We start from the raw sequence: 230,686 nt of genomic DNA, 5'->3' as shown, positions 1-230,686 counted from the left end.
CTCAAGAAGATTTCCACGTTTTGTCTGAGGATTCTATTAGTCATTTAGCCGAAGTTTCTGGTCTGCGTGTGGTTAATCAATGGGTTTACCATAGCCGCCTTTATGCAGCTGCAAATGTTGTTTGTAAAAATAAAAATCTAGAACTTGTTCAACTTAATTCCTTTGGTTGTGGTCTTGATGCCGTAACGACAGACCAAGTAGAAGAAATCATGCGTGGACACAATAAGCTTTATACCGTCTTGAAAATTGACGAAGGATCAAACATGGGAGCTGTTCGGATTCGTTTACGTAGTCTGAAAGCAGCAGTTTCAGAGCGCGTGCGTCATAATATTGAAGCAAGCACCGAAGTTCACGAATTAGTACAAGAAACACCAGCTTTCACAAAAGAAATGGCTAAAAAACACACTCTTCTTTTACCAATGTTGTCACCAATTCACCAAGAAGGGCTATTAGATACAGCTTTTGCCGCTGCGGGATATAATGTCGTTTCTCTACCAGAAAGCAATACTTCTGTCAATAATGGGTTGAAATTTGTTAATAATGACTCATGTTATCCAGCGATTATTACAATAGGTCAGCTCATTGAAGCTCTTCAGTCAGGAGAATATGACCTTGATAATACTTCGGTCATGATGACTCAAACAGGTGGGGGATGTCGCGCAACAAACTATATTCCTTTATTGCGTAAAGCCCTAATTGATGCAGGTTTCCCACAAGTACCTGTTGTTTCCCTATCAATGGGTAATCAAGGAACAGAAAAAGGATTTAAATTCACAGTTCCACTTTTAACACGCTTTATGATTGCAGTTCTTTATGGAGATTTATTTGAAAGAGTCGTTTATCGCACTCGACCATATGAAGCCATTGAAGGTTCTGTCAATGAATTACATGCGAAATGGTTAGAAAAAGCTCGGAAAAATGTAGAATCTGGATCAATTTTTGAATTTAATCGTAACATGAAAAAAATTGTTGCTGAATTTGACCAAATTGAACTTTTGGATATTCAAAAACCACGAGTGGGTGTTGTCGGTGAAATTTTGGTTAAATATAGTAAAACAGCAAATGATGATATTGTGTCAATAATTGAAGAAGAGGGCGGCGAAGCAGTTGTTCTTGATTTAATTGGCTTCATGAACTATAGCTTGTACAATCAAATCTGGAAAGCAGATGAGATTGGCTTTAGTAAGAAAAATAAACTCATGGCTAAAACTTTCATTGGTATTATTAATATGTTAGAAAAACCAATGAATAAAGCCTTGAAAGCCTCAAAACGCTTTGACTCCATTGAATCAATATACGATATTGCAGCATCAACTGAAGAAGTGATTTCAATTGGGAATCATACTGGTGAGGGTTGGTTCCTCACTGGCGAAATGATTGAACTCTTGCAAAAAGGGGTGAACAATATCATTTGTCTTCAACCATTTGGTTGTCTTCCTAACCATATCGTTGGTAAAGGAATGATGAAAGAACTTCGTCGTCAGTACCCAGGAGCCAATCTCGCTCCCATTGATTATGACCCAGGAGTTTCTGCGGTCAATCAATTGAATCGGATTCGTTTAATGATGACCACGGCTAAAAAGAGAATGAACACTACTTCCAATTCAGTCGAAGAATCAGAAAGAGAGTCAGAAATGGAAACTGCTCAAGCTTATTAAAGAATAAAGATTAAATACTGACAAATCTGTCAGTATTTTTTTATATAAAGAGTAACAAATGTTATCAATGATAGATATCAATGCTTGATATCAAAAATTGTGGTCGCGCTTCGTATCGCTTTTGTTTAAAATAATTGAGTAACTTAAAAACATTTGAGAACAACAAGATTCCCGTTTCTCAAAAATAGAAATTATTGTTAATTAAGAAAGGAATTTCGAAATGAAATTTGAATTTAAAGGACTTTCTTCATATGAAGAAAATTCAACACCAAACTATGTAGGCGATACTAAAGTACGCAGTGTCATTCAAGACTTCGTTAACATGGATGAAGCAATTGAATTTGTTTCAAATCACCACGGTTTTATAAAAACTGAAGATGGAAAATTTGCTTTTGAAGTAAGAAATATCTCAGCTATCGGTTAATTAGATAAGGACAGTTAGCATGGAACAAAAATATTCAAGAATTTTAGTTGGTATGGATGGTTCAGCAGAATCACTTAAAGCGTTTGATGAAGCAGTTAGAGTTGCTAAGCGCAATGACGCTGAGCTCATCTTAGCCAACGTTATTGAAAAACGTTCATTTCTTGCCGTGAATACTTACGACACAATTGCCGAAGAACAGCATGAAAATGGAACAAAACTTTTATTGCAACAATTTGCTAAGGAAGCATTGGATGAAGGACTAACAAATGTTAGAACACTTTTGGAATATGGCTCACCTAAAGTAGCAATGGCAACAAAAATTCCTAAGCAAGAAAATGTTGATTTGATTGTAATTGGCGCAACAGGGATTAGTTATATAGAGCGTGTAGTTGTTGGTTCAGTTGCATCTTATATTGTTAATCATGCCACATGCAATACACTCATCGTTAGAAAATAATAGTCTTACTTAGTCACTCATAAAAAGAGCAGAGACTCTTTTACTTAGAAATGGAAAAAATCATGAAAAAAGAAAGTATTTTTACTCCTACTTTCGTTATTAACACGCTTATTAGTTTTTTATTTTATATTGTTTTTTATGTCTTAACCTCCTCAATAGGGACTTATGCGCTTCAACAACTTCATCAATCAACAGTTGTTAGTCTTTCTTTATCAAGCGTTTTTGTTATTGGAGCCCTTATTGGTCGAGTTTGGACGGGGATTAATATCACACGTATCGGAATGAAGCGATTGCTCTATATTGGTGGACTTATTTTTCTTGTTTTAACTTTTGGTTATTATTTGACAACTAATATTCCCTTACTCTTTTTGATTCGAGTGATTCAAGGAGCAGGTTTTGGGATTGGTGCAACAGCCTCAGGGACAATTGCAGGACATGTTGTCCCTGCTTCACGTCGTGGTGAAGGGATTGGTTACTACGCTTTATCTGTTACCTTGGCAGCTGCAGTTGGTCCTGCCCTTTCAATCATGATTTACTCTTCACTTGGTTTTGGTTCTTTACTTGGAATTGCTCTTGGTTTGTTGGTTATTACCTTCATATTAATTTTCTTTGTTCGTGTCAAAGAATTTTCTGCAGAAGAGCGTGCCTATGCCCTGGCGCATGAGCCTAAAGGTGTCGAACGATATATTGAAAAATCGGCCCTCCCTATTTCAATTATTGCCTTTTTAGCCGGATTTATTGACTCAGCTATTTTAACAGGAATGGGTTCATTTTCAACAGATCTTAAAATTCCACTTGCGGGATCATTGTTCTTCACGATGTATGCCGTATTAATCTTTGTTTCACGTCCATTCACAGGTCGTTTATTCGATACTAAAGGGGATAACTGGATTTTCAATCCAACATTTATTTTCTTTGCAGTGGCAATGCTTCTTGTTGGCTTAGCCGGTTTCTTCAGTCCAGCTATTGGCTTTGTTATCTTATTAATTGCTGGTGGAGCCTTCGGTCTTGGTTACGGTGGTGTTGCACCATTTGGTCAAGCAATTGCTATTCGTGATTCAAGTAAAGATCGTATCGGTGTTGCAACTTCTACCTTCTTTGGATTTTTAGATTTAGGTGTTGGTGGAGGACCTATTGTTCTTGGAGCAATTATTCCAATGCTTGGAAATGGTATGCTTGGTTTCAGAAATTTGTATCTGTACAGTGCTCCCGCAGTTGTAATTGTTTGGATTATATACTATCTCATTCATGGTAAACATCAAAAATCAAGTTCTAAAGTTTGATTTTAATGATTTACATAAAAAATGATATAATAAAATGGCTACAGCCTTATATAGGCGAATAAATGAACAAATTAGCGAGTAGATGAGTTTTAACAAGATGGAAGAAATGGCAAACGTAAACATTGAATATCTAATCAATACACTAGAGCAAAAAAAAGTCAGTGTCGTAACACGTAAAAAGCATAGCTATATTATGTATCAAGGAATTGAGTCAGAATATATCTATGTCCTTAAAGATGGTGTAGCGAAGATTAGCAATATTTTAAGAGATGGTCGTGAATTTAATATCGCGTATGTTGCGCAGCCAGATTTTGTTTCTTTATTGGAAGAAAAACGAAATGATGGAATCTCAGCATTATTTAATGTCAGAGTAGAATCTCCAACGGCTAATTTTTATAAAATTTCGCGGAGCGATTTTTGGGATTGGGTACGCGAAGATTTAAATTTATTTAGAGTTGTTGATGATTTTTATAAAAGAAGATTGGCACTTAATTTAGAAATTCTTCAAAAAATGACAATTAATGGTAAAAAAGGAGCAGTTTGTGCTTGTCTCCATAGTTTAATTGATGATTTTGGCATTCGTAAGAAAGATGGAATTTTGATTGATTTCACAGTTACTAATGAGGATATTGCAGGCTTCTGTGGTATTTCTACAAGAAACAGTGTCAATCGTATTCTCCACGATTTAAAGGATGAGAAAGTAATTGATGTGATTGATAATAAGATCATGATTTATAATCCTCAATATTTGGAAGAATATATTAGTTAATATAAACAGATAAAAAAGCTACTTTAGGTAGCTTTTTTGTTATAATTAGGTCAGCATGATATCAAAGTATTCAAGGAGGTAAAATGGATAATTTAAAAAAACAAGTCGGCATAAAAGCTGCTGAATTTGTTAAATCGGGAATGGTCGTTGGTTTAGGAACTGGGTCAACAGCAGCCTATTTTGTCGAAGAATTGGGTCGAAGAATTGCCGAAGAACAATTGGAAATTACGGGTGTAACAACGTCCAATGTAACAAGTAGCCAAGCCAGAGCTCTTGGAATTCCTTTAGCCTCTATTGACGAAGTAGATTATGTTGATTTAACAGTTGATGGCGCAGATGAAATTGATTCTTCACTAAATGGTATTAAAGGTGGTGGAGCAGCACTTCTAATGGAAAAAATTGTTGCAACCTATTCAAAAGACTATATTTGGATTGTTGATGAAAGTAAATTATCAGAAAATCTAGGCTCCTTTAAAATTCCTGTAGAAGTTATTCCTTATGGCTCACAACAAGTTTTTAAAAAATTTGAAGCGGCTGGCTATGCTCCAACTTGGCGTCTAAATGAGGAAAACGAGAGATTGTTAACGGATATGCATCACTTTATTATTGACCTTCATATCTCTCAAATTAAAGAACCAGAAAAACTTGCTGAAGAACTTGATTTAATGGTTGGAGTTGTTGAACACGGCCTCTTTAATAATATGGTTAAAAAAGTGATTGTTGCTGGCAACGGAGGTGTAAGAATAATAAATAAGTAAATAAAAAAATCGTCTGATTGACGATTTTTTTATTTCTTTAACCACTCTTGAACTCCCCATTTGTGAGAGCCGCGTTTGAGTTTACTAATAGCTGTTTCTGGGTCAAACCAGCTAATATGATTAAAATCCTCGAGAGGTTTGGAATCAAAGCGGACATTCTTAGTATTATAAATATAGGCGGGATTATAAAAATATTTATCACGATGCGAACTATAAAAATATTCATCTGCTTGCCCTAAAAATTCTCCAATTTCAGCGGTAGCTCCTAACTCTTCCATGAGTTCACGATGAAGTGCTTTTTCTTGATTTTCACCCGCTTCAATTTCTCCACCAGGAAGAAAATAAGCTCCATTGGGTGCCTGGACGAGACAAATTTCTTTATTCTCTCTTGCGACAATCGAATAGACACCATATCTTGCCTGATAATTTTTCTCTTCATTTTTTTCACCGAAAACTGGAATATGATTCATAAAAAATTCTCCCCAATACTGATTATTATGATAAACATAACTATTTTAAAATAGTTAAAAACCGCTTACAGAAATTTATTACTACTATTCTATCAAAATTCTGTCAAATTTGATAAAATAAGGTACGAGTAAGAAGAACTTATACGACTATCGGATTGAAAGTGAAGATTAGTTCAAAGAGATAAACGATATAAGAATTGCTTTTGCTTATGCAAAGGGCTATGTGAAATCACAGAGCTTTCAAATTTAATTTAGAGAGTTTGAAACATATTACCGAAGGGAACATAGAATAGTGAAAAAAATTAACTTAAGTAAGCTTATTATTATTGCACTCATTATCATTATTGCAGCGATGTCAGCAATTTTTATCTCTGCCAAAAATTTTAAGTCTAACCGTAATCCGTCAGCAATGACTCAAACCATTAATGATGGGACAAGTTTTGTTGACAGAGTACTTGTGGCACCTATCCACTTTGTTCAAGACAAGGCTAATGAATTGTCGAATCTGATGGATACCTACCAACAAAACCAAAGTTTAAAAATACAATTGGCAAAGTCAAAAGATGATGATAATAAATTAAGCGGCCTTGAGTCAGAAAATAAAGAGTTGAAAAAAGCTTTGAAACTCCAAGAAACTTTAACTGATTATCAAACGGTTGCTGCAAATGTGATTACTCGTGAGCCTTCCTCATGGAATGATACACTAGTGATTGATAGCGGTAGTAAGGATGGCTTGACAACAGGCATGATTGTTATGGCAAATGGTGGCGTTGTTGGTCGAGTAACTCAAGTGAATAAAAATAGTTCAAAAGTTGCACTTTTGAGTTCTTCTAAAGGAATTGATAATAAAATTCCTGTAAGAATTGAAAGTGACGGCTCACCTATTTATGGCATTTTGAGCAGCTATGATTCCCAACAAGAGGCTTATGTAGTCAAAAATATCGATTCACAAGGGAAATTTAAAAATGGAGATTCCGTCTTTACTAGTGGTCTTGGAACGAATTCTGGTAGTCAAGGTGGAACACCAAGTGGTTTACTTATAGGAAAGGTTATCGGTGAAAAGCAAGATAGTGATGGCCTTGGTAAAATGGTTTATATCAAACCAGAAACAAATCTCTATGATATCAGATTCGTCTTTGTGGTCAAAAGCAAAATTGACGGTCAGTAGTTTTTGCTAAATAAGTATTAATTATTATTATACTTATAGAAAATAAAGCATTAATTTGTTAAAACCAACTAGAATATAAGGAATTAAGTAGTGAGTCGATTTACATTTCAATTTTTTAGTCCAATTATTCTTTTTTTACTAATGATTTTGGACGGTCAAATTACCCATATATTAACAGGGTTTAGCAGCGGGACATGGGTACCAGTGAGTCATTTATTTTTGATATTTCTGATGTACAGTGTCACTCAGCATAGACCAAGCTATATTATCATCTTAGCGGCAGTTTTGGGGGCAATATATGATAGTTATTACCTAGGGATTTATGGAATTGCGACCTTATTGTTCCCACTTATTGCTCTTTTTATATATAATATACAGATAACCATATTTACTAATCGCTGGACACGGTTATTTACAACAATCATTATTGTGACGGCTTTTGAAGTTTTTAGTGCAATCATTATGGCAGCTTTTGGATTTGCACATTTAAACTTTATTAATTTTGTTGTTTACCAGTTAGCGCCTACACTTTTGCTTAATATTATCTTAGCTGTAGCCTTGCAATTTCCTTTAGAAATCTTCTACAGATTAAAGAAAAGTCACGGAAGATACAATTAGAAAGCGTTTTGTAACCATAAAGAAATATTTTGGGTGGGTAGGAATAGTATAATATGTTTATTCAACCGAACTTAATGGGAGGAAAAATTAAAAAATTACAGTTATGAAAAAAAAGATTATCTCAGCTATTTTAATGTCTACAGTGGTACTCTCTGCTGCAGCACCGTTGTCAGGGGTCTACGCTGACACAAATTCAGATATTGCTAAACAAGATGCGACAATTTCAAGTGCGCAGTCTGCAAAGGCTCAAGCCCAAGCACAAGTTGATAGCTTACAATCAAAAGTTGATAGCTTACAACAAAAACAAGCAAGCACAAAAGCTCAAATTGCTAAAATCGAAAGTGAAGCAAAAGCGCTTAACGCACAAATTGCAACATTGAATGAAAGTATCGCAGAACGTACAAAGACATTGGAAGCTCAAGCACGTAGTGCTCAAGTTAACAGCTCAGCAACAAATTATATGGATGCTGTTGTTAATTCAAAATCTTTGACAGATGTTATTCAAAAAGTAACAGCGATTGCTACAGTTTCTAGTGCCAACAAACAAATGTTGGAACAACAAGAAAAAGAGCAAAAAGAACTTAGTCAAAAGTCAGAAACTGTTAAAAAGAACTATAACCAGTTCGTTTCTCTTTCACAAAGTTTAGATTCTCAAGCTCAAGAGTTGACTTCACAACAAGCTGAACTTAAAGTTGCTACTTTGAATTATCAAGCAACAATTGCTACTGCGCAAGATAAAAAACAATCTTTATTAGATGAAAAAGCAGCCGCAGAAAAAGCAGCCCAAGAAGCAGCCAAAAAACAAGCAGCTTATGAAGCACAACAAAAAGAGGCCGCTAAGGCTCAAGCAGCTTCTACAGCAGCAACAACTAAAGCGGTAGAAGAAGCAACTTCAACTGTTTCATCTAGTCAAGCTTCACAATCAAGTTCATCAAGTTCAAACACAAGTAGCAATAATACATCATCAAATTCAAGCAGCTCAAGTAGCAATTCATCAAGCTCTAATAGCTCATCAAGCTCTAATAGCTCATCAAGTTCAAGTAGCTCTAATGGTGGTGGAAGTACAAATACTGGTAATTCTGGTGGTTCAAGTTCATCAGGTATTAATAGCACACCAATCGGTAATCCTTATGCTGGTGGTGGATGTACTGACTACGTATGGCAACACTTTGCTGCACAAGGAATCTACATCAGAAACATCATGCCTGGTAATGGTGGTCAATGGGCATCTAATGGCCCTGCACAAGGTGTTCTCCATGTAGTAGGTGCGGCTCCTGGTGTTATTGCTTCTGGATTCTCAACTGATTTTGTTGGATATGCAGGTTCGCCTTATGGTCACGTTGCTATTGTAACAGCGGTAAATTCCGATGGTACAATTGACGTTGTTGAAGGTGGAAGTGGCTTTGGATGGGGTCATACACGCTCACACGTGAGTGCAGCTGGTGTAACATTCTTAATGCCAAACTAATTCAAAAATTTTAAAGATATAAATAGTGATTTGATAGTGGGGAATTATTTTCCTTCTGTCAAATCATTTTTTATTATTGTGGTATAATAATAAGGAAAAATGATAAGGGGATAGATACAAATGTGTGGAATTGTCGGCTTTATTGACCGGATGAATCAAAATGATAAATCAAAAACTTTAGAAGAAATGATGAATACTATTGTTCACCGTGGTCCAAGTAGTTCAGGTGAATTTATTGATGAGGGTGCCGCAATTGGTTTTCGTCGTTTGAGTATTATTGACCTTGAAGGTGGAGACCAACCCATTTTCAATGAAGATAAAACTAAATTGATTACTTTTAATGGTGAAATTTATAACTTCCGCGAATTACGTGAGGACCTTATCTCTAAAGGTCATGATTTTACAACTCATGCTGATACAGAAGTTCTTTTGCATGGTTATGAAGAATATGGTGTAGAACTTCTTCAAAAGCTTCGTGGAATGTTCGCTTTTGTTATTTGGGATAGAGAAAAACAAGAATTGTTTGGTGCTCGGGATCATTTTGGTATCAAACCACTTTACTATACTCAAATGGGTGGAACTTTCATGTATGGTTCAGAAATTAAAAGTTTTTTGAAACATCCAAACTTCAAAAAAGAATTAAATAAAGAAGCTTTAAAACCTTACATGACTTTCCAATACTCTGCTCTTGATGAAACTTTTTTTAAAAATGTTTTTCGTATCAAAGAAGGTCATTACTTTACTTACAAAGATGGGGTCTTGGATATCAAACCTTATTGGGATATGAAAGTTGATGAAAAAGATATGAGCTTGGAAGAATCAATTGATTTGATTGACAAGACTGTTTTGGGTTCTGTTGACGCTCATAAATTTGCTGACGTAGAAGTTGGAGCTTTTGTATCAAGTGGTGTCGATTCTAGTTATGTTGCTTCAACGCTTCGTCCGGAACATACTTATTCTATTGGTTTTGGTCAAGGAACTTTCAATGAATCTAAACAAGCCAAACAATTGACTGATATGATTGGTTTGAACAATACTTCTCGTGAAATCCATGGAGATGAAGCGTTCAAGTATTTCCCACAAATTCAATATTATTTGGATGAACCAGATTCAAATCCTTCTTGTGTGCCACTCTTTTTCCTCGCAGAATTAGCAGCACGTGATGTACGTGTTGTAATGAGCGGTGAAGGTGCAGATGAGCTTTTTGCTGGTTATGAGTCTTATGGATTTAGTACAAATTCTCGTGCGGTTCGTGTTTTCGCAGAAGGTTTGAAGAAATTACCAAAATCTTTACGTTTCTCAATTGCTCGTGGTATTGAAAATAAACATTTCAAAGGTCAAAAACATCTTTATGAATCACTTGCGCCTGCTGAAGATTTCTTTATCGGTCAAGCGAAAGTATTTGATGAGTCTGAATCAGTAGAGCTTTTGAAAGAAGAATTTAAAGCAGCTCCAACTGTTAAAGATATTGTTGGAAAAACTTACAAAAAGGCCCCAGAAGGTTCTGAGCTTCGTAAAATGCAATATCTTGATATGCACCAATGGATGCCAGGAGATATCCTGCTTAAAGCTGATAAAATGGCAATGGCACACTCACTTGAATTGCGTGTTCCACTACTTGATATTGAATTGATGCATACAGCGGAACAAATTCCTACAAAATATCTTTTGAATGAACATAATACAAAGTATGCTTTCCGCCAAGCAGCTCGTCGTCATTTACCAGAAGAATGGTCAAATCGTAAAAAATTAGGCTTCCCAGTGCCAATTAAAGACTGGTTGCGAGAAGAAAAATATTATAAAGTTATTCGTCAATTATTTGAACAAGATTTTGTTGCTGAATTCTTCGATCAAGAAAAACTTTTGAAGATGTTGGATGATAACTTTGCAGATAAAAATGATGCACGTCGCAAACTCTGGACAATTTATTCATTCTTGACTTGGTATGATGTTTACTTCATCAATAATGGTGAAAAACCTGCTGTGGTTAATTTTTAAGGGAGGTTTTTGTGTCACAAACAAATGAATTTCAACCTATCTTGTTAGGTTCTGATATCAACGTCTATGGAATGGCTCGTTCATTTCATGAAGAATTTGGAATTACTTCTCTGGCTTTAAGTGCTTCTGGATTAGCTCCAACAAAGTATTCAAAAATTGTTGAAGTACAAACTCATGAAAATTTTGACCATGAAGAAACTTTTATTCAGGTGCTTCGTGATTTTGCAAGTAAACATAAAGACAGTAAGAAGAAACATCTTTTAGTTGCTTGTGGGGACGGTTATGCCCTACTTGCTTCAAAATATCGTGAGGAGCTTTCGGAATTTTTTGAAGTGCCTTATATTGACTACGCGCTTTATCGTCAATTAGAAAATAAGCCTGATTTTTATAATATCTGTGAACAATATAATTTACCTTATCCAAAAACGGTATTAGTTAATCCAAAATCAGAAATAGATACTTTAGTAGATGAGTTAACTTTCCCTTATCCAATGATTTTAAAACCAGGGAATTCTATTTCTTATTTAGATGTGCACTTTGAAGGGCAGAAAAAAGCGTTCACGATTGCATCTAACGAAGAAATGAAGTTGATGCTGCATCGTTGTTATGAAGCTGGTTATCCTGATGAGATGATTATTCAAGATTTCATTCCTGGAGGGGATGAAAATATGCGTGTTCTGAACGCTTATGTAGATAAAAATCATAAAGTTCGCATGATGTGTTTGGGTCATCCCTTACTTGAGGATCCAAGTCCAAAAGCGATTGGAAATTATGTGGCGATTTTGCCTGATTATAATCAACAAGTTTATCAACAAATTCAGGATTTTCTTGAAAAAATTGAATATACAGGCTTTGCTAATTTTGATATGAAATATGACCCACGTGATGGCTCTTATAAACTTTTTGAAATTAACTTACGTCAAGGACGAAGCTCCTTTTATGTTACTTTAAATGGTTACAATTTGACACGTTATTTAGTTGCTGACCGTATTAACAATGAACCTTTTACTGAGACAATTTATGGAAAAGGTTCAAAACTTTGGTTAGGGGTTCCTAAAAAAGTATTGCTCAAATATGTAAATCCTAGTTTTAAAGAAGAAATTCGTCGTTTTATTAATTCAGGAAACTATGGGACAACTCTATTTTATTCTAAGGATAACTCACCAAAACGTTATCTTTTGATGAAATATGCATTCCATCGTTATATTGGGGCATTTAAAACGTACTTTCACAAATAAAAATTAAGAATAAGAAGGACAGGGGGATATAATGGAAAACTTCTTTACAATCTTGGGGGGGATGGGTACTCTTGCGACTGAAAGTTTTATTCATACGCTGAATGAACGAACAGAGGCTTATCGTGACCAAGATTATTTGAATTATATCGTAGTTAATCATGCGACAATTCCTGACCGAACAGATTATATCAAGAATCCTTCATTGGAAAATCCAGAAGAAAAATTGATTGATGATATTAAGATCCACAGTCAACTTTCACCAAAATTTTTTGTTGTTCCTTGTAACACGGCTCATTATTATTTTGATGAGATGCAAAAAGCAACAGAAATTCCAATTCTACATATGCCACGCATTGCGGTTGATAGTATTAGCCATCACTTTCCAAAAGCTAAGAGGGTGGCCGTGCTAGCGACTGAAGGAACAATTTTGACAGGAGTTTATCGTGAGGCCTTGGAAGAACAAGGGTATGAAGCGGTAATTCCAGATGATCAATTGCAAGAAAAGGTAAATCGCTTGATTTATCAAGAAGTTAAGGAAAATAGAAATCTTAATTTTGAGCTTTATAAGGAAATTTTGTCTGATGTCGCGTCAGAAATGAATTGTGAAGTAACCATTTTAGGTTGTACAGAATTGTCAGTCTTATATGAAGCCTATGATTTGACAAAAGAGTACAATATAATAGATGCACAAGCTGAAACTGTACATCGAACAATATCTATGATGGGAAAAAAAGATTTATTAGATGACTATTAAAAAGAAAAAACTTTTTAAAAAAAGAATCGTAATTTTATTTGTTCTTGTGGCCTGTCTACTTATTTTTACTCTAATTGTAAATCCTAAGAATCAAGAAGATAAAAAATTAACATCTGCATCAAAAACTTTTGTCCAAACTGATCGTCAGGGTAAGTACAATTATGTTTTGATGAAAACTGGTGATGTTAATCAAATGACAATCGGAGCCTACCAGGGATGTGAAATTGTTTCTTTTTACAATGCATTGGTCTATTTGGATAAAACTCAGGGTAGGACGGTTACTGATTGGATTGAATCTTTGCCTTATGTGGGTTGGGGAGGTGATCCAGGAAGTGGTTATGCTGGGAATCCTTGGACGTCTGATGAAGAAATTCCGGATGGTGGTTTTCCAACGATTTGGCCCACAGCTTTGATGAGTTTTGCTCAAGAAAATAATATCCAAGTTGCTGACTTATCTGGAAAAAGTATTAGCGAGATTAAAGATGCTGTTTTATCAGAACATTTAGTTGAAATGTGGGTGACGATTGATTTTGCTGAACCTAATATCACTTACGATGATTATTACGGTTATAAGGTTGTAGCTAATACGCATGCTGTTATTTTAGATGGATATAACGAAAAGAAAAATGAGTTTCATGTTACTGATCCAATAAAAGGAAAATATTGGTTGGCTGAATCTACAGTTGATTCGGTTTATAGTGGAACAAATCAATTTGCGATAGAATTTTTATAGTGTAATTAGCACTCTTATAAAAAGAGTGCTAATTTTTTTGCCAAAAATGAAAAAACGTGGTAAAATAGTGCTATTGAAAAATTGATTTAGTAAAGGAAGTGAGTAATTTAGAAATGAATAATACTGAATATTATGAACGACTAGGTGTCGATAAAAATGCCAGTCAAGATGAAATAAAAAAAGCTTATCGTAAAATGTCCAAAAAATATCACCCCGATTTAAATAAAGAAGAGGGTGCTGAAGAAAAATATAAAGAAGTTCAAGAAGCATACGAAACGCTTTCGGATGAACAAAAACGTGCTGCTTATGACCAATATGGTGAAGCTGGAGCCAATGGTGGCTTTGGTGGCGGCGGCTTCGGCGGAGCTTCTGGTTTCTCTGGTTTCGGCGGCGGCTCAGGTGGCTTTGGTGGTTTTGAAGATATATTCTCAAGTTTCTTTGGAGGAGGTGGTGCACAAGTTAACCCTAATGCACCCCGTCAAGGAGATGACTTACAGTATCGGATAAACTTAAAATTTGAAGAAGCTATTTTTGGCGTGGAAAAACAAGTCAAATATAATCGTGAAGAACTCTGTCACACTTGTGGAGGTTCTGGAGCGAAAGCTGGCACACATCCAGAAACTTGTCATAAATGTGGTGGCCGTGGACAAATTAATGTTGTTCGTGATACACCGCTTGGACGGATGCAAACACAAGTAACATGTGATGTTTGTAACGGAACAGGTAAAGAAATCAAAGAGAAATGTGAAACTTGTCATGGTTCAGGCCATGAAAAAGTGGCACATACTGTTAAGGTTACTGTACCTGCTGGTGTTGAAACTGGACAAAAAATGCGTTTGCAAGGACAAGGTGATGCTGGTGTGAATGGTGGACCTTATGGTGATTTGTATGTTGTTTTCCAAGTGGAAGCTTCAGACAAATTTGAGCGTGATGGTGCAGAAATTTACTACAAGATGCCAATGGACTTTGTTCAAGCTGCTTTAGGTGATGAAATTGAGGTTCCGACTGTTCATGGGAATGTGAAGTTGAAAATTCCTGCTGGAACACAAACGGGGGCTAATTTCCGTCTAAAAGGTAAAGGTGCGCCAAAACTCCGTGGTTCTGGTAATGGTGACCAATATGTTATTATCAATATTGTCACTCCTAAGAATTTGAATCAAGCTCAAAAAGAAGCACTCCAAGCTTTTGCTAAAGCAAGCGGTGTTGAAGTCTCTGGTTCAGGTAAAAAAGGTTTCTTTGATAAGTTTAAATAAAAATAAAAGTCGCTTTTGGCGGCTTTTTTTTGTTCTGTCAGTAATTTTGTTCTCTATTTTTTTGCTGACAAGTTTGTCAGTATTTTTAGGGAAGAAAACAGGAATTTCTGTAAGTTTTTGATATAATAGGGGCATGAAAATTGATAATTATAAGCCTGATTATTTAGTGGAAGCTGTCTATCAACTAGACCCTAAACGTCTGCAAGCCTTGAATGTTCGTGCCGTAATGGTGGATTTGGACAATACTTTAATTGCCTGGGATAATCCTGACGGAACTCCAGAGCTTTTGGCTTGGCTTTTGGATATGCGAGAAAATGGTTTAAAAGTGGTGGTTGTATCAAATAATAAACAAGCAAGAGTTGCTCGTGCTGTGGAAAAGTTTGGTGTTCAATATATTTGGCGGGCAATGAAACCTTTTGCTTGGGGGATAAAAAAAGCATTGAGATTGCTTGATGAGCGTCCTGAAAATGTGATTATGGTTGGTGATCAATTGATGACGGATATTAGAGCTGCTCATCGTGCCGGCGTCAGAAGTATTTTGGTCAAACCTTTGGTTGCATCAGACTCTTGGAGTACACAAGTTAATCGTTGGCGTGAACGACGCGTTTGGAAAAAATTGATTGCTCGAGATGGTGAGCCTGTGTGGAAAACAAGTTTATAAAAATAGATTTCAAAAAAGAATTTTACCTGTGGAAAAATAAATTCACAAGTAAAATCCTTTTTTTATCTTATTTTACTGATAAAAACGAAAAGTTTTCCACAGAATTGTGAAGTCTTTCCACAAATGTGTGGAAAACTGTGTAAAAGTTTGTGGAAAAGATAAAAAACCTATCGTTAAGATAGGTTTTTTCGTTATTTATTGTAGTAACCACGTTCTTGATACCATAAATCAGGTTGCCAAGCCCATTCGTGACCATTTTTTTCTAGTAAGTCAAATGCAGCCTTAGGTCCCATTGTGCGAGCCGCATAAGTTGGGAGCTCAGAAGTTTCTTTATCCCAAGCTTCTCGAATAACATCAATAAGTTCCCAAGCGCGAGCCGCTTCTTCCCAATGTGAGAAATTTGTTCCGTCTCCATTAAGGACGTCTAGGAAAAGTTTTTCATATGCTTCAGGAGAATTTCCAAGAAATTCACTATCGTGTCGGAAATTCAAACGCAAAGGCTCTAAATGGAAGCCTTGACCGGCCGCTTTTCCATTTACTGAAAGTGAAAAACCTTCAGTTGGTTGAATGTAAATGGTCAAAACATTTTGAACGGATTGGTCATCGCAATTTTCTGCAAAGAGATTGTCTTTATCTTTTTTGAAAACGATATTAATACGAGTTCCTTTTTCAGTCATACGTTTTCCTGAGCGAACATAGAAAGGAACGCCTGACCAACGCTCATTATCAATGACAAATTTTCCAGCAGCGAAAGTTTCAGTTCGACTGTCTGTTGCAACAGAATCTTCTTCGCGGTAACCTAGGTAATCTTCACCGTCAAAACGTCCTGCGATATATTGACCACGAACGAAGTTTTCTAAAGCTTCCTCAGAAGAATATTGACGGATTGCATTAAGGGCTTTAACTTTTTCTTTTACAATATAAGATTCATCAAATTTTTCAGGTTTTTCCATGGCAATGAGACTGAGTACTTGTAAGACATGGTTTTGAATCATATCTTTTAAAGCACCAGAAGTTTCGTAGTAACCGCCACGGTCTTCGACGCCGATAAATTCGGCAAAGGTAATCTGAACGTTATCAATGTGTTGATTATTCCAGAGTGATTCAAAAATTGGATTAGCAAAACGAACAGCCGAAACAGCTTGAATCATTTCTTTTCCAAGGTAGTGGTCAATTCGGAAAATTTGTTCTTCACTAAATACTTTTGCGAGGCTGTCATTAAGTGATTTTGCCGTATCGTAGCTTGTTCCAAATGGTTTTTCAATGACGATTCTCTCAAAACCTTCACCTGTCAAAATATTTTCTGATTTAAGGTGTTCAGCGATAGTGCCAAAAAATTGAGGAGCCATTGCTAAAAAGAAGACTTGATTGCCCGCAGTTTTATACTGTTTACGCAATTTTTCACCCAAATCTTTTAAGTTAATGTAATGTGAGCTGTCGCTAACATCGTGACTTTGATAATAAAAATGGCTGGCGAAATTTTCGGCTTCCGTTTTTGAGTTCATTAAATCTTTGATAGACTCTAAAACAACTTCACGATAATATTCGTTTGTCCATGGACGGCGAGCGGTACCAATGACTGCAAAATTGTCAGCTAGCTCACCTTTTTTGAAAAGGCGAAAGAGTGAAGGGTAGAGCTTTCTTTTAGCGAGGTCACCAGTTGCTCCGAAGATGGTGAAAAGTGCTTGTTTTTGTTCGGTCATATTTTTTCCTTTTTTAAAAAACAATAATTAATTTACTGACAGACTGATTTAGAATTTCTGTCAGTAAAATTTAACCATTTGTATTAGTTTCATTGACGTAATCATGAGCGTACTGTTCAATATCGGCTTTGAGTTCAGCTTTCATTTCTTGAAATTCGGACTCGCTATAATCGCGCTCGGCTATTTTAGCATTATAAAAGGGAATTGCTAGCTCTTGACGAAGTCGTGTCTCAAGTTCTTGTCTATTCATTTTAACCTCCAATAAGTTGCTTCAAAAACTCTTGTGAAGCATTAATCTTATAAGAATTATATCATAAATTGGGGTTGTAAAAAATAGAATAGGATTTAAATGTTCTTGATAAAGTATCTTAATCAAAGGAACAAGCAGCTTTAAAAAGTTTTTGGTAGAATAGGGTTATTAGATTGGAGAAACACATGTCTTTATTAGTATTTACTCTGTTGATGTTACTTCTTGGTTTCGTCGCAGGGGTATTTGGCTCAATTTTGGGTCTTGGGGGTGGAATTATTATCACGCCTATTATTACGACATTTTTTGGTGTTGATATTAAATATGCCATTGGGGCAAGTATTGTTGCCGTTATTGCAACAAGTTCTGGTGCGGCCATTTCTTATTTGAAAGATGATATGATTAATGTTCGTACCGCTATGTTTTTGGAAATATTTACCACAATTGGTGGTTTAGTTGGTGCAATTTTAGCAGGATTTTTTGATGCTACGATTTTAAATATTTTATTTGGTTGTCTTTTGATTTTCCAAGGCTACAATATGTGGCGGAAAATGCATAAAGGTGAGGAAGTTGTTCAAAAGGTTGAGTCAGATAAGATAGCTGAGAAGTTAAAATTAAACTCAAGTTATTACGATAAACAACTTGGCAAAGAAATTCCTTATCAAGTAGAAAAGGTTCCAGGTGGTGCTGCTGTAATGCTTGGTGCTGGTGTTGCATCAGGTCTTTTGGGAATTGGTTCTGGGGTCTTTAAGGTCATGGCAATGGATTCAATGATGAAAATGCCTTTAAAAGCTTCAACAGCGACTTCAAATTTGATGATTGGGGTAACAGCAGCGGCTTCTGCAACGGTTTATTTTTTCAATGGCTATGTTAATCCAAGTTTAGCAGGTCCGCTTGCTATTGGGATTGTTGCCGGTGCAGCTTTGGGCTCAAAAATTATGCCTAAGTTACCAGCAAAAACAATTCGATTGATTTTCATTCCAGTTATTTTAATTATGGCATTGCAAATGTTGCTTAAAGGATTGGGGGTATCGTTCTAATGGTAAATAAAGAATTAACAAAAGAAGAGTTACTCAAAATAGAGCAAAATATCGGAAAAATTCTTAGGATTGGTGTATTTGTTAGTACTACAGTCATTATTATTGGAATTTTGATGTTTCTCCTAAGCGGCCATTCAGGTTACGCTGAAGGGGTTTGGCCAGATAAATTTAATGAAATTTTAAGCGGTTTAGTTGAATTTAAAGCATTGGCTTGGTTGATGACTGGATTATTCCTCTTAATTTTGACTCCTGTTTTGCGAGTAGTTGCTTCAATTGTGGCTTTTGCAAAAGAAGGTGATAAACTTTATGTGGCAATTACAACTTTGGTTTTGATTATATTAATTGTTGCGATGTTTGTAGGGCACGGAGGTGCTTAAATAGGGCGTCATAGCGGATTTTCAACTTGCATTTTTTCTATTAAACTGATATTATAGAAAAGTGTTATGACCCATAGGGGAGTGCCTTTGAAGTAGTTGCTTTAGCGACTTACGTAAAATGACGAGCTTATGAGAATTCGCAAGGGGAAGTGGTGGAATGGCAGACACGCATGCTTCAGGTGCATGTGCGAGAAATCGCGTGAGGGTTCAAATCCCTTCTTCCCCATGATTAAGTGGACGGTTGGCTGGAAGCTGGCCGTTTTTTGCTCTTTTGAGCTTTTTAAGAGATGGAGAAATATGACTAGATTAACAAGAGAAGAACTAGAGAAAATCCTTTACGCTCTTTATCAAGCATTGGCGAAGAAACAGGAAATTCACGAGTGGCTATTGAAAAATGGTTGAAAACTTATCAATTGGATGAATATCGTAACCGAAAAATCAAACGGTTGCGGGGAGATAAAGCCCGTAAACGTCGTGATTACCAAAATTAGACGAAACAGATTTTATAAATCTGCTAAATAAAGGAGAAGAAATGTCAAAAATAGCATTTATTGGTACGGGTGTGATGGGAGCCGCAATGGCTGGTCATCTTATGGACGCAGGTCATGATTTAATTGTTTATAATCGGACAAAATCAAAAACGGACGGTCTTGTGGCACGTGGTGCAACTTATGCTGAAAATCCACAAAAGGCTGCGGCTCAAGCTGAGTTTGTGATTACAATTGTTGGTTATCCTAAGGACGTCCGCGAAGTTTATTTTGGTGCAGAAGGAATTTTCAAAAATGATTGTTCAGGAAAAGTTCTTATTGATATGACGACGACTGAGCCAACTTTAGCACAAGAAATTTATCAAGAAGCTAAAAAAGTTGGAGCTTTCGCACTTGATGCCCCTGTTTCTGGAGGAGATTTGGGTGCAAAAAATGCGACACTGACCATTATGGTTGGTGGTGATTCAGAAACTTATGAGAAAGCTTTACCTTTATTTGAAAAAATGGGAAAAACTATTACTCATCAAGGGGTGGCTGGAAGTGGACAACACACCAAAATGGCTAACCAAATTTGTATTGCGGGTACAATGACTGGAATGACTGAGCTTTTAGCTTATGCCCAAAAGGCTGGTTTGGATTTGGATAAAGTTTTAAATACTGTTGGGGGAGGTTCTGGTGCCACTTGGTCTTTGGCTAATTACGGTCCTCGGATTCTCCGTGAAGATTATAGTGCAGGATTTTTTGTTAAGCATTTCATCAAAGACTTAGGGATTGCACTTTCTGAGGCAGAAAAAATGAATCTTAAGCTTCCTGCAACTAAAGGGGCAAAGGAACTCTATGAGCAATTAGCTGATAAAGGCTTTGAAAATGATGGGACTCAAGCTTTGATTAAACTTTGGTGGCCAAATGGACATCGTCCAGAATAATAATTGAAAAAATCCAATAGTTGGTTAAACTATTGGATTTTATATTAAGTTTCATTTCTTACCTTGCTTAGGATTGGGAGTTGAACGTCTATGCGTTTTTACAGTAGCTCCGCTATTTTTGGTGTAGGAATGAACATAAACGGATTTTTTTCCAGATTTTGTTTTGGCCATGCTTTTCCTCTATTTCACAGTAGTAAAGATTAGTTTTGCATTGTCATCAGAAATTTTAGTATCGTAATAATTAGAGTTCATAAATGAAGTAGTGATAATCTCACCATCTTTTAGAGAAACGACAACATCAGAGTTTCCAGGATTGTAGTCTTGACTTCTTTCGTTTCCATTTTCATCATTGTAGATTGAAAAAGTCCATCCTAAATTTGCGAATTGTGGGTCCATGGTCATGTTGGTGCTTAATTTATAATTTCCTGCTGGGATATCACGTCCAACAATGAAATTTCCGATTCCGAGTTGAGTTGATGGAGTGATTTTTTCTGGAACAGCTGTAAATTTTATTTTAGAGATGTTGCTAAAATTGAGCGTGTCTCCATCGAGAAGGACAATACGAATATGTGAAGCATAACCGCTATCATTTCCCGGAGCACCACCAAGCCAGTTAATAAACATTCCATTAACAGATTTTCGGCTACCTGTGATATTACCACTACCGCCTGTAACGCTAAGATCATAAATACCAGGACTGACAGTTTGTTCATCGCCAACTGTAATTTCACCAGTAACGTATATTTCGTCAGTTGATTTCGAAGTGGAGGCTAATTGATTTAAAAGCTCAAGAGTAGTTTGTTTCTTTTTGCTTGTAGAATGTTTTGGTACTTTAACACTTTTGCTGCTGGAAGAGGTTTTGATGTTATTTTTTCCGATATCATCAATTGCTTTGCCATAAATGGATTGGGTGACTAAAACAATGACGAGGGTGAGTACAGAGATAATCAGTCCAATGAGTGAGAGAAGTTTTTTATTTTTTCTATTGCTAAATAATGCGATAATAGCAAGAATTAAAGCAAGTACTCCAAAAATAAAAGCGATGTTGTTGACAATTGGAATCCAAGAAAGAATAAGTCCCAATCCTCCAAGTGCTATCGAGACAATAGCAATAACTTTACGTTCTGTTTTCATAAAATCTCCTAGTTTAAATTTTTTCTTCTTTATTATACCTAAAGTTAGCATTGAAATCAATTTAAAAACGAAAATTAAAATTAAAAATGATTTTTCTTTGTTAAAATCCAAAAAAGAGGTAAATAAATGGGTATGGAATACTTTGGAGATAAACTTCGTGCTTTACGTATGAAAAAAAATCTCACGCAAAATGATTTGGCGGCTCGCTTAGGAATTGTTGGGGCTTCGGTATCATCTTATGAAAAAAACAAGCAATATCCATCTGTTGAGGTATTAATTCAACTATGTCAAACTTTTGATGTATCAGCGGATTATTTGCTTGGCTTGTCAGATGATAAGAACTTTAATACATCAACTTTAACAGAGGAACAACTACAGATTGTTTTGAGATTGATTAATGAATTTGAGCAATCGAATGTTCTCAAAGAAAGATAAATGATGAGATTATATACAAGTCGAGAATAGTAAAATTACTGATGATTTAATCAGTAATTTTTGTTTGAAAATCGCAAGTTTTACAAGTCCTATGATGAAAGGAGAATTCATCATGGGTAAAAATATGATTGATATTACAGATTTAACAGCCTCACAAAGAGAATTAATTAAAGAAATGATTGCTGAATTTAAGCGAATGAATCAAAAGTAAGAATTAGAAAGCCTGAAACATTTAGGCTTTTATTTTTTGAAGATAAAAAAACAAACCATGAATTGATTGAAAAAATGTTATAATTATTTTATAAAGTCTAAGAGTTTTAATGAAAGAAATAATTAGTAATTAATGAAATTTTAAGGAGGGCTTGAGATGCACTATGATGACTTAGTGGATTTGCTTGTTGAAAAAATAAAAAGTCTTGATTATGTTAAAGATTTTCAACGAGCTGAAACAGCACTAATGGCTAATCAAGAACTTTTTAAAGCTCAAGAAGAAATGAAAGCTCTACAAAAAGAGGCTGTTTTATATCAAAAAATTGATAAAATACAAGCTTACAAAAAGACTTCACAGTCGGCTCAAGTCATTGAAAAACGGATTAAGCATCATCCTTTGGTAGAAGATTATGCTACAAAATTAGAGGATGTCAATGATTTAGTTCAATATATCACTGGTGAATTAGAAGAAAAAGTAAATCTTTTGTTGGAAACTGGTGAATAAAAAGTACTGACAAGAAATTCTGGCATAGGATAGGCTATGTAAGCTTGCTTATGGAGATGCTAGAATTTTTGTCAGTAAAAATATAATAAAAAAATACTGACAGAATTTCTGTTTTAGGATATTTAGTGTTAAATTTTCTTACGGATATGCTAAGAATTTCGTCAGTAAAATTTAGATGGGATAGGAAGAAAAAATGGCTGAAAAAATTTCACCAGGAATGCAACAATATTTAGACATCAAACAAGATTATCCCGATGCTTTCTTGCTCTTTCGGATGGGTGATTTTTATGAGCTTTTCTATGATGATGCAGTGAATGCTGCCCAAATATTAGAATTAACCCTGACTTCAAGAAATAAAAATTCAGAAAATCCAATTCCAATGGCTGGTGTTCCTCACCATGCAGCAGCTGAATACATTGATAAATTGGTTGATTTAGGCTACAAAGTGGCTGTTGCTGAACAAATGGAAGACCCGAAAAAAGCGGTCGGAATTGTTAAACGGGCAGTAACACAGGTGATTACCCCAGGGACAACGATTGACACTGCAAATTCGGTTGATAATAATTTCTTGGTGGCAATTGACTTCAAAGATAAACATTATGCTCTTTCTTATATGGACTTATCAACTGGGGAATTCAAGGTGACAGAGCTCAGCGAATTTTCAGCGGTGGTAGGAGAAATTGCTTCACTCAAGGCGCGGGAAATTGTAGCTGGTTTTACTTTAGATGAAAGTCAATTAAAAGTTTTTGAAAGACAAATGAATCTTTTGATTTCAGAACAAATTGAAATTCCTGAAAATTTACTAATAGATTTGTCAGGATTGACCGCCCTAGAAAATCAAGTCGCTTCAAAATTGTTGGCTTACGTAAAAGAAACACAAATGCGTGATTTGAGTCACTTACAAAAAGTTGAACATTATGAAATTAAAGACTTTTTGCAAATGGACTTTGCGACAAAATCATCTTTAGAGCTGACGGCAAATAAAAGAGAAAATAAAAAACATGGCACACTTTATTGGTTGCTTGATGAAACGAAAACAGCGATGGGAACCCGAATGTTACGGTCGTGGATTGACCGTCCTTTGGTTTCAAATTCAGCCATTCAAAAACGAATGGAAATTGTTCAAATTTTCTTAGACCATTTCTTTGAGCGTTCTGATTTGATAGAAGCCTTAAAAGGGGTCTACGATTTAGAACGTTTGGCTTCACGTGTTTCTTTTGGTAAGGCTGTTCCAGTTGATTTTTTGCAGCTGGCTAATTCTTTATCAAATGTTCCTGCTATCAAAAATATTTTGGGAATGCTTAATGAAGCTCCATTAGAAGAGTTAAAAAGCCAATTAGACGAAATTCCAGAATTATCTGGTTTAATTAATTCAGCTATTAGTGAGAATGCCTCAAGAACGATTACTGAAGGGGGCATTATTAAAAAAGGCTACAATGCTCAATTAGATAAATATCGGGAGGCGCTTGAAAATGGGACTTCTTGGATTGCTAAATTGGAAGCAGATGAAAAAGCCAAGACAGGAATTTCCACACTGCGAATTGATTATAATCGTAAGGATGGTTATTATTTTCATATTACTCAAAGTCAGTTGAATAGTGTTCCTGAACATTTTTATCGGAAGGCAACTTTGAAAAATTCTGAGCGTTTTGGTTCTCAGGAATTAACTGAAATTGAAGAAATTATGTTGGAAGCGCGTGAAAAATCATCATCTCTAGAATATGATTTATTCATGGGCCTTCGGACTGAAACGGAGCAATATATTGGCAGACTACAAGCTCTAGCCAAAACAATTGCTGAAATTGACTGTTTACAAAGTCTATCTGTCGTTGCCGAAAAACAAGGATATATCCGTCCGACGCTTACAGACGGCTCAAGAATTGTTGAAATTAAAGGCGGCCGTCATGCGGTCGTTGAAGCGGTCATGGGTGCTCAAGAATATGTGCCAAATGATATTGAACTGCCTGAACAAACAGATATTCAACTCATCACAGGACCGAATATGTCAGGTAAATCAACCTACATGCGTCAATTTGCTTTGACGGTGATTATGGCTCAAATTGGATCTTTTGTTCCAGCAGAAACAGCCAATTTACCAATTTTTGATGCCATCTTTACACGGATTGGTGCCAGTGATAACTTGATTTCAGGGGAATCGACCTTTATGGTTGAAATGTCTGAGGCCAATCATGCCATTCAAAAGGCAAGCAGTCGCAGCCTGATTATTTTTGATGAATTAGGGCGAGGAACGGCAACTTATGATGGGATGGCTCTAGCTCAAGCAATTATTGAATATGTTCATGACCATATTGGGGCAAAAACCTTGTTTGCTACGCATTATCATGAATTGACAGACTTAGATGAAGCGCTCGATCATCTTGATAATGTCCATGTTGCTACCTTGGAGCAAAATGGGAATGTGACTTTTTTGCATAAAATAACAGAGGGACCAGCTGATAAATCCTATGGGATTCATGTGGCGAAAATTGCAGGTTTACCACAGCCTTTGTTAGAGCGAGCAGATTTGATTTTGCAGAAGTTAGAAAATAAACCTTTGCCTGCTAAAAAAGTTGCTGATGAACAAGAACAACTTAGTTTATTTGATTTTGCTGAAAATTCTTCAGAAATTATTGAAAAGATAAAAAGGCAAAATGTTGATAATATGACTGCAAGAGAGGCTTTGAATTTCTTGTGGGAACTTAAAGATTCACTTTGAACTTGGTATCGAAGCTTATTCTGTAAATAAGCTAAGGAAAAAGGCTATAATTACTTAAAAAGAGATTCATTGAAAGATGAATTGAGTAGAAGCTAACATAAAAAGGAGCTAAACATGGAAAATGAAAAAGAACTTAAAGGACAAGAAATTCCAGAGACTCAAGTGGAGCCAACTGAAGAATTAAATTCTGAGAATCTTGCTTCTCAAGAAGAAATAACCAAGAGTGATATTAGTGAATGGGATGCCTCAGAGCCTGTACTTGATGAGCCAGTAGTTGCCAAGGCTGAAGTTTCAGAAGGTTTTGTAAGTGAACCAGTGATTGCAGAACCAGTAATTGCTGCTAGTGAACCACTTGATTCAAAAGTCGAAGAGAAAACGAGCGAACAATCAGCTTATGCAGATATTCCTCAGAATCGCTCACTAGAAAATCAAGATGAAATTAAAACTAAATGGAACTGGGGAGCTTTCTCTTTTCCAATGTGGTTTGGGATTGCCAACCGTGCTTATTTGGGACTCTTGATTTTGATTGGATTAATCCCATGGATAGGTTGGATTTTTGGGATTGTATGGATGATTGTTTTTGGTTTTAATGGCGAAAAATGGGCACTTGAAAATCGAGATAATAAATATCGTGATGAGGAAGAGTTCCGTAAGGTCATGGACGGTTGGAATCGAGCAGGTTTCGTTGCATTCATTATTGGAATTGTATTATTTGTGATTGCAATTTTGATTCTTATTTTCGTATTAGTCTTTGCTTTTAACAGCTATAATAATTTTGATAATGGTTACCGCAATTTTGGAAACTACTAATTAATGTAAAAATGATAGACAATTTTCATCTTGTCTATCATTTTTTGTCAGTAAAAAATGAAAAGCGAGCCCTTGCTTTTTGTGTTATAATTAGAATTAATTTAAAAAAACAAGAGAGCGAGATTATTGTGGGAAAAATTATTGAACTAAATGAAGCGCTCGCCAATCAAATTGCTGCTGGAGAGGTGGTTGAGCGGCCTGCTAGTGTTGTCAAAGAATTAGTCGAAAACTCAATTGATGCTGGAAGCAGTAAAATTATTATCAATGTTGAAGAAGCTGGTTTGCGATTAATTGAAGTTATTGATAATGGTTTGGGTTTGGAAAAAGAAGATGTGGCTTTGGCTTTACGTCGTCATGCAACAAGTAAAATCAAGGATTCGGCAGATTTGTTTCGGATTAGAACACTCGGTTTTCGGGGGGAGGCTCTGCCATCAATCGCTTCTGTCAGCCAGATGACCATTGAAACAAGTACGGCTGAGGAAGAATCAGGAACAAAACTAATTGCTAAAGGTGGAAATATCGAAACTTTAGAACCACTTGCTAAGCGAGTGGGGACGAAAATTTCTGTTGCTAATCTTTTTTATAATACACCAGCAAGACTCAAGTATATCAAGTCCTTGCAGGCTGAACTTTCTCATATCACAGACATCATCAACCGATTGAGTCTGGCTCATCCAGAGATTTCCTTTACTTTAGTTAATGAGGGTAAAGAATTTTTGAAAACGGCTGGAAATGGTGATTTACGTCAGGTTATTGCTGCAATTTATGGCATAGGGACAGCGAAAAAAATGCGTCAAATCAAGGGCTCAGACTTAGATTTTGAACTAACAGGTTATGTCAGCATACCAGAGCTGACAAGGGCTAATCGTAATTATATTACGATTTTAATAAATGGTCGATTTATCAAAAACTTTTTATTGAATCAGGCAATTTTAGAAGGATATGGCAATCGATTGATGGTGGGACGGTTCCCTTTTGCTATTTTATCGATTAAAATTGACCCAACACTTGCTGATGTTAATGTTCATCCGACAAAACAAGAGGTGCGTTTGTCTAAAGAGCGTGAATTGATGGCTTTAATTTCTAAAGCAATTGATGAGGCTTTATCAGAAGGTGTTTTGATTCCAGAAGCTTTGGAAAATTTGCAAGGAAGAGCTAAAGAAAAGGAGAGTCTTTCTGTTCAAACGGAACTTCCTTTGCAAAATAATCCTTTATATTATGATAATGTTCGCCAAGATTTTTATGTCAGAGAAGAGGCAACTTTTAAAATCAATAAAAATCAAGCTTCAAATGATTCGTCTGAACAAACTTTTGATAATTTTACAGAAAATCAACTTAATACAGATGCTGTCAGTGAAAAAATGACTGACAGAACTGTTGAAAGTACTACTGAAATTACTGACAACAGTCTAGAAAATACTGTCAGCAACTTTGAAATTGATTTTGATAATGAAGTAAAGATAAGTCAGTCATCAACTTTTCCGCAGCTTGAATACTTGGCACAATTGCATGCGACTTATTTACTTTGTCAGTCCAAAGAAGGACTTTATTTGGTTGACCAACATGCGGCTCAAGAGCGAATCAAATATGAGTATTGGAAAGATAAAATTGGTGAGGTCAGTATGGAGCAACAAATTTTACTTGCACCATATTTGTTCACTTTACCCAAAAATGATTTTATTGTTTTAGCCGAGAAGAAAGATTTGTTGCATGAAGCCGGTGTTTTCTTAGAAGAATACGGAGAAAATCAATTCATTTTAAGAGAACATCCAATCTGGTTAAAAGAAACCGAGATAGAGAAATCAATTAATGAAATGATTGATATTATTCTCTCATCAAAAGAATTTTCACTCAAAAAATATCGTCATGATTTAGCTGCAATGGTTGCTTGCAAAAGTTCAATTAAAGCTAATCATCCCCTTGATGCCGAATCAGCTAGAGCTTTACTCGCAGAATTAGCAACTTGTAAAAATCCTTATAGTTGTGCGCATGGACGGCCAACGATTGTTCATTTTTCAGGGGATGACATTCAAAAAATGTTCCGGAGAATCCAAGAAACGCATCGTTCAAAAGCAGCTTCGTGGAAAGATTTTGAGTAAAAAGTGACTAAACAGATTAATGATGAAGTTGGTCAGTAAAAAAATAGATAAAAACTACTGACAGACTTGAATAAGGGAGTTTGTCAATCAAAAAAATTAGAAAAGTAAAAAAATGTTTGAATATCTTAATGGAAAATTAGTAAAAATTTCCCCAACAAATATTGTAATTGATGTAGCAGGAATTGGCTATCTTATCAGTGTAGCTAACCCTTACGCTTGGTCGGCTTTGATGAACACAGAAGTAAAAATTTATGTTCATCAAGTCATTCGTGAAGATGCCCACAGTCTCTATGGTTTTGTTAACGAAGCCGAAAAAGCTTTATTCTTACGTCTGATCAGCGTTTCTGGGATTGGGCCAAAATCAGCTCTGGCCATCATTGCGGCGGCTGATAACGAAGGTTTAATCACTGCTATTGACAATAGTGATATCAAGTATTTAACTAAATTCCCAGGAGTTGGTAAAAAAACAGCCATGCAGATGGTGCTTGATTTGGCTGGGAAATTTGATGCGACAGGAACTGTAGGTATTTCTCTTCTTGATGCTGGACCTGCTGGCAATCTTGCTTTGGAAGAAGCGATTGAAGCGCTACAAGCTTTGGGTTATAAAGCAACAGAATTGAAGAAAATTGAGAAAAAATTAGCTCAAGAAACAGGCCTGACCAGCGAAGAATATATCAAATCAGCCTTAAAACTTATGATGAAATAAAAAAGTTTGAAGAAAGAACTGACAGACATCAAAAACAGTCATGCAAGTCTTTCTGTCAGTAAAATTTACTGACAGCTTCTCATAAGTCATCAAAAATCATCTCTAAAAGGAGAATTACAAGATAAGATGAACGATATATTAAACAAAGAGCCAATGGAAGAAGATTACGGTATTGAAAAATCTCTACGTCCGCAATTTTTTAATCAATATATTGGTCAAGATAAAGTCAAAGAACAATTAGAAATCTTTATTAAAGCAGCAAAAATGCGTGAAGAAGTTTTGGACCACGTACTACTTTTTGGTCCTCCGGGACTTGGTAAGACAACAATGGCATTTGTCATTGCCAATGAGTTGGGAGTTAATATTAAACAAACAGCGGGTCCTGCCATTGAAAAGCCAGGAGATTTAGTTGCGATTTTGAATGAATTGGAACCTGGTGATGTGCTATTTATTGATGAAATTCATCGGATGCCAATGCAAGTTGAAGAAGTTCTTTATAGCGCTATGGAAGATTTCTACATTGATATTATGCTTGGTTCTGGTGATGGTTCACGCTCGGTTCATTTAGATTTGCCGCCATTTACTCTAGTTGGGGCAACAACAAGAGCTGGAATGCTTTCGAATCCATTGCGTGCCCGTTTTGGGATTTCAAGTCATATGGAGTATTATCAAGAGCGTGATTTAGAAGAAATTGTTAAAAGAACAGCTGATATTTTTGAAGTCGAAGTTATTGATAATGCCGCTTTAGAGATTGCTTTACGTAGTCGAGGGACTCCGCGGATTGCCAATCGTTTACTTAAACGAGTGCGTGATTTTGCTCAAATAATGGGGGATGGCCGAGTGGATAAAGCAATTACCGATAAGGCCTTGTCTATTCTTGATGTTGATACCGCTGGTTTGGATTATATTGACCAAAAAATTCTCCGCACAATGATTGAAATGTACCACGGTGGTCCTGTTGGGATTGGAACTTTGGCGGTAAATATTGCCGAAGACCGTGAAACGGTCGAGGATATGTATGAACCTTATTTGATTCAAAAAGGATTTTTGATGAGAACTAAACAGGGACGTAAGGTGACCCAAAGAGCCTATGAACACCTAGGTTATGTTTACAATGAAGAAGATTGACAGTTAGTATCTGTCAGTAAAAAAGTTTGTCAGAGCTTGACAAGCTTTTTTATATTACAAAAAAATCGCTGTTGTAACAATAATGAGAAAAGTGTATAATATGACCATAAAGTTGCGACTGGAGAGACAAGACAAATGGTCAATCAATACTATGGTTTAAAACTTCAAGAACTCTGTGAAGCTAAAGAAATCACGAAAAATGAAATTATCAAAAAAACAGGAATTCCTAAAAGTAGCCTCTCTCGTTTTTTTAGTGGGGAAGGTTATTTAAATCTTGACCAAATTGATGCTTTACTTGAATTTCTTCACCTGGAACTTTCTGAATATGATTATTATCTTAATAATTTTAAACATAATTTTTACGAAGAATTATTTAGTAAAATTGACCAAGCGGCAACGAATAATAATATTGAAGAACTAAAAGATATTGCCTGGCAATGTGAGCAAATTGGCGAACATTTGATTGCTCTTTGTGCCAAAGCACGCTTAGAAAAGTTGACAGAAAACGAAGTGGTTGAGTTAAGTTCTTTTATTTTAGGAATTGAAATATTTAGTTTTTATGAACTTCTCATTTTGTCAGATACCATTGAGCAATTTTCGTCAGAAATGATAAAAGCGATTATTCAAGATTTGAGCCATCATCATCAAAGGTTAGCCAATCGTACACGTTATCGCAAAATTATTTGTCAAATCGCCTGTCGCGGAGCAGTGACTTGTATCCAAGAAGGGAAAGAAAAGGAAGCGCAAGAATGTCTGGCTCTGGTCAAAGCATATTGTCATGAAAAAGACGCATATTCTAGATTGATTTATCGCTTTACTAAAGGTTATTATTGTATTTTTTATGGTCAAGGCGAAGAACGACTTCTGGGAATTGAAAGCATGAAAAAGGTCATCGAAATTTTTGATTGGGAAGGAAGTATAAATTTAGCAAAAACCTACCAAAAACTCTATGATAAATATGTGAAAAACTATAATTTTCCTCAATGGTTAAGTGATATTCTAGGAAAAGATTCAATTTGAATCTTTTTTTTGTGCTTTCGAAATCGGTGCTACAATAAAGTTAAGGAGACAAAAATAAAAACAAACAAGGAAAAACCAATGGACAAATTCGCAAGCTACTGAGCGCAGCCAAGAAAACAAAGTAAAAAATGAAAGGAAGCTCTCAACATGAGAAAAATATCATCAGCTTGATTCAGAAAAGATAATTTCTTTCTGAATTTGGGCAGAAAGAGGTAAATTATGAAAACAAAACAAATTTTATCAAGTCTTATGAGTTCGGTGGTTGTCTTGTCAGCGTTATCTCCGCTTGTAGTTAATGCAGATATCATTACAACCGAAATGCCACAACAAGCTACGTTAGTTAATTATAAAACTTTGGGTGAAAATGACACTCTAGATTTAGAAGTAGAGTCGGAGGTAATTTATCAAAATCCTCAAACTGGTGAAATCTATACTTCTGATGAAGTAATTGTATCAGGTGTTCCTCAAAACCCACGCCTACGTTCAGTATCTGCAAGCCCTATTTCGGTGGGAATTCTTTGGAAATATAATACAAAGGCTAGTGGTACATTGATGCGAGATACATTTCGTAAATGTGCAACGGCCGAAGGGGCAGTGGGGGTTATAGGTGCCATTGCTGCGGTAGGGTTGGAAACAGGTCCTGTTGACGCTGTACTTGCTGTTATACTAGCTGCCGGAACGCTTGCTTTTCATTCACGTTTCTCAGAAGCGGCAGATATGATAAACCAACATCCAAATTCAGGAAAAATTTATATGTACTTGGACCATTGCACATATGCCAGCTATTGATTGGTGGTGAGAGAAATGAAAGAATATTATATTATTTGGTTTATCGTTTTTTTAATCATTCTTTCTAAAAGTAAAAATAGTACTCAAAAGAGGAGTTTGATTCCATTTCATTGGTTACTGGTCTTACTTGGAGTGTTTGCATTACTTCCAATAATTATATCAATAGTGTTTATTAACAGTAAATTTTGAAATAACTGGAGAAGACCCAGTCGGGTCTTTTTATAGTGAGGTAAATCTAATGAAATACTTCAAATTTGAATTAAAAAAGTTTATTCTAAACAAAAGAAACAGGTACTTATTAGCTTTGATTTCTTCTCTAATTGTTGTTTACAGTATTTATACAACAATTTCGTTTAGCGATATTGTTGGCGATAATACTACAACACTCCCTCAAGAGGTCCAGACTACTGAAAAATCAGTTCAGGATAACATCAAAAATACTAAAGATATTCTAAAAACGACAAAAGTGAAAGCAGAGCTTGCTGATCTGAATGATTCGTTAAATTACTATCTGCAAGAAGATAACATTTATCAAAAACAAATCGCAGTTATAAATGCCAATGATATTAATGGATATTATCGTTTACAAAAAGAAGTTGACCAATTACTCCTTAAACAATATGGTAACCAATCATCATCTGGTCAAGATAAATTCCTGAAAGCAGAAATTAAGTATATCAAGACAGTTCAAGAGAGAAAGTTAGATTTTGAAGTAATTCCTACCATGCAATCTCATGCTTTTGGAAATTTTCATCAGCAGTTCATTCCAATTTTAACGAGTAGTCTATTCATTGTCTTATTTGCTTCCATGGTTTCAATCCTTGTCGCCACTAGTTATGAATCAAAAGAAAACAGATTTTATCGATTTGCGGGAATTGATTTGCAGAAAAATTTAATTATAAAAGTTTTATCTGGAACTTTAGCGACCTTTGCTTGGATTATTATTTCTAGTATCATTTATTTTCTGGTAATTGGGGTGGTGAATGGTTTTGGAGCATGGAATTATCCCGCCTATCTTGGCAATTCGGATTTGAAAACAGGATTTACTTTGACTAATCTCACAATTCCAAATGGAATTTTGGATTTAGGAAGTATCCTCTATCTGTTTTTTGTCATCTTTTTCTTGGCTTCATTAGGTGCCTTGATTTCTGTTTTTGTAAAACGGAGTATGGTTGTTGTTGGGGTTATAGCTCTATTTGTCATGGGATATTCGATGATAGGAAATGTTTCTTGGATAATTTCAATTAGACGTTTTGTGCCACTTTCTTATCTTGAACCTCTAAAACTTTTTGGAAATCCTAGTGCTCTTTTTGGGAAATATTCTATATTAATCGGGGCTGGCTATCTACTTTCTTTAAGTGTATTATTTTTGCTCATTTCTGTCTTCATTATTAAAAATCAAAAAACAAGGAGAATCTCATGATATTAAAAATAAAAAATTTAAAGATACCAGACATTGCTCCGCTTAATTTTGAGATTTCTGAAAATGGTTTGTACGGTCTGATTGGACGAAATGGGATTGGGAAAAGTACACTTTTCGGCATTCTTTCAGGAGAAATTGGATTTTCTCAAGGAGAAATAGAAAATGGGCGTGTCGCTTATCTTCCCGATGTAGAATCTTTTGAAGAAAGTTTAAAAATGCATGATTATTTTAAAATTTTGAAAAATAGTGAACAGGATAGAGCAAGAGAGTTAAGTCTTACTTTTGGTGCAGATAAATTTGCGAAAAAGAGAATTGGCCAATTTTCTTTAGGAATGAAAGAGCTTTTTGCGACAATTTTATCATTTTCTATCGACTGTGATATTTTAATCATTGACGAGCTATTCAGTGGGCTTGACGTTTCCAAAAAAGCCCTAGTTTATGAAGAAGTGAAAAAAATCGCTCAAGAAAAAATTGTTTTATTAACCTCACACAATCTCAAGGAAATTGAACATTTCTGTGACCAAGCTTATCTATTGTCCGAAAAAGGACTGACTTTGGTGACAAATTTTGATGAAGCGGCAAAAGAAATCGGTTATATGGATGTATTTTTTTAGTGAAAGGGAATTAATGCGAAAGAATACTACATTATTTGGTTTATATATTTTCTAATAATTGTTTCCGATTAAGAGATAAGTCGAATGAAAGATAAGGAGAACTTATGTCAGTAATTACACCTGCCCCTCAACCTAAAAGTGATATTTTTCGGGAGGTTGAACAACTCCAAAATTCTTTTAAAAATAATGAAAGTAAAGTTTTGGTAGATAACAATAAAATTTATAAAAAATTGAAGGAAAAAAAGAAAAAAATTAAGCAGAAAGATTAGTTCGTCTGTCAGTAAAAAAATTTGTCAAATTTTGGCAGACTTTTTCATTTTAGAATTCTGTCAGTAATATCTTGTGAAATAGGGTATAATAGAATAAATGCTCAAAATTAGTTAATTTATAAATGATATAAAGTAAGGAAGTCATGGAAAAGATTGTTTTTGTCTGTTTAGGAAATATTTGTCGTAGCCCAATGGCAGAATTTGTCATGAAAGATTTAGTTGAAAAGGCAGGAAATGAATCAAATTTTTTGATTGAAAGGCGAGCAACTTCTTCTTGGGAGCATGGAAATCCAATTCATTCTGGAACCCAAACAAAACTAAAAGAACAAAAGATTGCTTTTGATCTTCACAAGGGAAGTCAAAAAATCAGTAGTGAAGATTTTTATGAATTTGATAAAATTATCGCAATGGATGAATCTAATTTAGAAAATCTTAGAAAAATGGCACCAGAAGGAACGCGTCAAAAAATCGCGATGCTTTTAGAACAAGGTGTTCCAGATCCATGGTTCACGGGCGATTTCCAAGAAACTTATCAACTTGTTAAGACGGGTTGTCAAAGATTATTGGATGAAATTGTATAAAATATTTCAAATAAAATAAACCGATGTGAGAAAATCTCACATTAAAACTTGACTTTGCTAATAACAAGGTCTATAATGAAAGGCATGGAGGCGAGAATTGGTGAAAGAACGTGAATTAAGACGCTCTATGGCAGTACTTCCAATAGGAACTGTCATGAAACTCACTGACCTAAGCGCAAGGCAGATTCGTTATTACGAAGAGCAAGAGCTTATTTTCCCGGAGCGAAGTGACGGTAATCGTCGCATGTATTCGCTCAATGACATAGATGCTCTATTTGATATTGCTGACTTATTGCAAGAAGGTAATAATATTGCAGATATCAAAGAAATTTATGCCAAAAGGGATGCTAAGAAGGCTCAAACTTTATCTATCGGAGAAGTCCACCATGCACTTGAACGCGAATTTGCCCAACAAGGTAGATTCGGAACTCCTGATCCCACTCATTTTACCCAACCGCGGATGTAAGTTTAGTTTACTTTATTTGTCAACTAAGTTTACAGCGAAAATTTAACTAGGAGAGTAAAGCATGACAATCACAGCAGCAGACATTCGTCGCGACGTCAAAGAAAAGGATATTAAATTCTTGCGTTTGATGTTTACAGACATTCTTGGAACACTTAAAAACGTTGAAGTTCCAGCTACAGATGAACAATTGGACAAATTGTTTGAAAACAAAATGATGTTTGACGGTTCATCAATCGAAGGATTCGTTCGTATCAATGAATCAGACATGTATCTTTATCCAGACCTTGACACTTGGATTGTTTTTCCTTGGGGAGATGAGTATGGTAAAGTGGCAGGTGTAATTTGTGATGTTTACACTCCAGAAGGTGAACCTTTCGCTGGAGACCCACGCGGTGTCTTGAAACGTAACCTTAAATCAATGGAAAAATTGGGCTTCAAGAGCTTTAACCTTGGACCTGAACCAGAGTTCTTCCTTTTCAAACTTAATGAAAATGATGAACCAACACTTGAAGTGAATGATAAAGGTGGTTATTTTGACCTTGCACCAACTGACCTTGCTGGAAACACAAGACGTGAAATCGTAAATGTATTGACAGACCTTGGTTTTGAAGTTGAAGCTTCTCACCACGAAGTAGCAATCGGTCAACATGAAATTGACTTTAAATATGCCAACGCTTTGAAAGCTTGTGATAATATTCAAATCTTTAAACTTGTTGTTAAAACAATTGCGCGTAAACATGGTTTACATGCAACGTTTATGGCAAAACCAGTTCACGGAATCAACGGTTCTGGGATGCATTGTAACATGTCTTTATTTACAGAAGATGGTGCAAATGCCTTTGCTGATCCAACAGGAGATATGGGACTTTCAGATGTTGCACATAGCTTTATTGCTGGACTTTTGAAACATGCTTATAACTTTACAGCAATTACAAACCCAACTGTTAACTCATATAAACGTTTGGTTCCTGGTTATGAAGCACCCGTTTATGTCGCTTGGGCTGGACGTAACAGATCACCTTTGATTCGCGTACCTGCTTCACGTGGTTTGTCAACTCGTGTTGAACTTCGTGCGGTTGACCCAACAGCAAATCCATATCTTGCATTGGCTGTTCTATTGGCAGCTGGTCTTGATGGTGTTGAACATAAATTGGAAGCGCCAGAAGCAATCGAATCAAATATTTACGTAATGACAGAAGAAGAACGTAAAGCACATGGTATTACAGATTTACCATCTACTTTGCACAATGCCGTTAAAGCATTGCGTGAAGATACAATTGTGACTGAAGCGCTTGGAGAACACGTTTTGGTTAACTTTGTTGAAGCGAAACGCATTGAATGGGCAAGCTATGCACAATTCGTATCGCAATGGGAAATTGATAACTATTTAGAACTTTATTAATTGATATAAAAAAATCACTGACAAAGCCTGTCAGTGATTTTTTTGGACCATTTAAATATTTTAGTTGTTTTCAGTAATTGTCAAAACGTTGAAGGCAGTTTTTCCGTCTTCGGCAATCAAGAATCCTTTGTGTTCAGCAACATAGTCAATAGCTGCTTGGAAATCAGCGAATTCTTTGACGATTGAGCAAGTGTTTGTGGCACCGACATAATTGTTTTCTGAGTCCTCGTAATAATTGATTCCTTTAAATTTAAATTTCATAATAAAAAGTCCTTTCTTTGTTATAGTTTTATTATAGCAAATGGCACTTATTTTTTACTGGTAAAACTTTAAATCAAAGTTGAAATCACAAAAAGAGCCATATTTTTTGAAAAATTCACAAAGTCAGTGTAAACTTGAGATAGGTTTTATGAATTTAATGCGAGAAAGGAAGCGAATCTTAATACTTTTTACTAAAAGTAGATTTGCATAGGAAAATATGGAACTCAATGATTTGAAAGATTCACTAACTGCTTTAAAATATGGTGAAATTGCAACTGTCGCGATGATTGACCGAGGCGCATATGCTGAAATTGAAGAGTCTATTGAAGCGGAAAGTAAAGATCAAAAGATAAATTCTGGAATCTTTAAAGAGCTTGCTGCTACAGTTAAAGATGAAAACGAGGATTTAGTGGTAGTTGGTCGTTCAGATATTGATCAGGCACTGACTCCAGAAGATTTTTCGCGATTTATCGGTCAGATGACCAAGGAAAAACATATTATTTTTGTTGAGTGTCTCTATTTGGGAACAACAGAAATTAAAGGTTTTCTTAACAGCTTGAAAGAAAAGAATCTTTTAGAAAATAGTAAATTGGTTCTGCTTGATTTGCCGCAATTAGAATACATGATGTTGCGAGACAGTTTAGCTGGACAATTTAAATTATAAAAAAAGTTACTGACAAAATTATCGCTCAGTCTGTAAGTTGCGTAAGCAAGCAGATAGGAGTGATAGAATTTTGTCAGTAACTTTTTCTTATTGTTCACGGTTTTCTCTTTGATAAAGGCGAGAATTTTTCATAATATCTTTAAAAGTATTAATGATTGTTTCTTGATAAGCAGAATTTTTAATATTTTGGCGAGCCAAATCTAATACGGCTTGTTCGCGAGAGTTATCTAAAATAGTAATTTTTTGTGCTTGTTTTTCTTGGCTAATTTCTTGAACAATTGTCATACGTTTTTCAAGAAGTTGAACGATTTCTTGGTCCACTTGGTCAATGTTATTCCGGAGTTCTTCTAGTTTATTCATGGTTTTTATTATATCATAGCTAGCAACACGAAACAACGTTTCATGTTGCTGACTTCTTTCTCTCATTTATGACCGAACTCAGCGAGAACGATAATTTCCCACCAAGTGAGTGCGGCTCGTTATGTTGCTTTAGCAACATAACGAGAGCGGACAACGTAGCGTAGAGAAGTAAACTTCGTTTCACTTCGTTGTCCATATCACAGGTGTCCCTTTTGTCAGCATTGCTAAAGCAACGGACAAAAGGGCTCACTCTAAGCCAGCAAGCTGGCAAGGCGAAGGACGCCATATCTGGAAGCGACTGAAAAGGGAGCTTTCAGGGTGCAGATTAGAAAAGCATAACTTTTCACCTTTTCGTCTGCGCATTCACGCTTTAGCGTGTTGCCTTTTTGGCAGTTGCTTCAGCAGTTAGTCAAAACGGACAGCGTAGTAGAAGCAGTGATGCTTATATCAAAACTAATCTAAAATTTGCCTTTAAAAAATGATATAATGGATTATATTATTTTTGAGGAGCAACAAGATGAATAAAGAAGAAAAAATCGAAGGTTATGAGTTACTTAATTTGCAACTAAAAGCGCTTCTTAGTGAACAAAATTATACACTTTCAAACTTAGCCAATGCAAGTAGTTTGCTTTGGAGCTTTTTGCCTGAGCAAGTTTATACAGGTTTCTACCTCTACAACGGTGAAAAATTAATTTTAGGGCCATTTCAAGGGTCTGTATCTTGCGTTGAAATTATAATGGGCAAAGGGGTTTGTGGGGAATCAGCTCAAAATCGCCAAACCATTATTGTTGAAAATGTAAAGAAACACAAAAATTATATTTCTTGTGACGGTCGAGCAATGTCTGAAATTGTTGTTCCAATGGTTAAAGACGGTAAATTAGTTGGGGTTCTTGACTTAGACAGTTCAGAAATTGGTTTTTACGATGAAATCGACCAAAAATATCTTGAAGAATTTGCTAACATTTTATGTGAAATGACTGATTTTAAATTTTTTGAAGTAGGTTAAATCAAAATTTTAAAGGGTATCGGAGAAAAAATGAGTGAAATAGTAAAAAAATTTATTGCTGACCGTTTTGGGGAAAAAGAAGGAACATCTGTAAATCCAGGTAATATTGGAGATGTTCGTGAATTTGCGCAAGAATTAGGAAGTTTTCTCTATCAATTACATCGGCTACCAACAACAGATGCAAAGTCACCTAGTTTTGAAAATGCTTTTGCTGGTTCTGATTTGATTTTCTTTGAAGCTGAGATGATAGAACTTTTGAAAGTCTATCAAAAAGTTGTTCCTGTTGACCTTTTGCAAGAAAAATTTGATTTTGCAGCAAAAACAAAATGGTCCAAGAAACCTGTTTGGGTTTTGGGAGAATTGCTTACGCAAAATTTAAAAGTTACTGACGGAAAGTTAGTTAATGTCAAAATTTCTGACAAAGCTGTTATTGGTGATCCAGCTTTTGATTTAGCAATCGCTTGGACGATTTTTGATGAAAAAGCACGTAAAATATTTTTTGCGGCAACCGAAGCAGATGAGGCAACGATTAATCGAGCAAGAATGTTCGCCCTCAGACAGGCTCTCAGAAATTATCAATCACAAGATATTGATGAATTGATTCAATCACGTGATGCTTCAACTGAAATTTTAAAAGACTTAAACTATAGTCTTGGGCAAGATTTCTATTGAAACAAGCGGATATGAAAAGAATACTAAGTAAAAAATTGGAAGAGAAAAATGGCATATCAAGCATTATATAGAAAATATCGAAGTCAAAGATTTGATGAAATGGTGGGGCAAGAAGTTGTAGCAACAACATTAAAAAATGCGATTGTCAATCATCAAATTTCACATGCTTATCTTTTTTCTGGTCCAAGAGGGACAGGGAAAACCTCAGCAGCTAAAATTTTTGCTAAGGCAATAAATTGTCCTAATCAAGTGGATGGAGAGCCCTGCAATAATTGCTTTATTTGCGACTCAATCACTAAAGGAAGCTTAGATGATGTCATTGAACTTGATGCGGCATCAAATAATGGGGTTGATGAAATTCGAGAAATTCGAGATAAATCAACTTATGCAGCTAGTCAAGCCACTTACAAGGTTTATATTATTGATGAAGTGCATATGCTTTCAACAGGGGCTTTTAATGCACTTTTGAAAACACTTGAAGAACCTACAGAAAATGTTGTTTTCGTCTTGGCTACTACTGAATTACAAAAAATTCCAGCAACCATTATCTCGCGTGTTCAACGTTTTGCTTTTAAATCAATCACAACAGGAGACATTCGGACTTATTTAGCAAAAATAATGGCTGATGAAGGACTTGAATTCGACGGTAAAGCACTCGATGTTATTGCTAAAGCAGCTGAAGGTGGAATGCGTGATGCCCTCTCTTTATTAGACCAAGCCTTATCGTTTTCATCAGGAAAATTAGAAGAAAATGATGCACTACTTGTCACAGGGTCGATTGCTGCAGATGCTTTAGTAACATATGTTGCAGCACTTTTTGAGCACGATGAAGCAAAAGCGCTGATGGAACTTGATAAGATTTTTGCTGAAGGAAAAAATATGCTTCGATTTACGGAAGATTTATTAGCATACCTTCGGGATTTACTCTTGGATAAAAATTCTCAGTATGACCGGGGTCAAATTTTTTCATGGATTGATATTGCAATTGAAAGTTTGAAAACGATAAAGGAAACGACTCAAACAAAAATTGCGGCAGACGTCATGACCATGCGTTTGGCTGAAATTGGACAAAATAATTTACTGACAGCTCCGCAAGGAGAAATCCCTAATCAGCTGACAGCCGAAATTGCTACTTTAAAAACCGAAATTAATCAATTGAAAGCTCAAATTTCAGCTGGTCAAATTCGGGTAAATTCAGATTCACAAAATAATTTACTGACAGAAAAAGTTAAAGCCAGTCCGAAACCAATAGCGTCTAAAAAACGCCAAATTAACAAAGATTTAATTTATAAAGCTTTGGCTGAGGCGACAAATGAAGCTAGAAAAGCTGCTCTAAGTGCGTGGCCAGAACTTGTTGCTTCGGTAACTAAACCGGCAGACCGAGCTTTACTTAATAATACAGCGCCTGTCGCTGCGTCAGAAAATTTCCTTGTGGTTACTTTTCCTCATGAGAATCTTGCTAAAAGAGTCAGTGAAAATGAAGAATTGCAACTTTTTTGTGGGAATCTCTTGAGTTCAATTGTTGGATTTGCGCCAGAAATTATCTCTCTTGCTGAACAAGACTGGCAAGAAGTTCGAGCGGAATATGTTTCTAATTTAAAATCTGAAAATGTTCAAGAAGATGAAGAAGATGAAAAAGAGCCGGATGAAACGGTAAACTTAGCTAAAGAACTCTTTGGTGAAAAAGTAGTCGAAATTAATGATTAAACTAATAAAAAAGCCGCTCATTGAGCGACTTTTTTAATCTTTATGACGACTTAAATCAACCTCTTTAAGGGGGATAAGTTTCGTTTTGTTTTTAAATTTATAACCCAAGTAAAGGATGAAGAAGAGTGGAATTGCGGCATACATGATGACGCCTTGCACCCAAGTTTTACCAAAAAGAAGCATTGGGTCTTGGCCGAGTGTGACTAAAACGGTCATAATTAAGGCTAAGATTGGACCGAATGGGAATAGTTTTGCATGATAAGGTAATTTTTTAACATCTTTTCCTTGAGCGACATAGGCGCGGCGGAAACGGAAGTGGCTAATTGCAATCCCAATCCAAGCAATAAATCCTGTTAAACCAGAGGCTGAGACAAGGAATGTAAAGAAGCTAACTCCGTAAATTGATGTCAAGAATGTGAGTAAAGCAACAGCAGTTGTAGCTAATAAAGCAATGAAAGGAATCCCGTTTTTTGAAGTTTTTGAGAAAATCTTTGGTGCGCCACCATCTTTAGCTAGTGAATAAAGCATCCGAGTAGAGGCATACATTCCAGAGTTTGCTGCTGAAACGACAGAAGTTAAAACAACGGCGTTCATGATAGAAGCTGCAATAGAGAGACCAACACGTTCAAATACAATTGTGAAAGGGCTTTGAGCAGCTGAATCTCCTCCAACTAAGTGGGGGTCAGTAAATGGAATGATAGCCGCCATCACGAAGATGGATAAGATATAAAAGACAAGAATACGCCAGAAGATAGAGTTCATAGCTTTAGGAATTGATTTTTCAGGATTTTCAGCTTCACCAGCTGTAATGCCGAGCAATTCTGTTCCTTGGAAAGAGAAACCAGCGACTAAGAGTACGCCGAGAATCCCTCCGCCGGTAGTGAAACTACCAAGTCCTCCGACAAAACCATGATTACCAACTGAAAGATTTTTAGCGACGTCAATATGACCGCCCATAATTCCAAAAATAGATAAGAAACCAATAATCAAGAATAAAACAACAACAGTAATTTTAATGGCTGACAACCAATATTCAGTTTCGCCAAAAGTTTTAACTGATAAGGCATTGATTGCAAAGACAATAATTAAGGCAATCAGTGAAAAAATCCAACTTGGAACATCTGGTAACCAAAATTTGATACAAAGGGCAACGGCTGTTAAATCAACCGCTACGGTAATTGCCCAGTTTAACCAATAATTCCAACCTAGAGCAAAACCAAAAGCTGGGTCAACATAACGTGTTCCATAGTCTGAAAAAGAACCAGAAGTGGGTAAATAAGTGGCCATTTCACCAAGTGATGTCATGAGGAAGTAAACCATTGCTCCGATAAGAACATAGGCAGTCAGTGCACCAAATGGTCCTGCCGTGTGAATGACATCGCCTGAAGTCAGAAACAATCCAGTTCCGATTGTTCCGCCAAGGGCAATCATGGAAACATGACGTGATTTTAAGCCGCGTTTTACTTGCGTCTCAGTAGTTGAGTTTGAAGAATTTTCCAAAATTCTCTCCCTAATAAAATTTATTCTACACCGACTTGTTTGACTCAGACTCAACCTTACTCCTGTTTAGTTTAGAAAAGTCTGAGAAAAACAAAAAAAGCAATCCTACTAGATAGAATAGATTGCTAAAGGTCCGACAAAATTTTAAAAATTTTCTTGAACGAATAGCCCTCCGCATGGTTATTAACCATTTGCGACAGTCTAGTGAGTTTTCCTCACTAGCCCAAGAACCTTGCTGAGCAACAAAATTCTTTCGGCAACCTCTCCTCCTCTAAATACGCGTCTTTGTTGTGCTCCAACTCGGCGTAGATTCATATCAGTTGCGACCTCTATCGATGTGTTATTTGTAATTCTAGCGCAATTTTAAGATGATGTCAAGGAAGAGAATGTAAAATTAATTACAAATAATCACTTTCTTTGTAAGTTTATTCATTTGTCATTTATGATATACTTATGAGGATAGGACTGCTATGTCAGTCAATAAAAATCAGTCTTTTTACTGAAATTTTCTAGGAGCAAAATATGGATTTTATTCGTGCCATTATTTTAGGTATTATTGAAGGAATCACTGAGTGGTTACCTATTTCCTCAACAGGGCATTTGATTATCGCTGATGAATTTATTCGTCTTAATCAATCAGCAGCTTTTAAAGAAATGTTTGATGTTGTGATTCAGCTAGGAGCAATTTTGTCAGTTGTTGTTCTTTATTTTCATAAACTGAATCCATTTAATAAGTTAAATCCAGCTGACAAACAAAAAACACCACGTGAAATTCAATTAACTTGGCGTTTGTGGTTGAAAGTTTTGATTGCGGCTTTACCAGCAGCGATTATTGGTTTACCACTTAATGACTGGTTGGACAAACATTTTTACCATTTTGTTCCTGTTGCCTTCATGTTAATTATTTATGGGGTAGCATTTATTGTCATTGAGCGTCGGTGGGTACCAAACCATGAATTTTCCGTAATGAATATTGACCGTTTGCCTTATCGTGCCGCTCTTTATATTGGATTATTCCAAGTGCTTTCTTTACTTCCAGGGACATCGCGTTCAGGTGCGACAATTGTCGGTGCTTTATTAATTGGTGTAAGTCGTGAAGTTGCCGCAGAATTTACCTTTTTCTTGGGTATTCCAGTTATGTTTGGAGCTAGTTTCATCAAAATACTTCACTTTTTCAAAAATGGGAATTCTTTAAGTTTTGAACAATTTGGGGTCTTGTTAGTAGCTTGTATAGTTGCCTTTGGGGTATCAATGGTTGCCATCAAGTTCTTGACCGATTATGTGAAAAAACACGATTTTACTTTCTTTGGGAAATATCGGATTGTGTTAGGGATTATCCTTCTTATTTATGCAATGTTTAAAGCCTTTTTGGGCTGAGAATGAGATAAATTATGCCAACTCTCTTTAGTTGGTATTTTTTATTTTAAAATAGTTCTCTTTGCTGAGGGAAAGTTTAAATGTATTCTTGCTAAAAATAGAAAAAAGTGATAGAATATAACTCTGTGGGAAAAACTCACAACTTACGCAGGACTCAACCTGCGTCATTAGTCCAAAAGGAGGAAAAATCAATGACTAAATACGAAATTCTTTATATTATTCGCCCAAACATTGATGAAGAAGCAAAAGCTGCCCTCGTTGAACGTTTCGATGGAATCTTGACTGACAACGGTGCTGCAAATCTTGAGTCTAAAGACTGGGAAAAACGTAAACTTGCTTACGAAATCAATGATTTCCGCGAAGGTATCTACCACATCGCAACTTTTGAAGCTGAAACAACTTCAGAAGCTTTGAGCGAATTTGACCGTCTTGCTAAGATCAACCTTGACATTCTTCGTCATATGATCGTTAAAGTTGAAGCTTAAGAGCTTTCATTTCTAAGGAGAAGTTCATCATGATTAACAATGTTGTATTAGTAGGACGCATTACTCGCGATCCTGAACTTCGATACACCCCTCAAAATCAAGCTGTCGCAACATTTTCATTGGCTGTAAACCGTCAATTTAAAAATGCGAATGGCGAACGTGAGGCTGATTTCATTAACTGCGTTATTTGGCGCCAACAAGCTGAGAATTTGGCGAATTGGGCTAAAAAAGGAGCTTTGATTGGGGTAACTGGTCGAATTCAAACACGTAACTATGAAAATCAACAAGGTCAACGCGTTTATGTGACTGAGGTTGTGGCTGACAGTTTCCAAATGTTGGAAAGTAGATCTGCTCGTGAAGGTATGGGAGGCGGAGCTTCTGCTGGTTCATATTCTGCACCTAGCCAATCTACAAATAATACTCCACGTCCACAAACGAATAACAATAATGCAACACCGAATTTCGGTCGTGATGCTGATCCGTTTGGTAGCTCACCGATGGAAATTTCGGATGATGACCTTCCATTCTAATAGGGTAAAATAATTGACGCTAAAGCGCCTAATTATTTCACGGAAACCGCTATGGCGGATTTCCTAACCCTCTTACTAGTTATTATGAAAAGCAGAATCGGCTTTTCATAATAACGTCGTAATCCTAAGGAAACTTTAAACAGACATCTAAAAATAATATAAGGAGAAATAAAATGGCACAACAACGTCGTGGCGGCTTCAAACGCCGTAAAAAAGTTGACTTCATCGCTGCAAACAAAATCGAAGTCGTTGACTACAAAGACACTGAACTTTTGAAACGTTTCATCTCAGAACGTGGTAAAATCTTGCCACGTCGCGTGACTGGTACATCTGCTAAAAACCAACGTAAAGTGGTTAACGCAATCAAACGCGCGCGCGTAATGGCTTTGCTTCCATTCGTAGCTGAAGACCAAAACTAATAAATGAAAGGCTGCTTCGGTAGTCTTTTTTTGTATAAAAATTTGACAAATAGAGTTGATATTTACTGACAGAATGCTCGGTTTCGTCCGAATTTACTGACCAGAAATTTGTCAGAAAAAGAGAATAGATTGATAACTTCATCAAGTATTTTTGATTAATACTATGTTTTTGTCAGTGAATTTATGATAAAATGGACAAATGATTGAATTGATAATAGGAGCAGTGCTCTTAAGTTTGTTAATTTATGGAATTTTTATAGAGCCTCATTTGATGAAAGTGAGACATGTAAAAATCGCTCAAAAACAAAATTTAAAAATTGCTCATTTTACCGATACCCACTTTGCTTGGCACACGACTAGTCGTCGTTTTAAAAAATTTGCTCGAAATATTGCTAATGAACAGCCAGATTTAATTATTTTTTCTGGAGATTTATTTGATAAGGTTGCTTGGGCAAAAAATCGAGATTGGACTGATTTACTGACGATATTGTCAGAACTTAAAGCTCCTCTTGGGAAATTTGCGATACTTGGTAATCATGATTTTGATGATGAAAAATCGTCAAGGTTTGTTGAAGAGTTTCTAGAAAAAGCTGGTTTTGTTCTGTTGAAAAATTCATCAGTTGTCAAAGAGAATTTATCTATTTCTGGGGTTGATGACTGGCGGGAGGGACGGCCTGATTTTGAACTTGAGCCTATTGATGCAACATTTTCGCTTTTAGCCCTTCACGAACCGGATACTATTTTAGACATGGAAACAATTAAGGAATTTGATTTAATTCTTTCTGGTCATAGTCACGGAGGGCAAATTCGGATAGGAAATTGGCGTTTACGCAATAAGGGGTCAAGTAGTGCTGATGCTGGTTTGTATCAGCTCAATGACCGAACAAAATTGTATGTTAATCGTGGAATTGGTTTGACTTTCTTACCTATTCGTTTTGGGGTGCCTCCAGAAATTGTGTATTACTACATCTAAAAAAATCTGTCAGTAATTTTGACAGATTTTTTTATTTTTTTATTTAAAAATTTACTGACAGCTTTGTTAAAAATTCTGTCATTACATTTCTCTTGCAGTCATGATCGTTTCGCGTCCCATATTATCAACGGCTCGGTAGTGTAGAGGCCATTCAGGATTAAAAGGGTAGCCAAAATCAACGAGGATGGTTGTTGGACTATTGTCTTGAGAAAAACGAATAGAAAGTAAATTACCCGAATTAACCAAGTCAAAGTTGATAATTGTTTCTAGTGGAAAAACGCCCTTGAGGTGATGGTCAATAATAAACCAAAAGGCATCAATGACTTCTCCGGGAATTGACGCAACAGTATCAAAACTTGCGTAGCGTCGTCTAGTGTTAGAAAATGCCATAAAATCACATCCTTTCTATAAGATAAATGGATAAATTCTAGGAAATACGGGAATCTCGAATGACTTTTCGGATTTCAGATAAAGTCCCTTCAGAAACATTTTTCATTTTCATTCCGTACATCATAAACAAGGCATCAAGCAAACTAATTTGAGAAACTGTGGAAGCAACGGCTTCAGGTCGAAATGAAATTTCTTCGGAAATTGAAATTAGCGCAACATCGGCCACTTTGGCTAAAGGTGAACTCGCAAAAGAAGTCAATGCAATAATTGGAACCCCGCGACTCTTCAAAATTTCAACCAAGTGCATTGTATCTCTGTTTTTTCCTGTATGTGAAATAACAAAAGCACAATCGTCGCTCGTTAATTTTGCAGCTTGCATTTGTTGAAAATGAAAATCCTGATGATAAACGCAGTGCAAAGGCATTCTCAAAAATTTATGAAAAGCAATCAATGCAACAGCGTTTGAACCACCCAAACCAAAAAAACCGCAAGTGCTGGCATTGAGCAAAATTTCCATGGTTTGGTCAAGTTGTCTGTTAGTGATAAGGTTTAATGTAGAATTTAATGATGAAATATTGCCGTTGAAGTTTTTTGTCAGTATTTCTTTGTAATCGTCAGTTGGTGAAAGTTCGCTAAAAAATTCATCATTTCGTGTCGAGTCAGTGGCATGAATGGCGAGTTTTAATTCTTGGAAGGAATTAAAGCCGATTTTTTTAGAAAATCTGGAAATTGTAGCCGTAGAGACATGAGTTTTTTGAGCAAATTCCTGAATTGAAAGCCTCGCTGCACTATCAATATTCGCAATTAAATAGTCAGAAATTGCCTGATCTGATTTACTGAGGTTATCATAATAACTTCGGATTCGGCTGATTAAAGTACGCGACATATCAAGCCTCCTTCTAATTGACTACATTATATCATAGCCAGTAACACGAAACAATGTTTCATGTACTGGCTATCATTTTATTGGGACCGAACGATGCGTAGGATAGCTGTTATCAGTTTACTGACTTACAGATATGCTAGTTGTTACACCTAGAGCGGAGTAATAAGGTATCTAGGGAGTTCGCTATAGCGTGTTATAAGTAGTGATACTCAAGATTTCTCGATTTCTCAAAAATTCCAAACTCCTAACTTGAAATTTTTTTGACAAATCAGAAAATATTTTACAAAAAATATTGTTGACAAATGAAAAAAATTACTTATACTAAAGTTATAAAATGAAAGCGATGCCACGGAGGAAAAAATGATGAAATTTGGTATGATTGGTTTAGGGAAAATGGGAATGAATCTTGTGAAAAATGCCGTTGACCATGAGATTGAAGTTGTTGCTTACGATCTAAATACAAAAGCGGTAGAGGAAGCTAAGGATTACTCAGACAAAATTACCGCTGTCAGCACAATTGAAAATTTACTGACAGAATTGCCAGCAAGCAAAATTGTTTGGTTGATGCTTCCGGCAGGAACTCCTACAAATTCAACGATTGAAATGCTCTCTGAAAAGTTGTCAGCTGGAGATATTCTGATAGACGGTGGAAATTCTAATTACAAAGATAATTTAGAACAAAATAAATTACTGACAGAAAAAGGAATTAAATTTTTTGATGTTGGAACCTCTGGTGGAATGGCTGGAGCTCGTCAAGGCGGGAATTTTATGATTGGTGGAGATGATGAAAAATCTTGGACAATCATAGAACCAATCTTCAAAGCAATCTCAATGGAAGATGGCTACCTCTATACAGGGAAACTTGGCAGTGGTCATTACTTGAAAATGATTCATAATGGAATTGAATATGGGATGATGCAAGCGATTGCTGAAGGATTTGAAATTTTAGAAGAGTCACCATTTGATTATGACTATGAATCCGTTGCAAAATTATGGAATCATGGTTCAGTAATCCGAAGCTGGTTGATGGAGCTTGCTCAAGAACAATTTTCAAAAGACCCTAAACTAGACCAAATTATCGGTCATGTTCAATCTTCAGGAGAAGGAAAATGGACCGTTGAAGAAAGCTTGAACTTAGGCGTTCCTGCCCCAGTTATTGCCTTGTCACTAATGATGCGTCAACGCTCATTACAAGAAGATACCATGACCGGAAAAGTAGTTGCCGCTTTGCGCAATGGCTTTGGCGGACATGACGTAGAACAAAAATAATTTACTGACAGATGAGAAGCGTAAGCTAACTAGGACAAAAAACTTCTGTCAGTAAAAAACTACTGATGATGAAAGAATTTTAAAGTCTGTCAGTAAATATATAGAAGAAAAGGAGCCTAAATGCAATATTTAATAGGCGTCGATTTAGGAACCACAGCAACTAAGGCAGTGCTTTTTGAGAAAAATGGAAAAATAGTTGCAAGTAGTAGCCAAGCCTATCCCCTCTATCGTGATGCTAGTGGGATGGCAGAAGAATCTCTTGAAGAAATTTTTGAAGCAGTTTTAGTGACAATCAGGGAAGTTTCAATTAACTTAGAAGATGAAGACGAACTTTTAGCCGTTTCATTTAGTACACAAATGCACTCACTAATTGCTTTTGACGAAAATTGGCAGCCACTTACAAGATTAATCACTTGGGCTGATACAAGAGCAGTAAAATACACCGAACAAATTAAAGCCTCTAAAAATGGTTTTGATATTTATCGAAGAACCGGAACGCCTCTTCATCCAATGGCTCCTTTATCTAAATTTATCTGGTTAGAAGCTGAACATCCAGACATTTATCAAAAAGCAGCCCACTATTTGGAACTTAAAGGATACATTTTCCAACGACTTTTTGGAACAAATAAAATGGATTTATCAACCGCAACAGGTACAGGTATCTTCAATATATTTGAACTTCATTGGGATAAAGAAGCACTAGAGATGACTGGGATCAAAGAAAGTCAATTGCCTAAAGTAGTAGAACCCTATGAGATAGAAGAAAACCTTCCTCACGAATATGCCAAGAAAATGGGAATTCAAAGCAGCACCAAATTTATTTGGGGTGCAGCCGATGGTCCGTTGTCAAATTTAGGAGTAAATGCGATTAAACCGGGTGTTGCAGCCATCACAATTGGAACATCTGGTGCGATTCGAGTAGTTACTGACAAACCTAAAACAGATGAAAAAGGACGCACATTTACCTATGCATTAGACAAAGAGCATTGGGTAGTCGGTGGTCCCGTAAACTCTGGTGGAGATGTTTTCCGTTGGGCTCGTGACCAAATTTTTGATGGAAAAATTTCTTTTGATGAAGTCACGGAACTTGCAGCAAACATTTCCCCGGGCGCTGATGGATTGCTTTTCCACCCCTATCTTGGAGGCGAGCGAGCACCGATTTGGGATGCCAATGCCAGAGGTTCATTTTTTGGCCTAAACTACGGACATAATCGTAGTCATATGGCCAGATCTGTTCTTGAAGGGGTTATCTTCAATATTTATATGGTTGCGCTTAGCCTTGTTGAAGTAGTAGGTGACCTAAATATGATTCAAGCGACAGGAGGATTTACAAGCTCTGAACTCTGGACACAAATTCTAGCAGATATTTTTGAACAACCAATCAATGTGCCAGAGAGCCGAGAAGCTGGCTGTTTAGCCGCCATTATTATGGCTGAAAAAGCCCTCGGCCTAATTGAAGATATCAGCGAAATCGAAACGATGGTAGGAACAAACGAAACCTACCAACCCAATCCAAAAAATTTCGAAATTTACCGAGAAATTAGTCCAATATTTATCCGACTTTCTCGCTCTCTCTTGGCAGAATATGAAAATATTGCCAATTTCCAAAGAAAATTTAAAGAAGAAAAATAAACTTATATTCTTTAAAGACTCAATACTTCCACATATCACAAAAAAGTATTGAGTTAATTTTTAAAAGCAAATTGTAAGCGCCAGCAATCGTGCTTACACAGTATATTCAATATTTTTTGAAAGGAAAAAATATATGATTGATTTACTTGTACTTTTAATTGGGGTCTTAATCCTCCTCCTGATGATTATCAAATTTAAAATTAACACTTTTGTGTCCTTGATTGTCGTAGCGGTTTTAGTTGGGTTAGGACTTGGAATGCCACTCGGTCAAATCCCTGTTTCAATCCAAAACGGAATCGGAGGCTCATTAGGAGAGTTAGCAATCGTTTTTGGTTTTGGAGCAATGCTTGGAAGACTAATTGCTGATGCTGGTGGAGCCTATCGTATCTCAAAAACGCTTATTAACAGTTTTGGTAAAAAAAGAATTCAATGGGCAATTATGGTTGCCAGCTTTATTATTGGGATTGCCCTCTTCTTTGAAGTTGGGATGGTTCTCTTGATTCCGATTGTCTTTGCCGTCGCCTTAGAAGCAAGTGTTCCCTTGATTTACCTCGGAATTCCAATGGCAGCAGGACTTTCAGTAACTCACGGATTCTTACCTCCCCATCCAGCACCAATTGCAATTGCCGGTGTACTAGGCGCAAATCCTGGAACTGTTCTCCTTTACGGAATTATTGCAGCAATTCCAACAGTCATTATCGCAGGCCCAGTTTTCACAAAAATTGCTAAAAAATGGGTCCCAGAGGCCTTTGTTGTAAAAAATAAACTATCCGCCTTTGGTGAAATCAAAGAATGGAAATTAGAAGAAACTCCAGGATTTGGAATTTCTATCTTGACAGCATTAATGCCAGTAATCTTAATGGCAATCAGCACCATTTATTCTATCGCGACTAATGATGGGAAACCCTTTGCCGCAGTAACAACAAGTGCAATGAAAGCAGGGAAGGTAGTAACGACCACTACTTACCCATCAAGTTTTGTTGAAAATGTGATGATGTTTATTGGTAATCCCGTATCGGCGATGATTATTTCACTACTATTTGCCTTAGTTACTATGGGTTGGATGCAACGTAAGAAAAATTCAGAAATTGCAGTATCAATTGCAGATTCAGTTAAGTCAATTGCGATGCTTTTGTTAGTTATCGGTGGTGGAGCAGCCCTTAAACAAATTCTTATTGATGGAGGGATATCAGTCCAAATCGCCAATATGTTTAAAGATTCACCACTTTCGCCATTGTTGCTTGCTTGGATTATTACCGTCATTCTACGTGTAGCCCTAGGTTCTGCAACCGTGGCCGCTTTAACAGCAGCAGGTTTAGTTCAACCAATGCTTGCATCAGCTTCTCCAAATACAGCCGCACTAATGGTTTTGGCAATAGGGGCAGGTTCAATTGCCGCATCTCATGTTAACGATGCAGGATTCTGGATGTTTAAAGAATACTTTGATTTAGATGTCAAACAAACATTAAAAACTTGGACAGTACTAGAAACGATTATCGCAGTTGTAGGTTTAGGAATGGTCATGTTGATGAGTATCTGGGTACATTAATAAAAAAATAAGTCAATTTTGACTAATTTTTTTAATTTGCCAAAGCTAGTGGTGGCAAGAAATAAAGCGAATACAGGAGAGGGAAAAAGCGAACGTAAGATAAAAAAAGTCGTAAAAGCCACAGTTAATTCTTGACAAGATTAGGTAGGTTTGATAGAATATAATAGTTGTCGCAAGAGACGAGGGTCTTGAAGCGATAAGCTAGACCATTGAAAACTGAATAAAGAAGAATGACTCATGTGATGTAGTAAGATACATCAAAAATCTGTCAATCAATAATGAAAGACAAGCCAGTCACTTCGGTGACTTAAATACTTTATTTGAGAGTTTGATCCTGGCTCAGGACGAACGCTGGCGGCGTGCCTAATACATGCAAGTTGAGCGCTGAAGGTTGGTACTTGTACCAACTGGATGAGCAGCGAACGGGTGAGTAACGCGTGGGGAATCTGCCTTTGAGCGGGGGACAACATTTGGAAACGAATGCTAATACCGCATAAAAACTTTAAACACAAGTTTTAAGTTTGAAAGATGCAATTGCATCACTCAAAGATGATCCCGCGTTGTATTAGCTAGTTGGTGAGGTAAAGGCTCACCAAGGCGATGATACATAGCCGACCTGAGAGGGTGATCGGCCACATTGGGACTGAGACACGGCCCAAACTCCTACGGGAGGCAGCAGTAGGGAATCTTCGGCAATGGACGAAAGTCTGACCGAGCAACGCCGCGTGAGTGAAGAAGGTTTTCGGATCGTAAAACTCTGTTGGTAGAGAAGAACGTTGGTGAGAGTGGAAAGCTCATCAAGTGACGGTAACTACCCAGAAAGGGACGGCTAACTACGTGCCAGCAGCCGCGGTAATACGTAGGTCCCGAGCGTTGTCCGGATTTATTGGGCGTAAAGCGAGCGCAGGTGGTTTATTAAGTCTGGTGTAAAAGGCAGTGGCTCAACCATTGTATGCATTGGAAACTGGTAGACTTGAGTGCAGGAGAGGAGAGTGGAATTCCATGTGTAGCGGTGAAATGCGTAGATATATGGAGGAACACCGGTGGCGAAAGCGGCTCTCTGGCCTGTAACTGACACTGAGGCTCGAAAGCGTGGGGAGCAAACAGGATTAGATACCCTGGTAGTCCACGCCGTAAACGATGAGTGCTAGATGTAGGGAGCTATAAGTTCTCTGTATCGCAGCTAACGCAATAAGCACTCCGCCTGGGGAGTACGACCGCAAGGTTGAAACTCAAAGGAATTGACGGGGGCCCGCACAAGCGGTGGAGCATGTGGTTTAATTCGAAGCAACGCGAAGAACCTTACCAGGTCTTGACATACTCGTGCTATTCCTAGAGATAGGAAGTTCCTTCGGGACACGGGATACAGGTGGTGCATGGTTGTCGTCAGCTCGTGTCGTGAGATGTTGGGTTAAGTCCCGCAACGAGCGCAACCCCTATTGTTAGTTGCCATCATTAAGTTGGGCACTCTAACGAGACTGCCGGTGATAAACCGGAGGAAGGTGGGGATGACGTCAAATCATCATGCCCCTTATGACCTGGGCTACACACGTGCTACAATGGATGGTACAACGAGTCGCGAGACAGTGATGTTTAGCTAATCTCTTAAAACCATTCTCAGTTCGGATTGTAGGCTGCAACTCGCCTACATGAAGTCGGAATCGCTAGTAATCGCGGATCAGCACGCCGCGGTGAATACGTTCCCGGGCCTTGTACACACCGCCCGTCACACCACGGGAGTTGGGAGTACCCGAAGTAGGTTGCCTAACCGCAAGGAGGGCGCTTCCTAAGGTAAGACCGATGACTGGGGTGAAGTCGTAACAAGGTAGCCGTATCGGAAGGTGCGGCTGGATCACCTCCTTTCTAAGGAATATATACAAAGACGTGAGCATTCAACTTTATTCAGTTTTGAGGGGTTTAGTCATAAACCTAAGCAAGAATCAACTTCTTGATTGTGGGGCCTTAGCTCAGCTGGGAGAGCGCCTGCTTTGCACGCAGGAGGTCAGCGGTTCGATCCCGCTAGGCTCCATTGTCAGACAAGACGTTAAAATCACTTGAACATTGAAAACTAAATAACAATATCTAATAACGATAAATAAACCAAAAGCTGTGAATTTTAAAGAATTTACAAACTTATACTTGAAAAACGATGATTATAAATCATCATGGCAAAGTTAATAAGGGCGCACGGTGGATGCCTTGGCACTAAGAGCCGATGAAGGACGTGACTAACGACGATATTCTAGGGGGAGCAGTAAGTACGCATTGATCCCTAGGTCTCCGAATGGGGAAACCCAGCTGCTACTAGCAGTTATTCATGAGTGAATACATAGCTCATGTAAAGGTAACGCAGAGAACTGAAACATCTAAGTACCTGCAGGAAGAGAAAGTAAAAACGATTTCGTAAGTAGCGGCGAGCGAACGCGAAGAAGGGCAAACCAAGAAGCTTGCTTCTTGGGGTTGTAGGACTGCAACGTGGACTTAAGCATTATAGTCGAATAACCTGGGAAGGTTAATCAAAGAGGGTAATAATCCCGTAGACGAAATAGCGCTTATACCTAGCAGTATCCTGAGTAGGGCTGGACACGCGAAATCCAGTTTGAATCCGGGAGGACCATCTCCCAACCCTAAATACTCCTTAGTGACCGATAGTGAACCAGTACCGTGAGGGAAAGGTGAAAAGAACCCCGAGAGGGGAGTGAAATAGCACCTGAAACCGTGTGCCTACAAGAAGTTCGAGCCCGTTAATGGGTGAGAGCGTGCCTTTTGTAGAATGAACCGGCGAGTTACGTTATGATGCGAGGTTAAGTTGAAGAGACGGAGCCGTAGGGAAACCGAGTCTGAATAGGGCGACTTAGTATCATGATGTAGACCCGAAACCTAGTGACCTATCCATGAGCAGGGTGAAGGTGTGGTAAGACGCACTGGAGGCCCGAACCAGGACACGTTGAAAAGTGTTTGGATGACTTGTGGATAGCGGAGAAATTCCAAACGAACTGGGAGATAGCTGGTTCTCTCCGAAATAGCTTTAGGGCTAGCGTCGAAATGTAAGTGTATTGGAGGTAGAGCACTGTTTGGGTGAGGGGTCCGTCTAGGATTACCAATCTCAGATAAACTCCGAATGCTAATACACATGTTCGGCAGTCAGACTGCGAGTGCTAAGATCCGTAGTCGAAAGGGAAACAGCCCAGACCAACAGCTAAGGTCCCAAAATATATGTTAAGTGGAAAAGGATGTGGGGTTGCATAGACAACTAGGATGTTAGCTCAGAAGCAGCTATCATTCAAAGAGTGCGTAATAGCTCACTAGTCGAGTGACCCTGCGCCGAAAATGTACCGGGGCTAAACATATTACCGAAGCTTTGGATTGATATTTTATCAATGGTAGGAGAGCGTTCTTAACCGCGATGAAGGTATACCGTGAGGAGTGCTGGAGCGTTAAGAAGTGAGAATGCCGGTATGAGTAGCGCAAGATAAGTGAGAATCTTATCCACCGTAAGACTAAGGTTTCCAGGGGAAGGCTCGTCCGCCCTGGGTTAGTCGGGACCTAAGGCGAGGCCGAAAGGCGTAGTCGATGGACAACTGGTTGATATTCCAGTACTAGATATGATCGTGATGGAGGGACGCAGTAGGCTAAGAGATGCCAGTTAATGGATTCTGGTCTAAGCAGTGAGGTGTGAGATGTGTCAAATGCATTTCTCTTTAACATTGAGCTGTGATGGGGAAGCAACTACGGTTGCGAACTCTCTGATGTCACACTGCCAAGAAAAGCTTCTAGCGTAAAGTCATATCTACCCGTACCGCAAACCGACACAGGTAGTCGAGGCGAGTAGCCTCAGGTGATCGAGAGAACTCTCGTTAAGGAACTCGGCAAAATAGCCCCGTAACTTCGGGAGAAGGGGTGCTGGTGTAAAAGCCAGCCGCAGTGAATAGGCCCAAGCAACTGTTTATCAAAAACACAGCTCTCTGCTAAACCGCAAGGTGATGTATAGGGGGTGACGCCTGCCCGGTGCTGGAAGGTTAAGAGGAGTGCTTAGACGTAAGTCGAAGGTATGAATTGAAGCCCCAGTAAACGGCGGCCGTAACTATAACGGTCCTAAGGTAGCGAAATTCCTTGTCGGGTAAGTTCCGACCCGCACGAAAGGCGTAATGATTTGGGCACTGTCTCAACGAGAGACTCGGTGAAATTTTAGTACCTGTGAAGATGCAGGTTACCCGCGACAGGACGGAAAGACCCCATGGAGCTTTACTGTAGTTTGATATTGAGTACCTGTAAGTCATGTACAGGATAGGTAGGAGCCATTGAAATAGGGACGCTAGTTTCTATTGAGGCGTTGTTGGGATACTACCCTTGACTTATGGTTACTCTAACCCGCTGGCATAATCGGCCAGGGAGACAGTGTCTGACGGACAGTTTGACTGGGGCGGTCGCCTCCTAAAGAGTAACGGAGGCGCTCAAAGGTTGGCTCAGATTGGTTGGAAATCAATCGTAGAGTGTAAAGGTAAAAGCCAGCTTGACTGCGAGAGCTACAACTCGAGCAGGTAGGAAACTAGGACTTAGTGATCCGGTGGTACCGCATGGAAGGGCCATCGCTCAACGGATAAAAGCTACCCTGGGGATAACAGGCTTATCTCCCCCAAGAGTTCACATCGACGGGGAGGTTTGGCACCTCGATGTCGGCTCGTCGCATCCTGGGGCTGTAGTCGGTCCCAAGGGTTGGGCTGTTCGCCCATTAAAGCGGCACGCGAGCTGGGTTCAGAACGTCGTGAGACAGTTCGGTCCCTATCCGTCGCGGGCGTAGGTAATTTGAGAGGATCTGTCCTTAGTACGAGAGGACCGGGATGGACTTACCGCTGGTGTACCAGTTGTTCCGCCAGGAGCACGGCTGGATAGCTATGTAGGGAAGGGATAAGCGCTGAAAGCATCTAAGTGCGAAGCCCACCTCAAGATGAGATTACCCATTCGTAAGAATTAAGAGCCCAGAGAGATGATCTGGTAGATAGGCTGGAAGTGGAAGAGTTGCGAGACTTGGAGCGGACCAGTACTAATCGCTCGAGGACTTTACCAAAAGAGTCAAATATAATATGCTTATGGTTTAAAAGTTAGAAGAATTGTTATTTAGTTTTGAATGTTCAAGGTAACATTTAATGATTTGGTCATCATTGCGATGGAGATACACCTGTTCCCATGTCGAACACAGAAGTTAAGTCCATCTACGGCGGAAGTACTTGGGGGTTGCCCCCTGGGAGATAGGCGAGTGGCCAAGTGAACTGGAGGAGCTAAGGCTCCTCTTTTTTTTATCTCGCTAACGAGATTCAAGAGATGTGATGTATGAATAAATAAAAAAAGACCTTTCGGGCCTTTTTTTATTTATTCTGGAAATGTATAATCACGCAATGCGCTACTAATATCATCATATGAAAAACCTTTTCTAGCCAAAGCCTGCGTAACTTTTTGCTTTCGCTCGTACCCCTCATAGTTTTTACTGTAGCGTTTGGAAACTTTTTCTAGTGCTGTGTAGAGAAGTTGGGTCTCATTTTCTTCATCTGTTTCTAATTCAAGTGATTCTAGAGCAATTGAAGAGATAGAATACGTAAAACCTTTATTCATTAGGTTTTGAATAATTTTATCTTTCAGCTGTTTTAGGGTCAATCTTTGGCCATAAGTTCTGTCTGTTTTTTCGGCAAGTTTGTAGGCAACATCTATTTGTTTTTCCTCATCATAAATGTTAGAAAGTGCATGGTCAATGATTAGGGGATCAATACCCTTTGTTATTAATTTCTGTTTAATTTGATAGGGGCCAGCACTTCCCATTGAAATTTTTCCTTCAATAAAATTTTCAGCGTAGGCTTTATCATTAATTAGATTGTTTTTTGTAAGAGCATTTATGACCTCGTCAATTTGGTCAGTATTGTCAATTTCGTGTTCACTAAGATATTTTCTTACTTCCGAACTTGTCCTCATTTTAAAGGAAATGTAGTAGAGTGCTAGTGATTTTCCTTGAGCAAATTGGTCATAAGATTGAATCTCTTCTAAATCTGCATCATCGAGCTCTTTATCAACATTTAGAAAAAAGTGAACAATTGTATCCTCAGAAAGATATATTTTTTCTTCATCAAATCCAGATAAATCGACGCGGTAAAGTCGTTTTAATTTTTTTATTGCAGTGATTTTTCCCATGTATATATTATATACGAAAATAATTAAAAATTGTCACTTATGAATCGTGTAGTAAAACAATTACGTGAAATGAAAGTGTAGTTTATAAACCTGTTTGTAAAAGATGGTTATTTCTGTAAACTTATTAAAAAATACCGTTTAAACGTTGGTATTATACAGTTTTCATTATTTTTAAAAATAATAGGATTTAAATGATGTAATATTTACAAGACAAAATATCCGATATCTTCCACTTTTTGTAGTAAAATTATAACAAACAATCTACAAATATGACGGAGATGAAGAAATGAATAAAAAATCGAGTGCTCTTTTAACTATGGGAACTTTAACGCTTCTGGCAGGTGGCGGGGTTGTTTTAACAAACCTCCCCGACTCTTTTAAAATACAGAGAGTTTATGCTGCTACTTCCAGGGATATAACAGTCTATCCAAAAGATTTTCTAAATTATTTTCAGAGAAATGGTTCTGCTGCTGGATTTGATTATGATTTAACTACCTATACTCAAACTCTAACACCTGACCTTGGAAATCAAGCGGGAAATGTAACTCTGAAAACAAAAGTTGATATGTCGCAAAACTTTACTTTTACTGGACAAATCAACTTAGGGAATAAATCACAGCAAAATGGTGGAGCTGATGGTGTTGGTTTCCTTTTTCATCCTGGTGATACAAGTGTAGTAGGAGCACCGGGTGGAGCTGCTGGTATTGGTGGTGTTAATGGAGCATTTGGTTTTAAGCTGGATACTTACTATAATGGCGTAGGAGAAACAAGCTTTACACCCGACCCATCTACTTTCTCTGGTAAGCCTTTTGGAGCCTTTGTTGATGGTTTGAATGGACAGGCTAAAACAATAAGTGCTAGTGCTAAAGGTATTCCTCAACCATCAAATAATAATTTTGTTGACTTTACAATGAGTTATAATGGTGCGACGAAGGTAATGTCAGTTACTTATGGTGGTCAAACTTGGACGCAAGATGTTTCTTCTTTTGTTGGAACAAATCAGGCGATGTCTTTCTCAATTGCGGCCTCAACTGGTGCCCAAATGAATTTGCAACAACTGCGTAATGTTAATTTTACTTATACGGTAGCTCAAGGTACTGTTATTGCTAATTATGTGGATGAACAAGGAAAGACGATTGCTCCGTCAGAAACAACAAGTGGAGATATTGATACTCCATATGTGACAAGTCAAAAGACTATTCCAGGTTATGCCTTTAAGGCATCAAACGGAGCAGCAACTTCGGGGAACTATGCTGCCAATGACCAAACTGTAAACTATGTTTATACTCGAAATCAAGGAACCATCGATGTTACTTATATTGACCAAACAACGGGACAGACTTTAAGTAAAAAAGATTTATCTGGTGGAACAGGTGATTCTTCTAATTACACAACAACTGACACCATTAAATCTTATACAGATGCAGGTTATGAATTGGTTTCGGATAATTATCCAAGTGGTGGTACAGTCTTTACGGATACAGCTCAACACTATGTTGTTAATTTGAAACAAAAATTAGTTGTAAGTTCTGAGCAAAAACAAGTCAATGAAACAATTCAATATGTTTATGAAGATGGAAGCAAGGCAGCAGATGATTATAATGCTCCACCATTGAATTTTACAAGAAGTGTGACAACCAATCAAGTAACTGGTGAAAAGACTTATGGGGACTGGCAAGCACAAAATGGTGATAGTTTTGGAGAAGTAGTTTCGCCAACAATTAAAGGAGAGACAGCTGACCAATTAAAAATTGATGCAATAAGTGGAATTACAGCCAATTCAGCAGATATTCAGAAAAAGGTCGTTTATAAACGTAACCAAGGAACCATTGATGTTACTTACATTGATGAAACAACTGGTCAAGTTTTGACTAAAAAAGATTTATCTGGTGGAACGGATGATCCGTCAAATTATACAACTGCTGCTGATATCAAGTCATATACAGCTAAAGGCTATGAATTAGTTTCTGATGATTACCCAAGTGGGGGGACAGTCTTTACGGATGAGCCACAACACTATGTAGTAAAATTAAAACACGGCTTAACAGAATCAACTGATAAAAAAGCTGTCAATCAAGTGATTCATTATGTTTATGAAGGTGGAGGTGAAGCAGCTACTGACCACAATGCTACGGTTGACTTTAGCCGGACAATTACTACTGACAGAGTAACGAATGATAAGACATACGGTGATTGGACTGCTGATAACGGTGATAGTTTTGCGTCAGTAACTTCTCCAGTAATTGACGGTTATACAGCTGATCAACTTAAAGTTTCTGAAATGACAGGGATTACTGCTGATACAGAAGACATTTCTGTGACAGTAACTTATACTCGAAATCAAGGAACTATTGATATTACTTATATTGATGAAACAACGGGACAGACTTTAAGTAAAAAAGATTTGTCTGGTGGAACTGGAGATGATTCAGGTTATACAACGGCTGACATGATTAAATCTTATACAGATAAAGGCTACGAATTAGTTTCAAATGATTATCCAGAAGATGGAACTAAATTTGCTGATGACCCTCAACATTATATTGTGAGATTAAAACACGGGTTAACAGAAGTGACTGAGAATAAAACGGTCAATCAAGTGATTCATTATGTTTATGAAGGTGGGGGAGAAGCAGCTACTGACCACAATGCTACGGTTGTCTTTAGTCAGACAATCACTACTGACAAAGTGACGGGTGAGAAAACTTATAGTGATTGGACAGCTGATAACGGTGATAGTTTTGCGTCAGTAACTTCTCCAGTAATTGATGGCTATACAGCTGATCAACTTAAAGTTTCTGAAATGACAGGGATTACGGTAGATACAGAAGATATTTCTGTGACAGTAACTTACACTCGAAATCAAGGAACCATTGATGTTATTTATATCGATGAAACAACTGGAAAAATTTTGACTACAAAAGATTTATCTGGTGGAACGGGCGACCCAGCTGACTATGCAACGGCTGACACGATTAAATCTTATACAGATAAAGGTTACGAGTTAGTTTCAAATGATTATCCAAAAGATGGAACTAAATTTGCTGATGACCCTCAACATTATATTGTGAGATTAAAACATGGCACAGTAGTTGAGACGGAAAATAAATCAGTTAATGAAGACATTCATTATGTTTATGATAATGGGGATAAGGCTGCTGACAACTATAAGGCAACAATTGTCTTTAGTCGGACAATCACTACTGACAAAGTGACGGGTGAGAAAACTTATAGTGACTGGACAGCTGATAATGGTGGAAGATTTGCTGCAGTTCTTTCGCCAATCATTAAAGATTACATCGCAAGTCAACTTAAGATTGATGAAATGACAGGAATTACGGTAGATACAGCGGACATTGAAAGAATTGTCGTTTATCATAAGGTGCCTGCAGGAATTATCGTTCCTCCAGTTCACCCAGATAAACCAAGTCAACCGTCTAATAATCAATCAAAAACACCTACGGCTAAGGCTGTAAAAGATAGTAAGCCAACAGATGTTCTCCCAAGTACTGGTGATAGTCAAAAATCACAAATTGTTTTGACTCTGCTGGGAATTATGGCAGTGATTATTTCGCCACTTACTCTTTTACTTAGACGTAAAAAACAATAATTAAAGAAAAATAAAAGGTCTGACAGTGTCAGGCTTTTTATTTGGAGAGTAATATTCATAGATGAAAAAATAAGTTCAAATCTTTTAGGATTCAAGTAGAAAAAGACTACAAAAAGAAATTGTGAAATGTTATAATAGTGTATCACACAATCCTTTATTAGTGATTTTTTATAATGGATTGAAAATGGTCATTTAATTGACGAACTAGAGGGAAAATAATTAAAGAATGATAAATTTAAAAATAGGACAGAAACTTCAACTCGAAATCGAGCGAATGGGAATAAATGGGGAAGGAATTGGCGTCATTTCAGGACGACTTGTTTTTATTCCTTATGCACTTCCAGGTGAAGAAGTTTTAGTTGAAATTACTGAAAATGCTAGAAATTTTAGTCGTGCAAAATTGGTTAAGATTATTGAAAAATCACCAAACCGTGTGAAACCACAGGATAGAGCTTATCATGAAATGAGTCAATCTCACATCATGCATCTTTCTTATCCAATGCAATTGGAATTTAAGCGTGATGTTATGCGTCAGGCCTTAGAAAAATATAAACCAGCAGGTTGGCGTAATTATGAATTGCGTGCAACTTTGGGAATGGAAAATACACTTGGTTATCGTAACAAATTGCAGTTCCAAGTGCGTCGTTTGAATGACGGAACAGTGATTGCGGGACTTTATCAAGAAGGAACGCATCATTTGGTTAACCTAGATAACTGTTTGGTTCAAGATCCCAAAACCCAAGAAATTATCAATCACATTTGCCGTTTGATTGAAAAATTTGATTTACCTGTATATGATGAACGTAAAATCGGCGGAATTCGTACGGTCATGGTTCGTCGCTCACAAAAAACAGGTGAAGTACAAATTATTTTTGTGACTTCAACACCAATTATTTTGGACGGACAAGTTTGGCCTGAATTACGTGAAGAACCTTCAAAACGTCAAAAAAATTCTTTTGTTAAATTTGATAAAATGTTGTCAGCACTGACAGAAGAATTTGAAGAAATCGTGACGGTTGCGGTCAATTTCCACCCAAGAAAAACCAGTGAAATCTATGGCGAACGCACACAAATTTTATTCAATGAAAAAGAAACAATTACCGAAGGCGTTTTGGATTATGAATTTGAATTAAGTCCTCGTGCTTTCTACCAATTGAACTCTGAGCAAGCCAATGTACTTTATGGTGAAGCAGTTAAGGCTTTGAATCCTAAAAAAGATGACCGTGTCATTGATGCATATTGTGGTGTAGGTACGATTGGTTTTGCGGTGGCTAAAAAAGTAAAATCGGTTCATGGAATGGATATTACACCAGAATCAATTTTTGATGCGCGTGAAAATGCCAAACGTTTGGGGCTTAAAAATTGCCACTATGAAATTGGTAAAGCTGAGCGAATTATTCCAAATTGGAACAAATCTGGTCATAGAGCAACTGCAATGATTGTTGACCCACCACGTACGGGGCTTGATGATGCATTGCTTGAAACAATTACTAAATTCCCACCGGAAAAAATGGTTTATGTCAGCTGTAACGTTTCAACTTTGGCAAAAGATTTAGTCGTTTTGGCCAATTATTACAAAGTAGAATACATCCAATCAGTGGACATGTTCCCACATACAGCAAGAACTGAAGCAGTTGTTAAATTGACAAAACGTGATGAACCTTTGAAAATTGTTAAATTTGAACATTTGGAAGAAGAACGTAAAGCTGAAGCTTTTGCTAAGGGTAAAAAACGTGGACGTCGTCCGCAAAAATATGGTAAATATTGAGAAATTTTGCTGACAGAATTATTAGTTGCTAGTAGCTAAAGTTTAAGTGAAAATTTACTGACAAAATGGATATTTTAGTTGTTCATTCTTTTAATTACGTTTTACCTGCCCGTTGTTCACTCGCTGACGATGGATAGAATGCTCAGCTTTGCTGGTCATTCTTTTATCTACAGATAAAATACTCCTTATTCAGTCGTATTTTACTGACAAGATTTTCGTCAGTAAATTTTATAGTTAAAATTAGAAAAGTAAGAAAAAATTATGAAAAAATTTATTGTTGAACCTGAATTTTGGGAACTTTTTCCTGAGACAAAAATCGGAATTGTTTTAGCTAAAAATATTGATAATAGTATGGAATCAAGTGCTGAAATCAAAAAAAATCTTGATGAGGCGAATGAAAATGCAGGGCAATTTTTAGAAGCGGCTGTTTTTAGTGAAAATTCTGTAGTCTCTGTTTGGCGCAAGGCTTATCAACAATTTAAAACAAAAAAAGGGGCTAGAAGTTCGATTGAAAATCTGCTTAAACGAGTAGATAAAGGTAAAGCTGTGGGTTCGATTAATCCTTTGGTTGATATTTACAATAGTATTAGCTTGAATTATGGGCTACCTGCTGGTGGTGAGGATATTGATACTTTTGCAGGAAATCTACGTTTGACAAAAGCTGTTGGTGGCGAACATTTCTTGGCTTTGGGTGATGATGAAGCTGATAATGCTTTGCCTGGTGAAATCTGCTATCTTGATGATGAAGGGGCAGTTTGTCGCTCATGGAATTGGCGTGATGGTCAAAGAACGATGCTGACAGAACAAACCAAAAATGCTTTTTTGATTATTGAATCTGTTGACCCTGAACGCGGTGAAGTTCTAGATGCTGCAACACAAAAATTAGCTGAATTGAGTGAAAAATATTTAGGAGGAACAGCACAGGTACTCCTAGTCACTAAAGAAAATCCAGAAATTTCTTTAGACTAGCGTTTTGTGACATCTAAAGAAATCAGATTTACTGACAAATAAGAGATTTGATAGGAAAGTTGATGATACTGTCAATAAAAAAGAGCCGTCAGTAAATCTGACGGTTCTGTCATTAATTATTTTTATGATAAAATGGAAAAAATCCGAGGTTTTATATGATTTATATGAGAAAAGCAGGCCCGAAAGATTTGCTTTCAATTATGAAAATTATTGAAGAAGCAAGAACTTTTTTGGCTGATTCCGGGAGTGACCAATGGCAAAATGCTTATCCAGCAGTTTTTAATATTGAAGAGGATTTTGCGAAAGAACAGGCCTATGTCTTACTAGTTGATGATAAAATAGCCGGTTATTGTGCAATTATTACAGGTGAAGAACCAGCTTATACTCAAATTACTGACGGCGCTTGGTCAAATCAAAATTTTGATTATGTGACCATTCATCGAATTGCTTTGTCTAACGAATTTCGTGGACAATCTTTGACAAGATATCTATTTTCAAATATTTTTACCTTGATGTTATCTAAAGGATACTCTGATTTTCGCCTAGATACCCACCCAGTCAATAAATTGATGCAACATGTCTTTGAACGTGAAGGCTTTGTAAAACGAGGACTTGTTCAATTTGAAGGTGACCGTTTTGCTTATCAATTGGAGCTTAATAAATAGATGAATAAAAAAGAACTTATTGATTTTTGCTTGTCTCTTGGGCCGACTTTTGCAGATACTCCCTTTGCCAAAATGGAGAAGGGTCAGCCAACGGTAGTGATGCGACATTTAAAGAATAAAAAATCATTTGCTTATATTTCTGAGCGAGAAGGCCGAGTCAATATCGCAATCAAGCAGAAGCCAGAAATCGCAATCGAATTGCGAGATTTCTTTGTGGATATTAATCCAGCATTTCACATGAATAAAACGCATTGGAACGATGTTTTACTTGGTGGAGATGTTGTTGATGAGCAAGTTTGCAAAATGGTTGAGCAAAGCTATGATTTAATCAAACCCAAAAGATAATGATGAGCCGACAGCTCTGAATTTTAATAGGAGAAAAAATGACTTACGAACAAAATTTTTTAAAAGATTTTCAAGAATGGGTGGACCAACAAGTTCAAATTTCTGAACTTGCCATGAAAGCAGCTGAAAAAATTGCCACAGAAGACGGTAAAAAAGAAGCGAAAGAAGCTGCTATTCGTTATGAAAGTCGTTTAGACGCATACCAATTTTTGCAAGGAAAATTTGAAAACTACAAAAATGGTAAAGATTTCCATGACGTTCCAGATTTTGGAACAAAAACATTTTAATTAATAATTGAGTTCGCCCTCCTTGAAGTGAGTGAAAATAGAGAAAATGGAACCTGTGCTTTGCACAGAACCGCATTTTCCTAATTTTCATAACTTCAAATCAGTCGGGCTCACATCTTAAGGAGATTCAAATGAATTTTAAGAAGATGGTTGGTAATCAAGTGCGAGTAAGAGCTCTCGCTTAGATTACCGCAAAGTCTTATTTCTTTGCGGATAAGAACAAATTGAGTTCACCCTCCTTGAAGTTGAGTGAAAATGCGATTCGCCTTGCAACTTTAGTTGCTTAGAGCGAATGGACAGCATAGGCCACATAGTGGCATGGATAGAGAAAATGGAACTTGTGCCTTGCACAGAACCGCATTTTCTCAATTTTCATAACTTCAAAGCAGTCGGGTTCACATCTTAAGGAATAAGAAAATGTTAAAACCATATGAATATAATCGAATTAAATACCTGACCTTTGACCTCGTCAATGTCTATCACTCTGTCAATGATAAATCGACAGTTGAGGCAGTTTACGCCCAAGTCGCCACAGAAATTTTGCAAATCGCTGAAAATGCTGACAGCCTTGTCAGCGAAAATAATCTGTCAGTAAAAGTTGCTATTCAAGAATACTTATCAGCCATTGATAATCCTAAATTATCAAGAGAACAAGCTGAAAAATTACTGACAGAACTTAAAACCTTAGTCGAAGCTTTTCATTTACCGAGCGAAGCTCAAATGAAAAAAGCTTTCAAAAAAGTTAAAAAGTTAAAAATTCCAGCGACAAGTCAATGGGATTTACGTGATGTCACTTACTTTGCTTGGAATGAAGTTTCAAGCGGCCGAAAATATCTTTTGACCGCTGACGGGCGTGGTTTCTCTGGCAGTATCTCTGGCAGTATGAAAAATATCTGTGCCATTTGCCAAAAAACAAGTATTGTCACTCAATTTCTAGCGACAACAAAAAGAGGTGCTGACGGCACTTATACTAAAAATGGCACCTATATTTGCTTAGATTCTGAACAATGTAATCAGCAAATTCAAGCCAAAGAAGGCTTGGAGCATTTTTTAGAAATCATTAAAGAAAAATAAAAATTTAGAAGTATCTTGTAAAAAAACAAGAATTCTGCTAAAATAAAAACAAGTTGACGAGGAGTAATAAAGCAAGACTTATAGAGAGAACACGGTTGGTGAAAGTGTTCAGTCAAACTTTATGAAGGTTGCGTCATTTCAAGAAATAATTGCTGACAAAAGTCCTGTCAGTAATTATGACATAAAATGAGTGTCTGTCAGTAAATCTGTCAGGAATTTAGGTGGTACCGCGCGTGAGCGTCCTATTTTTAGGAAGCTTGGGGGCGGTATTTTTTGTGCAAGATAGTTGAGAGAGAGAATGGATGAATACTTGGCTATTGCGAGCGGGAGAGAAAGGAAAGTATTGGAAAGGATTTCAGGATAATAATGAAATTTATCTTGATTTTGCTGGTGCCGATTTTGACTTATCTCTGGCTAATGATCAAGAAATAAAAGAAAAAATTGATACTCCCAACCATGGTGGAACGTTGATTAGATTTTATAAAGATATGAAGATTGGTGATATTGTTTACATAATAGGTGAAAATAAAACACTATTGGCAAAGGCAAAAGTAACATCTGATTATCAATATAACAAACAAGGGAGAGATGCTGACAATAATCACCATGTTAGAAAAGTTGAGTTTTTAAAAGTTGGGGCATGGTCAGCAAAAAAAATTAATTTTAGTCAGTATACACTGGTAAATTGGACGAATAAATTAAAAGAAATCCAAGTATTAAATAGTTTAATTGAAAATAAAGAAGGTAAGTCTATGGAACAGGTAAGTGTCTTAGGAAAACAACTTTCAATATCTAAAAATATTATCTTACATGGAGCTCCGGGAACGGGAAAAACCTATCTTGCTAAAAAGATTGCTGAGGAATTGGGGTCAACGCAAGAAAATGGACAACTTGAATTTGTACAGTTTCATCCTAGCTATGACTATACTGATTTTATTGAAGGTTTAAGACCTGTAAAAAGTGATGATGGTCAATTGAATTTTGAATTGCAAAAAGGGATTTTTAAACTTTTTTGTGAACGAGCCAAAGCTAAAATCGAAGTGGAATCAACAAAATCAGTTGCTGAAGTATGGGATGAATTTATCTCTAGCATCGGAGATGATGAAGTTCAAATTAATAATTATAAATTTCATGTTAATGGTAAAGGTAATATTACCTACAATGTTCCCGGAGGAAGTTCTGCCAGCTTGACATTAGATAATGTTGTTTATTTTTTAGAGCATAAACGATGGGGAAGCAAAAACTACCATTCGACATATAAACAACCTATTTTTGATGAATATCTTTCCGATAAAATTAACGTTGATAATTTAGTTGAGAATAACAAATCCTATGTCTTTATTATCGACGAGATTAATCGTGGTGAAGTTTCAAAAATTTTTGGAGAACTTTTCTTCTCTTTGGACCCCAGTTATCGTGGGAAAAAAGGTTCGATTTCTACTCAGTATAGTAACATGAATGAGACAGATGAAAAGTTCTATATTCCTGAAAATGTCTATATCATTGGTACGATGAACGATATTGACCGCTCGGTTGAAAGTTTTGATTTTGCTATGCGTAGACGTTTTAGATTTATTGAAGTGACTGCCGAAGATTCCATTAATCGAATGCTTGAAGACAATGCTATTAGCTCTGAACGAGCAAACAAAGCAAAAGTTTTAAATGATAAAATTTCAGAGATTGAGGGATTGGGTAAAGATTATCAGATTGGTGGAGCTTACTTTAAAGAAGTTCCTGATAGTGATGTTGAGCTTTGGAGTGACTATTTAGAGCCATTGCTAATGTCTTATCTTGTTGGTAACTACGAAAATGTTAAAATTCTTGACGAGTTGAAAAAGATTTATGATGAGAATTAAAGATAACTCGTTAGTTTCGGCACTTCCAGCATGGTTTTTGAATTTAGCAAACCTTGATATTAGGGCGCTTCAAAAGCAAGGTTTTATAATTTTTCCACCTAATCTAAATGAATCCGAGGATTTAGACGAACAATTTTTGCTTGAATATAAAAATGGAGATTATCGTACAACAAATTTGATTGGCTGGCTAGCAGAAGGTGATGATAAAATAACGATTCATTCACGATTTGATGATGAAAAGTCTGATTTTTTCCTAAATTATATGCTTCAAAAAGTTTTGAAAATCAACGTGATAAACTTTAATCTTGGTGCTTCAGACGAACAATTTTATGATTTATTAATCTATCTCTTTCCTTACTATCTACACCAGGCTTTGAAAAAAGGAATATATAAGGAATATCAACGGTTTGAATATAATGATTTTAGTATAAAAGGTTCATTAGATATTGCAAGACATATTAAGAAAAATATTCCATTTCTTGGAAAGGTAGCATATCAAACACACGAATTTTCATATGACAATGCTGTTAATCAAATTATTAGACATACCATTGAATTTATAAAACTAAAACAGCCTTGGAATAATGCAGATTTTCAAAAAGTAAGAGAAGTGACCCTAAGCTTTAAGAAGTCAGATTTATCAAAGATGCTTAGTAAAAAAATTTCGATAAAAAATCCTTATTTTCATGAATATATACAGCTCGTACAAATTTGTAAAATAATTCTACGACGAGAAAAGCAAGGAATTGGGGAAAATAAAAATTTTGTTAAAGGAATTTTGATTGATGCTTCGTGGCTTTGGGAAGAATATCTTGCTACTATTTTAAGGGATTATCAACATCCAAAAAGTAATGAAAGTTTATACCTTCAAGGTCACTCTGGCTTGGTAAGACCTGATTTTTACAACGATAAAGCTAGGTGTATTATTGATACGAAGTATAAAAAAGTTGACTCTGGTATTAAACGTATGGATAGATTTCAGATTATTAGTTATTTACATTATCGAAATGCAACAAGAGCTGGATTACTTTATCCCGGTAATAAAACGAAATATGAAACAGAAGGGATGTTGAAAGGGTATGGTGGAGAAATTTTTAAAATTTCTCTTGCCATTCCACAAAATTGTGAAAGCTATGAATCTTTCAGTAAACAAATAGAAATTGAAGAAAATATATTATTAAGAGAACTAGAAAAGGAAAATAAATTATGACAAACGAACTAACCCCAAAATTCAACCCGACAGAGGTTGAAGCAGGACGCTACGAAAAATGGCTTGAAGCTGATGTTTTCAAACCTTCTGGAAATCCCGATGCAGAGCCTTATAGCATCGTTATTCCACCACCAAATGTGACAGGAAAACTCCACTTGGGTCATGCTTGGGATACAACTTTGCAAGACATCATCATCCGTCAAAAACGGATGCAAGGTTTTGATACGCTTTGGTTGCCAGGAATGGACCATGCGGGGATTGCCACTCAAGCAAAAGTTGCTGCCCGCCTTGCTGAAGATGGTATTTTACCACAAGACCTTGGACGTGAAAAATTCCTTGATAAAGTTTGGGAGTGGAAAGATGAATATGCCACAACAATCAAGGAACAATGGGGTAAAATGGGGATTTCAGTAGATTATTCTCGTGAACGTTTCACTCTTGATGAAGGCCTTTCGCAAGCAGTTCGTAAAGTTTTTGTTCAGCTTTACAATAAAGGTTGGATTTACCGTGGTGAAAAACTCATCAACTGGGATCCAAAAGCGATGACTGCTTTGTCAGACATTGAGGTCATTCACAAAGAAATTGACGGGGCTTTTTACCACATCACTTACCAAATTGAAGGAAGTGATGAGTTTGTTGAAATCGCCACAACACGTCCAGAAACTTTCCTTGGTGATACAGCTGTTATCGTCAATGAAAAAGATGAACGCTATAAACATTTAATGGGCAAAAATGTTATCCTCCCAATCATTAATCGTGTCATTCCGATTTTGACAGACGACCATGCTGATATGGAAAAAGGAACTGGGGTTGTAAAAATTACACCTGCTCATGATCCTAATGACTTTGAAGTTGCGATGCGCCATGATTTGCCAATGATTAACATGATGAACAACGACGGAACCATCAATGAAAATGGTGGAAAATATGAAGGACTTGACCGTTTTGAAGCCCGCAAACAAATTGTTGCTGACCTCAAGGAATTGGGGCAGTTGGTTGATGTCAAACCAGTCCGCCATGAAGTTGGGCACTCAGAGCGAACAGGAGTGGTTGTTGAACCACGTTTATCAACACAATGGTTTGTCAAAATGGACGAATTAGCTAAGAATGCCATTGCTAATCAAGCGACAGAAGATGCCGTAGAATTTTATCCGCCACGTTTCAATGATACGTTCATGCAATGGATGGAAAATGTTCATGATTGGGTTATTTCACGTCAACTTTGGTGGGGACATCAAATTCCAGCTTGGTATAACGAAGCGGGTGAAATGTATGTTGGTGAAGAAGCACCTGAGGGAGAAGGTTGGACACAAGATGAAGATGTGCTCGATACTTGGTTTAGTTCAGCTTTGTGGCCATTTTCAACAATGGGTTGGCCAGATGAAAACTCAGCAGACTTCAAACGTTATTTCCCAACAAGTACCCTTGTAACAGGTTATGATATTATCTTCTTCTGGGTTTCACGCATGATTTTCCAATCTTTAGAATTCACAGGCAAAGCACCATTTAACAATGTCTTGATTCATGGTTTGATTCGTGACGAAGAAGGACGTAAAATGTCTAAATCACTCGGTAACGGAATTGACCCAATGGACGTGATTGAAAAGTATGGAGCTGATGCACTCCGTTGGTTCTTATCAAATGGTTCTGCACCAGGACAAGATGTGCGTTTCTCTTATGATAAAATGGATGCTGCTTGGAATTTCATCAATAAAATTTGGAATGTTTCACGTTATATATTGATGAATGCAGAAGATGTCAGCGCTGATGCTGTCTCTTCGGCTTTGACAAAAGTTGCAAATCAAACTGCTGGTAATGTCACTGACCGTTGGATTTTGACACGTTTGAATGATACAGTTGAGCGCGTGACTGAACAAATGGATAAATTTGAATTTGGTGTCGCTGGTCATATTCTTTACAATTTCATTTGGGATGAGTTTGCAAACTGGTATTTGGAATTAACAAAAGAAGTTATGTTTGGTGAGGATGAAGCTGAAAAAGACATTACACGTGCAGTATTGCTCCATGTTTTAGATCAAGTTTTACGTCTATTACACCCAATTATGCCTTTCTTCACTGAAGAAATCTTTGAAAAATTACCAAACACTTCTGGTTCAATTGTTGTTGCCGAATATCCAAAAGTACGTCCAGAATTTAATGACGACAAGGCAAGCGAAGGTGTGGCGATGTTAATCGAATTAATTACAGCCGTTCGTAATATTCGTGCTGAGGTTAATACTCCATTGTCTAAAGCTGTCCCAATGTTGATTAAATCTGAACATGCAGATTTCTTGAATGCTGTTTCTCCTTACATCAGCCGTTTCACTAATCCTTCAGAATTAACAATTGCTAAAGACTTGGCGGTTCCAGAACAAGCGATGTCAGCGGTCATTACTGGAGCAGAATTATACTTACCATTGGCTGGTTTGATTAACATCGAAGAAGAAATTGCTCGACTTGAAAAAGAACTTGCCAAATGGCAAAAAGAGTTAGATTTAGTGAATAAAAAATTGGGTAATGAACGTTTTGTAGCGAATGCTAAAGCAGAAGTTGTCCAAAAAGAAAAAGATAAATTAGCCGATTATCAAGAAAAATTTGATACTGTGAAAGCTCGTATCGCAGAATTGAAAGAAAACTAATCATAAATAAAAGCCAGTAGCTTTTGAGCTACTGGTTTTTTTTAGAATAAAATCAAAAAAATAAGAAAGATAGCAAATTTTCTACTTGTTTTTTATGTAGATTGATACTTTGACCTAAAATAAATAGTAGAAAAATCCAGAAATCAGCTGTTTTACTGACCGATTGTTCACCGTATTTTTGAAAAATTAGAAAAAGTGCGCAGAAATTTATAAATAATTAAACAAAAATTACTGACAGAATTTCCTGTCAGTAATTTTTATCTTTAAGCTTTGCTGATTTCTTTTTTATAAAGATTTCCCCAAGCTGCCATCGTATCATGGATGGGCTTGAGGGTTCTTCCAAGTTCTGTCAGTGAATATTCAACACGAGGGGGTACTTCTGCATAGACTTCACGATGAACCAGCCCGCTTTCTTCGAGGGCACGTAAATGTTGAGTCAAAACTTTTTGTGAGATATGTCCAACTGAACGTTGAAGTTCGCCAAAGCGCATGGTTCGCTCTAATAAATCACGGACAATGAGCATTTTCCAGCGGTCGCCCATCAAAACAAGTGCTGTTTCAACAGGACAATCTGGAAGTTCAGAAATTTTTTTCATTTTTTTATTACCTCTAATCGTTGGTATTATACAATAGTATCTAAATGGGAAGTATCTAACTTTAAAGTGCTTACTTTACATAGTGGTAGTACAATGATATTATACACTTAGGTAGTCAAAAAAGCAAGCTACTTTAAAATATAAAAAATAATAAATAAATGGAGGATTTAACATGAAATATTTAGTAACAGGTGCGACAGGTGGATACGGTACTTATGCACTCGGATTTTTGAAAGAATTGGTTCCAATTTCTGATATTGCGGTTTTGGCTCGCACAGAAGAAAAAGCAGCCCCACTCAAAGCGGCAGGTTTCGATGTACGTTTGGCAGATTATTCAGATTTAACTGCTTTAGAACAAGCATTTACAGGAATTGACCGTTTGCTTTTTGTTTCAGGAGTGCCGGGAAATCGGCAAGCTGAGCATCAAAATGTGGTTGATGCAGCCAAAAGTGCTGGTATTTCTTATATTGCTTATACAAGTTTTCCTCAAGCAGAAAGGGCAACAAGTGACTTAGCTGCTGACCACATCTATACTGAAAAGGCGATTGAAAAATCAGGAATTGCCCACACATTTTTACGTAATAATTGGTACTTTGAAAATGAAATGCCAATTATTGCTGCTGCACTTTCAACTGGAAAATTTGTTTACAATGCACCAACAGGTAAAGTGGGCTGGGCTTTGAAACGTGAATATGCAGAAGTTGGAGCAAAAGCACTTGCTGGAGTAAATTTTCCAGAAGTTTTGGAGCTTTCAGGAAAAAGATTGACTTACGCCGAACTTGCTCAAGTCCTCAAATCAGTTTCTGATAAGGATTTTGAAGTGATTATCGCTGATGACAAAACTTTTGTCAGTCATTTAGTTGAAACTGGACTTCCAGATTTTGTAGCGGAACTTTTCCTCGGCTTCCAAAAAGATATTGAAGCAAAAGATTTAGATGTGGAATCTAAAGATTTTGAAAAAGCCTTAGGACATTCACTGACGGATACAAAAGAAGCTTTGAAAGAGCTTTTGGCCTAATAAAAAAATTACTGACAGACCTGTCAGTAATTTTTATTTGAGTCTATAAGATAATTTCTCAACAAATTCATAAGCAGCTGGACAGTAAAGTGTATTTTTTATCGTTAAATTATTGATTTGATAAATCTTTTTACGGTCAGTATGGGGAAATTCGCGACAAGCTTTAGGACGAACTTCGTAAATGCTACAGAGATTGTCAGAACCAAGAAACTGACAAGGCATGGTTTGAAAAACTTTGTCACCATCTTCGTCAGTTCGGAGATATGTGGCTTCAAAGTCACTCACTTTCATTTTTAAATGTTTGGCGACGCGTTCAATATCGGCCTCTGTCCAAAGAGGGCCTAAGGTTTTGCAACAATTAGCACATTTGGTGCAATCAATTTCTAAAAAAACCTCTTCATGAACTTCTTTAACGATTTTATCTAATTGCTTTGGTGGTTTTTTGGCAAGTCCAGCTAAAAATTTCTTATGTGTCTTTTGTTTTTGTTGGGCTAGATTTTTATAACGGTCAAGGTCAATTTCAAATGTATATTTCATCATTAATATTTTAGCAAAAATTTAAATGAAAGACTGATTTGTCAGTCGTCAAAGAGATTTGACACCCTTAAAAGTGTTAGGAGTTAGCTTATCAGTAAATCTTTTGATAACAATAAATATTCATTGAAATCTTAAACTAAATTTTTATAAAAAAAGCTGTCCCAAAGCTGGAAAAGTTTCACAGATAGAAAGCTAAACAAATAAGCGCTTACATAACCTTTAGTATTGTTAAAAAGCCGAAAAAGTGATAAAATGAACTAGAAAATTCGAAGATAAAACAATGCAAAAGTTGTCGTTCTTCAATAGCTAAATTCTCGTAAAAGCGAGAAATTGAAAGGAATTAAAATGGCTCATATTAAATTTGACTATTCAAAACTCACTCCATTTGTAGCTGAAAATGAATTAGACGAAATCCAATGGCAAATCGACGGGGCAGCTAAATTGCTCCACGAAGGAAAAGGTGCTGGGAGCGATTATATCGGATGGCTTGACCTTCCTGAAGATTACGACAAAGAAGAATTTGCTCGTATTCAAAAAGCAGCTAAAAAAATTCAATCTGATTCAGAAGTTCTTATTGTTATCGGTATCGGTGGTTCATACCTCGGTGCACGTGCAGCAATTGACTTTTTGAGCAACAGCTTTGTTAACTTGCAAACTGCCGAAGAACGTAAAGCACCACGTATTCTTTATGCTGGTAACTCAATTTCTTCATCATACTTGGCTGACCTTGTAGATTACGTTGCTGACAAAGATTTCTCTGTAAATGTAATCTCTAAATCAGGTACAACAACAGAACCAGCGATTGCTTTCCGTGTCTTCGAAGAAATGTTAGTTAAAAAATACGGTCGTGAAGAAGCAAACAAACGGATTTACGCAACTACTGACAAAGAAAAAGGTGCTGTAAAAGTTAATGCTGACGCAAACAACTGGGAAACTTTTGTTGTTCCAGATTCAGTTGGTGGACGCTTCTCAGTATTGACAGCTGTTGGACTTTTGCCAATTGCAGCTTCAGGTGCTGATATCACAGCTTTGATGGAAGGTGCTAACGCTGCGCGTAAAGAATACACTTCTACAAATGTTCATGAAAATGATGCTTACGCCTATGCTGCACTTCGCAATATCCTTTACCGTAAAGGTAAATTCTCAGAAATCTTGATCAATTACGAACCAAGCCTTCAATATTTCTCAGAATGGTGGAAACAATTGGCTGGTGAATCAGAAGGGAAAGACCAAAAAGGAATTTACCCAACTTCAGCTAACTTCTCAACAGACCTTCACTCATTAGGACAATGGATTCAAGAAGGAACACGTACTGTTTTTGAAACAGCAATCCGTATTGAAAAACCACGTAAAAACATCAACATTCCAGAACTTGACGCTGACCTTGATGGACTTGGATACTTGCAAGGTAAAGATGTTGACTTCGTTAACAAAAAAGCAGCTGACGGCGTGCTTCTTGCTCACACTGACGGAAATGTTCCAAACATGATCGTGACATTGCCTGAACAAGACGAATTCACACTTGGATATGCAATTTACTTCTTTGAACTTGCTATCGGTGTTTCTGGTTACTTGAACGGAATTAACCCATTCAACCAACCAGGTGTTGAAGCTTACAAGAAAAATATGTTCGCTCTTCTTGGTAAACCAGGATTTGAAGAACTCAGCAAAGAATTGAATGACCGCCTTTAATCTTTGATTAAAAGTGTCATAAAAATCACTGACAAGATTTCTGTCAGTGATTTTTTGTATATTTTCATAAGTTATATTTTCAATCTCTGTATTTTATTAACAACTTTTAAAAAATCCATCTAGTTTTTGTTTATTATTTGTGCTACAATTATAGATAAATTAAAAAAATCGGAAAATTTAAGGAATAATATGAAAGAGTTTTGGAATTTAGACAAAAATTTGCAACTCCGTTTAGGAATTGTTTTTTTAGGTGCCTTTTCATATGGCACCGTTTTTTCTTCAATGACCATTTATTATAATCAACATTTGGGAAGTGCAATTACAGGGATTTTGCTTGCCTTATCTGCAGTAGCCACTTTTGTTGCAGGAATTCTTGCAGGTTTTTTTGCTGACCGAAATGGTCGAAAACCAGTGATGGTTTTTGGGACAGTGATTCAACTTTTGGGAGCTCTTTTAGCTATTGCTTCAAACTTACCAGGTCACGTGAATCCTTGGTCAACTTTTATTGCTTTTTTGCTGATTAGTTTTGGTTATAATCTTGTGATTACTGCAGGCAATGCCATGATTATTGATGCATCAAATGCTGAAAATCGTAAAGTTGTTTTTATGTTGGATTATTGGGCGCAAAACTTGTCAGTTATTTTAGGAGCAGCATTAGGTGCTTGGCTTTTTAGGCCAGCATTTGAAGCACTTTTAGTGATATTACTTTTAACTGTCTTAGTCTCATTTTTCTTAACCACTTTTGTCATGACTGAGACTTTTAGACCGATTGTAAAGGCCAAAGAGGAAGCAGAAAATATTTTTCAGGCCTATAAGACAGTACTACAAGATAAAACTTACATGATTTTTATGGGTGCTAATATTGCGACCACTTTTATTATCATGCAATTTGATAATTTTTTGCCTGTTCATTTATCAAATAGTTTTAAAACAATCACTTTTTTTGGTTTTGAAATCTATGGACAACGGATGCTTACGATTTATTTGATTTTAGCTTGTGTATTAGTGGTCCTATTAATGACCACCCTAAATCGATTGACCAAGGACTGGTCACACCAAAAAGGATTTATTTGGGGAAGTTTATTTATGGCAATTGGGATGATTTTTTCATTTTTGACAACGACGTTTACTCCTATTTTCATTGCCGGTATTGTTTATACTTTAGGTGAAATTGTTTATACACCAAGTGTTCAAACTTTAGGTGCAGATTTGATGAATCCAGAAAAAATTGGTTCTTACAATGGCGTTGCCGCAATTAAGATGCCGATTGCCTCCATTCTTGCCGGTTTACTTGTTTCGATTTCACCAATGATTAAAGCAACAGGAGTTTCTTTAGTCTTAGCATTGACTGAAGTTCTAGCGATTATTTTAGTGCTTATTGCTGTAAACAGACACCAGAAAACAAAAATTAATTAAAAAATGACTTCTAAAAACAGGAATTTATCTTGAAAAGGAGTCAAGATAGATTTTTTATTGAAAAAAACAGAAAGAAATAAAATGAAAGATTTTTTTGGATTACATCCTACACTTAAAATTCGTTTAATTATGAATTTTTTTGGGACGCTTTGCTTTAGTACAGTGGGTGGCTCAATGACAATTTACTACAATAAATATATGGGAGCGGGAATCACGGGATTACTTTTAGTCATTAGTTCAGTCATGGTTTTCTTGGTTGGGCTTTATGCTGGTCATTTGTCCGACGTTCAGGGACGAAGACCTGTGATGATTTTCTCAACTGCCATTACTGGTTTTGGTGGAGCTTTAGCAACATTTGCAAACTCATCTTTTTACTTCAATCCTTGGGTTACTTTTTTAGGATTTCTTATTATTAATTTTGGTTTTGGCTTTTTTAACACCGCAAGTCAAGCGATGATTGTAGATTTGACAACAAGTGAAAATCGGCGAGTTGTTTATAGTATTCAATATTGGATTATCAATTTTGCAATCATGATTGGTTCAGGACTTTCAGGTTGGTTTTTCCGAGATTATTTGGTTTGGTTACTTTTAGCTATCACAATTGAAGAAATCGTTAGTTGTTTGGTTGTAATTTTTTGGATTTATGAATCCTTCAATCCAGATACTCAGCAGCATAAGCAAGAATCAAACATTATTAAAGCCTATTTCACAGTTGCTAAAGACCGTATTTTCATGTATTATTTATTTGCTTCGGTCTTTATTGCGATGATTTTTAATCAAATTGATTATTATCTTCCAGTCCATTTGAGTGATAGTTTTAGAACAGCAAGGATTTTTGGAATTGAAGTTTATGGACAACGGATGCTGACAATTTTCCTAATGGTCAATACCTTAGTCATCGTATTATTTATGGGGAGAGTCAACAAACTAACCAAAAATTGGTCACGAAGTAGTGGAATAGCCATTGGAATTATTTTGCAAGGTTTGGGCTTCATGATTGCATTTCTTGGTCATGATTTAACTTGGGAACTGATTGCAGCATTGGTAGCAACAATCGGTGAAATGATTTTGGTTCCATTTTCACAGGCTCTGCGAGCCGATTTAATGGATGGAGACCAAGTGGGAACTTATACAGGAGCTTTTTCAGTGACTCAGCCTATCGCTTCGGTCTTGTCAGGAATCCTTGTCTCTCTCTCAAGTCTTTATGGAAATATTGGAATGACCATCTTCATGTTTTTCATTATTGTATTAGGTGTGCTGCCCTCACTACGAGCAATTCGGATGCATGAAAGTCATTCATGAGTTAAATATAGGTAAAAATAAGTTTCAAAAGTTAGAATGAAATTCTGATTTGAGAAACTTATTTTTTTGTCAGTAAAATAATAAGAAAATTTTTACTGACAGAACCTTTAGACCAAGGCTTACAGGGAGATTCGGCTCTCCATTTGAAATTTTGTGATATAATTATTTTCATGAGAGTAGTATCAGGAAATTATGGCGGAAGACCGCTGAAAACATTGGCAGGAAAAACAACAAGACCAACCACAGATAAAGTTAAAGGAGCCATTTTTAATATGATTGGCCCTTATTTTGAAGGGGGACGTGTTCTTGATTTATTTGCAGGCTCAGGCAGTTTGGCAATTGAAGCCATTTCAAGAGGAATGGATCATGCCCTTCTTGTCGAAAAAGACAGAGCAGCTCAACAAGTCATTTTGGAAAATATCAAGATGACCAAAGAGCCTGAAAAATTTCAATTATTAAAAATGTCAGCAGAACGAGTCTTATCAAACTTGTCAGAGACTTTTGATTTAGTCCTCTTAGACCCACCTTATGCTAAAGAACAAATTGTTGAAAACTTAGAACTTTTGCAAGAGAAAAAACGACTGACAGAAAATGTAATTGTCGTCTGTGAAACAGACAAGGAAGTTGAACTCCCTGACCAAATTGGGAAATTAGAGCTGACCAGACAAAAAACTTACGGAATTTCTAAAATTTCAATTTATGAATTTTGACTTTTACTGACAGAAATTCTGTCAGTAAATTAAGAAAGAAAAAAGTAATGACAGAAAAAATTGGACTCTTTACAGGAACTTTTGACCCACTGACAAATGGTCATTTAGACGTTATCAAACGTGCCAGTCAACATTTTGATCAACTTTATGTTGGAATTTTTAAAAATGACCAAAAAAATCCACTTTTTCCAACTGATAAACGAGTGGAAATGCTAGAAGAAGCACTGACAAGTCTGTCAGTAACTCATAAAGTCAAAGTCATCAAACATGAACGTGATTTGACAGTGAATATCGCAAAAAAACTTGGCGTGACAGCTCTGGTTCGTTCTTTGCGTAATAGCCAAGATTTAGAATATGAAAAAAATATGTTCTATTTTAATATGGAGATGACAGGCATTGAAACCATCTTTTTCTTAGCAAAACCAGAACTTGAACCATTAAATTCCACACGGATGCGAGAATTACATGCCTTTGGCCAAGATGTCAGTGCTTGGGTTCCAGAAAATGTGAGTCGTGAATTAAGGAAATTAGATGAAAAAAAATAAAAAAATTAATCCCAAATTAAAATGGGGAATCTCGATTGGTCTAATTGTTGTTGCCCTTTTAGCTTTATTTTATCCAACAAGTTACTATGTGGAAATGCCCGGAACAACCGAGCCTTTAGGAAAAATGGTCAAAGTTGAAGGCAAAAAAGATGAACATAAAGGTGATTTTTTCCTGACGACTGTCCAAATTGCACGAGCAAATCTTGCTACAATGATTTACAGCCATTTTAATAGTTTTACAAGCATTTACAGTGAGCAAGAAATGACTGGTGGACTTAACGACGCACAGTTCAACCGTGTCAACCAGTTTTACATGGAAACGGCACAGAATACAGCGATTTATCAAGCTTTTAAATTAGCTAATAAACCTTATGAACTTAAATATGAAGGCGTTTATGTCCTTGATATTGCTAAAAATTCGACCTTTAAAAATAAGCTAGAACTTGCAGATACGATTACAGCAGTCAATGGTCAACAGTTTACATCAAGTGCCGACATGATTGCTTATGTTTCCAAACAAAAAGTCGGTGATACAGTAACGATTGAATACACGAGAATTGACGGCACAAAGCACAAGTCAACTGGCAAATACATCAAAATTGCTAATGGAAAAACAGGAATTGGGATCAGCCTAGTTGACCATACTGAAGTCGTGACGACTCCAAAAGTTACTGTCAACGCGGGTTCAATCGGTGGTCCCTCTGCGGGGATGATGTTTACACTAGAAATTTACAGTCAGTTGACAGGAAAAGATTTGCGAAACGGTCGCGAAATTGCTGGAACTGGAACGATTGAACATGACGGAAGCATTGGCCAAATCGGCGGTGTTGATAAAAAAGTAGCCACAGCGAGCAAAGAAGGGGCAAAGGTCTTCTTAGTGCCTGACTCAGGCACCAAAAAGGAAAGTAGCAACAATTACCTTGGAGCCAAAGCCGCAGCTAAAAAACTAAAAACGAAGATGAAAATCGTTCCCGTCAAAACTATTCAGGACGCTTTAGATTATTTAGAAAAATAAAAACTACTGACAGCTTTTCTGTCAGTAGTTTTTTCATCTAGTTTACAAGCTAAAAGCAAAGTTGTATAATAATTTCAAATAATTTAATAAATTTGGAATATATGACAAAGGGAAAATGAAATGGAAAAAAATTTAAAAATCGGAAAAATCATTGCTTTTATCAAAGAAACGAAGCATCTAAAATTAAAAGAAATGACTGGTGGTTCTTTTTCAGAATCTCAGCTCGCAAAATTTGAAAAAGGAGAAACAGAGATTACGGTGGGTAAACTATTTACCGTCCTAGAAAATTCAAATGTCTATTTAGACGAATTTCAAAATCTTTATAACGACTATGAACAATCAGATGAATACAACTTTCGTCACAAGTTGGCGGTTGCTTATGCGCAAAAAAACATCGAGAAAATCATAGAAATTCATAATTTTTGGAAAGAAAAATCTCAACAAAATCCTGAAAATAAATACTATAAAATTAATGAAACAGTAGTTAAAACCAACTTAGTAATGGTTCAAAATGCAGAGGATATCAAAAAAGATACTGATCTTTTGATGAACTACCTTGAATCTGTCAGCGAATGGGGACGCTATGAACTGTGGGTTTTTGGCAATTGTCTTCGACATTTTGATGATAATGCACTAAAGTATTACGGAATGCAAATTTTAGGAAAATCAAATTATTATCATTCAATTCATCTCAATCAACAGATCGTAATAAGAACATTTTTAAATCTCATTGATACTTGGTTACGTCGAGAAAACTTAATACAAGCTTTTAAATATATCAACCATTTAAAAGAAATAGGAATAAGTATCAATTTTTTCTATGAAAAAATTCTCTTTGAATATCACAAAGCTCATTATAAGGTATTGCAAAAACAAAACGGAGCGATAGAAGAAATGAAAAAACACGCGCAAACTCTTGCAGATTATGGTTTCCCACTAGAAGCAAAGGTCCTTTTTGAAGAAATTGAAAAATTATAGGGCTTTGGCATATATTCCAAAAGAAAATTTCCACCCAATTTTATATGTTAAGATACAGATAATAAAAATTATCTGTATTTTTTTATAGATTGGAGAAGTAAGATGATTAATTACCTAAAAAATCCACTGTTCCTGACTTGGATGCTTACCAACAAATGTAATTTAAGGTGTAAATTTTGTTATTTGGAAGATAATCAAGGAAAAGAGTTGGAGCTTGATGAAATAAATCAGGTCCTAGATATTATACAAGATAAAGAATTTACCCATGTTTCTCTATTGGGCGGTGAACCGACAGAATGTGAGTACTTTGAACATATTATTATTCAACTAGAAAAATTGAGAATTTCATACTCATTTTCAACTAATGGTCAAAAACTATTTAGAAATGAAGAGTTAATTAGAATACTTTCTAAATCTCAGTATTTAAAAGAGGTTCAAATTTCTTTAGAGTCTCCCCAAAAGTTAATCAATGACGCAGTCAGGGGGAAAGGAACATTTGAACGTGCAATAAAAAGTGTAGCACTATTAGTAAAAGAGAATGTTCCTACACGGCTCGCTATGGTCGTGACAAAAGAAAATAATTCTACCATTCAACAAATGATTGATATGTGTGCCACGTTAGGATGTAGAGAATTGCGATTAATGCCATTTATGCCCATAGGAACGGGATTATTAGAAAAAGAACGCCTATTCATGGATTATGAAGCTTTAGTTCGAGCATGCTCAGATTTAAAAATACCAGATAATCTAATTGTCACAACATATCTAAAAGAAGAAAACACTGCTGAAACTTTAGGTTGTGGTGCTGGAACAGCTGCCTGCGTTATAAATAGTGACTTGACACTTTCAGCCTGTCCTGTAGTATCTCAAAACCAAAAATCTATCGAAAAATTAGGTAACGATGGTTCAAGTTTTGATTACATATGGGGAACAAGTTCGATTTTTAATATATGGAGAGCGGGAAAATATCGAAAATCAACCTCGTGTAACTTATGTCCGCTATTTGAGGAATGTGGGGGTTACCAATGACTCAATTTTTCAATGGTCAGAAAATTTTATTCATAAATAGAATACTTTTTGATGATGCATTTATAACGGTTGTAGAGGTTATATTTTTCAGTGTGTATTTAAAGCTTTCTTTTTCAGATTTTTCAAGTATTATGGGCTTATGTTTGTTAATTTCGTTGTTAGTTCAGATTCCAACAGGTTACTTATCCGATAAGTTCGATAGGAAATTAATGTTAGTATTAGGAAATGGTGCGGAAATTGTGTGTCTTATAACTTTACTTTTTCTTCCTAGTTTGATAAAAGGCTCTTTATTTATTCCAGTTTTAATTATAGAAATTATAAGAACAGGCATGTTGGCTTTAGCGAGTGGTAATTTTGAAGTGTTAATATTTAATATGTTTAAGAGAGAAGGAAAAACTGAAAAAGATTTTATGGAGAAATCCGCCTCATATTTTTCCATAGGAGCGATTATAGCAGCAATTTCTGGATTTGTTTCCACGGTTCTATTTTCCTATCTAGTGATTTTGCCACTTATATTGGATTTATCGATAAAAATCATCAAATTATTATCTGCTATTTTCATGTGTTCTGAAGCGAGACATAAAGAAATGACAAAAATAAAAATGAAAGTAAAGTCCTTAAATCATAAATTGTTATTTCTCTTGTTCTCGCTTGCCCTTTTGTTTTGTATTTCAAGGGGGACATTTTCTTTATACCAACCAGTTATGACTTCATTAGGTATTCCTCTTTATTATTATGGCCTACTTATTATGATAGTGAACCTGTCGATATTCGTTCTTTTGAGAGTTTTGAAAAAGAAAGTATCGCTGTTCAAACTTTCAACATTACTCCTTGTTTCTTTTGTGGTTCTTACTTTTCAAGGAGTATTGGTAATTGAACATTTTATACCAGGAAATCTTTTTCGTTTTTTGATTGTAGCAATAATATTTTCAAGTATGCAGATTATCAGACTATTTTCAGAAGGACTCTCCTCTTATTTTATCAACACCGCGATTAAGGATAGAGACGATAAAACAACTATTTTTTCTCTTTATTCTACAATGGCCCAGCTTTTACTATCTGCTTCTTTCTTCCTGATGGGTGTTGTTCAAGGGGGAGTTGATAACTATTTGATGACCTATTTATATATTAGTGCAATTTTTGTCCTAATTATTATGGCTTTAGGTATCTTTGGAAAGGGGAAAAAATATGTTTAGAGATGACGAACTTTTTTTACCAATTAAGGTGTATATATATTTAACTAATCATTGTCATTACGAATGTGATTACTGCTTCCTTAAAGAAATGAAGATGTTAAATACAAAGGAGATCTCAAAAGAAGATTTAGAAAAAATAGCTTATTATTTAGAAAAATATAAAGTACCATTAGTTGCTATTTGTGGGGGAGATCCAATTCTCCACCCAAAACTTATTGATTTTGTCCAATTACTATCAGAACATAACAATTATCCAACTATAGCGACTAATGCAGTTGACGTATCCTATGAGTATTTATATCAGTTAAAATCAGCAGGAATTCGATATTTACAGATAGGCATTGATAGTTTGCGATATTCAAAATTGGATAATTACAAAGAAAACGGGCATCTTAGAAAAGTTGAAAAAACTGTGAAATATTTAAAAGAATTGGGGATATTATATGGTTTTGCAACTTGTGTCACTCGAAAAAATATTGGAGAGCTTAGTAAAATTGCGAGTTATGCTAAAGAAACAGGAGCCGAACTGTTGAAACTTTCAACTTATGATGGAGAAAATCAAGTATATAAATTAACAGAAATTCAAAAAGAAGAGTTAAAAATCTTTGTAAGACAATATAATACTGATGGGATTTATGTACGCTACTCGCCTGTTCAAGAAACATTAAATTATGTATCGGAATATCCCTCCCTGACAATATATGCAAACGGGGATTTAGCAATTGAAGAAACAGGAGATGTTATTGGAAATATTTCCACTTCTGAACCAGCTGTAGAATATAAAAAATATATATTAGAAAAATGGAGAACAAATAAATGAAGTATAAATTAAACCCATTATTTACGCTCAGAAAAACAGATAAAGCAGTCTTCAATTTCTCAAGGGCGGAATTAACATAATTCAACGATACAGGTTTTGATATTTTATTGGCAGTTCTTGAACAAGAAAGTGATAGAGAGTGGACAGATGATGAAGATGAATTTCTGAAAGAGTTAATCAAGGAGAAAATCGTTGAAGAATCTTGAAGAGCTTATTCAACTAAGAAAATCAAATAAATTTCATAATATTGGTGTAAATGTTGAAAGTGTAATAGAAGTAGTAAAAAAATCCTACTATAATTTTGAGAAACATAGCGTTCCTTCTGCCGGAGCTATATATGGTTTGAAAGTTTTACTTTTTTATAAGAACAATAAAAAAATATTTAACTCTAAAGGGGAGATAAGTACAGAGAAATTCGAGATAAATCAAATTAAAAAAACTTGTTTTTATGATGATAAATATTTTTCTTCAAGTTCAATTCTTATTGCTGTAACATATGATTACGATAAATATTTTGGTAAATATGGTAATTGTGGGATAAGGTATGCTTCAATCGAATGTGGTGCTTTTCTGCAAAATTTTCAACTACTACTTTCAGAAAAAGAGATATACGGTTGTCCATTAGGCTTCGTAGATAATGATGCTCTGTTGGGAATAGAAGAACCCCTAATTTATTTTATTATTAATTAATCTTTGATAAGATATCCGAAGTTTAGGATTCTTATATAACTATTTGGGCTCAAAATAGTACCATAATAAGGAGGGATTTTCATGAACAAAGAAACTGTGAAAGATGTTCGCAAAGAACATAAAGAAAAACCAGAATTTAAAACAATTTCATTATTAGCATGCATGAACTCGACTTCTATCGCTAATTAATTATTGATTTTTATAGAAATATAAATCAGTGGAGTGAAAAGAGCCTATATCGAAATTGATTTATACCTTTTGATAGTTGTATAAGCTATAAAAACGCTCTGACGAATTCATCAGAGCGTTTTAATTATTTTAATCAATAGATTATTAGTATTGGTCTAACAACAACTGTTTAATCACATCAATACGAGGTTGACGTACCGTTGCGACTTCCTGCTTTAGCAGGTTAGCGAGCATGGATATCGTTCGGTTCCAAATACTATAATCAATATATTAATATTGGTCTAACAAGAGTTGTTTAATCTCTTCAATACGTGGTTGACGAGGATTAGCAGGAGTACATTGATCATCATAAACAAGGTCAGCCAATTTATCAAGTTCACGTTCAAGGTGAGCTTTATCGACACCATTTCCTGAAAGAGTGATATTAATATCAATGCTATCAGTCAATTTCTTAAGTTCAGCAACCAGAGCTTGAACAGCTTTTTCATCTGAATCATCTTTGCCAGCAAATCCCATAAAGCGTGAAATTTCGGCATAGTCCTCTTGAGCACGATATGTTTCATAACGTGGGTAAGGGGTACGTTTAACGTTTCCTGTTACAGCGTTAAATTTTATGACATGTGGCATAGCGATGGCAATGGCAAGACCATGAGGAAGTCCAAATTCACCACCAATTTTATGAGCAAGTGAGTGGTTAATTCCAAGGAAAGCATTAGCGAAGGCCATACCAGCGAGTGTTGCAGCATTGTGCATGTTTTCGCGGGCTTTTTGTCCTTCTTTAGTTGGATGCGCTGGGTCATAATGATAAGACTCAGTCAAGTTTTCAAAGATAAGTTTGATAGCTTGAAGTGAAATTGGTTTTGTATAGTCAGAAGACATAACAGAAACGTAAGATTCAAGCGCGTGTGACATCGCATCAATACCAGACCAAGAAACAGTACGTTTTGGTACAGTCATAACAAACTCAGGGTCAACAATGGCAACTTGTGGTGTTAATTGATAGTCAGCAAGTGGGTACTTAACATGAGTTTCATCGTCAGTGATAACTGCAAATGGAGTCACTTCAGAACCAGTACCAGAAGTAGTAGGAATTGCAACCATTTGTGCTTTATGTGGATGGTAGAATTTAATAATACGTTTACGAATATCGACAAATTTTTGAGCTAATTCTTGGAAAAGTTCTTTCAAACTTGCATCATCAGAAAGGTCAGCTTCACCACGAGCATCATATTCATAAATCAAACGACCAATCTTACCAGCATCTAGAGCAGAACCACCACCAAGACAGATGACAGTGTCAGGTTCAAATTGTTTCATTTGACGAGCGATTGCAATTGCTTCGCTCAAAGTTGGGTCAGGTTGAACAGAGCCATAAATGCTTGTTTCAACTTGAGTTGGGCGGATAGCAAGTTGTTCCAAAACTTTATCAACGAAACCAAATTTAACCATACCAGGGTCAGCAACAATGAAAGCTTTGTGGACGTGTGGCAATTCTTGTAAGTAAGAAATTGCATTTTTTTCGTAGTAAATTTCTTTTGGCAAACGAACCCATTGTGGGCGATTACGACGTTTAGCCACTGTTTTAACATTCAATAGATCGTATGTACTCAAATTGTGTGAAAGTGAATTTTTCCCCCATGAACCAGTTCCAAGTGTAAGTGATGGACGCATTGCATCAGTATAGATATCTCCGACCCCACCAATAGAATCTGGTTGGTTAACGAGGATACGAGAAGCTTCAACTTTTTCGCCATATTCTTTAACGAATGGATCATCCATTGCACCGATTTGAATTGCAGTATTATGTCCAGCACCTTGATAAGCAAGTAAGCTACGTACAATCTCAATTCCTTCTTCACGTGTTTCAGCTTTGTAGATTGAAAGCAAAGGAGAAAGTTTTTCAGAAGAAAGTGCTTCACCAATATTTTTCTTATCAAGTTCAAAAAGAAGGACATCTTTATCTTTAGGAACTTTGACGCCAGCTTGTTCAGCAATCCATTGACCAGAACGACCGGCAACAGGACCAGTTACTCCAAAACCTTCACCAGCACGTTCAACAAAAACGAAACTTTCAATAGCTTTGTAGTCTTTTTTAGGAACCATATAAGCGCCTTGTTCTTGCATTTTAGCAATAAATTCATCATAAACTGAAGCATCAATAACAGCTGAATTTTCAGTGGCACAAATCATCCCATTATCAAAACGTTTTGAAAGCAAAAGATCTTCAACAGCACGTTCGATATTTGCAGTAGCATCGACATAAACAGCACCATTACCAGCTCCAACACCGAGTGAAGGGTTACCAGATTTGAGTGCGGCGTTTACCATTCCTGGGCCACCAGTTGCAAGGATTGTTGCAAGTCCACGGTTTTGAATCAAGGCGGTAGTCATGTCAAGGCTTGGTACTTCAATCCATTGAATAAAGTCTTCCGGTGCACCAGCTTCAATTGCAGCATCGTAAACAATTTTTGCTGCATGGCTTGAACATTTTTGAGCTTGAGGGTGGAAAGCGAAAACAATAGCATTACGTGTTTTTGCAGTCAATAAAGATTTAAAGATTGCTGTTGATGTTGGATTAGTTGTTGGAACGATACCAGCAAGTACACCGAGAGGGCTTGCGATTTCAACAGATCCAGCAACCTTGTTTTCAGAAATGACACCAACAGTTTTGTCATTTTTAATTGCGTTATAAACAGATTCAGAAGCAAAGTGGTTTTTTGTATCTTTGTCTTCGACAACACCACGACCAGTTTCGTTAACGGCTTCATGAGCGAGTTCTAGAGAATGTTTGCTTGCTGCAAGAGCCATTGCAGCGACAATAGTATCGACTTGAGTTTGTGTATATCCTTCAAATTTAAGAACAGCAGCTTGTGCTTTTTTGACTAATTTGTCAGTATAAGCAACAGCTTCTTGGAATTTTGCGGCTTTTTCTTCAGCGCTTAAAACTTTCTTTGCAGCTGGAGCGGCTTTTTTAGTTGCCATATTTGTAGGTTCTCCTTTGTGATTTCATTCACTTTCTTTTACGTGAATAGTTTAACAAAGTTTTTTATAGATGTCAAGCAATATTGTGATGATTTTTACAAAAACACTCATCAAAAGTTTAGAAAACGGTTTATAACAAGCTTTACTGAAGAAAAAAAGATTACTAATTCTTTGATAGGAATTAGCAATCTTTTTTAGTTTATCAGTCAAACTTTGTGAAAAAATAAATTTTTATAGTGGTAAAACGCAAGTGATTTCAGGAGCGTAAAAATCTTTTTGTTCCAAAGTTAAAGTACCGGTTTTTTTATCTCGCAAGAAAAGAGATAAATTATCAGATTCTTGATGAGCGACAATGATATAATCTTCAGTTTTGTTGAAATTAAAATCGCGAGGGATATGACCTTCAGTATTTGTCCAACCAATAGTTTCAAGTTTTGTACCAAGAGGACTTACTTTGTAAGTTGTTAAAGAATCATGTCCACGATTAGAAGTATAGAGGAATTTACCGTCAGATGAAATACGGATGGCAGCAACACCATTTGCTCCATGATAGTCTTCAGGTAGGGTGCTAATTGTTTGAAGACGAGCAAAGCGTCCTTTTTCTTCATTGTAACTTAAAACTTCAATTGTTGAATTTAACTCTCCAACCAAATAAGCGATTTTACCATTTGGATGGAAAGTAATATGACGAGCACCCATTCCTTTTTCTGCCCGATAAATTGTAGCAATATTGAGTTTACCTTCACCAATGACATCATAAACAGTGACTTCATCTGTTCCCAAATCACAGGTGACAAGTCGTCCGTCAGGAGTCAAATCAGAATAATGAACGTGTGAGCTAGCTTGTTCAGGACGTGGTCCAGAACCAGTATGTTTAACTGTATCCGTTAATCGGAGTGAGCCATTAGCTTGAATCTTATAAACACGAACTTCTCCAAGATGATAGTTCGCTCCGTAAACTAATTGGCGCGCTTCGTCCACGGCAACATAGCAGAGTGGAGCTCCCGTGGTTGTGACATTTCCGAGATGAGTGGCAGTTTCGCCATCAAAATCAAAGGCGGCGATTCCTCCACCATTACTATCTGCTGCACAAGTATAGAGGTGTCCCTTTTCATCGAGAGTGATATAAGTAGGGTTTTGAACCGCAGCGACTTCATTTAATGATGATAATTCAGCAGCTTTAGTGTCCAAAAGAACACTGTATACGCCTTTAGATACACGTTTTGTATAGCCGCCTAAAAGGATTTTTTCTTTCATATTTCTCTCCTCACAAACTAATTTATTTACTATAATTATTTTATCACAAAAAAAGCGGTTTCAGCAAAAATATTAATTTTTTTCTTAGAAAAAAATTTGAAAACTTACTCTTTTAGTGATTATAGAGCCTAAATTAACAATTAAATTTGTCAGACAATAGGAGTGGCTAGAAAAATAGATTTACTGAACAATAGAAGCATGAATAGATACTTGCAAAAATAGGTCAAACAATGTATAATGATAGAGTTGTTATGCAACCATCTCGCATTTCGTCTCGACAAAGTCGTAGTGTACGCAAGTATTGCGGCTGCGGATGACAGATGAAAGAGGAAAAACTATTTTAAAAGGAGACATTAACATGTCAGTTATTTCAATGAAACAACTTCTTGAAGCTGGTGTTCACTTCGGTCACCAAACTCGTCGTTGGAACCCAAAAATGAAACCATACATCTTCACAGAACGTAATGGTATCCACGTTATCGACCTTCAAAAAACTGTAAAACTTGTTGACGATGCTTACAACTATGTAAAAAACGCTTCACAAGAAGGTGCAGTAGTTCTTTTTGTTGGTACTAAAAAACAAGCTGCAGAAGCAGTTAAAGAAGAAGCTCTCCGCGCTGGTCAATACTACGTAAACCACCGTTGGTTGGGTGGTATGCTCACTAACTGGAACACTATCCAAACACGTGTGACACGCCTTAAAGAAATCAACAAAATGGAAGAAGAAGGAACTTTCGAAGTTTTACCTAAGAAAGAAGTAGTTCTTCTTAACAAAGAACGCGAACGCCTTGAAAAATTCATCGGTGGTATCGCTGATATGCCTCGTATTCCAGATGTTATGTACATCGTTGACCCACATGCTGAACAAATCGCAGTTAAAGAAGCTAAAACTTTGGGAATCCCAGTTGTAGCAATGGTTGACACAAACGCAGATCCAGAACCAATCGATGTAGTTATTCCTGCAAATGATGATGCTATCCGTGCTGTTAAATTGATTACAGCTAAAATGGCAGACGCTATCATTGAAGGACGTCAAGGTGAAGATGCAGCGGAAGATTTCGTAGCAGAAGAAGCAGCTTCAGAAGAATCACTTGAAGAACTTGCTGAAATCGTTGAAGGTAAATAATTTTAACTTCAACTTATACTAATTAAGTAACTACAACAGGCGAGGCCTTACGCCTCGCCTGTTTTTTTAAATAAAACTACTGTCAATACTGACAGAAAAAAACACATAGGAGATTTACAAAATGGCAGTAACAGCAGCTCAAGTAAAAGAATTACGTGAAAAAACTGGTGCAGGAATCATGGACGCTAAACGCGCTCTTGTTGAAACTGACGGAAATATGGAAGCGGCAGCAGAACTTCTTCGTGAAAAAGGGATTGCAAAAGCAGCTAAAAAAGCTGATCGTGTAGCCGCTGAAGGACTTACAGGAATTGCTGTAAACGGAAATGTTGCAGCGATTGTTGAATTGAACTCAGAAACAGACTTCGTAGCTAAAAATGATCAATTTGTTGCCTTGGTTAAAGAAACAGCAGAACTTATTGCGTCTAAAAAACCAGCAACTAACGAAGAAGCATTGGCACTTGAAACAGCTTCAGGTATTACTCTTGAAGCAGAACTTGTTCAAGCGACTGCTACAATCGGAGAAAAAATTACTTTCCGTCGTTTTGCAGTAATTGAAAAAACTGATGCTCAACACTTTGGAGCTTACCAACATAACGGTGGTAAAATTGGGGTTGTTTCTGTCGTTGAAGGTGCAGATGAAACACTTGCTAAACAACTATCAATGCATATCGCTGCAATGAACCCTACTGTTCTTTCAGCTGATGAACTTGATTCAGAATTTGTTAAAGCTGAATTAGCACAAATGAACCACAAAATTGATGAAGACAACGCTAGCCGTGTACTTGTTAACAAACCAGAACTTCCACACCATGAATTTGGTTCTAAGAGCCAATTAACAGAAGAAGTTCTTGCAGCAGCGAAAGCTTCATTTGAAGAAGAACTTAAAGCTGAAGGAAAACCAGAAAAAATCTGGGACAAAATTCTTCCAGGTAAAATGGCTAAATTCATCGTTGACAATACAAAAGTTGACCAACAATTTGCTCTTCTTGCACAACTTTACATCATGGATGACAGCAAAACAGTCGAAGCTTTCCTTGAATCAAAAGGAGCTAAAGCAATTGCATTCACACGTTTTGAAGTTGGTGAAGGAATTGAAAAAGCTGAAACAGACTTTGCAGCAGAAGTTGAAGCAGCAAAAGCAGGACTTTAATTTAATTAAAAAGCAGCCTCTAGAGGTTGCTTTTTTTATTTTGAAAATAAAAAACGACTTTTCGGTTAGAAAACTAAGAAAATAGTGTATTTCTTTGACGCAATATGCTATAATTATATTTGAGATTTTCTATCTATTTAAAATCTATCTAACCTAAGTAATTAAACTATTTTTAAGTAATTAAATCATTTTATGGAGTAAAGCATGTCAAGTACTGTCATTATCCTCATTGTTGTCTTATTAGTTATCCTCGTAGCCTTTTATGCTTTTGCAATATTAATGCGAAAGAAAACAGAAGACCGTATCCTAGCCTTAGAAGAGAGAAAGGAATCGCTTTTCGATTTACCTGTTCAAGAAGAAATTGATTCTGTTAAAAAAATGCATCTCGTCGGACAATCGCAAACAATTTTCCGTGAATGGAACCAAAAATGGCTTGACTTATCATCAAACTCTTTTGCTGATTTGGAAGAACATATTTTTGAAGCTGAACAATTAAACGACTCATTCCATTTTTTCCGTGCTCGTGAATCTGTAGCGGATAGTGAGGCACAAATTGAATTAATGGAAGGTGATGTCGAAGGAATTCGTCAAGGTGTTGCTCAACTTGTTGAACAAGAAAAGCGTAATTCAAATAAAATTCAAGAATCCCTTGATTTATATGATAACTTACGTAGCGATATTGCTGACAATGCAGATTTGTATGGAACAGTTATTACTGAACTTGAAAAACATTTAGCCAATATCGAAACAGAATTTTCTCAGTTTGTAACGCTAAACTCAACAGGTGATCCGATTGAAGCGGCTGAAGTTTTGGAGACTGCTGAAGAACATACGATTGCTTTACGTGCAATTACAGAGCAAATTCCATCATTTATTAAAACAATTGAAAAAGATGTTCCTAAACGACTTGAAGAATTGCAAGAAGCGAGTGATAAATTCGTTGCAGAAGAATACATTCTTCCCGATAATGTCAACATTAAAGAAAGAATGGATGATTTACATGATCATCTCGTTGAAAGTAGTTCATTATTAGAACAATTTGAACTAGATCGAGTGGAAGCTGAACTTGGTTTAATTCAAGAAAAAGTTGAAGAACTTTATGCTATTTTTGAAAGAGAATATAGCGCACGTCGAAATGTTGAAAAACGTTCATCAGTTCTCAAAGAATATATTGAACATATTAGAGCAAATAATAAAAATCTTCTCCTTGAAATTGACCATGTTACACAAGCCTATATCCTTTCTGGAAACGAAAAAGGATATGTTAGAGGTTATCAAGAACATTTAGAATCTCTTGACTCAGATGTTGATGAAATTCTAGGAAATATTCAAGCTAAAACAATGCCTTACTCAATCCTTTCTCGTAGAGTAAATTCAGTAGTCAATGCGCTTGAAGATATTGAGAAGAACCAAATTAAGATTAGTGATACCCTTACAGGACTCAGAGATGAAGAAAGAGCAGCTCAAGAAATTGCGGAACGCTTTGATTCTGAACTCCGTACAATAAAACGTTATGTTGAAAAATGTAATCTCCCTGGTCTTCCTAAAGATTATCTCGACTTGTTCTTCACAACAGGAGATCGAGTACAAAATCTTTTCAAAGAATTAGGACGAGTTAGAATCAACATTGATACAATTAATCATCTTGTCGACGTAAGCACTGAAGATATGCATGTTTTAAAAGAAGCAACGACTAATTTGACTGACCATGCGGTATTAGCTGAACAATTGATTCAATATGCTAATCGGTATAAAGCTGCAAATGAACAAGTAGCACAAGGGATCTCAAGAGCGCTTCAATTATTTGAAAACAGCCGTGACTATGATGGTTCATTTGATGAAATTTCAAAAACGCTAGAACTTGTAGAACCAGGTGCAGCTTCTAGAATTTCAGGAGTTTATTTTAAAAATAAACCTACTCCTGATTACTTATAAAATAAAAAAGCAAGGTAAATAGCCTTGCTTTTATTTATTGGGTTATAAATTCTGAATATTCGCATAATATCGTTAGGTAAAACACGTAGAAATTATTATAATGTAATAAAAGCCATAAAAATGTCTTGGAAGGATAGATATGAAAATAGCTCATTATAATAAGATGCTCCCTGACTGTTTATTAGATATACATTCTCCACCCCTATCTTCTTACTAATAAATCAAATAAAGATAATATAATATAATATAAAAGGAGAACTTTCCAATGACATATTACTTGGAAGAAGAGAATTTTGAAAATCTGTTTTCAGAAATGAAACCTATAGTTATGAAATTAATGAAACAAATTCGCATTAGAACATGGAAAATAGAGGATTATCTTCAAGAGGGGATGATTATTTTACATCTTCTATTAGAAGAGCAGAGCGATGGTCAAAAGCTGCATACGAAATTTAAGGTAAAGTATCATCAAAGATTAATTGATGAGCTAAGACGGAGTTATGCAAAGAAACGAAGCCATGACCATTTTATAGGTTTAGATGTTTATGAATGCTCAGACTGGATAAATTCAGGTGATACTAGTCCAGAAAATGAAGTGGTCTTCAATCATTTGCTGGCAGAAGTATATGAAGGTTTGAGCGCACATTATCAAGACTTACTACTTCGACAAATGCGAGGAGAAGAACTAACTCGCATGGAACGGTATCGCCTTCGTGAAAAAATAAAGGCCATTTTATTTTCAGAAGACGAAGAGTGAAGAGGAATTCCCTATTTTAGTAAAAATAGGGAGTTTTTTGATAAGAGAAGAAAAAAAAGCAAGTAAAAAAAGACTAATTTTTTTAATTTGCCAAAGCTAGTGGTGGCAAGAAATAAAGCGAATACAGGAGAGGGAAAAAGCGAACGTAAGATAAAAAAAGTCGTAAAAGCCACAGTTAATTCTTGACAAGATTAGGTAGGTTTGATAGAATATAATAGTTGTCGCAAGAGACGAGGGTCTTGAAGCGATAAGCTAGACCATTGAAAACTGAATAAAGAAGAATGACTCATGTGATGTAGTAAGATACATCAAAAATCTGTCAATCAATAATGAAAGACAAGCCAGTCACTTCGGTGACTTAAATACTTTATTTGAGAGTTTGATCCTGGCTCAGGACGAACGCTGGCGGCGTGCCTAATACATGCAAGTTGAGCGCTGAAGGTTGGTACTTGTACCAACTGGATGAGCAGCGAACGGGTGAGTAACGCGTGGGGAATCTGCCTTTGAGCGGGGGACAACATTTGGAAACGAATGCTAATACCGCATAAAAACTTTAAACACAAGTTTTAAGTTTGAAAGATGCAATTGCATCACTCAAAGATGATCCCGCGTTGTATTAGCTAGTTGGTGAGGTAAAGGCTCACCAAGGCGATGATACATAGCCGACCTGAGAGGGTGATCGGCCACATTGGGACTGAGACACGGCCCAAACTCCTACGGGAGGCAGCAGTAGGGAATCTTCGGCAATGGACGAAAGTCTGACCGAGCAACGCCGCGTGAGTGAAGAAGGTTTTCGGATCGTAAAACTCTGTTGGTAGAGAAGAACGTTGGTGAGAGTGGAAAGCTCATCAAGTGACGGTAACTACCCAGAAAGGGACGGCTAACTACGTGCCAGCAGCCGCGGTAATACGTAGGTCCCGAGCGTTGTCCGGATTTATTGGGCGTAAAGCGAGCGCAGGTGGTTTATTAAGTCTGGTGTAAAAGGCAGTGGCTCAACCATTGTATGCATTGGAAACTGGTAGACTTGAGTGCAGGAGAGGAGAGTGGAATTCCATGTGTAGCGGTGAAATGCGTAGATATATGGAGGAACACCGGTGGCGAAAGCGGCTCTCTGGCCTGTAACTGACACTGAGGCTCGAAAGCGTGGGGAGCAAACAGGATTAGATACCCTGGTAGTCCACGCCGTAAACGATGAGTGCTAGATGTAGGGAGCTATAAGTTCTCTGTATCGCAGCTAACGCAATAAGCACTCCGCCTGGGGAGTACGACCGCAAGGTTGAAACTCAAAGGAATTGACGGGGGCCCGCACAAGCGGTGGAGCATGTGGTTTAATTCGAAGCAACGCGAAGAACCTTACCAGGTCTTGACATACTCGTGCTATTCCTAGAGATAGGAAGTTCCTTCGGGACACGGGATACAGGTGGTGCATGGTTGTCGTCAGCTCGTGTCGTGAGATGTTGGGTTAAGTCCCGCAACGAGCGCAACCCCTATTGTTAGTTGCCATCATTAAGTTGGGCACTCTAACGAGACTGCCGGTGATAAACCGGAGGAAGGTGGGGATGACGTCAAATCATCATGCCCCTTATGACCTGGGCTACACACGTGCTACAATGGATGGTACAACGAGTCGCGAGACAGTGATGTTTAGCTAATCTCTTAAAACCATTCTCAGTTCGGATTGTAGGCTGCAACTCGCCTACATGAAGTCGGAATCGCTAGTAATCGCGGATCAGCACGCCGCGGTGAATACGTTCCCGGGCCTTGTACACACCGCCCGTCACACCACGGGAGTTGGGAGTACCCGAAGTAGGTTGCCTAACCGCAAGGAGGGCGCTTCCTAAGGTAAGACCGATGACTGGGGTGAAGTCGTAACAAGGTAGCCGTATCGGAAGGTGCGGCTGGATCACCTCCTTTCTAAGGAATATATACAAAGACGTGAGCATTCAACTTTATTCAGTTTTGAGGGGTTTAGTCATAAACCTAAGCAAGAATCAACTTCTTGATTGTGGGGCCTTAGCTCAGCTGGGAGAGCGCCTGCTTTGCACGCAGGAGGTCAGCGGTTCGATCCCGCTAGGCTCCATTGTCAGACAAGACGTTAAAATCACTTGAACATTGAAAACTAAATAACAATATCTAATAACGATAAATAAACCAAAAGCTGTGAATTTTAAAGAATTTACAAACTTATACTTGAAAAACGATGATTATAAATCATCATGGCAAAGTTAATAAGGGCGCACGGTGGATGCCTTGGCACTAAGAGCCGATGAAGGACGTGACTAACGACGATATTCTAGGGGGAGCAGTAAGTACGCATTGATCCCTAGGTCTCCGAATGGGGAAACCCAGCTGCTACTAGCAGTTATTCATGAGTGAATACATAGCTCATGTAAAGGTAACGCAGAGAACTGAAACATCTAAGTACCTGCAGGAAGAGAAAGTAAAAACGATTTCGTAAGTAGCGGCGAGCGAACGCGAAGAAGGGCAAACCAAGAAGCTTGCTTCTTGGGGTTGTAGGACTGCAACGTGGACTTAAGCATTATAGTCGAATAACCTGGGAAGGTTAATCAAAGAGGGTAATAATCCCGTAGACGAAATAGCGCTTATACCTAGCAGTATCCTGAGTAGGGCTGGACACGCGAAATCCAGTTTGAATCCGGGAGGACCATCTCCCAACCCTAAATACTCCTTAGTGACCGATAGTGAACCAGTACCGTGAGGGAAAGGTGAAAAGAACCCCGAGAGGGGAGTGAAATAGCACCTGAAACCGTGTGCCTACAAGAAGTTCGAGCCCGTTAATGGGTGAGAGCGTGCCTTTTGTAGAATGAACCGGCGAGTTACGTTATGATGCGAGGTTAAGTTGAAGAGACGGAGCCGTAGGGAAACCGAGTCTGAATAGGGCGACTTAGTATCATGATGTAGACCCGAAACCTAGTGACCTATCCATGAGCAGGGTGAAGGTGTGGTAAGACGCACTGGAGGCCCGAACCAGGACACGTTGAAAAGTGTTTGGATGACTTGTGGATAGCGGAGAAATTCCAAACGAACTGGGAGATAGCTGGTTCTCTCCGAAATAGCTTTAGGGCTAGCGTCGAAATGTAAGTGTATTGGAGGTAGAGCACTGTTTGGGTGAGGGGTCCGTCTAGGATTACCAATCTCAGATAAACTCCGAATGCTAATACACATGTTCGGCAGTCAGACTGCGAGTGCTAAGATCCGTAGTCGAAAGGGAAACAGCCCAGACCAACAGCTAAGGTCCCAAAATATATGTTAAGTGGAAAAGGATGTGGGGTTGCATAGACAACTAGGATGTTAGCTCAGAAGCAGCTATCATTCAAAGAGTGCGTAATAGCTCACTAGTCGAGTGACCCTGCGCCGAAAATGTACCGGGGCTAAACATATTACCGAAGCTTTGGATTGATATTTTATCAATGGTAGGAGAGCGTTCTTAACCGCGATGAAGGTATACCGTGAGGAGTGCTGGAGCGTTAAGAAGTGAGAATGCCGGTATGAGTAGCGCAAGATAAGTGAGAATCTTATCCACCGTAAGACTAAGGTTTCCAGGGGAAGGCTCGTCCGCCCTGGGTTAGTCGGGACCTAAGGCGAGGCCGAAAGGCGTAGTCGATGGACAACTGGTTGATATTCCAGTACTAGATATGATCGTGATGGAGGGACGCAGTAGGCTAAGAGATGCCAGTTAATGGATTCTGGTCTAAGCAGTGAGGTGTGAGATGTGTCAAATGCATTTCTCTTTAACATTGAGCTGTGATGGGGAAGCAACTACGGTTGCGAACTCTCTGATGTCACACTGCCAAGAAAAGCTTCTAGCGTAAAGTCATATCTACCCGTACCGCAAACCGACACAGGTAGTCGAGGCGAGTAGCCTCAGGTGATCGAGAGAACTCTCGTTAAGGAACTCGGCAAAATAGCCCCGTAACTTCGGGAGAAGGGGTGCTGGTGTAAAAGCCAGCCGCAGTGAATAGGCCCAAGCAACTGTTTATCAAAAACACAGCTCTCTGCTAAACCGCAAGGTGATGTATAGGGGGTGACGCCTGCCCGGTGCTGGAAGGTTAAGAGGAGTGCTTAGACGTAAGTCGAAGGTATGAATTGAAGCCCCAGTAAACGGCGGCCGTAACTATAACGGTCCTAAGGTAGCGAAATTCCTTGTCGGGTAAGTTCCGACCCGCACGAAAGGCGTAATGATTTGGGCACTGTCTCAACGAGAGACTCGGTGAAATTTTAGTACCTGTGAAGATGCAGGTTACCCGCGACAGGACGGAAAGACCCCATGGAGCTTTACTGTAGTTTGATATTGAGTACCTGTAAGTCATGTACAGGATAGGTAGGAGCCATTGAAATAGGGACGCTAGTTTCTATTGAGGCGTTGTTGGGATACTACCCTTGACTTATGGTTACTCTAACCCGCTGGCATAATCGGCCAGGGAGACAGTGTCTGACGGACAGTTTGACTGGGGCGGTCGCCTCCTAAAGAGTAACGGAGGCGCTCAAAGGTTGGCTCAGATTGGTTGGAAATCAATCGTAGAGTGTAAAGGTAAAAGCCAGCTTGACTGCGAGAGCTACAACTCGAGCAGGTAGGAAACTAGGACTTAGTGATCCGGTGGTACCGCATGGAAGGGCCATCGCTCAACGGATAAAAGCTACCCTGGGGATAACAGGCTTATCTCCCCCAAGAGTTCACATCGACGGGGAGGTTTGGCACCTCGATGTCGGCTCGTCGCATCCTGGGGCTGTAGTCGGTCCCAAGGGTTGGGCTGTTCGCCCATTAAAGCGGCACGCGAGCTGGGTTCAGAACGTCGTGAGACAGTTCGGTCCCTATCCGTCGCGGGCGTAGGTAATTTGAGAGGATCTGTCCTTAGTACGAGAGGACCGGGATGGACTTACCGCTGGTGTACCAGTTGTTCCGCCAGGAGCACGGCTGGATAGCTATGTAGGGAAGGGATAAGCGCTGAAAGCATCTAAGTGCGAAGCCCACCTCAAGATGAGATTACCCATTCGTAAGAATTAAGAGCCCAGAGAGATGATCTGGTAGATAGGCTGGAAGTGGAAGAGTTGCGAGACTTGGAGCGGACCAGTACTAATCGCTCGAGGACTTTACCAAAAGAGTCAAATATAATATGCTTATGGTTTAAAAGTTAGAAGAATTGTTATTTAGTTTTGAATGTTCAAGGTAACATTTAATGATTTGGTCATCATTGCGATGGAGATACACCTGTTCCCATGTCGAACACAGAAGTTAAGTCCATCTACGGCGGAAGTACTTGGGGGTTGCCCCCTGGGAGATAGGCGAGTGGCCAAGTGAACTGGAGGAGCTAAGGCTCCTCTTTTTTTTATCTCGCTAACGAGATTCAAGAGATGTGATGTATGAATAAATAAAAAAAGACCTTTCGGGCCTTTTTTTATTTAACGATTTAGAATAAACTCTGATTTAATTGCTAGTTGCTGAATTTCTTTGGAAATAGCCAATTCAAATGCGCAACGTCCTACTTGTTGAAAGTGATTATTTACGGTTGGAATATTGAGAACCTGACCAGATATTAATGATTCTTGGCCAATAATAACAGGTTTAGGTATTTTTTGTTGTTCAAACCAATGCCAAACATTAGCAGCAATATCATCAGAATTTGCAAATATTGCATCAAATTGTGTAAGTTGGGGCCCCAATTTGTAACCGTCTGCTGAAGATACTGCACCCGTTTTTATTTGTTCATCTCTTACTTTTTCTTCGTATATTTCTTTATAGGTTTGGAGAGTAACAGATGTAGTTGGACTTTTATAACGTGCAAAGAGAAACCCAATATTATTACAATTTTGTTCTTGGAGCCATTCTAGAGCTTTTCGATATCCAATTTTTCTTTCTGCATAACTGGCGGCTATTTTTTTACTTTTAGGTTTATGGCATAAAATAATTGAGCCATATTTTTGGTATTTATGAACGGTTTGTTCAGAAACTTCCCTTGAGGTAAAAATTAATGCTTCAAATGCTTTTTTTCGGAGTTGTTCTAAGTATTGAATTTCTAGATTTTGGTCATAATTTGAAGGGAGGATGAAGATTTTATAACCGGTTTCAAAACTTTTATCCAGAATTCCTTCTAATATTTGCCCAAAAAACGGATGCTTGACGTAGGGGAGGACAACTCCGATATTTTTTGTTGTACCAGCCGATAAATCCTGTGCGATTGCATTGGGAGTATAGTCAAGTTCTTTAGCTAAGTCCAAAATAATTTTACGTGTTTCTTTTGAAACATAGCCATTCCCAGAAAGGGCACGAGAGATGGTAGCTTTTGAATAGCCGCTAAGTTTCGATAAATCGGATAAAGAGGTCATTATATCACCTGTTCGTTAATGGTATTAATAGCTGATATTGCTTCAGCAACACCATGTTCAGTATTTTTTGCTACAACCATTTTAACATGTTTTTTGACCTCGGAGTTAGCATTATCTACGGCGATAGATAGTCCAGCTGATTGGAGAAGTGGAATATCATTATGACCATCACCAATAGCGGCAATTTCCTGAAAGTCTAAATTTTTATTATCAAGTATTGATTGTACAGCGTCGGCTTTTGTTTTATTATTAGATGTAATTTCTAAATACCATTGTCCGCTTTGTTGAACTGAAATATTGGGGATGTTTAGATTATTTAGTTGAGCTTGAAGTTGTAAGAGTTCTTGAGAATCAAAGACAATCATCATTATTTTATATATTTCTGATTGACTATCAAAGGCTTTGATTTTAGGTTCTATACCTGTTATTGCTTTTTGGATAAAGGTTCCTTTGTCTTGTTTGTTAATGTACCAGTGAGCAAGACTGTACCAATTTAAGCTGACATTGGGAAATTCTGTTGAGATGTAATTTAATAGTTGTGAGACGGTTTCTGAAGCTAGGGGATTTTTATCAATAATTTGTAGTCCAAATTGATTTTGGGTGAAGGTTAGGTTTCCGTTAAATGCGATTTGAGGCGTTGTTAGTTGTAATTTTTCTACAATATTGCTCATTTCCAAGGGACTACGGGCTGAAACTAATGTGATTGGAAGGTCACTGTAATAAATAGACCAGTGGTTAGTGTCTGATACACTTCCGTGTGAGTCAAGTAATGTTCCATCCATATCTGTAAAAATGTGTTTAATTTTCATGTGATTAAGCTCCTTTGTTTGATTAAGTCTATTTTAAATTATGGAACGCGTTCCATGTCAAGGATTATTGATTATTTATTTTTAAAATAATTGAATGACCATGCTTAAAGTTGAGCAGTTCCAAAAGAAGGGGTGAAAATGTTATAATTTAGTAAAGCTCGTTTTTATGTGTTTTAAGATAATATTTACTTAGATGAATGGGTAAAAGTATAGAAATATGGAAGAGATAGGAAATAAAATGGAGAACAAGGACAGACTTTTACTAATTGATGGGTCATCGGTTGCCTTTCGGGCCTTTTTTGCGCTATATAATCAGATAGATCGCTTTAAAGCGCCAAATGGGTTACATACTAATGCTATTTTTGCATTTCATACAATGCTTTCTTCTTTGATGGAACGGATTGAGCCCACACATGTTTTGATTGCATTTGATGCAGGAAAAACAACTTTTCGTACGGAAATGTTTGCTGACTATAAAGGCGGACGTTCAAAAACACCAGATGAATTTCGTGAGCAATTACCTTTTATCAAGGAAATGATTGAGAAATTGGGAATTCGCCATTATGAGTTAGCTAACTATGAGGCTGATGATATTATTGGGACTTTGGACAAAATGGCGGAAGCCCCAGATGTTAATTTTGATGTTACTATTGTGACGGGTGATAAGGATATGATTCAGCTTGTGGATGGAAATACGCGAGTTGAAATTTCTAAGAAGGGGGTTGCTGAGTTTGAGGAGTTTACACCTGATTATCTTTTAGAAAAAATGGGATTGACTCCAGCTCAATTTATTGATTTAAAAGCATTAATGGGCGATTCTTCTGATAATTACCCTGGCGTGACAAAAGTTGGCGAAAAAACTGGTCTTAAACTTTTGCAAGAGTTTGGGTCACTTGAAAATCTCTATGAAAATGTTGATTCTTTGAAAGCCAGCAAAATGAAAGAAAATCTAATTGCTGACAAAGAAATGGCTTTTTTGTCACAACAATTGGCAACGATAAATACGAAAGCTCCAATTGAAATTGGCTTAGATGATACGCTTTTAAAAGGTAAAAAGGTTGATGAACTTAGTCAATTTTATGATGAAATGGGATTTGCTCAATTCAAAAGTAAATTATTGGCTGAGACTGGTGGAGAAGTTACTGACGAAAAAGTTGTTGACGAAATTGATTTTGAAATAGTTACTGATGGCTCTATCAGTGAAAAGGTAAATGCTGATGATTTCTTCTATTTGGAAACTTTAGGGGAAAATTATCATCGTGAGCAAATTGTGGCTTTTGCCTGGGGAAATGCTGAGAAAATTTATGTTTCTAAAAATATAGATTTACTGACAAAAATGAAGTTCCCCGAAAATACTTATGATTTCAAGAAAAATCGGGTACTTTTGAGTCACTTGGATATCGAATTACCTTTGGTCAAATTTGATGCAATGCTTGCAAAATATCTAATTTCAACAACAGAAGATAATAAAATTTCGACGATTGCAAGACTTTTCAATAGCGGACATTTGGCAACGGATGAAGAAGTTTTTGGCAAAGGTACAAAAATTGCTTTACCTGATGACGCGGTTTTATTTGAACATTTAGCTCGTAAAATTAAAGTGCTTGCCTTGGCCAAAGAAAAAATGATGGCTGAATTGCTTGAAAATGAACAAGAACACCTTTTGGCTGATATGGAATTACCATTAGCAGAAGTTTTAGCAAAAATGGAAATTACAGGGATTGCTGTCAGCCAAAATACACTGGAAGAAATTGGTGCGGAAAATGAAGAAAAATTGGCTTCTTTGACGCGTGAAATTTACGACTTGGCTGGTGAAGAATTTAATATTAATTCACCAAAACAGTTGGGTGTGATTTTATTTGAAAAATTACAGCTACCGGTTGGAAAGAAGACAAAAACAGGCTATTCAACGGCAGTGGATGTTTTAGAAGATTTAGCTGCTTTATCTCCCGTTGTAGCAAAAATTTTGGAATATCGTCAAATCAATAAAGTACAATCAACTTATGTGAAAGGTCTGATTCCTCAAATTGCTGATGATGGAAAAATTCATACACGTTATGTTCAAGATTTGACTCAAACTGGACGTTTGAGCTCAGTTGACCCGAATTTACAAAATATTCCTGTTCGACTTGAGGAGGGACGAAAAATTCGTAAAGCTTTTGTCCCAAGCAAAGATTCGCTTTTATTGAGTTCTGACTATTCACAAATTGAATTGCGGGTTTTGGCACATATTTCTGGGGATGAACATTTAATTGATGCCTTTAAACATGGAGCTGATATCCATACTTCAACGGCTATGCGTGTTTTCGGCATTGAAAAAGCAGAAGATGTGACTGCTAATGATCGTAGAAATGCTAAAGCAGTCAATTTTGGAGTAGTCTATGGAATTTCCGATTTTGGTTTAGCAAGAAATCTTGGAATTACAAGAAAAGATGCTAAAAATTACATTGAAACTTATTTTGAACGTTATCCTGGGATTAAAACCTATATGGAAAATATTGTTCGCGAGGCACGAGACAAAGGTTTTGTTGAAACAATGAGTCACCGTCGTCGTAAGATTCCAGATATTAATGCTCGTAATTTTAATGTTCGTGGTTTTGCAGAACGGACGGCTATTAACTCACCAATTCAAGGTTCGGCAGCTGATATCTTAAAAATTGCGATGATTAATTTGGATAAAGCTTTGAGTGCTCGTGATTTTAAATCAAAATTATTATTGCAAGTACACGATGAAATTATCCTTGATGTTCCTTTAGGGGAATTAGATGAAATTAAGGCATTGGTAAAACAAACGATGGAAGAAGCGATTGAACTTGCTGTCCCATTAAAAGTGGATGAAAATACTGGTAAAACTTGGTATGAAGCTAAATAATAAAGATTATTGATAGAATTAAACTGCTCACTTCTTCACGTTTATTGACAAAATAAATAAAAACGATAATTAGCTGGGGCTGATTATCGTTTTTTAACGGGTACTGTTAGAAGAAAGGTTAGGGGCTATGTTAAAATACTCATTGCCCGTATCTTCACCCTTTTTCGGATTAGTAGAAAGGCAACCCGCTAAGCCCGATGGGACTTGATTGCCACTAGAACTTGGCAGTTTACTGCCGTAGAGAGTATGGACAATTCAGCTGACGAAGGGAGCGAAATAGTAATTAGACGGAGAGTCAACAGCACGAAATTTTGTTTCGCCTTACTGGCTGTGTTATAATAAAATTATGGAAAATATCGAATTGAACATGGATGAGAGAATTGATGAAATCGCCAGCAGTGGGGTAAAAATTATTCAAAGCCGAGAGGTTTTTTCTTTTAGCATTGATGCGATTTTGTTAGCTCGTTTTCCGCGCTTACCAAAACGGGGTAAAATTGTAGATTTATGTGCGGGAAATGGAGCTGTCGGACTTTTTGCGAGTTCTAAAACAAATGCTCAAATTATTGAATTAGAGATTCAAGAACGTTTGGCTGATATGGCAACTCGCTCAATTGAACTCAATGGACTTACTGACAGAATGTCTGTCATTAATGATAATCTTAATCGAGCGCTTGACCATCTTCATACTTCAAGTGCAGATTTGATTTTTTGTAATCCACCTTATTTTAAAGTGGATTCAGATGAAAGTCATTTAAATGAAAGTAAGCATTATACTTTGGCCCGTCATGAATTGACGACAAATCTGGATGAAATTTTTTCTGTCAGTAAAAAATTACTCAAAACAAACGGACACATTGCCATGGTTCATAGACCAGAGCGTTTTTTAGAAATTGTAGACAAAATGCGTTCTAATAATTTGCAACCTAAATGGATTCAATTTGTTTATCCTAAGGAAAATCAACCAGCAAATATTTTATTGATTGATGCGATTAAAGACGGCAAAGAAGGGGGCGAAATTTTCTTACCGCCTTTGATTGTTCATAATGATGACGGAACTTACACTGATGAAATTGATGAAATTTATTATGGAAAACATTAAAAAAAGTTACTGACAGAAATTTCTGTCAGTAACTTTTTTATTAAATCGCACTTGCTTGCGCCATTAACTTTTCAATGGCTGCATTTTGCACTTCTTCGAGTGTATTAGTGTCTGTAGCAGCGGGCTCTTTAAGGGTTTCTTTTAGTTTGCCACGCGTTGAGGCTAAAGAAATGTCAAGATCAGCATTTGTTTTTTCTTTTGTATTAGAAATACTACCAGTCAGTTTTCCAGTCATTTCATGAGATTTTTTATCTACAGTTAATTTAATAGAAAGTTTGCTGATATCAATATTTTTACTTTCTTTGATTAATCGCTCTGTTTGTTCTTTAGGAATAGAATAAGTAGCACTCAAATTATTGATTAAATCATTGAGGTCAATATCTTTACCAGAAAATTCCACAGTCACTTTATTTCCAGATTTGGTGAAATCAGAATTGGGAATCTCTTTATATTGCTTCTCTAAATCAGCTTCACTCATTTTTGAATTTGATTCAAAAAGTTGCTTAAGCGTTGATTCCCAGTTATCTTTAGAAGATTGAACATTTGAATCAAGCGTTTGCGAATCAATCAGCAAATATGATTTATTGAGACTATCAATCATAGCTCCGTAAATTGTAGCCGTATCTTCGGCAGAACTTGGAATTAAATCTTTATTGTTATCATAAAGTGATTTAATGTCTGAACTACTAATATAAAGCCCTTTTTGTGACATCATAAATCCTAAATCATAATCTTTTTTAGCGACTGTCAATTTTCCATCAAGAACTGCAAGTTGGTTAGTCTTATCAAGTCCAATATTAAAATCGAGTCCAGCACCCTTGTTAAAAATCTTGTTGAATTCAGAATTATCTCCACCACCATGAATTTTGAATTCATTAACATCAACTTTTACTTTTTGAGCATTATAGTCTTTAGAATTATTCAAGGCAACTGTATCTGAAATAAAAGCTTTTTTGGCCTCATCAGAGTTTTTAGTTGAGCAAGCAGAAAGGGAAAAAACTGCAAGTGCAGCAAGTCCCAAGGACATCCAAATTTTCTTTTTCATAAACCTCTCCAATTGTATTTTATTGATATTCTACTATAAAAAATGTAAAAGTTCAACAACATTTAAGAAATGTTAGAATTAAGATAAAAAAATACTGATGAAAGCTCTTAGGTTTATCCTAATCTTTTCATCAGTAACTTTTTAATAAATCATATCATAAATTTCAATGGCAACAAGGTCGATATCATCGAACAATGAAGCATCTTTTTGTTTAGGATAACGCAAAGCAAAAGCTTCATCTTCTGGACTGTAACTTACAGTAAGCATTACTTCGCCTTCACGTTCAAAATTATAAGTTTCTTTTGGGTCACCACCTTCAACCAAACGGTTTAAGCGATTCATAATTGCTAACAAATGTGATTTCATTTCTTAAAAATTCCTTTCGGTGTTCTGCAAAGCAAAACTCTGTTTTTATAAAATTGTTTTTTACTTCCAATTGTTTTTCAAAGGGACAGTTCTTAGGATTGACCCCATTAGTCCTGTTCTTTGTCCTTATCTATTTTAACATAACTTTGTAGATTTTTGGCAAGTTTACTGGCTTTTCTGGCAAAATATTTTGCTCGAATTTGTTCTCTTTTAAGTGAACGTTTAACAGTAACTGGCATTTGACGAATGGTATCTTCCATTTTCATTGGAAAACGTTCCGCCTCAATAGACTTAAGGTTATTGTATTCAATAATGGTGTCAATATAGAAGAGATAAACTTTTTTAGCAAAATTTTCCGCTGAAATTTCATAAAGTTTCTTTTCAAATTTATCTTTATCAATGGGATGTAAATCACGAATTGCCTTTTTGGTAACTTCAGCTAAATCATCATCACCAATGAAGAGTTGTCCGAATTCATCGTCATTAATTAATTCAGACAAATAAGGATTTTTAGCAGCTAGGACTCTTGTCCCTGCTGCCATTGCTTCAAGATAAGTCAAGCCTTGGGTTTCTGAAGTAGAAGCAGAAATGAAGAAGTCAGCAGCTTTATAATAATAGGCTGTTTTCTCATTTTCAACTGGGCCTGTGAAGACAACTTTATCAGTAAGTTCAAGTTCTTTAACTAATTCTTTAAGATTTTCGGCATATGGGCCATGACCAACGATTACAAGTTTCACGGGAAACTCTTCTAAAATATCTGGTAATGCATGAATCACTGCTTGGATATTTTTTTCAGCCGCAATCCGTGAGAGACTGAGCAACATGATTTCATTTTCTGCAAGACCAAGCTCGACTCTTAATTTTGCTGTTTCTTCAGGTTTAATGTCATCACGTTTAAAACGGTCAATTTCAATTCCTGTTGGAATGACACGTTTAGGAAGAGTGACACCATAACTATTGACAGTTTCCAAAACCATTTCGCTTGGACAAATAATCGCTTCAGTTCCACGCAGGAAATTACGAATAATGTATTTAACCATACTTGGACGGATTAAGCGTCCTTTGGCGATGTAGTAAACATAATCTTCATACTTAGTATGTAAGGTATGAATGACAGGGATGCGTAATTGAGCAGCAACCATTTTACCTAAAATTCCCATTCCAAATTCAGTTTGCGTATGGATGATATCTAAATCATATTCTTTAGCAATTAAATAAGCAGCAAAAACACCTTTGAGGACAATTTTACGTTCTGCTAAGCTCACAAAAGGAATGGATTGCAGCCGAATAATATTTCGTTCGTGGTCCACATCAGCATTTGGATCTGTTGTTGTAAAAATGAAAACCTCATGCCCTAATTTTTCAAGCTCTAGGGCCAAAGTGCGAATACTTGTTGCTACTCCACTGATTTGTGGAAAGTAACTATCTGTAAAAAGTCCAACTCTCATAAATAAATTCCCGTTTATATTTCTGTAAATTTTTTATTTTTTTACTGACAAAAATTTTAGTAAGAAAATTTTACTGACAGCTTGGTCAGCAACTACTTTTTCTTTCTGTCAGTAATTTTTAAAAATTAAAGTTCTAAAGTTTGCTGATAAGCATCAGCTAATTGTTGGGCAACTTTTTCAATTGTCCGACTTTCAGCTACTTGATAAGCCTCTTTTGTCTTGTCAACCTTTCCATCTAAAACATCCTGAAGTTGATTGACAAAACCTTCAACATCTGTTGCCATACTTACACAAGTTGAATCAAGCCAGCCATGATAAACTGGGATGTCTCGAACGACAGTTTTTTGGTGACTAGCAAGTGCTTCAAGAACAACGATTCCTTCAGTTTCTTCTCGAGAAGGGAAAAAGAAGGCATCTGCAGAAGACATAGCTCCTTCAAAAATATCTCCCTTGATATAACCTGGGAAAAGAACATTTTTCGGATGATTTTTCTTAACAATTCGACGAATCCAACCAGGAATAGTCCAAAGATTTTGATAACCAAACCAAATGAAAGTCACATCGGGCATTCTTTCAGCCACTTTAATAAAATCATCTATCCCTTTACGTTTAAAATAAAGGGCAGCTGTCACGACAACTTTTTGGTCAGCTGTTAGTGAAAAATACTCACGGAAGGCTTTCTCTTTGGCTTCACTTCGAGAATATTTAGTCAAATCAATTCCGTTTGAAATAGGTAAGATTGGACATTTAATTCCGTAAGAACGGAGCAAACTAGCAGAATAATCAGTTGGTGTAATGACTAAATCAGCAGCACGATAAAAGTGCATTAAATATTGTTTAAAGAAAGGAGCAGCAATATTTGAGCCAATAAAGGAATTTTGAAAATCTTCTTTGGTCGAATGACCATGAAAGATTACTTTTTTTCCAGCTTTTTTTGCTTTCTTTAACATTTTCCAACTGCTAAAGCCATAAGTATTTAAATGGAGGATATCATAATCATCCTCAGGATTTTTTGTCCAGTCAATGCCCATTAAATCAAGGGCGCGTTGTTGATGTTTCATTGCACGACCAATTCCTGAATGACTCAAAAATTGTTCGGCTTCTAAGTAAAGTAAAATTTTCATGCTTAACTTTATTTTACCATAAATCAATAAAAGAAAAATGGAAATTTATTATTTTTAAAAATTTCAGACTTTAGTATGAAAAAAGTCTTCTATTTACAGAAGACTTTTATTAAATTATTAAGTTATTAATTAGAAGAAGATGAACTGCTTGTTTCTAAGTCACTGGTTGATTTAGAAAGTTTAACATCTGCTGTATTTGATTTACCATCACGATAATAAGTAACTTTTACTGTATCATTGATATTGTGTGAGTAAAGAGCACTTTGCAAGTCTGTTGAAGAAGTTACTGCTGTATCGCCAACCTTTGTAATTACATCTCCAGCTTTCAAACCAGCTGAGGCAGCAGGAAGTCCAGATTGGACGGAGTAAACAACAACCCCACCTGTTACACTACTTGGTAATTTCAATTGTGAACTGTCATTTGTTGATAATTGTGAAAGGTCAACCATTCGGATACCTAAAGCAGGGCGTGAAATTTTACCATCCGCTTCAAGTTTATTAATGATATTTACGACATCATTAGAAGGAATCGCAAATCCTAAACCTTCGACAGAAGTAGAACCGTCTTCAGTTGTTGTAATTTTACTTTGAGTAATTCCAATAACTTGTCCTTCAATATTAATCAAAGCCCCTCCAGAGTTACCAGGGTTAATGGCAGCATCTGTTTGAATTGCATTGATATTAGTTGTTTGACCATTTTCTTGGGTCAAAGTCACTTGACGGCTTGTTGCAGATAAAATTCCTTCAGTTGCAGTGTTAGCAAATTGACTACCTAAAGGTGAGCCAACGGCAATGGCAGGTTCACCAATTGTTAATTTACTAGAATCAGCGAATGTCGCCACATCTTTGACATGTTCAGAACTGATTTTAAGAACAGCAAGGTCCGTGTATTCATCATAACCAACCACAGAAGCTTTGACTTTTTGTCCACCAGAAAGCAGAACATCAAGTGAGCTATTACCAGCAATAACGTGGTAGTTAGTTACAACGTAGGCATCTCCACCAGATTTTTTGTAGATGACACCAGAGCCTTCACTAGAAAGCTGTAAGCCATCAGTCGATGAACTTGAACCGCTATTTCCACCAAAAATTGAACTGAAGTCACTACTTTGTGAGTTATCTTTTTGATAATTCATAACAGAAACGACAGAATTTGAAACTTTTTTAATTGCAGAGGTAACATCGGTATTGACATTTACCGAAACGTTACTAACCTTTGTACTAGTTGTATTTGAGCGACTATTATTTGCCGATTGATTTGTAGTGCTTTGATAGATTGCACTTCCTCCAAGTGCGATGGCTCCGCCCACGACACCTGTTAATAGCAATTTTCCTATATTAGCTTTTGCCATAAATAATTCCTTTCAATTATTACTCTTTGTAGCATTTCTATGATGTAATTATATCTACTCTCACTTAATAATACCTTAATAGTAACAAAAATCAAACTAATATAGTTTCTCCACATTTTTGTGGATAATCTTAAAATTAATGAGGATAAGTGGATATTTTAATAAAGTTTTCCACAGAAAAGTGGAAAAAAGTAAAAAAATGTTGATAAATCATGTTTTCATCTTGTTTTCAATGGGGGAAAAGGGTAAAATTATAAAATAAATTTAAGAATTTATAAATGTTTTTATTCCTGAAAGTGTAAAAGTAATCAAAAAACTGTGGAAAAGTTGTTAATTTTTAAGTAATAAAGTTTTAATTTAGAGAGAAAAATAAAAATGAAGATTAAATTAGTAGTTGTTGGAAAACTTAAAGAAAAGTATTTAAAAGATGGAATTGCTGAATATGTTAAACGAATGGGAACGATGCTGCCACTTGAAATTATTGAGCTAGCAGATGAAAAAATTCCAGATAATGCTTCCGAAAAAGAAGCAGAGGCATTGAAAAAACGTGAAGGTGAGAAAATTTTATCACGGATTCAAGCAGGAGATCAGTTAGCGATTTTAGCCATTCAAGGAAAATTAATGTCATCAGAGGAAGTGGCTGATTTTGTGAAGAAAGCTGAAGTTTACGGAACAGGAAATCTTGTTTTTGTAATTGGAGGTTCTTTAGGACTTTCAAAGGAAGTTTATCAACGAAGTGATTTGCAAATTTCTTTTGGGCGAATGACACTCCCTCATCAACTGATGCGTCTGGTTTTAGTAGAACAAATTTATCGGGCACAAATGATTAATCGAGGTTCGGCTTATCATAAGTAAAAATTTGAAAGGAATGAAATGATTAATATTATAGAAGAGATTCGCCAACATAAGAATGAAGAAAATGCTGAAAAACAAGCAGCATATTTGCGTCACCAGTTTGAATTTATTGGTTTAAAAACGCCAGAAAGACGTCTTTTGGCAAAAGATTTTCTAAAGGAAAAAAAGGCAGATAAGAAAATTGATTGGAAGCTTGTTTTCGAATTTTGGAATTTGCCTGAGCGTGAATTTCAATATCTGGCTTTAGATTATCTTCATCAAATGAAGAAATGGCTTATTTTTGATGACATGGAAAAGATAAAAAAATTGACTGTCAGTAAATCATGGTGGGATACGGTTGACGCTTTAGATGAATTGGTTGGTCAACTTTTACTGACAGGTCGTAAACAAGCGACCGAAAATGACTCAACTGCTTATGAACAGGTCAAGACTCTCGTAAAAGAATGGGCTCAAGCCGAAAATTTTTGGATTCGACGAATTGCAATTGACTGTCAATTAAGCTTTAAAAATCAAACAGATTTAGAATTACTTTCATATAATATTGAAAAAAATCTTTTAGGTAGTTCTTTTGCTGATGAATTTTTTATTACGAAAGCAATAGGTTGGGCTTTGCGAGATTTGGCAAAAACAAATTCTGCTTGGGTCATAAAATTTATTGAAGAACATGAAAATAAAATGGCGAAACTTTCAATTCGAGAAGCAAGTAAACATCTCTAAAGCTTGATTTGACAGAGTTTTCAAACTATGATAGAATAAGAAGAATGTTCGAAAATGAACTTAAATTTGAATAAAACTTATAAAGGAGACAGAAATGTCAGGCTTATCTCTTATTTTTATCGTTGTCGTTATGGGTGGGATGATGTTCTTCATGAACCGTCAACAAAAGAAACAACAATCTAAACGCCAAGAACAATTGGATGCAATGCAACCAGGTTCAGAAATCGTAACAATTGGTGGATTGCACGGAATTCTTTCAAGCATTGATTCAGCAAAAGGAACAATTGAACTTGATTGTGAAGGTGTGATTTTGACTTTCGACCGTGCAGCCGTAAAAACTGTAAAAAGTGGTGTAACACCAGAAACAACTGTTGTTGAAGAAACACCGGCCGAAACAAAAGTGGAAAGCCCAATTGAAGAAAACTAATCTCTTTTCTACATTTAATGAGAAAATAGATTTAATTTATTTTCCTGTCAGTTACTGACAGGATTTTTTTATAAAATATTTTACTGACAGATTTATCTGTCAGTTGATTTTAGCAAATAGAATAACTTATGATTACTGACCAATAAAATTTGAGATACAAATCTATATTAAAATATGGTAAAATGGAAAAGTAATACTGTCTTTTTTGAAAAAACAGTAGAGAAAGTTTTTGAATAAATTGATAAAGAAAAAAATAAGAAGAAGAGAATTTCTTTCTTAGAGTCTTTGGGGTAAATAAAACTTTAATAACCAAAGAGCATAATGGTGAATTTATGATAAATATTTTTTGCATAAAATTCTCATGTGAGGTACTATGTTTAATAACTTAAAAAATAAAGAGCAAGAAGAATTACTTCCAGAGCATATCGGAATTATCATGGATGGTAATGGACGATGGGCTAAGCAGAAAGGGAAACCACGAATCTTTGGACACAAAGCAGGAATGGATTCGCTAAAAGATGTTGCTGTTCATGGTGCGAGACGTGGCATAAAAGTGATGACTGTTTATGCTTTTTCCACAGAAAATTGGACAAGACCAGTTGATGAAGTGAAATTCATCATGAGTTTACCTATCGATTTTTATAGCAAATATGTTCCAGTTTTAAAAGAAGAAAATATACAGATTCGGATGATTGGTGAACGCGAAGGTTTGCCAAAAGCAACGTTAGATTCAATTGACCGTGCGGCTCAAGAAACTTCTGAAAATGACGGAATGATTTTGAATTTTGCAATGAATTATGGTGGCCGTCGTGATATTATTTTAGCCATTCAAGAGCTTGCTAAAAGTGGTCAGGATTTAAGTTTACTGACAGAAGAAGAGTTGTCAAAACATCTACAAACTGCTGTTTTGCCTGAAAATCTTCGGGATCCAGACTTGATTATCAGAACATCTGGTGAACAAAGAATGTCTAATTTCTTGACTTGGCAGTCAGCTTATAGTGAATTATATTTTGCGCAAACTGCTTGGCCAGATTTCGATGATAAAGAATTGGACAAAGCTATTTCTGCTTTTCAAAAGCGTGACCGCAGATATGGAGGAGTCAAATAATGATGCAACGAATTATCACAGGAGTGGTTGCGGGAGGAATCTTTTTAGCCCTCTTGCTTCTTGGAGGAGCTTACTTTCAAATTTTAGTTGCTTTGCTTGTTATTATTGCAATGCAAGAGCTATTTAGAATGTATAAATTACAAGTTTTTTCATTTGAAGGAATTTTAGCGACTTTAGCTGCTTTGTCACTTGCTTTGCCAGTCGGTAAACATTGGTTAGGTCTAAATGCTGACGGGGGAGTGATGCTCTTTACACTCTTTTTATTCATGATGTTAACAGGAATGGTCCTTTCAAACGGGAAATATTCTTTTGTTGATGTTGGTTTTCCTTTTCTTTCGGCTTTCTATGTAGGGATTGGTTTTCAAAATTTACTGACAGCACGTCAAACAAGTGTTTATATTGTCTTTTTAGCTCTATTTATCGTTTGGGCGACAGATATTGGGGCCTATGCTTTTGGCCGCTCGCTTAAAGACCGCTTTCCACAAAAACTTTTGCCATCTGTTTCACCAAATAAAACAGTGGTCGGTTCAGTTGGAGGAATTGTTTCAGCCGTTGTTGTTGCCTTAGTCATGTATTTCTTATTTACTAAGGAATTGCCGCAAATTGGCTTTGTGAAACTTGTTATCTTTACAATTATCTTTTCAGTGGTTGGTCAGATTGGTGACCTTGTGGAATCAAGTATTAAACGTCATTTTGGCGTAAAAGATTCAGGTAAAATTTTACCAGGTCATGGTGGAATTCTTGACCGCTTTGACAATTTAATTTTTGTTTTCCCGATTATGCATCTACTTGGACTATTCTAATTTTAAGGAGGAAGTCGATTGATAAAAACACTGATTACTTTTATTATTATCTTTGGTATTATTGTCGCTATCCATGAATATGGCCATCTTTGGTGGGCAAAACGTTCAGGAATTTTAGTGCGTGAATATGCCGTTGGAATGGGTCCGAAAATTTTTGCTCACCAAGCAAAAGATGGGACACTTTACACGATAAGAATTCTTCCACTCGGTGGCTATGTTCGTTTGGCTGGTTGGGGTGATGACAAGACTGAAATCAAAAAAGGACAAGCTGCAAGTCTTGTTGTCAGTAAATCTGAAGTAGTAAATCCAGAAGCTGAAAATTCTGTCAGTAATATCGTCAGAAGAATTAATCTGTCAGAACATGTTGAATTAGAAGAAGCAATTCCGATGTTGATTACTGAATATGATTTTGAAAAAGAACTTTTCATTGAAGGAGAAGTTTTTGGGGAAATCAAACGTTATTCTGTTGATCATGATGCAACAATCATTGAAGAAGATGGAACAGAAGTTCGGATTGCACCACTCGATGTTCAATATCAATCAGCCGGTGTCTTTCATAAAATATTGACAAACTTCGGTGGTCCTTTGAATAACTTTATTTTAGGAATCATCGCTTTTATCGTTCTAACCTTTGTTCAAGGAGGCGTTCCTTCAACTACTAATGCTATTGGCCAAGTTGAAAAAGGAACACCCGCTTACAATGCAGGCTTAAAAGCTGGTGATAAAATTGAAGCAGTCAATGGAACTAAAACGGCAGATTGGAACAATGTTGTTACTGAAATTTCAGGTTCTAAAGGAAAAGAATTAAAACTTGAAGTTAGCCGTTCAGGCAAATCGGAAACCTTATCAGTTACACCTAAAAAAATGGACGGAAGTTACCGTGTTGGCATTATGCAATCAATGAAAACAGGTTTCTTTGATAAGATTACAGGTGGCTTTGTTCAAGCAGGCCAATCAGCTACAGCAATCTTTAAAGCTTTAGGAAGTTTGATTGCACGACCGAGTCTTGATAAACTTGGTGGTCCAGTTGCTATTTATCAACTCAGTGGCCAAGCCGCGAGAGCAGGTTTGCCGACGATTATTAATCTTTTAGCTATGCTTTCAATTAATTTAGGGATTGTCAATCTTTTTCCTATTCCAGTACTTGATGGTGGAAAAATTGTCCTAAATATTATTGAAGCAATTCGTGGCAAAGCACTCTCACAAGAAAAGGAATCAATCATCACAATGGTAGGAGTTGTCTTCATGCTTGTGCTCTTTGTAGCAGTAACATGGAATGATATTCTCCGAGCCTTTGTAAATTAATATATCTATTCGTCTTCTATTTCAAAAGGAAAGAAGCTGAACCAAACTCATAAAGGAAATTTTAAAATTATGAAACAATCAAAAATGCTTATACCAACCCTTCGGGAAATGCCTTCTGATGCCCAGGTTATCAGCCATGCTTTACTTATGCGCGCAGGATATGTTCGTCAAGTTTCAGCAGGAATTTATGCTTACTTGCCATTAGCAAACCGCGTACTTGAAAAGTTGAAAAATATCATGCGTGAAGAGTTTGACGAAATTGGTGCAGTAGAACTTCTTGCTCCAAGTCTTTTGACAGCTGACCTTTGGCGCGAATCTGGCCGTTATGACACATATGGTGAGGATTTATATAAATTAAAAAACCGTGATAATTCTGATTTTATTTTAGGACCAACACATGAAGAAACAATGACTTCTCTTGTCCGTGATGAAATTACTTCTTATAAAAAATTACCACTTAATGTTTACCAAATTGCTCCAAAATTCCGTGATGAAAAACGTCCACGTTATGGACTATTGCGCGGTCGTGAGTTCTTGATGAAAGATGGTTATAGCTACCATGCTGACCAAGATTCATTGGACGAGACTTATAATGATTACAAAAAAGCCTACGAAAAAATCTTTGAACGTGCTGGCTTAAATTTTAAACCAATTATTGCCGATGCTGGAGCAATGGGTGGTAAAGATAGCCAAGAATTTATTGCTATTACAGATGATAGAATCAATCTTGAAAAATGGCTCGTTTTGAGTAAAAATATTACATCAATCGAAGAAATTCCAGATTCTGTCCTTTCAGAAATCAAAGAAGAACTTGGCAAATGGTTGATTGCTGGTGAAGATACAATTGTCTACGCTGAAGGTGGTGATTATGCGGCAAATATTGAAATGGCCAGCAGTCAATTTGAACCAAATGTAGCTTATACTGAAGAACTTGAACTTGAAAAAGTAGCAACACCAAGTGCTAAAACAATTGATGAAGTTTCAAAATTCCTTGAAATTGATGAAGAACAAACAGTTAAAACATTGGTTTATCACGCAGATGATGAATTAGTGGTTATTTTGTTAAATGGTAATGACCAACTCAACGAAGTCAAATTGACCAATTATCTTGGAGCATCATTTATTGAAGCTGCCAGTGAAGCAGAAGTTGAAGAAAAATTTGGAGCACATTTTGGTTCACTTGGACCAATCGGACTTGAAAATGTCAAGATTATTGCTGACCGCAAAGTTGAACAAATTAAAAATGCTGTAGTTGGAGCTAACGTTGATGGTTTCCATTATAAAAATGCTAACTTTGGCCGTGATTTTGAAGTTGAAGAGTTTGTTGATTTACGTACAGTTAATGAAGGTGAAATTTCACCAGATGGCCGTGGAACTTTGAAATTTGCGCGTGGTATCGAAATTGGACATATCTTTAAATTAGGAACTCGCTATACAGAAGCGATGAATGCCAATATTCTTGATGCGAATGGTCGTTCAATTCCAATGCTCATGGGTTGTTACGGAATCGGTGTAAGTCGTTTGCTTTCAGCTATTTTGGAACAATTTGCTCGTATCTATGTTGAAAAAACGCCAAGAGAAGAATTTAAATTTAGCTGGTCAATTAATTTCCCTAAAGAATTAGCACCATTTGATATTCATCTTGTTCCAGTTAATGTTAAAGATGAAGCAGCAATGGAATTGACTTCTGAACTTGAAGAAAAATTGCGTGGCAAAGGTTATCAAGTCTTAGTAGATGACCGCAATGAACGTGCAGGTGTTAAATTTGCTGACAGCGATTTGATTGGTTTGCCAGTTCGTGTGACAATCGGTAAAAAAGCTGCTGAGGGTGTTGTTGAAGTTAAAATTCGTGCGACAGGTGAAGTTGTTGAAATTAATAAAGATGAACTTGTCAATACCATTGAAATTTTAAGTAAATAATAAAAGAGATTTACTATGAAAATTGTTATTGTTGGAAGCTCCCACGCCGGAATTTGTGCCGGATTACGGGCGCTTGAAGAATACCCAGAAGCCGAAATTACGCTTTATGATAAGCGTAATCAGGTTTCTTTTGTTTCTCAAGGAATTATTTCTTATCTGGCGGGTCAAAAATCTGTCCTTAATCAATCTAGTTATTCTTCGGTAGAAGAACTAAAAGCTGCTGGTTTAAACATGCAAATGGAAACGGTGGTTGAAGAGATTGATACCAAAAATAAACGGCTATTTTATCGGAGAGTCAATTCCAAAAAGACGAAACTAGCTCTCTATGATAAATTGATTTTTGCTACGGGTTCTTATCCGGCAATGACCTCTGTTCCTTTTGATAAAAAAAGCAAACTTTACTTTTTAAAAAGTATGGATGATGCAATAAAAACAGATGAATTTCTGAAAACAGCCAAAAATATTGCAGTAATTGGTGGTGGAATGACCGGAGTTGAAGTTGCTCGGATTGCCCAAGAAAGAGGAATTCAGACAACACTCATTCATCGCAATAAAAATCTTTTAAACGATTATCTTGATGAACCAGCAAGTCATTTATTGGAAAGTTGGATGAATGCAGAGGGAACGCGTCTTCTATTAAATACAGAAGTGACAGAAATTGGGTTTGACGAAGAAAATACAATCATTCAAACAGCAAATGGTCAGAAAATTCCTGTTGATGGAGTAATCTTTACGATTGGTTTTCGGCCTAATTCTTATCTTCTGAATCAACAAGTTGAGTTAGGAGATAGCGGAGCGGTTATTGTTGATGAATACATGCAAACCTCTTGTTCAGATGTTTTTGCTGTCGGAGATGTTTCAACGACTTATGTTAATTTGTTGGAAAAAAGCTATTATCTGCCACATGCTTCGGATGCTGTTCGCGATGGTGAAATTGCGGCGATTAATTTACTTGCTCCTCGCCAAAAAATTAATAGTAGTCAGGGAACTTATCATGTTCCAATGAATAATTTAGTGATGGCTATGACTGGGATTACAATAAGACAGGCAGTTGATGCTGGTTATGATGCAGATGCGGTTCATTTACTAAATGAACACTTAGACGGACATTCACCAAGTAATATTTGGATGATTTATGAGAGACGTACTCATCAAATTCTTGGTTTACAATGTATTGGAAAAACGAGCGATATGGCAGAGTACGTCAATATTTTCTCACTTGCTATTCAACAAGAATTAAAAATTGAGGATATTGAGTTCACAGACTTTTATTTTGAACATGGCTACAAAGATCCTCGTGGTCTTAATCGCATATTAGCTCGACTAGTAAGGGAGAATGAAAGGTAGATTGTGTGGAAACGACTAATAAAGAGATAGTTTATTGTCAAAAAGTGCTTCACTTACTTGAGGATTTGCAGAAAGTTCAACAAAGCATTGAATCTTTTGCTGAACACTCTGATAAGCAAAAAATTCATACTCATCAAACTCTATCATTGATTTTAAAATTAGCACTTCTTCTTATTATTTTAGGAGTAGGAATATTTTTAAAGTTGTCATTAGTTCTTTTGTTGGTGATTTCAGTTGTCTATTTATTCATTTTTTGTCTTTTGTTCAGATATGATTCCAAAAAATTTAAAGAAAAATTAGCTTTAGAGGGTGAAAGTTCTCTAAAAATGAAATCTTTAAATGCTGATTTGAACAAACTTAAAGAAGATGAAGAAAAAATTCAGACAGAATTAAATCATTTTCGACGAATTCCCACACAATTTAAAACAATAGAAGCTGTCAGTCATATGATTCGCTATATGAAACGTGGCGAAGCACAGACAGTAGAAGAAGCACTCTATTTTTGGGAAATGGATGAAGAAAATCGCTCAACTGGTAAATAGTTTTACTGACAGCTCTGTCAGTAACTATTAATTTTAAAATAAAATAACTGACAGTTTTGTCAGTTATTTTATTCTTAAAAAAGTATGAAAAGCAACATTTTTTTATGCTATAATGAGAAATGAAATTCTATTTGCTAAGGATAGAAAAAATAAGATAAAGGGTCAAAAAACATGGAAAATCTGTTTGAAAAATTGATGGAACAAATCAAAATGCCACCAAATTTGCGTCGTTCTAGCCAATTTGAGCATGCTGATATTGAAAATGTTGAAGTGCACACGGCAAGTAAGCTCTGGCACTTTCAGTTAATTTTTGATGAGATTTTACCAATTGATACATATAAATTACTGACAGAACTGACGGAAACTGCTTTTTCGACAATTGCTCGTACAGAAATTTCTGTCAGCAGTCGAAATCAAAATATTGATGAGCAAAATCTTAACGATTATTATCAATTTGCACTTACACTTCCAGAATTATGCGATTCTGCTTTTTCAAGTATTTTTAAGAAATATCATCTTGAAAAGGAAGAAGAAAAAATTCACTTAATGGTGGAAGATAATCCGCAAATGGATTTTTTTGTGGAGAAATATTTTCCAATTCTAGAGGAAAAATTTAAGTCTTTCGGTTTTGGAGAATTAAGAATAACCCCTCTAGTTGACCAGGAGCTGACAGAAACGCAAGCAGCTGCTCACGCTGAAAAAGTTGCGGCTCGCTTGGCGGCTCAAACTGCAGAACAAGCCCAAATTTCTGAAATCAAAAAACAACGTTCAGAAGAACGGGAAAGCAAAAATACCAGAGAAGCAAAACCAGAATTTGTGGAAACAGCACTTTCTGACGGTATTTTCTTTGGCCGAAAAATCAGCGGACAAAGTCCAATTACCAGCATGTCTTTTATTGCTGGAGAAGGTTTTGGCGTTATTTTTGAGGGGCTTGTTTTTGAAGCCGCACACCGTGAGTTTACGGGAAAAGAATCAGGCAAAGTCAACCATATTTTAGAATTAAAAATGGCTGATGAAACTTCAACTTTTATGATTTCAAAATGGGGGCGTAAGGATGAAGAAATTGCCCAATTTGATCAAATTGTCAATACTGTCAAAGCTATGAATGAAAAAATTATAGCTGACCGTACTGATGGAGAAAATAATTTTACTGACAGCTTATCTGATGCTCTTTGGTTGCGTGTACAAGGAAATATTGAACATGACAAATACAAAGATGATTTGGTGATGACCGCTAATGCGGTTGTGGAAATTAAACCTAAACCAACCATTGACCGTGTTGCTCTTCAAATCAAAGCTGTAAAATCAGATAAAATTCAATTAGGTCGCGAAATCAAAAATAATGAACCCGTCACTCCGATGCGTTCTGTCAGTGAATTTTCGACTAACGGACCAGTTGTTTTTGAAGGATATGTCTTTAAAGGCGAACTCCGTGAAATTAAATCACGTAAAACAGGAAATATTAGTTACCTTCTTGAATTTGAGATGACTGATTACACTTCAAGTTTTTATGTTCAGAAATGGCTACGTGGCGAAGAAGAAATTCAGCTAGCCAAACAAATTAAAGCGGGACTATGGTGTCGCGTCCGCGGGAATGTTCAACGGGACAATTTCAAAAATGATTTAGTCCTACAATTGACCGATTTGATTGAAATTCCGACACAAAATGTTCGTGAAGACAAATCAGATGAAAAACGTGTTGAATTTCACGCGCATACTAATATGAGTCAAATGGATGCCATTCCTTCTGCTTCTAGTTTGGTTGCTCAGGCTGCTAAATGGGGACATAAAGCTATTGCAATTACTGACCATGGTGGTTTGCAATCTTTCCCTGAGGCTCACTCGGCTGGAAAGAAGAATGGCATCAAGATTATCTATGGCGTCGAAGCCAATCTTGTTGAAGATGAAATTCCGATTGTTTACAATGAAACTGACGTTGATATGTATGAATCAACTTATGTTGTATTCGACGTAGAAACAACAGGACTTTCGGCAGTTCATAATGATTTGATTCAGATTGCGGCAACAAAAATGCACAAAGGAAATCCAATTGATGAATTTGATGAATTTATCAATCCAGGATATCGTTTGAGCGAATTTACAACAGAATTAACCGGAATTACAGATGACCATGTCAAAAATGCCAAACCATTATATGAAGTTCTAACAAAATTCCAAAAGTTTTGTGAAGGAACAATTCTTGTTGCCCACAATGCAACATTTGACGTGGGCTTCATGAATATGAACTATTCACGAAATGGTTTGCCGATTATCACGCAACCAGTGGTTGATACCCTTGAATTTGCCCGTAATCTCTACCCAGAAATGAAACGTTTTGGTTTGGGTCAATTGACTAAGAAATTCCAAATCGGACTTGAACATCACCATATGGCCAACTTTGATGCGGAAGCAACCGGACGTTTGCTCTTTGTATTTTTGGAAGAATTACGTACTAGAAATACAGGATGGACAAGTCTTTTAGAACTTAATGACAAATTGGTCAGTGAAGATTCTTATAAAAAAGTTCGTCCAAAACACGTGACTTTATATGCTAAGACACAAGAAGGTTTAAAAAATCTCTTTAAAATTGTTAGTTTTGGGAATGTTAAATATTATGCTGGTCTTCCTCGGGTTCCACGTTCGGTTTTAGAAGCCAACCGTAAAGGATTGTTGGTCGGTTCGGCCTGCGAAATTGGTGAAGTTTTTGATGCGGCAATCAATAAAACATTTGAAGAAACGCTTGAAATCGCCAAGTTTTATGATTTTATCGAAGTATTTCCACCAGCTCTTTATCGTTCACTTGTTGTTGGTGGTTCTTTCAAATCAGAAAAAGAATTGGAACAAACGCTTAAAGATTTGATAAAAATTGGTAAGACTTTAGGCAAGCCAGTTCTGGCCACAGGTAATTTACATTATTTGAACCCAGAAGATGCTATTTATCGAGAAATTATTGTTCGCTCACTTGGTCTTGGAGCTGAAATTAACTGGACTCAAGGACACGGGGAACATGCCAAACCTCTTCCATTACCCGAAGCTCATTTTAGAACAACTGATGAAATGCTTGAAGCCTTTAGTTTTCTTGATGAGAAGACCGCGCGTGAAATTGTCATTGACAATACGCAAAAATTGGCCGATGAATTTGATGTATTGACTCCAGTTCGGGATGATTTATATACACCTAAGATGGTTTTTGATGGAGGAGAAACTTCCGAGGAACGGATTGTTCGCTTAACTTATGAAAAAGCACATGAGTGGTATGGTAATCCATTGCCAGATATTATTGACGCACGACTTGAAAAAGAACTTCGATCGATTTTAGGAAATGGTTTCTCGGTTGTTTATATTATTTCACAAGAACTTGTAAAACGTTCTAATGACCGAGGCTATATCGTTGGTTCACGGGGTTCTGTTGGTTCATCACTTGTTGCAACAATGATTGGGATTACCGAAGTAAATCCCTTAGCTCCACATTATCGTTGCCCAGAATGTCAATATTTTGAATGCTATGATGATGGATCTTTCGGTTCTGGTTATGACATGCCAGATAAAAATTGCCCTAAATGTGATCATAAACTCATCAAAGATGGGCATGATATTCCTTTTGAAACTTTCTTAGGTTTCAAGGGAGACAAAGTTCCCGATATCGATTTGAACTTCTCTGGGGATGATCAACCCCTTGCTCACTTGGACGTTCGAGATATCTTTGGTGAAGATTATGCCTTTCGAGCAGGAACAATTGGTACGGTTGCTGAAAAAACAGCCTTTGGTTTTGTCAAAGGATATGAACGTGATTATGATCAATTTTATGGAAATGCAGAAATTGACCGCTTAGCTGCTGGCTCAACTGGTGTTAAACGAACAACAGGACAGCACCCAGGTGGGATTATCGTTATTCCAAATTATATGGATGTTTATGATTTTTCTCCTGTTCAATTTCCGGCCGATGATGTTAATGCCGAATGGCAAACGACTCACTTTGATTTCCATGCCATTCATGACAATATCTTAAAACTTGACATCCTTGGACATGATGACCCTACGATGATTCGAAAATTACAAAGTCTCTCTGGTATTGTTCCTCAAGATATTCCAATGGATGACCCAGGAGTGATGAAGCTTTTCACTGGGACAGAATCTTTGGGCTTGACCGAAGAACAGTTAGGGGTAAAATTAGGAACTTTGGGAATCCCTGAAATGGGAACTTTCACCTCAATGAACATGATTGCCGAAGCCAAACCTAAAAACTTCGCAGATTTACTACAAATTTCTGGACTTTCACACGGGACGGACGTCTGGTCAGGAAATGCTCAAGATTTAATTCGTTCAGGGATTGCCGACTTATCGAGCGTTATTGGCTGTCGGGATGATATCATGGTGTATCTTATTCATAAGGGGCTAGAAAACGGTCTTGCTTTTACAATTATGGAACGGGTGCGTAAGGGAATGTGGAATAAAATTCCCGCCGAAGAACGTGAAAAATATGTAGAAGCTATGCGAGAACATGATGTTCCTGAATGGTACATTGAGTCTTGTTCAAAGATTAAATATATGTTCCCTAAAGCCCATGCGGCAGCCTATATTATGATGGCTTTACGGGTAGCTTATTTCAAAGTTCATCATCCAATATTGTATTATTGTGCATGGTTCTCTATTAGAGCAACTGCCTTTGATATTGGGGTAATGGGAGCAGGCCTTGAAGCAGTCAAAGCCAAAATGAAAGAAATTAAAGATAAAGGTTTTGATGCAACAAATGTTGAAACTAACCTTTATACGACTTTAGAGCTTTGTAATGAAATGTTAGAGCGTGGTTTCACTTTTGGTAAAATTGACCTTTATCGCTCAGAGGCTACTGAGTTTGTTATTGATGGTGATACTTTAATTCCGCCATTTGTAACAATGGACGGATTGGGTGAAAACGTAGCAAAACAAATCGTTGCAGCGCGTGCTGAAGGTGAATTTTTAAGTAAAATGGAACTTCGTAAGCGTGGTGGTGTTTCACAAACAATTATTGAAAACATGACCAATATGGGTGTTCTTGAAGGAATGCCTGATGATAATCAATTAAGTCTATTTGATGATTTCTTTTGATAAATCTAATATTAAAAATAGAGAAAAGGAGGCTTTAAGCCTCCTTTTTTTTATTATTAATAAAAATAAAAAAATTTTTTCCGAGATTTCGGAAAAGGCCTTTTTGGGTATTTTGATTTGATATAATCAGTTTAGAAAACAAGAAATGATTCATGAATCATGAGTGTCGCTCACTCAGAATGATATAAGGAGGATTAAAAATCTTGGAAGAAAAAACTTCGCTATAACAGCGATGCAAACTCTCTACTGACTTGCATCGCATTTCAAAAAGGAGAGCAAAATTATGTCAAATTTTAAAAAAATCTGATCCTTTCAAGTCTAGCAATTCTACTTGTATGGTTCAACTTACCTGCACGTTTACTGGTATGGATTTAGAATAGGGCTGAATAGGTCAGATGTCCAATTGGCTGTGGGAGCAGGCTTGGTTATTGCTGGGGTTTATGTTCCTGTTAGAGCTGCACAAGCAGCTTTAGGAGTTCTTGGACTAACTGTAGGTAGATTTATACCAGGTGGTGTTGTCTTTAATTCATCACCACAGTTTGCACCACTTATGGGGTCTAGAGCAGTAGTATGGGGTACAATGGCAATGAAAATAAATGGCTACAAAATTATAATGACTTCTATGGTAGTCGTAGCGGTTATTTTGCAAATATTTTTTCACTTAAATCCTATTGCCAGCATCATAATCAAAGTGCTTCTCGGAGTTGTGATTTTTAGTGCAATTAGTAGAATCATTTTAGATAATAAAAATAAAGATAAATAAGGATGATAAATAATTTAATAAAAATAATAGGTGTTTCATCTTTCTTATTGCTTTTGACACTGATACTGTTGATTATAGGTCTCGTAATGTTTATTCGCTTAAAAAAGGATAAAAGAGGGAGTTGAGGTCGGTTTGGTATCGGAAAAAGGTATAAAATATTTGATTTTAATAAGAGGTTAAAGGTTGAATTATGATAATCCTAAGAAATAAAAGTCGAAAAATTTTCGGCTTTTTTGTTACATTAACTGATTATTTGCGTATAGTCTAGTATGATACCAAAAATGGCAAAAGAATTAATTCAAAGAGCAATTGATAGAGGTGCATCAGATATTTATCTGATTGCTTCAAAAGAAAAGTATAAACTTTATTTTCGACAAATGACAGCGCGTGTTCTGGTAGAAGAAATTGGGTTAGAAGTTGGCTTAGCACTACTTACTCACTTTAAGTTTCTAGCTGGGATGAATACAGGAGAACGCAGACGAGTTCAATTGGGAGCTTGTTGGTATGAAATAGAGGAAAGTAATGCAAAACGTTTGCGTCTTTCAACAGTGGGGGATTTCGAGGGTAATGAATCCTTAGTAATACGTCTCTTGCATGATCAAAACAAATAACTTGATTTTTGGTTTGATGAAGAGCTAGAGAATTATGATTGTAAAAGAGGATTGCATCTCTTTGCCGGTCCAGTAGGCTCGGGCAAAACATCTTTAATGTTTGATTTAGCTCGTCGTCATTTTACAGATTTACAAGTTATCACTATTGAAGAACCCGTTGAGTTGATTGATTCCGATTTTATTCAGTTACAAGTCAACGAAGTCATTGGTAATAGTTATGATGAATTAATTAAATTATCACTGAGGCATCGCCCAGATTTGTTAATCGTTGGTGAAATTCGTGATAAATTGACCGCTCAAGCAGTTTTACGGGCTAGTTTGACAGGTTATACAGTGTTTTCAACCGTTCATGCCGCTTCTGTTAGAGGTGTCATTCAGAGATTATCAGAGCTGGGTTTAAGTCATTGGGAAATAAAAAATGCTTTATCAAGTGTTGTTTATCAGCGTTTAATAGCTGGGAAAGGAGTATTAGACATTGCCAAAAACGAATTTGAGTCTTGGTCATCAGAAAATTGGAATAAAAAAATTGATCAGCTACTTACAAATGGATATCTCACACCTACTGAAGCCAAGAGGGAAAAAATTAAGACTGATTAAACAAGCCAAACTTATCCAACTGATGGGAAATCTTTTGAATAGTGGATTTAATTTAGGAGAAGTGATAAATTTCTTATCTTTATCAAAACTTGTGGAAAAAGAATTTACATTGAAAATGAAAGAAGGTCTCGCTTCTGGTCAAGCTTTATCAGAGCTTTTAGAAAGTCTTTCATTTTCTAAAAATGTGGTGACACAACTTGCTTTGGTAGAAGTGCATGGTAACTTGTCAGGGACGATGCAATTGGTTGAACTTCATCTAAAAAAACAGCTTAAAGTTAAAAATAAATTAGTGGAAGTTGCTACTTATCCAATATTGTTATTAATTTTTCTGGTTGGAATTATGTGGGGCTTAAAAAATTATTTACTACCACAACTCAATAGTGGCAGTAACTTTGCTACTCTATTGATTAATCATTTACCCTTAGTATTTTTTTCGTTTGGAGCTTTTATATTTTTACTGACAGCTTTGTCAGTAACTCTTTTTAAACGAAAATCAGCAATAATGAATTTTACATTTCTTGTTAAATTACCTCTGGTTCATTCTTTTATCCGTTTATATTTAACAGCTTACTTTGCAAGAGAATGGGGAAATCTAATTGCTCAAGGTGTCGAATTACGTCAAATTATTAACTTGATGAAAAAACAAAAAAGTCGAATTTTTTCAGAAGTTGGCAAGAATCTTGATTTAGAATTGAATGCTGGTCGGTCTTTTGAACAAGCTGTCAGTAAACTTGCGCTTTTTTTACCCGAGCTCTCATTAATGATTGAATATGGAGCTATTAAAGATAAATTAGGCTTAGAGCTTTCGCTTTATGCGGATGAATGTTGGGAACAATTTTTTACAAAGATAGATCGTTTAATGCAATTAATCCAACCTCTTGTTTTTATTTTTGTAGCATTGATGATTATTTTGCTATATGCAGCCATGTTACTCCCCATCTATTCAAATATGGGTTCGGGAATATAGAAAGGATGAAAAAATGGAAAGAACAAAGAAGTTTATTTTAAAGAAAATACAAAAAATATTTTTATTCGTTAAAATTTGTGAAAAAAAATGCCGTCAGAAAGAGCTAAAAGCTTTTACTTTGATAGAGATGTTAATTGTACTAGCTATTATTAGTATTTTGATATTACTATTTGTTCCAAATTTAATTAAAGAAAAATCACAAGTTCAAAAAACTGGAGAAGCGGCAGTTGTAAAAGTAGTAGAAAGTCAAGCCCAACTTTATGAATTAGATCATGATGATGAGAAGCCGACTCTGTCAGAATTGCTCAGCGCTGGGATGATTACTCAAAAACAAATTTCTGCTTACGATAATTACTATGATCAGAATAAAAATGAAGAACGAAATTTTAATGACTAGAGCATTTACTTTACTAGAGTCTCTTCTAGTTTTGTTGATTATTTCTTTTAGCGCAACTCTTTTTTCTTTAGAAATAATACAAACAGTCCATCTTTTTAAGGGAGAATTGTTTGTTCTTCAATTTGAAAATTTCTATAAAAGGAGTCAAGAAGATGCTGCACTGCTTCAAAAATCTGAAAGTTTAGTTGCTAAAAATCAAGAATTAATCTGTGAAGATAGAAGTATCACAATTCCAAAGGAGGTAGCAGTTAAAGTTTTTACAGTTAAATTTGATGATAAGGGAGAGAATTCTAGCTTACAAAAACTCACAATTTCTTTACCTTACGAAAAAAAGCTCATCACTTATCAATTGGAGATAGGCAGTGGAAAATTTAAAAAGAAAATCAGTTAAGGCATATTTGCTTTTGGAAAGTTTAATTAGTATAGCTCTACTCGCTTTTCTAGTCAGCTTTATCTTAAGTTCTCTTGTGCAAGTAAGACAAAAAGATACGGAAGAAAATCAAAAGATTGAAGCTTTAAACGTGGCACAAATGGCGATTGAAAGTCACTTAACAGAATTATCAATCAACGGTTCAGATATAAAGATAAAAGAAAACCAAAATTTACTGATTATTAGTAATCATGGAAAGGAAATTATGCGACTTGAACTTCAAAGTTAAAGCATTTACCTTGTTGGAGTGTTTGGTGGCACTTCTTGCAATTTCTGGTTCAGTCCTTGTTATCTCAGGTTTAACAAAGATGTTGAAAGAACAAGTAGAGATTAGTCAAAGTGATAGCATAAAAGATTGGCAAATTTTCTGTCAGCAAATGCGTTTTGAACTCTCAGGAACAAAATTAGATAGGGTAGAACAGAATTTTCTGTATGTAACTAAAGATAAAAAACTAAGGTTTGGTTTTAGGAGTGATGATTTCCGGAAGACTGATGACAAAGGTCAGGGTTATCAGCCAATGCTTTATGATATAAAAGCGGCTAAGATTCAAGCTACTAAAAATTTAATAACCATAAGAATTGATTTTAATCAAGGAGGTGAAAGAACATTTATCTATCAATTTCCAGAAGATACGTAAGAGGAGGAATACTTCTATATACGCTAGTCTTATTATTGATGTTTTCAATGTTTCTTCAGTTCTATTTGGAAAGGCAAATAGATGATGCTCGACAATTAAGAAGTGAAAAGGAGCAGTTAACAGCTGAATTAATGGTGTCAGTAGCTTTAAAGACTGATTTAAAATCTCAAGGTCAAATTCATTTTGATTCAGGAGATTTGTCCTACAATTTACTGACAGATTCGTCAGCCAGTTCAAAAATTACTGACCATTCAAGTGATGAAAAAACTTATCAATTTAGTATCCATCTAAAAGATGGCACAAGCTTTCAAATAAAAAATTAAAAAAATAACGTTAACTGGTTGACATTGTTTTTTCTTTGCTATATAATTAACCAGTAAACTAATTATGGAGGACGAAATACGATGAGTTTAGCAAATCAAATCGACCAGTTTCTTGGGACAATCATGCAATTTGCAGAAAATAAGCATGAAATATTACTTGGTAAGTGTGAAAGTGATGTGAAACTAACGAGCACACAAGAACATATTTTAATGCTTTTGGCAGAACAAATATCGACAAATGCTAAAATTGCAGAAAAACTAAAGATTTCTCCAGCAGCAGTAACTAAAGCCCTAAAGAAATTACAAGAGCAAGAACTAATTAAATCAAGTCGAGCCACAAATGACGAACGCGTGGTCCTTTGGAGCTTGACAGAAAAAGCGGTTCCGGTTGCTAAGGAGCATGCTACTCATCACGAGAAAACTCTGAGTACTTACCAGGAATTAGGGAACAAATTTACTGACGAAGAACAAGAAGTGATAAGTAAATTCTTATCAGCACTTACGGAGGAATTTCAATGAAAAAGATATTGATGTTACTTGCTATTCCAGCAGTTTTACTCTTGGCAGGTTGTCAAAAATCAGCCAGTAAGCCAGAAGTTGTCACGACTTTTGAGCCAATGTATGAGTTTACGAAGGCAATTGTTGGTGACAAAGTCGATGTCGAAAATATTGTCCCTGCTAATCAGGAAGTTCATGAATTTGAACCAAGTGCAAAGCAAGTTGCGACAATGACAAATGCTGAAGCTATTGTTTACAATTCTAATGACCTTGAAAAATGGGCCAAAAAAGTAAATAATAAAGGGATTAAAATCGAAGCCAGCAAGGATGTTGATAAGATATCTGGTGACCCTCATACTTGGATTAGTCCAAAGCAAGCAATTATTGAAGTTAATACCATTGCCTCTGAGCTTGGGAAAAAATTCCCAGATGATAAAGCAACTTTTGAAAAAAATGCAGCGAGTTATGTCGCTAAATTGAAGAAGCTAGACAGTGAATTTGATACTTTGAAAGATGCTAAACAAAAAACATTTATTACACAACATGAAGCTTTTGCTTATCTAAGTCGTGATTATGGTTTGAAAGAAATTGCGATTGCTGGATTGGATCCAGAAGTAGAACCTTCAGCATCAACGCTAGCTAATTTAAAAGTTGAAATGGAAAAAGCAGGACTAAAAAATGTTTATTTTGAAGGAAATGCTAACAGTAAAATTGCTGAGACTTTAGCAAAATCAGTAGGGGCGAACCTTATTGGTATCAATACTGTTGAAGGATTATCTGACGAGCAGAAAAAAAATGGTGACAATTATCTCACACTGATGCAAGATAATTTGACTGCTTTAAAGAAAACTATCAAGTGAGTTTAAGGAAAAATTAAGATGAAGGATTTATAATGAATTTCTTCCAAAAAATCTTTTCATAAAACTCCTTGAAACTCTCGTTCTCATGAACGGGAGTTTCGTGTTTTTGAAATAAAAATAGATTAGTAAGAAAAACATCGAAATAAGAATTACTATTAGAGATATAAAGAGAAAAAATGAGATATATCAATGTTGAAAACTTGACTTTCTATTATGATAGAGAGCCAGTTTTAGAAAATATCAGCTATCATGTTGATTCCGGTGAATTTGTCACATTAACAGGTGAGAATGGCGCTGCCAAATCAACTCTTATAAAAACAACTTTGGGAATTTTAAAACCTAAAAAAGGTAAAATAAAAATTTCTCCCAAAAATAACCGAGGAGAAAAATTAAGAATTGCTTATCTTCCTCAGCAAGTTGCAAGTTTTAATGCTGGTTTTCCAAGTTCGGTTCATGAATTTGTTATGAGCGGACGCTATCCGAGACAAGGTTGGTTTAAAAAAATGACAGCTCACGACTCAGAACACGTTAAGGCAGCCCTTGACTCAGTAGGAATGTGGGACTACAGAAATAAGCGAATTGGTGAACTTTCTGGAGGGCAAAAGCAAAGAATTGCTATTGCAAGAATGTTTGCTAGTGATCCTGACTTATTTATTCTTGATGAGCCAACAACAGGAATGGATGATGTATCAAGTAGTGACTTTTATGAATTGATGCACCATGCGGCTCATAAACATGGAAAATCTGTTTTAATGGTCACTCATGATCCGGAAGAAGTGAAAGATTATGCTGACCGAAATATCCATTTATTGAAAGATAAAAATGGGAAATTTGCTTGCTTTGATTTGCATACAGACCGCGATAGAGTAGCTCAAGAAAACCAACAAGAATTGAAGGAGGAAGCTGATGTTTGAATTATTTCAGTATGATTTTATGCGAAATGCTCTTTTAGCAGCAACCGCTATTTCAATATTTTCTCCTTTGCTTGGTGTATTTCTTGTACTACGTAGACAGAGTTTAATGTCAGATACATTATCACATGTATCATTAGCCGGTGTCGCTTTTGGGGTTCTCTTAAGTTGGAATCCAACAATTACAACTTTAATTACAGTTGTAATTGCGGCTGTTTTTCTAGAGTATTTAAGAACAATTTATCATAACTATATGGAAATTGCGACGGCCATTTTGATGTCAGCAGGACTTGCCATTGCCCTTTTTATTTTGAATTCCTCAAAAGGAGCAACAAGTGTTAGTTTGGAGCAATATTTATTTGGCTCAATTATCACAATTTCCTTATCGCAAGTGATTATGCTTTTTGTTTTAGCAGCAGTTGTTTTGCTTGGATTTATTCTCTTTTTACGTCCGCTTTACGTGATGACTTTTGATGAAGATACAGCTTTTGTTGATGGACTTCCTGTTCGATGGATTTCGATTGCTTTTAATATTGTCACGGGGGTTGCTATTGCCTTGATGATTCCTGCAGCGGGGGCTTTACTTGTTTCGGCAATTATGGTTTTACCTGCTTCAATTGCGATGCGTCTAGGCAAATCTTTTAAAGCTGTGTTGTTTATCTCGGTTATTGTAAGTTTTATTGGTTTAAATGCTGGCTTGATTGCCTCTTACTATATGGATGCTCCAGCATCTGCCGCAATTACTTTAATTTTCATCGTCCTTTTCTTGGTAACTTCAAGTTTAAAACGATTGATTCGAGCCTAAGAAATAAATAAAAAGAAGTGGTAAAAATCACTTCTTTTTATTTTGTTTTATTAAAAATGTCAAGGAAGCTAGTACTAATTGCTGAAATTTCTAAAATATTATTTTCAAATGGATGAGGAATAATAATTTTATCAGCATGAAGCATCATTCTCTCCTGTGATTTTTGACCATACAAATCATCACCAATGATAGGATGATTTAATGAAGATAAATGGACACGTATTTGGTGAGTTCTTCCAGTATCTAAGGTACATTTAACAAGAGTTTTGTCAGTAAATTTTTTGATAATCTCAACATGAGTCACTGCTTTTTGACCCTTTGCGGAAAGGATTCGTTTATTTTTATCATGGCGATTTTGACCAATGGCCCGATCAATGGTAAAGTGATTTTCTGGGAAATGACCTTTGACTAGTGCCAAGTATTCACGATGAATTTTATTTTCTTCAAACATTTTACCAAGAATAGGGAGAACAAATTGATTTTTTGCAAATAAAACAGCACCAGATGTTGCTTGGTCCAGGCGATGGACAACAAAAACTTCTTGATTGATTGCCGCTGCAACATGATTTTGTAAGGCTAATTCATCAGCCGTATTTCCGTGGGTCTTCATTCCTTCAGGTTTATTAACAACAATCAAATGTTCGTCTTCATAAAGGATGTCAGCTAAATTTGCTGAACCGAATTTTAGAGATAAATTAGAGAAATCCTCATTATCAAAAATAAGAGTGATTTTATCTCCAGCATGGACGAGCTGATTTTCGTTAATAAGCTTGTTATTGACTAAGCAATGTTTTTTCATTCTTAGAAAGTGTCTTTGTTTACGAGGAATGAACCAAGTTTTTTCGAGTAAATCAGAGACAGACTGTTCTATAAAATTTTCGGGTAAAATGAAGTTATATTCCATATTCACATTATACTATAAGTTTTTATTTGGCCCAAAAATATAAGAAACTGAAAGGGTGACAGCATCGGGATTATCAAGAGAATTACTTTTCAATTAACTCTAGGTTTGTTATAATCAAAGTATCTTCTTAAAAATACGTAATAAAGATAACTCAAAATGTAAAAAATAATAAATATTATGAGTGAATTATAGAAAGAGAAAAAAATGCTAACAAAAAAATTTAAAGAAACATTAAAATATGAAGGTTCAGTTTCCCTCACTTCATGGGGAGCAGAGAAAAGTCCTCATGTTACAGGAACATGGATTTCTTATTTACAGCTTACCAGGGATGAACGAATATTGGCACCAGCAGCAGGGATGCATTATTTAGAAGAAGATATTAAAGTGAATGATACAATTTATCTGATGCTTGGGGTTAGAGAAGTCGAAGGTAAAAATGGCTATCAAGGGATTGGCTTTAGGGTGAGTGCTAAAGCAAAACTTATTTCAAATGGTCCAGAATTTGAAATGATGAAAGAAAAGTATCCATTTTTGCGATCAGTTCTTGAACTTACTCCGGTGGAAGTAGAACAACTATTATAAAGATAATATTTCATCTTAGAAGTTTTATTTATAAAATTAAATGAGGTTTGAATAATTATAAAATGATTTATTAATCATTTTTTTAATATAATAGTTATTAAGGGGTGAAAAATATGAAATTTTATGATATTGAATTTTTAAAATCGCAAGCTGGACTTAGTGATTATCTTCGATATATCTTTATTTTTGGGAGTCTTGTAGTTCTTGTTATTGTATTTGCTATATATATTAAGCATAGAATTAAAACGAAATATAGAGATCTTAGTATTATTTTATTATTATTTATTATTTTAGAGATTGGTATACAATATTCAAATTATCAAATTAATCAATCTAAGCATACTCAATCTTCACAGATGGTTGGATTTATTGAAAGAGTCGCTAAAAACGAAAGAACGAATAAAAATAATATTTTTGTTAATTCCACGCAATTAGCTGATGGTGTGATTGTAAAGATAAAAGGTGATTATTATAAAGTTAACCTTAGTGCTGATCAACAGTCATACACCCTTACTAAAAGTTACTTGATTAATCCCGAAAAATAAAAAATTAGGAGTTAAAATGCAATTATACAGCCCAATAATACTAAAATTTGCTTTAGGTATTATTTGTTTAATTATTCAAATAAATTTAATGGGGAAAGGTAATCTTGCCCCCTCATCAGCAATGGATCAAGTTCAAAATTATGTTTTAGGGGGAATTATTGGTGGAGTCATCTATAATGATTCTATTACGGTTTTACAATTTGTCTTGGTTCTAATCATATGGACACTGTTAGTATTAATTTTAAAATTTGCAAAGGAGCACAATCGCTATGTAAAATTAATCGTTGATGGTAAACCATTGACTCTTATTCAAGATGGAAAAGTGAGAGTAAATGAATGTCTCAGAAATGGAATCTCTGCTAATGAATTAATGTTTAAATTACGTTCCAATGGTATCTATGAGATACATAATGTTAAAAGAGCTATTTTAGAACAAAATGGTCAATTGACATTGATTGAATTTGGTGGTGAAAATATTAAATATCCAATTATTGTTGATGGACAAGCTAATTTTGATGTTCTCGAATTAATTGATAAAGATGAAAATTGGCTTGAACAACAAATTAATCTGCAAGGATATAACCAAATTAAGGAAATATATTTAGGAGAATACTTATCAGGTAAACTTAAACTTTACGGATATACAAAATAATATTAGAAAGCGAATACTCTTGTTTTAATTTAGAGTTAGTTAGCTAAATTATAAATAGAATTTTGGTGCTAGAAGTGAAACAATTGAAAAATCTAGAGAAACCTTTATAATAAAACATAAATCCCTTTCGTTTTACAAACTTACATTGTAAGCCAAAGGGATTTTTGGTAAAATAATCAGAACTGAAAAAATGAAATCTAAATACCTTACAAAGATGTAAGGCAAAAAAAGCAGAAAAGTATTAAAATAAGGTATTGCTGTATTCATTTGAGTAAGTAAAGAAATAAAAAGCATCTGAGGAACGATATATGTCTGAAAATAATAATTTCAGTCGGCGTAATAAAAAGGAATATAAAAAAAATAGTTTAAAAATTCCTAATTTACGCCCTAAAAAACAAAAAAAGCTTGAAGAAGAAATAGAAAAACCGGCTAAAACGAAGTTCGGTAAATTCATGAAACCAATTAAACGGTTCTGGAAATGTTATAATCTGACAAAAATCACAATTATTTTTGTCTTAGTAGCCATTGTTTCGACAGGTTCATATCTTTTTTACTTAGCTAAAACAGCTAATGTTAAAGTACTGCAAAGTTCTATTTCGGCACAAACAGTCATTTATGACAAAGATAATAATGAAGCTGGAAATCTTTATGGTCAAAAAGGAACACCGGTCAAGATTGACCAAATTTCCAAAAACATTACAAATGCTGTTGTGGCAACTGAAGATAGAACTTTCTATAAAAATCATGGTGTCAATTTGAAACGTTTTGCTCTAGCAGCCGTTACTCTGGGGCGTTTTGGTGGTGGTTCAACAATCACTCAGCAATTGGCCAAAAATGCTTATTTGACTCAAGAACAAACGATTGACCGTAAAGCGCGTGAGTTTTTCTTGGCACTTGAAATCAATAAACATTATAGTAAAGATGAGATTCTTGATATGTATCTGAATAATTCTTACTTTGGTAATGGTGTTTGGGGAATTCAGGATGCAGCTTTGAAATACTTTGGTGTTCCAGCAAGCGAAGTAACTGTTGATGAAGCAGCAAGTCTTGCGGGAATGTTAAAAGGGCCAGAAATTTATAATCCTCTTTACGAAAAAGGAAAATATGCGACTGACCGACGTAATACAGTTTTGCAAAATATGGTTAATGCTGGTTATTTGGAGCAGTCACAGGCAGATACTTTTATGAAAGTTGACTTACAAGCTCAATTGCAAGACAATTATCAATCTAAAAGTAGTCAATATAAATATCCAAGCTATTATAATGCTGTAATTTCTGAAGCGGAACGCAAGTATGGTCTGACATTACAAGAAATCATGAATAATGGTTACAAGATATATACGGGCATGGACCAAAATATGCAATCCGGCTTGCAAAAGACTTATTCTGACCCAAGTTTCTTCCCACAAGCATCTGATGGAACTTATGCCCAATCTGCTTCGGTTGCTATTGACCCTAAAACGGGAGCTGTCAATGCTCTTGTCGGAAATGTTAATACAGAAGGTTCAAATAGCTTTACTGATTATAACTATGCTACAATGTCTAAACGTTCTCCTGGTTCAGTTATTAAACCTCTTATTGTTTACGCTCCAGCAATTGAAGCGGGGTGGTCAATTGATAAAACGGTTGATGATTCACCAGCAGATTATAATGGCTGGAAACCAACCGATTTTGATAATCAATGGCGTGGACAAATCCCAATGTATACTGCTTTAGCAAATTCATATAATATTCCAGCTATTAATACATATCAAGCGATTGGACCAAAAGTCGGAAATGCTTTAGGGCGTGAGTTTGGTTTAGATTTAAGTAGTAAAAATGATGTTTTACCGACGGCACTCGGAGCTGGAGTTGAAACGAATCCATGGCAAATTGCTCAGGCTTATCAAGTTTTCGCAAATGGCGGAGTGATGAATGATGCGCATTTGATTACTAAAATTGAAAATGCTGCAGGACAAGTTGTAAAAACAGCAAAGGTAACCAAAAAACGGGTTATTAGTAAAGATACAGCTGACAAAATGACTCAAATGATGCTGGGGACTTATACTAATGGTTCTGCTTGGAAAGCTTCACCTAAGTCTTATACACTTGCTGGTAAGACAGGAACCAATGAAGACCAAGACCAATGGGTAGTAGGTTATACACCGGATGTGGTTATGGCTCTCTGGGTTGGTTATGCGGATGGGAAATATAAACTGACAGGTTCATCAGAAGGACAAACCTCAGTCATTTTCCGTCAAGAAGCTAGTTATATGTTGCCTTATACTAAAGGAACGGCATTTACAGTTGAAAATCCTTATGCGGAAGCAGGTGTTGCCGCACAAGAACCTTATTGGACTCAACAAAGACAATATCAAGATGATATTGTGGACCAAGAACAAGCAGAAGCTCACACGACTGGAAATACACCAGAAAGCTCTAGTTCTAGCTCTTCATCGTCTTCAGATTCTGGTGGTTTGGACCTTGGAAAAGTAGGTAAAGATATTGGAGATGCAGCTAAAAATGCTTGGGATAAAGTTAAAGGGATTTTTGGCAACTAAAACTGAAAAAAGAGGTAGAAATATGGTAGAATTAGAGGTAAAGCGTAGTAGTTTTAAGACAAGAAAATTTTAAAGAATAAAGATAGAAATCGAGAAGAAAAATGAAGCGTTACGTCACAGGTTTTAATGGATTACGGACGATTGGTGTTTTAACAGTTATTCTATATCACCTCTGGCCAAACCATGTTCAGGGTGGTTTTCTTGGTGTTGTTTTATTCTTTGTTCTCTCGGGCTATTTGGTGACGGATTCGCTCCTTCGCGAGTATGAAAAAAATAAGAAGATTAATATTTGGAAGTTTTGGGGAAGAAGATTAAAGCGTCTCTATCCATTACTAGTTGCAATTTTTCTTCTTGTGACACCTTATATCATCATTTTTCAACCTAATTTGTGGGCGGGATTACGTTCTAATTTCCTTTCTGCTGTATTTTCGGTTCAGAACTGGTGGCAGATTTCGCAAGGAAGTTCATATTTTGCTGATATTGCGGGTGCTTCACCTTTCAAACATATTTATTATTTATCAATCGAGGGGCAATTTTTCATCCTTTGGCCTTTGCTGTTGATTGTTTTGCTAAAATTTGTTAAAAAAAGAGGTCGGATTTTTGTCATTGCTAATGTTTTGGCCTTGATTTCGGCAATTTGGATGGCAATTCTTTTCGTTCCTGGGGCAGACCCAACGCGGGTTTATTATGGTACGGATACGCGTTTCTTTAGCTTGATAATGGGGGCTAGTCTTGCTTTCATTTGGCCTTTGAATAAACTTTCACATAAGGTTAATAAACGAGCGGTTAAAATTGCTTGGCAGTTGACTATTGGATTATCTTTGCTTTTGCTGCTTGCTTATATCTTTATGCCTGCTCAAGGGACATTTACTTATTATGGCGGAATGTGGCTAGCAAGTTTGGCCAGTGTGATAATGGTTGCTTTGGTGGCACATCCAAGTCTTCCGACTAACAAGCTATTTTCAAATCCTGTTTTTGAATATATTGGTTCACGTTCTTACGGAATTTACTTGTGGCAACTTCCTGTTTTTGCTTTCGCTGAAGCTAAGGTACTTGCTCCTACCGCTTGGTATAATTTAATTTGGCAATTGGCGCTCATTCTTATTCTGACGGAACTTTCATATCGTTTGATTGAGCTGCCAACGCAGCGCTTTGATTATAGTAATATTTTAGGAATCCTTCAAAATTTTGTTCGAGAAAAAGGTTGGAAACTTAAAAAGAATATTTTACCGATGCTCCTTTCAGGGCTTGCTCTGATAGGTTTAGGTTTCATTATTTTTTCACCGCCTTCACCCCATGACCAACGAGTGATTGAAGAAAAAATAATGGCCCAACAGGTTGCACTACAAAAGAAACAATTGGCTGAGGCAAACAACAAAGTGCCGATGTCCTTAAAGGCGGTAGCAGAAAAGTATAAGGTTCAACCTGTAGTTGCTGAAAAAGCTTCTCAAATGAATGTTCTAGCCCTTGGAGATTCGGTTATGGTTGCTGCTTCTACAAATCTTCAAGAAGTTTTTCCACATATGTATATTGATGCAGCAGTTGGAAGACAAGCAGAGTCACTGGCGACAGACTTAACGAATGCTAAATCAAAAATGCCTAATCCTGATGCTTACTTAATTGGTCTAGGAACAAACGGAACAATTAAAGAAGCAGAAATTGACGCAGCGATGAAAGTTGCTGGAGATAAACCTGTTTATTGGTTGAATGTTCACGCAGACCGTGTTTGGGCAAAACCTAATAATAATTTGCTGACGAAAATGGCAAAGAAATATAAAAATTTGAAAATTATTGATTGGAATAAAAAAGCATCTGGTCAAAGTTCATGGTTCTACAGTGATAATATTCATCCTAAAGGAACAGGGGCCGAAAAATACGCCGCTTTAGTAGCTAATAGTCTGACCAATATGGAAAAATAGTTTGCGCTTCTAAATAATTTTTGATAGAATAAGAGATAATATGTTAAGAAAAGCTGGATTAGCGTGCACCATATGTGGTTCACGAAATTATACACTCAATCTTTCGTCAGTTGCGAAAGAAAAACGAGTTGAAGTTAAAAAGTTTTGTCGTACTTGTGGCAAACACACATTACACAAAGAAACGCGTTAAATCGTATTTACTTTAATAGGGTTTAAACACGTCGAACTGGCATTCTGTCAGTAAACTTTTATAAGAAATGGACTCTGTCAGTAAATTTGTGGCAGTGATAGGAAAAGATTATGTTTAAATTTATTGGTAGCATTATTGAAGAAATGAAATTAACCACTTGGCCAAGCAGAAAACAATCTGTTCGTGATTTTTTTATGGTCATTGAATATACAGCTTTCTTCTTGGTGTTCATCATAATTTTCGATTGGGTAACTCAACATGGAATTACATTTAGTGTTAACCATTTAATCCCATTTCTTAAATAATCTATAAATCTGTCAGTTTTGACAGATTTTTCTTTTCTAATTTTAGTAAAAGTCCTTTTAATTCAAGATAAATATGATATAATAATATTATCTGATAAGGGCTTGGCCCTTTTTCTTGTACCCAAATTACTGACAGAATTTCTGTCAGCTGGGATTTTAACTGATTAAGTAAAAAATAAATACAGAGGTATTTCAAATGGAAGATAATAATTTAGTAAGTTTTGACCAAGGTTGGTTCGTTATTCAAACCTATGCAGGTTATGAACGTAAAGTTAAAGAAGATTTGCTTGAGCGTGCTGAACTTTATAACATGGCTGACAAAATTTTGCGTGTCGAAATTCCAACTGAGACAATTCGTACAGAAGTTAATGGCAAAATGAAAGAAGTTGAAGAAAACTTATTCCCAGGTTATGTTTTGGTTGAAATGAATATGACTGATGAAGCATGGTTTATTGTCCGTAATACACCAAATGTTACTGGATTCGTTGGTTCACACGGGAATAGATCAAAACCTACACCACTTTTTGAACAAGAAATTCAAGATATTTTGGTTGGCATGGGTAAAGTTGTTCGTGAAATTGACTTTGATGTTTTTGTTGGAAAACGTGTTCGTATTGTTGACGGTGCCTTTTCAGGATTTGAAGCTCCAATCACAGAAATCAATGGCGACAAATTGACTCTGACTGTTGATATGTTTGGTCGTGCAACTCCAGTTGAATTGGACATGCACCAAATTGAAGATATTCAAGCCTAATTAAGTATTATAATAAAAAAGCCACGAGAATTCGTGGCTTTTTGCGAGTTTACAGAATATTTGTTATAATTATAAAAAATGTGATTGGGGAATAAATATCATGGTAACTTTTTATCAGTCAACACGTGATAAATCAAATAAAAAAACAGCGTCACAAGCTATTTTACAAGGTTTGGCAGAAGATGGTGGACTTTTTGTTCCCGTTGACTTTCCAAAAGTTGATTTAGACTTTGAAAAATTAAAAAACGCTTCTTATCAAGAAATTGCTGAACTTGTTTTGAAAGCATTTTTTGATGATTTTTCTGCTGACGAAGTTAAATCAATGGTGACAAAAGCATACGGAGAAAAATTCGATAGTCCGGAAATTGCACCGCTTAAAAGACTTGGGAATCACTATATTCTTGAACTTTTTCATGGTGAAACGATTGCTTTTAAAGACATGGCACTCTCTATCTTACCTCATTTAATGACCCAAGCGGCTAAGAAAAATGGTGTGACTAATGAAATTGTTATCTTGACTGCAACTTCTGGGGATACAGGAAAAGCCGCAATGGCCGGTTTTGCTGATGTGCCCCAAACAAAAATTATTGTTTTTTATCCCAAAGGTGGTGTCAGCCATATTCAAGAGCAACAAATGCTGACTCAAAAAGGGGAAAATGTTCATGTTGTTGGAATTGATGGAAACTTTGACCAAGCTCAAACCGCAGTAAAAGAAATGTTTAATAACAAAGTTTTACATGATCAACTTTTGAAAAATAATAAACAATTTTCGTCAGCAAATTCAATGAATATTGGACGTTTGATTCCACAAGTTGCTTATTATATTTATGCTTACGCACAACTTGTCAAAACTGGTCAAATTACTGACGGAGAAGAAATTAATTTTTCAGTTCCAACAGGGAATTTTGGAAATATCTTAGCGGCTTATTATGCTAAAAAATTGGGCTTGCCCGTTCATCAGCTCATCTGCGCTTCAAATAAAAATAATGTGCTGACAGACTTTTTCAAAACAGGACTTTATGATAAAAATCGTGAGTTTTATGTGACAAGTTCACCTTCAATGGATATTTTGGTCTCTTCAAATCTTGAACGTTTAATTTTTGAATTAACTGACGAAAATGATAAAGTAACTTCAGATTTACTGACAGCCTTATCAGTAGAAGGACATTATCAAATTTCTAAAGAAATGATTACTAAACTTCAGGGATTTGTGGCCGACTGGGCATCAGAAGATGAAATTTCAAAAGAAATTCAAGAAACTTTTGAAAATGAAAAATATGTTCTGGACCCTCATACAGCAGTAGCAAATTATGTCTATCATCAAATTCAACCCAAAGAAAAAACAGTTGTGGTCAGCACGGCAAGTCCTTATAAGTTTCCAAAAGTTGTTTTAGAGGGGCTTGAAGATGATAAAACAAAGCTGTCAGTAAATAGAGACGATTTTGCTGCTGTTAAATCACTTGAAAAATTGAGTGGGATTCCATTACCAAAAGCAGTCATCGGACTTGAAGAAGCAGAAGTTCTACATCATACCGTTATTCCAGCCGCTGAAATGCAAAAAGAAGTAGAAAAATATCTTGGCTTAAAATGAAAACAAATAGAGAAATATTAAAATTCGTATTTCCGGCGATTATTGAAAATTTCTTACAAATGCTTGTAGGGGTGAGTGACACAATGATTGTCGCTCACCTTAGTCTTTCTGCCGTAGCAGCTGTTTCTTTGGCTAATAATCTCATCACGGTCTATCAGGCGATTTTTATCGCTTTGGGAACAATTGTTTCAAGTTTATTTGCCAAAGTGCTTATTGCAAAGAAGGTAGAGGAAAATCCAAAAAGATTAATTAATTCTGCTACCAAACTGACTTTTTTAATTGGTCTTGCCTTGGGGATTGTTTCAGTTGTGGGAGCACGACCTATTCTCTATTTACTTGGTGCTCGTCAGCGGGTTTTAGAGCTTTCCATTATTTATCTTAGTTTAGTAGGTGGCTTGATTGTCCTTTTGGCTTTAATGACGACTTTTGGAGCCTTTCTACGGGCTGATGGAAATACCAAGACACCGATGTGGGCAAGTTTTTTTGCCAGTCTTCTAAATTTGATACTGTCAGTTGTCTTTATTTTTGTTTTCCATTTAGGAGTGTTGGGAACAGCACTTGGAGCGGTTATTGCTAGATTTATTGGGGTGCTTTTCCTCTATTATAAGTTAAAAGATAAGCGACCCGATTTTCAATTTTATAAAGAAAAATTGGACCATCAATTGATTAAATTAAGTTTACCAGCAACTGGAGAGCGTTTGTCAATGCGTTTGGGCGATTTGCTCATCATGATGATTATTGTCAGATTAGGCGAACGTGTATTTGCAGGAAATGCAATTGGTGAAAGCATTACACAATTTAATTATATGCCCGTTTTCGGAATGGCCACCGTAACAGTGATTTTGGTAGCACAAGCAGCAGCTGAAAATAGTATTGAAAATGTTAAAGCTTATATCAAAAAGACCTACTGGTTAGCGACGATTATGATGTTTGTGATTGGTTTGGCCCTTTTACTGACAGCCAATATTCTAAATCAATTTTTCACTACCGACAGAATTGCCATGAATGCAAGTACCACTGTTATTTTGTTTTCATTTTTAGCGACTTTTTTCGTCACAGGAGCAACAACTTATACAGCAGCTTTTCAGGGAATAGGAAACACAAAACTTCCTTTTTATGCCACAACGCTAGGGATGTTTGGCATTCGCTTGCTTTTAGGAGCATTTTTAGCCTTAGGATTAAAATTAGGGCTAGAGGGAGTTTGGTTAGCAGTTTTACTTGATAATCTCTTTAGATTTATTTTTCTCAAAATCAAGTTTAATCGAAGCCTCACAAGCAAAATTTTAAAAAAAAAATACTGACAGCTTTTCTGTCAGTAATTTTTTTATTGTTTTTTCAATAAATCGCGAATTTCTTGGAGAGTTTCCAATTCTTCGTTTTTTTGTTCTTCGACAGTTTCTTCTTTTTTAGGGAAGAGTTTGTTGATGAATTTGATAAGAATGAAAATAACAAAGGCTGTAATGATGAAATTAATGACATCATTTAAGAAAGCACCGTAAGTGAATTTTGTTTTTCCAACAGTTACTGACAAATGAGCAAGAGCAGTACTTTGAACAAACATTCCGATTAACGGATTAATCAAGTTATCAACTAAAGATTTAACTAAAGCAGTAAAAGCTGCCCCGATGATAACCCCAACGGCTAAGTCCAATACGTTCCCACGTAAAATAAAGTTTTTAAATTCCTTTAACATAAATCCTCCTATATAATAGATTATAAATCCTTTAAACAAATTATATCAAAAAGTTTAAAGATGACAAAGTAAGCTTTCTTGTCATTTTTAGTAAATTCCTTCATTCACCAAAAAAGATTTAGAAAGAATGAAAAAAAGTCTAAAAAGTCCTTGACAAGCCACATCTCCTTTGATAGAATAGACAAGTGCTGTTAAAAACAGTATGTAGCGACGAAACGAGAGGTTGCGACACACCCGAAGGTATTGCCATACCTAACGTGTCGGTTTTCCCGTGGAGCTAGCCTATTGAATACAATAGACGAGAGGAGAAAAAATGGCAACTAAAAAAATTCGCATTCGCTTAAAAGCATACGAACATCGTATCCTTGATGCAGCTGCAGAAAAAATCGTAGAAACTGCTAAACGTACAAACGCAGAAGTAAGTGGTCCAATTCCACTTCCAACTGACCGTAGCGTCTACACTGTTATCCGCGCGACTCACAAATACAAAGACTCACGCGAACAATTCGAAATGCGTACACACAAACGCTTGATCGACATCATCGAACCAACACAAAAAACTGTTGATTCACTTATGAAACTCGATTTGCCAAGTGGTGTAAACATCGAAATTAAACTCTAATTAAGAAAGGTAATTCTCATGTCAAAAGGAATCTTAGGGAAAAAAGTGGGAATGACTCAAATCTTCACAGAAAACGGTGAATTAATTCCTGTTACTGTGATCGAAGCGACTCCTAACACAGTTCTTCAAGTAAAATCTGTTGAAACAGATGGTTACGAAGCAACTCAAGTTGGTTTCGATACACTTCGTGAAGTTTTGACCAACAAACCTGCCAAAGGTCATGCTGCTAAAGCTAATACGACTCCTAAGCGCTTCGTTCGTGAATTCAAAGGACTCGAAGGCGCTGAAGTAGGAGCAGAAATCACTGTTGATACATTTGCAGCCGGAGATGTTGTTGATGTTACCGGAACTTCTAAAGGTAAAGGTTTCCAAGGCCCAATCAAACGTCATGGTCAATCACGTGGTCCTATGGCCCACGGTTCACGTTACCACCGTCGTCCTGGTTCAATGGGTCCTGTTGCAGCTAACAAAGTTCCAAAAGGTAAAAAACTTGCTGGACGTATGGGTAACAAACGCGTTACTGTACAAAACCTTGTTATCGCACAAGTGCTTCCTGAAAAGAACGTTATTCTTGTAAAAGGTAATGTCCCAGGTGCTAAGAAATCATTGATTGTTGTTAAATCAGCAATCAAAGCTAAATAAGAAGGAAAGGAGATAGAAATCTATAATGGCAAAAGTATCATTATTTAAACAAGATGGTTCACAAGCTGGTGAAGTTACACTTAACGACTCAGTATTTGGTATCGAACCAAACGAATCAGTCGTATTCGACGTTGTAATCTCACAACGCGCTAGCCTTCGCCAAGGAACACACGCACACAAAAATCGTTCTGCTGTGTCTGGTGGTGGTAAAAAACCATGGCGTCAAAAAGGTACAGGTCGTGCTCGTCAAGGTTCTACCCGCTCTCCACAATGGCGTGGTGGTGGTACTGTCTTCGGTCCAAACCCACGTAGCTACGCTTACAAACTTCCACAAAAAGTTCGTCAATTGGCGCTTAAATCAGTTTACTCAACAAAAGTTGCTGATGGTAAATTAATCGCTGTTGACACACTTGACTTTACAGCTCCAAAAACTGCTGAATTTGCAAAAGTAATCTCAGCACTTTCAATCGAACGTAAAGTTCTTGTGGTTCTTCCAAACGAAGGTAACGAATTTGCAGAACTCTCTGCACGTAATCTTGCAAACGTGAAAGTTACAACTGCTAATTCAGCATCTGTACTTGACATCGTTTCTGCTGACAAACTCCTTGTGGTTCAATCAGCATTGACACAAATTGAGGAGGTTCTTGCATAATGTCACTTTATGATATCATCCGTAAACCTATCATTACTGAAGCTTCTATGGCTGCAATGGATCAAAAGAAATATACTTTCGAAGTAGATTCACGTGCGCATAAACTTCTCATCAAACAAGCTGTTGAAGCTGTCTTTGGTGTAAAAGTTGCCTCAGTAAATACTATCAGCGTTAAACCAAAATCTAAACGAGTTGGTAAATACACTGGTACTAAATCAGGCTACAAAAAAGCTATCGTTACTTTGACTGAAGATTCTAAAACAATCGAAATCTTCGGCGAAGACGCAGAATAATAGAGGAGGAAAATCGTGGGAATTAAAGTTTACAAACCTACCACAAACGGTCGCCGTAACATGACTGGTAGCGACTTCGCTGAAATCACTACAAGTACTCCTGAAAAGAGCTTGCTTGTAAGCATGAGCAAAACAGCTGGTCGTAATAACACTGGTCGTATCACAGTTCGTCACCACGGTGGTGGTCACAAACGTAAATATCGTGTAATCGACTTCAAACGTACAACTGACAACGTTGTTGCTAAAGTTGCTACAATTGAATACGATCCAAACCGTACTGCAAACATCGCATTGATCGTTTACTCTAACGGTGTTAAATCATACATCTTGGCTCCTAAAGGCCTTGAAGTTGGAATGACAGTTGTATCTGGCCCTGAAGCCGACATCAAAGTTGGTAATGCATTGCCACTTGCTAACATTCCAGTTGGTACATTGATCCACAACATTGAATTGAAACCTGGTAAAGGCGGACAATTGGTTCGTTCAGCTGGTGCTTCAGCTCAAGTACTCGGTTCAGAAGGTAAATATACACTCGTTCGTCTTCAATCAGGCGAAGTTCGTATGATCCTTTCAACTTGCCGTGCTACAATCGGTGTTGTAGGTAATGAACAACAAAGCTTAATCAACCTTGGTAAAGCAGGACGTACACGTCACATGGGTATCCGCCCAACAGTACGTGGTTCTGTAATGAACCCTAACGATCACCCACACGGTGGTGGTGAAGGTCGTCAACCAGTTGGTCGCAAGTCTCCAATGACTCCATGGGGTAAACCAGCTCTTGGTCTCAAGACTCGCAACAAGAAAGCAAAATCAAGCAAACTTATCGTTCGTCGTATCAACGACTAATAAGTCGCTTTATTTTCACAAGAGCCTTCTCGGCGTCTTGTTAAATTTGATAAAACTTATTGTCAAATTTAATGAGATGTCGAAAGTGCATCTATAAATTCCGCCAACTCCGCCTTAGTAGCGGTAGTGGTACAAATATTTAAAGGAGAAACTCGCAAAATGGGTCGTAGTCTTAAAAAAGGACCTTTCGTCGATGAGCATTTGATGAAAAAAGTTGAAGCTCAAGTCAACGCCGAAAGAAAATCTGTGATCAAAACTTGGTCACGCCGTTCTACAATCTTTCCGAACTTTGTAGGACTTACAATTGCTGTTTACGATGGTCGCAAACACGTACCAGTTTACGTTCAAGAAGATATGGTTGGACACAAACTTGGTGAATTCGCACCAACTCGTACTTATCGTGGTCACGCTGCTGACGACAAGAAAACACGTCGCTAATAGGAGGAGAAAAAAATGGCAGAAATTACTTCAGCTAAAGCAACTGCAAAAACAGTTCGCGTTTCACCTCGTAAGACTCGTCTTGTTATCGATCTTATCCGCGGGAAACGTGTTGCAGATGCAATTGCAATCTTGAAATTTACACCGACTAAAGCTGCTGTAGAAGTTGAAAACGTACTTAATAGTGCTATCGCTAATGCAGAAAATAACTTTGGTCTTGAAAAAGCTAACTTGGTAGTAAGCGAAACATTTATTAATGAAGGTCCAACAATGAAACGTTTCCGTCCACGTGCCAAAGGTTCAGCTTCACCAATTAACAAACGCACAGCTCACATCACTGTAGTTGTAGCTGAGAAAGAATAAGGAGGTAAAAACGTGGGTCAAAAAGTACATCCAATAGGAATGCGTGTTGGCGTTATTCGCGATTGGGATGCCAAATGGTATGCTGAAAAAGAATATGCGGATTACCTTCACGAAGACTTGGCAATTCGTCAACTTATCCAAACTAAACTTGCTGATGCTTCAGTATCATTGATTGAAACTGAACGTGCAATTAACAAAGTTATCGTAACTTTGCACACTGCTAAACCAGGTATGGTTATCGGTAAATCAGGAGCTAACGTTGATGCACTCCGTGCAGAACTCAACAAACTTACTGGTAAACAAGTTCACATCAACATCGTTGAAATCAAAAAACCTGATTTGGACGCTCATCTTGTTGGTGAAGGAATTGCTAAACAACTTGAAGCACGTATTGCTTTCCGTCGTGCTCAAAAACAAGCAATCCAACGTGCTATGCGCGCTGGTGCAAAAGGGATCAAAACTCAAGTTTCTGGTCGTTTGAATGGTGCTGATATTGCCCGTGCTGAAGGATATTCAGAAGGTACAGTTCCACTCCACACACTCCGTGCGGACATCGACTACGCTTGGGAAGAAGCAGACACAACTTATGGTAAACTCGGCGTTAAAGTTTGGATCTACCGTGGTGAAGTTCTCCCTACTAAAAAATCTGTGAAAGGAGAAAAATAATCCATGTTAGTACCAAAACGTGTAAAACACCGTCGTGAATTCCGCGGTAAAATGCGTGGTTATGCTAAAGGTGGCGATACTATTTCTTTCGGTGAATATGGTCTTCAAGCGACTACATCTCACTGGATTACTAACCGCCAAATCGAAGCAGCTCGTATTGCTATGACTCGTTACATGAAACGTAACGGTCAAGTTTGGATTAAAATTTTCCCTCACAAATCATACACAGCCAAAGCTATTGGTGTGCGTATGGGTTCAGGGAAAGGTGCTCCTGAAGGTTGGGTTGCTCCAGTTAAACGTGGCGTTGTCATGTTTGAATTGGGCGGCGTTGATGAAGCGACTGCACGCGAAGCGTTGCGTCTTGCTTCACACAAACTTCCTGTTAAAACTAAATTTGTGAAACGAGGTGAAGCGTAATGAAATTGAGCGAAACTAAATCACTTCTTAAAGATTTGCGCGCTTTGTCAGTTGAAGAATTGACAACTCGTGAAGCTGAATTGAAGAAAGAATTGTTTGATCTTCGTTTCCAAGCTGCTGCTGGTCGTCTCGAAAACACAGCTAAGCTTGATGAAGTCAAGAAAACTATTGCACGTGTAAAAACTGTGCAAGCTGAATTGAACAAATAATAGGTCAGGAGAAACTATAAATGGAACGCAAACAACGTAAAGTTTATCAAGGCCGCGTGGTTTCAGACAAAATGGATAAAACTATCACAGTTGTCGTAGAAACTAAGCGTAACCACCCTGTCTATGGTAAACGCATTAACTATTCTAAAAAATATAAAGCTCACGACGAAAACAACTCTGCAAAAACTGGCGACATCGTTCGTATCATGGAAACTCGTCCTTTGTCTAAAGACAAACATTTCCGTCTTGTAGAAATCGTTGAAGAAGCAGTTATTATCTAAGCAAAACTAGGAGGAATATAGCATGATTCAAACAGAATCTCGTTTGAAAGTTGCAGATAACTCAGGTGCTAAAGAACTTTTGACTATCCGTGTTCTCGGTGGTTCATCACGTAAGTTCGCTGGTATCGGTGATATCGTTGTAGCTACAGTTAAATCAGCTGCCCCTGGTGGAGCAGTTAAAAAAGGTGAAGTTGTGAAAGCAGTCATCGTTCGTACTAAATCTGGTGCGAAACGTCCTGACGGTTCATACATCAAATTTGATGAAAATGCAGCAGTGCTCATCCGTGACGATAAAACTCCTCGCGGAACACGTATCTTTGGCCCAGTTGCCCGCGAACTCCGCGAAGGTGGCTACATGAAGATCGTTTCACTTGCTCCAGAAGTACTCTAATCAAGCATTATAGAGATATGGTTTTGTCGGAAAAATTTTTTGACAGAATCATATTTTACTGTTATTATTAACAGAATAGTCCCCTAGTAACAAAATATTAGGGTGCCCATCGGGCGTAAGAAAGGAATTAAACATGTTTGTAAAAACTGGTGATACAGTTAAAGTTATCGCAGGTAAAGACCGCGGTACTACTGGTAAAGTAATCAAAGCTTTGCCAAAAGTAAATAAAGTTGTCGTTGAAGGTGTTGCTATCATGAAGAAACACCAAAAACCAAACTCAGAAAACCCAAGTGGTGCTATTCTTGAAATCGAAGCTCCTATCCACGTTTCTAACGTACAAGTGCTCGACAAAAATGGTGTTGCTGGTCGTGTAGGTTACAAAGTTGTTGACGATAAAAAAGTTCGTTTCAACAAAAAATCTGGCGAAATTTTAGACTAAGGCGGAAAGGAGAAATAATATGACTAATCGTTTGAAAGAAAAATATACTAACGAAGTAGTACCAGCGTTGACTGAACAATTCAATTACACTTCAATCATGGCTGTACCAAAAGTTGATAAAATCGTTATCAACATGGGTGTTGGAGATGCTGTAAACAACTCTAAAAACCTTGATAAAGCTGTTGCTGAATTGGCTTTGATCTCTGGTCAAAAACCATTGATTACTAAAGCTAAAAAATCAGTTGCTGCTTTCCGTCTTCGTGAAGGTATGCCAATCGGTGCGAAAGTAACTCTTCGTGGCGAACGTATGTTCGAATTCTTGGACAAATTGGTTACTGTTTCACTCCCACGTGTACGTGACTTCCACGGTGTTTCAAACAAAGCGTTTGACGGTCGCGGTAACTACACACTTGGTGTGAAAGAACAATTGATTTTCCCAGAAATCAACTATGATGATGTTGATAAAGTTCGTGGTATGGATATTGTTATCGTAACAACTGCTAACACTGACGAAGAATCACGTGAATTGCTTGCTAAACTCGGCATGCCGTTCGCTAAATAAGATAGGGAGAATACATAAATGGCTAAGAAATCTATGGTTGTTAAAAACCAACGCCCTGCAAAATTCTCAACACAAGCTTATACTCGTTGCGAACGTTGCGGACGTCCACATTCAGTTTACCGCAAATTTAAACTTTGCCGTATCTGTCTTCGCGAATTGGCTTACAAAGGTCAATTGCCAGGCGTTAAAAAAGCTTCATGGTAATTTGTTAATTATCGTGTAACGAATAAAAATTACTGACAGAATTTCTGTCAGTAATTTTTTTTGTATCTTAGATAAATTATTAAAAGCTAGTCTATTATTGTGGATTAAAGGTATAGATTTGCTATAATGGTGAGGAAACGGGAGGAATTTATGGAAAAAACATCAGCTAATATTAAAAAGTTTGTGGGAATTAGCCTAATTACTTTAGGAACTTTAACTGTTTTAACGGCCTGTGGCAGTAAAGAAAGTAAAAAGTCTGAACAAAGCAGCTTCTCTTCGAGTATTAATAATAAAAGTAGTCAAAGTAGTAGTAGTTCAAATTCTTCAAGTACAAACTCAAGTTCAAGTTCTTCCACTCAGGAAGGATTTGGAGATGTTCCACAAATTCTATCAGGAAATTATTCTTCCTTGAATGGAACTGGGCAGACTGCTGACGGGTCTACTAAAATTATTTTGAATAATGGCAATATCATTTTTAGTCCAGAATATGAGAGAATAATATCAAATCCGATGGCTAAGGATGGAATAATTATTGCTGATGCGTTGAATGATAAAAGGCATATGGGCTTTATGTTTGCCGCTGCCCACAATTCGCCAATATTTCCAAATTCCTCGAATGTGGATAAGACAGATTCAGGAAAAGACAGATTTATAATAACTACGGATGAAGAGGGAATAGAAATATTTGATACTATGCCAACAGCATTTTTTTACAAAGTAAGTAATGATACCACACTTTGAGCTCATAAGTTATAACAAATTACTGGCAATTCTGTCAGTAATTTTTATTCTAAAAAAACTATGACACACCCGAAAACATTGTAAAGAAAAGTGTTGACATGGTGCGGAACTTCTGCTATACTAATTAAGTTCGGTCTTTTTATGAAAAAGACCTCATTAATTTGAAAGTGGGATTTGAACAAGCCCAAACTACAAATAAGGAGAAATTACACTATGGTAATGACTGACCCAATCGCAGATTTCTTGACTCGTATTCGTAATGGTAACATGCGTAAATTCGATGTTGTTGAAGCACCTGCATCAAAAATCAAACGTCAAATCGCTGAAATCCTCAAAGCTGAAGGTTACGTGAAAGACGTTGAATACGTTGAAGATAACAAACAAGGCGTAATCCGCGTTTTCCTTAAATACGGTAAAAACGGTGAAAAAGTTATCACTAACTTGAAACGTATTTCAAAACCAGGTCTTCGTGTTTACGTGAAATCTGATGATGTTCCTAAAGTTCTTAACGGACTTGGTACAGCAATCATCTCAACATCTACTGGTGTAGTAACTGATAAAGTTGCTCGTGAAACAAATGTTGGTGGTGAAGTAATTGCCTACATCTGGTAATTAGTTCGGAGAGACTTCATTGATGGAGTTGATCTAAATGTTTAATGTCGACTTTTGATGATATTAAACCGACAAGCGAATTTTTCGTAAGTCAAAATTACTGACAGAAATATTTTTATGCCTGTCAGTAAAATAAAAGTTCTTTTAAATCAAATTTTGATTTAAAACCCGTGAAAACAGATTGAATTAAATCTGATAATTTAACAGGAGAAAAAAATGTCACGTATTGGTAACAAAGTCATCGTTATCCCTGCAGGCGTATCTGTAGAAGTAAACGGTGCAACTGTCACTGTCAAAGGACCTAAAGGTGAACTCGTTCGTTCATTCAACGAAAACATCACACTTGATATCGCTGAAAACGAAATCACTGTAAAACGTCCAAACGACACTAAAGAAATGAAAATGCTCCACGGAACTACTCGTGCCCTTCTTGCTAACATGGTAGAAGGTGTTTCAACTGGTTTCTCTAAAGCACTTGAAATGATCGGGGTTGGGTACCGTGCACAATTACAAGGAACTAAACTTGTATTGTCAGTTGGTAAATCTCACCAAGACGAAGTTGAAGCACCAGAAAACATCAAATTTGTTGTTGCAACTCCAACTTCTATCGTTGTTGAAGGTATCAGCAAAGAAGCCGTTGGTCAAACAGCAGCTTACATCCGTAGCCGTCGTTCTCCAGAACCTTATAAAGGTAAAGGGATCCGTTACGTTGGTGAATACGTTCGTCGTAAAGAAGGTAAAACTGGTAAATAATTTTTGTCAAAATAATGTTCACTTGAACATTTATTTAGCAAAAAATGTTATCCGTAATTGGTGGTTTGACTTGTCAAATTGCCAGTATTTTGTCAATGCTAACTTTGTTAGACAGACAAAAACTCCCCGCTTGCTGACAGCATTCTAGTAATTCTGTCAGTAAGAAAATCGATGGCAAAAACTATCGAAATTTAAAATAATATAGAGGTAGAATTGTGATTTCTAAACCAGATAAAAACAAACTCCGCCAAAAACGTCACACACGTGTACGCGGTAAAATTTCAGGAACATCTGAAACTCCACGTTTGAACGTTTTCCGTTCAAACACAAACATTTATGCACAAGTCATTGATGACGTAACTGGTACAACACTTGTATCAGCTTCATCACTTAAATTGACTGGTACTAAAACTGAACAAGCCGCAGAAGTTGGTAAACTCGTTGCTGAAGCTGCAAAAGCTAAAGGCGTTGAAGAAGTTGTCTTCGACCGCGGTGGTTACCTCTATCACGGACGTGTTGCAGCACTCGCTACAGCAGCTCGTGAAGCTGGATTGAAATTCTAAGGAAAGGGGTAATTAAACATGGCAGAAAACAGAAGAAATGATCGCGAACAAAGCGAATTCGAAGAACGCGTAGTTTCAATTAACCGCGTTACTAAAGTTGTTAAAGGTGGACGTCGTCTTCGCTTTGCAGCACTTGTTGTTGTTGGTGACCGTAACGGTCGCGTAGGTTTCGGTACTGGTAAAGCTCAAGAAGTTCCTGAAGCTATCCGTAAAGCAATCGAAGCAGCTAAGAAAAACCTTATTACAGTTCCTATGGTAGGTACTACACTTCCTCACGAAGCACTTGGTGTCTTCGGTGGTGGTAAAATCCTCCTTAAACCAGCTGTAGAAGGTGCTGGAGTTGCCGCAGGTGGTGCCGTTCGTGCCGTCCTCGAACTCGCTGGTGTTGCTGACGTAACATCAAAATCACTTGGTTCAAACACACCAATCAACGTTGTTCGTGCAACTGTTGATGGATTGAATCAATTGAAACGTGCTGAAGAAGTTGCTGCATTACGCGGTAAATCTGTATCAGATTTCGCCTAAGGAGGAAAAAATGGCTCAAATTAAAATTACATTGGTAAACTCACCAATCGGCCGTATCCCTGCTCAACGCAAAACTGTTAAAGCACTCGGTCTTGGTAAACTCAACAGCTCAGTAGTAAAAGAAGGTTCACCTGCTATTCTTGGTATGGTAAACTCTATTTCTCACTTGGTAAAAGTTGAAGAAGCATAATTAATATTAAAAAAATAACAATTCTGTCTTTACTGACAGGATTGTTTTTTTACTGACAGAAATCTAGAGTACTTAAAAAAAGATTATTTGCTATTTTTTAGAATAATAAAATATATTTGCAAACGACGAAATGGCTTGTAATTCCAATCGAAAAATAGTAAAATAATAGAAGTCTGATATCAGGCAAATAAATATATTAACGTATCGGCGAGTTTGTTTTTCACGTTCCTTACATGGAAAATAGGCGACAGCAAGGTACAAAATAAGGAGAAAAAAATGGAACTTCATTCATTGAAAGCTGCTGAAGGCAGTCGTAAAGTACGTAATCGCGTAGGTCGTGGTACATCATCAGGTAACGGTAAAACATCTGGACGTGGACAAAAAGGTCAAAAATCTCGTTCAGGTGGTGGAGTACGTCCTGGTTTTGAAGGTGGACAAACAGAATTGTTCCGTCGCATGCCAAAACGTGGTTTCTTGAATGTTAACCGTAAAGAATACGCTATTGTCAACCTTGAAACTTTGAACCGTCTTGAAGATGGAGCAACTGTTTCAGCTGAAACTCTTGTAGCTGCTAAAATCATCAAGGACGTTAAATCAGGTGTTAAAGTTCTTGCTAACGGTGAATTGACAGCTAAAAAACTTACAGTTAAAGTTGCTAAAGTATCTGCTGCTGCTAAAGCTGCAATCGAAGCTGCTGGTGGTTCTGTAGAAGAAGCTTAATTTTTACACTACAATTGGCGGTTGAATTTTCAACCGCTTATTGTCTATTTACAATTAAAACGCTTTAAGGAGATTTTATGTTTTTTAAGACGCTTAAGGAAGCCTTTAAGGTCAAGGACGTCCGAGCAAGAATTCTCTTTACGATTTTCATCCTTTTTGTTTTCCGCTTAGGTGCTCATATTACGGTACCTGGCGTCAACGTTCAAAACTTGACAGAAGTAAGTAATCTTCCTTTCTTGAACATGATGAACTTGGTTTCTGGTAATGCCATGCAAAACTACTCACTTTTTGCAATGGGGGTTTCGCCTTATATTACTGCTTCAATCATTGTTCAATTGTTGCAAATGGACATTTTACCAAAATTTGTTGAGTGGTCAAAACAAGGGGAAATTGGACGTCGTAAACTGAATCAAGCGACACGTTACATTACCTTAGTGCTTGCTATGGCACAATCTATCGGGATTACTGCTGGTTTCCAAGCCATGAGCTCGTTAAATATTGTGCAAAATCCAAATTGGCAAAGCTATTTGATGATTGGTGCAATTTTGACCACTGGTTCAATGGTTGTCACTTGGATGGGTGAACAAATTAATGAAAAAGGATTTGGTTCAGGTGTTTCAGTAATTATCTTTGCTGGGATTGTATCTAGTATCCCATCGGCGGTCAAATCTGTTTATGATGAAAAATTCTTAAACGTTCGACCTTCAGAAATTCCAATGTCTTGGTTATTTGTCATTGGTCTAGTATTGTCAGCAATTATCATTATTTATGTAACAACTTTTGTTCAACAAGCAGAACGTAAAGTACCTATTCAATATACTAAATTGACTCAAGGTGCACCAACAAGTTCTTATTTGCCACTTCGTGTCAATCCAGCTGGGGTTATCCCAGTTATCTTTGCTGGTTCAATTACAACTGCTCCAGCTACGATTTTGCAATTCTTGCAACGTTCGCAAGGAAGTAATGTAGGTTGGTTGTCAACTTTACAAGATGCCTTGTCATATACGACTTGGACAGGAATGCTCTTCTACGCATTATTGATTGTGCTCTTTACATTCTTCTACTCATTCGTTCAGGTCAATCCTGAAAAGATGGCTGAAAACCTTCAAAAACAAGGTTCTTACATTCCATCTGTTCGTCCGGGTAAAGGAACCGAAAAGTATGTATCACGTCTCTTAATGCGTCTTGCAACGGTAGGTGCGCTCTTCCTTGGTTTGATTTCAATCATTCCAATTGCCGCCCAAAACGTTTGGGGACTTCCAAAAATTGTCGCTCTTGGAGGAACATCACTCTTAATCTTGATTCAAGTTGCTATACAAGCAGTGAAACAACTTGAAGGATATTTACTCAAACGTAAATATGCAGGATTTATGGATAATCCACTTGAAACAAAATAAAATCTTGTCATTAGACAAGGTTTTTCTTTATTTTTTAGCAAAAATACGCTAAAATAGTGTAGGTAAAATCACAGAGAACATCTGCAATTTACTGACAGTTCTGTCAGTAATTTATAAATTAAAATCAGGAGAAAACAAAATGAATTTATTAATCATGGGACTTCCAGGAGCTGGTAAAGGAACTCAAGCTGAGTTCATCGTTAAAAATTATGGAGTAAATCACATTTCAACAGGTGACATGTTCCGTGCCGCAATGAAAAAAGAAACTGAAATGGGTAAACTTGCTAAATCTTTCATCGATAAAGGTGAACTCGTACCTGATGAAGTAACGAACGGAATTGTTAAAGAACGTTTAGCACAAGATGATATCAAAGCTTCAGGCTTCTTGCTTGATGGATACCCACGTACGATTGACCAAGCTCATGCACTTGATACAATGCTTGAAGAACTTGGAATTAAACTTGATGCCGTTGTAAATATCGTTGTTAACCCAGATATTTTGGTTGACCGTTTAAGTGGTCGTTACATCTGCCGTAACTGTGGTGCAACTTATCATAAAATCTTCAATCCAACTAAAGTTGAAGGTGTTTGTGACGTTTGTGGTAGTCATGACCTTTATCAACGTGCGGATGATGTTCCAGAAACAGTTAAAAATCGTTTGGATGTCAATATTAAAGAATCAGCTCCAATTATTGAACACTATACTGAACTTGGACTTGTTAAAAACATTGAAGGTGAACAAGAAATTAGCCAAGTAACAGAAGATATTAAAAAAGTTTTAGGATAATAAAAATAAAAACCTCTGTCAGAGGTTTTTTTAGTAAAATAGCAAGATTAGAATACAAAATTATACTGACAAGCTCTCTGTCAGTAAAATTATAAAAATGAAACACCCGAAAACATTGCCATGAATAGCTTTGAAAGCGAGTAATAAATTAAACATGTACTCAAGCTAGAAAAATAAAGGCTTTTCTAAAAGAAAGACTTGCATTTGTTGCTGAAAAATGCTAAAATACATAAGTCCGACTTTTTAGATATATATAGTATATATCTTTCGGGAAATTTCTAAGGAGGTACTTTTGCTTGGCAAAAGATGATGTAATTGAAGTAGACGGCAAAGTCGTTGACACCATGCCGAATGCGATGTTCACGGTTGAACTCGAAAATGGTCACCAAGTCTTGGCGACGATTTCAGGAAAAATTCGAAAGAATTATATCCGTATCTTGCCTGGAGACAAGGTTCAAGTTGAACTCTCACCATACGATTTGACACGCGGACGAATTACTTACCGATTTAAGTAATCCGGACATTCATTGAGTGCATGATGCACAGTAACCATAGAAAGGAAGACACAATGAAAGTAAGACCATCAGTTAAACCAATCTGCGAATACTGTAAAGTTATTCGTCGTAACGGTCGTGTAATGGTAATTTGCCCTGCCAATCCAAAACACAAACAACGTCAGGGATAGAAAGGAAATAGAAAAATATGGCTCGTTTTGCTGGAGTTGATATTCCAAACGAAAAACGCATTGTTATTTCATTAACATACGTATTCGGTGTTGGACTTCAAACATCTAAAAAAGTACTTGCAGCTGCAGGTGTCTCAGAAGATATCCGTACAAAAGATTTGACATCAGATCAAGAAGATGCAATCCGTCGTGAACTCGATGGTTTGAAACTCGAAGGAGACCTTCGTCGTGAAGTGTCACTTAACATCAAACGTTTGATGGAAATTGGTTCTTACCGTGGTATGCGTCACCGTCGTGGACTTCCTACACGTGGACAAAACACTAAGAACAACGCTCGTACACGTAAAGGTCCTGCTAAATCAATCGCAGGTAAGAAAAAATAATTAAATAGAAAGGAGTTAAAATGGCAAAAATTACACGTAAACGTCGTGTTAAAAAGAATATTGAATCTGGAATTGTTCATATCCAATCAACATTCAACAACACAATCGTTATGATCACAGACGTTCATGGTAACGCCCTTGCTTGGTCATCAGCTGGTGCACTTGGATTTAAAGGTTCTAAAAAATCTACACCTTTCGCCGCTCAAATGGCTTCAGAAGCTGCTGCTAAAGCTGCTCAAGAGCAAGGTTTGAAAACTGTATCTGTTACAGTTAAAGGTCCTGGTTCAGGTCGCGAATCAGCTATCCGCGCACTCGCTGCAGCTGGTCTTAATGTAACATCTATCAGTGATGTGACTCCTGTACCTCACAATGGTGCACGTCCTCCAAAACGTCGTCGTGTATAATTAGTTGCTCTTGTCACTAATCACTTTTCGCTTAGAGGAGAACATACATGATTGAGTTTGAAAAACCAAAAATTACTAAATTTGACGAATCAGAAAATTACGGTAAATTCGTTGTTGAACCACTTGAACGTGGTTATGGTACAACTTTAGGTAACTCTCTGCGTCGCGTCCTTTTGTCATCACTTCCTGGTGCTGCTGTGACTTCAATTCAAATTGAAGGTGTTCAACACGAATTCGCAACAATCCCTGGCGTACGTGAAGATGTCATCCAAATCGTTCTTGCGGTTAAAGGAATTGCCATCAAATCATACGTAGAGTCTGAAAAACAAATCGAACTTGACGTAACTGGTCCTATGGATGTTACTGCTGGTGATATCTTAACTGATAGCGACATTGAAATTGTCAACAAAGACCATTACTTGTTCTCTATTGCTGAAGGTCACTCAATGCGTGCTGTAATGACTGTTAAAAAAGGATACGGCTATGTTCCGGCTGACGAAAATAAAGTCGATGGAGCGCCAATTGGCACAATTGCTGTAGACTCAATTTACACACCAGTAAGTAAAGTAAATTATCAAGTAGAACCTGCCCGTGTAGGTGGAGATTCTAGCTACGATAAATTAACACTTGAAATTACTACAAACGGTACTATCGTTTCTGACGAAGCTTTGTCACTCTCAGCTAAAATCTTGACAGACCACTTGAACTTGTTCGTTGATCTTTCAGAAGTTGCAGCTGAAGCCGAAACACTTGTTGTTAAAGATGAAGTTAAAACAGAACGTGTGCTCGATAAAATTATTGAAGAAATGGACTTCTCAGTTCGTGCTTACAATGGTTTGAAACGCGCAGGTATTAACACTGTTGCTGATATTGTTGAAATGAGCGAAGCTGACATGATTAAAGTCAAAAACCTCGGTCACAAATCAGTAGAAGAAGTCAAAGTTAAATTGACTGAATTGGGACTTTCCCTTAAAAAAAGAAAATAATAATATAGGAGGAAACAAATGAGCAATCGTAAACTCGGACGTACATCTTCACAACGTAAAGCTATGCTTCGTGATTTGACTACAGATTTGATCATCAACGAAACTATCGTTACAACTGAAGCTCGCGCTAAAGAAGTTCGTCGTACAGTAGAAAAAATGATTACGCTTGGTAAAAAAGGTGACCTTTCAGCTCGTCGTGCAGCAGCTGCTTACGTACGTAATGAAATCGCAATTAAAGATTTCAACGAAGAAACTGAAACTTTCCCAACTGCCCTTCAAAAATTATTCAACGACCTTGCTAAACGCTACGAAGGACGTAACGGTGGTTACACTCGTATCCTTAAAGTAGAACCACGTCGTGGTGATGCTGCGCCTATGGCAATCATTGAATTGGTTTAATTGTATTAAATCTTGAAGTAATAATAAAATACTAAATTGAGTGTTATGATGTTGGCGGGGGTTTCTGTGGGTGCATGTGTTGAGTTGTGATTGACTCTCTTTCGCATCAGCCTTGCTTATAGTCTAGCTCTGTCTGATTAGATTAAATTTCTAATCTAGTCAGGCCACTCAATTTATTTATTTTAGCCGTTGTAGCTCAGTCGGTAGAGCAGCACCATGGTAAGGTGAAGGTCGACAGTTCGATTCTGTTCAATGGCATATTTTTTTACAGTAGATATATTTAAATATGAGAAGTCTTATTTTATAAAATAAGACTTTTTATTGACTTTAAAAGCTTTAAAAAGCGAATAATGTCCATGGTTAAATACATTTGTTTACAAAAAAGGCTCCAAATAAAATGAATGATTATAATATGCACGCACCTATTAATGATATGCAAATTGCCGAGGATATTCATCTTACTTTCAATCACATGATGATGTCAATTTTTCATAGAATAGTTGTGAACAAAAAATGAGAAAAGCAATTTTCGTTGACTTTGATGGAACAATCAATATTCGGAAGACAAAAAGTACTTTCAAAATTTGAATATTGGTAAAAAGTGGCAGACTTTTTTACTTTGCAAGCCATTTTCCTTATATTACTGGCTTGTCCAACCATTTCTACAGAATGTTAAGAAGAAATTAAATGCTTATGAAAACTATTTTGGACAAAAATAATAATATTTTCTTGATGTAAATCAATGTTTTATAGTCTTTTTAAACTTATAATAAGACTATAAATATTGATGCATAATTGCAGGAGGAAAGTATAAATGTCAAAAATAGTAATGAAATTAGATGAATTGAGCTGTCCATCATGTATGGCTAAGATTGAAGGAGCTTTAAATACAACAAATGGAGTAGAAACTGCAAAGGTGCTGTTCAATGCTTCAAAGGTGAAGGCAGAATTTGATGACAATCAGATAACTGCTACTGACATAGTTAGTAAAGTTGAGGGACTTGGCTATGTTGTCCAAAAGAGTAAAGTCACGGAAATTTAAAGATATGATGTGCTAACTATTTTTATCTAAGATTCGTGTCAGACACTCTGAAATATGATAAAATGGTAGAAGAATAAAATCCTTAATCAAATAAAACAGCGGATTATCCGCTGTTTTGTTACATTTTAATAAATTTTACGTATGAATAAGTGGAGGGAAAATGGCGAAGAAAAAATCATCATTTGTTTGTCAAAATTGTGGCTATAAGTCTGCAAAATACTTAGGACGTTGTCCAAACTGTGGCGAATGGTCTTCTTTTGTTGAAGAAGTTGAAGTCCAAGAAGTTAAAAATCAACGTGTTTCAATGACTGGCGAACGTTCAAAACCATTGAAGCTAGATGAAGTTGAATTATTTGATACTCCTCGGATTGAAACGGACTTAGATGAATTTAATCGTGTATTAGGAGGGGGTGTTGTTCCTGGTTCATTAGTTTTGATTGGGGGAGACCCTGGGATAGGTAAATCAACCTTACTTTTACAGGTTTCTACTCAATTGGCTTCTAGAGGTCGTGTGCTGTATGTGAGTGGTGAAGAATCAGCCCAACAAATTAAACTAAGAGCTGAGCGTTTAGGAGATATTGATCGTGACTTTTATCTCTATGCTGAAACAAATATGCAGTCGATTCGTGCAGAAGTTGAGCGCTTAAAACCTAACTTCTTAATTATTGATTCCATTCAAACAATCATGACACCAGAAATTCAATCAACTCAAGGCTCTGTAAGTCAAGTTCGTGAAGTGACTGGAGAATTGATGCAAATTGCTAAAACGAATGATATTGCGACCTTTATTGTTGGTCATGTGACTAAAGAAGGTCAGCTGGCTGGGCCAAGGATGTTGGAGCACATGGTTGATACGGTGCTGTATTTTGAAGGAGAACGAAATAATACATTTAGAATTCTTCGTGCTGTAAAAAACCGTTTTGGTTCAACTAATGAAATTGGAATTTTTGAGATGCAGGGTCATGGCTTGGTCGAAGTGACTAATCCCTCAGAGGTCTTTTTAGAAGAACGCTTAGAGGGCTCGACTGGATCTGCGATTGTTTGTGCACTTGAGGGAACACGGCCCATATTAGTTGAAATACAAGCACTGACGACACCGACAATGTTTGGAAATGCTAAAAGGACTACCTCAGGCCTAGATTTTAACCGTGTAAGTTTAATTATGGCGGTGCTTGAGAAGAGAACAGGGCTCTTGATGCAAAATCAAGATGCCTACCTCAAATCTGCAGGGGGAGTAAAATTGGATGAGCCAGCCATTGACCTCGCGGTTGCGGTTGCTGTGGCTTCAAGTTATAAAGAACTTCCAACAGATGCGCGTGAATGTTTTATTGGTGAAATTGGTTTAACGGGTGAAATTCGTCGGGTGACCCGAATTGAACAAAGATTAAATGAAGCTGCAAAACTAGGGTTTAAAAAAGTATATGCTCCTAAAAATTCAATTGTAGGGATTGATATTCCTGAACAGATTCAAGTGATTGGAGTGACAACTTTAACTGAATGTTTAAAACTGGTCTTTGGCTAATATAAAAATAAGGCTATTTCGTTAATGAAATAGCCTTTGCTTTTTATGAATGACTCATCTTATAAGAATAATAAGCTAATAGAACTAATAGACTAGAGCCGATTAATGTAAAATCACCTAACCATAAACTTAAAAGTGAAGAAATAAAGGCTCCCACAACAAATGATAAAGCAAGAGATAAGAAGATGAGTGAATTTTTTAAGTCCTTTGTGTTTTTAGAAACTATATATTGTCCTAGATTTGTTCCAAAAGCTTTGATATTACCTGTGGACATGATATTAGCATAAGGAAGTCCTCTGACTCGAGTAAAGGTATCACCTTGAATAACCATAAAAAAGGAGAGAATTCCAACAAAAAGTGAGGCTGATAAATGTAAAAAAGTAGCGAAGGCGAGAGAAATAAGTAAAATACCAATCATTTGTATGAAGAGAAGGGATTCAATTTCACTTTGATTATTTTGGGTTTTATATTTGGTGAATAAGGTCTTGAAAAGTGCACCTAGTGCAAAAAATAAAATTGGAATTATAAATTGAAAAGCTTTCTCCAAATTGCCGTGGGCTAAATTAATTCCAGTCTGAATCAAATTCCCAGTTTGGAGACTAGCGAAACGGCCGTCAAAATGAAAAAAGGTAAAGGCATCAACAAAGCCTGTATTCATGGCAAGTAATAGAGCAACAAGTAAACTTTCTTTAGAATGGACTGCGGATTTAAACATAATTTTTTCCTTCATAATCTGTAAAAGATAAGGTCATTATAGCACAATGATAATCTAATGTACTCTATTTAAAATAAAAAATTAAATGATCGCTAATAAGGGATATAAGTTATAAAATAATAAATATAGCATGAGAAATTAAATAGATTTCTTGTGTTTGGATAAGCAATATTAAAGGAGCGTGTGGTATAATTGACACAGGGCTTTCTTGTAAGCCTATCCATTTTCTAAAAGGAGGAAAAGATATGCGTCGTTGGATTATTCATCTTGTTATGACTGTCATCGGAGCATCGCTAGGTGTTGCTGTTGTACCATCAATTTTAAAGGTATTTGGTTGGGACACAGGGATTTTGCAGAACGAAGCTGTTGACGGTGTGATTGGTGCAATTATTTTTATTATTCTTTCATTTATATTTGCCGGTTCAATGCTTAATGGGTTGAAAAAAATAGATTCTAGAATTTCCAAAATGAATATGTCAAAAATGGTCTTCAATATTATTGGGATTGTTCTTGGTCTTCTCGTTGGGGTTATTGGAAGTATTCCATTAAGATTTTTAAATGTTCCTATTTTAAGTAATATCATTTCATTCATACTTGTTTTGGTGATGATTTATTTGGGATATGTTTTGTTTGATCGACGAGGAGACGAAATTGCTAGAGTGCTTTTTCGTAAGCGCCGTGAAGCAATGGCAACTGAACCAGCAGAAGTTGCTGAGGAAGTTGTCGGTGAATCTAAGAGTGATAATAGTATTTTATTGGATACAAGTTCAATCATTGATGGCCGGATTTTAGATGTAATTAAAACAGGGTTCATTTCAGATAAAATTATTGTTCCTAATTTTGTGATTTTAGAATTACAATTAATTTCTGATAGTTCAGACCCACTGAAAAGGGCTAAAGGACGTCGGGGCTTGGATTTGGTTAATGAATTGACTAAATTTGATCAAGTTGAAATTTCTCAAGTTGATTTTCCAGATGTTCGAGAAGTTGATACTAAACTTCTTAAATATGCAAGTTCTACTGGCTCAAAATTAGTGACGAATGATTTTAATCTTAATAAAGTTGCTGAAATTCAGGGTGTTCAAGTTCTTAACATTAATGACCTTGCTAATGCTGTGAAAACACAACTTGTTGTGGGCGAACATATTAACGTACAAATTATTCGTGCTGGTTCTGAACGTCAACAAGGCGTGGCTTATTTGCCAGATGGAACAATGATTGTCATCGAAGATACTGCAAAATTGATTGATAAAACAGTTACTGTTGAAGTTGCTAAGGTGCTACAAACAAGTGCCGGTCGAATGATTTTTGCTGATTTAGTAAAAAAATAAAGAAGAAAACCGATAAATTATCGGTTTTTATCTTAAATGAATTTTGAGTATTTAGGAGTTTAATATGTATTTAAAACGTTTTATTCAATTGTTTGTAGTTTTTTTAATTTCTTTAGCTGTTTTTGCTTTGATATTAGAAATGAATTTTGGAAATTATTGGTTAAGATTTGTTTTAGGACTTATCATTGCTTATGTTTTTCTTACTTTACCACTTGTTCTCTTAACAATTTTTAAAACTAATAAAAAGGCTAATGTTGTTGGTACGAATGCTGTAGAAAATGAACTTGCTTATCTTTTAAAAGACTTTCCAGGCTACCTTGCTTTAAGTGTGACTGATGAAAATTCAAAGAGTTCAACAACGATTATGAGTTTTATTCAAGCTCAAAAAACGGAAAATATTTTCTACATGGTTGCGGATAAAAAAGCTTCAAAGATTAGTGATATAAAAAGAAATTCACAGGTGAGTTTTACGACTTGGTTTGATAAGTTGGAAAAAGGAGGGCGCTTGTCTTCAAATCGGGTTCATGCAGAAATCTTAGAAGAGGCTAAAGCTCAAGAAATTGTGAAAAAAGAAGGATTAATCTTATCTCTTCATGAAAATGCGGAGAATATGTCAATTATTGCTTTAAGGATTGAATCGGTCCTTTATGAAAATTTTAAAGGTCAAACTAAAGTTATTAATTTTGAAAAATAATTTATTAAAACTGCTTTTTAGCAGTTTTTTTATTTTAATAAAAGTGGGAAATATTGATATTTTAGCTATATTGTATTACTATATAGATGTAGTTAGTATTACTAAATAGCGGAGGAAAAAATGAATCAAATTACAGAAATGTTGAAAGGAGTTCTTGAGGGTTGTGTTTTAGAAATCATTGGTCAAGGGGAAACTTATGGTTATGAAATTACTCAAAAACTGCGAGAACTTGGTTTTGAAGATGTTGTAGAAGGAACGGTATATACGATTACGATGCGTCTTGAAAAGAAAGGGTATGTTGAGATTAGAAAAAAGCCTTCAAAACTTGGGCCCGCTCGAAAATGGTATCGTTTAAATGAGGCAGGGCAAATTGAGCGAGGAAGTTTTTGGAAAAAATGGGCTTTTATTTCAGAAAAATTGGAGTTTTTACGTCATCAAAATTTATTGAGTGAGCAGAAGGGAGAAAATCATGGCGGAGCATAGAAATATTGTTGATCGAATGATTGGTCTTGAAGAAAAAAGAGAATTTCGCGAATTTGAAAATCGTGCTCAGAAACTTGGAGAGAATTATTATGAAGATTATAAGGAATTAAAAAAATATATATGGCACTCTGGGGTAACGAAATGGGCAGATTTCAAATTTATTTTTGGACAAGTTCTTGATTTACTTGAAGAAGCTAAAATCCAAGACAAAGAATTGACTGATTTAATTGGTCCAGATGTTGCGGCATTTATTGATGAGATGGTGGATGATACTAGTTGGGAAAAAAAGCAAAAAAATAAACTAAATAAGGAGCTGAAAAATGGTTTTAGATAAAATTAGTGATCTTCTTGCTGAAAAAAAAGACTGGCAAGCCATGCAAAATCGAGCTAAAAAATTACCTAAAGATTTTTATCAGGCTTATCGTTTAATTCAAAAATATATGTTCAAAATGGGGGCAACAGATTGGCATATTTTTAAGGATATTATTGAATTATTTGAACTGGCAGTAGTTGATGGGCGAAGTCCAGCAGAGGTTCTGGGCAATGATGTTGCAACTTTTGCTGATGAATTATTAAGTGATAATAAAGAGGACTGGCGAAATAAGTATCGTCAAGAATTGAATGATTATTTTGCTCAAAAGTAATCAATAGATTTTACTGATAAGTCTGTCAGTAAAATTGAAAATTTATCAATAACAAAAGTTACTGACAGGTTTGTTAGTAACTTTTGTTTTTTTTAAAATTCCATGACCATATTGTACCAAGTTTCTCCACCGAATTTTGACTCGGAAAGTCCTTCGTCAGTAAAGCCGTGTTTTTCATAATAGGGAACTAAATAATCATGGCAAGTAAGACTGATTCCCAAACGTTTTTTCGATTTGGCTTCTTTTTCAAGTAAAAGGAGTAAGTTTGTCGCAATTCTTAAGCCTTGATAATCAGGGTCAACGGTTAAACTGATGATTTTTTGGAAACCACCTGTTTTGGGATTGGCTTTGGTACGTTCAAAAGATTCATCATCCAAGTAACGACCTTCTGTAACAGGACCAGAAACGTAACCTACGACAGTTCCTTCACTATTTCTTGCTGCGATAAAGCTATCAGGAATTAAGTTAATTCTTTCGATCATTGACTCTACAGAGAGGGCTTCATTTTCTGAGAAAGTAGCTCTTTCAATACGGATGACATCATCTATATCATTTGGCATAATTTGAGTATAAGTAATTTCATTCATACAATTAATTCTAACATAGACTGTTCAGAAAGGAAATCAATAATCATCGTTAGTAATTAAAAGAATAAATAGTTTGTCGTTTAAAGGATATGAAGTGGTTTGAAAATCTAAAATCTTTAATAAAATAAAGTTTAACTAAATGTTTACTTAAGATTTACAAAAAATTTACATTGAGTTTTGGAGAATGGGATAAAATGAAAGGGTAGTAATCAAACCAATGGAGGTTTTATGAACACAAGCGGAAAAAAATTCCTAGGAATTTTAATTGGAATTTCAGCTCTTTTATTAATTATTGCGTCTTTGGGGGATTTGCAAATTTCTAAAATGGTTATGGATCAAAATTCAATTTTTGGTAATCTTTTTCAGATATTTGGAATGTTTCCGTCAGCGCTTATCCCTTTTATTTCAGCGGAAATTATCTTCATTTATGGTCTAAGACAAGATAATCAACTGACAAAATGGATTTTAGCGATTTCTGGACTTGGCTTTGCTTATTGGTCAGCATGGGGCTGGGTTGATGGTTGGATGTTTTACGGTGTGACCACACTTAATAACATCAAAAATCATCAGCCACTGGGTGCGGCAAATAACAGTATTGGAGCCACAGCGACTTATTCTTTTGGACTTGAAGCACTTTTTACATTTATTATCCTGGTCATCGGAACATTTTTGATTTATAGATGGCTGAGCAAGAAAACTTACGAAGAATTAAGTCAATTGATTATTGTGGCGATTGCTGGGATTGCTGTCGTTTATGTCAGCAACTCAATTGTCAATACGATGAAAGTTAACTGGGGGCGTTTTCGCCCTTATGAGGTTAAGGAAATTGTTTCCTCTACCAAAGGAACGTTCACTAATTGGTGGCATTTGAACGGTCAAACAGGTCATCAATCATTCCCGTCAGGTCATACAATCGCAGCAGCTGCAGCACTCTTTTTACCATTTTTTGCTGACAGAAAAAATCTTAAAGGCCAAAAGATTTTGGCTTACAGCGGATTTATTTTCACACTTTTAATGATGGCTGCTCGGGTCCGAATTGGTGCACATTTCTTATCGGATACTACGATGTCATTAATTATCGCGTCTTTAGTTACTTTTGTTGCCACAAAGGCAATTGGTTACTCATTTATTGAGGAAGAATTTCTCAAATAGAAAATTATAAATGATTACTACAAAAATAACATTCTTTGGGGTGTTATTTTGATTTTGGTTGTAAATTCTTTGTTTTCTGGAGAGATTGTCTTATACTAATGCTAAGAAAATCAATTTTTGAAAGGAATAAAAAGATGAAAACAAGCGATGCTTTGATTGTAATTGATATGCAAAATGAGGTATGTGCTGGGATTTATCGGCGAGAAGAATTAATCGAGCAAATTAATCAACGAATTCTTACTTATCGAAAGGCTAAAAAACCGATTATTTTTATCCAGCATAATGATGATGGACTTATAAGAGAAAGTTTTGGTTGGCAAATGATTCCAGAATTGCTGACAGCATCTACTGACAAGTATGTTGAAAAAACGCATGCCAATGGTTTCTATCAAACGGGACTGCAAAAACTACTGACAGACTTGTCAGTAAAATCGATTGAATTTTGCGGTGCTCAAACTGAATTTTGTGTTAACACGACGCTTGTTTTTGCTCATGGTCTGGGCTATCAAAATTGGATGCAAAGAGGGGCAAGTTCAACTTTCGATAGTAAATGGCTGTCAGCAAAAGAAATCGTTGATTTTTATGAAAACCATCTTTGGGATGAACGATTTCTTCAATTCTTAGATTAAATTTGTCAATGATAGATTACAAATAAATTTTAGGTCGGCATGCTTTCTTAATTTGTGGTAAAATAGAGGTGATTGTTAGAGTAGTTTAGGCTATTTAAAACCAAGAACGATTCATTTCTTACAGAAAAGAAGTGAACGAATTAATGAGGAGAATTGGATTAATATGAATAAAAAAATCCGCGTCCGTTACGCACCATCACCAACAGGACTTTTGCATATCGGGAATGCTCGTACAGCCCTTTTTAACTATCTTTTTGCCCGTCATCACGGGGGAGATTTTATCATCCGTATTGAAGATACAGACCGTGAACGTCACGTAGAAGATGGTGAGCGTTCACAACTTGAAAACCTTCGTTGGTTGGGAATGGATTGGGATGAAAGTCCTGAAACACATGAAAACTACCGTCAATCAGAACGTTTGCCTTTATATCAAAAATATATTGACCAATTGTTGACTGAAGGAAAAGCTTATTATTCTTATAAAACGCCAGAAGAACTTGAAGCTGACCATGCGAAACAAGAAGCGGCAGGAATTGCTCCACACTATATTAACGAATATGCTGGCATGAGTGATGATGAAAAAGCAGCTTATATCGCGGAGCGCAAAGCGCAAAATATTGAACCGGTTGTTCGTATTTCTGTTGATGAAAAAGCAATTTATAAATGGAATGATATTGTTAAAGGCGACATTGAATTTGAAGGTAAAAACATCGGTGGAGATTGGGTAATCCAAAAACGTGATGGTTACCCAACTTACAATTTTGCTGTTGTTGTTGATGACCATGATATGCAAATCTCACATGTTATCCGTGGAGATGACCATATTGCCAATACACCAAAACAATTAGTTGTTTACGATGCTTTGGGTTGGGAAGCACCACAATTTGGTCACATGACTTTGATTATTAATTCTGAAACTGGGAAAAAATTATCAAAACGTGACACAAATACACTTCAGTTTATTGAAGACTACCGTAAAAAAGGTTACATGTCTGATGCCATTTTCAACTTTATTGCACTTTTGGGCTGGAATCCTGGTGGAGAAAAAGAAATTTTCTCTCGTGAAGAATTAATTGAACTTTTTGATGAACATCGTTTGTCTAAATCACCAGCAGCCTTTGACCAAAAGAAATTGGACTGGTTGGATAATGAATACATCAAAAATGCTGATTTTGCTAAAGTATTTGAATTGACAAAACCATTCCTTGTTGCTGCTAATCGCTTTGATGAACGTGCTGAGGAACTGGTTAAACTTTATCAACCACAAATGAAATCAGCAGATGAAATTGTTGAATTAACAGACCTTTTCTATGGAGATTTCCCAGAATTGACTGATGAAGCTCGTGAAATGTTGGCTGCTGAAACAACACCATTAGCTTTGAGTACTTTCCGTGCAAAATTGGCTGAGCTTCCTGAAAATGATTTTACAGTGGAAAATATTTTCCCACTCTTTAAAGCGACTCAAAAAGAAACTGGCGTAAAAGGTAAAATGCTTTGGATGCCAATTCGTATTGCAGCTTCAGGTTCAATGCATGGTCCAGAATTACCAGAAACAATTGCACTTCTTGGAAAAGAAAAAGTATTGGCTCATTTGGACGCTGCTTTAAATAAATAAATTAATCAAAAAATGACTGACAGAAAAAAGCGTAGCTTTTGAGTATTCTGTCAGTAATTTTTATTTATAAAAAGATTGCTGTCAGTAAAATAAAAACTCGTCATTGACGAGTTTTTTAATTATTTGAATTGGTCAGCAGCTGGAATATGGCTGTCATGGAAATATTGTTCTGACAGTTTTTTAAGTGTGCCGTTGTCGTAAAGTTTTTTGAGCTCAACATTCAAATCTTTTTGCAACTTGCTTTGGCTGTTATCAAGAATAAAGTAATCATAAGTCTTAAATTCTGGTTGTTTATCCAAGTCTGTTGGAACAGTATCCACTAAACCTGTGATTGCATGTTCTTTAATCAAATTTTCTGCGGGTGCTTTAGAAGCAAATAAGAAATCAATTTGTCCACTAGAAATAGCAGATAAACGGTCGGCTAAAGGACGTTGGCTGTATTTTACATTGATTTTTTTGTCTGGATGATTTTTGTTCCAGCTTTCAAACATATCACCATAGTTGGTTCCAGCAGGAATTTCTGTCGTTTTACCAGCAAGTTGAGAGATTTTTGTAATATTTTCTTTAGATGTTGAGAAAATCGCATCAATTCCTTGGCGAACAGGATAGCTAAAGAGATATTTTTCAGAACGTGCTTTTGTCTTACCAAAATTATTTGCCGCAATTTGTGCACGACCACCGTCTAAAGCAGCTAAAATCGCACTATCTTCATAGACTTTAAAGTTGAATTTATAATCCTTCATGTCTTTGTCAGCAGCTTTTAAAATATCATATTCAAAACCAGTCATTTTGCCATTTTCGCTGTATTCATAAGGGACAGAAGCGGCAGAAGTTGCAACAGTTACGGTTGTTACTTTATCTGTTGATTTAGAAGATGAATTATCTTTTGACGAGCAAGCAGCAAGTAAGCCAATTGAGGCAATTCCAACTGTTGCAAGAGTCAACAATTTTATTTTTTTCATATCAATTTCTCCTCAGAAATTTTGTCAGCTCAGTTTTTATTTTAAATTTGGAAGTTGGTTACGAGTGAGCTGACTTTTAATATAGACATAATATTAACATAATCTTAAAAAAACCACCATAAAAAAGATTTATGACGGTTTTTTAACTTTTATATGGTTCCGTTAGCGAAAATTTCAAAAATTTTCTTATCAAAATGCTCAGTTTCCCAAGTACATTCTGGGTGCCATTGGACAGCAAGCACATGTTTTTCTTTATTTTCAATCGCTTCAACTAAGCCATCGTTTCCATGAGCAATGGCCGTCAAGCCTTGGCCCAAATCTTTAATGACTTGATGATGGAAAGAATTAACCATATAATTTTCAGGTAAGAAGCCCAAGGCACTTTCTTGTTCAACACTAATATGATGAGTTGGAATTTCTTGTGGTGTTGGACTTTGGAGATGTTTTATCTGACTTGAAGTTTGACTCAAGTCTTGATAAAGGCTTCCGCCAAAATAAACATTGAGTAACTGTAGGCCACGACAAACGCCCAAAATAGGTTTATTTGCTTCTAGAGCAGCTTTGATTGTGGCAAGCTCAAAACGGTCACGAATCGGATCAGTTGTTCCTAATTTAGCATTAGGCTCCTCACCATATAGATAAGGACTGACATCTGCCCCACCAGTCAGTACAATTTTATCTACCAGTGTCAGGTAATTTTTTATATTTTCGGTTTTGTCAACAGGAAGAACAATCACAGTATGGCCTAAATCCTGAAAAACATCAATAAATGATTGACGAGTATAGCTTACTTTGTTCCACCAAAAAGGGGATTGTTCAACTGTATTGTAAGGAGTTCCAAGAATTCCAATAATTGCCATTTTATTTTTTCACACTTTCAATAGGAATAATGAGTTTAGATTGAGATAAATCAATCTCGTAAGTCACTTTACGATTATCACGAACCGTATGTTCAAAGTCAGTACTATAGAGTATGATCCGAAGTTTATCCGCTTTTTCTAAATGATAAATCGTTGGTTGTAGTTCAAATTTGAGCGTAAACCATTCGTCAGCATTTAAATCACTGACCGTCAGCAAATCTTGATTTTGGAGATTGGTAAATCCTTTAGTGACCAACTGATAAGGACTCTCGACAAGAGGAAGTTCAACCAAATCATCTAACATAAAGTTTCGGCCACGGTCAAGAACTTTAAAATCTTTTACTCTTGCTTTATCTTCCAGCCGTTTTTTGGGACCAAAATCAAGAATTTGAGCAGATAAGAGTCCTTTACTATCATTTAATTTTAGTCTGATTTCTAGTTCAATTGGACCATTAATTGTTAACTCAGAAGGAAGTTCTAAATCAATGACAGCTTCGTTAGCTTTATTTTCAAATAAATCTTTTTTAAAGACGTTGAAATCTTTAGAATACTTTTTGAAGCTTTCATCATCATAGTGGTTATCAAATTGAGCAAAAGAAACCGCCGTTTTCCCAAGGGGGAGTTTGAGCTGGTCATCGCCCCCAAATTTACTGACAGCTGACCAAACTTGTTCTTTAGAATTTTCCTGTAAAATAACGGGTGGAAGATTTAAATTTAAATCTCTATCTAATAATTTGGCAGAGAAATAAGCATTGATTGTCTCAGAAAAATCAATGGATTGCCAAGAATTCATATAAATATGAGCCCCACGATGTAGAAAGGCATGCTTGGCATGACCTTCTGGCAGAGCCTGCCAAAAATTATAAGCTTGTTCGGGTGTAACATTCCAGTCTTGTAAACCGTGAACAATTAGGACGTCAGCTTTAACTTGGTCAGAATTGATTAAATAATTTCGGTCATGCCAAAATTGATTGTAATCACCAGACTTACGGTCTAAAGCAGTGGTCATTTCTGCTAAGCGTTTTTCGTATTCAGCATTTCCTTTTAAATAATCAGCACCATCAAGATTTCGTGAGTAAGTCAGTGCGGCAAGCACATCTAAATCTTCACCAGGAAAGCCACCAGGAGAACGGACAAGACCATTTTCACGATAGTAATTATACCAAGAAGAAATTCCAGCTTCAGCTAAGATGACTTCAAGTCCATCGACTCCAGTAGTAGCAGCACCATAAGCCATCGTTCCTAAATATGACTTTCCAGTCATGGCTACTTTTCCGTTTGCCCAAGTGGCCTTAATTTCATGCGTCTTTTTACGAGAAGTATAGGCACGAGTTCGGCCATTTAACCAATCAATGACAGCAGTCATACTATAAATTTGCTGATAATCGCCTGAAGTTTGGAAGCCATTTGAGCCACGCGTTCCAACACCAGCCACATAAATAGAAGCAAAACCACGCGTCAAAAAGTAGTCATTTAAAGAATAAGTCCAACCATGAGTAAAGCGATAAGGTGCTTTATCTACAATAGGAAGTTCTTTGGTTTCAGACGAACGTTTTTGTGGAAGCTTTCCTTGGACTTGGATTTTGTGACTGTCCTTTTTTTCCAAATCAACATTCATTTTATGAAGCGCTAAATCATTAGCTTTCTCATTGATTCCCAAATGATAAGGACTTGCGGTCATCACAACCGGAAGTTTTTCTGTGCTTTTTGGACGAATAATTTGAATTTTAATTAAGTCATTTTTTCCTTTTTGCTCGGTATCAACTGGGCTTTCAACCCAAATGACCTCACGTTCAAGGAGCGAAGAATCAAAAGTTGCCAATGATTTGTCATTGAAAAAGTGATAGTGATTATCCAAAGGAAGAAGACCTTCTGAAACCCAAAGTTCAACAAGAATCATCCCGCTTTTACGACGGCTACAAAGTAAATAGTAAAAAGCAGAGATGATAGTTTCAGTTGTCATTTCAACATCACTTCGTGGAAGATTAAGTTTTTTAGCAAATTCAGTTGCTTTTCCCATTTCAAAATCAAAATTTGGAACAAAGTCAAGAAGTTGCAAAGCAATATTCCAGAAAATATCCCAATCTAATTCAATAGAGGATTTTAAGAATTCAATGACGTCTAGCTCAGTATTTGCTTGCAAAACAGTCATATCAGTAGGACTTTGAATGAGAAAATCTTTTAAAATTTTCTTTTCATCCCAAAAAACAGACCAACGAAACCCGAGCTGATCAAGTTCTGCTAGTTGTTCATCAAAATTTTTATCAACAATTGAAAAATGATTAAAGCGCATCTTAAGTCCTCCATAAAAAGCATGATAATTCTTTTAATTATAGCAAATTTTCAGTAAATAATCAGACTAAAAGGGTCTAATTTCCAATGAATATTTGAAGCAAGCGCGCTTTTCTGATATAATAGCTGAGGTTATTATATTAAAATCAAATTTTGGAGGGTTCCATAAAAAATGGATGTTACATGGACAGTGAAATATATCACTGAATTTATCGGAACTGCACTACTCATCATCATGGGTAATGGTGCGGTTGCCAACGTCGAACTTAAAGGTACAAAAGCTCACGCACAATCTTGGATGATTATTGGTTGGGGTTATGGACTTGGTGTAATGCTACCAGCAGTTGCATTAGGTAATGTTACTTCACAAATTAATCCAGCTTTCACACTTGGACTTGCAGCCTCAGGACTTTTTCCCTGGGCACATGTTGCTCAATATATTATTGCGCAAGTTTTAGGTGCGATGTTTGGGCAATTATTGATTGTTATGGTTTATCGCCCATACTATCTTAAAACACAAAATCCAAATGCTATTCTTGGAACTTTCTCAACAATTGATAATGTTGATGATAACGATGAAAAAACGCGTTTCGGAGCTACAGTTAATGGTTTCTTAAATGAGTTTCTTGGTTCATTCGTCTTGTTCTTTGGTGCAGTTTCGGCAACTAACATCTTCTTTGGTAGCCAATCAATTTCTTGGATGACAGACTACTTGAAAAAACAAGGAGCAGATATTACATCATCAGATATTATGAACCAAATTTGGGTTCAAGCATCAGGAGCTTCTGCTTCTAAAATGATTGCTCATTTGTTCTTAGGATTCCTTGTTATGGGACTTGTAGTCGCTCTTGGTGGTCCAACAGGTCCTGGTTTGAATCCAGCGCGTGACTTTGGTCCACGTTTGGTTCACAGCCTCTTGCCAAAATCAGTTTTGGGTGAAGCTAAAGGTTCATCTAAATGGTGGTATGCATGGGTTCCAGTTGTAGCACCAATTCTTGCAGCACTTGCAGCAGTTGCATTGGCTAAAATGATTTACAAATTTTAATTATTAAAAAAAAAATACTGACAGAATTTCTGTCAGTATTTTTTTTATTTAATCATAAGAGCAATGACCAGTCCAAAGAGATTCCAAAGGAGATGGACGCTCATGTTAAGATAAAAATTGCGATATTTAGCATAAAGACTGGTAAGCACAAGACTCATTAAACCGTAAGTTAACCAGCTGTAGAGGTCAGTAGGACCATGCATGTAAGCAAAAAGGAGCAATGCCGTTAAAAAAGCAAAATATTTTTGATTTTTGAAAATGACCTCAAAAATTCCTACCCGATAAACAAGTTCTTCTAAAAAACCAGCAGCAAGTGTTTGGGTTGCAAAGACAGCAATTGGAATCACTTTTTGTAATTCGTTTAGTGAATCTTGATTACTGGTTGTTGGACTTTGATTGATAATTTGAGCAAAAATTCCTGTCAGAATAGAGACTAGAAAAAGCAAAGCAAAACCAATTATTATTTTTAAAGGAGGAAAATATTTCCAACTTATTTTAGGGATGAGTTCAGCTTTACGAGCAATCAGATAAGAAGAAATAATCGTAAGTAAAAAGATAATGAAAAAGATGACGGTATCTAAGGTTGTGAAATGGTGCTGATAAGCAAAAATGGTTGTCGCAAGCATTGGTAAGTTAGATAAAATAAAGAGTACCAACCAAACTGATTTGTGATAAGCAAAAATTAATCCAACAATCGATAATACGAGAGCTGTCATTAAAAATGGTAAATGAAAAATACTGACAGATAGGGCTGAAAAAAGTAGCGCCAAAATAATCACAATTGCCCAACGATATTTGGCTAATGATTGAAGTTTTTCTATATTAAACATGTCAATATTATAGCATAGTAATAGCTGTCAGCAGAAAAAAATATTTCATTTTTGTTGATAACTTTTGTTAATCTGAACTTGAATAAATTGTAGTAAAATAGAGCTACCTCAAAAATGTGCATATCTGGCAACCACAATAAAAGGTCAGTCTAACTTTGTTCGTACCTAGATATGTACTTAAAACTATCCTTAAAAATGCTCATGGTTAACGACTATGAGTTTTTTTATTGAGATTTTAAAATTACATAATTAATGTAGAAAGAAAAAGTAAAAGATATAAATCGTTGATAATTTCCTTGAAATTTGCGAAAATAAGAGATAGTTATTTGTAAATGTAATCAATGGAGGCTAAAATGAGCGAGATTATAAATCATATTACCGCTTTTCAACCAGTCTATCGTGTGCTTAACCGTGAAGAAAATTTAGATTTCTACCGTGAAGTGCTTGGCTTTAAGGTCTTGGTAGAAGAAGGCGCAATGGTATGGCTTGGTGGGCATGAAGCGAAAAAAGATCGGTTTCAATTAGAAGAATCACCAGGTTTTCGTCCTGTTGAAGGATTGAAAAAACACGGGCAAACGGTGATCAAAGCTAATTCATCTGAGATTGAGCAATTAATTGTTCGTAACTTGGACAAGATTTCTAAGGTCTATAAAGGAAAAAATGGCTTTGCTTTTTCAGCGCTTTCGCCTGAATCAGAACTTTTTTGGGTAGCATCAGATTTACTGACAGATTTATCATCACTGACAGAAATTGATAAATCAGAAATTGAGCTTGAGAAAGATAAAACTTTTAAAGGTTTGTCAGATTTTGAAATTATAGCAATGGATTTGAATGTTGCTGACCAATCAATTATTGAATTTTATGAATCAGTTTTTGGTCTTAAAGCAATCAATAACCAAATTGAATTTCCTTTTGTAACTTTGACTTTTAGTGTTGAAGAAAGCGAAGATTTAGCTGCAGGAACCGATGAAGTACTTGACCTTGAGTTTTTAGTGTTCATGATTGATAAAGATTTTGATTTGAAAGATTTTGCTCATCAATTTTCTGATGTAGACGGAACATATTTGGATGGCTCAGCTAAAACTTTTTCATTAGAAGTTCCTGACCATGCAGAACTTTGGTTTGTAAAATAATAATTTTAAAAAAACTTGTTAATTTTTGACAAGTTTTTTTACTCAAAGTAAATCAGAAACGAAGGTTGAAACATGAAAAATCAACAAGAATTTTTAAAAATAATCGAAGATTATCTTGAGCGTGACGTTTTCCCAGGTGTCAATTTCGCAATTATTGAAGGAGAAAAAGTCGAGGAGTATCTTTTAGGAAATTCAGCAATTTATCCTGAAACAATCAAGCTCACTCAGGGAAAAAAATGGGATTTAGCTTCTTTGACAAAAGTAGTGGGCACCGGAACAGCCGTCATTAATCTTGTCCTAGCAGGAAAGTTAGAAATTGATGCCCCTCTTCAAAAATATTATTCTAAATTTACTGACAGAAGCGTCAGCTTGCGGCAATTACTGACACACACTTCTGGTATTGATCCTTTCATAAAAAATAGAGATAAGCTAAACGCAAAAGAACTGACAGAAGCAATTAATCAGATTAAAGTTACTGACAATAAGACCTTCAAATATACAGATATTAATTTTATTTTACTAGGTTTTTTATTAGAAGAATATTATGGAGAAAGTCTGGATAAAATCTTTTACAAACAAGTATTTGAAGACTGGAAAATGAATGACACAAGTTTTGGACCAGTAGAAAATGCAGTCCCAACAAGTCAAAATATCCCAGTAGGAACAGTTCATGACCCTAAAGCTCAAGTTTTAAAAAATCATTGTGGCTCAGCTGGTTTATTTTCAACGATGTCTGATTTGATTTTATTCAGTCAAGCTTACTTTCAAGAAGAAAAATATTTAAAGCTGACAAAAAATTATGCTGACGGAGATAAAAAAAGAAGTTTGGCTTGGGACTTACTCGGGCCAAATGATGATTGGTTGCTTCATACTGGCTATACCGGAACTTTTCTATTAATTAACCCTCGTATCAAAAAAGCAGTTGTTTTCTTATCGAACCGTGTCCATTTAAAAGATAATCGAGAAAAATGGATTGAAGAACGTGACTTCTTGATAAAATTTTTAATCAGTCATTTGACCTTAGATCAAGACTTAAATAAAAAGAACTGTACTGTTTAGTTTACAGTTCTTTTTTAGTTATTGCTGACAGACTAAAAAAATAAATGGCTGGACTCAAATAGTTTACATTTAGATTTTTTTGACCTATAATTTACTTGAAAAGTAATTTATTTACTTACGGCGAAAGGAGAAATTAGTATATAAAGTAGTTTCAAAGTAGTTGGTAGTTGATAGATTTAAGATCAAGGAGAATATCATGACAAAAATAAATGCATCAGATGCAATGTTAAAAGTTATTGAAGATTGGGGTGTCAAAAATATTTACGGTTTACCCGGTGGGTCAATTGATTCGACAATGAACGCATTATATAACCGAAGAGACACATTAAATTACATTCAAGTTCGTCACGAAGAAGTGGGTGCTTTAGCAGCCGTTGGGGAAGCAAAAGTAACCGGAGAAATCGGAGTAACCTTTGGTTCAGCAGGACCAGGAGCCGTTCACTTGTTAAATGGATTATATGATGCTCAATATGACCATGTTCCATATTGGACTAATGTCAAATATTTAGACACAAAATGAGCTATATTTTCTTAAAATAATTTTCTTCTTTCTGATTTGGAGTTAAACCATTGTTGGCGGAATGAGGATTATAATTGTTATAAAATTGTTCGATGTATTCAAAGCAAGAGAGTTGAACTTCTTGAATGGAGTGATAAGTTCTGCGATTAATTTCTCGTTGTTTAAGATACTTGAAAAAGACCTCAGTGACGGCATTATCATAAGGATATCCAGGCTTGGAGTAAGAAGCAAGCAATTGATGCTCATCTAATAACTTTCTAAAGGAAGCTGATTTAAATTGGCTTCCTTGATCCGAATGAAAAATAATTGGTTCCTTAGGTTTCCTCTTATTTATAGCTATTTCTAAGGTGTCACAGGCGAGTTTGGCATCAATCCTATCACTTACTTTCCACGCAATACATTTCCTTGAGTAGAGGTCAAGAATAGCACAGAGATAAACATGTCGCTTAGGTCCTATAGAGATATAAGTGAAATCTGTTGTCCAAACTTGATTTGGGGAGTTCGGGTTAAATTCTTGTTTAAGCAGATTATCAGAAGAAAATACAGGAGATTTATTTGATTTAAAACGAGGTTTGATGGTTGACATTTTAGGGAGTGTCATAGACTTGAGAAGTCTTAAGATACGGCCTTCAGAAATATTAACGCCATAATCACGCAGAAGAATGATTTTAAAAGCTCTCGTTCCAATTCTTTTCTTGGCTTTCATATAAATCTCAAGGAGTAATTTTCTCAAGCGTTGATTTTCTACTTCACGCTTCGAAGGCCTCTTGTTTATGAAGTTATAGTAGGTGGAACGATTGACATGTAAAACACGACAGAGCATAACTGTCGTGTGTTCAAATCGGAGTCTATAGATGGCTTTCAATCTTACTTGGAGTTTTGCATGAATATGGCACTCGCTTTTTTTAAGATCAGATTTTCTTCCTCTAGTTGGGCATTCCTTTTTTGTAATTTTTGAATCTGTTTAGCAGTCAACACCGTATTATCTTCAAGACGCACTTGAGAGTACTGCTTAATCCATTTTGCAAGTGCAGAAGAAGATACCCCATAATCTTTACAGAGTTCAGTTTGTGTTTTACCAGTTTGATAGAGATTAACGAGCGATTGTTTGAAATCCTCGTCGTAACGTTTAAAACCTGACATAAAAGTCCTTTCATTTTTGTGTCTTAATAGACAGATTATAACACACAATTTTCTGTCCACTTTTATAGTATAGCTCCACTACTTATCATCTCAGCTTACTTATTGAAAAAGTATCGTGGAAAGTAGAAAATATATTTGTAAATAATGATGATTAAAAAATACTGACAGCTAGTCGGTATTTTTAATATTTGTTATAATAAGATTATCAGTCAAAACCATGACACCGAATAAGTAGTAAAAAGAGGAGGATATTCTTTACTAAAACAGCTCTTATTTTAAAAATTGATAAGAACGAGGAAGATTCTAGCAAAAAAATGGTAATTATGGTATAATATACGCAAAATTTTGAAATAATTGATTCGAGGAAAAATATAAAAATATGAGTAGAATGATGCCGGCACGAGTGCGAAGTGAGGGAATCGCCCTCTATGCGAAAGGCTTCTTAAATGACCCAATTGAAACTGATTTTAAACTAACAGCAGAAATTGATGGTGAAGAGGTAAGTTATGACCTAGATGGTGCGCAAGATAGTTGTACTTGTGAAGCCTTTCAACAAAACCACCGCTATTGCAAACATATTGCAGCGATAGAAGAGTATCTAAAAAATCAAGATAAAGGAAGTCAGGAAACAAAAGACAAAGAAATCAAAGGAGCTGAACGAGCGCTTTTTGGTGAAAATGTTGCTTTTTTAGATGCTGTAAATGGTGAGACACAATTAAATTTCAATACAGACCAATACTCTATCGAAGTTCAAATTGAGGATAATAGTCAGCTTTATGATTATTTTTCAATGGATTATTTTTTGTATTTTGATTTAAAATTAAGAAGTAAAAATTTGGGCCGCTCATACGTTATTAAAGATATTCCTTATTTTCTACGTGCTTTAAAAAATTATAGTCAGTATTCTTTGGGTTCTCTACACTATATTGACCTCTTTTTTGATAATTTTGATGAAGCAAGTCAAGAATTTTTAACTTTTCTTTTAAAAATTGATAGTAAATCCGATGAAGCACTTACCAAATCCTTATATATTAAAAATGGTCGTTATCTTAATATTCCATTTTTATTCCTTGAAGAAGCAATGGACTTAGTTTCAGCTTTAGAGAATTATCAACTTCAGATTACAGGTAGAACGGTCAATTATTTTACATTTATAGCCCTTGATAATGATTCGGAGATTTTTAAATTTAAGGTTGAAAGTCAGCAAGATTATATCGAGTTGAAACTCTACAGTGAGGATTATCATAATTTTTATGATTATTCACTTCTTTATGCCAATAATGTATTTTATAAACTCAATCAAGAACAACGGCGTCTGCTCCTTGTTTTAGATAAGCAATTTGCTAAAAAATCACAAATTAAATTTTCATATGCTGATAAGGATAAATTAGCTCAGGCTCTTCAACAATTATCAACTTTGGGAGAGATTGAAGCGCCAGACCATTTTGTTGTCAGACCTTTTGATGCTAAATTTACTTTTGATTTGTTGGAAGATCAGACCATTAGTTTGGCAATGACTTTTGATTATGGAAGTTTCTCAATAGATAGTTTCCACGATTTAGAAACCCTAGAATTTTCAAGAGATTTGCGTAAAGAGCAAAAGATTTTTGCGCTGATGGAACGTTTGCAGTTTGCTAAGGCTTTTAATTCGTCATTAAATATTCCAGAAAATTTATCAGAGAATTTCTTTTTGAAAATCTTACCTGCTTTTCAAAAACTTGGTCAGATTGAACTGTCGCCAACTTTAAGAAATATGAGAATGGATGAAGTTCCTGAAATTCATATTGATAGTCAGGGAGGGCTCTTAGATATTTCCTTTGATATCCCTCAGGTTGAAGATGGTGAATTTGCAAATGTTATTGCAAAATTACAAGAAAATGCTGAATTTTATATCAGTGAAAGTGGGAAATTTTATCATTTTAATGAAAAATTTGACCGCTTGAAAGCTGCATTAAATGAACTTGACGACCAATTTGTTATTCAAGGAAGCAGTTTGCATGTTAATATTAATCGAAGTTTTCAAATTTCTAAAATATTTGAAAATATTGGTGGAGCTTCCTTCTCTGAAAAATTTAAATCACTCTATCAACACTTGACGCATCCTGAAGAGTTTCCTTACGAGAAACCAGAACATATTAAGGCTTCCTTGCGTTCTTATCAGGAAACGGGTGTTCGCTGGATGAGTATGCTCTCTCATTATAATTTGGGAGGAATTCTTGCTGATGACATGGGATTAGGTAAAACGGTTCAAGCGATTACTTTTATTCTTTCTAATCTGAAAAAAGATGAGAGTGTTCTAATTACCGCACCAGCTAGTCTTACTTATAACTGGGCAAGTGAATTTGAGAAATTTACTGATGAGATTGATTTTGCTGTTATTGACGGGACAAAAGCCGAGCGAAGTAAAGAAATTCAAGAAAAACATCAAATTTATATCACAAGTTATGGTAGCTTCTTGAAAGATTTTGAAGACTATCAGGATAAAAAATTGAATTACTTACTTTTGGATGAAGCTCAAGTTGTCAAAAATTATAGTAGTAAAACCAATAAATCACTATCTGCTCTGAATGTTGAACATACCTTTGCCCTTTCAGGAACACCACTAGAAAATCGAATTGAAGAAATTTGGGCCATTTTCCAAGTGGTGATGCCAGGCTTTTTACCAAAACGTGAAAAATTCAATAAGATGGAACCATCTGTTATCTCAAGATTGATTCAGCCTTTCATTATGCGTCGTAAAAAAGAAGATGTGCTTGAAGAACTTCCAGAAAAAATGGAAATTACGGTCTATAACCAATTAGCTGATGACCAAAAAGTGATCTATTTAGCACAACTCGAATTGATGCAAAAACAAGTTTTAGAAATGGATAGTGCGGCTTTATCACGTTCAAGAATTGAAATTCTGGCAGGAATTACACGACTTAGACAAATTTGTAATACACCAGCATTATTTATGGATGACTATAAAGGAAGTTCTGGGAAACTTGAACGTTTACGAGAATTATTGGCGCAAATTAAAGATTCAGGCCATCGTCCTTTGATTTTCTCTCAATTTACAAAGGTTTTTCCACATATTGAAAAATTGATGGAAGAACAAGAAATGACCGCTTATAAACTGACTGGTTCTACTCCAATTAAAGATCGACTTTCAATGGTTCAAGCCTTCAATGCTGGTAGTCGTGATGCTTTCTTAGTTTCATTAAAAGCCGGTGGGGTTGGGCTTAATTTAACCAGTGCTGATGTCGTCATTTTGGTTGACTTGTGGTGGAACCCAGCTGTTGAAGAACAGGCTATTGCGCGTGCCCATCGGATGGGACAAAAAAATACGGTAGAAGTCATTCGCTTGATTACCAAAGGTACAATTGAAGAAAAAATTATGGAAATCCAAGAGCGTAAAAAGGATTTAATTGCTAATGTTTTAGAAGGCGATACAGTGGATAAAGTCCTTAGTGAAGCAGAAATTCGTGAAATTCTTGGAGTATAGCTTTAAAAAACTTAGAAATTAAGCTATAATGGATATTGAAACGGTTATCTTAGAATCTAAATCTTGGTTTGATATTTTATCTAGTGGAAGAAAAATTCTATAAAAGCTAGGAAAGACAAGAGTTTTCAATATTCTTTGATAAACTTTCATCATCTTCATAAAGAATTAAAATGTAATAAATAGATTAAACAAACTATAAAAAAGTAGGGCAAAACATGGTAGAAAGAAGAGTGGTATTTCCAGTTATTGGTGATGACGAAGCACTTCAAAAAGATACTCGGGTAATTTTTACTAACCAGCAGTTGCTGACAAGAAATCCCAGCCTTCAGGATGAAGCTTCAATTGAAAATAATAAGCCAAAAACTGATGCCAAGAGACCTGAGAGTTTCAAACCTTATAAAGCTAAAACAAGCTTTAGCACACAGCATCGTCCGCTAAACTCTAATCATGACGGCGTAAGTTCCTATGATAAAATGCCTAAGAAAACTAGCGTTGACGAGTCAAAAGAACGGGCAAAACGTGCAGCAGCAACACTTCCAAAGCCTCCTAAACAGTATGTTTCACCATTGGAGCGGGACAAGGAGGATATCACAGTTCGTCGTTCAACATCCGCAATTTTGAATAAGCGACCTTCAGCTAATGATAACCCAATTCGGGATATGAAAAATCAAGGAATGAACGTTTCTGATGCAGTCGCTAAAGGCGGAATGAAGAAGGCAGTTCCACATGGAGCCGCTGCTAATGACACACAAAAAGGAAGTTATTTTGAAAATAAGCGGAAAAATATCTTTGACCGTGGAATCGTTTAATTTTCAAATTTAAATGAAAAAACTGACAGAGAAGTTAAATTTTATTATGGTAAAATTTACTTTGGAGATATCACTTGTCAGTTATTTTGTGTGTCTTTGAGCTCATAAAAATTTAAGTAAATAAAAAAATAATTGTAAGAAAAGAAGGGAAATTTCTGTCAGTGATTGATAAAGAAATAGAATTACTGACAGAAAATTTTATCATGGAAAAAACATATCATTTTACCGGTATTAAAGGTTCAGGCATGAGTGCACTTGCGCTAATGTTACATCAAATGGGAAAGAAAGTTCAAGGTTCGGACTCAACAGATTACTTTTTCACACAACGTGGTCTTGAACAAGCTAACGTACCACTTTTGCCTTTTGACGAAAAAAATATTAAGCCCGAATTTGAATTGATTGCTGGAAATGCTTTTCGCGATGATAACAATGTTGAAATTGCATTTGCCCATAAAAATGGATTTCCATTCAAACGTTATCATGAATTTTTGGGACATTTCATGGAAGATTTTACTAGCATCGGAGTTGCTGGTGCACATGGTAAAACTTCAACAACTGGAATGTTAGCTCACGTGATGTCTAATATCGTGGACACTTCTTACTTGATTGGTGACGGAACTGGTCGTGGGATTGAGGGAAGTGAATATTTTGTCTTTGAATCTGATGAATATGAACGTCATTTCATGCCTTATCATCCTGAATATACAATTATGACAAATATTGACTTTGACCATCCTGACTACTTTGAAGGAATTGAAGATGTCACCTCAGCTTTCCAAGATTATGCAAATAATATTAAAAAAGGTATTTTTGCTTACGGGGAAGATGTTAACTTACGTAAATTGACTGCCAAAGCACCTATTTACTATTATGGTTTTGAGGCTAATGACGATTATCGTGCCGAAAATTTGGTCAGAAGTACACGTGGCTCATCTTTTGATGCTTATTTCCGCGGTGAAAAAATTGGTCATTTTGTCGTTCCAGCTTATGGTAAACACAATGTATTGAATGCCTTGTCAGTTGTAGCCGTTTGTCATAATCTTGGGTTGGATATGACGGAAGTTGCAGACCACTTATTGACTTTCCGTGGAGTGAAACGTCGTTTCACTGAGAAAAAAGTAGGTGAGACAGTCATTATTGATGATTTTGCTCATCATCCAACTGAAATCGAAGCAACATTGGATGCTGCTCGTCAAAAATATCCTGATCGTGAAATCGTTGCTGTTTTCCAACCTCATACTTTTACTAGAACAATTGCATTTGCTGACGAATTTGCAGAGGTGCTTGACCATGCGGATACCGTTTACCTTGCTCAAATTTACGGTTCAGCACGTGAAGTAGACCATCATGAAATTACGGCACAAGATTTAGCTGACAAAGTTCGTAAACCAGCCAAAGTAATTGATCTTGACAATGTTTCGCCATTGTTGGACCATGACCGTGGGGTTTACGTTTTTATGGGAGCAGGAAATATTCAAAAATATGAACTTGCTTTTGAAAAGTTACTTAGCCAAGTCTCAACTAACTTACAATAAAATAAAAAAAGTACTGACAGCTTTTTGGTCAGTACTTTTTTTGTTATATTCAATTTTTGTCAGTAAAAAAAATTCAAGTCACGGGAGTGCGACTTGAATCAAAGGGGTTTATGAAGAAATTATTTAGGGAGTAATATGAGTATAAATGTAAACGCTTAAACGAACCTTAATTTGTTTAAAAATTATCCTAATAAAATATACTTTATTTCCGCAGTAAGAATATTTGCCGCTTTTTCGGACGCACAAATAACGAGCAGAGTATCTGCTCCGGCAATTGTACCTAAAATATCTGTCCGACTATCACGTTCGTCATCTAAAGCATTCGCCAACACATCGGCCTCACCCAATTTTGTCCGAATAACCACTAAAGCTCCGACAGATTTTGCTGAAATAACAAAATTATAAAAATACAACTGTAAATCAGAATTAATTTTGGAATTGCCAGAAGTCAAAAATGAGTAAAAACTCTCTCCTTTATCCCGTTTTTTTATAATATTTAATTTTCTGATATCTCTTGATAAAGTAGCTTGTGTTACCTCTACACCGCGTTCTAATAATAGAGATTGAAGCTCTTCTTGAGTCGATATTTTATTATTTGTCACAATTTCTTTAATAATTTCTAATCTTTTATCTCTTTTCATAGCATAATTATACCATATAATGGACTATATATTGACAAAATTAGTGTTTTTTCTGTATAATTAATGAATGGATGAAAAACAATTAGTAAGCCAAGCACTGTCTGCTGCAATCGATGGTGTTCTTGGAGTAGAACAAATCGCGGCTATTATCGAAAAACCTAAATCGTCAGATTTAGGAGATTTAGCATTCCCAGCTTTTCAATTGGCCAAAACTCTCCGAAAATCTCCACAAATCATTGCTGGAGAAATTGCTGAGAAGATAGATACAAAAGGCTTTGAGAAAGTTATCGCAGTAGGACCATATGTTAACTTTTTCCTTGATAAAAATGCAACTGCCTCAGAAGTAATTCGAGAAGTTTTGACTGAAGGTGAACATTACGGTGATGCAAATATTGGTCAAGGAGGAAATGTTCCGATTGACATGTCTGCGCCAAATATTGCGAAACCTTTTTCAATTGGGCATTTACGTTCAACTGTTATCGGGGATTCAATCGCCAAAATTTACGAAAAATTGGGTTATCAGCCAATCAAAATCAATCACTTGGGCGACTGGGGTAAACAATTTGGTCTTTTGATTACAGCTTACAAGAAATATGGTGATGAAGCTACAATTACAGCTAATCCGATTGATGAACTCTTGAAACTTTATGTCAAAATCAATGCTGAAGCTAAAGAAGATCCAGAAGTTGATGAAGAAGGACGTCAATGGTTCCTTAAAATGGAACAAGGCGACGAGGAAGCACTTCGCATTTGGAAATGGTTCTCAGATGTTTCTTTGATTGAATTTAACCGTATTTACGGAAAACTTGGTGTAAGTTTTGACCACTTCATGGGTGAAAGTTTCTATAGTGATAAAATGGATGCCATTGTTGAAGATTTAGAAAGTAAAAATCTTTTACACGAATCAAAAGGTGCTTTGATTGTTGACCTTGAAAAATATAACCTCAATCCAGCTTTGATTAAGAAAACAGATGGTGCAACACTCTATATTACACGTGACCTTGCCACAGCAGCTTACCGTAAAAAAACTTTCAATTTTGTGAAATCTCTTTATGTTGTTGGTGGCGAGCAAACCAATCACTTTAAACAATTAAAAGCAGTTTTGAAAGAAGCTGGTTATGATTGGTCTGACGATATGGTGCATGTTCCATTTGGTATGGTAACTCAAGGTGGGAAAAAATTCTCAACTCGTAAAGGGCATGTCGTGAAATTGGAAATGGCACTTGACGAAGCAGTTGATCGTGCTGAAAAACAAATTGAAGCCAAAAATCCTAATTTGGAAAATAAAGAAGAAGTTGCCAAACAAGTTGGGGTTGGTGCTGTTAAATTTTATGACTTAAAAACTGATAGAAATAACGGTTATGACTTTGACTTGGACGAAATGGTTTCATTTGAAGGGGAAACAGGCCCTTATGTTCAATATGCACATGCTCGTATTCAATCAATTTTACGTAAAGCAAACCGTAAGGTAGATATTAATAATATTTCTCTCGCAGTTTCTGACGCTGAAGCTTGGGAAATTGTTAAAGCATTAAAAGAATTCCCAAATGTTGTTAAACGTGCTGCAGATAATTATGAACCATCTGTTATTGCTAAATATGCAATTTCGCTTGCGCAAGCTTTTAACAAATATTATGCTCATGTTCGCATTTTAGAAGATGATGCTCAATTGGATGGCCGTTTGGCTTTGATTAGCGCTACTTCAATCGTCTTGAAAGAAGCATTGCGTCTTCTTGGAGTTGCTGCACCTGAAAATATGTAAAAAATAAATTTTTCACTTAATCTCTTATCAAAAAGATTTAATTCTTTAGGATAAGAGATTTTTTTGTTGCCTTTTTAAAATACTTTTGTAAAATAAGCTTTTTTAATAAAAGCCTAAGAATCGCATGATAACAAAAGAAATGAATAAACGTGAAATTGTCAGAATATAAAAAAACATGTATAAATGAATAAACCTTTGTAAAGTGTAGCATAAGTGCTTGACAAAAAATATGCATAGATGTATAATTTCCTTGTAAACGATTCCAATAATACCGGATCGAAATCAGAAAGGATACTCTAAAATGAACAATGGAATTAATGTTAACTCAGAAATTGGGAAATTAAAATCAGTCCTCCTCCACCGCCCAGGTGCGGAAGTTGAAAATATTACCCCAGACACAATGAAACAACTTTTATTTGATGATATTCCATATCTCAAAATTGCTCAAAAAGAGCATGATTTCTTTGCTCAAACTTTGCGTGATAATGGTGCAGAAACTGTTTATATCGAAAATCTTGCAACAGAAGTTTTTGAAAAATCATCTGAAACAAAAGAAGAATTCTTAAGTCACTTATTACACGAAGCGGGTTACCGTCCAGGACGCACATATGATGGTTTGACTGAATATTTGACTTCAATGTCAACAAAAGATATGGTCGACAAAATCTATGCTGGCATTCGTAAAAATGAATTGGATATCAAACGTACAGCACTTAGCGATATGGCAGGATCTGATGCAGAAAATTATTTCTACCTCAATCCATTACCAAATGCCTACTTCACACGTGACCCACAAGCTTCAATGGGTGTCGGAATGACCATTAATAAAATGACCTTCCCAGCTCGTCAACCTGAAAGCTTGATTACAGAGTATGTTATGGCTAATCACCCACGTTTCAAAGATACTCCAATCTGGCGTGATCGTAACCATACAACTCGTATCGAAGGTGGTGATGAATTAATTCTTAACAAAACAACAGTAGCTATCGGGGTTTCAGAACGTACTTCATCTAAAACAATTCAAAATCTTGCTAAAGAGTTGTTTGCAAACCCACTTTCAACATTTGACACTGTACTTGCGGTTGAAATTCCTCATAACCATGCAATGATGCATTTGGATACAGTATTTACAATGATTAACCATGATCAATTTACTGTCTTCCCAGGAATTATGGATGGTGCTGGTAATATCAATGTCTTCATTCTTCGCCCTGGTAAAGATGACGAAGTTGAAATTGAACATTTGACTGACCTTAAAGCAGCACTCAAGAAAGTCTTGAATCTTTCAGAACTTGACTTAATTGAATGTGGTGCAGGTGATCCAATTGCCGCTCCTCGCGAACAATGGAATGATGGATCAAATACACTTGCTATCGCACCCGGCGAAATTGTTACTTACGACCGTAACTATGTAACTGTTGAGTTATTGAAAGAACACGGAATCAAAGTTCATGAAATTCTTTCAAGCGAACTTGGTCGTGGTCGTGGTGGTGCCCGTTGTATGTCACAACCACTTTGGCGTGAAGATTTGTAATCTTAAAGATTTAAAAATTTCTTCGTAAGTTCATTGATAACTTAGGAAGAGATACTTTAAACTTATAATTTCATAGATTCATTTGATAATTAATTATTTAGGAAAGAGTGAATCACTAGCTTATTAATGTAATTTAAAAAATTCATTAAATATAATAAAAATAGAAAAAGGAAGAAAAAATAATGACATCACCACTTATTACAAAAGCAGAAGTAAACTCAGTATTCCAAGGTCGCAGCTTACTTGCTGAAAAAGATTTCACACCAGCTGAAATTAACTACCTTGTTGATTTTGGTCTTCATTTGAAAGCATTGAAACAACAAAATATTCCTCACCACTACCTTGAAGGTAAAAATATTGCCTTGCTCTTTGCAAAAACTTCAACTCGTACACGTGCTGCCTTTACAACTGCTGCAATTGACCTTGGGGCTCATCCAGAATACCTTGGAGCTAACGATATTCAATTGGGAATTAAAGAATCAACAGAAGATACAGCTCGCGTGCTTGGTTCAATGTTTGATGCTATCGAACGTCGTGGATTTTCTCAAAAAGAAGTTGAAGATTTGGCAAAATACTCTGGTGTTCCAGTTTGGAATGGTTTGACAGATGATTGGCATCCAACACAAATGATTGCAGACTTTATGACTGTTAAAGAAAACTTTGGACATCTTAAAGGTTTGACATTAGTCTACGTAGGTGATGGTCGTAACAACATGGCAAACTCACTTATCGTAACTGGTTCTATGCTTGGTGTGAATGTTCATATTGTTGCTCCAGATTCACTTCATCCTACTAAAGAAGTTATGGACATTGCAAATAAATTTGCTGAAAAATCAGGTGCTAAACCTCTTGCAACTTCAAATATTGAAGAAGGTGTTAAAGGCGCAAACATTATTTACTCAGATGTTTGGGTATCAATGGGAGAATCTAACTGGGAAGAACGTGTTAAACTTTTGACTCCATATCGTATCACAATGGATATGCTTAAAATGACTGGAAATGCTGACAATGGTCAATTGATCTTTATGCACTGCTTACCAGCATTCCATGATACTGAAACTGAATATGGTAAAGAAATCAAAGAAAAATATGGTTTGACAGAAATGGAAGTGACTGACGAAGTATTCCGTTCTAAATATGCTCGACAATTTGAAGAAGCAGAAAATCGTATGCACTCTATCAAAGCAATCATGGCTGCAACTTTGGGTAATTTATTTATCCCAGCAGTTCCTGAAGATTTTAAATAATTAAAATAGATAATTTGTCAGTTTACTGACAGAGCTGTCAGTAAACTGATAGATTTTGATTTAAGTCGTTGAAAGCAGTCTAAGATAAAATTAGACTGTTTTGGCGGTTGAAATCACTGAAAGGATTGATATGGACGCAGAAAATAAAAAAGGAATTGGCCTTGCTGCTTTAGTTGCGATTATTGTTTCTGGAGCGATTGGTGGTGGGGTATTCAATCTCTCTAACGATTTAGCAACAAATGCATCACCTGGTGGTGTTATCATTTCATGGATCGTTATTGGTTTTGGTATTTTAATGTTGGTTTTATCACTAAATCATTTGGTGGTAAATAAACCTGAACTTTCAGGTGTATCAGATTATGCACGTGCTGGTTTTGGTAATATGGTTGGTTTCATCTCAGGTTGGGGTTATTGGTTATCCGCATGGGCAGGTAACATTGCCTTTGCTGTTTTGATGATGACTTCCGTTGACTATTTCTTCCCCGGCGTATTTCAAGCTAAGAATGGTTCTTTGACCATTCTGTCAGTAATTGTTGTTTCAATTGTTTCGTGGGGATTGACCTTACTCGTTATGCGAGGTGTTGAAGGGGCTGCTGCTATTAATGCAATTGTCCTCATCGCAAAATTGATTCCATTGTTTGTTTTTGTAATTGCTGGAATAGTAACATTTAAAGCTGGAGTATTCAGCGCTCACTTCTGGCAAAATTTCGTTGCGAATACAAATGCTGATGGTGTCATCAAGAGTTTAACTTGGTCAAATATGACTGGCGGAGATTTATTCAGTCAAGTCAAAGGTTCACTTATGGTTATGATTTGGGTCTTTGTCGGTATTGAAGGTGCTGCTATGATGGGTGACCGTGCAAAACGTAAATCAGATGCCGGTAAAGCTTCAATTCTTGGTTTGATTGCCTTGTTAGTAATTTATATCTTGCTCTCATTATTACCATTTGGTTTTATGAGTCAACAAGAGTTAGCAAACACAGGACAACCTGGTTTAGTTCATATTTTGAACGCCATGGTTGGTGGTTGGGGTGGCTCACTAATGGCCATTGGTCTGGTGATTTCACTTCTTGGTGCTTGGTTATCATGGACAATGCTTCCAGTTGAGGCAACACAACAATTGTCAGAACAAAAATTACTTCCTAGTTGGTTTGGTAAACTTAATGACAAAGGTGCACCTAAAAACTCACTTTTGTTGACACAATTAATTGTTCAAATCTTCTTGATTGTTACTTATTTTGTAGCTGATGCTTACAATGTCTTTGTTTACCTTTGTACTGCTGTTATCATGATTTGTTACGCCTTAGTTGGTTTATACCTCTTTAAATTAGGGATTCAAGAAAAGAAAACAAGTAACATTATTATTGGTTTCATCGCAGCTGCTTTCCAAATTTTAGCATTGTACTATTCAGGTTGGCAATTTGTTTGGCTTTCATTAATTCTCTATGCTGTTGGTTTCATTCTTTATGCTTTGGGCAAAAAAGAATATGGCACTAAAATGTCTACAGCAGAATTAATTGCAACTTTTGTTTTAACAGTTTTAGGAATCCTTGCTGTTTTTGGAGTATATGGAAACTGGCTTGGCTTGCAAGATGCACTTGGAATTGATGGTAATACATTACTTGTTGCTGTTGTTCCACTGATTGTAGTGACATTTATTGTTTACTTCGTCGTTCGTAGCGATATTAACAAAAAAGAAATAAAAAATTAAGCGAAGGGGTACAGAAATGGTAAAACGTATTGTTGTAGCCCTTGGTGGGAATGCTATTCTGTCGAAAGACCCATCAGCGAAGGCTCAAAAAGAAGCGCTTGAAGTTACAGCTGAACAATTGATGCCATTAATTAAAGATAATGACTGCCAAATGGTTGTGACTCATGGAAATGGACCACAGGTTGGAAACTTACTTTTACAACAGCTAGGTTCAGATAGTGAAAAAAATCCAGCTATGCCATTGGATACAGTTGGAGCAATGACCCAAGGTGAGATTGGTTTTTGGACCGTTCAAGCATTTACAAGAGCAATGGCAAATAATGGCTTGGAGCGTTATCCAGTTATTTCAGCAGTGACTCAAACATTGGTTGATGAAAATGATCCAGCTTTTAAAAACGCTAGTAAACCAATTGGTCCTTTTTACACAGAAGAACAATTGCCAGAAATTAAAAAGCAATTTCCTGATTGGGAATTAATGGAAGACGCTGGTCGCGGATATCGCCGAGTTGTTCCAAGTCCTAAACCACTTGAAATTATTGAAGCCAAAGCTTTTGGACCAATCTTAGAATCTGGTAGTCTATTGATTGCTTCTGGCGGTGGTGGAATTCCCGTCATTAAAGATGGTAATGGTTATAAAGGTGTTGAAGCCGTAATTGATAAAGATTTCTCTGCAGCTAAACTGGCTGGAATGGTTGGAGCAGACGAGCTTTTGATTTTAACAAGCGGTGGTGACGTATATTTGAACTATGGGAAAGAAAACCAAGTTCATTTGGAAACAGTCAAAGTTTCTGAAATGCGCAAATATGTTGACGAAGAACGTTTTGCAAAAGGTTCAATGGGACCAAAAGTCGAAGCAGCTGTCAGTTTTGTTGAACGAACAGGTAAGACTGCTACAATTACTAGCCTTGACAATGTTGAAAATTTTGTCAAATCTGGTAGTGGAACAAGAATTGTTCCTTAAATAAGAAAAAAGATAGAGGAGAAATAATTTCATGGTAAGACGTATGGTCGTAGCCCTAGGTGGTAACGCTATTTTAACAGATGACCCAACAGCAAAAGCGCAAGAAAAAGCACTTGAAACAACAGCAGAACAATTAATTCCTCTTATTAGAAATAATGATGTGGAAATGGTTGTCACTCATGGTAACGGACCACAAGTCGGAAATCTTTTATTGCAACAATTAGCAGCGGATAGTCCTAAAAATCCAGCTATGCCAATTGATACAGCTGTTGCAATGACTCAAGGACAAATTGGTTTCTGGATGGGGCAAGCTTTTACAAGAGCTTTGATAAAAAATAATATGGAACGTGTTCCAGTCATCTCTGTAGTGACTCGTACAGTTGTTGATAAAGATGACCAAGCTTTTGAAAAACCTACTAAACCAATTGGTCCATTCTACGACGAAAAAGGATTGGCAGAAATGAAAGCTCAATACCCCGACTGGGTATTTGTTGAAGATTCTGGCCGCGGCTATCGAAGAGTAGTTCCAAGTCCTAAACCAACACGTATCGTTGAAGCCGAAGCGATTAAGCCACTAATCTCATCAAGTGTTTTGGTGACTGTATCTGGTGGTGGTGGAATTCCTGTCATTGAAACTAAGGATGGTTATGAAGGAGTTGAAGCTGTTATTGATAAAGACTTTTCAGCAGCGAAAGTAGCTGAACTTGTTGAAGCAGATAATCTTTTGATTTTGACTGCGGTAGATAATGTTTTTGTTAATTTCAATAAACCTAATCAGAAAAAACTAGAAACAGTAACAATGGCAGAAATGAAAGCTTATATTGAAGAAGGTCAATTTGCTGCAGGTTCAATGCTTCCGAAAGTCGAAGCAGCAATGGAATTTGTTGCTCGTACAGGGCGTCCTGCAACAATTACTTCTTTGGAAAATCTTGAAGACTTCCTCAACAATGATTCAGGAACAAAGATTATTCCTTAAAGATAAAAATGCTACATTTTTGATGTAGCATTTTTTTATAAATGTAGTCTAAAAATCGATAAACTTTCCGATATTTTATCAATAATTATTGTACAATTAACATGTAAACGATTTATATTGATAAAGTTACTGACAAGATGTAAGTATCAGCGATAAATATTAAGGTAAAATGATTACTAAATCTGTTAGTAAAAAAATAAAGAGAGGAAGACAAATTTAAATGATTTTTTTAAAAAAAATATTTAAATTTGTAAATAAAACTTATGGAACTTGTACAATTTGGTTGTGAAGACTGGCTCAATGTTTGGGAAAAATCTGCAACGATTGATATTGCTCAGTCAACCATTGATTCGTTATCTTTGGAAGAAGTTTTGGCCTTCGAAGAAGATAATGGCGAAGCTTTTATGTCACAGATGATGAAAGAAAAATTCAGTTATGGTTGGATTGAGGGTTCACCAGCCTTTAAATCAGAAGTGGTAAAACTTTATAAAAGAGTGCCAGAGGATAATATTTTATCTACAAATGGAGCTACCGGAGCAAATTTCCTTACAATTTTAGGGTTAATTGGCCAAGGTGATCATGTGATTGCTCAATATCCTTCTTATCAACAACTGTATGATTGGCCTAAAACATTAGGTGCCCAAGTTGATTATTGGCATATCAAAGAAGAAAATAATTGGTTGCCACAAATTGAAGAATTACGTCGTTTAGTTAAAAGTAATACAAAACTTATTTGTTTAAACAATGCGGCCCAACCAACCGGAGCAATCATGAGTCCTAAATTTTTGTCAGAAGTAGTTGAAATTGCACGCAGTGTTGATGCTTATATTCTTTGTGATGAAGTTTATCTTCCACTGGATGAAGAAACGCCTTATTCACCTATTGCTGATTTATATGAAAAAGGAATATCAACTAACTCTATTTCTAAAACTTATTCTGTACCAGGAATTCGTGTGGGTTGGGTAGCCACTCAAGACCGTGACCTTTGTAATGAATTTAGAAAAATCCGGGATTATACCTTGATTTGTACCGGAGTATTTGATGACGCCGTAGCGGCTTTAGTATTGAAATATAAAGATAAAGTACTTGAACGCGCTCGTAAAATTGTCAAAGGCAATTTATCAATTTTGAAAGAATGGGTGGAAAATGAACCTTTAGTTTCAATGGTTTATCCCAATGCAGTCTCTGTAAGTTTTGTTAAATTTGAAGAACTTGATCCGACAAAAACTGAAAATTTTGCAATCCAACTTCTTCGTGAAAAAGGTGTCCTAATTATTCCTGGAAATCGTTTTGATTTACCAGGCTATGCTAGGATTGGGTATTGTACAGATGAAACAACCTTACGTCAAGGTCTTAAACTCTTATCTGAATTTTTGAGAGAATATCAGGTTTGATATATTCTTTATAAAATACATTTCTGTTTTACTAAAGTGTATAAAAAGTGCATAATAAAGAACTGATAGTATAATTATAATTGAAGAATATAAAATAGTCTCTATATTCAAGAGACTCTTTTATATTTATAAATGATATTATACAAATTTAATTATAGGAAATTTATGATTAAATAGTAGAAAGTGAGTAAATGGAAAACAAGAAAACAAAAGGGATTAGCCTTTTTGCACTATTAGCAATTATTATTTCTGGAGCAATTGGAGGTGGAGTCTTCAATCTTGCTAATGACCTCGCCAATGGTTCAACACCCGGTGGAGTCATGATTTCATGGCTCTTTATTGGTTTTGGGATTTTCATGCTTGTCTTGAGTTTTAATCGACTGATTACAATTAGACCCAAACTTTCCGGAGTCTCCGACTATGCTCGAGAAGGGTTTGGAGACTTTATCGGTTTTCTATCAGGATGGGGTTACTGGATTTCAGCTTGGACTGGAACAATTGGTTTTGCAGTTTTAATGATGACATCTGCTGACTATTTCTTCCCTGGCAAATTTGCTAATTCCAATGGTTCGTTGACTGTTTTATCAGTAATTATTGTTTCAATAATCTCATGGATATTAATGTTTCTAGTTGACCGAGGAGTAGAAACTGCCGCCCTTGTAAATGCGGTTGTTATGATTGCAAAGCTCATTCCTTTAGTCGTATTTTCAATCACAGGGATTATCCTATTTAAAGCTGATGTATTCACTCAACATTTTTGGCAAACTTTCACAAGCAATCTAGCTGCGGATGGGTCAGTCAAAAGCCTAGTTTGGCATGCGATGACTGCTGGTGGACTCCTTGATCAAATTAAAGGCTCGCTGATGGTCATGGTCTGGGTATTTGTCGGGATTGAAGGCGCAGCGATGATGGGAAATCGGGCAAAGAAAAAATCGGATACAGCTAAAGCGACAATTATTGGTCTAGCAGTTTTGCTTGTCATTTATGTCCTTTTATCATTACTTCCTTATGGTTATATGGACCAGGCAAGTTTGGCAAATGTTAAAGCACCAGGCTTAGTTTATATTCTTAACGAGATGGTCGGTGGCTGGGGCGGAAGTCTGATGGCAATTGGACTAATGATTTCCTTATTAGGAGCTTGGCTTTCGTGGACAATGTTACCAGTTGAGGCGACACAACAATTGGCAGAGCAAAAACTATTGCCAAGTTGGTTTGGTAAGCTGAATAAATATCATGCGCCAAGTAATTCTTTGCTTATTACTCAGCTGATGATTCAAATCTTTATTATCATTACATATTTTGTAGCCAATGCTTATAATGTCTTTATTTATATGGCAACAGCTGTAATTATGATTTGTTATGCTTTGGTTGGAGCTTATCTTCTTAAAATTGGGATTAAAGAAGGTTCAATTAAAAATATATTAATAGGATTTTTCACCTTTGCTTTTCAAGCTCTGGCCCTTTATTTTTCTGGTTGGCAATATGTTTGGTTGGCGATGATTCTTTATACGATTGGTTTCATTTTATTTATTAAAGCGAAAAAAGAAAGTCGACAAGCAATATCAGTCAAGGAATGGGCAGGAATGTTCATTGTGGCCTTACTAGGAGTTTTAGCAATTCTGGTCTTGATTTGTGGCGCAAAATCAGGAACAGCTTTAGATCTTCGGGGATTACTAGGCTACTAAACAAAATATAAAAATAAGTTGTCTTATATAAATTAATTTTATCGGTATTTTTCTAAAAGTGAATAAAGGAGAGAATTGATGAGAACTTTTTCAGAAGTTAAGGAATTATTAGCTGATCTTGAAATTCCTTATAATATAGTAGAACATCCAGCAAGTCATTCAACTGAGGAGTCGGATAACTACATTAAAGATTATGAAGGTTGTCGTTCCAAAACTTTAATCTTAGCCAATAAAAAGTCTACCCAGTTCTATATGATAATTATGGATGATGCTAAACAGGTTGATATGAATCGCTTGGGAGAAATTATTGGAGTGAAGAGACTTCACTTTGTCTCGGAAGAACGACTAGAAGATATGCTTGGATTAAACTCCGGAATTGTTTCTCTTTTTGGACTTGTTGGTAAACATTATGATAATATGCATATTTATTTTGACCAACAAATGCTAGATGACTATCAAATTCAAACTTTTCATCCTAATGATAATACCAAAACTATTTTCTTTGCGATGGATGCTTGTTTTACAATTTTGAAGTCGCAGGGCTATGATTATCAAATTATTGATTTATAAATTAAAACTCTTACTTGTTAAGAGTTTTTTTGTAATCAATCTATTGAGTCTGAAAACTAATTCTTGTATAATAGCAATATGTTAACTTTCCCACTCATCAATGACACTTCGCGAAAAATCATTCATATTGATATGGATGCCTTTTTTGCTTCTGTTGAAGTGCGTGATAATCCGAGTTTAAAAGGTAAGCCGGTTGTTATTGCCAGAAATCCATTACAGACAGGTGGACGTGGCGTGGTTTCAACTTGTTCTTATGAAGCGCGTGCTTTTGGAATACATTCGGCAATGAGTGCTAAAGAAGCTTATGATCTTTGCCCACAAGCTATTTTTATTTCAGGAAACTATGAAAAATACACAAAAGTAAGTAAACAAGTTCGTGAAATCTTTAAACGTTATACCGATGATATTGAAGCAGCTTCAATTGATGAGGCCTATTTAGATGTAACAGAAAATAAAATCGGTGCTCAATCAGCAATTAAAATTGCTAAGTTGATTCAGCATGATATATTTGTTGAGTTAGGTTTAACCTGTTCTGCAGGAGTTTCTTATAATAAATTTTTAGCGAAAATTGCATCTGATTATGAAAAGCCCCATGGCTTAACCTTAATTATGCCAGAAGAAGCATTAGAATTTTTAGCAAAATTACCGGTGGAAAAATTTCATGGTGTTGGAAAAGCGACAGTTCCTAAATTGCACGCACTAGGTTTCTTTAATGGGGGAGATTTACAAAAAGCAGACCCAGTTGATTTAGCTGAAAGATTCGGAGTTTATGGTTGGGAGCTTTATCAAAAGGCCAATGGAATACATAACTCGAAAGTCAAAAATTACCGTGAGCGAAAGTCAGTTGGAAAAGAGCGAACTTATGGTAAACTATTATATCTTCCGGATGATATTAAAGCAGAGTTGAGTAAAATTTCTGGTAAAGTTTCCGACTCATTAAAGAGTCATCAATTAAAAGGAAGTATTGTCATTTTAAAATTGAGATACTCTGATTTTACAACATTGACAAAAAGAAAATCTTTAGCAGAAAAGTTAGAAAGTCCAGAAGAAATTGCAGAAGTAGCACAAGAGATATTTGAAGAACTTGAATATGATGAAAGTTTAGGAGTAAGGCTTTTAGGGGTTACGGTGACAGAATTTGGTGTCCCAAAAGAAACATTAGATATGCAATAGTTAGAAACGGGATGAAGGCAATTTCAGCCCGCTTTTTTGTGATTAGATAATAAATGATACCAAGTGAACAAGCAATTTGAAGGAGCAGCATTTCGTTTAAGAAAGTTAGAGAAAATGAAGCGGTAAAAAACCATAAAAAATCACCGCTGCCAACTCTTAAATTGAATTTTTCAGCTAAGACGGCTAAAATAAGCCAAAAATAGAAAAGGGGAGAAAGAGGAAATATTAAAATAAAACTGAGTGCAAAAATAAACCAGATAACAAAAGGAAAACTGTGCTGACGATAATCAAAAGCAGATAAAATTAGTGAAAGAATAATCAGTAAAAATTGATTAGGTTTAAGATAATTTACCCAAGCTAAAACAAAAATTAAAGCTGATGAGAACTCCAAAAAAACATATAAATATGGAATTTTACTTTTACAATAACGGCAATGTGAGCCAGAACATATTTGAGAAAAAATAGGAATTAGATCACGATAGGCTAAAAGTTGCTGACAAGAATCACAATGTGAGCGTCCAAAAATAATTGATTTTCTTAGTGGAATACGGTCAACTATTAAGCCAAAAAATGAGCCAAAAATACTTCCAATTACAAATATAAATAAAATGTCCATACTAATCTATACGAAATAAATGAAGAATTGTAACTTTAAATACAGCGAAAAAAGAAAATAAGTAAATCATTTGAGAAAAAAATCTCATTGGTTTATAATATATTTATAGAAAAGTTAATATTAAGTCTCTTTATGACATTTAATATTTAAAAAATGGAGGTTAGTTATGTCAAATGAACACACACAAGAAGTTTTAAATCAAACAGTTGCTGATTTATCAAAAGCATCAGCACTTGTTCATCAAATCCACTGGTATTTGCGTGGTCCAGGTTTTCTTTACCTACACCCAAAAATGGATGAATTAAAAGATCAATTGGATGAACATTTGGACGAATTTGCAGAACGTCTAATCACTATTGGTGGTTCTCCAGTTTCAACTTTAGCAGAATTTGATAAAAATTCTAAAATTGAAATGACTCCCGCCGTTTGGGGAAAATCTAATTCAGAACGTGTGAAAGAATTGATTGTTGCTTACAAATATTTGACTCAACTCTTCAAAGATGGCATTAAAATTGCTGGTGATGATGGTGATGATGTGACAGTTGACTTATATACGACTGCTCTTGGAGATATTGAAAAAACACTTTGGATGATTGAAGCTGAAGTAGGTTAATTACTTTATAAATAAAAAACTCTCTGTCAGTTAATGATAGAGAGTTTTTTATTTGAAATTTACTAATAAGACGATTAGTAATTAGATACCAGATTTAGTTTTACCATTCCAAGAATTCAAACCACTTTTAAGGATATAAACTTCAGGAATGCCAGCTTTTTTTAGTTTTTTAGCAACTTTTGCTCCGCCAACAGGACGACCATTTTCATAAATGAGTACAGGTTTATGTTTACTTAAGGCATTTAAACTTTGGTCAATTTGTCCAGCAGGAAGATTACGTGCACCAAGAATATGTTTAATACGAAAATCTTTTGCTTCACGAATATCAATTAATTGAGAAGTAGGCATTAAACGAGCAAACTCAGCTTCTTCAACAAGTTTAGCATTACGACGAAGATTCCAACGAGGATAGACAAACATTCCGATAATTACTAAAACAAGAATGATATCAATGATAATAATAACCAAAATTATTCTCCTTTAAATTTAAGAGCAAGACTTGCGGCACCGATAATTCCAGCGTCATTTCCAAGGATAGCAAGTTTGATTTTACTTGAGTTACGAACAGTTGAAAAGGCATATTTAGTGAAATATTTTTCAACTTTTTCACGTAAGAATTCTCCAGCAGCAGAAACACCACCACCGATGACGATTGAAGCAGGGTTCAAAGTAGAACCAAGGTTTGCACAAGCAAAACCGAGATAATAAGCAAATTTATCAACAACGGATAAGCTGAAGTGATCTCCTTCTTGAGCTGCAAAGAAGATGTCTTTAGAAGTCACTTCATCACCATTGTCAATAGCTGCTTTAATAGTAGAATCACCTTCGTATTCTTCAGCGAATTTACGAGCTAAACGAACGATACCTGTTGCAGAAGTTACTGTTTCCAAGCAACCGCGATTTCCACAAGTACATTCAAAACCATCAGGGTCAACACAAATGTGGCCAATTTCGCCACCAGCTCCGGCAACACCATGAACAAGCTCACCTGAAGCGATAATTCCGCCACCAACACCAGTTCCAAGAGTAATGAAAACAACATCTGGATTATTTTCACCTGCCCCTACCCAACGTTCACCAAGAGCAGCAACGTTAGCATCGTTATCCAAAATGAATGGAAGGCCAACACCTTCAGAGATTGGTTTACCTACTTCTTGAGTATCTGCCCAGTTTAAGTTAAAAGCAGCTTTTACGGTACTTTCAGAAATATTTACTGAACCCGGTGTTCCCATTCCAATTCCAAGAAATTCAGATTTGTCCAAGTTATAAAGGCTTAAACGGTGGTTGATTGATTCAATAATATCAGGAACGATATGTTTTCCATCTTCTAAAATATTTGTCGGAATAGACCATTTATCTTGAACCTCACCATCGAGTGTTAAAATTCCAAATTTAATTGAAGTTCCACCAAGGTCTATACCGATAATTTTACTTGCAGTCATGTTTTTTTCTCCAATCTGACAATAAAAAAAGAATCATTTTTTATTGTTCGTAGATTTTTTCTTTTCAATTCTCTCTTCACGTGCCAAAATCAAGCGAGCAGTCAAATAGTCATGGTCACTTTTTTGAAATATTCCTGATTCAAGCATTTTTCCTAATTCAATTTGCATAAAAGCAATCGCATCCAAACGATCTGGAAAAAGATTGATGTATCCATATTTTTTCAGCATTTCCTGCACGTCATAGAGAGTTTTCATTACTACATTTTACCGTATTTGATAAAGGCTTTCAAGTCCAAGCTATATGTAAAAGAGAGTGAATAGCGCAGAATTTGCTTATAAAATGGTATAATACAATATAATTTGAAAACGTAACTAAAAAGATATTTAATGGTAATGATGCTTTTGGAATAAGATTATAGTTAAAATTTACTTGTTGAGGGTAAAAAATGAATAGAATTTTGATTGATGCGGACTTTTATGCAGTAAATCGCTTGGAGCGATTTGTTCTTGAAAATGAAAAAGAACTTGGGATAAAAGACAAGGTTGACGCAACAATGGTATTCTATAATCATCAAGATATCTATAAATATTTTCAAATTTATCTTGAAGAAGTTAAGACTTGTTTTATAAAAATTGCACAAAAAGAAGAGTTCGAAATACTGAAAAAAATACAGAAGTTAGAAAGTAAGGCATTTTTTCTTATCTATACTGATAATCCTGACTTAAAAGATGAATTATTGAACTTTACTACCTCTCCGCTGTGGACTCAAATGACTGTGGCTAGTGACGCTGATACTGAAATTAGAGAAATGATTAAGAAAGTGTTGCTCTACTGTTTTACAAATGAGCTAACTATTGTCGAAATCAGTGGTTATCCAATTTCGATAGATTCTCTTTTATATATTGAAGCGGACAAAACACATCGAAATTATCTTAAAGCCATCACAAAAGATAATGAATGTTTAGTTCGTGGTACGATTTCTGATGTAAAAAAGAAAATTCCCAATTTACTTGCACTTGGACGCGGTTTACTTGTTGATACAAATAAAATTCGTCGAATTGAAGAAGACGGATTGACGCTATGTTTCAAACAAAGCTTGAAAAAAGTCAAAGCACCGGCGGTTTGCAAAAAAGAGTTAAAAGAACTCAAAAAACATTCAAAACGAATAAAATAATCACTCTTTTTTAGGGTGATTTTTGTTTTTGCCTGATAAAAACTCAATTTCATCACAGAAAATGCGATTTCGTCACAAAAATGATGAAATTATGCAAAAAAAGATTGTAAGCAAAAATGAAAAGGTTTACAATCGAAATATAGAAATTTAACATCAACTTAAAAATGTTAAACAAACGAATTCGACCAGAGGCTTGTACACCCTCAAAGTGAGGAAAGGAGGTACTAAAAATTTTGTTGTAGTAGAATTTTTAAAAGGTTCTACAAAAGATTAGAAATTTTTAGAAAGGAAGTAGAAAAATGCAAACTAAAAAATTACTTGTTTCAACACTTATCCTTGCGGCTCTCGGTGTGACTATTCTTCAAGTCAGTCCCGTTTTCGCTATTAATCGTTCAACTTATTCTCAAGGCTCAACTAATGATAAAAAATACGGCATGCGAGCCTACGCTGCTTATTGGAATAACTATGGAAATCATTGGGCTGAAGTAGCTTATGCACACCAATATGGAAATAATACTATAAATGCTCATGCTAACCGACAAGCATATGCATGGTTAAATACCTACTGGGGTCAACGAGTTAACTTTTACCATGGTAATGGATATATTCCTGGTAAACTTTGGGGATAAAAATAATGAAAAAAATAAAATATATTTTTCTGGCTGTGGCTACAATGCTAGTCACAGCCTTTTATATCATCAATATCCAGCCAAAAAGTCAAGACATTATTGCGGACCGACTTCCAAAGGGTGTGCTTGTCGCCAACAATGCGGAACAAAATCCAAATCATATTCCTAGCAATCAAGAGGTTCTTGTTGCACTAGATAACTATGCTAAAACTCACAAACTCTTTATTGTTGCGACAGTCGTTACTCCAGAAGGTAACGCCGGCTTTCATCCGGAATATATGACTTTTGGTAAAGGAATTTTGGGAAATAATATGATTTTATTCCCCAAAGCTGACCGTGCAGACAATGAATTGTTGGGTATGGGTGCAACTTATAATATTCTAAGAGGACATGGAAGTGCCGAGGAGTTAAGTCAATATTTAAGCCAGAAATTCCATGTTATGACTTCCGCTGTTTCAAAGATGTCGCTTTTCGATGAATATTACAACATCTATGGTAATCCACAGGCTGTAACCTTATTGATAAGTATCTTTCTGGCTTTTGTCGGCTTAGCTATTTTTGTAAGAATCTCAGAGTTACGAAAATCAGGAATAGAGCTTTTGTCTGGAAAGACCTTGTTGAATACTGTATTTTCAGATAGTATTTGTGATATAAAGTTTATCTCAATTTTGACGATTATTGCTATGATAGGGACTTCTAGTTACTTGCTCATAACTGGTCTAAGCAACTTCTCACTTCACATTTTTGCTTTATTTTCTATCTTTTTTTCTTCTCTGATATTTGTGCTATTGTCATGCTTAGTAAGTGCAATAATCATGATTGTCCTCTCTCGGAGTCAGCTTAATTCACTTATCAAAGGGAAACTACCGACAATAGCTTTGATGGTTCTTGTGGTTTTGATGCAATTTGCTGTGAGTCTTGTCCTTGTCACAAGTCTATCAGGAATTCACTATAATCAAATTGAATTAAAAAAACAGGAATCTGATTTAGATAAATGGAAAGAAGAAAAAGATTATTATACTTTCCCTTATGCTTCTATTAATTTGCAAGTAAGTAATCAAGAAGCAAAAGCATGGTGGAACTTTTATAATATGGAAGTAACGAAAGATGATGCGATATTCGTTAGACATGATTTATTTGCTGGACCAGAAGAAAGTAGCCAAGACCAACTTTTCGTTACACCAAGTTATTTGAAAGCACAACATATCAAGGCTAAAGAAGACTTTTCTAATCTCAAACTTGGGGAATACGCTCTTTTGATACCGAAAAATCAAATGAAAAACCGTCAAAAACTTATCACTAAATATAATAAATCATTGACGGAAACCACACAAAACGGTAAAAAAGAGACTAAGATGAAGGCAAAATACGTTGAAGAAGTACCAAATGGCGAAAAACGTTTTATTTACAATGTGGCTTATGAGAAAATGACAACGCAACAAGAAATCTCTGACCCAATTATTGTTGTGATAACACCGCAATCATCAGGAGAAGAAACGGGCATATCATGGGCAGGGGATAATGATTATTTCTTTGTGAGAGGTAAAGAACAAACGCTTAATAGGCTGAAAGAGTTGGGACTATACGATAAGGTTCATTATTTAGTTAATGCCTATGGACAGTATGAAGCACAGACAAATCTTGTAAAAGAGAGTTTAAGTATGGCAATCATATCAGCCATTATAACGATTATTGTCATTAGCTTTTTCTATATTTTACTTCATGTCCTTTACTTTACTCATTTCAGAAGAACAATCGTAATAAAATTTATTTCTGGAATGCCCAACTTGAGAATTCATCGTCGGTTCATTTTTGTAGAGTTAGGATTACTTTTGATTTTATTACCAACATTGACAATAATCAGCAATGAGTTTTTATATTCTCTTTTTGTTGTAAGTGCTTAGTGGTTTATTTCGCTCATTATCCTACTTGTTCAAATGAAGAATTTTGAAAATGGACAAATAAATAGTTTGAAAGGAGAATAGATGTTTGAATTAACTAATATTACTAAAGAATTTTTACATAGAAAGATTTTTGATAACTTTAAATTAACCTTTGAAGCTGGGAAAGTTTATGCCATTATCGGTCAATCAGGTTCTGGTAAAACAACCTTACTGAATATGATTGCTAAACTTGAATCCTACGAGGGAAGTATTCTTTATGAGGGAAAAGAATTATCAAAAATCAAGAAACATTCCTATTTTCTAAATGATTTGTCTTATCTTTTTCAAAATTTTGGATTGATTGAAAATGAAACGATTGATAAAAATTTGGATTTGGGATTGATTAATCAAAAGTTATCCAAGAAAACTAAACAAGAAAAAAAGCTTGAAACTTTGGCACAAGTTAATGTAGCCTATTTAAAACTCAATCAAAAAATTTATGAATTGTCAGGTGGTGAGGCACAGCGTGTGGCACTTGCTAAAGCGATTTTGAAGGATTCACCGGTTATTTTGGCAGATGAGCCAACAGCAGCACTAGATTCTGAGAATAGTGAAGAAGTGATGAAACTGCTTTTGAGTATGAAAAATGAAAATCGGATTATTATTATCGCAACGCATAACCCTGCCATTTGGAAAATGGCAGATGAGGTTGTTGAATTGTCCAGATAGAGAGTGATAGATATGAAAAAATATATAGTATTTACATTTATTTTAGGGTTGCTCAGCTTCTTTCTTCCATTTCTTCTTGATTTTTAATATTTTGATTTATGTAGATGTTTATAAAATGCGAGTGTAGATATAGTAATGAATATGGAGGGCAGAAAAATGTTGATAAGAAAAATAAAAATCTGGCAAGTATCTCTTGCATTTGTCATTTGGATAGGAACCATGTTTCTTCCTGCAACGGTAAATCAGGCTAAATTGAATACGAATTTTGACTATAAAAAAAGTCGAGAAAATTTCTTTTATTTTCTTTTTCATCAAGTCCCTTTTTATAGTTTCATTTTGGGATTGGTGTTGCTTATATCACTTTTTCTCATTTATAGGAAAATAAAGTTTAGTGTCTATTTTTCTTTTGCTAGTCTTATTTTTTACATTAGTTTCTTAGTTATAGCTTTTCCGTCTATGATTATTTTTAATCATAGTTTATCTGGGAATACTTTTGGGGCTGAACTTTCTATCTTTCTAACCTTTTATGGAGCTGGATATATTATTGCTGTTCTATTTGGTTTAGTTGCTTTTCTTTTACTCTTTCTCTACAGTTTAAGAATAAAAGAATGTTAACAACATAATCATTTTTACTGATTTTATTAATTATAAAAAAATAAAGAACTCCTTAGAAATTTTTCTTTGGGGTTTTCATTTTGGAAGTAAAAAAATCTTTGTTAGGCTTGTAAACGTGTGCATTTACAGCTTTTAGAAAAGTGTGCTATAATGGGTTAGATATATACGAAAGTAAGGTATGATAAAATTGACTAAATTACGCGAAGATATTAGAAACGTCGCTATTATTGCCCACGTTGACCATGGTAAAACTACATTGGTTGACGAACTCTTAAAACAATCTCAAACGTTGGATGCTCGTAAAGAATTAGCTGAACGTGCGATGGACTCAAATGCACTTGAACAAGAACGTGGGATTACTATCCTTGCCAAAAATACAGCAGTTGAATATAACGGAACTCGTATCAACATCTTGGACACACCAGGTCACGCGGACTTCGGTGGAGAAGTTGAACGTATTATGAAAATGGTTGATGGGGTTGTCCTCGTTGTCGATGCTTATGAAGGAACAATGCCTCAAACACGTTTTGTTTTGAAAAAAGCTTTGGAACAAAACTTGACTCCAATCGTTGTTGTTAATAAGATTGACAAACCATCTGCTCGTCCAGCTGAAGTTGTTGATGAAGTTCTTGAACTTTTCATCGAACTTGGTGCTGATGACGAACAATTGGATTTCCCAGTTGTTTATGCTTCAGCAATCAATGGTTCTTCATCAATGTCTGATAATCCAGCTGATCAAGAACACACAATGGCAAATATTTTTGATACAATCATCGACCATATCCCTGGCCCAGTTGATAACTCTGATGAACCTTTGCAATTCCAAGTTTCACTTTTGGACTACAATGACTATGTTGGACGTATTGGTATTGGACGTGTTTTCCGTGGAACAATCAAAGTTGGGGACAGCGTTACTTTGTCTAAACTTGATGGTTCGACTAAAAACTTCCGCGTTACTAAACTTTTTGGTTTCTTCGGTCTTGACCGTCAAGAAATCCAAGAAGCAAAAGCTGGTGATTTGATTGCTTTGTCTGGTATGGAAGATATCTTCGTTGGGGAAACTGTTACACCTTCAGACCACGTTGAACCATTGCCAATCTTGCACATTGATGAACCTACTTTGCAAATGACTTTCCTTGCTAACAACTCACCTTTCGCTGGTCGCGAAGGAAAATGGGTAACATCACGTAAAGTTGAAGAACGTTTGGTTTCTGAATTGCAAACTGACGTTTCACTTCGTGTTGAAAACACTGAATCTCCTGATAAATGGGTTGTTTCTGGTCGTGGTGAATTGCACTTGTCAATTCTTATTGAAACAATGCGCCGTGAAGGATATGAACTTCAAGTTTCACGTCCTGAAGTTATCATCAAAGAAATTGATGGTGTTGCTTGCGAACCATTTGAACGTGTTCAAATCGACACTCCTGAAGAATACCAAGGTTCAATCATCCAAGCGCTCTCTGAACGTAAAGGTGATATGCTTGATATGCAAATCACTGGTAACGGTCAAGCGCGTTTGATTTTCCTTGTTCCTGCACGTGGTTTGATTGGATTCACAACAGAATTCATGTCAATGACTCGTGGATACGGAATCATGAACCATACTTTCGACCAATATCTTCCAGCTGTTAAGGGAGAAATCGGTGGACGTCACCGTGGTTCTTTGATTTCTATGGATTCAGGTCAAGTTACTTCTTACGCAATGGGTTACGTTCAAGAACGTGGACAACTTTTTGTTGATGCAGGTACTGAAGTTTATGGTGGGATGATTGTTGGTGAACACAGTCGTGATAATGATTTGACTGTAAATATCACTAAAATGAAACAACAAACAAACGTTCGTTCTTCAAATAAAGACTCTACATCTGTTTTGAACACACCAAAAATTCTTTCACTTGAAGAATCTTTGGAATTCCTTGGAGATGATGATTACTTGGAAGTAACTCCAGAATCAATCCGCTTGCGTAAACAAATTTTGGATAAAGCAATGCGTGAAAAATCAACTAAGAAGAAAAAATAAGTTTAATCAAATAGAGAAACTTGATTTTCAATTATTGAAAGTTTGATGATGAATAAATTAATTTTTCGTTAGTTCTTGTCATAACTTGGAAAGGAGAAAAATGTTCTATATTATCTTGTTGATTTTAGTTGCCTTTGCGTATATTTTCATGATGCCCAAAGACGTTCGGCGGAGTATGGACATTTTCTTCTTTGCTGGTGTTGGAGTTCTAGTTCTTGCTTTTGCTGTGGCACAGGCGGTAAGTCATCGGTCATTACTTTTAGAAATTATCGGTATTGTGGCGATGCTTGTCGTAACGGTCAGAGCTTGGATGGAATTGGAAAAGTTGGACAGTCGAAAAAGAAAAAAATAAATGATTGATTGATTAATAATCAAGCAATGAATAAAACTGTCAAAGTTTGGCAGTTTTATTTTGATTTTGTAGAAATGGAGAAAAAACATGGATATGGAAAAAGTGGCTCAAGGTTTTGAGCTAGTTGTTGCAAATATTATGTTACTATCTGAGAAATTGGATACAGATTTTTATGATGCTTTTGTAGAACAAAATGCTGCTTTTTTAGATGATACTGACCAAGGAATTGTTGAATTGTCAGTAAATAATGACAAACTTCGTCAGTTAAATTTATCAAATAAGGAGTGGCAAAAACTTTTTCAATTTGTTTTGTTGAAAGGGTCACAAGTCGCACCACTTCAGCCCAATCATGCAATGACTCCAGATGCAATTGGTTTAATTTTTAATTTCATTATTGAACATCTTAATAAAAATTCTGAACTTCGTTTAATTGAATTTGGGTCTGGTATGGGTAATCTTGCTGAAACGCTTTTGGTTAATCTTAATAAAAAGGTTGATTATGTAGGCTTTGAAGTTGATGATTTACTTTTAGATTTGTCTGCTTCAATGGCTGAAATTATGGGGAGTCAGGCTGAGTTCATGCAAATTGATGCAGTACAAAAGCGTTTGATGGAACCTGCTGACGTTGTTGTCAGTGATTTACCAATTGGTTTTTATCCAGATGATGAAGTTGCAAAGAATTTTGAAGTTGCGACTACTGACGGACATACTTTTGCTCATCATCTTTTGATTGAGCAATCATTTAATTATTTAAAAGAGGGTTCTTTTGCCATTTTCCTAGCTCCAGAAGATTTACTGACAAGTCCTCAAGGACCTCTATTAAAGGAGTGGATTAGTAAACATGGGAGTGTGATGGCTGTCATCACTTTACCAAAATCACTTTTTAATGCTGATGCTAAGGCGATTTATGTTTTGAAAAAGGGACCGGCTGCACATGCAACTTTTGCTCACCCTTTGTCTTCACTGACAGACAGAGAAAGTTTAGAAGTCTTTATGGAAGAATTTACAAAAATTGTAAAATTATAAGATTGAAATTACTGACAGGTTCTGTCAGTAATTTTTTTGGTTAAAATGTATGAAAATGATTGAATTTGAAAACGTTTTTTATTTTAAAAACTACATCTTGAATTAAGCTCGTGAATCATGACCGAAAAACACAAAAGGAATTGTAATTGTGTTATAATTTAACCGTATTTCAAATTCAAGGAAGGTTTATTAAACATGACCAAAACATTAGCAGTTAACGCTGGTTCATCATCTATGAAATGGCAAATGTATGAAATGCCAGAAGAAAAAGTTCTTGCCAAGGGATTAATCGAACGAATTGGTTTGAAAGATTCGATTGTGACCGTCAAATTTGGTGAGCAAAAAGAAGAACGCGTTTTTGACATTCCAAATCATACAGAAGCAGTAGAAGTTTTACTTGAAGATTTAAAACGATTGAAAATAGTAGAGGAATTTACTGAAATTACAGGTGTAGGACATCGTGTGGTTGCTGGAGGTGAAATTTTCCAAAAATCAACAGTTGTTACACCAGAAGTTTTGCAACAAGTTAAAGATTTGTCAGCTCTTGCTCCTTTGCATAATCCAGCAAATGCTGCAGGAATTGAAGCTTTTTTGAACTTACTGCCTGATGCAACTTCAGTAGTAGTTTTTGATACAGCTTTCCATACAACGATGCCTGAAAAAGCATTCCGTTATCCATTGCCTAAAAAATATTATACAGATTATGCTGTCCGTAAATATGGGGCTCATGGAACTTCACACATGTATGTTTCACAAGAAGCTGCAAAATTACTTGGAAAACCAATTGAAGAAACTAAAATTATCACTGCTCATATCGGGAATGGCGCATCACTGACAGCAGTAAAAGGTGGGAAATCAATTGATACTTCGATGGGATTCACACCACTTGCTGGAGTAATGATGGGAACACGTACAGGTGAAATGGACCCTTCTGTTTTTCCATACCTTATTGAAAATGACTCTGAGTTAAAAGATGCTCAAGGTGTTGTTGATATGATGAACAAAGAATCTGGTCTCTATGGTGTATCTGGTATTTCATCAGATATGCGTGATATCATTGCTGCTAAAGATACAGATACTGATGCAAAACTTGCATTCGAGATGTATGTTGATCGAATTCAAAAATTTATTGGTCAATATTTGGCCGTTTTGAATGGGGCTGATGCTCTTGTCTTCACCGCTGGTATTGGTGAAAATTCGGTTCCTGTTCGTGAAGCAATTCTTTCTGGATTGACTTGGTTTGGAATTGAAGTTGACCCTGAGAAAAATGTCTTTGGCGTCGAGGGAGAAATTTCAACACCTCATTCACGCGTAAAAGTTTTTGTGATTCCAACTGACGAAGAGCTTGTAATTGCTCGTGATGTTGAAGCACTTAAAAAATAATTAATTAAAAGATTTTGTTCTAAAACAAAATCTTTTTTATTTTTAAAATGACATAAAATGATAAGTTCTGGGAATCCTTGAGGGAGGAGAAATGAAATCAGACATAAAATATGATATAATTTTAAGAATAAAACGCATACATTAAGGAGAGTAAGTATGGAAAAAACGCTCGCTGTCAATGCAGGCTCCTCGTCATTAAAATGGCAACTTTACGAAATGCCGGAAGAAACCGTGATTGCTAAAGGAATTTTTGAACGTATTGGTTTGTCTGGCTCAATCTCAACAACTAAATTTAACAATGAAGAACACGTTAGAAAACAAGAAATTGTTGACCATCGTCAAGCTGTTTTGTTATTAATGGATGAATTAATTCACTTTAAATTAATTCATGAATTCCGCGAAATCACAGGAATTGGCCATCGTGTTGTTGCAGGTGGGGAATTTTTCAAAACTTCTACGGTTATTAGTCCTGAGGTTTTGGCTGAGATTAAAAATCTTTCAACTTTGGCTCCTTTGCATAATCCTGCTAATGTTTTAGGGATTGAAGCTTTTCAACGGCTATTACCAGATGCACTTGCAGTTGCAGTTTTCGACACTGCTTTTCACAGTACTTTGCCAGAAAAGGCTTATCGTTATCCTATTCCAACAAAATATTATGAAGATTATTCAATCAGAAAATATGGAGCACATGGAACGTCACACATGTATGTCGCCCAAGAAGCGGCAAAAGTCTTAGGAAAACCATTGGAAGATTTGAAGCTAATTACGGCTCATATCGGAAATGGAGCTTCAATTACAGCAATTGAAGCTGGAAAATCTGTTGATACTTCAATGGGATTTACACCACTTGCTGGTGTAATGATGGGAACACGTGCAGGTGAAATGGACGCCTCAGTCATTCCTTATATGTTAGAGAGCGACCCAAGCCTTAGAAATGCTCAAGATGTGATTGACATTCTCAATAAAGAATCTGGAGTTCTTGGGGTGTCAGAACTCTCAAGTGATATGCGTGATCTTTCAGAAGCTGTGGCTAAAGGAAATCCTAAGGCGATTCTTGCTTATGAAATGTATGTTGACCGTCTCAAGAAATTTATTGCCCAATATTTTGGAGTGTTAAATGGGGTTGATGCTCTTATTTTCACGGCTGGTGTTGGTGAAAATGATACAGCTGTTCGGACTGATGTAGTTAATGGACTTTCTTGGTTTGGCATGGAAATTGATGAAAGTAAAAATGTTCGTGGAGCATTTGGTATCATTTCTAAACCAGAGTCTAAAGTGAAAGTACTTGTTGTGCCAACAAACGAAGAATTGGTTATTGCTCGTGATGTTGAAGCTGCTAAATAATTAGATAAAATTTACTGACAGAAATTTGTCAGTAAATTTTTTTATTTATGAAAAAGCTGTCAGTAAAGTTTTGACAAATGGTTTGTCTTCTATAAAAGAAAGCGTTATAATTAGAGTAAATGGAGGGAAGGTTATGGAGGATTTACCAAAAGTTACAAAAGCTGAAATGTTGCCAGGAGTGCGTTTACGTTTGGAATTTGATAATGGACAAGTTCGATATTATCCTGTTCATGAGCAAATTGATTTGCTGATGAATCCTTTTGATGTGAGTAAGTTAAAAAAGACGTATGGCGCAAATTTGTTTCTTGGAGGAATGGTTTCATGGATTGGAAATGAGATTAAGATTGAACCTAATGGAGATTTGTTACTTAATAAATCGGTGATTCCTGCTGAAATGCTTTGGAAACACAGTATTAAACATGTTGACAGTCTGGACCCGGAAAAATTGAAAGAGTTAGAAGAAATCAAGCACCCAATTTGGCAAGGTTTTAAAAGTCTTAATTTAATCTTTTGGATTGCGGGGATTCTTTTTGTGATTTATTTACTTATTCAGTTGTTGGGACATCTGGGTTTATTGACATCATGATAGTTTCTAAAAAGGCTTTGATTAGTCTTTTTTTCGTGAGCATTTTATGGTAAAATAGAGAAAATATAATAGAATAGGTGCAATATGGCTGAAATTAAATATAAACGCGTACTGTTAAAACTTTCGGGAGAGGCCCTCTCAGGCGAAAAAGGTTTCGGATTTGACCCTGAAACAGCAAAAGCTGTCGCTGAAGAACTCAAAGAAGTCCATGATTTGGGCGCAGAACTTGCGATTGTTTGCGGTGGTGGTAATGTTTGGCGTGGAGTTACTGGTGAGAAAGCCGGAATGGAGCGTGCTCAGGCAGATTACATGGGAATGCTTGCAACAATTCAAAATGGATTGTTCATTCAAAGTGCTCTTGAAAATATTGGGGTTGACACACGAGTGATGACAGCCATTGAGATGAAAGCTGTTGCTGAACCTTATATTCGTCGTCGTGCTGAACGCCATTTAGAAAAGGGACGTGTTGTCATTTTTGCTGGGGGAACTGGTTCGCCTTACTTCTCAACTGATACAACTTCTGCATTACGTGCTGCGGAAATTAATGCTGATGTCATTTTAATGGCTAAAAATGGTGTTGATGGTGTTTATAATGCTGACCCTAAATTAGTTGCTGATGCTATTAAATTTGAACATTTGACACATATGGATGTTATTACCAAAGGCTTGCAAGTAATGGACAGTACGGCTTCAACAATGTCAATGGATAATCATATTCCACTTGTTGTTTTCAACATGAATGAAGCTGGAAATATTACACGTGTCGTTCGTGGTGAAGAAATCGGAACAACGGTTGAATAAGATTTACTTACAAAAAAAGCTGTCAGTAAATTTATTCATTAAAAAATTACTGATGGAAATACTAGCATAACTGTAATCATTAAAATACTAACGCTTATCTCTGACAAAGTTTCTGTCAGTAAAATAAATAGAAGAATTAAAAGTAGAAAAAGGAAATAAAATGGCAAACGAAATTGTTACAACAGCTCAAGACCGGATGAAACAATCATTAGGAAGTTTACAACGTGATTTAGGACATATCCGAGCTGGTCGTGCCAACGCAAGTCTTCTTGACCGTGTTCAAGTTGTTTACTACGGCGCACCAACACCACTCAATCAATTAGCGTCAATCACAATTCCAGAAGCGCGCGTATTGATGGTTACTCCTTTTGATAAATCAATCTTGAAAGATATTGAAAAAGCATTGTATGAATCAGATCTTGGGATTACACCAGCAAATGATGGTTCTGTGATTCGTTTAGTTATCCCAATGCTGACAGAAGAACGCCGTCGCGAACTTGTCAAAGAAATGGGTAAATATATTGAATCAGCAAAAGTAGCGATCCGTAATATCCGTCGTGATGCAATGGACACTGCTAAGAAATCAGAAAAAGCAAAAGAAATCACTGAAGATGATCTTAAAGATCTTGAAAACAACATTCAAAAAGTGACTGATGACGCAGTTAAAGAAGCAGACCGTCTTGCATCAATTAAAGAAAAAGAATTGTTGGATATCTAAGTAGAACAATCTAACAAATAAAGTAATCTGTAAAAGCATTAACGGCTCCATTGAGCCGTTTTTACATCAAAAATCTGTCAGGATGGATAAATTTGAGAGAACTAATCAAACTTAGAGAGCAACCGTCTTATCTCAAAGAAGCAATTCGATTTTTTCAGGAAAAATGGGGAAATACGGACAGTAACCCTGTATATGATGACTGTTTGAAGCATAGTTTAGAGAGTAACAAAAACATTCCTCAGTGGTATCTGATTGTTGATGAAGGAAAAATTATTGCGGGTTGTGGACTGATTAGCAATGATTTTATTAGTCGAATGGACTTATATCCTTGGCTTTGTGCACTTTATGTTGAAGAAAAATTTCGAAAGCAAGGTCTTGCTGGTCTGTTGATTGAAGCAGTAAAAGAAGATTGCAGAACTTTTGATTTTGATAAACTTTATCTTGCAACGGATTTTGCTGATTTCTATGAGCGCTTTGATTTTCATCATCTAGCTGACGGCTATCATCCTTGGGGTGAAAAATCACGGATTTACGAAGGAAATATCAATTAAACAGAGACAAATAGTCTCTCAATCACATTTTATAAAGAGGTACAAATGAGTATTATTGGACAAACAATCTCCGCGATAATCGTGGAAGAAAGTGAACGTTTCTATTTTCTCCAAAAGGGAGAAGATTTATTACGTTTAGATAAAACAGAAGGTGAACATACAGTTGGCGATGTGGTAACTGGTTTTGTTTATGTGGATAAAGATGACCATCGTCGTTTGACGACTTTGGAACAAAAAGCAACAAATGAGCATTATGGTTGGGGAACGGTAACAGCTGTTCGTAAGGACCTTGGTGCCTTTGTTGACACAGGTTTACCAGGAAAAGATGTGGTTGTCTCTCTTGATGATTTGCCACTCGAAAAAGACCAATGGCCAAAAGTTGGTGACCAACTTTATGTGAAATTAATTATTGACAGAAAAGAGCGGATTTGGGGTCATTTAGCTTGGCATGAAGATTTCTGGAATCTTGCAGGTCCTGGTTATGACAACATGCAAAACCAAGATTTACGAGCAATTGTTTATCGAAATAAAGAATCAGGAACATTTGTTTATTTGCCTGACAACAATATGCTAGGATTTATTCATCCAAATGAACGTTTCTCAGTCCCACGTGTCGGTCAAGAACTTCAAGTTCGTGTTATTGGTTTTAGAAAAGAAGACCGTAGTCTAAATCTGTCAGCAAAACCACGTGCTTATGAAATGCTTGATGCTGATAGCCAAATGATTTTAGCTTATCTTCAATCAATGGGCGGGAAAATGGCATTTAATGACAAATCAAATCCAGATGAAATAAAAGCAACTTTTGGAATCTCAAAAGGACAATTCAAAAAAGCGCTTGGTGGTTTGATGAAAGCTAAAAAAATCAAACAAAGTCCAGAGGGAACAGAATTAATCGGAGAATAATTTACTGACAGCTTCTTTAGAAATACTAAGCTTAATTTAAAAGCATTTGTCAGTAAATTCTGTCAGTCTGATGACTTATAAAAATTTCTGTCAGTAAAAAAGTAGCTTAATTGGCTACTTTTTTTTGAGCTATGCTATAATATTTCACAAGACAAACAAAGTGAAGGAGAAATAATGGCAACAGAAAGAGCAATATTTGCAGGTGGATGTTTTTGGTGTATGGTTCAACCTTTTGAAGAACGAGAAGGGATTTTATCTGTGATAAGTGGCTATACAGGTGGAAATGTTGAAAATCCAACTTATGAACAAGTAAAAAAACACTTGACTGGTCATACAGAAGCAGTAGAAATTATTTTTGATAATAGTAAAATTACCTATCAAAGTCTTGTTGAACTTTATTGGACACTCACGGACCCAACAGATGCTTTTGGTCAATTTGAAGACCGTGGGGATAACTATCGTCCAGTCATTTTTGTTGAAAACGAAGAACAAGAAAAAATTGCCAAAGAAAGCAAAGCGCAATTGCAAGCCAGCGGAAATTTTGATTCACCTATTGTGACAAGTATTGAAGCCGTTCAAAAATTCTGGCCAGCAGAAGACTACCATCAAGGATTTTACAAAAAAAATCCAGAAGATTATGCTCAATCAAGTAAAATTCGTCATGATTTTTTGGAAAAACAATGGGAAAAATAATTAATTTTCCGACTTAATGATAATAGAAAGAGAAAATGACTTTTTATAATTACCTTATGCGCCATCGCGCACCAGTAGAAAAAGATGATGCAACTCGTCTTGCAAATTTAGTTTTTCAAGATCCGCTTTTTCCAAAACAGTCTAAAGATTTTGATGAAATTTCGACTTATTTAGAAACCCAAGCCCCATTTTATTTTAATCTTACCCTGTTTGATAATATTTGGGAAAGTTATTTAGAAGCTTAAATTAAAGTAATTTGGAAATATTTTCTAAAAAAATAGAGTTGACTCACTCTATTTTTTTGTAAAATTTTTAAGCAAAATCATCTTCTAGTTTTTCCTTATCCAAAAGTTTAATCATTCGTCCTTGACGGCTAATAATTTTATTTTCTTCAAAAACCTTGATTTTACGTGAAATTGTTTCTGGACTGGTTCCGATATAATTGGCAAGCTCCTTGAGTTTCATTGGAATTTCAAAATAAAGGCTATCAGAAGTGGCAGATAGATTCAAAAAGTAATGTGCAAGACGTGCTTCAACATCATCTAGTGCCAAAAATCCTGCTTGGTGCTCAGCAGCTAGATATTTTTTAGCATTAAGTTTTAAAAGTTGTAATGAAAGACTAGGATAAGTCGTTAATAATGTCTCAAAATCAGATTGACGCAAGAAACAAATCGTAGAATCAATCATAGCCTGACCATAAAGTTGTCCGTTAGTCACGCCAAGTAAGGCTCCTTCGCCTTCATAATCGCCTGCTTCGATGATTCTTAAAAGTTGCTCTTTGCCACTTTGTGAAAGTTGTGAAATTTTAAGTGCACCTTGAGCTACAATGACTAATAAAGGCTCTTTGTCAGGGCTAATAATAATTTCACCTTTTTTAATTTTTTTGTGTTCAACAATTTTTTCGACCTTAGTTAAATCTTGTTCAGCAAGTTTTTCAAAGAGTGGAACTAATTGGACACAATGATGATTATCTAAAGTCATTTTATTCTCCTTATTTGAGTAGATATTTTTCCTGAAAGATTTTCTTTAATTATAACCTTATTTTTAGTCATTTGCGACAGGAAAATTTTTGGATAGTATTTTTTTATGAGGAATTAAACGCATTGCGTTGAGAATAACCAATAAAATACTTGCTTCATGGACAAACATTCCAGTCGCCATATTGACATATTGTCCAATAAATCCTGAACTATTCCCCAAGATTAATCCGGAAAGAAGAAAGATTACAACAAAGAGAGCAATTAAAATATTTTGTCTCATATTTTTCCTTGTACTTTTTGCAAGGGAATGAGCATAAGAAAGGTTATCAAAATTAGAACTCATAAGGACAATATCTGAAGTTTCAATGGCGATGTCAGTCCCAGATGACATTGCGATTCCCACATCGGCAAGTGCAATACTAGGGCTATCATTAATACCGTCGCCTATAAATGCTACTTTTTTACCAGCTAGTTTATAGTCTTGCACGATTTTTGCCTTGTCTTCAGGTAGGAGATTGGCGTAAACCTGACTGATTCCCACTTGTTGTGCAATTGATTGAGCGGTACTTTCATTATCGCCTGTCAGCATTATCAGCTCTTTAATTCCTTGTTTTTTGAGTCTGGTCAATGTTTCTTTTACATTTGGTCGGATTTCGTCAGTAATTCCATAAAGTAAACGCACCTTATCATCAGCAATTAATACTGTTGAAAGTCCATGTTTTTGAAGTTTCATTAAATCATTTTTTTGTTGAGCGTTTAAAAAAATTTTATGATTTTCAAGGAGTTTTTCGTTTCCAATCAATAAATGGTCAGCAGAAATCCCCTGTCCTTTTATGACTTCGATATTTTGAAGAGGTACTTTGGTAAATTCACCGATTTCATCAATGATTGCCTTAGCTAAAGGGTGATCTGATTGACTTTCAAGCATAGCGACTTGGTTGATAAGTTCGGTAGAAGCGCCATAATTTTTAGTAATGGAGACCTGAGTCTTTCCTTTGGTAAGTGTTCCCGTTTTGTCAAAAAGAAGCAGGTCAGTCTGACTAAAATTAGTCATGATATTTCCACCTTTAATTAAAATTCCCTTTTTGGCTCCATTCCCTATCCCTGCGACATTACTGACAGGAGGTCCAATGACAAGGGCACCCGGACAACCTAAAACTAATAAAGTAATTGCCAACTTGATATCTTGACTGACAATGAAAATTAAAAAAGAGAGAACTAAAACACTAGGAGTATAATATTTTGCGAAACGGTCAATAAATTTTTCAGCAGAGGATTTTGTATCTTGGGCTTCTTCCACTAATTCAATAATTTTACCAAAGGTGGTATCCTCTCCTACCTTTTCAGCTTGAATCAAAAGAGTTCCATTTTCAAGAAGCGTTCCAGCAAAAACCTTATCTCCGACTCCTTTTTTTATTTCAGCGGACTCCCCACTAATACTTGATTCATTGACAAAACCAGCCCCCTCATAAATAGAGCCATCTACAGGAATTTGAGCGCCAGTTTTTACTAATAATTCGTCATTAATCTTGACATCATCAATATCAATGACTTCTCCAGAAATCCGAAGAGCGGTTGAGGGAGCAATTTCTGTCAAAGATTTAATGGAAGAACGTGTTTTTTCTAAAGTTTTCTTTTCCAAAAAAGCTCCGAATGCGAAAAGAAAAGTAACAATTGCTGACTCCTCATACTCTTGAATAAAAAGAGCAGCAATAACAGCAATTGATACCAATAATTCAATTGAAACTTGTTTGAATTTAAGTGCTTGGACTGCTTGAAAAGCAATTGGGACGAGACCAATAAATGTAGCTAATAAGAGTGCAAAGGCCCAAAGAAAATAAGAATTCAAAAGATATTTTCCACTATAAGCGATTAAAATTAATAAGGCTGAAAGACCAGTCAATTGATTACTATATTTTTTTAGTAAAGCTTGAAGTTTCATGAGTTAACCTTTCTTGGTTTGATAGTTCTATTATAGATTACTTGCAACTTAAAAAAATTGATAGTCATCAAGAAAATTAACCTTTCGTAAACAAAGAAAAGTTGACATCAGTCCTTTTTTTTGATAAAATACTCAGGTATGTGAATTTTCACATGCACGGCGTGGAAGCTGTAAAATACAGCATCATACCACATCACGAAAACAAAATATAAGGAGAATTTATCGTGGCTAAACAAGTAGAAAAACTCGTTAAATTACAAATCCCTGCCGGTAAAGCAACACCAGCTCCACCAGTTGGACCAGCTTTGGGTCAAGCAGGTGTTAACATCATGGGATTCACAAAAGAATTCAACGCTCGTACAGCTGACCAAGCTGGTATGATCATCCCAGTTGTTATCTCAGTTTATGATGACAAATCATTTACATTCATCACAAAAACTCCTCCAGCAGCAGTTCTTTTGAAAAAAGCAGCAGGCGTTCAAAAAGGTTCTGGTGAACCTAACAAAACAAAAGTTGCTTCAGTTACAAAAGCACAAATCAAAGAAATTGCAGAACTCAAAATGCCTGACCTTAACGCGTCATCAGTTGAAACTGCAATGTCAATGATTGAAGGTACTGCAAAATCTATGGGATTCACTGTTACTGACTAAAAATTTAGACGAATTACTTCGTTGACAGAACCCTCACCTACTTAGGTAGGCTTCGGAACCTGTCGCCTCGTACTTCGACTAAATTTTCGAGATTTACATATTGTAAATTCAGAAAAAGTCACACATGCAATCCACACATTTAGTGGAAGGCTGTTACTCTTGTTGTTATAAAAGTACTATTAGTTCATCTGAGCGGCGAGGAGCGAGAAAATAGCTTCCGACGTTTAGTATAAAGACCGTGTTTGGAGGGGAATATTTTCCTTTGAGCGCATCAGAGCGAATTTTCAAACGCAACAAGGAAGACAGACAACCGATATTACCACAAGGAGAAAATAGAAATGGCTAAAAAAAGTAAAGCATTGCGCGCAGCGATTGAAAAAATCGACGCAACTAAATTATACAGCGTAGAAGAAGCTGTAGCACTTGCAAAAGAAACTTCATTTGCAAAATTTGATGCAACTGTAGAAGTTGCTTACAACCTTAACATCGACGTTAAAAAATCTGACCAACAAATCCGTGGAGCAATGGTATTGCCAAACGGTACTGGTAAAACTGCTCGTGTTCTCGTTTTCGCTAAAGGTGCGAAAGCTGAAGAAGCTACAGCAGCTGGTGCAGACTTCGTTGGTTCTGATGAACTCGTTGCTAAAATCAACGGTGGATGGTTGGACTTCGACGTTGTTATCGCAACACCTGATATGATGGCTGTTGTTGGACGTCTTGGACGTGTCCTCGGACCACGTAACTTGATGCCAAACCCTAAAACTGGTACAGTTACTATGGATGTAACTAAAGCAGTTGAAGAATCAAAAGCTGGTAAAGTTAACTACCGTGCTGACAAAGCTGGTAACGTTCATGTTCCAATCGGTAAAGTTTCATTCGATACAGAAAAACTTGTTGAAAACTTTAAAGCTTTGAACTCTGTAATTGCAGCTGCTAAACCTGCTGCATCTAAAGGAGCTTACATCACAAACCTTTCTGTTACAACTACAATGGGTCCTGGTGTTAAAGTTGATTCTGCATCATTCTAATAACAATAAAAAAGAGAAAAATATTTTTCTCTTTTTTTATTTATTGTAGAATATAAAAAAACATGCTAGAATGAGGTATGTTATTATTTATATGGGCTTATACAACAATTATCTTTGCAATTGCCTATCTTTTTCAAGTTCTAAACCTGACGCTGATTGGATTAGAGGTCGTTACCATTCTCATTCTTTTTATCAGTTTTTGGGAAAGTACCAAAGGAAGACATTGGCGAATTATTGGAATGAATATTATTAATATTATATTCATAAGTATTCTATATTTTTCACAACATACCTTTACTTACATTCAACATCATGATGTCGAAAAAATGCTGGTCATAGTTGTTAGTTTTGTCTTGTCCCAATTATTGGGGATTTTCTGGGGGAGACAGTTTTATAAACATCAAGAAAAATCAAAAAAATAAAAGGGTTGAAATTATTCAACTCTTTTATTTATTTGATTAACAAGTTCATTAATTTTTTCAACTCTAGGTTGGATGGAAATTTGAAATTCATCTACTTTTTTTTGAATATCTTTTCCAACTTTTTCGGCTTTGATACCTTCTTCTTGAACACGTTCCACATTTACTTTCATCGTGTTGACTTCTTCTGACAACTCGCCAATGATATTTTTTAAGTCTTTAAATAATTCAATCATAGTAATGTCCTTTTATTGGTCATTGATTTCTTTAGCAATTTCAGCTAAATCATAATCATGAGCAGTGAATTTTCCAACGAAACCATCATTTTCATCAAAACGAGGAATAAGGTGAATATGAGTATGGAAAACAGTTTGACCAGCGATTTCTTCGTTATTTTGTAAAATGTTCATCCCTTTAGCATGAAGATTATTAACAATTTTGTTGGCAATAAAAGGGACCTTGCTGAAAAGTTCAGCTGATTGTTCGCCTGTCATTGAAAGAATGTTGCGATAATGTTTTTTGGGAACCACTAATGTATGCCCTTTAGTTGTTTGAGTGATATCAAGGAAGGCAAGAACATCATCATCTTCATAAATTTTGGTGCTAGGAATTTCACCAGCGATAATTTTGCAAAAAATACAATCTTCCATTTGATAGGTCCTCCAGTAGTAATAATGACTCTTTACTCAAAGTCAAAACTTATAATATACTTAGATTATATTATAAATAAGCTAAAAATCCCAGTAATAATGCTGAAACTTACTAAATCGTAAGGAAATTGCCGAAAAAGGGAAATTCAAATATGTTATAATAAATAAAACTTTTATTTATTATAACTTAAATCTAAGCATTTTTTATTTTATAAATTTGATATAATGTAATGAAAATTATTCTTCTGTTTAGAGAAAGTATGGGGGAGTTTAGGAGTATGGTGAGAAAAAAAGCTAAGAAGAAAAAGAATGCTAATCGGCCACTTGGTTTGATTTTTAAATATTTGCGAGAGTTTTTTAAGTTTTGGTTTGAATATCTTTCGATTTTTGTTGGAGCAACTATAGTCATCACACTTGTTATTATTCCACTTTTAGAATCCATTTCTGAGCTTATTATGCGAGTTAGTGGAATTCCTTATGTTTCTTATAATAATCTTGGAAACTTGTTTCAGCAGCATTTCTTAGGAGTTTTGGGGCTCGTAGTTGTCTTGTTTGTGCTCATCTTTTTGGTTTATCTGCAATTCATCGTTCAGTTTCAAGGAATTCGTTTGATTCAGGCGAGAACTTTTAGTTTAAAAAGTTTATTTAGGCAAGTTATTTCGGATCTTAAAAATGTCAGAATTCAACAATTAGTCTTTTTCGTATTTTATTTTCTATTAATTATTCCTTTTGGACGTTATGTTTTTAGTACGCCACTTTTGTCGAAAATTAAAATTCCTGTTTTTACATTTGAATTTTTCTTTAAAAGTTGGCAAAATATGCTAATTTTTTTCCTATTTTATGCTATAACATTTTGGATTAGTACCCGTTTAATTTTGACTCTTCCACTGATGATTTTAAAAGGTAAATCATTGAAAGTAGCAATAAAAGAAAGTTTAAAACGAACAAAAGGAGTTAGAAATTTTTTCAGACTATCTGTTTATTTTGGACTTATCGGTTTATTTAGTATAATAATGCAGGGGCTTCTTTTTATGGGCGGCTACTTTGCCCAAGATTATTTGGATAAAACTTCTTTTGCTCTTGTGGGAGCAGTGTCAATACTGGATTTGATTTGGTTGGGAAGCTCTATTATATCTACCTTGAGTTTGGTCATGCTTTTTAGTTACTTGATAAGAGAAGCTGACTTGGAAGCCTTTGAAATTTCAGAAGTAGTAAAAAAATCTCCGAAAGTTAGAAGAAAATATAAAATAATTTTTTCTACTTTAGCTGTTTTAATTTTTGCTTTAGTGAGCTGGACTTATGTTGAAGGATTTATGGATACTGTCCCTTTAACCATTTCACATCGGGGAGTTGATGAAGAAAATGGGGTGCAAAATACAATTCCAGCCATGCAAGCTACGGCTAAATCAAAACCAGATTATGTTGAAATGGATATTCAGGAAACAAAAGACCATCAATTTGTTGTTTTCCATGATCCAACTTTAAAAGATTTAGCTGGAATTGATACTCCGCCACAAAAACTTACCTTAGCAGAATTGACGAATACAGTTGTTTCGGAAAATGGTAAAAAGGCTTTAATCCCAAGTTTTGATGATTATTTAGCGGCTGCTGAAAAAGTTAACCAAAAATTACTGGTTGAGATTAAAGTATCTCCATTTGATTCTCCAAAGATGGTTGAAAATTTTAGTAAAAAATATGGTGCACGTCTTTTAAAAGATAAGGCTATGATTCATTCTTTAGATTATAATGCTCTTTTAATTGAACAAAAAATTAATCCTAAGATTAAAGTGAGTTTCATCCTTCCGTTCAACTTACTTTTCTCACAAACTAAGATGTCGGCCTATACCATGGAGGCCACAACACTCAATAGTAGTTTTGTGGATAAAGCTCAGGCAAGAGAGCAGATGGTTTTTGCTTGGACGGTCAATGACGAAACGGATATGAGAGAACAGATGTTCAATGGAGTAGATGGAATTATTACAGATAATCTTGATGACTTAAAAGAAGTTATCGCCGAGGATGATGATAATCCGAGCTATGCGCAACGTATTTTAAGAATGACTTCAATAATAAATATAGAATAAGATTGAAAAGAGGAATGTATGTTAAAAGTAACAAATCTAACAGGTGGCTATTTGGGGCATCCTGTCTTAAAAGACCTTAATTTTGAAATTAAAGAAGGTGAGTTAGTTGGACTCATTGGTTTAAATGGGGCAGGAAAATCGACAACAATTCAAGAAATTATTGGACTTTTGACTCCTTATTCTGGACAAATTGAATTAGACGGCTTAACTTTACAACAAGATTTAGAAGGCTATCGTAGAAAAATTGGTTTCATTCCAGAAACACCAAGTTTATATGAAGAATTGACTTTGCGTGAACATATTGAAGTGACAGCTTTAGCTTACGGGATTTCTGTTGACTTGGCTTTTGAACGTGCTGAAAAATTATTAGAAACTTTCCGCTTGAGTGATAAATTAGATTGGTTCCCTGTGAATTTTTCAAAAGGGATGAAACAAAAAGTGATGATTATCTGCGCATTCTTAGTGGAACCTTCGCTCTATATTGTTGATGAACCTTTTATGGGACTTGATCCGCTTGCGATTCAGGATTTGATTGACTTGATGATTGACATGAAAAAATCAGGAAGTTCGATTTTAATGAGTACACATATCTTGTCCACAGCTGAAAAATTCTGTGATAAATTTATTGTTTTGCATGAAGGTCAAGTTGTTGCTTTTGGAACAGTAGAAGAATTACGGACTCAATTTAATCAGCCTAAGGCAAGTTTAGATGAAATTTATCTTGCCTTAACAAAAGGAAATATTCCAAACTCTAAAGAAGTTGTAGAGGCAGGAAAGTCAAATGAATGAAATTTTTAAAAAACGACGTAACCTTTGGTATAAGCAAAATATAAAATATCTTCGTTATGTATTTAATGACCATTTTGTTTTGTTCCTGATGATTTTATTAGGAGCTTTGGTGGTTCAGTACATTAACTTTCTACAAATTCATCAGCTGAATTTATGGGGCAAAATTATTTTAGTTGTTTTGGTCAGTTTGGCTAGTCAAATTGTGGGACGTTTGGCAACATTTATTGAGAGTCCAGATAAAGTTTTTTTTCTGACAAAAGAAATGGAAGTTCGGGCATATTTAGTAAAATGTTTAATCCGCTCTTTGATTATTCCAGCAGTTGTGTCAGCACTTTTGGTTTTGATTGCTGCTCCATTATTAAGATTTAATCCTATTTTCTTAGTCCTTTGGTTCGTCTTACTTGTCGCAATCAAAGCGGCTTGGTTGGCTTACAAAATTTGGACTTCTCAAAAAAGTGGACTTTTGGATTGGGCTTTCTTGATTGATTTAGAAGAAGGACGAAAAACAGGAACTTTAAGATTATTTTCACTGTTTACGAATGTTAAGGGACTTAAATCACACAGTCATCGTCGGAAATATCTTGATTTTCTACTGACGAAAACAAAAAGAACTTATGAGTATCTATTTACAAGAAGTTTTTTACGCTCAGGAGATTATCTTGGTTTAACGATTCGTTTACTTATTTTGTCAATTTTAGCGATGATTTTTATTAATAATGGAATTGTTGCCATTATTATGCTGGTTGTATTTAACTATTTGCTTATTTTTCAACTTTTATCATTACAAACGGCTTTTGATTATCAACTTTTAACAAGAATTTATCCACTGAAAAAAGCGGCTAAAACAGCTGGCTTACGGGTGCTTATTTTTAGAGTGATGATGTTTGTGACAATTGTTGAATTGATTCTGTCATTAATTTTTGTTCGACCATTTTTCTTGAGTTTGATTATATTACTTACGAACTTTTTACTGACAAAATTTTATGTTAGATTCCGACTTAAAAATAAATAAAAAAGTTACTGATAGAATGTCTGTCAGTAACTTTTTATTTATAATTTGATAATTTTTGTACCATGAACATAATTTGTTCCAGTTAATTGAGCGAGGTTTTCAAAGTTTTCAGCATTGACACCCCCACCAATAATAATGTTAATTTTACCCTTAGCATAGTCAATAAGACTTTTAAGTTTGTCAGTATTTAAGGGTTGGTCAAGTGGCCCACCGTGCGTCAAAATTTTATCTACGCCAAATTCGACAAGTTGGTCAATTGCTTTTTCTTGATCAGCTACTTCATCAAAAGCCATGTGGAAAGTGATTGGGAGCCCTTGTGCGGCAATGCTCACTGTTTCAAGTGCGTCAGTATCTATTTCATTGTCAGGAGTAAGGGCACCAAATACAATGTTTTGGGCACCAGCTTCAACAGCTTTAAGTGTATCAGTCTCAATAATTTTAAGTTCATGAGAATTATAAACAAAATTACCACCGCGAGGACGAATCATGACAGCAAGAGTTGTCTTACTTTCGGCAACATATTTGGCAGCTTCTTCAATGACACCATAAGAAGGAGTGGTTCCTCCAACTGCGAGGTTGTCGCAAAGTTCAATTCTCTCAACGCCGGCTTGAAGCGCTTGAGGAATTTTGGTAAAATTTTCAAGGCAAAGTTCTCGGATAATCATAATTTCTTCCTTTCATCTACTAAAATTATTATAACATGATTATCTTGTTTAACTTAAAAAAATTACAAGAATTATTTTGAATAAAAAGAATGAAAGTGATTATGCTAGAATAGAACTATGTTAAAATATAGAGCTTTAATCCTTGGTATATAAGGGTTGTAGAGATTATAAACACAAATTTTAACGCTTTTTACTACGTTCGACCAAAAAATCATAATGCTTTTAAGATACTGCTGAACTTTTCAGCGGTCTCTTTTTCTTTACTTTTGGCAAGGTGGCTATATGTATTCATTGTGATAGAATAATCAGCATGTCCTAATCGTCTTTGTATCTCTTTAGGGTTAACATCGTTGTTCATCAAAAGACTAGCGTGAGTATGACGGAAACCGTGAAAGCCAATGTTAGGTACT

The 230,686-nt window shown here is 36.0% G+C and carries 223 protein-coding genes, 4 tRNA genes, 6 rRNA genes, 4 pseudogenes, 1 riboswitch and 1 other annotated feature (1 of these 239 cut by a window edge); of the genes and pseudogenes, 196 read left to right on the top strand and 41 right to left on the bottom strand.

Going from position 1 to position 230,686, the window contains the following annotated elements; all coding sequences use genetic code 11:
• The 6 genes from MKX45_RS01180 to rpiA form a co-directional block, all read left to right on the top strand.
• Window positions 1-1,658 carry the end of a 2-hydroxyacyl-CoA dehydratase gene (locus MKX45_RS01180; protein WP_057720780.1) on the top strand. It extends 2,644 nt beyond the left edge of the window, so the window shows 1,658 of its 4,302 coding nt (coding positions 2,645-4,302); the start codon falls outside the window, past its left edge; its stop codon occupies window positions 1,656-1,658.
• Window positions 1,659-1,878: 220 nt separating this feature from the next.
• The gene (locus tag MKX45_RS01175; protein WP_003132029.1) at window positions 1,879-2,082 is read left to right on the top strand and encodes a hypothetical protein; all 204 of its coding nucleotides are present in this window, start codon (window positions 1,879-1,881) and stop codon (window positions 2,080-2,082) included.
• Between the two features lie 19 nt (window positions 2,083-2,101).
• Window positions 2,102-2,539, top strand: a complete 438-nt coding sequence (locus MKX45_RS01170; protein WP_003132028.1) for a universal stress protein — start codon at window positions 2,102-2,104, stop codon at window positions 2,537-2,539.
• A 62-nt stretch (window positions 2,540-2,601) separates the two neighbouring features.
• The gene (locus tag MKX45_RS01165) at window positions 2,602-3,822 is read left to right on the top strand and encodes an MFS transporter (RefSeq protein ID WP_340816723.1); all 1,221 of its coding nucleotides are present in this window, start codon (window positions 2,602-2,604) and stop codon (window positions 3,820-3,822) included.
• Between the two features lie 82 nt (window positions 3,823-3,904).
• Window positions 3,905-4,591 carry a Crp/Fnr family transcriptional regulator gene (locus tag MKX45_RS01160; RefSeq protein WP_057720768.1) on the top strand — a complete coding sequence of 229 codons (687 nt, stop codon included), beginning with the start codon at window positions 3,905-3,907 and terminating at the stop codon, window positions 4,589-4,591.
• Between the two features lie 83 nt (window positions 4,592-4,674).
• Window positions 4,675-5,349, top strand: a complete 675-nt coding sequence (gene rpiA / locus MKX45_RS01155; protein ID WP_057720767.1) for a ribose-5-phosphate isomerase RpiA — start codon at window positions 4,675-4,677, stop codon at window positions 5,347-5,349.
• 29 nt (window positions 5,350-5,378) lie between these two features.
• Here rpiA and MKX45_RS01150 read toward each other — a convergent pair whose 3' ends face one another.
• The gene (locus MKX45_RS01150) at window positions 5,379-5,819 is read right to left on the bottom strand and encodes an NUDIX hydrolase (protein ID WP_021466376.1); all 441 of its coding nucleotides are present in this window, start codon (window positions 5,817-5,819) and stop codon (window positions 5,379-5,381) included.
• A 292-nt stretch (window positions 5,820-6,111) separates the two neighbouring features.
• Here MKX45_RS01150 and mreC point away from each other — a divergent pair, with 292 nt between their 5' ends.
• From mreC to MKX45_RS01105, 9 genes are all read left to right on the top strand, one after another.
• Window positions 6,112-6,987, top strand: coding sequence for a rod shape-determining protein MreC (gene mreC, locus MKX45_RS01145; protein WP_057720766.1), 876 nt, complete (start codon window positions 6,112-6,114; stop codon window positions 6,985-6,987).
• 90 nt (window positions 6,988-7,077) lie between these two features.
• On the top strand, window positions 7,078-7,605 hold the full coding sequence (gene mreD / locus MKX45_RS01140) for a rod shape-determining protein MreD (protein ID WP_015427229.1): 528 nt from the start codon (window positions 7,078-7,080) through the stop codon (window positions 7,603-7,605).
• 103 nt (window positions 7,606-7,708) lie between these two features.
• Window positions 7,709-9,073 carry a CHAP domain-containing protein gene (locus tag MKX45_RS01135; protein ID WP_057720765.1) on the top strand — a complete coding sequence of 455 codons (1,365 nt, stop codon included), beginning with the start codon at window positions 7,709-7,711 and terminating at the stop codon, window positions 9,071-9,073.
• 120 nt (window positions 9,074-9,193) lie between these two features.
• Window positions 9,194-11,071 (top strand): asparagine synthase (glutamine-hydrolyzing), encoded by a 1,878-nt coding sequence (gene asnB, locus MKX45_RS01130; RefSeq protein ID WP_340816722.1) that lies wholly within the window; start codon window positions 9,194-9,196, stop codon window positions 11,069-11,071.
• 11 nt (window positions 11,072-11,082) lie between these two features.
• On the top strand, window positions 11,083-12,309 hold the full coding sequence (locus MKX45_RS01125; RefSeq protein WP_057720764.1) for a carboxylate--amine ligase: 1,227 nt from the start codon (window positions 11,083-11,085) through the stop codon (window positions 12,307-12,309).
• Window positions 12,310-12,340: 31 nt separating this feature from the next.
• On the top strand, window positions 12,341-13,063 hold the full coding sequence (locus tag MKX45_RS01120; protein ID WP_015427226.1) for an aspartate/glutamate racemase family protein: 723 nt from the start codon (window positions 12,341-12,343) through the stop codon (window positions 13,061-13,063).
• Window positions 13,053-13,796 carry a C39 family peptidase gene (locus MKX45_RS01115; protein ID WP_340816721.1) on the top strand — a complete coding sequence of 248 codons (744 nt, stop codon included), beginning with the start codon at window positions 13,053-13,055 and terminating at the stop codon, window positions 13,794-13,796. Before MKX45_RS01120 ends, MKX45_RS01115 begins: the two co-directional genes overlap by 11 nt.
• A gap of 113 nt (window positions 13,797-13,909) precedes the next feature.
• Entirely contained in the window at window positions 13,910-15,049 is a 1,140-nt protein-coding gene (gene dnaJ / locus MKX45_RS01110; RefSeq protein ID WP_010906396.1) for a molecular chaperone DnaJ, read from the top strand.
• A 133-nt stretch (window positions 15,050-15,182) separates the two neighbouring features.
• Entirely contained in the window at window positions 15,183-15,710 is a 528-nt protein-coding gene (locus MKX45_RS01105) for a YqeG family HAD IIIA-type phosphatase (protein ID WP_003132009.1), read from the top strand.
• A gap of 191 nt (window positions 15,711-15,901) precedes the next feature.
• Here MKX45_RS01105 and zwf read toward each other — a convergent pair whose 3' ends face one another.
• The gene (zwf, locus tag MKX45_RS01100; protein ID WP_057720762.1) at window positions 15,902-17,413 is read right to left on the bottom strand and encodes a glucose-6-phosphate dehydrogenase; all 1,512 of its coding nucleotides are present in this window, start codon (window positions 17,411-17,413) and stop codon (window positions 15,902-15,904) included.
• Between the two features lie 70 nt (window positions 17,414-17,483).
• The gene (locus tag MKX45_RS01095) at window positions 17,484-17,663 is read right to left on the bottom strand and encodes a hypothetical protein (protein WP_003132007.1); all 180 of its coding nucleotides are present in this window, start codon (window positions 17,661-17,663) and stop codon (window positions 17,484-17,486) included.
• A 185-nt stretch (window positions 17,664-17,848) separates the two neighbouring features.
• On the opposite strand from MKX45_RS01095, the gene MKX45_RS01090 reads away from it, so the two are divergent.
• From MKX45_RS01090 to MKX45_RS01075, 4 genes are all read left to right on the top strand, one after another.
• A complete protein-coding gene (locus tag MKX45_RS01090) occupies window positions 17,849-18,700 on the top strand; it encodes a sulfite exporter TauE/SafE family protein (protein ID WP_010906392.1) in 852 nt (283 codons plus the stop codon).
• Window positions 18,700-19,077 carry a DUF1634 domain-containing protein gene (locus MKX45_RS01085; protein WP_057720761.1) on the top strand — a complete coding sequence of 126 codons (378 nt, stop codon included), beginning with the start codon at window positions 18,700-18,702 and terminating at the stop codon, window positions 19,075-19,077. Before MKX45_RS01090 ends, MKX45_RS01085 begins: the two co-directional genes overlap by 1 nt.
• Window positions 19,078-19,220: 143 nt before the next feature.
• Window positions 19,221-19,303 (top strand) — tRNA-Leu (locus MKX45_RS01080).
• A 306-nt stretch (window positions 19,304-19,609) separates the two neighbouring features.
• Window positions 19,610-20,491 (top strand): NAD(P)-dependent oxidoreductase, encoded by an 882-nt coding sequence (locus tag MKX45_RS01075; protein WP_015427221.1) that lies wholly within the window; start codon window positions 19,610-19,612, stop codon window positions 20,489-20,491.
• Between the two features lie 180 nt (window positions 20,492-20,671).
• Here MKX45_RS01075 and MKX45_RS01070 read toward each other — a convergent pair whose 3' ends face one another.
• Window positions 20,672-21,625, bottom strand: a complete 954-nt coding sequence (locus MKX45_RS01070) for a hypothetical protein (RefSeq protein WP_057720759.1) — start codon at window positions 21,623-21,625, stop codon at window positions 20,672-20,674.
• 126 nt (window positions 21,626-21,751) lie between these two features.
• Between MKX45_RS01070 and MKX45_RS01065 the strand changes: the two genes are divergently transcribed.
• From MKX45_RS01065 to glnA, 15 genes are all read left to right on the top strand, one after another.
• Window positions 21,752-22,060: a helix-turn-helix domain-containing protein gene (locus tag MKX45_RS01065; protein WP_057720758.1), complete on the top strand. Its 309-nt coding sequence runs from the start codon at window positions 21,752-21,754 to the stop codon at window positions 22,058-22,060.
• 367 nt (window positions 22,061-22,427) lie between these two features.
• A complete protein-coding gene (locus MKX45_RS01060) occupies window positions 22,428-22,775 on the top strand; it encodes a RicAFT regulatory complex protein RicA family protein (RefSeq protein ID WP_015427220.1) in 348 nt (115 codons plus the stop codon).
• A gap of 193 nt (window positions 22,776-22,968) precedes the next feature.
• A complete protein-coding gene (mutS, locus tag MKX45_RS01055) occupies window positions 22,969-25,491 on the top strand; it encodes a DNA mismatch repair protein MutS (protein WP_340816720.1) in 2,523 nt (840 codons plus the stop codon).
• Window positions 25,492-25,605: 114 nt separating this feature from the next.
• Window positions 25,606-26,301, top strand: a complete 696-nt coding sequence (locus MKX45_RS01050; protein ID WP_057720757.1) for a hypothetical protein — start codon at window positions 25,606-25,608, stop codon at window positions 26,299-26,301.
• Window positions 26,302-26,429: 128 nt separating this feature from the next.
• The gene (mutL, locus tag MKX45_RS01045; RefSeq protein WP_340816719.1) at window positions 26,430-28,400 is read left to right on the top strand and encodes a DNA mismatch repair endonuclease MutL; all 1,971 of its coding nucleotides are present in this window, start codon (window positions 26,430-26,432) and stop codon (window positions 28,398-28,400) included.
• Window positions 28,401-28,512: 112 nt separating this feature from the next.
• Window positions 28,513-29,106 carry a Holliday junction branch migration protein RuvA gene (gene ruvA / locus MKX45_RS01040; RefSeq protein WP_003131995.1) on the top strand — a complete coding sequence of 198 codons (594 nt, stop codon included), beginning with the start codon at window positions 28,513-28,515 and terminating at the stop codon, window positions 29,104-29,106.
• 126 nt (window positions 29,107-29,232) lie between these two features.
• Entirely contained in the window at window positions 29,233-30,234 is a 1,002-nt protein-coding gene (gene ruvB / locus MKX45_RS01035; protein WP_057720756.1) for a Holliday junction branch migration DNA helicase RuvB, read from the top strand.
• Window positions 30,235-30,369: 135 nt separating this feature from the next.
• Entirely contained in the window at window positions 30,370-31,254 is an 885-nt protein-coding gene (locus MKX45_RS01030) for an XRE/MutR family transcriptional regulator (RefSeq protein ID WP_057720755.1), read from the top strand.
• A gap of 219 nt (window positions 31,255-31,473) precedes the next feature.
• Window positions 31,474-32,043 (top strand): hypothetical protein, encoded by a 570-nt coding sequence (locus MKX45_RS01025; protein WP_012898697.1) that lies wholly within the window; start codon window positions 31,474-31,476, stop codon window positions 32,041-32,043.
• Window positions 32,044-32,347: 304 nt separating this feature from the next.
• Window positions 32,348-33,466, top strand: a complete 1,119-nt coding sequence (locus MKX45_RS01020) for an ABC transporter permease (protein WP_240664873.1) — start codon at window positions 32,348-32,350, stop codon at window positions 33,464-33,466.
• A complete protein-coding gene (locus MKX45_RS01015) occupies window positions 33,463-34,080 on the top strand; it encodes an AAA family ATPase (RefSeq protein WP_021723261.1) in 618 nt (205 codons plus the stop codon). The genes MKX45_RS01020 and MKX45_RS01015 overlap by 4 nt, the downstream gene beginning before the upstream one ends.
• Before the next feature lie 104 nt (window positions 34,081-34,184).
• Window positions 34,185-34,349, top strand: a complete 165-nt coding sequence (locus tag MKX45_RS01010) for a hypothetical protein (protein ID WP_003131988.1) — start codon at window positions 34,185-34,187, stop codon at window positions 34,347-34,349.
• A gap of 143 nt (window positions 34,350-34,492) precedes the next feature.
• Window positions 34,493-34,930 (top strand): low molecular weight protein-tyrosine-phosphatase, encoded by a 438-nt coding sequence (locus MKX45_RS01005; RefSeq protein WP_057720753.1) that lies wholly within the window; start codon window positions 34,493-34,495, stop codon window positions 34,928-34,930.
• 100 nt (window positions 34,931-35,030) lie between these two features.
• Window positions 35,031-35,396, top strand: a complete 366-nt coding sequence (locus MKX45_RS01000) for a MerR family transcriptional regulator (protein WP_003131985.1) — start codon at window positions 35,031-35,033, stop codon at window positions 35,394-35,396.
• 61 nt (window positions 35,397-35,457) lie between these two features.
• Window positions 35,458-36,798, top strand: coding sequence for a type I glutamate--ammonia ligase (gene glnA / locus MKX45_RS00995; RefSeq protein ID WP_003131984.1), 1,341 nt, complete (start codon window positions 35,458-35,460; stop codon window positions 36,796-36,798).
• Window positions 36,799-36,858: 60 nt separating this feature from the next.
• On the opposite strand, the gene MKX45_RS00990 is transcribed toward glnA, so the two are convergent.
• Window positions 36,859-37,059, bottom strand: coding sequence for a hypothetical protein (locus tag MKX45_RS00990; protein ID WP_003131983.1), 201 nt, complete (start codon window positions 37,057-37,059; stop codon window positions 36,859-36,861).
• 217 nt (window positions 37,060-37,276) lie between these two features.
• Here MKX45_RS00990 and MKX45_RS00985 point away from each other — a divergent pair, with 217 nt between their 5' ends.
• Window positions 37,277-37,723: a hypothetical protein gene (locus tag MKX45_RS00985; RefSeq protein WP_340816718.1), complete on the top strand. Its 447-nt coding sequence runs from the start codon at window positions 37,277-37,279 to the stop codon at window positions 37,721-37,723.
• An 87-nt stretch (window positions 37,724-37,810) separates the two neighbouring features.
• On the opposite strand, the gene MKX45_RS00980 is transcribed toward MKX45_RS00985, so the two are convergent.
• Window positions 37,811-38,083 carry a chorismate mutase gene (locus MKX45_RS00980; RefSeq protein ID WP_003131960.1) on the bottom strand — a complete coding sequence of 91 codons (273 nt, stop codon included), beginning with the start codon at window positions 38,081-38,083 and terminating at the stop codon, window positions 37,811-37,813.
• Between the two features lie 517 nt (window positions 38,084-38,600).
• On the opposite strand from MKX45_RS00980, the gene MKX45_RS00975 reads away from it, so the two are divergent.
• The 3 genes from MKX45_RS00975 to dnaX are packed head-to-tail and all read left to right on the top strand — an operon-like array spanning window position 38,601 to window position 41,468.
• Window positions 38,601-39,089, top strand: coding sequence for a GAF domain-containing protein (locus tag MKX45_RS00975; protein ID WP_003131959.1), 489 nt, complete (start codon window positions 38,601-38,603; stop codon window positions 39,087-39,089).
• A gap of 30 nt (window positions 39,090-39,119) precedes the next feature.
• A complete protein-coding gene (locus tag MKX45_RS00970) occupies window positions 39,120-39,761 on the top strand; it encodes a phosphotransferase (RefSeq protein WP_057720925.1) in 642 nt (213 codons plus the stop codon).
• A 48-nt stretch (window positions 39,762-39,809) separates the two neighbouring features.
• Window positions 39,810-41,468, top strand: a complete 1,659-nt coding sequence (gene dnaX / locus MKX45_RS00965) for a DNA polymerase III subunit gamma/tau (RefSeq protein WP_057720926.1) — start codon at window positions 39,810-39,812, stop codon at window positions 41,466-41,468.
• A 33-nt stretch (window positions 41,469-41,501) separates the two neighbouring features.
• Here dnaX and MKX45_RS00960 read toward each other — a convergent pair whose 3' ends face one another.
• Window positions 41,502-42,968, bottom strand: coding sequence for an amino acid permease (locus tag MKX45_RS00960; RefSeq protein ID WP_017865200.1), 1,467 nt, complete (start codon window positions 42,966-42,968; stop codon window positions 41,502-41,504).
• A 157-nt stretch (window positions 42,969-43,125) separates the two neighbouring features.
• A riboswitch (Lysine riboswitch) is annotated at window positions 43,126-43,308 on the bottom strand.
• 182 nt (window positions 43,309-43,490) lie between these two features.
• On the opposite strand from MKX45_RS00960, the gene MKX45_RS00955 reads away from it, so the two are divergent.
• From MKX45_RS00955 to MKX45_RS00935, 5 genes are all read left to right on the top strand, one after another.
• Window positions 43,491-44,345, top strand: a complete 855-nt coding sequence (locus MKX45_RS00955; RefSeq protein ID WP_012898664.1) for an undecaprenyl-diphosphate phosphatase — start codon at window positions 43,491-43,493, stop codon at window positions 44,343-44,345.
• A gap of 191 nt (window positions 44,346-44,536) precedes the next feature.
• Window positions 44,537-44,830, top strand: coding sequence for a 30S ribosomal protein S6 (gene rpsF / locus MKX45_RS00950; protein WP_003131954.1), 294 nt, complete (start codon window positions 44,537-44,539; stop codon window positions 44,828-44,830).
• Between the two features lie 29 nt (window positions 44,831-44,859).
• Complete coding sequence (locus MKX45_RS00945; RefSeq protein ID WP_047207005.1) at window positions 44,860-45,360, top strand: single-stranded DNA-binding protein; 501 nt, start codon at window positions 44,860-44,862, stop codon at window positions 45,358-45,360.
• Window positions 45,361-45,533: 173 nt separating this feature from the next.
• Window positions 45,534-45,779, top strand: a complete 246-nt coding sequence (rpsR, locus tag MKX45_RS00940) for a 30S ribosomal protein S18 (RefSeq protein WP_003131952.1) — start codon at window positions 45,534-45,536, stop codon at window positions 45,777-45,779.
• Window positions 45,780-45,978: 199 nt separating this feature from the next.
• Window positions 45,979-46,752, top strand: coding sequence for a metallophosphoesterase (locus MKX45_RS00935; protein ID WP_057720927.1), 774 nt, complete (start codon window positions 45,979-45,981; stop codon window positions 46,750-46,752).
• An 81-nt stretch (window positions 46,753-46,833) separates the two neighbouring features.
• On the opposite strand, the gene MKX45_RS00930 is transcribed toward MKX45_RS00935, so the two are convergent.
• Entirely contained in the window at window positions 46,834-47,142 is a 309-nt protein-coding gene (locus MKX45_RS00930) for a DUF960 domain-containing protein (protein ID WP_010906371.1), read from the bottom strand.
• 37 nt (window positions 47,143-47,179) lie between these two features.
• Complete coding sequence (locus tag MKX45_RS00925) at window positions 47,180-48,028, bottom strand: MurR/RpiR family transcriptional regulator (protein WP_057720928.1); 849 nt, start codon at window positions 48,026-48,028, stop codon at window positions 47,180-47,182.
• Window positions 48,029-48,391: 363 nt separating this feature from the next.
• Between MKX45_RS00925 and gnd the strand changes: the two genes are divergently transcribed.
• From gnd to rrf (MKX45_RS00890), 7 genes are all read left to right on the top strand, one after another.
• Window positions 48,392-49,297, top strand: coding sequence for a phosphogluconate dehydrogenase (NAD(+)-dependent, decarboxylating) (gnd, locus tag MKX45_RS00920; protein ID WP_057720931.1), 906 nt, complete (start codon window positions 48,392-48,394; stop codon window positions 49,295-49,297).
• Between the two features lie 120 nt (window positions 49,298-49,417).
• The gene (gntK, locus tag MKX45_RS00915; RefSeq protein ID WP_128268094.1) at window positions 49,418-50,929 is read left to right on the top strand and encodes a gluconokinase; all 1,512 of its coding nucleotides are present in this window, start codon (window positions 49,418-49,420) and stop codon (window positions 50,927-50,929) included.
• Between the two features lie 133 nt (window positions 50,930-51,062).
• Window positions 51,063-52,478, top strand: coding sequence for a gluconate:H+ symporter (locus MKX45_RS00910; protein WP_015427203.1), 1,416 nt, complete (start codon window positions 51,063-51,065; stop codon window positions 52,476-52,478).
• A 316-nt stretch (window positions 52,479-52,794) separates the two neighbouring features.
• Window positions 52,795-54,341: ribosomal RNA gene (locus MKX45_RS00905) — 16S ribosomal RNA — on the top strand.
• A 93-nt stretch (window positions 54,342-54,434) separates the two neighbouring features.
• Window positions 54,435-54,507 (top strand) — tRNA-Ala (locus MKX45_RS00900).
• A 138-nt stretch (window positions 54,508-54,645) separates the two neighbouring features.
• Window positions 54,646-57,546, top strand: a 23S ribosomal RNA gene (locus tag MKX45_RS00895).
• A gap of 83 nt (window positions 57,547-57,629) precedes the next feature.
• Window positions 57,630-57,745 (top strand): 5S ribosomal RNA (gene rrf, locus MKX45_RS00890).
• Together the 16S, 23S and 5S rRNA genes with 1 tRNA gene alongside form the textbook arrangement of a ribosomal RNA operon.
• 103 nt (window positions 57,746-57,848) lie before the next feature.
• On the opposite strand, the gene recX is transcribed toward rrf (MKX45_RS00890), so the two are convergent.
• Window positions 57,849-58,658 (bottom strand): recombination regulator RecX, encoded by an 810-nt coding sequence (recX, locus tag MKX45_RS00885; RefSeq protein ID WP_057720863.1) that lies wholly within the window; start codon window positions 58,656-58,658, stop codon window positions 57,849-57,851.
• Between the two features lie 286 nt (window positions 58,659-58,944).
• Between recX and ywfG the strand changes: the two are divergent.
• The 11 genes and pseudogenes from ywfG to MKX45_RS00835 all read left to right on the top strand — a co-directional run.
• Window positions 58,945-61,512 (top strand): annotated as a pseudogene (gene ywfG, locus MKX45_RS00880) (LPXTG-anchored alpha-1,2-linked mannose-binding protein YwfG); the annotation flags it as partial.
• Window positions 61,498-62,268: a mucin-binding protein gene (locus MKX45_RS12525; protein ID WP_445667037.1), complete on the top strand. Its 771-nt coding sequence runs from the start codon at window positions 61,498-61,500 to the stop codon at window positions 62,266-62,268. The pseudogene ywfG and the gene MKX45_RS12525, both read left to right, overlap by 15 nt.
• Window positions 62,269-62,494: 226 nt before the next feature.
• Window positions 62,495-64,036: a 23S rRNA (uracil(1939)-C(5))-methyltransferase RlmD gene (rlmD, locus tag MKX45_RS00875; RefSeq protein ID WP_003132635.1), complete on the top strand. Its 1,542-nt coding sequence runs from the start codon at window positions 62,495-62,497 to the stop codon at window positions 64,034-64,036.
• Window positions 64,037-64,297: 261 nt separating this feature from the next.
• Window positions 64,298-65,005 (top strand): B3/B4 domain-containing protein, encoded by a 708-nt coding sequence (locus tag MKX45_RS00870; protein ID WP_057720864.1) that lies wholly within the window; start codon window positions 64,298-64,300, stop codon window positions 65,003-65,005.
• 155 nt (window positions 65,006-65,160) lie between these two features.
• Window positions 65,161-65,670 carry a GNAT family N-acetyltransferase gene (locus MKX45_RS00865; protein WP_057720865.1) on the top strand — a complete coding sequence of 170 codons (510 nt, stop codon included), beginning with the start codon at window positions 65,161-65,163 and terminating at the stop codon, window positions 65,668-65,670.
• Window positions 65,671-66,015, top strand: a complete 345-nt coding sequence (locus MKX45_RS00860; protein WP_057720866.1) for an MmcQ/YjbR family DNA-binding protein — start codon at window positions 65,671-65,673, stop codon at window positions 66,013-66,015.
• Window positions 66,016-66,053: 38 nt separating this feature from the next.
• Window positions 66,054-66,302 carry a DUF1912 family protein gene (locus MKX45_RS00855; RefSeq protein WP_003132639.1) on the top strand — a complete coding sequence of 83 codons (249 nt, stop codon included), beginning with the start codon at window positions 66,054-66,056 and terminating at the stop codon, window positions 66,300-66,302.
• Between the two features lie 417 nt (window positions 66,303-66,719).
• Complete coding sequence (locus MKX45_RS00850) at window positions 66,720-67,376, top strand: FusB/FusC family EF-G-binding protein (RefSeq protein WP_057720867.1); 657 nt, start codon at window positions 66,720-66,722, stop codon at window positions 67,374-67,376.
• A 47-nt stretch (window positions 67,377-67,423) separates the two neighbouring features.
• Window positions 67,424-67,624: a binding site (T-box leader), on the top strand.
• 54 nt (window positions 67,625-67,678) lie between these two features.
• Window positions 67,679-69,232 carry an AAA family ATPase gene (locus MKX45_RS00845; protein WP_057720868.1) on the top strand — a complete coding sequence of 518 codons (1,554 nt, stop codon included), beginning with the start codon at window positions 67,679-67,681 and terminating at the stop codon, window positions 69,230-69,232.
• Window positions 69,219-70,442: an McrC family protein gene (locus MKX45_RS00840; RefSeq protein WP_057720869.1), complete on the top strand. Its 1,224-nt coding sequence runs from the start codon at window positions 69,219-69,221 to the stop codon at window positions 70,440-70,442. The genes MKX45_RS00845 and MKX45_RS00840 overlap by 14 nt, the downstream gene beginning before the upstream one ends.
• The gene (locus tag MKX45_RS00835; RefSeq protein ID WP_340816716.1) at window positions 70,439-73,081 is read left to right on the top strand and encodes a valine--tRNA ligase; all 2,643 of its coding nucleotides are present in this window, start codon (window positions 70,439-70,441) and stop codon (window positions 73,079-73,081) included. Before MKX45_RS00840 ends, MKX45_RS00835 begins: the two co-directional genes overlap by 4 nt.
• A gap of 263 nt (window positions 73,082-73,344) precedes the next feature.
• Here the strand turns inward: MKX45_RS00835 and MKX45_RS00830 are convergent, their stop codons facing one another.
• Window positions 73,345-73,677 carry a winged helix-turn-helix transcriptional regulator gene (locus tag MKX45_RS00830; protein ID WP_023164672.1) on the bottom strand — a complete coding sequence of 111 codons (333 nt, stop codon included), beginning with the start codon at window positions 73,675-73,677 and terminating at the stop codon, window positions 73,345-73,347.
• Between the two features lie 172 nt (window positions 73,678-73,849).
• Here MKX45_RS00830 and MKX45_RS00825 point away from each other — a divergent pair, with 172 nt between their 5' ends.
• A complete protein-coding gene (locus tag MKX45_RS00825) occupies window positions 73,850-74,695 on the top strand; it encodes an NAD(P)H-binding protein (protein ID WP_128267966.1) in 846 nt (281 codons plus the stop codon).
• Window positions 74,696-74,728: 33 nt separating this feature from the next.
• Here MKX45_RS00825 and MKX45_RS00820 read toward each other — a convergent pair whose 3' ends face one another.
• Window positions 74,729-75,235 (bottom strand): YkgJ family cysteine cluster protein, encoded by a 507-nt coding sequence (locus MKX45_RS00820; RefSeq protein WP_015427194.1) that lies wholly within the window; start codon window positions 75,233-75,235, stop codon window positions 74,729-74,731.
• Between the two features lie 342 nt (window positions 75,236-75,577).
• On the opposite strand from MKX45_RS00820, the gene MKX45_RS00815 reads away from it, so the two are divergent.
• From MKX45_RS00815 to MKX45_RS00765, 11 genes are all read left to right on the top strand, one after another.
• Window positions 75,578-76,924, top strand: a complete 1,347-nt coding sequence (locus MKX45_RS00815; RefSeq protein ID WP_010906353.1) for a glucose-6-phosphate isomerase — start codon at window positions 75,578-75,580, stop codon at window positions 76,922-76,924.
• 189 nt (window positions 76,925-77,113) lie between these two features.
• The gene (gene lmrP / locus MKX45_RS00810; RefSeq protein WP_012898648.1) at window positions 77,114-78,340 is read left to right on the top strand and encodes a multidrug efflux MFS transporter LmrP; all 1,227 of its coding nucleotides are present in this window, start codon (window positions 77,114-77,116) and stop codon (window positions 78,338-78,340) included.
• Between the two features lie 81 nt (window positions 78,341-78,421).
• A complete protein-coding gene (locus tag MKX45_RS00805; RefSeq protein ID WP_340816715.1) occupies window positions 78,422-79,642 on the top strand; it encodes an MDR family MFS transporter in 1,221 nt (406 codons plus the stop codon).
• Window positions 79,643-79,812: 170 nt separating this feature from the next.
• Window positions 79,813-80,352 (top strand): 16S rRNA (guanine(966)-N(2))-methyltransferase RsmD, encoded by a 540-nt coding sequence (rsmD, locus tag MKX45_RS00800; protein ID WP_057720873.1) that lies wholly within the window; start codon window positions 79,813-79,815, stop codon window positions 80,350-80,352.
• Window positions 80,353-80,399: 47 nt separating this feature from the next.
• Complete coding sequence (gene coaD / locus MKX45_RS00795; protein ID WP_010906348.1) at window positions 80,400-80,897, top strand: pantetheine-phosphate adenylyltransferase; 498 nt, start codon at window positions 80,400-80,402, stop codon at window positions 80,895-80,897.
• Complete coding sequence (locus MKX45_RS00790) at window positions 80,884-81,912, top strand: SepM family pheromone-processing serine protease (protein ID WP_057720874.1); 1,029 nt, start codon at window positions 80,884-80,886, stop codon at window positions 81,910-81,912. The genes coaD and MKX45_RS00790 overlap by 14 nt, the downstream gene beginning before the upstream one ends.
• Window positions 81,913-82,032: 120 nt before the next feature.
• On the top strand, window positions 82,033-82,890 hold the full coding sequence (locus tag MKX45_RS00785; RefSeq protein ID WP_031561135.1) for an Rgg family transcriptional regulator: 858 nt from the start codon (window positions 82,033-82,035) through the stop codon (window positions 82,888-82,890).
• Between the two features lie 102 nt (window positions 82,891-82,992).
• Window positions 82,993-83,919, top strand: a complete 927-nt coding sequence (locus tag MKX45_RS00780; protein WP_340816714.1) for a radical SAM protein — start codon at window positions 82,993-82,995, stop codon at window positions 83,917-83,919.
• On the top strand, window positions 83,916-85,115 hold the full coding sequence (locus MKX45_RS00775) for an MFS transporter (RefSeq protein WP_240664878.1): 1,200 nt from the start codon (window positions 83,916-83,918) through the stop codon (window positions 85,113-85,115). The genes MKX45_RS00780 and MKX45_RS00775 overlap by 4 nt, the downstream gene beginning before the upstream one ends.
• Window positions 85,108-85,935: a radical SAM protein gene (locus tag MKX45_RS00770; protein WP_057720875.1), complete on the top strand. Its 828-nt coding sequence runs from the start codon at window positions 85,108-85,110 to the stop codon at window positions 85,933-85,935. Before MKX45_RS00775 ends, MKX45_RS00770 begins: the two co-directional genes overlap by 8 nt.
• Before the next feature lie 192 nt (window positions 85,936-86,127).
• Window positions 86,128-86,625, top strand: a complete 498-nt coding sequence (locus MKX45_RS00765; RefSeq protein ID WP_038602414.1) for a nitroreductase family protein — start codon at window positions 86,128-86,130, stop codon at window positions 86,623-86,625.
• 459 nt (window positions 86,626-87,084) lie between these two features.
• Here the strand turns inward: MKX45_RS00765 and adhE are convergent, their stop codons facing one another.
• Complete coding sequence (adhE, locus tag MKX45_RS00760; protein WP_057720876.1) at window positions 87,085-89,796, bottom strand: bifunctional acetaldehyde-CoA/alcohol dehydrogenase; 2,712 nt, start codon at window positions 89,794-89,796, stop codon at window positions 87,085-87,087.
• A 231-nt stretch (window positions 89,797-90,027) separates the two neighbouring features.
• A complete protein-coding gene (locus MKX45_RS00755) occupies window positions 90,028-91,053 on the bottom strand; it encodes a lactonase family protein (protein ID WP_010906341.1) in 1,026 nt (341 codons plus the stop codon).
• Window positions 91,054-91,411: 358 nt separating this feature from the next.
• Here MKX45_RS00755 and rpsB point away from each other — a divergent pair, with 358 nt between their 5' ends.
• The 8 genes from rpsB (at window position 91,412) to rrf (MKX45_RS00715) (ending at window position 101,339) form a co-directional block, all read left to right on the top strand.
• A complete protein-coding gene (rpsB, locus tag MKX45_RS00750) occupies window positions 91,412-92,179 on the top strand; it encodes a 30S ribosomal protein S2 (RefSeq protein ID WP_011836067.1) in 768 nt (255 codons plus the stop codon).
• Window positions 92,180-92,300: 121 nt separating this feature from the next.
• On the top strand, window positions 92,301-93,329 hold the full coding sequence (tsf, locus tag MKX45_RS00745; RefSeq protein WP_015427183.1) for a translation elongation factor Ts: 1,029 nt from the start codon (window positions 92,301-92,303) through the stop codon (window positions 93,327-93,329).
• A gap of 204 nt (window positions 93,330-93,533) precedes the next feature.
• Window positions 93,534-95,264, top strand: coding sequence for a septation ring formation regulator EzrA (gene ezrA, locus MKX45_RS00740; RefSeq protein WP_003132670.1), 1,731 nt, complete (start codon window positions 93,534-93,536; stop codon window positions 95,262-95,264).
• A 265-nt stretch (window positions 95,265-95,529) separates the two neighbouring features.
• Entirely contained in the window at window positions 95,530-96,021 is a 492-nt protein-coding gene (locus MKX45_RS00735) for a sigma-70 family RNA polymerase sigma factor (RefSeq protein WP_128267964.1), read from the top strand.
• A 367-nt stretch (window positions 96,022-96,388) separates the two neighbouring features.
• Window positions 96,389-97,935, top strand: a 16S ribosomal RNA gene (locus MKX45_RS00730).
• Between the two features lie 93 nt (window positions 97,936-98,028).
• Window positions 98,029-98,101: transfer RNA gene (locus MKX45_RS00725), tRNA-Ala, on the top strand.
• A 138-nt stretch (window positions 98,102-98,239) separates the two neighbouring features.
• Window positions 98,240-101,140 (top strand): 23S ribosomal RNA (locus MKX45_RS00720).
• Between the two features lie 83 nt (window positions 101,141-101,223).
• Window positions 101,224-101,339, top strand: a 5S ribosomal RNA gene (rrf, locus tag MKX45_RS00715).
• 103 nt (window positions 101,340-101,442) lie between these two features.
• Here rrf (MKX45_RS00715) and MKX45_RS00710 read toward each other — a convergent pair.
• Together MKX45_RS00710 and MKX45_RS00705 are read right to left on the bottom strand one after the other, a co-directional pair.
• Window positions 101,443-102,366: a LacI family DNA-binding transcriptional regulator gene (locus MKX45_RS00710; RefSeq protein WP_139008497.1), complete on the bottom strand. Its 924-nt coding sequence runs from the start codon at window positions 102,364-102,366 to the stop codon at window positions 101,443-101,445.
• The gene (locus MKX45_RS00705; protein ID WP_057720561.1) at window positions 102,366-103,175 is read right to left on the bottom strand and encodes a Cof-type HAD-IIB family hydrolase; all 810 of its coding nucleotides are present in this window, start codon (window positions 103,173-103,175) and stop codon (window positions 102,366-102,368) included. Before MKX45_RS00705 ends, MKX45_RS00710 begins: the two co-directional genes overlap by 1 nt.
• A gap of 238 nt (window positions 103,176-103,413) precedes the next feature.
• On the opposite strand from MKX45_RS00705, the gene polA reads away from it, so the two are divergent.
• Window positions 103,414-106,047, top strand: a complete 2,634-nt coding sequence (gene polA / locus MKX45_RS00700; protein ID WP_340816713.1) for a DNA polymerase I — start codon at window positions 103,414-103,416, stop codon at window positions 106,045-106,047.
• 346 nt (window positions 106,048-106,393) lie between these two features.
• Complete coding sequence (locus MKX45_RS00695; protein ID WP_057720559.1) at window positions 106,394-107,146, top strand: tRNA1(Val) (adenine(37)-N6)-methyltransferase; 753 nt, start codon at window positions 106,394-106,396, stop codon at window positions 107,144-107,146.
• A gap of 40 nt (window positions 107,147-107,186) precedes the next feature.
• Here the strand turns inward: MKX45_RS00695 and MKX45_RS00690 are convergent, their stop codons facing one another.
• From MKX45_RS00690 to MKX45_RS00670, 5 genes are all read right to left on the bottom strand, one after another.
• Complete coding sequence (locus tag MKX45_RS00690; protein WP_139008495.1) at window positions 107,187-108,191, bottom strand: hypothetical protein; 1,005 nt, start codon at window positions 108,189-108,191, stop codon at window positions 107,187-107,189.
• Window positions 108,192-108,332: 141 nt separating this feature from the next.
• A complete protein-coding gene (locus tag MKX45_RS00685; RefSeq protein ID WP_003130579.1) occupies window positions 108,333-108,557 on the bottom strand; it encodes a YkuJ family protein in 225 nt (74 codons plus the stop codon).
• Between the two features lie 107 nt (window positions 108,558-108,664).
• Window positions 108,665-110,005, bottom strand: a complete 1,341-nt coding sequence (locus tag MKX45_RS00680; RefSeq protein ID WP_012898632.1) for a glycosyltransferase family 4 protein — start codon at window positions 110,003-110,005, stop codon at window positions 108,665-108,667.
• 125 nt (window positions 110,006-110,130) lie between these two features.
• Window positions 110,131-111,129, bottom strand: coding sequence for a glycosyltransferase family 4 protein (locus tag MKX45_RS00675; RefSeq protein WP_015427177.1), 999 nt, complete (start codon window positions 111,127-111,129; stop codon window positions 110,131-110,133).
• Window positions 111,130-111,254: 125 nt separating this feature from the next.
• A complete protein-coding gene (locus tag MKX45_RS00670; protein WP_012898631.1) occupies window positions 111,255-112,481 on the bottom strand; it encodes a S1C family serine protease in 1,227 nt (408 codons plus the stop codon).
• A gap of 375 nt (window positions 112,482-112,856) precedes the next feature.
• Between MKX45_RS00670 and rlmH the strand changes: the two genes are divergently transcribed.
• The 22 genes and pseudogenes from rlmH to MKX45_RS00560 all read left to right on the top strand — a co-directional run bounded on the left by rlmH (window position 112,857) and on the right by MKX45_RS00560 (window position 134,393).
• The gene (gene rlmH, locus MKX45_RS00665; RefSeq protein ID WP_003130585.1) at window positions 112,857-113,336 is read left to right on the top strand and encodes a 23S rRNA (pseudouridine(1915)-N(3))-methyltransferase RlmH; all 480 of its coding nucleotides are present in this window, start codon (window positions 112,857-112,859) and stop codon (window positions 113,334-113,336) included.
• 18 nt (window positions 113,337-113,354) lie between these two features.
• Window positions 113,355-114,053 carry a DNA alkylation repair protein gene (locus MKX45_RS00660; protein ID WP_340816712.1) on the top strand — a complete coding sequence of 233 codons (699 nt, stop codon included), beginning with the start codon at window positions 113,355-113,357 and terminating at the stop codon, window positions 114,051-114,053.
• 94 nt (window positions 114,054-114,147) lie between these two features.
• Window positions 114,148-114,480 carry a preprotein translocase subunit YajC gene (gene yajC / locus MKX45_RS00655; protein ID WP_003130588.1) on the top strand — a complete coding sequence of 111 codons (333 nt, stop codon included), beginning with the start codon at window positions 114,148-114,150 and terminating at the stop codon, window positions 114,478-114,480.
• Between the two features lie 373 nt (window positions 114,481-114,853).
• Window positions 114,854-115,588, top strand: coding sequence for an isoprenyl transferase (locus tag MKX45_RS00650; protein ID WP_003130589.1), 735 nt, complete (start codon window positions 114,854-114,856; stop codon window positions 115,586-115,588).
• Window positions 115,588-116,391 (top strand): phosphatidate cytidylyltransferase, encoded by an 804-nt coding sequence (locus tag MKX45_RS00645; protein ID WP_003130590.1) that lies wholly within the window; start codon window positions 115,588-115,590, stop codon window positions 116,389-116,391. The genes MKX45_RS00650 and MKX45_RS00645 overlap by 1 nt, the downstream gene beginning before the upstream one ends.
• Window positions 116,392-116,409: 18 nt before the next feature.
• Window positions 116,410-117,696 carry an RIP metalloprotease RseP gene (gene rseP / locus MKX45_RS00640; RefSeq protein ID WP_340816711.1) on the top strand — a complete coding sequence of 429 codons (1,287 nt, stop codon included), beginning with the start codon at window positions 116,410-116,412 and terminating at the stop codon, window positions 117,694-117,696.
• Between the two features lie 69 nt (window positions 117,697-117,765).
• Window positions 117,766-119,616: a proline--tRNA ligase gene (locus MKX45_RS00635; protein ID WP_057720555.1), complete on the top strand. Its 1,851-nt coding sequence runs from the start codon at window positions 117,766-117,768 to the stop codon at window positions 119,614-119,616.
• Between the two features lie 15 nt (window positions 119,617-119,631).
• Window positions 119,632-120,963, top strand: coding sequence for an NAD(P)/FAD-dependent oxidoreductase (locus MKX45_RS00630; RefSeq protein WP_057720554.1), 1,332 nt, complete (start codon window positions 119,632-119,634; stop codon window positions 120,961-120,963).
• A 5-nt stretch (window positions 120,964-120,968) separates the two neighbouring features.
• On the top strand, window positions 120,969-121,505 hold the full coding sequence (locus MKX45_RS00625) for a hypothetical protein (protein WP_057720553.1): 537 nt from the start codon (window positions 120,969-120,971) through the stop codon (window positions 121,503-121,505).
• A 171-nt stretch (window positions 121,506-121,676) separates the two neighbouring features.
• Window positions 121,677-126,593 carry a PolC-type DNA polymerase III gene (locus MKX45_RS00620; RefSeq protein ID WP_057720552.1) on the top strand — a complete coding sequence of 1,639 codons (4,917 nt, stop codon included), beginning with the start codon at window positions 121,677-121,679 and terminating at the stop codon, window positions 126,591-126,593.
• Window positions 126,594-127,014: 421 nt separating this feature from the next.
• A complete protein-coding gene (locus MKX45_RS00615) occupies window positions 127,015-127,356 on the top strand; it encodes a hypothetical protein (RefSeq protein WP_240664866.1) in 342 nt (113 codons plus the stop codon).
• A 269-nt stretch (window positions 127,357-127,625) separates the two neighbouring features.
• Window positions 127,626-128,564, top strand: a pseudogene (gene comGA / locus MKX45_RS00610) (competence type IV pilus ATPase ComGA).
• On the top strand, window positions 128,458-129,531 hold the full coding sequence (gene comGB / locus MKX45_RS00605; protein ID WP_080619357.1) for a competence type IV pilus assembly protein ComGB: 1,074 nt from the start codon (window positions 128,458-128,460) through the stop codon (window positions 129,529-129,531). The pseudogene comGA and the gene comGB overlap by 107 nt, the downstream one beginning before the upstream one ends.
• Before the next feature lie 13 nt (window positions 129,532-129,544).
• On the top strand, window positions 129,545-129,928 hold the full coding sequence (comGC, locus tag MKX45_RS00600; RefSeq protein WP_080651958.1) for a competence type IV pilus major pilin ComGC: 384 nt from the start codon (window positions 129,545-129,547) through the stop codon (window positions 129,926-129,928).
• Window positions 129,888-130,319, top strand: a complete 432-nt coding sequence (comGD, locus tag MKX45_RS00595; RefSeq protein WP_340816710.1) for a competence type IV pilus minor pilin ComGD — start codon at window positions 129,888-129,890, stop codon at window positions 130,317-130,319. Before comGC ends, comGD begins: the two co-directional genes overlap by 41 nt.
• Window positions 130,291-130,587, top strand: a complete 297-nt coding sequence (gene comGE / locus MKX45_RS00590) for a competence type IV pilus minor pilin ComGE (protein WP_015427164.1) — start codon at window positions 130,291-130,293, stop codon at window positions 130,585-130,587. Before comGD ends, comGE begins: the two co-directional genes overlap by 29 nt.
• The gene (gene comGF, locus MKX45_RS00585; RefSeq protein ID WP_057720549.1) at window positions 130,550-130,996 is read left to right on the top strand and encodes a competence type IV pilus minor pilin ComGF; all 447 of its coding nucleotides are present in this window, start codon (window positions 130,550-130,552) and stop codon (window positions 130,994-130,996) included. Before comGE ends, comGF begins: the two co-directional genes overlap by 38 nt.
• Before the next feature lie 38 nt (window positions 130,997-131,034).
• Complete coding sequence (comGG, locus tag MKX45_RS00580) at window positions 131,035-131,319, top strand: competence type IV pilus minor pilin ComGG (RefSeq protein ID WP_057720548.1); 285 nt, start codon at window positions 131,035-131,037, stop codon at window positions 131,317-131,319.
• An 81-nt stretch (window positions 131,320-131,400) separates the two neighbouring features.
• On the top strand, window positions 131,401-131,838 hold the full coding sequence (locus MKX45_RS00575) for a zinc-dependent MarR family transcriptional regulator (protein WP_010906313.1): 438 nt from the start codon (window positions 131,401-131,403) through the stop codon (window positions 131,836-131,838).
• A complete protein-coding gene (locus MKX45_RS00570; RefSeq protein WP_015427160.1) occupies window positions 131,835-132,677 on the top strand; it encodes a metal ABC transporter substrate-binding protein in 843 nt (280 codons plus the stop codon). The genes MKX45_RS00575 and MKX45_RS00570 overlap by 4 nt, the downstream gene beginning before the upstream one ends.
• Window positions 132,678-132,853: 176 nt before the next feature.
• Complete coding sequence (locus MKX45_RS00565) at window positions 132,854-133,591, top strand: metal ABC transporter ATP-binding protein (RefSeq protein ID WP_015427159.1); 738 nt, start codon at window positions 132,854-132,856, stop codon at window positions 133,589-133,591.
• Window positions 133,584-134,393 (top strand): metal ABC transporter permease, encoded by an 810-nt coding sequence (locus MKX45_RS00560; protein ID WP_340816709.1) that lies wholly within the window; start codon window positions 133,584-133,586, stop codon window positions 134,391-134,393. The genes MKX45_RS00565 and MKX45_RS00560 overlap by 8 nt, the downstream gene beginning before the upstream one ends.
• 37 nt (window positions 134,394-134,430) lie before the next feature.
• On the opposite strand, the gene MKX45_RS00555 is transcribed toward MKX45_RS00560, so the two are convergent.
• A complete protein-coding gene (locus MKX45_RS00555; protein ID WP_057720547.1) occupies window positions 134,431-135,297 on the bottom strand; it encodes an RluA family pseudouridine synthase in 867 nt (288 codons plus the stop codon).
• A 204-nt stretch (window positions 135,298-135,501) separates the two neighbouring features.
• On the opposite strand from MKX45_RS00555, the gene MKX45_RS00550 reads away from it, so the two are divergent.
• From MKX45_RS00550 to MKX45_RS00505, 10 genes are all read left to right on the top strand, one after another.
• On the top strand, window positions 135,502-135,879 hold the full coding sequence (locus MKX45_RS00550; protein WP_057720546.1) for a pyridoxamine 5'-phosphate oxidase family protein: 378 nt from the start codon (window positions 135,502-135,504) through the stop codon (window positions 135,877-135,879).
• A gap of 113 nt (window positions 135,880-135,992) precedes the next feature.
• A complete protein-coding gene (locus tag MKX45_RS00545) occupies window positions 135,993-136,424 on the top strand; it encodes a DUF3290 domain-containing protein (protein ID WP_010906308.1) in 432 nt (143 codons plus the stop codon).
• A gap of 16 nt (window positions 136,425-136,440) precedes the next feature.
• Window positions 136,441-137,076 carry a DUF421 domain-containing protein gene (locus MKX45_RS00540; RefSeq protein WP_340816708.1) on the top strand — a complete coding sequence of 212 codons (636 nt, stop codon included), beginning with the start codon at window positions 136,441-136,443 and terminating at the stop codon, window positions 137,074-137,076.
• Window positions 137,077-137,384: 308 nt separating this feature from the next.
• The gene (locus MKX45_RS00535) at window positions 137,385-139,616 is read left to right on the top strand and encodes a PBP1A family penicillin-binding protein (RefSeq protein WP_340816707.1); all 2,232 of its coding nucleotides are present in this window, start codon (window positions 137,385-137,387) and stop codon (window positions 139,614-139,616) included.
• Between the two features lie 101 nt (window positions 139,617-139,717).
• Entirely contained in the window at window positions 139,718-141,535 is a 1,818-nt protein-coding gene (locus MKX45_RS00530; protein WP_128267866.1) for an acyltransferase family protein, read from the top strand.
• Between the two features lie 40 nt (window positions 141,536-141,575).
• Complete coding sequence (gene rpmG / locus MKX45_RS00525; RefSeq protein ID WP_010906305.1) at window positions 141,576-141,725, top strand: 50S ribosomal protein L33; 150 nt, start codon at window positions 141,576-141,578, stop codon at window positions 141,723-141,725.
• A 110-nt stretch (window positions 141,726-141,835) separates the two neighbouring features.
• The gene (gene secE, locus MKX45_RS00520; RefSeq protein WP_003129978.1) at window positions 141,836-142,030 is read left to right on the top strand and encodes a preprotein translocase subunit SecE; all 195 of its coding nucleotides are present in this window, start codon (window positions 141,836-141,838) and stop codon (window positions 142,028-142,030) included.
• A gap of 196 nt (window positions 142,031-142,226) precedes the next feature.
• Window positions 142,227-142,784, top strand: a complete 558-nt coding sequence (gene nusG / locus MKX45_RS00515; RefSeq protein WP_003129977.1) for a transcription termination/antitermination protein NusG — start codon at window positions 142,227-142,229, stop codon at window positions 142,782-142,784.
• A 100-nt stretch (window positions 142,785-142,884) separates the two neighbouring features.
• Window positions 142,885-144,375, top strand: a complete 1,491-nt coding sequence (gene thrC / locus MKX45_RS00510) for a threonine synthase (protein WP_057720542.1) — start codon at window positions 142,885-142,887, stop codon at window positions 144,373-144,375.
• Complete coding sequence (locus tag MKX45_RS00505; protein ID WP_340816706.1) at window positions 144,372-145,676, top strand: MATE family efflux transporter; 1,305 nt, start codon at window positions 144,372-144,374, stop codon at window positions 145,674-145,676. The genes thrC and MKX45_RS00505 overlap by 4 nt, the downstream gene beginning before the upstream one ends.
• A gap of 23 nt (window positions 145,677-145,699) precedes the next feature.
• Here the strand turns inward: MKX45_RS00505 and mscL are convergent, their stop codons facing one another.
• Window positions 145,700-146,068: a large-conductance mechanosensitive channel protein MscL gene (gene mscL / locus MKX45_RS00500; protein ID WP_010906303.1), complete on the bottom strand. Its 369-nt coding sequence runs from the start codon at window positions 146,066-146,068 to the stop codon at window positions 145,700-145,702.
• A gap of 313 nt (window positions 146,069-146,381) precedes the next feature.
• Between mscL and rpsJ the strand changes: the two genes are divergently transcribed.
• The 33 genes from rpsJ (at window position 146,382) to radA (ending at window position 164,802) form a co-directional block, all read left to right on the top strand.
• Entirely contained in the window at window positions 146,382-146,690 is a 309-nt protein-coding gene (gene rpsJ, locus MKX45_RS00495) for a 30S ribosomal protein S10 (RefSeq protein ID WP_003129973.1), read from the top strand.
• An 18-nt stretch (window positions 146,691-146,708) separates the two neighbouring features.
• Window positions 146,709-147,332 (top strand): 50S ribosomal protein L3, encoded by a 624-nt coding sequence (rplC, locus tag MKX45_RS00490; protein ID WP_003129970.1) that lies wholly within the window; start codon window positions 146,709-146,711, stop codon window positions 147,330-147,332.
• A 25-nt stretch (window positions 147,333-147,357) separates the two neighbouring features.
• Window positions 147,358-147,984, top strand: a complete 627-nt coding sequence (gene rplD / locus MKX45_RS00485) for a 50S ribosomal protein L4 (RefSeq protein WP_003129968.1) — start codon at window positions 147,358-147,360, stop codon at window positions 147,982-147,984.
• On the top strand, window positions 147,984-148,277 hold the full coding sequence (locus MKX45_RS00480) for a 50S ribosomal protein L23 (RefSeq protein WP_003129966.1): 294 nt from the start codon (window positions 147,984-147,986) through the stop codon (window positions 148,275-148,277). Before rplD ends, MKX45_RS00480 begins: the two co-directional genes overlap by 1 nt.
• A gap of 15 nt (window positions 148,278-148,292) precedes the next feature.
• Window positions 148,293-149,123, top strand: coding sequence for a 50S ribosomal protein L2 (rplB, locus tag MKX45_RS00475; protein ID WP_003129965.1), 831 nt, complete (start codon window positions 148,293-148,295; stop codon window positions 149,121-149,123).
• Between the two features lie 159 nt (window positions 149,124-149,282).
• Window positions 149,283-149,561 (top strand): 30S ribosomal protein S19, encoded by a 279-nt coding sequence (gene rpsS / locus MKX45_RS00470; protein WP_003129963.1) that lies wholly within the window; start codon window positions 149,283-149,285, stop codon window positions 149,559-149,561.
• Between the two features lie 15 nt (window positions 149,562-149,576).
• A complete protein-coding gene (rplV, locus tag MKX45_RS00465) occupies window positions 149,577-149,924 on the top strand; it encodes a 50S ribosomal protein L22 (RefSeq protein WP_010906302.1) in 348 nt (115 codons plus the stop codon).
• Between the two features lie 12 nt (window positions 149,925-149,936).
• Entirely contained in the window at window positions 149,937-150,590 is a 654-nt protein-coding gene (rpsC, locus tag MKX45_RS00460; protein WP_003129960.1) for a 30S ribosomal protein S3, read from the top strand.
• Window positions 150,591-150,593: 3 nt separating this feature from the next.
• The gene (gene rplP, locus MKX45_RS00455; protein WP_003129958.1) at window positions 150,594-151,007 is read left to right on the top strand and encodes a 50S ribosomal protein L16; all 414 of its coding nucleotides are present in this window, start codon (window positions 150,594-150,596) and stop codon (window positions 151,005-151,007) included.
• Window positions 151,007-151,216, top strand: a complete 210-nt coding sequence (gene rpmC / locus MKX45_RS00450; protein ID WP_003129957.1) for a 50S ribosomal protein L29 — start codon at window positions 151,007-151,009, stop codon at window positions 151,214-151,216. The genes rplP and rpmC overlap by 1 nt, the downstream gene beginning before the upstream one ends.
• 20 nt (window positions 151,217-151,236) lie before the next feature.
• The gene (rpsQ, locus tag MKX45_RS00445) at window positions 151,237-151,497 is read left to right on the top strand and encodes a 30S ribosomal protein S17 (protein ID WP_003129955.1); all 261 of its coding nucleotides are present in this window, start codon (window positions 151,237-151,239) and stop codon (window positions 151,495-151,497) included.
• Between the two features lie 22 nt (window positions 151,498-151,519).
• Entirely contained in the window at window positions 151,520-151,888 is a 369-nt protein-coding gene (rplN, locus tag MKX45_RS00440) for a 50S ribosomal protein L14 (RefSeq protein ID WP_003129953.1), read from the top strand.
• Between the two features lie 133 nt (window positions 151,889-152,021).
• Window positions 152,022-152,327, top strand: a complete 306-nt coding sequence (rplX, locus tag MKX45_RS00435) for a 50S ribosomal protein L24 (RefSeq protein WP_003129951.1) — start codon at window positions 152,022-152,024, stop codon at window positions 152,325-152,327.
• Between the two features lie 19 nt (window positions 152,328-152,346).
• Window positions 152,347-152,889: a 50S ribosomal protein L5 gene (gene rplE / locus MKX45_RS00430; RefSeq protein WP_003129948.1), complete on the top strand. Its 543-nt coding sequence runs from the start codon at window positions 152,347-152,349 to the stop codon at window positions 152,887-152,889.
• Between the two features lie 18 nt (window positions 152,890-152,907).
• Window positions 152,908-153,093, top strand: coding sequence for a type Z 30S ribosomal protein S14 (locus tag MKX45_RS00425; protein ID WP_003129946.1), 186 nt, complete (start codon window positions 152,908-152,910; stop codon window positions 153,091-153,093).
• 150 nt (window positions 153,094-153,243) lie between these two features.
• The gene (locus tag MKX45_RS00420) at window positions 153,244-153,834 is read left to right on the top strand and encodes a hypothetical protein (RefSeq protein WP_340816705.1); all 591 of its coding nucleotides are present in this window, start codon (window positions 153,244-153,246) and stop codon (window positions 153,832-153,834) included.
• A 213-nt stretch (window positions 153,835-154,047) separates the two neighbouring features.
• Window positions 154,048-154,446 carry a 30S ribosomal protein S8 gene (rpsH, locus tag MKX45_RS00415; RefSeq protein WP_003129932.1) on the top strand — a complete coding sequence of 133 codons (399 nt, stop codon included), beginning with the start codon at window positions 154,048-154,050 and terminating at the stop codon, window positions 154,444-154,446.
• Between the two features lie 216 nt (window positions 154,447-154,662).
• Complete coding sequence (rplF, locus tag MKX45_RS00410; RefSeq protein ID WP_003129925.1) at window positions 154,663-155,199, top strand: 50S ribosomal protein L6; 537 nt, start codon at window positions 154,663-154,665, stop codon at window positions 155,197-155,199.
• Window positions 155,200-155,414: 215 nt separating this feature from the next.
• Window positions 155,415-155,762: a 50S ribosomal protein L18 gene (rplR, locus tag MKX45_RS00405; protein WP_057720539.1), complete on the top strand. Its 348-nt coding sequence runs from the start codon at window positions 155,415-155,417 to the stop codon at window positions 155,760-155,762.
• 18 nt (window positions 155,763-155,780) lie between these two features.
• Window positions 155,781-156,287: a 30S ribosomal protein S5 gene (gene rpsE / locus MKX45_RS00400; RefSeq protein WP_003129922.1), complete on the top strand. Its 507-nt coding sequence runs from the start codon at window positions 155,781-155,783 to the stop codon at window positions 156,285-156,287.
• 10 nt (window positions 156,288-156,297) lie between these two features.
• Window positions 156,298-156,477 carry a 50S ribosomal protein L30 gene (gene rpmD, locus MKX45_RS00395; RefSeq protein ID WP_003129921.1) on the top strand — a complete coding sequence of 60 codons (180 nt, stop codon included), beginning with the start codon at window positions 156,298-156,300 and terminating at the stop codon, window positions 156,475-156,477.
• Window positions 156,478-156,753: 276 nt separating this feature from the next.
• On the top strand, window positions 156,754-157,197 hold the full coding sequence (rplO, locus tag MKX45_RS00390; RefSeq protein ID WP_003129920.1) for a 50S ribosomal protein L15: 444 nt from the start codon (window positions 156,754-156,756) through the stop codon (window positions 157,195-157,197).
• Between the two features lie 77 nt (window positions 157,198-157,274).
• Window positions 157,275-158,594, top strand: coding sequence for a preprotein translocase subunit SecY (secY, locus tag MKX45_RS00385; RefSeq protein WP_003129919.1), 1,320 nt, complete (start codon window positions 157,275-157,277; stop codon window positions 158,592-158,594).
• Between the two features lie 139 nt (window positions 158,595-158,733).
• Entirely contained in the window at window positions 158,734-159,381 is a 648-nt protein-coding gene (locus tag MKX45_RS00380; protein ID WP_128267869.1) for an adenylate kinase, read from the top strand.
• Window positions 159,382-159,677: 296 nt separating this feature from the next.
• On the top strand, window positions 159,678-159,896 hold the full coding sequence (gene infA, locus MKX45_RS00375) for a translation initiation factor IF-1 (RefSeq protein WP_003130554.1): 219 nt from the start codon (window positions 159,678-159,680) through the stop codon (window positions 159,894-159,896).
• A gap of 53 nt (window positions 159,897-159,949) precedes the next feature.
• On the top strand, window positions 159,950-160,066 hold the full coding sequence (gene rpmJ, locus MKX45_RS00370; RefSeq protein ID WP_001808836.1) for a 50S ribosomal protein L36: 117 nt from the start codon (window positions 159,950-159,952) through the stop codon (window positions 160,064-160,066).
• A gap of 17 nt (window positions 160,067-160,083) precedes the next feature.
• Complete coding sequence (gene rpsM, locus MKX45_RS00365) at window positions 160,084-160,449, top strand: 30S ribosomal protein S13 (RefSeq protein WP_003130555.1); 366 nt, start codon at window positions 160,084-160,086, stop codon at window positions 160,447-160,449.
• 20 nt (window positions 160,450-160,469) lie between these two features.
• On the top strand, window positions 160,470-160,853 hold the full coding sequence (rpsK, locus tag MKX45_RS00360) for a 30S ribosomal protein S11 (RefSeq protein ID WP_010906297.1): 384 nt from the start codon (window positions 160,470-160,472) through the stop codon (window positions 160,851-160,853).
• A gap of 47 nt (window positions 160,854-160,900) precedes the next feature.
• Complete coding sequence (locus MKX45_RS00355; protein WP_003130557.1) at window positions 160,901-161,839, top strand: DNA-directed RNA polymerase subunit alpha; 939 nt, start codon at window positions 160,901-160,903, stop codon at window positions 161,837-161,839.
• Window positions 161,840-161,857: 18 nt separating this feature from the next.
• The gene (gene rplQ, locus MKX45_RS00350; RefSeq protein ID WP_003130558.1) at window positions 161,858-162,238 is read left to right on the top strand and encodes a 50S ribosomal protein L17; all 381 of its coding nucleotides are present in this window, start codon (window positions 161,858-161,860) and stop codon (window positions 162,236-162,238) included.
• Window positions 162,239-162,423: 185 nt separating this feature from the next.
• Window positions 162,424-162,496 (top strand) — tRNA-Thr (locus tag MKX45_RS00345).
• Between the two features lie 556 nt (window positions 162,497-163,052).
• A complete protein-coding gene (locus MKX45_RS00340; protein WP_057720538.1) occupies window positions 163,053-163,280 on the top strand; it encodes a heavy-metal-associated domain-containing protein in 228 nt (75 codons plus the stop codon).
• A gap of 160 nt (window positions 163,281-163,440) precedes the next feature.
• Window positions 163,441-164,802, top strand: coding sequence for a DNA repair protein RadA (gene radA / locus MKX45_RS00335; RefSeq protein WP_003130563.1), 1,362 nt, complete (start codon window positions 163,441-163,443; stop codon window positions 164,800-164,802).
• 43 nt (window positions 164,803-164,845) lie between these two features.
• On the opposite strand, the gene MKX45_RS00330 is transcribed toward radA, so the two are convergent.
• Window positions 164,846-165,532 (bottom strand): YoaK family protein, encoded by a 687-nt coding sequence (locus tag MKX45_RS00330; RefSeq protein WP_128267870.1) that lies wholly within the window; start codon window positions 165,530-165,532, stop codon window positions 164,846-164,848.
• Window positions 165,533-165,762: 230 nt separating this feature from the next.
• Between MKX45_RS00330 and MKX45_RS00325 the strand changes: the two genes are divergently transcribed.
• The 5 genes from MKX45_RS00325 (at window position 165,763) to MKX45_RS00305 (ending at window position 168,669) form a co-directional block, all read left to right on the top strand.
• Complete coding sequence (locus MKX45_RS00325) at window positions 165,763-166,848, top strand: PIN/TRAM domain-containing protein (RefSeq protein WP_012898597.1); 1,086 nt, start codon at window positions 165,763-165,765, stop codon at window positions 166,846-166,848.
• 64 nt (window positions 166,849-166,912) lie between these two features.
• Window positions 166,913-167,542, top strand: coding sequence for a hypothetical protein (locus MKX45_RS00320; RefSeq protein WP_023188601.1), 630 nt, complete (start codon window positions 166,913-166,915; stop codon window positions 167,540-167,542).
• A 120-nt stretch (window positions 167,543-167,662) separates the two neighbouring features.
• A complete protein-coding gene (locus MKX45_RS00315; protein WP_057720535.1) occupies window positions 167,663-168,025 on the top strand; it encodes a PadR family transcriptional regulator in 363 nt (120 codons plus the stop codon).
• Window positions 168,012-168,359, top strand: coding sequence for a DUF1048 domain-containing protein (locus MKX45_RS00310; protein WP_057720534.1), 348 nt, complete (start codon window positions 168,012-168,014; stop codon window positions 168,357-168,359). The genes MKX45_RS00315 and MKX45_RS00310 overlap by 14 nt, the downstream gene beginning before the upstream one ends.
• Entirely contained in the window at window positions 168,346-168,669 is a 324-nt protein-coding gene (locus MKX45_RS00305) for a DUF1048 domain-containing protein (protein WP_057720533.1), read from the top strand. Before MKX45_RS00310 ends, MKX45_RS00305 begins: the two co-directional genes overlap by 14 nt.
• 92 nt (window positions 168,670-168,761) lie before the next feature.
• Here MKX45_RS00305 and MKX45_RS00300 read toward each other — a convergent pair whose 3' ends face one another.
• Window positions 168,762-169,256, bottom strand: coding sequence for a GNAT family N-acetyltransferase (locus tag MKX45_RS00300; RefSeq protein ID WP_340816701.1), 495 nt, complete (start codon window positions 169,254-169,256; stop codon window positions 168,762-168,764).
• A gap of 228 nt (window positions 169,257-169,484) precedes the next feature.
• Between MKX45_RS00300 and MKX45_RS00295 the strand changes: the two genes are divergently transcribed.
• The 3 genes from MKX45_RS00295 (at window position 169,485) to gltX (ending at window position 172,652) form a co-directional block, all read left to right on the top strand.
• A complete protein-coding gene (locus tag MKX45_RS00295) occupies window positions 169,485-170,408 on the top strand; it encodes a phosphatase PAP2 family protein (protein ID WP_015427141.1) in 924 nt (307 codons plus the stop codon).
• A gap of 98 nt (window positions 170,409-170,506) precedes the next feature.
• Entirely contained in the window at window positions 170,507-171,037 is a 531-nt protein-coding gene (locus tag MKX45_RS00290; RefSeq protein ID WP_081037467.1) for a cysteine hydrolase family protein, read from the top strand.
• A 163-nt stretch (window positions 171,038-171,200) separates the two neighbouring features.
• Window positions 171,201-172,652: a glutamate--tRNA ligase gene (gene gltX, locus MKX45_RS00285; protein ID WP_010906290.1), complete on the top strand. Its 1,452-nt coding sequence runs from the start codon at window positions 171,201-171,203 to the stop codon at window positions 172,650-172,652.
• A gap of 119 nt (window positions 172,653-172,771) precedes the next feature.
• On the opposite strand, the gene MKX45_RS00280 is transcribed toward gltX, so the two are convergent.
• The 3 genes from MKX45_RS00280 to MKX45_RS00270 all read right to left on the bottom strand — a co-directional run bounded on the left by MKX45_RS00280 (window position 172,772) and on the right by MKX45_RS00270 (window position 176,767).
• Entirely contained in the window at window positions 172,772-173,614 is an 843-nt protein-coding gene (locus MKX45_RS00280; protein WP_017865139.1) for an amino acid ABC transporter substrate-binding protein, read from the bottom strand.
• A gap of 149 nt (window positions 173,615-173,763) precedes the next feature.
• Complete coding sequence (locus MKX45_RS00275; protein WP_057720532.1) at window positions 173,764-174,474, bottom strand: gamma-glutamyl-gamma-aminobutyrate hydrolase family protein; 711 nt, start codon at window positions 174,472-174,474, stop codon at window positions 173,764-173,766.
• A 1-nt stretch (window position 174,475) separates the two neighbouring features.
• A complete protein-coding gene (locus tag MKX45_RS00270; protein ID WP_340816700.1) occupies window positions 174,476-176,767 on the bottom strand; it encodes a Xaa-Pro dipeptidyl-peptidase in 2,292 nt (763 codons plus the stop codon).
• A 171-nt stretch (window positions 176,768-176,938) separates the two neighbouring features.
• On the opposite strand from MKX45_RS00270, the gene gla reads away from it, so the two are divergent.
• Window positions 176,939-177,811, top strand: coding sequence for an aquaglyceroporin Gla (gla, locus tag MKX45_RS00265; protein WP_015427138.1), 873 nt, complete (start codon window positions 176,939-176,941; stop codon window positions 177,809-177,811).
• Between the two features lie 44 nt (window positions 177,812-177,855).
• Here the strand turns inward: gla and MKX45_RS00260 are convergent, their stop codons facing one another.
• Complete coding sequence (locus MKX45_RS00260; protein ID WP_015427137.1) at window positions 177,856-178,641, bottom strand: CPBP family intramembrane glutamic endopeptidase; 786 nt, start codon at window positions 178,639-178,641, stop codon at window positions 177,856-177,858.
• Window positions 178,642-178,994: 353 nt separating this feature from the next.
• Between MKX45_RS00260 and MKX45_RS00255 the strand changes: the two genes are divergently transcribed.
• The 3 genes and pseudogenes from MKX45_RS00255 to MKX45_RS00245 all read left to right on the top strand — a co-directional run.
• Window positions 178,995-179,774, top strand: coding sequence for a CppA C-terminal domain-containing protein (locus tag MKX45_RS00255; RefSeq protein WP_128267873.1), 780 nt, complete (start codon window positions 178,995-178,997; stop codon window positions 179,772-179,774).
• Between the two features lie 72 nt (window positions 179,775-179,846).
• Window positions 179,847-180,833: a serine hydrolase domain-containing protein gene (locus tag MKX45_RS00250; protein ID WP_057720528.1), complete on the top strand. Its 987-nt coding sequence runs from the start codon at window positions 179,847-179,849 to the stop codon at window positions 180,831-180,833.
• A 193-nt stretch (window positions 180,834-181,026) separates the two neighbouring features.
• Window positions 181,027-181,317 (top strand): annotated as a pseudogene (locus MKX45_RS00245) (thiamine pyrophosphate-binding protein); the annotation flags it as partial.
• Between the two features lie 21 nt (window positions 181,318-181,338).
• Here the strand turns inward: MKX45_RS00245 and MKX45_RS00240 are convergent.
• A pseudogene (locus MKX45_RS00240) lies at window positions 181,339-182,496 on the bottom strand (IS3-like element IS-LL6 family transposase).
• 379 nt (window positions 182,497-182,875) lie between these two features.
• On the opposite strand from MKX45_RS00240, the gene MKX45_RS00235 reads away from it, so the two are divergent.
• The 3 genes from MKX45_RS00235 to murC all read left to right on the top strand — a co-directional run bounded on the left by MKX45_RS00235 (window position 182,876) and on the right by murC (window position 188,324).
• Window positions 182,876-185,980, top strand: a complete 3,105-nt coding sequence (locus MKX45_RS00235; protein WP_057720367.1) for a DEAD/DEAH box helicase — start codon at window positions 182,876-182,878, stop codon at window positions 185,978-185,980.
• A gap of 215 nt (window positions 185,981-186,195) precedes the next feature.
• On the top strand, window positions 186,196-186,789 hold the full coding sequence (locus MKX45_RS00230) for a hypothetical protein (protein ID WP_010906281.1): 594 nt from the start codon (window positions 186,196-186,198) through the stop codon (window positions 186,787-186,789).
• Between the two features lie 203 nt (window positions 186,790-186,992).
• Window positions 186,993-188,324 (top strand): UDP-N-acetylmuramate--L-alanine ligase, encoded by a 1,332-nt coding sequence (gene murC, locus MKX45_RS00225; RefSeq protein WP_025016838.1) that lies wholly within the window; start codon window positions 186,993-186,995, stop codon window positions 188,322-188,324.
• 182 nt (window positions 188,325-188,506) lie between these two features.
• Here murC and argR read toward each other — a convergent pair whose 3' ends face one another.
• Window positions 188,507-188,965, bottom strand: coding sequence for an arginine repressor (gene argR / locus MKX45_RS00220; RefSeq protein WP_004254487.1), 459 nt, complete (start codon window positions 188,963-188,965; stop codon window positions 188,507-188,509).
• A gap of 67 nt (window positions 188,966-189,032) precedes the next feature.
• Here argR and argS point away from each other — a divergent pair, with 67 nt between their 5' ends.
• From argS to dinB, 10 genes are all read left to right on the top strand, one after another.
• The gene (gene argS / locus MKX45_RS00215) at window positions 189,033-190,727 is read left to right on the top strand and encodes an arginine--tRNA ligase (RefSeq protein WP_010906279.1); all 1,695 of its coding nucleotides are present in this window, start codon (window positions 189,033-189,035) and stop codon (window positions 190,725-190,727) included.
• Window positions 190,728-191,028: 301 nt separating this feature from the next.
• On the top strand, window positions 191,029-192,261 hold the full coding sequence (arcA, locus tag MKX45_RS00210) for an arginine deiminase (protein ID WP_015427129.1): 1,233 nt from the start codon (window positions 191,029-191,031) through the stop codon (window positions 192,259-192,261).
• Window positions 192,262-192,443: 182 nt separating this feature from the next.
• Window positions 192,444-193,508 carry an ornithine carbamoyltransferase gene (gene argF, locus MKX45_RS00205; RefSeq protein ID WP_004254507.1) on the top strand — a complete coding sequence of 355 codons (1,065 nt, stop codon included), beginning with the start codon at window positions 192,444-192,446 and terminating at the stop codon, window positions 193,506-193,508.
• Window positions 193,509-193,638: 130 nt separating this feature from the next.
• Window positions 193,639-195,219, top strand: coding sequence for a basic amino acid/polyamine antiporter (locus MKX45_RS00200; RefSeq protein ID WP_015427128.1), 1,581 nt, complete (start codon window positions 193,639-193,641; stop codon window positions 195,217-195,219).
• A 16-nt stretch (window positions 195,220-195,235) separates the two neighbouring features.
• A complete protein-coding gene (gene arcC, locus MKX45_RS00195; protein ID WP_128267772.1) occupies window positions 195,236-196,180 on the top strand; it encodes a carbamate kinase in 945 nt (314 codons plus the stop codon).
• 31 nt (window positions 196,181-196,211) lie between these two features.
• Window positions 196,212-197,156: a carbamate kinase gene (gene arcC, locus MKX45_RS00190; protein ID WP_012898533.1), complete on the top strand. Its 945-nt coding sequence runs from the start codon at window positions 196,212-196,214 to the stop codon at window positions 197,154-197,156.
• A 263-nt stretch (window positions 197,157-197,419) separates the two neighbouring features.
• Window positions 197,420-198,550: an aminotransferase gene (locus MKX45_RS00185; protein ID WP_340816697.1), complete on the top strand. Its 1,131-nt coding sequence runs from the start codon at window positions 197,420-197,422 to the stop codon at window positions 198,548-198,550.
• A 191-nt stretch (window positions 198,551-198,741) separates the two neighbouring features.
• Window positions 198,742-200,235: a basic amino acid/polyamine antiporter gene (locus tag MKX45_RS00180; protein ID WP_340816696.1), complete on the top strand. Its 1,494-nt coding sequence runs from the start codon at window positions 198,742-198,744 to the stop codon at window positions 200,233-200,235.
• 78 nt (window positions 200,236-200,313) lie between these two features.
• Window positions 200,314-200,805, top strand: a complete 492-nt coding sequence (locus MKX45_RS00175; RefSeq protein WP_015427124.1) for a prolyl-tRNA synthetase associated domain-containing protein — start codon at window positions 200,314-200,316, stop codon at window positions 200,803-200,805.
• A gap of 78 nt (window positions 200,806-200,883) precedes the next feature.
• Window positions 200,884-201,978: a DNA polymerase IV gene (gene dinB / locus MKX45_RS00170; protein ID WP_057720371.1), complete on the top strand. Its 1,095-nt coding sequence runs from the start codon at window positions 200,884-200,886 to the stop codon at window positions 201,976-201,978.
• Here the strand turns inward: dinB and MKX45_RS00165 are convergent.
• On the bottom strand, window positions 201,929-202,594 hold the full coding sequence (locus tag MKX45_RS00165; protein WP_057720372.1) for a prepilin peptidase: 666 nt from the start codon (window positions 202,592-202,594) through the stop codon (window positions 201,929-201,931). The two genes, dinB and MKX45_RS00165, sit on opposite strands and share 50 nt — an antisense overlap.
• A 166-nt stretch (window positions 202,595-202,760) precedes the next feature.
• On the opposite strand from MKX45_RS00165, the gene MKX45_RS00160 reads away from it, so the two are divergent.
• Window positions 202,761-203,207, top strand: coding sequence for a Dps family protein (locus tag MKX45_RS00160; protein WP_004254538.1), 447 nt, complete (start codon window positions 202,761-202,763; stop codon window positions 203,205-203,207).
• A gap of 81 nt (window positions 203,208-203,288) precedes the next feature.
• Here the strand turns inward: MKX45_RS00160 and MKX45_RS00155 are convergent, their stop codons facing one another.
• From MKX45_RS00155 to MKX45_RS00145, 3 genes are read right to left on the bottom strand one after another with little or no spacing between them, the layout of a single operon-like run.
• Entirely contained in the window at window positions 203,289-203,675 is a 387-nt protein-coding gene (locus tag MKX45_RS00155; protein ID WP_004254540.1) for a rhodanese-like domain-containing protein, read from the bottom strand.
• 2 nt (window positions 203,676-203,677) lie between these two features.
• Entirely contained in the window at window positions 203,678-204,649 is a 972-nt protein-coding gene (locus MKX45_RS00150; protein ID WP_057720373.1) for an ROK family glucokinase, read from the bottom strand.
• Window positions 204,650-204,682: 33 nt separating this feature from the next.
• Window positions 204,683-204,904, bottom strand: a complete 222-nt coding sequence (locus MKX45_RS00145; protein WP_057720374.1) for a YqgQ family protein — start codon at window positions 204,902-204,904, stop codon at window positions 204,683-204,685.
• 191 nt (window positions 204,905-205,095) lie between these two features.
• Between MKX45_RS00145 and MKX45_RS00140 the strand changes: the two genes are divergently transcribed.
• The 17 genes from MKX45_RS00140 to MKX45_RS00060 all read left to right on the top strand — a co-directional run bounded on the left by MKX45_RS00140 (window position 205,096) and on the right by MKX45_RS00060 (window position 220,302).
• Entirely contained in the window at window positions 205,096-205,824 is a 729-nt protein-coding gene (locus MKX45_RS00140) for a LytTR family transcriptional regulator DNA-binding domain-containing protein (RefSeq protein ID WP_057720375.1), read from the top strand.
• A gap of 299 nt (window positions 205,825-206,123) precedes the next feature.
• A complete protein-coding gene (locus tag MKX45_RS00135; RefSeq protein ID WP_057720376.1) occupies window positions 206,124-206,453 on the top strand; it encodes a lactococcin 972 family bacteriocin in 330 nt (109 codons plus the stop codon).
• A gap of 5 nt (window positions 206,454-206,458) precedes the next feature.
• Window positions 206,459-208,357: a bacteriocin-associated integral membrane family protein gene (locus MKX45_RS00130; protein WP_340816693.1), complete on the top strand. Its 1,899-nt coding sequence runs from the start codon at window positions 206,459-206,461 to the stop codon at window positions 208,355-208,357.
• 81 nt (window positions 208,358-208,438) lie between these two features.
• Window positions 208,439-209,065: an ABC transporter ATP-binding protein gene (locus MKX45_RS00125; RefSeq protein WP_128267776.1), complete on the top strand. Its 627-nt coding sequence runs from the start codon at window positions 208,439-208,441 to the stop codon at window positions 209,063-209,065.
• Window positions 209,066-209,221: 156 nt separating this feature from the next.
• Window positions 209,222-209,680 carry a hypothetical protein gene (locus tag MKX45_RS00120; RefSeq protein ID WP_057720379.1) on the top strand — a complete coding sequence of 153 codons (459 nt, stop codon included), beginning with the start codon at window positions 209,222-209,224 and terminating at the stop codon, window positions 209,678-209,680.
• Between the two features lie 187 nt (window positions 209,681-209,867).
• Window positions 209,868-211,700 (top strand): translational GTPase TypA, encoded by a 1,833-nt coding sequence (typA, locus tag MKX45_RS00115; RefSeq protein ID WP_025016832.1) that lies wholly within the window; start codon window positions 209,868-209,870, stop codon window positions 211,698-211,700.
• A 100-nt stretch (window positions 211,701-211,800) separates the two neighbouring features.
• Complete coding sequence (locus tag MKX45_RS00110) at window positions 211,801-212,052, top strand: DUF3165 family protein (protein ID WP_004254583.1); 252 nt, start codon at window positions 211,801-211,803, stop codon at window positions 212,050-212,052.
• An 87-nt stretch (window positions 212,053-212,139) separates the two neighbouring features.
• A complete protein-coding gene (locus MKX45_RS00105; protein ID WP_012898520.1) occupies window positions 212,140-213,078 on the top strand; it encodes a class I SAM-dependent methyltransferase in 939 nt (312 codons plus the stop codon).
• Window positions 213,079-213,273: 195 nt separating this feature from the next.
• The gene (locus MKX45_RS00100) at window positions 213,274-214,461 is read left to right on the top strand and encodes an acetate kinase (protein ID WP_004254593.1); all 1,188 of its coding nucleotides are present in this window, start codon (window positions 213,274-213,276) and stop codon (window positions 214,459-214,461) included.
• 156 nt (window positions 214,462-214,617) lie between these two features.
• Window positions 214,618-215,805 carry an acetate kinase gene (locus MKX45_RS00095; protein WP_336270366.1) on the top strand — a complete coding sequence of 396 codons (1,188 nt, stop codon included), beginning with the start codon at window positions 214,618-214,620 and terminating at the stop codon, window positions 215,803-215,805.
• Between the two features lie 133 nt (window positions 215,806-215,938).
• On the top strand, window positions 215,939-216,391 hold the full coding sequence (locus MKX45_RS00090) for a hypothetical protein (protein ID WP_057720381.1): 453 nt from the start codon (window positions 215,939-215,941) through the stop codon (window positions 216,389-216,391).
• Window positions 216,392-216,475: 84 nt separating this feature from the next.
• Window positions 216,476-217,192 carry a UMP kinase gene (pyrH, locus tag MKX45_RS00085; RefSeq protein WP_004254608.1) on the top strand — a complete coding sequence of 239 codons (717 nt, stop codon included), beginning with the start codon at window positions 216,476-216,478 and terminating at the stop codon, window positions 217,190-217,192.
• Between the two features lie 160 nt (window positions 217,193-217,352).
• On the top strand, window positions 217,353-217,910 hold the full coding sequence (gene frr / locus MKX45_RS00080; RefSeq protein WP_004254618.1) for a ribosome recycling factor: 558 nt from the start codon (window positions 217,353-217,355) through the stop codon (window positions 217,908-217,910).
• Window positions 217,911-218,002: 92 nt separating this feature from the next.
• The gene (locus MKX45_RS00075; RefSeq protein ID WP_057720382.1) at window positions 218,003-218,461 is read left to right on the top strand and encodes a GNAT family N-acetyltransferase; all 459 of its coding nucleotides are present in this window, start codon (window positions 218,003-218,005) and stop codon (window positions 218,459-218,461) included.
• 45 nt (window positions 218,462-218,506) lie between these two features.
• Complete coding sequence (locus tag MKX45_RS00070; protein WP_010906261.1) at window positions 218,507-219,364, top strand: CvfB family protein; 858 nt, start codon at window positions 218,507-218,509, stop codon at window positions 219,362-219,364.
• A gap of 174 nt (window positions 219,365-219,538) precedes the next feature.
• Window positions 219,539-220,057 (top strand): peptide-methionine (S)-S-oxide reductase MsrA, encoded by a 519-nt coding sequence (gene msrA / locus MKX45_RS00065; RefSeq protein ID WP_012898514.1) that lies wholly within the window; start codon window positions 219,539-219,541, stop codon window positions 220,055-220,057.
• 35 nt (window positions 220,058-220,092) lie between these two features.
• On the top strand, window positions 220,093-220,302 hold the full coding sequence (locus MKX45_RS00060; protein WP_010906259.1) for a YozE family protein: 210 nt from the start codon (window positions 220,093-220,095) through the stop codon (window positions 220,300-220,302).
• 67 nt (window positions 220,303-220,369) lie between these two features.
• Here the strand turns inward: MKX45_RS00060 and MKX45_RS00055 are convergent, their stop codons facing one another.
• The gene (locus MKX45_RS00055; RefSeq protein ID WP_015427111.1) at window positions 220,370-221,038 is read right to left on the bottom strand and encodes a Crp/Fnr family transcriptional regulator; all 669 of its coding nucleotides are present in this window, start codon (window positions 221,036-221,038) and stop codon (window positions 220,370-220,372) included.
• A 63-nt stretch (window positions 221,039-221,101) separates the two neighbouring features.
• Window positions 221,102-222,979 carry a heavy metal translocating P-type ATPase gene (locus MKX45_RS00050; protein WP_057720383.1) on the bottom strand — a complete coding sequence of 626 codons (1,878 nt, stop codon included), beginning with the start codon at window positions 222,977-222,979 and terminating at the stop codon, window positions 221,102-221,104.
• 224 nt (window positions 222,980-223,203) lie between these two features.
• Between MKX45_RS00050 and rplK the strand changes: the two genes are divergently transcribed.
• Window positions 223,204-223,629, top strand: coding sequence for a 50S ribosomal protein L11 (rplK, locus tag MKX45_RS00045; protein WP_004254643.1), 426 nt, complete (start codon window positions 223,204-223,206; stop codon window positions 223,627-223,629).
• A 338-nt stretch (window positions 223,630-223,967) separates the two neighbouring features.
• Window positions 223,968-224,657: a 50S ribosomal protein L1 gene (gene rplA, locus MKX45_RS00040; RefSeq protein ID WP_004254644.1), complete on the top strand. Its 690-nt coding sequence runs from the start codon at window positions 223,968-223,970 to the stop codon at window positions 224,655-224,657.
• Between the two features lie 433 nt (window positions 224,658-225,090).
• Here the strand turns inward: rplA and MKX45_RS00035 are convergent, their stop codons facing one another.
• Together MKX45_RS00035 and MKX45_RS00030 are read right to left on the bottom strand one after the other, a co-directional pair.
• Window positions 225,091-225,312 (bottom strand): hypothetical protein, encoded by a 222-nt coding sequence (locus MKX45_RS00035; RefSeq protein WP_010906257.1) that lies wholly within the window; start codon window positions 225,310-225,312, stop codon window positions 225,091-225,093.
• Window positions 225,313-225,324: 12 nt separating this feature from the next.
• The gene (locus MKX45_RS00030) at window positions 225,325-225,726 is read right to left on the bottom strand and encodes an HIT family protein (protein WP_057720384.1); all 402 of its coding nucleotides are present in this window, start codon (window positions 225,724-225,726) and stop codon (window positions 225,325-225,327) included.
• A 278-nt stretch (window positions 225,727-226,004) separates the two neighbouring features.
• Between MKX45_RS00030 and MKX45_RS00025 the strand changes: the two genes are divergently transcribed.
• The 3 genes from MKX45_RS00025 to MKX45_RS00015 are packed head-to-tail and all read left to right on the top strand — an operon-like array spanning window position 226,005 to window position 229,611.
• Complete coding sequence (locus tag MKX45_RS00025) at window positions 226,005-227,810, top strand: glycerophosphodiester phosphodiesterase (protein ID WP_340816690.1); 1,806 nt, start codon at window positions 226,005-226,007, stop codon at window positions 227,808-227,810.
• 18 nt (window positions 227,811-227,828) lie between these two features.
• A complete protein-coding gene (locus tag MKX45_RS00020; protein ID WP_004254655.1) occupies window positions 227,829-228,599 on the top strand; it encodes an ABC transporter ATP-binding protein in 771 nt (256 codons plus the stop codon).
• Window positions 228,592-229,611: an ABC transporter permease gene (locus MKX45_RS00015; RefSeq protein WP_057720386.1), complete on the top strand. Its 1,020-nt coding sequence runs from the start codon at window positions 228,592-228,594 to the stop codon at window positions 229,609-229,611. Before MKX45_RS00020 ends, MKX45_RS00015 begins: the two co-directional genes overlap by 8 nt.
• Window positions 229,612-229,649: 38 nt before the next feature.
• On the opposite strand, the gene MKX45_RS00010 is transcribed toward MKX45_RS00015, so the two are convergent.
• On the bottom strand, window positions 229,650-230,276 hold the full coding sequence (locus MKX45_RS00010; protein WP_057720387.1) for a copper homeostasis protein CutC: 627 nt from the start codon (window positions 230,274-230,276) through the stop codon (window positions 229,650-229,652).
• A gap of 211 nt (window positions 230,277-230,487) precedes the next feature.
• A partial coding sequence (locus MKX45_RS00005) for a tyrosine-type recombinase/integrase (RefSeq protein ID WP_340816689.1) occupies window positions 230,488-230,686 on the bottom strand: 199 nt, incomplete at its 5' end.

The organism is Lactococcus sp. FSL W8-0209, from assembly GCF_038006585.1.
Taxonomy (GTDB): Bacteria; Bacillota; Bacilli; order Lactobacillales; family Streptococcaceae; genus Lactococcus; species Lactococcus lactis.
This window is presented reverse-complemented; position numbering and strand designations above follow the sequence as displayed.

What these genes read in the sequence shown, in the direction of transcription:
- MKX45_RS01175 (WP_003132029.1), top strand. Translation starts at nt 1,879, where the DNA reads ATGAAATTTGAATTTAAAGGACTTTCTTCATATGAAGAAAATTCAACA.
- MKX45_RS01170 (WP_003132028.1), top strand. Translation starts at nt 2,102, where the DNA reads ATGGAACAAAAATATTCAAGAATTTTAGTTGGTATGGATGGTTCAGCA.
- MKX45_RS01165 (WP_340816723.1), top strand. Translation starts at nt 2,602, where the DNA reads ATGAAAAAAGAAAGTATTTTTACTCCTACTTTCGTTATTAACACGCTT.
- MKX45_RS01160 (WP_057720768.1), top strand. Translation starts at nt 3,905, where the DNA reads ATGAGTTTTAACAAGATGGAAGAAATGGCAAACGTAAACATTGAATAT.
- rpiA (WP_057720767.1), top strand. Translation starts at nt 4,675, where the DNA reads ATGGATAATTTAAAAAAACAAGTCGGCATAAAAGCTGCTGAATTTGTT.
- MKX45_RS01150 (WP_021466376.1), bottom strand. Translation starts at nt 5,819, where the DNA reads ATGAATCATATTCCAGTTTTCGGTGAAAAAAATGAAGAGAAAAATTAT.
- MKX45_RS01135 (WP_057720765.1), top strand. Translation starts at nt 7,709, where the DNA reads ATGAAAAAAAAGATTATCTCAGCTATTTTAATGTCTACAGTGGTACTC.
- asnB (WP_340816722.1), top strand. Translation starts at nt 9,194, where the DNA reads ATGTGTGGAATTGTCGGCTTTATTGACCGGATGAATCAAAATGATAAA.
- MKX45_RS01120 (WP_015427226.1), top strand. Translation starts at nt 12,341, where the DNA reads ATGGAAAACTTCTTTACAATCTTGGGGGGGATGGGTACTCTTGCGACT.
- MKX45_RS01115 (WP_340816721.1), top strand. Translation starts at nt 13,053, where the DNA reads ATGACTATTAAAAAGAAAAAACTTTTTAAAAAAAGAATCGTAATTTTA.
- dnaJ (WP_010906396.1), top strand. Translation starts at nt 13,910, where the DNA reads ATGAATAATACTGAATATTATGAACGACTAGGTGTCGATAAAAATGCC.
- MKX45_RS01105 (WP_003132009.1), top strand. Translation starts at nt 15,183, where the DNA reads ATGAAAATTGATAATTATAAGCCTGATTATTTAGTGGAAGCTGTCTAT.
- zwf (WP_057720762.1), bottom strand. Translation starts at nt 17,413, where the DNA reads ATGACCGAACAAAAACAAGCACTTTTCACCATCTTCGGAGCAACTGGT.
- MKX45_RS01095 (WP_003132007.1), bottom strand. Translation starts at nt 17,663, where the DNA reads ATGAATAGACAAGAACTTGAGACACGACTTCGTCAAGAGCTAGCAATT.
- MKX45_RS01090 (WP_010906392.1), top strand. Translation starts at nt 17,849, where the DNA reads ATGTCTTTATTAGTATTTACTCTGTTGATGTTACTTCTTGGTTTCGTC.
- MKX45_RS01085 (WP_057720761.1), top strand. Translation starts at nt 18,700, where the DNA reads ATGGTAAATAAAGAATTAACAAAAGAAGAGTTACTCAAAATAGAGCAA.
- MKX45_RS01075 (WP_015427221.1), top strand. Translation starts at nt 19,610, where the DNA reads ATGTCAAAAATAGCATTTATTGGTACGGGTGTGATGGGAGCCGCAATG.
- MKX45_RS01070 (WP_057720759.1), bottom strand. Translation starts at nt 21,625, where the DNA reads ATGAAAACAGAACGTAAAGTTATTGCTATTGTCTCGATAGCACTTGGA.
- MKX45_RS01065 (WP_057720758.1), top strand. Translation starts at nt 21,752, where the DNA reads ATGGGTATGGAATACTTTGGAGATAAACTTCGTGCTTTACGTATGAAA.
- MKX45_RS01060 (WP_015427220.1), top strand. Translation starts at nt 22,428, where the DNA reads ATGCACTATGATGACTTAGTGGATTTGCTTGTTGAAAAAATAAAAAGT.
- mutS (WP_340816720.1), top strand. Translation starts at nt 22,969, where the DNA reads ATGGCTGAAAAAATTTCACCAGGAATGCAACAATATTTAGACATCAAA.
- MKX45_RS01050 (WP_057720757.1), top strand. Translation starts at nt 25,606, where the DNA reads ATGGAAAATGAAAAAGAACTTAAAGGACAAGAAATTCCAGAGACTCAA.
- ruvA (WP_003131995.1), top strand. Translation starts at nt 28,513, where the DNA reads ATGTTTGAATATCTTAATGGAAAATTAGTAAAAATTTCCCCAACAAAT.
- ruvB (WP_057720756.1), top strand. Translation starts at nt 29,233, where the DNA reads ATGAACGATATATTAAACAAAGAGCCAATGGAAGAAGATTACGGTATT.
- MKX45_RS01030 (WP_057720755.1), top strand. Translation starts at nt 30,370, where the DNA reads ATGGTCAATCAATACTATGGTTTAAAACTTCAAGAACTCTGTGAAGCT.
- MKX45_RS01025 (WP_012898697.1), top strand. Translation starts at nt 31,474, where the DNA reads ATGAAAACAAAACAAATTTTATCAAGTCTTATGAGTTCGGTGGTTGTC.
- MKX45_RS01015 (WP_021723261.1), top strand. Translation starts at nt 33,463, where the DNA reads ATGATATTAAAAATAAAAAATTTAAAGATACCAGACATTGCTCCGCTT.
- MKX45_RS01010 (WP_003131988.1), top strand. Translation starts at nt 34,185, where the DNA reads ATGTCAGTAATTACACCTGCCCCTCAACCTAAAAGTGATATTTTTCGG.
- MKX45_RS01005 (WP_057720753.1), top strand. Translation starts at nt 34,493, where the DNA reads ATGGAAAAGATTGTTTTTGTCTGTTTAGGAAATATTTGTCGTAGCCCA.
- glnA (WP_003131984.1), top strand. Translation starts at nt 35,458, where the DNA reads ATGACAATCACAGCAGCAGACATTCGTCGCGACGTCAAAGAAAAGGAT.
- MKX45_RS00990 (WP_003131983.1), bottom strand. Translation starts at nt 37,059, where the DNA reads ATGAAATTTAAATTTAAAGGAATCAATTATTACGAGGACTCAGAAAAC.
- MKX45_RS00985 (WP_340816718.1), top strand. Translation starts at nt 37,277, where the DNA reads ATGGAACTCAATGATTTGAAAGATTCACTAACTGCTTTAAAATATGGT.
- MKX45_RS00980 (WP_003131960.1), bottom strand. Translation starts at nt 38,083, where the DNA reads ATGAATAAACTAGAAGAACTCCGGAATAACATTGACCAAGTGGACCAA.
- MKX45_RS00975 (WP_003131959.1), top strand. Translation starts at nt 38,601, where the DNA reads ATGAATAAAGAAGAAAAAATCGAAGGTTATGAGTTACTTAATTTGCAA.
- MKX45_RS00970 (WP_057720925.1), top strand. Translation starts at nt 39,120, where the DNA reads ATGAGTGAAATAGTAAAAAAATTTATTGCTGACCGTTTTGGGGAAAAA.
- dnaX (WP_057720926.1), top strand. Translation starts at nt 39,810, where the DNA reads ATGGCATATCAAGCATTATATAGAAAATATCGAAGTCAAAGATTTGAT.
- MKX45_RS00955 (WP_012898664.1), top strand. Translation starts at nt 43,491, where the DNA reads ATGGATTTTATTCGTGCCATTATTTTAGGTATTATTGAAGGAATCACT.
- rpsF (WP_003131954.1), top strand. Translation starts at nt 44,537, where the DNA reads ATGACTAAATACGAAATTCTTTATATTATTCGCCCAAACATTGATGAA.
- MKX45_RS00945 (WP_047207005.1), top strand. Translation starts at nt 44,860, where the DNA reads ATGATTAACAATGTTGTATTAGTAGGACGCATTACTCGCGATCCTGAA.
- rpsR (WP_003131952.1), top strand. Translation starts at nt 45,534, where the DNA reads ATGGCACAACAACGTCGTGGCGGCTTCAAACGCCGTAAAAAAGTTGAC.
- MKX45_RS00935 (WP_057720927.1), top strand. Translation starts at nt 45,979, where the DNA reads ATGATTGAATTGATAATAGGAGCAGTGCTCTTAAGTTTGTTAATTTAT.
- MKX45_RS00930 (WP_010906371.1), bottom strand. Translation starts at nt 47,142, where the DNA reads ATGGCATTTTCTAACACTAGACGACGCTACGCAAGTTTTGATACTGTT.
- MKX45_RS00925 (WP_057720928.1), bottom strand. Translation starts at nt 48,028, where the DNA reads ATGTCGCGTACTTTAATCAGCCGAATCCGAAGTTATTATGATAACCTC.
- gnd (WP_057720931.1), top strand. Translation starts at nt 48,392, where the DNA reads ATGAAATTTGGTATGATTGGTTTAGGGAAAATGGGAATGAATCTTGTG.
- gntK (WP_128268094.1), top strand. Translation starts at nt 49,418, where the DNA reads ATGCAATATTTAATAGGCGTCGATTTAGGAACCACAGCAACTAAGGCA.
- MKX45_RS00910 (WP_015427203.1), top strand. Translation starts at nt 51,063, where the DNA reads ATGATTGATTTACTTGTACTTTTAATTGGGGTCTTAATCCTCCTCCTG.
- recX (WP_057720863.1), bottom strand. Translation starts at nt 58,658, where the DNA reads ATGGGAAAAATCACTGCAATAAAAAAATTAAAACGACTTTACCGCGTC.
- rlmD (WP_003132635.1), top strand. Translation starts at nt 62,495, where the DNA reads ATGATAAATTTAAAAATAGGACAGAAACTTCAACTCGAAATCGAGCGA.
- MKX45_RS00870 (WP_057720864.1), top strand. Translation starts at nt 64,298, where the DNA reads ATGAAAAAATTTATTGTTGAACCTGAATTTTGGGAACTTTTTCCTGAG.
- MKX45_RS00865 (WP_057720865.1), top strand. Translation starts at nt 65,161, where the DNA reads ATGATTTATATGAGAAAAGCAGGCCCGAAAGATTTGCTTTCAATTATG.
- MKX45_RS00860 (WP_057720866.1), top strand. Translation starts at nt 65,671, where the DNA reads ATGAATAAAAAAGAACTTATTGATTTTTGCTTGTCTCTTGGGCCGACT.
- MKX45_RS00855 (WP_003132639.1), top strand. Translation starts at nt 66,054, where the DNA reads ATGACTTACGAACAAAATTTTTTAAAAGATTTTCAAGAATGGGTGGAC.
- MKX45_RS00850 (WP_057720867.1), top strand. Translation starts at nt 66,720, where the DNA reads ATGTTAAAACCATATGAATATAATCGAATTAAATACCTGACCTTTGAC.
- MKX45_RS00845 (WP_057720868.1), top strand. Translation starts at nt 67,679, where the DNA reads ATGAATACTTGGCTATTGCGAGCGGGAGAGAAAGGAAAGTATTGGAAA.
- MKX45_RS00840 (WP_057720869.1), top strand. Translation starts at nt 69,219, where the DNA reads ATGATGAGAATTAAAGATAACTCGTTAGTTTCGGCACTTCCAGCATGG.
- MKX45_RS00835 (WP_340816716.1), top strand. Translation starts at nt 70,439, where the DNA reads ATGACAAACGAACTAACCCCAAAATTCAACCCGACAGAGGTTGAAGCA.
- MKX45_RS00830 (WP_023164672.1), bottom strand. Translation starts at nt 73,677, where the DNA reads ATGAAAAAAATTTCTGAACTTCCAGATTGTCCTGTTGAAACAGCACTT.
- MKX45_RS00825 (WP_128267966.1), top strand. Translation starts at nt 73,850, where the DNA reads ATGAAATATTTAGTAACAGGTGCGACAGGTGGATACGGTACTTATGCA.
- MKX45_RS00820 (WP_015427194.1), bottom strand. Translation starts at nt 75,235, where the DNA reads ATGATGAAATATACATTTGAAATTGACCTTGACCGTTATAAAAATCTA.
- MKX45_RS00815 (WP_010906353.1), top strand. Translation starts at nt 75,578, where the DNA reads ATGGCTCATATTAAATTTGACTATTCAAAACTCACTCCATTTGTAGCT.
- lmrP (WP_012898648.1), top strand. Translation starts at nt 77,114, where the DNA reads ATGAAAGAGTTTTGGAATTTAGACAAAAATTTGCAACTCCGTTTAGGA.
- MKX45_RS00805 (WP_340816715.1), top strand. Translation starts at nt 78,422, where the DNA reads ATGAAAGATTTTTTTGGATTACATCCTACACTTAAAATTCGTTTAATT.
- rsmD (WP_057720873.1), top strand. Translation starts at nt 79,813, where the DNA reads ATGAGAGTAGTATCAGGAAATTATGGCGGAAGACCGCTGAAAACATTG.
- coaD (WP_010906348.1), top strand. Translation starts at nt 80,400, where the DNA reads ATGACAGAAAAAATTGGACTCTTTACAGGAACTTTTGACCCACTGACA.
- MKX45_RS00790 (WP_057720874.1), top strand. Translation starts at nt 80,884, where the DNA reads ATGAAAAAAAATAAAAAAATTAATCCCAAATTAAAATGGGGAATCTCG.
- MKX45_RS00785 (WP_031561135.1), top strand. Translation starts at nt 82,033, where the DNA reads ATGGAAAAAAATTTAAAAATCGGAAAAATCATTGCTTTTATCAAAGAA.
- MKX45_RS00780 (WP_340816714.1), top strand. Translation starts at nt 82,993, where the DNA reads ATGATTAATTACCTAAAAAATCCACTGTTCCTGACTTGGATGCTTACC.
- MKX45_RS00775 (WP_240664878.1), top strand. Translation starts at nt 83,916, where the DNA reads ATGACTCAATTTTTCAATGGTCAGAAAATTTTATTCATAAATAGAATA.
- MKX45_RS00770 (WP_057720875.1), top strand. Translation starts at nt 85,108, where the DNA reads ATGTTTAGAGATGACGAACTTTTTTTACCAATTAAGGTGTATATATAT.
- adhE (WP_057720876.1), bottom strand. Translation starts at nt 89,796, where the DNA reads ATGGCAACTAAAAAAGCCGCTCCAGCTGCAAAGAAAGTTTTAAGCGCT.
- MKX45_RS00755 (WP_010906341.1), bottom strand. Translation starts at nt 91,053, where the DNA reads ATGAAAGAAAAAATCCTTTTAGGCGGCTATACAAAACGTGTATCTAAA.
- rpsB (WP_011836067.1), top strand. Translation starts at nt 91,412, where the DNA reads ATGTCAGTTATTTCAATGAAACAACTTCTTGAAGCTGGTGTTCACTTC.
- tsf (WP_015427183.1), top strand. Translation starts at nt 92,301, where the DNA reads ATGGCAGTAACAGCAGCTCAAGTAAAAGAATTACGTGAAAAAACTGGT.
- ezrA (WP_003132670.1), top strand. Translation starts at nt 93,534, where the DNA reads ATGTCAAGTACTGTCATTATCCTCATTGTTGTCTTATTAGTTATCCTC.
- MKX45_RS00735 (WP_128267964.1), top strand. Translation starts at nt 95,530, where the DNA reads ATGACATATTACTTGGAAGAAGAGAATTTTGAAAATCTGTTTTCAGAA.
- MKX45_RS00710 (WP_139008497.1), bottom strand. Translation starts at nt 102,366, where the DNA reads ATGACCTCTTTATCCGATTTATCGAAACTTAGCGGCTATTCAAAAGCT.
- MKX45_RS00705 (WP_057720561.1), bottom strand. Translation starts at nt 103,175, where the DNA reads ATGAAAATTAAACACATTTTTACAGATATGGATGGAACATTACTTGAC.
- polA (WP_340816713.1), top strand. Translation starts at nt 103,414, where the DNA reads ATGGAGAACAAGGACAGACTTTTACTAATTGATGGGTCATCGGTTGCC.
- MKX45_RS00695 (WP_057720559.1), top strand. Translation starts at nt 106,394, where the DNA reads ATGGAAAATATCGAATTGAACATGGATGAGAGAATTGATGAAATCGCC.
- MKX45_RS00690 (WP_139008495.1), bottom strand. Translation starts at nt 108,191, where the DNA reads ATGAAAAAGAAAATTTGGATGTCCTTGGGACTTGCTGCACTTGCAGTT.
- MKX45_RS00685 (WP_003130579.1), bottom strand. Translation starts at nt 108,557, where the DNA reads ATGAAATCACATTTGTTAGCAATTATGAATCGCTTAAACCGTTTGGTT.
- MKX45_RS00680 (WP_012898632.1), bottom strand. Translation starts at nt 110,005, where the DNA reads ATGAGAGTTGGACTTTTTACAGATAGTTACTTTCCACAAATCAGTGGA.
- MKX45_RS00675 (WP_015427177.1), bottom strand. Translation starts at nt 111,129, where the DNA reads ATGAAAATTTTACTTTACTTAGAAGCCGAACAATTTTTGAGTCATTCA.
- MKX45_RS00670 (WP_012898631.1), bottom strand. Translation starts at nt 112,481, where the DNA reads ATGGCAAAAGCTAATATAGGAAAATTGCTATTAACAGGTGTCGTGGGC.
- rlmH (WP_003130585.1), top strand. Translation starts at nt 112,857, where the DNA reads ATGAAGATTAAATTAGTAGTTGTTGGAAAACTTAAAGAAAAGTATTTA.
- MKX45_RS00660 (WP_340816712.1), top strand. Translation starts at nt 113,355, where the DNA reads ATGATTAATATTATAGAAGAGATTCGCCAACATAAGAATGAAGAAAAT.
- yajC (WP_003130588.1), top strand. Translation starts at nt 114,148, where the DNA reads ATGTCAGGCTTATCTCTTATTTTTATCGTTGTCGTTATGGGTGGGATG.
- MKX45_RS00650 (WP_003130589.1), top strand. Translation starts at nt 114,854, where the DNA reads ATGTTTAATAACTTAAAAAATAAAGAGCAAGAAGAATTACTTCCAGAG.
- MKX45_RS00645 (WP_003130590.1), top strand. Translation starts at nt 115,588, where the DNA reads ATGATGCAACGAATTATCACAGGAGTGGTTGCGGGAGGAATCTTTTTA.
- MKX45_RS00635 (WP_057720555.1), top strand. Translation starts at nt 117,766, where the DNA reads ATGAAACAATCAAAAATGCTTATACCAACCCTTCGGGAAATGCCTTCT.
- MKX45_RS00630 (WP_057720554.1), top strand. Translation starts at nt 119,632, where the DNA reads ATGAAAATTGTTATTGTTGGAAGCTCCCACGCCGGAATTTGTGCCGGA.
- MKX45_RS00620 (WP_057720552.1), top strand. Translation starts at nt 121,677, where the DNA reads ATGGAAAATCTGTTTGAAAAATTGATGGAACAAATCAAAATGCCACCA.
- comGC (WP_080651958.1), top strand. Translation starts at nt 129,545, where the DNA reads ATGGAAAGAACAAAGAAGTTTATTTTAAAGAAAATACAAAAAATATTT.
- comGD (WP_340816710.1), top strand. Translation starts at nt 129,888, where the DNA reads ATGATCAGAATAAAAATGAAGAACGAAATTTTAATGACTAGAGCATTT.
- comGF (WP_057720549.1), top strand. Translation starts at nt 130,550, where the DNA reads ATGGAAAGGAAATTATGCGACTTGAACTTCAAAGTTAAAGCATTTACC.
- comGG (WP_057720548.1), top strand. Translation starts at nt 131,035, where the DNA reads ATGTTTTCAATGTTTCTTCAGTTCTATTTGGAAAGGCAAATAGATGAT.
- MKX45_RS00575 (WP_010906313.1), top strand. Translation starts at nt 131,401, where the DNA reads ATGAGTTTAGCAAATCAAATCGACCAGTTTCTTGGGACAATCATGCAA.
- MKX45_RS00570 (WP_015427160.1), top strand. Translation starts at nt 131,835, where the DNA reads ATGAAAAAGATATTGATGTTACTTGCTATTCCAGCAGTTTTACTCTTG.
- MKX45_RS00565 (WP_015427159.1), top strand. Translation starts at nt 132,854, where the DNA reads ATGAGATATATCAATGTTGAAAACTTGACTTTCTATTATGATAGAGAG.
- MKX45_RS00560 (WP_340816709.1), top strand. Translation starts at nt 133,584, where the DNA reads ATGTTTGAATTATTTCAGTATGATTTTATGCGAAATGCTCTTTTAGCA.
- MKX45_RS00555 (WP_057720547.1), bottom strand. Translation starts at nt 135,297, where the DNA reads ATGGAATATAACTTCATTTTACCCGAAAATTTTATAGAACAGTCTGTC.
- MKX45_RS00550 (WP_057720546.1), top strand. Translation starts at nt 135,502, where the DNA reads ATGCTAACAAAAAAATTTAAAGAAACATTAAAATATGAAGGTTCAGTT.
- MKX45_RS00545 (WP_010906308.1), top strand. Translation starts at nt 135,993, where the DNA reads ATGAAATTTTATGATATTGAATTTTTAAAATCGCAAGCTGGACTTAGT.
- MKX45_RS00540 (WP_340816708.1), top strand. Translation starts at nt 136,441, where the DNA reads ATGCAATTATACAGCCCAATAATACTAAAATTTGCTTTAGGTATTATT.
- MKX45_RS00535 (WP_340816707.1), top strand. Translation starts at nt 137,385, where the DNA reads ATGTCTGAAAATAATAATTTCAGTCGGCGTAATAAAAAGGAATATAAA.
- MKX45_RS00530 (WP_128267866.1), top strand. Translation starts at nt 139,718, where the DNA reads ATGAAGCGTTACGTCACAGGTTTTAATGGATTACGGACGATTGGTGTT.
- rpmG (WP_010906305.1), top strand. Translation starts at nt 141,576, where the DNA reads ATGTTAAGAAAAGCTGGATTAGCGTGCACCATATGTGGTTCACGAAAT.
- secE (WP_003129978.1), top strand. Translation starts at nt 141,836, where the DNA reads ATGTTTAAATTTATTGGTAGCATTATTGAAGAAATGAAATTAACCACT.
- nusG (WP_003129977.1), top strand. Translation starts at nt 142,227, where the DNA reads ATGGAAGATAATAATTTAGTAAGTTTTGACCAAGGTTGGTTCGTTATT.
- thrC (WP_057720542.1), top strand. Translation starts at nt 142,885, where the DNA reads ATGGTAACTTTTTATCAGTCAACACGTGATAAATCAAATAAAAAAACA.
- MKX45_RS00505 (WP_340816706.1), top strand. Translation starts at nt 144,372, where the DNA reads ATGAAAACAAATAGAGAAATATTAAAATTCGTATTTCCGGCGATTATT.
- mscL (WP_010906303.1), bottom strand. Translation starts at nt 146,068, where the DNA reads ATGTTAAAGGAATTTAAAAACTTTATTTTACGTGGGAACGTATTGGAC.
- rpsJ (WP_003129973.1), top strand. Translation starts at nt 146,382, where the DNA reads ATGGCAACTAAAAAAATTCGCATTCGCTTAAAAGCATACGAACATCGT.
- rplC (WP_003129970.1), top strand. Translation starts at nt 146,709, where the DNA reads ATGTCAAAAGGAATCTTAGGGAAAAAAGTGGGAATGACTCAAATCTTC.
- rplD (WP_003129968.1), top strand. Translation starts at nt 147,358, where the DNA reads ATGGCAAAAGTATCATTATTTAAACAAGATGGTTCACAAGCTGGTGAA.
- MKX45_RS00480 (WP_003129966.1), top strand. Translation starts at nt 147,984, where the DNA reads ATGTCACTTTATGATATCATCCGTAAACCTATCATTACTGAAGCTTCT.
- rpsS (WP_003129963.1), top strand. Translation starts at nt 149,283, where the DNA reads ATGGGTCGTAGTCTTAAAAAAGGACCTTTCGTCGATGAGCATTTGATG.
- rplV (WP_010906302.1), top strand. Translation starts at nt 149,577, where the DNA reads ATGGCAGAAATTACTTCAGCTAAAGCAACTGCAAAAACAGTTCGCGTT.
- rplP (WP_003129958.1), top strand. Translation starts at nt 150,594, where the DNA reads ATGTTAGTACCAAAACGTGTAAAACACCGTCGTGAATTCCGCGGTAAA.
- rpmC (WP_003129957.1), top strand. Translation starts at nt 151,007, where the DNA reads ATGAAATTGAGCGAAACTAAATCACTTCTTAAAGATTTGCGCGCTTTG.
- rpsQ (WP_003129955.1), top strand. Translation starts at nt 151,237, where the DNA reads ATGGAACGCAAACAACGTAAAGTTTATCAAGGCCGCGTGGTTTCAGAC.
- rplN (WP_003129953.1), top strand. Translation starts at nt 151,520, where the DNA reads ATGATTCAAACAGAATCTCGTTTGAAAGTTGCAGATAACTCAGGTGCT.
- rplX (WP_003129951.1), top strand. Translation starts at nt 152,022, where the DNA reads ATGTTTGTAAAAACTGGTGATACAGTTAAAGTTATCGCAGGTAAAGAC.
- rplE (WP_003129948.1), top strand. Translation starts at nt 152,347, where the DNA reads ATGACTAATCGTTTGAAAGAAAAATATACTAACGAAGTAGTACCAGCG.
- MKX45_RS00425 (WP_003129946.1), top strand. Translation starts at nt 152,908, where the DNA reads ATGGCTAAGAAATCTATGGTTGTTAAAAACCAACGCCCTGCAAAATTC.
- MKX45_RS00420 (WP_340816705.1), top strand. Translation starts at nt 153,244, where the DNA reads ATGGAAAAAACATCAGCTAATATTAAAAAGTTTGTGGGAATTAGCCTA.
- rpsH (WP_003129932.1), top strand. Translation starts at nt 154,048, where the DNA reads ATGGTAATGACTGACCCAATCGCAGATTTCTTGACTCGTATTCGTAAT.
- rplF (WP_003129925.1), top strand. Translation starts at nt 154,663, where the DNA reads ATGTCACGTATTGGTAACAAAGTCATCGTTATCCCTGCAGGCGTATCT.
- rpsE (WP_003129922.1), top strand. Translation starts at nt 155,781, where the DNA reads ATGGCAGAAAACAGAAGAAATGATCGCGAACAAAGCGAATTCGAAGAA.
- rpmD (WP_003129921.1), top strand. Translation starts at nt 156,298, where the DNA reads ATGGCTCAAATTAAAATTACATTGGTAAACTCACCAATCGGCCGTATC.
- rplO (WP_003129920.1), top strand. Translation starts at nt 156,754, where the DNA reads ATGGAACTTCATTCATTGAAAGCTGCTGAAGGCAGTCGTAAAGTACGT.
- secY (WP_003129919.1), top strand. Translation starts at nt 157,275, where the DNA reads ATGTTTTTTAAGACGCTTAAGGAAGCCTTTAAGGTCAAGGACGTCCGA.
- MKX45_RS00380 (WP_128267869.1), top strand. Translation starts at nt 158,734, where the DNA reads ATGAATTTATTAATCATGGGACTTCCAGGAGCTGGTAAAGGAACTCAA.
- rpmJ (WP_001808836.1), top strand. Translation starts at nt 159,950, where the DNA reads ATGAAAGTAAGACCATCAGTTAAACCAATCTGCGAATACTGTAAAGTT.
- rpsM (WP_003130555.1), top strand. Translation starts at nt 160,084, where the DNA reads ATGGCTCGTTTTGCTGGAGTTGATATTCCAAACGAAAAACGCATTGTT.
- rpsK (WP_010906297.1), top strand. Translation starts at nt 160,470, where the DNA reads ATGGCAAAAATTACACGTAAACGTCGTGTTAAAAAGAATATTGAATCT.
- MKX45_RS00355 (WP_003130557.1), top strand. Translation starts at nt 160,901, where the DNA reads ATGATTGAGTTTGAAAAACCAAAAATTACTAAATTTGACGAATCAGAA.
- rplQ (WP_003130558.1), top strand. Translation starts at nt 161,858, where the DNA reads ATGAGCAATCGTAAACTCGGACGTACATCTTCACAACGTAAAGCTATG.
- MKX45_RS00340 (WP_057720538.1), top strand. Translation starts at nt 163,053, where the DNA reads ATGTCAAAAATAGTAATGAAATTAGATGAATTGAGCTGTCCATCATGT.
- radA (WP_003130563.1), top strand. Translation starts at nt 163,441, where the DNA reads ATGGCGAAGAAAAAATCATCATTTGTTTGTCAAAATTGTGGCTATAAG.
- MKX45_RS00330 (WP_128267870.1), bottom strand. Translation starts at nt 165,532, where the DNA reads ATGAAGGAAAAAATTATGTTTAAATCCGCAGTCCATTCTAAAGAAAGT.
- MKX45_RS00325 (WP_012898597.1), top strand. Translation starts at nt 165,763, where the DNA reads ATGCGTCGTTGGATTATTCATCTTGTTATGACTGTCATCGGAGCATCG.
- MKX45_RS00320 (WP_023188601.1), top strand. Translation starts at nt 166,913, where the DNA reads ATGTATTTAAAACGTTTTATTCAATTGTTTGTAGTTTTTTTAATTTCT.
- MKX45_RS00315 (WP_057720535.1), top strand. Translation starts at nt 167,663, where the DNA reads ATGAATCAAATTACAGAAATGTTGAAAGGAGTTCTTGAGGGTTGTGTT.
- MKX45_RS00310 (WP_057720534.1), top strand. Translation starts at nt 168,012, where the DNA reads ATGGCGGAGCATAGAAATATTGTTGATCGAATGATTGGTCTTGAAGAA.
- MKX45_RS00305 (WP_057720533.1), top strand. Translation starts at nt 168,346, where the DNA reads ATGGTTTTAGATAAAATTAGTGATCTTCTTGCTGAAAAAAAAGACTGG.
- MKX45_RS00300 (WP_340816701.1), bottom strand. Translation starts at nt 169,256, where the DNA reads ATGAATGAAATTACTTATACTCAAATTATGCCAAATGATATAGATGAT.
- MKX45_RS00295 (WP_015427141.1), top strand. Translation starts at nt 169,485, where the DNA reads ATGAACACAAGCGGAAAAAAATTCCTAGGAATTTTAATTGGAATTTCA.
- MKX45_RS00290 (WP_081037467.1), top strand. Translation starts at nt 170,507, where the DNA reads ATGCTAAGAAAATCAATTTTTGAAAGGAATAAAAAGATGAAAACAAGC.
- gltX (WP_010906290.1), top strand. Translation starts at nt 171,201, where the DNA reads ATGAATAAAAAAATCCGCGTCCGTTACGCACCATCACCAACAGGACTT.
- MKX45_RS00280 (WP_017865139.1), bottom strand. Translation starts at nt 173,614, where the DNA reads ATGAAAAAAATAAAATTGTTGACTCTTGCAACAGTTGGAATTGCCTCA.
- MKX45_RS00275 (WP_057720532.1), bottom strand. Translation starts at nt 174,474, where the DNA reads ATGGCAATTATTGGAATTCTTGGAACTCCTTACAATACAGTTGAACAA.
- MKX45_RS00270 (WP_340816700.1), bottom strand. Translation starts at nt 176,767, where the DNA reads ATGCGCTTTAATCATTTTTCAATTGTTGATAAAAATTTTGATGAACAA.
- gla (WP_015427138.1), top strand. Translation starts at nt 176,939, where the DNA reads ATGGATGTTACATGGACAGTGAAATATATCACTGAATTTATCGGAACT.
- MKX45_RS00260 (WP_015427137.1), bottom strand. Translation starts at nt 178,641, where the DNA reads ATGTTTAATATAGAAAAACTTCAATCATTAGCCAAATATCGTTGGGCA.
- MKX45_RS00255 (WP_128267873.1), top strand. Translation starts at nt 178,995, where the DNA reads ATGAGCGAGATTATAAATCATATTACCGCTTTTCAACCAGTCTATCGT.
- MKX45_RS00250 (WP_057720528.1), top strand. Translation starts at nt 179,847, where the DNA reads ATGAAAAATCAACAAGAATTTTTAAAAATAATCGAAGATTATCTTGAG.
- MKX45_RS00235 (WP_057720367.1), top strand. Translation starts at nt 182,876, where the DNA reads ATGAGTAGAATGATGCCGGCACGAGTGCGAAGTGAGGGAATCGCCCTC.
- MKX45_RS00230 (WP_010906281.1), top strand. Translation starts at nt 186,196, where the DNA reads ATGGTAGAAAGAAGAGTGGTATTTCCAGTTATTGGTGATGACGAAGCA.
- murC (WP_025016838.1), top strand. Translation starts at nt 186,993, where the DNA reads ATGGAAAAAACATATCATTTTACCGGTATTAAAGGTTCAGGCATGAGT.
- argR (WP_004254487.1), bottom strand. Translation starts at nt 188,965, where the DNA reads ATGAAAAGAGATAAAAGATTAGAAATTATTAAAGAAATTGTGACAAAT.
- argS (WP_010906279.1), top strand. Translation starts at nt 189,033, where the DNA reads ATGGATGAAAAACAATTAGTAAGCCAAGCACTGTCTGCTGCAATCGAT.
- arcA (WP_015427129.1), top strand. Translation starts at nt 191,029, where the DNA reads ATGAACAATGGAATTAATGTTAACTCAGAAATTGGGAAATTAAAATCA.
- argF (WP_004254507.1), top strand. Translation starts at nt 192,444, where the DNA reads ATGACATCACCACTTATTACAAAAGCAGAAGTAAACTCAGTATTCCAA.
- MKX45_RS00200 (WP_015427128.1), top strand. Translation starts at nt 193,639, where the DNA reads ATGGACGCAGAAAATAAAAAAGGAATTGGCCTTGCTGCTTTAGTTGCG.
- arcC (WP_128267772.1), top strand. Translation starts at nt 195,236, where the DNA reads ATGGTAAAACGTATTGTTGTAGCCCTTGGTGGGAATGCTATTCTGTCG.
- arcC (WP_012898533.1), top strand. Translation starts at nt 196,212, where the DNA reads ATGGTAAGACGTATGGTCGTAGCCCTAGGTGGTAACGCTATTTTAACA.
- MKX45_RS00185 (WP_340816697.1), top strand. Translation starts at nt 197,420, where the DNA reads ATGGAACTTGTACAATTTGGTTGTGAAGACTGGCTCAATGTTTGGGAA.
- MKX45_RS00180 (WP_340816696.1), top strand. Translation starts at nt 198,742, where the DNA reads ATGGAAAACAAGAAAACAAAAGGGATTAGCCTTTTTGCACTATTAGCA.
- MKX45_RS00175 (WP_015427124.1), top strand. Translation starts at nt 200,314, where the DNA reads ATGAGAACTTTTTCAGAAGTTAAGGAATTATTAGCTGATCTTGAAATT.
- dinB (WP_057720371.1), top strand. Translation starts at nt 200,884, where the DNA reads ATGTTAACTTTCCCACTCATCAATGACACTTCGCGAAAAATCATTCAT.
- MKX45_RS00165 (WP_057720372.1), bottom strand. Translation starts at nt 202,594, where the DNA reads ATGGACATTTTATTTATATTTGTAATTGGAAGTATTTTTGGCTCATTT.
- MKX45_RS00160 (WP_004254538.1), top strand. Translation starts at nt 202,761, where the DNA reads ATGTCAAATGAACACACACAAGAAGTTTTAAATCAAACAGTTGCTGAT.
- MKX45_RS00150 (WP_057720373.1), bottom strand. Translation starts at nt 204,649, where the DNA reads ATGACTGCAAGTAAAATTATCGGTATAGACCTTGGTGGAACTTCAATT.
- MKX45_RS00145 (WP_057720374.1), bottom strand. Translation starts at nt 204,904, where the DNA reads ATGAAAACTCTCTATGACGTGCAGGAAATGCTGAAAAAATATGGATAC.
- MKX45_RS00140 (WP_057720375.1), top strand. Translation starts at nt 205,096, where the DNA reads ATGAATAGAATTTTGATTGATGCGGACTTTTATGCAGTAAATCGCTTG.
- MKX45_RS00135 (WP_057720376.1), top strand. Translation starts at nt 206,124, where the DNA reads ATGCAAACTAAAAAATTACTTGTTTCAACACTTATCCTTGCGGCTCTC.
- MKX45_RS00130 (WP_340816693.1), top strand. Translation starts at nt 206,459, where the DNA reads ATGAAAAAAATAAAATATATTTTTCTGGCTGTGGCTACAATGCTAGTC.
- MKX45_RS00125 (WP_128267776.1), top strand. Translation starts at nt 208,439, where the DNA reads ATGTTTGAATTAACTAATATTACTAAAGAATTTTTACATAGAAAGATT.
- MKX45_RS00120 (WP_057720379.1), top strand. Translation starts at nt 209,222, where the DNA reads ATGTTGATAAGAAAAATAAAAATCTGGCAAGTATCTCTTGCATTTGTC.
- MKX45_RS00110 (WP_004254583.1), top strand. Translation starts at nt 211,801, where the DNA reads ATGTTCTATATTATCTTGTTGATTTTAGTTGCCTTTGCGTATATTTTC.
- MKX45_RS00105 (WP_012898520.1), top strand. Translation starts at nt 212,140, where the DNA reads ATGGATATGGAAAAAGTGGCTCAAGGTTTTGAGCTAGTTGTTGCAAAT.
- MKX45_RS00100 (WP_004254593.1), top strand. Translation starts at nt 213,274, where the DNA reads ATGACCAAAACATTAGCAGTTAACGCTGGTTCATCATCTATGAAATGG.
- MKX45_RS00095 (WP_336270366.1), top strand. Translation starts at nt 214,618, where the DNA reads ATGGAAAAAACGCTCGCTGTCAATGCAGGCTCCTCGTCATTAAAATGG.
- MKX45_RS00090 (WP_057720381.1), top strand. Translation starts at nt 215,939, where the DNA reads ATGGAGGATTTACCAAAAGTTACAAAAGCTGAAATGTTGCCAGGAGTG.
- pyrH (WP_004254608.1), top strand. Translation starts at nt 216,476, where the DNA reads ATGGCTGAAATTAAATATAAACGCGTACTGTTAAAACTTTCGGGAGAG.
- frr (WP_004254618.1), top strand. Translation starts at nt 217,353, where the DNA reads ATGGCAAACGAAATTGTTACAACAGCTCAAGACCGGATGAAACAATCA.
- MKX45_RS00070 (WP_010906261.1), top strand. Translation starts at nt 218,507, where the DNA reads ATGAGTATTATTGGACAAACAATCTCCGCGATAATCGTGGAAGAAAGT.
- msrA (WP_012898514.1), top strand. Translation starts at nt 219,539, where the DNA reads ATGGCAACAGAAAGAGCAATATTTGCAGGTGGATGTTTTTGGTGTATG.
- MKX45_RS00060 (WP_010906259.1), top strand. Translation starts at nt 220,093, where the DNA reads ATGACTTTTTATAATTACCTTATGCGCCATCGCGCACCAGTAGAAAAA.
- MKX45_RS00055 (WP_015427111.1), bottom strand. Translation starts at nt 221,038, where the DNA reads ATGACTTTAGATAATCATCATTGTGTCCAATTAGTTCCACTCTTTGAA.
- MKX45_RS00050 (WP_057720383.1), bottom strand. Translation starts at nt 222,979, where the DNA reads ATGAAACTTCAAGCTTTACTAAAAAAATATAGTAATCAATTGACTGGT.
- rplA (WP_004254644.1), top strand. Translation starts at nt 223,968, where the DNA reads ATGGCTAAAAAAAGTAAAGCATTGCGCGCAGCGATTGAAAAAATCGAC.
- MKX45_RS00035 (WP_010906257.1), bottom strand. Translation starts at nt 225,312, where the DNA reads ATGATTGAATTATTTAAAGACTTAAAAAATATCATTGGCGAGTTGTCA.
- MKX45_RS00030 (WP_057720384.1), bottom strand. Translation starts at nt 225,726, where the DNA reads ATGGAAGATTGTATTTTTTGCAAAATTATCGCTGGTGAAATTCCTAGC.
- MKX45_RS00025 (WP_340816690.1), top strand. Translation starts at nt 226,005, where the DNA reads ATGGTGAGAAAAAAAGCTAAGAAGAAAAAGAATGCTAATCGGCCACTT.
- MKX45_RS00020 (WP_004254655.1), top strand. Translation starts at nt 227,829, where the DNA reads ATGTTAAAAGTAACAAATCTAACAGGTGGCTATTTGGGGCATCCTGTC.
- MKX45_RS00015 (WP_057720386.1), top strand. Translation starts at nt 228,592, where the DNA reads ATGAATGAAATTTTTAAAAAACGACGTAACCTTTGGTATAAGCAAAAT.
- MKX45_RS00010 (WP_057720387.1), bottom strand. Translation starts at nt 230,276, where the DNA reads ATGATTATCCGAGAACTTTGCCTTGAAAATTTTACCAAAATTCCTCAA.